Raw genomic sequence first — 222308 nt, forward strand, 5'->3', positions numbered from 1 at the left:
TGCCGCCGTTTGCCCCGATGGCGTCCTGCACGATGGTGGCAGTAGCCGGGAAAGTCTGGTCCGGCGTGGTCGTGGCCAGCACGATCAGGCCGATTTCCGATCCCTCAACGCCAGCCGCAGCGAGCGCCTTCCGCGCGGCTTCGATGGCCAGGGTTGAAGTCGTCTCGCCCTCGCCCGCCATGTGACGCTGGCGGATGCCGCTGCGTTCAACGATCCATTCGTCGCTGGTATCGACGGTCTGGGCCAGTTCGTGATTGGTAACCACGCGTTTCGGCAGGGCGGAGCCCGTGCCGGCGATAATCGATCGACGTGTCATTCTGCTGCCTTGGGGACCGAGCGCAGGCTATCGGCACCAAGCCGCGCAAGGTCCGCCGCGATCCGCTCGGTCAGATTTTCCTCAAGCAGGCGGGCGGTGACGGCGACGGCATTGGCCACGCCGATGGCGCTGGCCGAGCCGTGGCTTTTCACCACCACACCGTTGAGGCCCAGGAAAACCGCGCCGTTGTGATTGTTCGGATCAAGATGATGCTTGAGCAGTTCGGTGGCAGGCCGCGAGACCAGGAAGCCCACTTTCGAACGCAAGGAACTGGTAAAGGCGCGACGCAGCAGGTCGGCGACGAAGCGTGCCGTGCCTTCCACCGCTTTCAGCGCGATGTTGCCCGAGAAACCGTCCGTCACGATCACGTCGACATCGCCCCGGCCCAGCTTGTCCGCCTCGACAAAGCCGTCAAAGGCCATGGCAAGGTCGGCCGCAGCCGCCCGCAACTGTGCCGCAGCGGCTTGCAGGTCGCCTGTGCCCTTGGTTTCTTCGGTACCGATGTTGAGCAGACGTACGCGCGGCTCCTCACGGCCCGTGACGATCCGTGAATAGGCCGCGCCCATGATGGCGAACTGCACCAGGTTGCGGGCATCACAGTCCGTGTTCGCCCCCAGGTCCAGCATGACAAGGTCGTTTTCGCCCAGGGTGGGAAGCAAGGCCGATAGCGCGGGCCGGTCAATCCCCGGCATGGTGCGCAGCGCCAGCTTGGCCATGGCCATCAGCGCGCCGGTATTGCCACCGCTGACCGCAGCCCCGGCCTCTCCGGTCTTGACCGCGTTGATCGCCAGACCCATCGAGGTGGTCTTGGCACGGCGCAGCGCCTGCGACGGCTTTTCATCGCCGGCGACAACGTCGTCACAGTGGAGGATTTCGGAAGCCCCGCGCAGGTTCGGGTGATTCTCAAGCACGGCCTTGATCCGCGCTTCGTCACCCACCAGCAGGAACTTGAAACGGTCGTGGCGGCGCCTTGCGAGCGCCGCACCTTCGACCATCACGCGCACACCTTCATCACCGCCCATCGCGTCAACGGCGATACGCGGCAGACTCATGTGCACTTACTCCGGTAAAAAGGGCTTAGAGCCCGACCGCGATGATCTCGCGCCCGTTGTAGTGGCCGCAAGCGTCGCACAGGTTGTGCGGGCGCTTCAGTTCGCCACAGTTGGGGCATTCGTGGAAAGCTTCGACCTTCAGCGCATCATGGCTGCGGCGCATGCCCCGGCGAGAGGGGCTGGTTTTTCTTTTGGGGACAGCCATTGCGGCACCTGTTCCTGCAAATTGTCAAAAGTTCTAGTGTGGCCGCGCTCAAAACCCGAAGGTCGGCGTCACGCGAAGGCGCGCCTATAGCGAATTCGCCGGAGGTTGCAAGCACGTTGGCTCCATACCGGAGCGAAGAAAACAGGGGAGAACGAAATGATCCTGCCAACTACACTCGCCATGGCTGCCGCTGCGGCCCTGATCAACATCTGGCTGGCCATGCGCTGCGGCCGGGTGCGCGGCAAGGAAAGCATCAGCATCGGCACGGGCGGAAGCGACCTGATGGAACGCCGGATGCGCGCCCAGCTCAACTTCGTGGAGAACACGCCCTGGGTCCTGGCGCTGGTCGCCCTGCTCGAACTGAGCGGAAAAGGCGGGCAATGGCTGGCCATTGTCGCTGCCGTCTACATGCTGGGCCGCATCGCCCATGCGCTTGGCATGGACCCGGACGGCTTTGCCAAGGGCCGCATGATCGGAACGCTGATCACCATGCTGACCCAGCTGGGCCTGGCGGTGGTGGCCGCACTGGTCCTGCTGAAAGTCATGTAAGGCGGATCAGCTCAGCAAATAGTCGCTGACGAATCCGTTGACCTGTCGTTCCCGGCCAAAGGTGCTGGTTGGCCCATGGCCGGGAATGAAGGTTACGTCATTGCCCAGCGGCCACAGCTTTTGCGTGATCGAATCGATCAGCTGCTGGTGATTCCCGCGCGGGAAGTCGGTCCGCCCGATGGAGCCGGCAAACAGGACGTCGCCCACGATGGCGAGATGGCCCAGCGGATAATAGAACACCACGTGCCCCGGCGTATGGCCCGGACAGTGCAGCACCTGCAGTTCCTGCTCACCCACGGTGACGGTATCGCCGTCCTTCAGCCAGCGGTCCGGCTCGAAGGATTCGGCGTGCATGCCCCAGCGCTTGCCATCGTCATCCAGCTTTTCGATCCAGAAGCGGTCTTCCTCGTGCGGGCCTTCGATCGGGACGCCCAGTTCCTTGGCCAGGATGCCGGTCTGCCCGCAGTGATCGAGGTGACCGTGGGTGACCAGCAGCTTTTCGATCGTCACGCCGACTTTGGCGACCGCCGCCTTCAGCTTGTCGAGATCGCCACCCGGATCGACCAGCGCCCCCTTCATCGTTTTGGTGCACCAGACCAGCGAGCAATTCTGCTCAAGCGGGGTAACGGGGACGATGCCAACGCGCAGCGGGGGTTCGGTCGTATCAGTCATGCCCGCAGAAATGGCCTGTCAGCGCTGCCGAGGCAACGGGGAAATCACCGACAGCAATATAGTGCGTCGAGCAGCCGAATGACGGCCCGCGCGATTATCAGCCAGGCAATCAAGACCAGGGCCAGTCCCAGGCGCGACACCGGCCAGGGCCGGTCCTGCGCCGCGGCCCGCAGCTGCGCAAAGACCGCAGGCGGGATCAACCGAATGCTCAGCCAGATTCCCGCGGGCACAATCAGCAGATCGTCCAGAAGCCCCAGCACCGGAATGAAATCGGGGATCAGGTCGATGGGCGACAGGGCATAGGCGGCGACCAGTCCCGCCAGCAGCTTGGCATACCACGGCACGCGCGGATCGCGTGCCGCGAACCACAGAGCCAAAACGTCGCGTTTCAGCGCCCTGGCCCATTCATTCAGCCGCGCCATCACAGCCGCCCGCTCTTCCACACGACGCGGCCGATCACCTGCACTTCATCGGGCGCCAGCTCGATCGTGCGGTATGCGGGGTTGTCGCTGACCAGGGCAATCCGCCCCGGACTGGCCAGATCGAGCCGCTTGACCAGCAGCGCATCGCCGGTGCGGACCACATGGATGCCATCGCGCAAGGGGCGCGGGGTGCGGTCGACCAGGATCTCGTCCCCGTCGCGCAGCGTCGCTTCCATCGAATCGCCTTCCACCCGGATTGCCGAGAGCATGGCCGGGTCCAGCCCCTGTTCCCGCAGCCACCGGGCCGAAAACCGGAAGGCGCCGATGGGCAATTCCTCTGTCGGCAACAGCCCCGGCCCCGCCGAAGCGCCGAGCGCGAGGCGCGGCACATCGACCCATTCGCCGCGCTTGGCGGGCATTGGCGCAAAGGAAATATCCTCTGGCGCGCCCAGTTCCGCCTCATCGATGCCAAAGAACCGCGCCAGGGTGCGGCGGTCCCCCTCCTCAAGCTTTCGCGGGCTACCCTTGCGGATAAATTGCTGAAGATAGGTCTGATTGCGCCCGATCAGTTCAGACAGGCGGGCAAGGCTCACCCCGCTTGCCGTCGCAAGTTCAAGCAGCCGGGCGCGGGAATCGGGTCGCGTCATTAAAAGATCCTATGCGAAGTATTTTTCCTAGACAAGTAGGATTTCAAAAGGTTCAAAAGGGGAACATTCCATCAACGATTCGCCGCAAGAAAGGGCAAGGAAATCATGCTGATCACCCGGATCGAACGCTTTCTGCGCGAAACCGGAATGCCCTGGACCAAGTTCGGTCGGCTCGCGACCCACGACCCCCGCTTCGTCCAGGACCTGCGCAACGGCCGCATACCCCGCGATGCAACCGCGAAACGTGTGGAACATTTCATGAACATCTATCGCGAGAACGCCCGTGCAAATTGACCTGAGCCTTCACAAGACCGCCCTTCCCGCCACCCGCCGCGCGGCGCGCAGCCCCTGGCTTCCCCTGCTTTCCGCGCTGATGGAACTGGCCGGTCGCAAGGCGGAACTGGTCCGCCATTCCGAGCGCAACTGGGCCAGCGCAACCTTTTCCGGCACGCGGCATACCGTCGTGCTGTCGTTCGCCGGAGCCGAGGCCGTGACGGCGGGCGAGCAGTACATGGACGCCCTGCCGGAACACGAATTTGCCATCGCTGGGCAACTCGTGGCCGATGCGGCGGTGGTGGCAGTGGAGCACTCGGCCCTGCCGGAAACCCGGCTGGAAGTGACTGCGGAACTTTTGCTGTTGGAGGATGAGGGGTAGGCCTCCGCTCGCCCTGAGCCTGTCGAAGGGCCGGTGCGATTGAAAAACCGGCTTCGACAAGCTCAGCCTGAGCGGTTTTGGATACCGGCAGGCAGAGGCCGCGCCAACGGGCCTTGAGCATGGTCGAAGCGATGCAAGGTTTCGCGCAGAGAACGCAAAGGACGCAGAGGCGCAAAGTGGCTCGCGTTGGCTTTACCCCTTTGCCTGCCCCTATCGTCACCCCGGCGCAGGCCGGGGCCCAGTCCAGATAAAGGCGCGCCGCAAAGCGGCTCGATTATTTGGCAGGTCTGGCCCCCGGCTTGCGCCTGGGTGAAGGAAGCTCAATACCCCCGCACGTAATCCACCTGCGGCTCCAGCGGTTCACCGCGCCCATAGCGCTCCAGGTTCTCCAGGAACCGCTTGGCCGAGCGCGCGAACATCCGGTCCTGCGCTTTGCCGGACAGGTGCATGGTCACTTGCGCATTATCCAGCGCCCACAGCGGATCGTCGGCGGGCAGCGGCTCCGGCGTGGTCACGTCAAGCAGCGCCCCGCCGATCTGCCCCGCGTCCAGCGCGGCGGTCAGCGCCTGCTGGTCAATCACCGTGCCGCGCGCGACGTTGACCAGGACCGCTTCGCTGTGCATCGCCGCCAGTTCCGCCGCGCCGATCATGCCTTCGGTTTCGGGCGTGGCGGGAACGGCAATCACGATCCAGTCAAATTCGCCGAGCCGCGCGCGCCATTCATCTGGCCCCAGCACGCCCGGCCCCGGGCTGCGGCGGACTTTGGATACCTCCATCTGGAATCCGGCCAGCCGCTTTTCGACCTCCTGCCCGATTGCGCCATAACCCAGGATCAGCGCCCTGCTGCCGAACAGTTCGCGCTTGCCGGGCGAATCCTTCAGCCACTCCCGCCGCTCCTGCGCCCGCACGACTTCGCGGTAGTTCTTGGCGTGGGACAGCATCAGCATCACGACATATTCGGCAATCGGCACGGCATTGATCCCGGCCCCGTTGGTCAGTACCACGCCGCGCTCTGCCAGCAGGTCGAGCGGGAACGCATCGACCCCGGCATAGACCGAATTGAGCCATTTGAGCTTCGTCGCCAGCCCAAACACCCGCGCCATGTCATCCTTGGAATGCATGTCGAACCAGCCAATCTCGGCCTCGGGCGCGAGGGCAAAGGCCTCATCCTTGGTCTTGTACCAGCGCACCTCGGCCCAATCGGGCAGGTGCGGTTCGATCAGCGGTTTCAGCAGGGTGTTGAGGACGATGATGGTCATTCTCCCAATCTCCAGTCCCAGCCCAGCGGGTCGCCGTCCATCACTTCCACGCCGCGCTCGGCGAGTTCGTCGCGGAGGCGGTCGGAGGTGGCGAAGTCCTTGGCGGCGCGGGCTTCCTTGCGGGCGGCCAGGGTAGCTTCGATTTCGCCCTCGGTGATCGTCGCCGCCTTGGGACGCAGGCGCAGGTCGGTGCGGTTCAGGTCCAGCAGGCCAAGACCCAGCACGGCGTCCATCGCCGCGATCAGGGCTAGTTTCTCGCCGAGATCGACCTTTTTCAGACCCACCACTTCTTCCAGCACGGTCAGCGCGATGGCAGTGTTGAGGTCTTCGGACACGGCCTCGTCGAACCGCGTTACGAAGGGCTGGAATTTCCCTCCAACGTCACCCTGAACTTGTTTCAGGGTCCATTCGGCAGTTTCACCGGGCACAATGGATGCTGAACCAAGTTCAGCATGACGCGCTTTGACTTGCTCCACGGCCATAAGGAGCCGCTTCAACCGCACCAGCGCGGCGCCCAGCCCTTCCCAGCTGAATTCCAGTTCGCTGCGGTAATGCGCCTGCAGGCACAGCATCCGGTAGGCGAGCGGGTGGTAGCCCTTGTCGATCAGCAGTTGCAGCCGCAGGAACTCGCCGCTGGACTTGCTCATCTTGCCGGAGCGTTCAACCAGGAAATTGTTGTGCATCCAGATGTTCGCGCCCGAATTGGCCGCGCGGTCCAGGCCATTGGTGCAGCAGAAGGCCTGGTTCTGGGCGATTTCGTTGGGGTGATGAATTTCGCGGTGGTCGATCCCGCCGGTGTGGATGTCGAACGGAAAGCCGAGCACTTGCCCGCTCATCACCGAGCATTCCAGGTGCCAGCCCGGCGCGCCCCTGCCCCAGGGCGAGTCCCATTCCATCTGGCGCTTTTCGCCCGGCGGGGTCTTGCGCCAGATCGCGAAGTCGGCGGCGTTGCGCTTACCCTCCACCGTCTCGATCCGGCCCTCCCCTTCCTCGGTCTGGGCGCGTGCCAGGCGGCCATAGTCGGCCACGGTGGAAACGTCGAAATAGAGTCCGCTGTCCAGTTCGTAGCAGTGCTTTTCGGCAATCGACTGGGCGAACTCGATCATCTGCGGGACGAAGTCGGTGGCGATGGTCCACTGCGCGGGCTGGCGGATATTGAGCGCTTTCACGTCGGCCCAGTAGGCTTCGGTATAGTGCTTCGCGATGTCCCAGATCGACTGCGCGTTCTGCGCCGCCATCTTTTCCATCTTATCCTCGCCCGCATCGGCATCGTCGGTCAGGTGGCCAACGTCGGTGATGTTGATCACGTGGGTCAGCTTGTACCCCTTGAAGCTGAGCGTGCGGCCCAGCACGTCGGCAAAGACATAGGCCCGCATGTTGCCGATGTGCGGATAGTTATAGACCGTCGGCCCGCACGAATAGACCCGCGCCTCTCCGGCATGGACGGGCTGGAACTCTTCCAGTTGGCGGGTCAGGCTGTTGAACAGGCGAAGGTCGGACATGGGCCGAGGCCTTACCCCGGTTTGCGCCCCGGTCAACTCCCCTCCCGCTTGCGGGAGGGGTCGGGGGAGGGCCTGTCGGGTCGGCGCCTGGCGACAGGCCCTCCCCTAGCCCCTCCCGCACGCGGGAGGGGAACCGCTCAGAACCCCTCCCACCGAACCGCTTCGTCCAGCGGGGCGCGGGGGACGGGGAAAGTGTTGACCGCTTGTTCGCGGTCACCCCAGCCGATGGCCAGGCCGCAGAAGAAGATGTGGTCGTCCGGAATGTCCACGCATTCGCGGATCTGCTTGCTATAGACTGCCCAGGCTTCCTGCGCGCAGCTGTCCAGCCCTTCTTCGCGCAGCAGCAGCATGACCGTTTGCAGCCACATGCCGATGTCCGACCACTGCGGCGGCCCCATGTAGCGCGGGGTGTGGACAAGCATCAGCACCGGCGCACCGAAGGCCTGGAAGTTGCGGGCAAACCACTTCAGGCGGCTGGCCTTGTCCTCGCGCGGGATTTCCAGCGCTGCATACATCGCCTCGCCAATGCCAAAGCGGCGCACCTGATAGGCTCCGTCCAGTTCGGGCGGGTAGATGTTGTATTCCGGCGAATAGGCGGCCAGCCCCTGCGGGATCACTTCGGCCACCTTGCCCAGCAGCTTTTGCAGGGGATCGCCCGTCAGCACCACCGCGTTCCACGGCTGGGTGTTCCCGCCAGAGGGCGAGCGCTGCGCGGTTTCCAGCACGCGGCGCAGAATGGCCGGATCGACCGGCTTGTCCTGATAGGCGCGGACCGAGCGGCGGCTGTTGACGGCGTCCGTGACGTTCATGGCAATGTCCTATTCGAAACCGAGGAACTGGACCTTGCTTTCCAGCGGCTCGCGCTTGCGGTCAAAGCCGTTCACCGGATCTTCCTCGTCGCGGTAGCCGATGGCAATGCCGCAGAAGAAGATATGGCTTTCATCGGAAACGCCCAGGAAATCCTTGATCAGCTTGGCGTGGATCGAAAGGAATTCCTGCGGGCAGCTGTCCAGTCCCTGCTCGCGCAGCAGCAGCATGATCGTTTGCAGCCACATGCCCACATCCGACCACTGCGGCGCGCCCATGACCCGCGGGAAGTAAACCAGCAGAACCGCCGGAGCGCCGAAGGAGACCGTGTTCTGCGCCATGAAATCGCCGCGAGCCGCCTTGTCGCCGCGCTCGATATTCATCGCCGCGTACATATCGGCGCCGACCTGGTGCAGCCGGGCGAGGCATTCGGGCAGGACTTCCGGATCGCTCCAGCTGTATTCCTTGGGATCCTGCGGCGGGCTGACTGCCATCTTCGCCTGCAATTGCTTGAGCGGCTCGCCGGTCAGGATCGCGCCTTCCCAGGGCTGGAAATTGCAGCCGGACGGAGTCCAGCGCGCCGTTTCCATGACCTGTTGCAGGACGGACAAGGGAACGGGCTTGTCGCTGAACGCCCGGATCGAGCGGCGCGACATGACGGCTTCGGTAACGGAAGTGCTCTTGTTCATGCGCGGTTTAATCATGCGATTAAACCGGCCCGTCAAGCCTATTCGTCCTCGAACAATCCGGCCAACTGCTCGATCATGGTGCCCGCCAGTTGCTCTACATCCATGATGGTTACTGCGCGGCGGTAATAGCGGGTCACGTCGTGCCCGATGCCGATGGCGACCAGCTGGACCGGCGATTGGCGCTCAATCCAGTCAATCACGCGGCGCAGGTGCAGTTCCAGATAGCCCGCATTGTTGACGCTGAGCGTGCTGTCATCGACCGGGGCACCGTCGCTGATCACCATCAGGATGCGGCGGTCCTCGGGCCGGCCCAGCATCCGCTGGTGCGCCCACAGCAGCGCCTCGCCGTCGATGTTTTCCTTCAGCAGGCCTTCGCGCATCATCAGGCCGAGGTTGCGGCGGGCGTGGCGATAGGGTTCGTCGGCCTTTTTATAGACGATGTGGCGCAGGTCGTTGAGGCGGCCCGGATGGCTGGGCTTGCCGCTGGCCAGCCAGGATTCGCGGCTCTGCCCGCCCTTCCAGGCACGGGTGGTAAAGCCCAGGATCTCGGTCTTGACCCCGCAACGCTCCAGCGTGCGGGCCAGCACGTCGGCGCTGATCGCGGCGATGGAGATCGGGCGGCCGCGCATCGACCCGGAATTGTCGATCAGCAGCGTGACGATCGTGTCCTTGAACTCGACATCGCGCTCGATCTTGTAGGACAGCGAATGGCCCGGAGAGATGACCACACGGGCCAGCCGCGCGGCATCGAGCAGGCCTTCCTCCTGGTCAAAGTCCCACGAGCGGTTCTGCTGCGCCATCAGGCGGCGTTGCAGGCGGTTGGCCAGCTTGGTGATGATCCCGCCCAGCCCCTTGAGCTGCGCATCCAGATAGGCGCGCAGGCGGGTCAGTTCGTCCTCGTCGCACAGGTCGCTGGCGCCGACGACCTCGTCAAAGGCCTGGGTGTAGATCTTGTAGTCGAAGCTGGCCGGAACCTCGGTCCACGGACGGTTGGGCCGGGTCGGGAGCATCCCTTCCTCGCCCTCGTCGGCTTCCTCGGCGTCGGAGGAATCGTCCTCCATCTGCCGTTCCTGCTCGCTTTCGCCCTCGTCCTCGCCCTCGCTGGGTTCAGAGGCGACTTCGCTGGGGGTCTGATCCTCGGCGGATTCGCCGTCGTCGGGCTGTTCCTCGTCCTCTTCCTGATCCTCGCCTTCTTCGCCTTCCTCGCTTTCCTGCTCACTCGGCGCGGCCTGGGTCAGTTCCAGATGCTGGAGCATGTCGAGCGCGAGGTGCTGGAAAGCTTCCTGATCGTCGAGGCTGTTGGCCAGGGCATCGAAGTCCGCCCCGGCCCGCTCGCCGATCCAGCCGCGCAGCATGTCCACCCCGGCCCTGGCCGCCTCGGGCACGGGCTGGCCGGTGAGGTGTTCGCGCAGCATCAGAGCGAGGGCGGCGGGAATCGGCACTTCTTCGGGGCGGCTGGCCCGCGCGATGGGATCGCCGCCGATCCGCACTTCGTTCGCCGCGCCCAGATTGGCGCGCATTCCGGCATAATCGCGCGAACCCAGCGCTTCATAGCGCACCGCCTCAACCGCATCATAGGCCGCGCGCGCGGTCGGCTCGGACGGCGCGTTGCGGGCGTGGAGGCTGTCATTGTGATGGCGGATCTTCAGCGCGAAGCTATCGGCAAAGCCGCGCGCCTCCATGGCCTGATCGCGCGGCAGGCTGCGCCCCGGCATCGGCAGGCGCATGTTCTTGCCGTTGACCACCGGATTGTCGGCAGTCCAGGCGACTTCCACCTCAGGCTCATGCGCGATGGCCCGGCTGGCGCCGGTCAAAACGCTCTTGAAGCGATCGAGGGGGGATTCGTCTGCCATCGGATCGAATTATCCTACCGTCACCCCGGCGCAGGCCGGGGTCCAGCACAATGGAAGAAGCCGCCGCAGCGCGGCGACAGATTTGTGTCCGGACTGGCCCCCGGCCTGCGCCGGGGTGACGACCGGAGCGCGCATGATCAGATCGCCTGCCCGGTCTTGGCCCAGTCAGCCAGGAAGCCTTCGATGCCCTTGTCGGTCAGGATATGTTTGAACAGACCCCGGATCACCGAGGGCGGCGCGGTCATCACGTCGGCGCCGATCTTGGCCGATTCCAGCACGTGGACGCCGTGGCGGACCGATGCGACCAGGATTTCGGTGGCGAAGTTGTAATTGTCATAGATCAGCCGGATGTCGCTGATCAGGGCCATGCCATCGAAGCCGTTGTCGTCATGCCGACCGACGAAGGGCGAAACGAAGGTCGCCCCGGCCTTGGCCGCGAGCAAGGCCTGATTGGCCGAGAAGCACAGGGTGACGTTGACCATGGTGCCATCGCTGGTCAGCGCCTTGCAGGTCTTCAGCCCGTCGATCGTCAGCGGCACCTTGATGCAGACGTTGTCCGCGATCTTGCGCAGCACCTCGGCCTCACGCATCATGCCTGCGTGATCCAGCGCGACCACTTCGGCGCTGACCGGACCATCGACGATGCCGCAGATTTCCTTGGTCACTTCCATGAAATCGCGGCCCGACTTCATGATCAGCGAAGGATTGGTGGTTACGCCATCGAGCAGGCCAGTGGCGGCCAGATCCTTGATGTCGTCGATTTCGGCGGTGTCGGCAAAGAACTTCACGGTAACGGCTCCCGATGCGAGTCAGGAGCCGCTAGTGGCACGGAACGGCCTTTGCTCCAAGCCCCCGGCCCTGCTCTCCCCGTCATTGCGAGCCGAAGTGTCCTACAAAATCTTGAACACCCCGATCAGCAGCGGATCGTTCGTGCTTTGCGGATTGGCGCGGATGGCGGTTTCTTCCGCACCGATCTGGTACCAGATCGAATTGTCCGCGCGGATCGCCACGGCCTGGGCCACGCTGCCCAGGTCCACACCGGACAGCGCCCGGATCGCCTGTCCCAGGACCGGGTCCGAAGCGACCCGCAGCGCGTCGGACAGGCCGGGAATCATCGCATTGATCAGGGCAGATCCCATCTGGTTGCGCAGGAACGTAGTCGCCGCAGTCCGTCCGCCTCGCACGATCCCCACCGCATCGCCGATCGAAGCGTTGCGCACCGCGTCATAGACCACCGGCGCGGCCCGTTCCGCGCCGCGCTCGGCCAGCAGGTTCAGCTGCCGCTGCAACTGGGTGCGGAACAGGTTGGAGGTAAGCAGGCTCCGGATCGTGCCGCCGCCGCTGAACAGTTCGGGAAGATCGAACCGCGCGACCTCGCTATCCCAGAACCCGCCCGGCGCGGTCAGGCGGGCAAAGGCGCGCTGGGCGGAAATGGTCAGCAGGCGCTGGATCGCTTCGACCATTGAAAAGCCGCCCATCCCGGCGCAGCCCGGCAGCAGCATCACGCCGGTCGCCGCCCCGCCGATCAGAAAGCCGCGCCGCGCCAGAGAAGTGCCGATAAACCTGTCCATGTCCCCTGCTCCTTGCTGTGGGGGGCTGTCGCCCGCCGCCGAATGTGGCCATAGATGCGCCGGAATGACCCGCGTCCGACTCCTTGTCTTCAACCCGGCCCTGCCCGTGCTGGACTACCGCCTTCCGGCTGGACTGGCGGTGGAATTCGGCCAGCTGGTCATGGCCCCGCTCGGCCCCCGGCAAGTGCTGGGCATCGTCTGGGAACCGGAACGGCTGGGCGGTGACGAGGTTCCCGAAAGCAAGCTGCGCCCGATCCTGGAAGTCCTCCCGGTTCCCCCGCTCAGCACGCCGCTGCGCCGCCTGATCGAATGGTGCGCGGACTATTATGTCGCACCGATCAACGCGGTCGCGCGCATGGCGCTGGGCTCCATGGCCGCCCTGCGCGGAGGCGGGACGACGACCGAGTACCGTTTGTCCGGCGAAGAGCCAAAGCGCCTGACCCCGCAGCGCGCCGCCGCGATGGACGCGCTCCACGGCGAACAGGCCAGCATTCGCGAACTGGCGGAGTATGCGGGCGTATCCGAAGGCGTGCTGCGCGGCATGGTCGGCGCCGGCATTCTGGAGCCGGTGACAGTCGATCTGGATCGCCCCTACCCCCAGGCCCGGCCAGATTTTGCCCAGCCCAAGCTGTCCGAAGCGCAGCAAGCCGCCGCCGACCGCTTTGTCAGCGCAGTGAAGGAGCACAAGTTCGTCCCCTTCCTGCTCGACGGCGTGACCGGTTCGGGCAAGACCGAATGCTATTTCGAAGCCGTGGCAGAGGCGATCCGGGAAAAGCGGCAAGTGCTGGTCCTGCTGCCCGAAATCGCCCTGACCGAAAACTTCCTGCGCCGATTCGAAGCCCGGTTCGGGGTGCCGCCAATCCTGTGGCATTCCAGCCTGAAACAAAGCGAGCGCCGCCGCGCCTGGCGTGCCATCGTTTCGGGGCAAGCGCAGGTCGTGGTCGGCGCACGCTCCGCCCTGTTCATGCCCTATCGCCAGCTGGGCCTGATCGTGGTCGACGAAGCGCACGAAGTTTCGTTCAAGCAGGACGATGGGGTGCGCTACAACGCCCGCGACGTCGCCGTGATCCGCGCCCGGTTTGAAAGCATTCCGGTAATCCTCGCCAGCGCCACGCCCGCGCTGGAATCGCTGCAATTGGCCGAAGCGGGGGTCTATACCAAGATCGACCTGCCCGACCGCTTTGGCGGCGCGACCCTGCCAGACGTTTCCATTGTCGACCTGCGCAAGGAAGCGCCGGAACGGGGCCGCTGGCTCGCCCCGCGCCTGGTGGAGGAAATGCGCGAGCGGCTGGCACGCGGCGAGCAGAGCCTGCTGTTCCTCAACCGCCGCGGCTATGCGCCGCTGACCCTTTGCCGGCATTGCGGCTATCGCTTTCAGTGCCCCAATTGCAGCGCCTGGCTGGTCGAGCATCGCCTGTCGCGCCGCCTCGCCTGCCATCACTGCGGCCACGAAGTTCCCCCGCCGGAGGCTTGCCCTGAGTGTCAGACGCCGGACTGTCTGGTCGCCTGCGGCCCCGGCGTCGAACGCATTGCGGATGAAGTGGCCGAAGTCCTGCCCGATGCGCGCGTTGCGGTGGTCACGTCCGATACGCTGAACAGTCCAGAGAAGATCAGCGAATTCGTGGCGGCAGCAGAGGAAAAGCTGATCGACGTCATCGTCGGCACCCAGATCGTGACCAAGGGCTATCACTTCCCCGAACTCACCCTGGTCGGCGTGGTCGATGCCGATCTTGGCCTGGAGGGCGGCGACCTGCGCGCAGCGGAACGGACCTATCAGCAGGTCGCCCAGGTGGCGGGCCGGGCCGGACGCGGGGAAAAACCGGGCGAAGTCCTGATCCAGACCCGCCACCCCGAAGCCGCCGTCATCGCCGCGCTCGCCGCCGGGGACCGCGACGCCTTCTATGAAGCAGAGGCCGAAGCCCGCAAGGACGCCTTCGCGCCGCCGTTTGGCCGCTGGGCCGCGATCATCGTGTCGAGCGAGGACGAAGCCGAGGCGCGCGATGCCGCCCGCGCGATCGGCGGCACCCGGCCTGACCTGCCCGATGTCATGGTGCTGGGCCCGGCCCCGGCCCCGCTATCCCTTCTGCGCGGGCGCTATCGCTATCGCCTGCTGATCAATGCGCGCCGTTCAGCCAAGTTGCAGGACGTCATCCGCGCCTGGCTGGCCCCGCTGCAATTCGCGCAAGGAGTGCGCGTCAGCGTCGATATCGACCCCTACTCCTTCGTCTGAACGCCTTCCTTGCCCAGCAACTTGCGCTTGATTTCCAGCCCATAGGCATAGCCGCCCAGTCCGCCGCCCGTGGCGATGACCCGGTGGCAGGGGATCAGGACGGCGACATTGTTCGCCCCGTTCGCGCTGCCCGCCGCGCGGACCGCCTTGGGCCTGCCGACTGCGGCGGCAAGCTCGGCATAGGTCCGCGTTTCTCCGGCTGGAATGCGGCGCAGTTCCTGCCACACGGCCTCTTGAAACGCCGTGCCCTTCACATCCAGCGGGATATGGGCAAAGTCGCCCGGAGCCTCCACCGCTACCACGACCTGGCCCAGCAGCGCCTGAAACTCGGCTCCGCCCTCCACCAGTTCGGCATTGGGAAAGCGTCGCTCCAGCGCATCTGGCCCTTCGTTGAACGACAGGCGGCACACGCCCTTGTCAGTCGCGGCGACCAGCATCGGGCCAAGCGAGGTTTCGACCACAGCCCAGTGGATCGTCACGCCCTTGCCGCCGTTTACCCAGGCCGATGGAGTCATGCCAAGCCTTCCCTGCGTTGCTTCATAGAACCGCGACGGCGCGGAATAGCCCGCCGCATAGACCGCGCCCGTCACGCTGTCTTCCTCGGTCAGTGCCTGCGCCGCGCGCTCCGCCTGGATCGCGCGGGCATAGGCAGCGGGTGAGAGGCCGGTATGGCGGGTAAAGACGCGCTGGAAATGGCTCGCCGAATAGCCCGCCTCCGCTGCGAGGGCAGCCAGGGCGAGCGGCTGGCCCGCCGCCTTGATCGCGGCAATGGCCGACAGGACCGCGCGCTCGTCCCGGCTGACGTCATCCGGCAGGCAGCGCTTGCAGGGCCGCAGCCCGGCCGCGCGCGCCGCCGCGCCATCGGCAAAGAAGCGCACATTGCTCCGCGCTGGATGCCGCGCCGCGCAGCTGGGGCGGCAATAGATGCCGGTGCTCAGCACGCCGGTCACGAACCGCCCGTCAAAGGCCCGGTCGCGGCCCAGCACGGCGGCCCAGGCTTCATCGTCGGCGATCATCGGCTCAGTCATGGCATGGCTCCTTAGCGAAGCAAGCCATAGCCCGCCGCAAAGCGCCACGCGTCCCGCCGCTTGCGGTCAAAGCAATTGCCTATCCGCCCAGCGCCCGGAACAGCATCAGGGTGCGCTCCTTCGCCAGCTCCGCGCTTTCCGGGTGATAGTCCTTGCGCCGATCCGAATTGAAGCCGTGCCCGGCCTCATAGATAAAGTGCTGCGCGGTGGGGTGCTGCTTTTCGATCAGCTTTTCCACCGGCTCGATCGGCACCATCGAATCGTAGCGCCCGAAATGCGTGATCGTCGCGCACTTGGGAGCCTGATCGGCAAAGCGAGTCGCAATATAGCCGCCATAATAGCAACTCGCCGCATCCAGATCGTCGGATAGCTGGGACATGCGCCAGGCTACCGAGCCGCCGAAGCAGTAACCGGCGATGAAAACCGGTCCGCCCCTGTCCTTCATCCAGGCAATGCAGCGGCCGGTATCGTCGATTCCCTGATCCCAGTCGTGCTCGCCGCGCGCGATCTGGACCGCGCGTTCCCAGTCGGCTCCGGAATAGCCCAGATTGCACCCCGGCTCCTGCCGGTCGAACAATTGCGGGCTGAGCACTTCATAGCCATCGGCGGCAAATTCCTCGCACATCTCGCGGATATGCTCGGTCACGCCGAAAATTTCCTGCACCAGGATCAGGCCGCCCCGGCGCTCTCCCGCTGGCATTACGTGATAGCACGGCATCGCGTGTCCATCGGACATTGTCAGGCTGATCCATTCGCCCTGCATTTCGCTCTCCGGAAAACTCCTTGCAGCTATGTCCTTGCCCCACCTTGCATCGCAGCACAATCATGGCTATGCGCGCCCCCGTCCAAGGGGTGATGGTGCGTTGCACGCGCACTGACTCGCTCCATCAATGCACCCGATGCAAGGAACTTAAACGCGTGGAGAATTCCGGCGGCATTTCGGCCAGTTTGCAAGGGCGTTACGCCTCTGCCCTTTTTGAACTCGCCAGCGAGAAGAACGCGGTGGCCGCTGTTGAGAAGGATCTCGACGCGCTGGGTCAGGCTTTGACCGAGTCGGCTGACCTCGCTGCGCTGATTCGCAATCCCCAGATCGGCCGCGACGCAGCGGCCCGCGCGATGGAAGGCGTTGCCGCGCTGCTCAAGCTTTCGCCGCTGACTGTCCAGTTCCTGGGCGTGCTGTCGCAGAACCGCCGCCTGGCCGTCCTGCCCGAAATCGTCCGCGCCTTTGGCTCCATCGCTTCGGCCGCGCGCGGCGAAGTGAAGGCCGAAGTCACCAGCGCCCACCCGCTTTCCGCCACCCAGCTCAAGGCGCTTGCCGCCAAGCTGAAGGCGCGTGAAGGCAAGGACGTTACTCTTTCCGCCACCGTTGATCCCGCGATCCTCGGTGGCCTCGTCGTCCGGATCGGTTCGACCCAGATCGACAGTTCGATCCGCACCCGTATCAATTCCCTCGCGAACGCGATGAAAGGCTGAAAATGGATATCCGCGCCGCTGAAATCTCGAAGGTCATCAAGGACCAGATCGCCAGCTTCGGCACCGAGGCCCAGGTCTCTGAAGTCGGTTCCGTGCTCTCGGTGGGTGACGGTATCGCCCGCATCCACGGGCTGGACCAGGTCCAAGCCGGTGAAATGGTCGAATTCGCCAACGGCGTGAAGGGCATGGCCCTGAACCTCGAAGCCGACAACGTCGGTGTGGTTATCTTCGGCTCGGACAGCGAAATCCGCGAAGGTGATACGGTCAAGCGTACCGGCACCATCGTGGACGTTCCGGTGGGCAAGGGCCTGCTGGGCCGCGTGGTCGACGCCCTGGGCAACCCGATCGACGGCAAGGGCCCGATCGTGGACGCCACCCGCCAGCGCGTCGAAGTCAAGGCTCCGGGCATCATCCCGCGCCAGTCGGTCAACGAACCGGTGCAGACCGGCCTCAAGGCCATCGACGCCCTGGTTCCGGTTGGCCGCGGCCAGCGCGAACTGATCATCGGTGACCGCCAGACCGGCAAGACCGCCGTCGCGATCGACACCTTCATCAACCAGAAGGAAGTCAACGCTGGCACCGACGAATCGAAGAAGCTGTACTGCATCTACGTCGCCGTCGGTCAAAAGCGCTCGACCGTGGCGCAGATCGTCCGCCAGCTCGAAGAAAACGGCGCGATGGAATACTCCATCGTCGTTGCCGCGACCGCTTCGGAACCGGCTCCGCTCCAGTACCTCGCTCCCTACACCGGCGCGACCATGGGCGAATTCTTCCGCGACAACGGCATGCACGCCGTGATCGTGTACGACGACCTTTCGAAGCAGGCCGTTGCTTACCGCCAGATGTCGCTGCTGCTGCGTCGTCCTCCGGGCCGCGAAGCCTATCCGGGTGACGTGTTCTATCTCCACAGCCGCCTGCTGGAACGCGCTGCGAAGATGAACGACAGCCAGGGCGGCGGTTCGCTGACCGCGCTGCCGATCATCGAAACCCAGGCGGGCGACGTGTCGGCCTACATTCCGACCAACGTGATTTCGATCACCGACGGCCAGATCTTCCTTGAAACCGGCCTGTTCTACCAGGGCATCCGTCCGGCCATCAACGTCGGTCTGTCGGTGTCGCGCGTCGGTGGTGCAGCCCAGACCAAGGCGATGAAGAAGGTCGCCGGCTCGATCAAGCTGGAACTGGCGCAGTACCGCGAAATGGCGGCCTTCGCCCAGTTCGGTTCGGACCTCGACGCTTCGACCCAGAAGCTGCTCAACCGCGGTGCGCGTCTGACGGAACTGCTCAAGCAGGCCCAGTTCAGCCCGCTGCCGTTCGAAGAGCAGACCGTGTCGATCTTCGCCGGCACCAACGGCTACCTCGACACCGTGGCTACTTCGGACGTCGTCCGCTACGAAGCTGAAATGCTCAGCTTCATGCGCGACAAGCACGCCGACGTGCTGAAGCTGATCCGTGACAGCCGCGACTTTGGCGACGAAGCCAAGAAGCAGACGGTTGCCGCGCTCGACGCTTTCGCCAAGCAGTTCGCCTGAATTTAGCCCTCTCCCCTGCAGGGGAGAGGGTTGGGAGAGGGGAACCCCTCTGCCGCAACACGCAACATTGAGGTGGCGACAGCCCCCTCTCCCCGACCCTCTCCCCTGAAGGAGAGAGGGAGACAGAGGAACCGGTAGAGTGGCTTCACTCAAGGAACTCAAAGGTCGGATCAACTCGGTCAAGTCGACCCAGAAGATCACCAAGGCCAAGCAGATGGTTGCGGCGGCAAAGCTGCGCAAGGCGCAGACTGCTGCCGAAGCCGCGCGCCCCTATGCCAGCCGCCTGGCCGCCGTGATGGGCTCGCTGGCCAGCAAGGTGACTGTCAGCGAAAGCAGCCCCAAGCTGCTCGCCGGCACCGGCAAGGACCAGGTGCACCTGCTCGTCGTCGCCAACAGCGACAAGGGCCTGTGCGGCGCGTTCAATTCGAACATCGTCAAGGCCGCGCTGGCCGCTGCTCGCGAGCTGGAAAGCCAGGGCAAGACCGTGCTGTTCTACCTCGTCGGCCGCAAGGGCCGCGCGGTGATCCGCCGGACCTATCCCAAGGCGATCCTGGCCAGCTTTGACACCACCGGCGTTCGCGAACCGGGCTTTGCCGAAGCGGAAGCCGTGGCGAACGAACTGCTGGCCCTGTACGAAGACGGCAAGTTCGACGTCGCTCACCTGCTCTACTCGCGCTTCCAGAGCGCGCTGGCCCAGATCCCGACCCAGCAGCAGATCATTCCGGTCCCCGCCCCCAAGGCTGCCGAAGTTCCGGCCAGCGGCGGCGCAGCGGTGGATTACGAGCCGAACGAGGAAGAAATCCTCGCCGCCTTGCTGCCGCGCTATCTGCGTACCCAGCTGTTCGGTGCCCTGCTTGAAAACCAGGCTTCCGAACAAGGCGCTTCGATGACCGCCATGGACAACGCCACGCGCAACGCGGGCGAACTGATCCAGAAGCTGACCATCCAGTACAACCGCAGCCGCCAGGCTGCGATCACCACCGAACTGATTGAAATCATCGCCGGCGCGGAAGCGCTCTAAGGCATAGCAGGCAAGGAAAAGACCATGGCCACCGCCGCTCCCAAAACCCGCAAGAAGGCTGCTCCCAAGGCTGCCGTTTCCGGCACCGCCACCGGCAAGATCAGCCAGGTCATCGGCGCCGTCGTCGACGTTACCTTCGAAGGCGAACTGCCGGCCATTCTCTCGGCGCTTGAAACCGACAACAACGGCAACCGCCTGGTGCTCGAAGTTGCGCAGCACCTGGGTGAGAACACCGTGCGCACCATCGCCATGGACTCGACCGACGGTCTGACCCGTGGCCAGCCGGTCGTCAGCACCGGCGCGCAGATCTCGGTTCCGGTCGGTCCGCGCACCCTGGGCCGCATTCTCAACGTCGTCGGCGATCCGATCGACGAGCGTGGCCCGGTTGACACCGACATGCGCGCGCCGATCCACGCCAAGGCGCCGGAATTCATCGAACAGTCGACCGAAGCCGCCATCCTCGTGACCGGCATCAAGGTGATCGACCTGCTCGCCCCCTATGCAAAGGGCGGCAAGATCGGTCTGTTCGGCGGTGCGGGCGTCGGCAAGACCGTGCTCATCCAGGAACTGATCAACAACATCGCCAAGGGCCACGGCGGCGTGTCGGTCTTCGCGGGCGTCGGTGAACGTACCCGCGAAGGTAACGACCTCTACCACGAATTCCTCGACGCCGGCGTTATCGCCAAGGACGCCGAAGGCAACGCCACGCCGGACGGTTCGAAGGTGGCCCTGGTGTTCGGCCAGATGAACGAGCCCCCGGGTGCACGCGCCCGCGTCGCTCTGTCGGGTCTGACCATGGCCGAATACTTCCGCGACCAGGAAGGCCAGGACGTTCTGTTCTTCGTCGACAACATCTTCCGCTTCACCCAGGCGGGTTCGGAAGTGTCGGCTCTGCTCGGCCGTATTCCTTCGGCCGTGGGTTACCAGCCGACCCTGGCAACCGACATGGGCGCGCTGCAGGAACGCATCACCTCGACCACCAAGGGTTCGATCACCTCGGTCCAGGCCATCTACGTTCCGGCCGACGACCTTACCGACCCTGCTCCGGCAACCTCGTTCGCGCACCTTGACGCCACGACCACCCTGTCGCGCGCGATCTCGGAACTCGGCATCTACCCAGCGGTTGACCCGCTCGACTCGACCAGCCGCGTTCTGACCCCGGCCGTTGTCGGCCAGGAGCACTATGACGTTGCCCGCCGCGTTCAGGAAACGCTGCAGAAGTACAAGTCGCTGCAGGACATCATCGCGATCCTGGGCATGGACGAGCTTTCGGAAGAAGATAAGCTGACCGTCGCCCGCGCTCGCAAGATCCAGCGCTTCCTGTCGCAGCCGTTCCACGTCGCCGAAGTCTTCACCAACATCCCGGGCAAGTTCGTCCAGGTCGAAGACACCGTGCGTTCGTTCAAGGCAGTCGTGGACGGCGAATACGACCACCTGCCCGAAGCGGCCTTCTACATGGTTGGCGGCATCGACGAAGCGGTCGAAAAGGCCAAGAAGATGGCCGCAGAGGCGTAAGAACATGGCATTGCACTTCGAACTCGTCACGCCGGCACGGCTCGTGCGGTCCGAGGACGTCCACATGGTGGTCGTCCCCGGCACCGAGGGCGAGTTCGGCGTGCTGGAAGGCCACGCGCCTTTCATGTCGACCGTCCGCGACGGCACCCTGCGGATTTACAAGACCGCTGGTGCCCAGCCGGAAGAAATCCAGGTCCAGGGCGGTTTTGCCGAAGTCGGCGAAGCCGGGCTGACCGTTCTGGCGGAACACGTCGAAGGCTGAGGCCTTTTCCCGCACTGGAACAACAAAAGGGCGGCCCGCAGGTCGCCCTTTTTGCATCCGTAAAGCAGAAGAAAGTCCGTTAGTGTCGAGCGAAGTCGAGACACGTCGAGCGCCTCAGCGCCGGATGAAACCTCCAGCCCCGCCCAAAACCTGCTCCGCCTCTGCCGCGATCCGGTGCAGCACTTCACCAGCAGGCGGAACGTCGCGGATCAGCCCGGTAACTTCGCCAACGGTGACGTTGGCACCCGTAAAGTCCCCCGCCGCCACTGCCGCATCAAACGCTGCGCGGGCGGCGGCAGGATCGGCGCGCAGTTCAATCTCCCGCCCTTCCCACTCGCGATGGAGCGCATTGCGCAGGGCGCGAAAGTCATATTCGGCGGGCCAGTCCTTGCGGCGCAGCACGTCAAAGATCGGGCTGCGCGCCGTATCGTCGCCGCTCGCCGCCACAGCCTGTTCCTTCGCCGCGGGCGCTGGCAGGGCTTCCCGGCTGGCCCAGAGCCGCGAACCGATCAGCGCCCCGTCTGCCCCCAGCATCAACAGGGCCGCAAGCCCGCGCCCGTCGCCAATCCCGCCCGCGCCGAGCAACAGCACGTCGGGCGCGTTGGCCGCGAGCCAGTCCGCTGCTTCGGGCACGAAGACCATGACCGAGCGCGCGCTTGCCGCCGTCGCTCCATGCCCCCCAGCCGCGCCGCCCTGGGCGACGATGATTTCCGCCCCGGCCTCTACCGCTTGGGGCAATTGCGCCATGGTCTGGATCTGGCAAATCAGCCGCGCCCCGGCTCGCGCAATCCGCTGCCCATAGGGGCGCGGGTCGCCAAACGAGAGGAAAATGGCCTTGGGTTGCAACGGCTGGTCCAGCACCCAGTCCAGCGCAGAGGCATCCTGATCCAGCTTCCACGTGATGAACCCGCAGCCCAGATGCTGCGCCGCCGCCGTATTGGCCAGCCGCTCGGTCGCGACGTTCCATTCGCGCCGTGTCCAATCGAGGTCGCCATAGCCGCCGCCGACCAGACCGAAAGCGCCCGCCCGGGCACAGGCCGCCGCCAGCTCGCCGCCTCCGGCCAGAGCCATCGGCGCAAGCATCAGCGGCAGGTCCAGATCCAGCCGCTCGGTCAGGCGGGTCGCAATCACAGCGTCACGCTGCCGGATATGCAGGTCACGCATTGCCCGCCGACGTGGATGTCCTGCCCTTCGAACCGGATCGTAATATAGCCATCGCGGCCGATCTGGCGGCCCTGGCTCGCGACATAGCTATCGCCCGGGCCGACCTGCCCCGCCGCGAGCCGGAACGCTGCCGCCGCGCCGTTGCCGCTGCCGCAGACCGGGTCTTCGGCAATGCCGTCACCCGGCGCGAAGCTGCGCACGACCACGCGCTCCCCCTCGGCAGCGTAGATCGTTGCCCCGGTCCAACCCTTGGGTCCGTAATAGGCTGACAGGCGCGCGGCATCGTGGTTGAGGCTTTCCAGATCGGCGATGCTTTCCAGTTCGGCGACGAGCCAGACCGGACCGACATCGACCGCCTGGGCCTTGCCCTTCACCGGCGCGCCGATCCATGCGGTGGCTTCGGGGTCGTCCAGTTCCGACAGGGCATAGCGTGGCAGGCGGAAAGACAAGCCGCTGTCGTTCACCGTCAGATCGACCAGGCCGACCGCGCATTGCTGCACCAGCTTGCCCCCGGTCGGGCTGGCCAGTCCGGCCTGCATCACGGCATGAGCGGTGCCCAGTGTCGGATGGCCGGCAAAGGGCAGCTCCACCTTGGGCGTGAAGATCCGGACGCGGTAATCCGCCCCGGCCTCGGTCGCGGGCAGGACGAAGGTCGTTTCGGACAGGTTGGTCCAGTTGGCAAAGGCCTGCATTTCCGCGTCGGACAGCCCTTCCCCGTCCAGCACGACCGCGACGGGGTTGCCCTTGTAGGGCACGGCGGTGAACACATCGACCTGGGTGAAATCGCGGCTACGCATCTCGTCACTCTCCTTCGTCGCGCGGGGGCAGGACCGGGCGATAGTTCCACCGCGTAACGTCGCTGCCGTCAATGCGCGATGCTTCGGCCATCAGCAGCTTGCCCTGGCGCCAGTACCGGATGCGCTGCGGATAGTTCTGCGCCGGATTGGCAAATTCGATCGCTTCCTCGCTGATCAGGACCAGCGGGAATTCAATCGCGCTGCGCCCCTGCGGCTGGATGAACAAGCTGATGCGGCCATCCGGCTTGAAGCGGATTTGCGCTGCCTGCCAATCCTGCAATTGCGGGCCAAATCCCGTGCGCGAGAGGCCCAGCATGATCCCACCGCGCGGATCGGTCCAGACCTCGTCCGACCAATTGGCCCCGTCCTCCATCATCCAGGTCCCGGCCATCCATTCGGGCAGCGCGGGCTTCGACAGGGTCTGCGCGGCAAGCGGAGCGGAAACCAGCAGAGCGGCGGCGGCCAGGATGCTTTTCATGGCAAACCTCTTGGATGGGGCGGAATGAACCCGGGATTTAAAGCTGGCTCCAGCACCGCGATCACTCCGGCTCTGGCATCTGGCGGACTTGCCCTGCCCGCCACAGGTAGAGTCCAGCCCCGACGATGATCGCCGCGCCCAGCAGGGTCATCGCATCCGGGTGACTGTCAAAGAACAGCCAGCCCAGCAGGCTGGCCATGATAAGCTGGACATAGGTCATCGGGGCAACGCTGGCCGCCCCGGCGCGGGTCGTGCCAAGGTAAATGAACCAGTGAGCAGAGCTGGCCGAAACCGCGACGAAGGCGCAGCGCAGCAGGACCGTCCAGTCCGGCCAGGTCAGGTGGAACCGCTCCGGCCCGGCAAAGTGAAAGGCAAGGGCCACCAGGACCAGGACCGGCGCAGCCATGGTGGCGATGAAGGCCTGCATCGCCAGCGGCGAGGCCTTGCCCGCGACATAGCGGTTGGCGATCATCAGCACGCTCATCCCCAGGGCCGAGAGCAGCGGGAGCAAAGCGGCCCAGCCGACGGCGAGGAAATTGGGCCGCAGCACGATCAGTACTCCGGCAAAGGCGGCCAGCGATGCAATCCACGTCTCCCGCCGCGCCGGCTCGCCCAGAACCACTGCGGCGAGCAGCGCGGTGATCATCGGACTGGTAAAGGTCAGCGACGTGGCAGCAGCCAGAGGCATGACGAAGACGGCGGAAAAGAACCCGACGGTCGCCATGGCCACCGCCAGCCCGCGCACTGCCTGCACCTTTGGCAGCGGCATCGCAAAGGCGCTGCGCCCCTGCCGCGCGACCAGCAGCGTTGTCAGCCCGACAGCGCCCAGCACATAGCGCAAAGCGGAAATGGCGGTCGGCGACCATTCGCCGGTCATCGACTTCACCACCGCATCGCCCAGCGACAACAGCGAGAAACCGGCCAGAGCAAACAGCAAACCCGAACGTTCCGGATGGCGCAAACCGGCACTCCTGAAAAGGCGACTTGCCCGGCAAGTCGGAAATGGACCTGAGGACGGCTCTAAGGTCACTGCCGGATTTGTGCCAGCGCTTTGCCGGTAACGCTGGGGAAAGGGCCTGGGCCACTGCAAACAACCGGACAGGAACAGCGGGTTACCGAATTGCCTGCGGCTTTAGGAAATATTCAAAGTTTCCGTTCTATTCACCAATTCCATAAGCCAGCGGGTATCCATTCCGGTGGCAGGTGAATCGCAGTTTTCCGGGGGATTTAACCACAATGAGCGCATTTGGCCGACGCAATGGTCCGGGCGGTATGGCCGCAGGGGCCCGCCCCCAATTCGGCGTTGCGCGCCCGATGAAGGGCTTTGAGGCTCCGCGACCACAGGGCGGCGAACAGTTTCCGCCCCTCCCCAATGATGAAATGGGCTCGGCCCCGGCGGGCGAAACCCAGCCGAACAAGCAAAGCGACGCGATGTCGCGCCTGCAAGAGCGCGTGAACGGCGTGGCCGAGGGGAATTACCAGGCCGAGGGCTTCGAAGCCTCGGTCCACAAGATCAAGGAACAGGTGCTGCCGCGCCTGCTGGAACGGGTCGATCCCGAAGCGGCCGCTACCCTGACCAAGGATGAACTGTCCGAGGAATTCCGCCCGATCATCATGGAAGTGCTGGCGGAATTGAAAGTCACGCTGAACCGGCGCGAACAGTTCGCGCTGGAAAAGGTGCTGATCGACGAACTGCTGGGCTTTGGTCCGCTGGAAGAATTGCTCAACGATCCGGACGTGTCGGACATCATGGTCAACGGCCCGGACCAGACCTACATCGAAAAGAAGGGCAAGCTGCAAATCGCGCCGATCCGGTTCCGCGATGAAGCGCACCTGTTCCAGATCGCCCAGCGCATCGTCAACCAGGTCGGCCGCCGCGTCGACCAGACCACGCCGCTGGCCGACGCCCGCCTGAAGGACGGCAGCCGCGTCAACGTGATCGTCCCGCCGCTGTCGCTTCGCGGCACGGCCATCTCGATCCGTAAGTTTTCCGAAAAGCCGATCACCATCGACATGCTCAAGGACTTCGGTTCGATGAGCGAGAAGATGGCCACCGCGCTGAAGATCGCCGGGGCCTGCCGGATGAACATCGTCATTTCGGGCGGTACGGGTTCGGGCAAGACCACCATGCTCAACGCCCTGTCGAAGATGATCGACCCGGGCGAGCGCGTGCTGACCATCGAAGACGCGGCGGAATTGCGCCTGCAACAGCCGCACTGGCTGCCGCTGGAAACCCGCCCGCCGAACCTGGAAGGGCAAGGCGCCATCACGATCGGCGACCTCGTCAAGAACGCCCTGCGTATGCGTCCGGACCGGATCATCCTGGGCGAAATTCGCGGCGCGGAGTGTTTCGACCTGCTCGCCGCGATGAACACCGGCCACGATGGTTCGATGTGTACGCTTCACGCCAACAGCCCGCGCGAGTGCCTGGGCCGTATGGAAAACATGATCCTGATGGGCGACATCAAGATCCCAAAGGAAGCCATTTCGCGCCAGATCGCCGAATCGGTCGACCTGATCGTGCAGGTGAAGCGCCTGCGCGACGGTTCGCGCCGCACGACGGAAATCACCGAAGTCATCGGGATGGAAGGCGACGTGATCGTCACCCAGTCGCTGTTCAAGTTCGAGTATCTCGACGAGAGCGAGGACGGGAAAATCATCGGCGAATTCCGCGCTTCCGGCCTGCGTCCCTATACGCTGGAAAAGGCGCGCCAGTTCGGGTTTGACCAGGCCTATCTGGAGGCCTGTTTGTAAGATTTGTCGGTCACCCCGGCGCAGGCCGGGATGACGCTAGAGGAAGTAAGGCCCGAACACCGCGACCAGGAAGGCGATGAAAGCCGACCAGAAGGCGATGTCGCGCCAGGGCATCCAGCCCACGGCGTCGGCATCGCTGCGCGTCATGCGGCGTCTGTCTCCGCGCCAGGCGACGAAGGCCAGGCAGACCAGGGCGAAAGCCACCAGGCCTGAGCGAACCGCAGGATTATCCAGCCAGTCAGAGATGGTCGCTTGCCAGTCCATGCCGCGGCGTTAGAGCGGAATGGTGGAACCTGTCCAGAAGCCCCTTTACGCGCTTGGCCTGCGGCTGCTGGCGACCCTGGCTCTATCCTCGCTGATCATGCTGGTGAAGCTGACTTCGGAAAGCGGGGTCGCCCTGCCCGAGATCCTGTTCTGGCGGCAGGTTCCCTCGGGCGTGCTGATCTTCGCGTGGCTAGCCCTGCGCGGAGAGACGGCCCGGCTGCGCACCCAGCGCCTGCCGACCCATGCGCGGCGGGCCATGCTGGGGCTGAGCGGCATGTTCTTCACCTTCGGCGCGCCGATCCTGCTGCCGCTGGCCGTGGCGACGACCTTTGGCTTTACCACGCCAATTTTCGCCGTGATCCTGTCAGCCCTGCTGCTGCGGGAAAAAATCGGGCCGGTCCGCTGGCTGGCCGTCGTGCTGGGCTTCACCGGGGTCCTGATCATTGCCCAGCCCGGCCATGCGGCCATTCCGCTGTTTGGCGCATTCGTGGGCATCGGTGCGGGGTTCATGGTCGCGCTGATCTCGATCCAGGTGCGTGATCTCAGCCGGACCGAGGAATCGCTGTCGATCGTGTTCTGGTTTTCCGCCCTGTCCGCGCCGATTCTGGCTGCGGCCCTGCCCTTCTACGCCTCGGCGCATACGCCCTGGCAGTGGTTCCTGCTGATTTCATGCGGGCTGATGGGCCTGCTCGGCCAGCTGCTGCTGACTGCTGCGCTGCGGTATGGCCAGGTCGCCAGCGTGATCGTGATGGACTATTCCGCGCTGGTCTGGGCGACGATCTACGGCTGGCTGATCTGGGACGAGTTGCCGCCGACTGCCACCTGGCTAGGCGCGCCGGCCATCATTGCCGCTGGCGGGATCATCGCCTGGCGTGAACATGTGCATAACCGCGCCATTTCACCGACTGCGACGAGTAGCGCCGAATAAAAGTCGACCGGGGAACAGAGCCGTTGTAATAAGTGTTTTCACGTTACAACGTACCTTTGAGCAAACGATGGAGAGTCCTTTGGTTCGCAAACTCCTGCTTGCATGCGCGACGGCCACTCTGGTCTTCACCGCATCGGCCTGCAACACCGTAAAGGGTCTGGGCCGCGACATTGAATCCGTGGGCGAAGCGGGTGACCGGGCGACGAAATAAGTCGCCCGTCCCTGGCCCGATCAACCCCGCCCGGTTTTCCGCGCGCTCCGCTCGCGTACTACCAGCCAGCTGAGCAAGCCGACCGGGCCTGCCATGAACGTGGCGGCCAGGAACGGCAGCTGGGCAATCCGTGAAAAGTCCTTTGCGTCGGCATCGCGCGCGATCCACAGACCCGTGAACAGATCGAACGCCAGGTAGTGCGTCCAGCCGATCACCACCCCGCCATCGGACAGGAACAGCGCGCGGACCTGTTCGATCGAACCGAAACCGGGGGTGCCACCACCCGCTTGCTGGCCAATGTCCACGCTGCCTGAGAGGAACAGGGCGAAGCTTACCGCGTAGACCAGGCAGAGCAGCCCGACGACCAGGAACAGGATGGCGCTGTGCGTCAGCGGCTTGCGCGGCAGGAACGCCAGCATCAGCCAGCCAATCACCGCCAGACCATTGGTGAAACCGAACAAACCTTCCCACATGGCGAAATCTCCCCTGCCAGCGACTTAGTCCAAGTTCGCCGGCAGGGGAATCCCTTGCGTCAGGTCAGGCGGTCAGGCCGCGTCGCCCTTCCACGCCAGGACCGGCTTGCGCGCGGCCTGGGTTTCGTCGAGACGGCGGCGCGGTGCGAAGTGCGGCGCGCTCTTCAGGCTTTCGTCGCCAGCCTTGGCCCGCTGGGCCAGACTGCGCAGCGAATTGATGAAGCGGTCCAGCCCGGCCTTGCTTTCCGTCTCGGTCGGCTCGACCAGCATGGCGCCGTGAACGACCAGCGGGAAATAGACCGTCATCGGGTGGAACCCTTCGTCGATCAGCCCCTTGGCAATATCGAGGGTGGAGAAGCCCTCGGCCATGCCGGCATCGCTGAACAGGGCTTCGTGCATGCAGGGTCCCGCATGGCCGAAGGGGGCATCGAGTTCGCTGTCCAGGCTGCGCAGGACATAGTTCGCGTTCAGCACCGCATCTTCGGCAACCTGCTTCAGCCCGTCGGCCCCATGGCTGAGGATATAGGTCAGCGCGCGGGTGAACATGCCCATCTGGCCGTGGAACGCGGCCATGCGGCCGAAGGCCTGCGGGTGTTCTTCCCCGGCGTTCTCTTCCTCGACAAGGCGGACCGATCCATCCGCCGTGCGGGTGACGAAGGGCAGCGGCCCAAACGGGCTGAGCGCTTCGGACAGGACCACCGGGCCGGAACCCGGTCCGCCGCCGCCGTGGGGCGTGGAGAAGGTCTTGTGCAGGTTGATGTGCATCGCATCGATGCCGAGGTCGCCGGGGCGGACCTTGCCGACGATGGCGTTGAAATTCGCCCCGTCGCAATAGACATAGCCGCCCGCCGCATGGACCGCATCGGCAATCTTCTTCATGTCGCGTTCGAACAGGCCGCAGGTGTTGGGGTTGGTGATCATCACCCCCGCAACGTCCGGCCCCAGCCGAGCCTCCAGCGCGGCCAGGTCGACGCGGCCATCAGGCGTGGCCGGAATATTCTCGATACTGAAGCCAGCAAAGGCAGCCGTGGCGGGATTAGTGCCATGAGCGCTTTCGGGCACGAGCATGACCTTGCGGTCCTCTCCGCGGGCTTCAAGCGCCGCCTTGATGCAGAGTACGCCGCACAGTTCGCCGTGGGCACCGGCCTTGGGGCTCATCGCGACACCGTGCATCCCGGTCAGCTCGATCAGCCAATGCGACAGCTGGCCGATCACTTCCAGAGCGCCTTCCACCGTCTGCTGCGGGGCCAGCGGGTGAACGTCGGCAAAGCCGGGCAGGCGCGCGACCTTTTCGTTAAGGCGCGGGTTGTGCTTCATCGTGCACGAACCGAGCGGGAATGGCCCCAGGTCAATCGCATAGTTCTGGCGGCTGAGACGGGTGTAATGCCGCACCGTTTCCGGTTCCGACAGACCCGGCAGCGCAGGCGCCTGCTTGCGCAGGAACTTGCCCAGTGCGGGCAGCGGTTCCAGCGCGGGTACGTCGATATCGACGCCGCAGGTGCCAGGACGGCCGAGTTCGAAGATCAGCGGCTCTTCCAGCATCAGCGCGCGGTCGCCGCTGGCGGTTGCCGGGGCGGAGGCTTCTGCGCTGCCCATTTCGGGGCGCCAGCCGGATGCGTTGGGGGCGTTCATGCCAGCACTCCTTCCAGCGCCGTGGCCAGCGCTTCGATATCCTCATCCGTGGTCAGTTCGCTGGCGGTGACCAGCAGGCCGCGGGCGAGTTCCGGCGCATCGGGATAGAGCCGGCCCAGCGAGACGCCGCCCAGCACCTTGCGATCGGCCATGGCCCGCACGGCGTCGCGCGCGTCCTTGGGCAGGATCACGGTGAATTCGTTGAAATAGGCTCCGTTAAGCACGGTGACGTCCGGAACCTTGGCCAGCCGCTCCGCCGTCTGCCGCGCACGAGCGTGGTTGACGCGGGCCAGCTTGGCCAGCCCTTCCCCGCCCAGCAGAGTCATGTGCACGCTGAAGGCCAGGGCGCAGAGCCCGGCATTGGTGCAGATGTTGCTGGTCGCCTTTTCGCGGCGGATATGCTGCTCGCGGGTGGAAAGCGTCAGCACGAAGCCGCGCCGTCCTTCTGCATCCACGGTTTCGCCGCAGAGGCGGCCCGGCATCTGCCGCACGAACTTGTCGCGGCAGCCGAACAGGCCGAGGTACGGACCGCCGAATTGCAGGCCGACGCCCAGCGATTGCCCTTCGCCCACGACGATGTCCGCGCCCAGGTTGCCCGGGGCTTCCAGCAGGCCCAGCGCAACCGGCTCGGTCACCACGGCGACCAGCAGCGCGCCAACGGCATGGGCGGCCTCGGCAATGGCGGCCAGGTCGGTCACGCGGCCCAGGATATCGGGGTACTGCACCAACACGCAGCTGGTTTCGCCGTCGATGGCGGCAATGAGGCCAGCCGTATCGGGCTCCGCCTCAAGCCGGGGAGCGGCCCATTCGATCACGTCGCCGGTGAACTTCGCCATGGTACGGATTGTGGAGACATAGTGCGGGTGCAGGCCGGAGCAGAGCACCGCCTTCTTCCGCTTGGTCACGCGTCCGGCCATGGCGACGGCTTCCCACGCTGCCGTGGAGCCATCGTACATCGAGGCATTGGCTACTTCGACGCCGAACAGCCGCGCCACCTGGGTCTGGAATTCGAACAGCACTTGCAGCGTGCCTTGCGCGATTTCCGGCTGGTAGGGGGTATAGGCGGTCAGGAACTCGCCGCGCTGGATCAGGTGATCGACGCTGGCGGGAACGTGGTGGCGATAGGCCCCTGCCCCCAGGAAGAACGGAGCCGATCCGGCGCTGATGTTCTTCGCGGCCAGGCTGGCCATGTGCCGTTCCACGGCCATTTCGCTGGCATGATTGGGCAATCCCGGAACGGTTCCGGCCAGGCGCGCCTCTGCCGGGACATCGACGAACAGGTCATCGACGCTGGCGGCACCGATCACGCCGAGCATTTCGGCGCGGTCTGCGGGGGTCAGGGGAAGGTATCGCATTGCAGCAGTTCCTAGAGGCCCGCGACGTATGCGTCGTAGGCGGCCTTATCCATCAGCCCTTCCAGTTCCGACGGGTCGGACAGGGTCAGGCGGAACAGCCAGCCGCCGTTTTCGGGATCGGTGTTGACCAGTTCCGGTTCGCCTTCCAGCGCGCCGTTGCTTTCGGTCACGGTGCCGCTGACCGGCGCGTAGACGTCGCTGGCGGCCTTGACGCTGTCGACCACGCAAGGGGCATCGCCCTTCTTCAGCGCGGCGCCCGCTTCGGGCAGTTCGACAAAGGTGATGTCGCCAAGCTGGCCCTGGGCATAGTCGGTAATGCCAACGGTTCCGGCATCGCCGTCAACTTCGATCCACTCGTGATCCTGGGTGAAATAGCGGGGCATGGGTTAACTCCTCAGCGGTGATAGCGATGGGGGACAAAGGGCATGGCAGTAACGGTGGCAGGCAGGCGCTTGCCGCGCACGTCGATTTCCAGCGCGGTGCCGACCGCAGCCTGGGCGCGGTCGACATAGGCCATGGCAATCGGGCGTTGCAGCGAGGGCGAGAAACCGCCGGAAGTCAGCACGCCGACCTTTTCGCCGCCCGCATAGACCTCGGCACCTTCGCGCGCGGCCTGGCGGCCATCGAGGCTTAGACCGACGCGCACCTGCGCCGTTCCTTCGGCCAGGTCGCGCAGCACGCGCTCCGCGCCGATGAACCCGCCTTCGCTGCGGCGGCGCTTGTTCACGGCAAACAGCAGGTCGGCATCGATCGGGCTGTGCTCGGGCGAAAGGTCGTGGCCATAAAGCGGCAGGCCCGCTTCCAGTCGCAGGGAATCGCGGGCACCCAGGCCAATCGGCTTCACTTCCGGCTGCTGGCAGATCAGGTCCGCCACCTGCTGCGCGGCTTCGGCAGGGATCGAAATCTCGAACCCATCCTCGCCGGTATAGCCCGACCGGCTGATCCAGGCGTCCACCCCGGCCAGCTTGAACTGTCCGCCCTTCATGAAGGTCAGCGCCGAAACGCCGGGAGCGAGCCGCTCCAGCGCCTCTGCCGCCTTGGGGCCTTGCAGTGCCAGCAATGCGCTTTCGTCCATGTGCGACAGGGTGACTTCATCGGGCAGGTGTTCGCGCAGGTGGGCGATGTCGTCCCACTTGGTCGCGCCGTTGACCACCAGGTAGAACCCGTCATCCCAGCGCGTCACCATCAGGTCGTCCAGAATGCCGCCCTCTTCATCCAGCAGCATCGAATAGCGCGGACCGTGCGGCTTCAGCGTGCGAAGGTCGATCGGCAGGACCGCTTCCAGCGCAGCCTCGACGCCCACGCCGGACAGGTGCAGCTGGCCCATGTGGCTGACATCGAACAGCCCGGCGCTGTCACGCGTCCACAGGTGTTCAGCCAGAATGCCTTCGTATTGGACCGGCATCCAGTAACCGGCGAATTCGACCATGCGGCCGCCGCGTTCGCGGTGCCAGGCGTCAAGCGGCAGGGTCAGCACCTCGGGTTCGAGGGCTTCAACTTCATCGGGATTGTAAGTGTCGCTCACTAATTCGGTTCCTGCACAGGTATGACGCCAATCGGCGCCCCCTCTGTCACGGAAACCTGAGAGCTTTCCCCCGCAGCGCGAGGTTACCCCTTCGGCGGGTGCGTGCCATGGGCCGCACCACTTTCCAGAGCATCGCTATCGACCCACGCGGTCCTTTTGCCTGAGAGATTCCGGGGCGGTTGCTCCTTCGGCGCCTGGTGACGAATCACCAGAACTCTCCCGCGCGGTCAGCGACACTGCGCGAATGGCTTGCCTTCAGTCCTGAGTCAACGGCTGTGGGTGGAACTGTCCCCGCCGCGCGGCGCGCAGGATGCCATCATGCTCGAACACAAAGCGCCCCGCCATCTTCTCGCGGCTCAGGCCGATGATCGCCTCGACAATGGTTTCAGCATGGACCGAGCGATAGCGGCGCAGCTCTCCATTCAGGAACAGGTCGATCAGCGGGCTGGCGATCATTCCCAGCTTTTCCGCCGGACGCAGCTCCTCGCGCGGGCCGCGCAGCAGGCCGGGACGGATCACGTCGAGCCGTTGCAGCCCGACCTTGCCCAGCGCCTGCTCCGTCTCGCCCTTGACCTTCAGGTAAAGGTTCTTGGCCATGGGATCGGCCCCGACCGAGGAAATGGAGATCATCTGGCGAATGCCCGCCGCCTTGGCCGCGCGGGCGCAGTCCAGCACCAGTTCCTGATCGACCGCCCGGAACGCCGCTTCGTCCTTGCCCGCCTTTTTCCAGGTGGTGCCGAGCGCGCAGACCAGCACGTCGGCATTGGCAGCGGCAATCGCGTCGTCCCAATGTTCGGGATCGGCGACCAGCACTTCCATCCGCGCGCCGGGGGGCAAGGCAATCTCGCGCCGCGACACGGCAATGACGCGAATGTCCGGGCGCTGCACGGCCATGCGGATCAGCGTCATGCCGATCATTCCGGTGGCTCCGACCAGCGCGATACGGATCGGCTTGCTCAATGCCGCCTCCCGCACCCGCTCATGCTGAGCCTGTCGAAGAATGATTGAGCGCGATGGCCGCCTTCGACAAGCTCAGGCTGAGCGGCGGTTTGTTGATCTGGCCTTCTAGACATTGCGCAGCCCCTCTGGCGTGCGACCGTAGATTTTTGCATGGGCGGCAATCGCATAGCGATCGGTCATCCCGGCGATGAAATCGGCAATATGGCGGCTGCGCTGCGGTTCTTCCGTCGGCAAGCTGGCCTGCCACCCGGCATCCATCAGCGCCGGATCCTGGGCATAGGCCGCGTAAAGCTCCGCCGTCACCGCCCGCGCCCGCTCCGCCGTGTGGAGCTGCTGCGGATGGTGATAGAGCCTGGCGTACATGAAGGCTTTCAGGCGCCGCTCGTTCTCCGCCATGCCCGTGCTGAAGGCGGCGGTGGCCTGCCCTGCCGCGCGCACTTCCGCCGCGCTGGCCATGCCTTTTGCCCGCACCGCCGTTTCGCCGATCAGGTCATTGACCATCAGGCCGATCTGGCTGCGCACCAGTTCGCGCAATCGGCGTTCCTGCGGGGCTCCGGGGAACTTGCGTTCAATCGCGCGCCATTGGTCGGCCACGAAGTCCAGGGTCAGCAATTCATCCAGTTCAAGGAACCCGGCGCGCAGGCCATCGTCGATGTCGTGGTTGTCATAGGCGATATCATCGGCCAGCGCAGCAACCTGCGATTCCAGCGATCCCCACTGGGTCAGTTCCAGCGGATAGGCCGCATCCAGCTCGGCCAGGGCCCAGGGGACCACGCCGACCGGGCCATTGTGCTTGGCCAGCCCTTCCAGCATTTCCCAGGTCAGGTTCAGCCCCTCATGCTCGCAATAGGGGCTTTCCAGCCGCATCAGGACGCGCAGGCAGTGAGCGTTGTGGTCGAACCCGCCGAACCGCTCAAGCGCGTGGTCCAGCGCTTCCTCTCCGGCATGGCCGAAGGGCGGATGGCCAATGTCATGGGCCAGGCACAGCGCCTCGGTCAGGTCCTCGTCCAGCCCCAGCGCCCGGGCGATCACGCGCCCGATCTGCGCCACTTCCAGGCTGTGCGTCAGGCGGACGCGGTAGTGGTCCCCGTCGGGCGCGACGAAGACCTGCGTCTTGTGGCGCAGGCGGCGAAAGGCAATGGAATGGACCACCCGGTCCCGGTCGCGCTGGAACGCGCTGCGCGGACCGCGGGCGAGCGATTGCTCGATCGGGAATTCCCGCCCGCGGCTCTGCGCCGGGTCACAGGCGAAAGCGGCCCTCACCCCTCGCCCAGGATCCAGTCGACCGCCGCCTGGGCATGGATCTTGGTGCAGTCGAAGATCGGCAAGACATTCGCGTCCACCGCTACGATCATTTCCAGTTCGGTGCAGCCCAGCACGACCGCCTGGGCTCCGTCCTGCTGCAAGTTGGTCAGGATCGTCTTCAATTCGCGCTCTGCCTGCCGGGTTACCTTGCCGATCAGCAACTCGTCGTAAATGATCCGGTCCAGCGTGTCGACAAAGGCCATTTCCGGGGGCAGCAGTTCGATGTCCCGCGCGATCAGCTTTTGCCGGTAGAAGCTTTCCAGCATCACGTTGCGCGTGCCGATCAGCGCCGCCTTGGCCACGCCGCGTTCGGCCATTTTCGCCGCGACGCATTCGGCAATGTGAATCACCGGGACCGATACGGCTGCGGCCACGCGGTCATAGACCTTGTGCATCGAATTCGCGCCGATCAGGATCGCGGTGGCGCCGCCCGCCTCAAGCTGACGGGCCGAGGCACACAGGACTTCCGCGGCGTGATCCCACTCTTCACGGGTGGAAAGGCGGGCCAGGCTGGAAAAGTCCAGGCTGTCGATCAGCATCGGCGCACTGGCGCGCTGACCGGCCCGCGCCTGGACCTGCCTGTTGATCTGTTCGTAATAGGTACGCGTCGACAGCCAGCTCATGCCGCCGATCAGGCCGATTTTTCGCAAACTTGAACTCCCCGGGTTGGAAACCCCTGTTGCGAGCGCCTTAAGCGAGGAGTTCTGGCAGGTCTAGCGTCCGGGGGGCATCCAACCGTGGAAGAGCGCGGCTGGACGCGTTTCACTTTTCCCGGGCAAGTCCGCTGGTGCAAAGCGCGGCGCTGCTGGCGGTCACCGACAGCGCCTCGGCATCGCCGACCCGGCGCACAGCAGAGACATAGTCCGACAGGCTCTGCTTCTCACCCTTCAGCTGCTTCAGCTTGTTCAGCTGCCCCAGGCTGAGCCGGTCGGTCATGCGGGTCGCCATGCAGGCGGCATTGGGTTCGGACAGCCCGGCATCCAGCATGGCGCTCTTGACCTGGCCATAGGCCAGTTTGCTGGGCGAACAGGCGGCAAGAGCCACAGTCGCCAGAGCAATCGCGCCCTGTTTCATGCCTAGTGCGCCAGCGCCTTGACGATGTCTTCGACCATCTTCTTTGCATCGGCCAGCAGCATCATGGTCTGGTCCATGTAGAACACGTCGTTGTCCACCCCCGCATAGCCGACCCCGCCCATTGAGCGCTTGATGAACATGATGGTCTTGGCCTTGTCCACGTCGAACACCGGCATGCCATAGATGGGTGAGGACTTGTCGGTCTTGGCCGCCGGATTGACCACGTCGTTCGCGCCAATGATGAAGGCCACGTCGCACTGGCCGAATTCGGAGTTGATGTCCTCCAGTTCGAACACTTCGTCATAGGGGACGTTGGCTTCGGCCAGCAGCACGTTCATGTGCCCCGGCATGCGGCCCGCGACCGGGTGGATCGCATATTTGACCGAGACACCTTCCTTCTTCAGCAGGTCGCCCATTTCGCGCAGGGCGTGCTGGGCCTGGGCCACGGCCATGCCATAGCCCGGAATGATGATGACGTTTTCCGCTTCCTTCAGCAGGAAGGCCGCGTCTTCGGCGCTGCCGCGCTTCCACGGGCGCTGCTCCTTCGCCTCGCCCCCGGCGGCACCGGCATCGGCGCCAAAGCCGCCCGCGATGACCGACAGGAAGCTGCGGTTCATCGCCCGGCACATGATGTAGGACAGGATCGCACCGGAAGAGCCGACCAGTGCACCCGTGATGATCATCGCTGAATTGTGCAGGGTAAAGCCCATCGCCGCCGCCGCCCAGCCCGAATAGGAATTGAGCATCGAGACGACGACCGGCATGTCCGCACCGCCAATCGGAATGATCAGCAGGAAGCCGATCAGGAACGACAGCACCGTGATGGCCGCGATGATCCACAGGCTCTGGTCGGTCATGAACAGCCCGGTCAGACCGATGATTGCCACCAGCGTCCCCAGGTTGATCACGTGCCGCGCAGGCAGCAGGATCGGCGCGCCGCTCATCTTTCCGGCCAGCTTCAGGAAGGCAATGACCGAACCGGAGAAGGTGATCGCACCGATCGCGATGCCAAGACCCATTTCCAGCCGCGAAACGGGGTTGATCGCCCCATTCGCGCCGACAATCCCGAAAGCTTCCGGGTTCAGGTAAGCCGCCCAGCCAACCAGCACCGCGGCCAGACCGACAAGGCTGTGAAAGGCGGCCACCAGCTGCGGCATGTCAGTCATGGCGATGCGGCGGGCAATGACCCAGCCGATCCCGCCGCCAATGGCAATGGCTCCGACGATTTCCGGCAGGCTGGCGATCTGGTGCGTGACCAGCGTGGTCACCACCGCGATCAGCATGCCAATCATGCCATAGCGGTTGCCCGCGCGGCTCGTGCCAGGGCTGGACAGCCCGCGCAGCGCAAGGATGAACAGCACGCCCGAGACGAGATAGGCCAGCATGGCCCAGGAAGGAGCAGCGACGTGTTCCATCACTTCTTCTCCTTCTTCTTGTACATCGCCAGCATCCGGGCTGTGACCGCAAAGCCGCCGAAGATGTTGACGCTGGCCAGGACCACCGCCAGCAGGCCCAGCCACTTGGCCACCCCGCTACCCGCCGCAGCCGCCGCGATCAGCGCGCCGACAATGATCACGGAGGAGATCGCATTGGTCACCGCCATCAGCGGCGTGTGCAAGGCCGGCGTGACCGACCAGACCACGTAATAGCCAACAAAGCAGGCCAGCACAAAGATCGAAAGGATTGAAATAAAGTCCACTAATTTGCCTCCCCGGCACGGGGAGGGGGACCGTCCGCAGGACGGTGGAGGGGGCTGGCCGCACGCGCCGCGATTGCTTCGGCAGTGCCGATCGCATCCTCCAGCACGCGCCGCGCAGAAACCCGCAGCACCCTGAACCCGTTAGCTTTTATGTATTGGAAACGTACCAGATCGCGAGACGGCTGGTCGCCCATATCGTGCACCATGCCCTCGATTTCGATCACTAGCTTGTGTTGCAGGCAGCAAAAGTCGGCAATGTAAGGCCCAATTGGATGTTGCCGTCTGAATTTGAGCCCACCTGGTCTATGCCGGAGTTGTTGCCACAGCAGGTGTTCCGGCACGGTCATGCTTCGACGAAGCTGGCGAGCCTGATAAACGACAGGTCGTTGCAAGACTGGAGAGCCCCCTCCACCACGCTTTGCGCGGTCCCCCTCCCCGTTCCGGGGAGGCAAGGGAACCGCCAAACTCACCCCAGCAGCCTCTCGTTCACGACCTTCCCGCCCTGGGTCAGCCGCACGGCATTGCCGATTTCCTCGTCGAGCACCGGCCTGCCCTGCTCCTTGTCCCAGAAGGCGGAGAGGAAGTTGTAGAGGTTGCGGGCGAACAGGGCCGAGGCGTCTGCTGCCAGGTGCGCGGGCGTATTGGCCCAGCCGATGATCTTCACGCCGTGGCGGACAACAACTTCGTCCGGCTTGCTGCCTTCGACGTTGCCGCCCTGCGCGACGGCGAGGTCGAAGATCACGCTGCCCGGCTTCATCGTTGCAATCTGCGCGTCGGAAATCAGGCGCGGTGCGGCCCGGCCCGGGATCAGCGCGGTGGTGATGACGATGTCCTGCTTGGCGATGTGCGCCGATACCAGTTCGGCCTGGGCCTTCTGGTATTCCTCGCTCATTTCGGTGGCATAGCCGCCCGCGCCTTCGCCTTCGATCCCGGCGACGCTTTCCACGAAGATCGGCTTTGCACCCAGCGACAGGATCTGTTCCCTGGTTGCGCTGCGCACGTCAGTTGCGCTCACCTGCGCGCCGAGGCGCCGCGCGGTCGCGATGGCTTGCAGGCCCGCAACGCCGACCCCCATGACAAAGCACTTGGCGGCGGAAACCGTGCCTGCCGCCGTCATCATCATCGGGAAAGCGCGGCCATAGGCATTGGCCGCTTCGATCACGGCCTTGTATCCGGCGAGGTTCGACTGGCTGGAGAGGATGTCCATGCTCTGCGCGCGCGTGATGCGCGGCATGAATTCCATCGCCAGCGCTTCAAAGCCAGCCGCCGCATAAGCATCGACCCGCGCCCGCTGGCCGAAGGGATCTAGCCCGGCGACAATCCAGGCCCCCGGATTGGCACCGGCCAGCGCCGCAGGGTCAGGCCCCTGAACGCCGAGAATAATGTCCGCGCCCTTGACCGCGTCCTTGCTGATCTGCGCGCCCGCAGCGGCGAAATCCTCGTCAGAGACGGCGGCGTTGGCCCCCGCCCCTGGCTCGACCGCCACGCTGGCGCCCAGCGCGATGAATTTCTTCACCGTTTCCGGGCTGGCCGCGACACGGGTTTCCCCGCTCGCGGTTTCCTTCAGGACCGCGATCCGCATGGGGCGCGGAGCGATCAGGAGGCGATCATGTAAAGGACGAAGGCCGTGACCAGCACCGTCAGGATCGAGCCGTATTTCACCAGACCGATAAAGCCGGTGTAGGTCGATTCGTGTGCCTTCATGTCATTGCCGCTAGCCATCAGGGTACCCTCTGTATTGCGTAAATTGAACTTGGCGCAGTCTCTATCCGGCATTCCCCTGCCACTCAAGGGGCAAGAAAAACGGAATGCCTGAGCACCCTTAATCGGCTGTTTACCAGATTGTTCTAGCTCCGGATTTCAAGACTGTACGGGGTTGGACGATTGGACATGGCGGATATCGAGCAGCGACTGTTGATGCTGATCGACGATGAGCCGGCGCAAAGCCGGCTGATCTCCGCGCTTGCCCAGCGCGAAGGCTGGCGCACCCTGGTCGTCAGTGACTGCGACACCGCCCTTGCAACGCTCGGCTCGCGGCAATCGGCGGGACTTCGCGCGATCATCGTGGACCAATGGGTGCCCGGCGAGGAAGCCTGTTCGCTGATCGCGGAACTGCGCCGCCGCTGTCCGGGCCTGCCGATCCTGATGCTCACGAGCAGCGCCTCGCCGCTCCTGGCGGTCGAAGCAATGCGCGCCGGGGTGACGGATTACCTGGTCAAGCCGATCGCGCCGGACCGCCTCATGCAGGCGCTGCGAATGGCGACGATGCGCGAATCCCCGCACAACGAATTGCAGCCGCTGACCGAAAAGATGCAGGCAACGCCCGACTTCGACGCCATGATCGGCGCGGCCCCGTCGTTCCGCTCGGCGCTGGCCGTCGCGGCCAAGGCGGCTCGCGGCCACGGCCCGATCCTGATCGAGGGGGAAAGCGGCACCGGCAAGGAAATGGTCATCCGCGCGATGCACGCCGCCTCGCCCCGGGCCAAAGCGACGCTTCGCATCCTGAACATCGGGTCGATCCCTGAAAACGTGATCGAATCCACCCTGTTCGGTCATGAAAAAGGCTCTTTCCCCGGCGCGTTCGATCGCCAGGTCGGGGCGCTTCAGCATTGCGACGGCGGGACCCTGGCCCTGGACGAGATCGACCGGCTTCCGCTTTGCGTCCAGGAGCGCCTGCTGGAATCGCTCCAGCGCGGCGACGTCCGCCCGATCGGTGCGCGCCATTCGTTCCGGATCGACACGCGGCTGATCGCGGCCAGCAATGCACCGCTCAAGGATCTGGCCACACAGGGCGATTTCCTGCCCGACTTGCTGGCCCTGCTCTCTCCGGCAACGGTCCCCCTGCCGCCGCTGCGCGACCGCGCTGGCGACATCCCGGCGCTTGCCCGGCATTTTCTCGCCCGCATCGGCGAGCAGCCCGGCCTTCGCGCGCTGGGGATCACGGACAGCGCGCTTGCCCTGCTGGCCGCCTATGACTGGCCAGGCAACGTCCGCCAGTTGCAAGCCGTGCTGTTCCGCGCCGCCGTGTTCTGTCGCGGCGATGCCCTGACGGCCGAGGATTTCCCGCATCTGTCAGACTTGCTGGGCGCCGGGAACGCACAGCAAGCCTCAGTGCAGGAAGGCGTCGGCGTCATGCTCTACACCCCGGACGGCAATCTGCGCCCGCTCGAAGAGATTGAGGCCGACGTGATCCGCCTGGCCATTGGCCATTACCGGGGCCGCATGACCGAAGTGGCGCGCCGCCTGGGCATTGGCCGCTCGACCCTCTACCGCAAGCTGAACGACCTGGGCATCGGCGACGTCGCCTGAACCCGCGCCACCAGGTTGAGGGAAAACCCCCAGCAACACCTTTCAATTGCCGCCAAATCTGCGAAGCTTGCTCCCTCGATCCAGGCCAACGGAGGGGCGATGATCCTGTGGGCAATCGTGGCGGGGGCGATGATCGGCTGGTTTGCCGCTGATTGGAGCGAACCGGGCTTGATCCTTGGCGGCATTCTCGGCGCGGCGATGGGGACATGGCTGCGCAAGGAATTGCGGCTGGAAATCGCGCGAGAGTGGCAGCGGTTGACTGACGCCGCGGCCTTTGTGCCCGAAGCGGTGCCAGAGCCGGAAGAAGGCCCCGCTGCGCCGGAAGAATCCCCCTGGACGCCCGCGCCTGCCCGGCCCGCAGCAATCGCCATTGAGCCCGCAGACAGGCAGGAAATGCCCGCCGTGCCTGAGCCTCATTCAGAGCCTGAACCTGCGCGGCCAAGCCTGGCCGAGAGCGCGCTGGGGCACCTCATCGCCTGGTTCACCGGCGGTAACACCATTGTCCGGGTCGGCCTTGTCGTCCTGTTCGTGGGCCTCGTTTTCCTGGCACGGCTGGTGGCCAATGCTGGACTCTATCCGCTCGAGGCACGGCTGGCGACGGTGGGCCTGATCGGCGCGGTGCTGCTGGGGGTCGGCTTCATCAAGCGGGTGCAGCGCCCGGACTTTGCCTTGCACCTGCAAGGCGGCGGGGTGGCGGTCATGTACCTGACCGTCTTTGCCGCCGCGCGGATCTACACCGTGATGCCGCCGCTGGCCGCATTCGCCTTCATGATCCTGTTTGCCGCCCTGGGGGCCGCGCTGGCCGTGGTGCAGAATTCGCGGACCATGGCGCTTGCCTCGTTCCTGGGTGGCTATGCCGTTCCGGTCCTGCTGGGCGGAGAAGCGGAGAGCCCGCTGGGCTTGTTCACCTATATCACCGTCCTGAACCTGGCGGTTCTTGGGATTGCGGGCTGGAAAAGCTGGCGGGCGCTGAACCTGCTCGGCTTTTTCGCGACCTTTGGCCTCGCCGCACTGTGGGGCTTTGGCGCGTACCAAGACCGCCACTTCCTGCTGTGCGAGCTGTTCCTGGGCCTGTCGGTGGCCATCTACCTGATCACCGCCCTGCTCTATGCCCACAATACGCCTGGCAAGCTGGGCAACTTTGCCGATTCCACCTTGCTGTTCGGCACGGCTCTGGCCGGGTTCGGATTGCAGGCGGGTCTGGTTCACGACCGGCCCTATGCCGCCGCCTGGTCGGCCCTGGCATTCGGCGCGACTTACCTGACCGTTGCAGCCTGGGCGTTCCAGCGGCGCAAGCAAGGGATGGGCCTGCTCAGCGAATGCGTGCTGGCCATCGGCGTGGGCTTTGTCACCCTGGCCATTCCCCTGGCGCTGGACGTGAAATGGACCGGAGCCGCATGGGCGCTGGAAGGGGCTGGCGCATTCTGGGTGGGTGCACGCCAGGCCCGCTGGATGCCCCGCGCCTTCGGCCTCGCCCTGCAAATGCTTGGCGCGATCCTGGCGCTGGGGACGCTGGAACCTGCCGTCTCCAACGTGCCCTTGGCCAATAATGGTTTCGTCGGACCGCTGCTGATTGCGATCCCCTTGCTGCTGACCGCCTGGTGGCTACGCCGCGACTGGCCGCACAGCGGTTCCCCTTGGGCAGAGCATTGGGTTCCGGTCGAGCGCGACCTGGGCAAGCCATGGTTCCTCGCCGGGTTCGGCTTTGCCGTTCTGGCCGTATGGCAGGAAGTCAATCGCAGCCTGCCGCCGCTGACCGACCTCACGTTCCCGCCCCCAGTTCTGCACCCCTACCAGACCGTGCAGATCGGGCTTGTCGCGGTGCTGGCGCTGATGGCCGCTGCCGACTGGCTGGGCCGCAGCCGGGACTGGCCGGTGGCCACCTGGCCGGGCCGGGTATCGCTGCTGCTGATCGGCCTCGCTTTTCCTGTGAGCCTGGTCATGGGCCGCCGGATTACCGACCTGCCGGACCTTGCCTGGTGGCTGACGGCGCTGGCCCTGCACTTCTGGATGCTGCGCCAGCGCGACCGAGGGTCCGCCTCGCGCTGGGACGCGGGAATGCACACGCTGGGCGCGTTGCTGCTGACCGGAATGCTGGCGGACGGCCTGTTCCGCCTGATCGACGCAGCCAATCTCTGGAACAGTTCCTGGGCGGGCGTAGTCTTGCTGGCCAGCGCCACGGCCATGCTGTTCGGCGTCACTCGCTGGGCAGGCCGCGCCGCACGCGAGCCCGCTGGCCATTTCGCCTGGCCGCTCGATCCCCATGCCCGGGCCTATTGGTGGCGAGCCGGGTCCGTGCTGGCAGCGCTGGTCTATCTCGGCGCACTGGGCGCAGCCTGGTTCGCGGCGGGCGATACCCGTCCGCTGCCTTACGTGCCCTTGCTCAATCCCATCGACCTTGCCGTGGGGCTGGCGCTTGTCGCCCTCGCCCAGCGCCGCCAGATGTTGCAGCACGCCGCCGCGCTGCCCCGCCTGGCCCGCTGGATTGCCGGGAACGGCGGCCTGGGTGTTCTCGCGCTCCTTGCTTTCGTGGCGATCAACGGCATCTGGGTGCGCAGTGCCCATCACTTCATGGGCGTACCGTGGGATTACCGCACCCTGTCCAGCCCTACCGTCCTCACCGGCTTTTCCATCCTCTGGACCCTCATGGCCATGGGCATGATGCTTTATGCCAAGCGCAAGGCGCTGCGCCTGCCGTGGCTGGCCGGGGCCAGCTTGCTGGGCGTGGTTGTGGTCAAGCTGCTGTTCGTCGATATGTCACAGGCAGAAGGCATTGCCCGGATCGTGGCCTTTATCGGGGTGGGTGGACTGATGCTGCTGATCGGCTATTTCGTCCCCCTGCCACCCCGCAGGGGCGGCGAGGAGATGAAGTGATGATTGCCCGCCTGGTCCGTGCCCTGCTGCCCGCCGCTGCCGCTCTGGCCGTTGCCGCCTGCACTGCGGAAGAAGCCCCCGAACCCAAGAAGCAGGACGAATTCGCGCAGGTCCTGGCCGTGGCGCCCAAGGCCGGGAACAAGCTGGGCCGCGTCGTCCTGCCGGCTGCCGCCGTGGCGGAAATCGTCCGGCCAGACATGGGCGACGTGCGGATTTTCGACGCCAAGGGCCGCACCTTGTCGCTGGCGCTGGGCTATGACCGGTCCGGCGAATCGAGCCTGGTCAAGGCTCACGATCTGGCCGCGATCCCTCTGGTCGAAGGTCCGGGCGGTGTAGCGGTTCCGGTCACTGTCGCGGTGAAGGTCGGGGACGCATCGGTCGAGGTGACGGCTACGGATGCTGCCGAAGCGAGTGGCAAACAGGCCGCTGTCCTGATCGATACGCGCACCCTGGCGCTGCCCGTCACCGGGATCGAACTCGCGGCCACTCTGCCCAAGCAAGTGCCCGTCACCTTCACGCTGGAAAGCGGCAGTGACCTCAAGACCTGGGAGCCATTGGCCCAGAAAGTCCTGCTGCGTCCGGGCAACGATCCCGAAGTCCTGGGCCAGCCGCGCATCGCCTTGCCCGCAGTCAACCTCAAGGACCGCTATGTCCGCGTGAGCTGGGCGGCAGGACCGGACATCGCCGTGACTGGAGCAAAGGTGCTGGAAGCGATTGAGCGGCAACCCGCCCGCGTCGATCTGGAAACCAGCGGCGCCCAGCTTAGCAACGGCCACGAACTGCGCTTTGCCCCGCAGATTTCGGTGCCGATCGCGGCGGTAAAGCTGGAACTGACCGGATCGGACGGGATCGTTCCGGTGCAGCTGTTCGGCCGCAACGACCGTTCGGAACCCTGGGGTCTGCTCGCCAGCGCCACGCTGAAGCAGGGCGAAGGCCCGGCGACGCTCGAGCTGTCAGGCGCAACCCTGGCCGAATACCGGATCGCCGCCGATCCGCGCAGCGCGGGTTTCTCCAAGGTTCCTGAGGTCAGCCTGGCGGTCGAGCCGATCACGATCTTTGCCGCGTTCAACGGCGAAGGTCCGTTCAACCTGGCCGTGGGCCACGCCAATGCCAAGCCGGCCTGGTTCGATCCGGCCGACCTTGGCACGCCCAGCGACCTGCTGCGCGCCTGGCGCCAACAGGCCGAAGTGGAAAGCGCGGGCGAGGCTCCGGTGATCCAGCTTGCACCTGCTGCGCCCGAAAGCCCGTTCGATCCGCGCACCGTGGCGCTGTGGGCCGCACTGGTCCTCGGCACGCTGGTCCTGGCCTTTGCGGCCTGGCGGCTGGTGCGGGCGCAGGCGCGCGACGCGAAAGGCGCGGGCAACGCGGACTAAAGGCGTCGCGGCTGTCCTTCGAGACGGCCCTTCAGCCTGCGGCTTCAGCGCCTCCTCAGGACGAACGGAGTATTTTTCAATCCTCCGTTCGTGCTGAGGGAGGGCCGAAATCGAAGATTGAGGGCCTGTCTCGAAGCACCCGCGATCAAGGCCTCCCAAACAGACCTAATCCCCCAGCTGGCTGAAATCGGTCAGGGCCGCATCCCTCAATCCGCGCCAGACGTCGCGGGCCTGGACGGTTTCCGCTACATCGTGGACCCGCAGCAATTGCACGCCCGCGTCCAGGCCTTTCATGGCCAGCGCGATCGAGCCGCCCAGCCGCTTGTGCGCCGGTGCCTCATTGCTCAGCGCGCCGATCATCCGCTTGCGGCTGACCCCCAGTAGCAGCGGCTGGCCCAGTGCGTGGAACAGCGGCAGCGCGTTCATCAGGGCCAGGTTCTCTGCCAGGCTCTTGCCAAAGCCCAGGCCGGGATCGAGCACGATCTTCTCACGCGCAATCCCCGCCGCAAGGGCCGCATCACGGCGCTGTGCCAGCCAGTCGAATACGTCCAGCACGACATCGGCATAATGGCCGTTGCCATGCAGGTCCTCGCCCTCACCCGGCGCGTGCATCAGCACGACCGGAGCGCCGGAGCCCGCGGCAAATTCCAGGCTGCGGGGATCGTGGCGCAGGGCGGAGACGTCGTTGAAGATATGCCCGCCCGCCGCCAGCGCGGCTTCCATCACGGCGGGACGGCGCGTGTCGATGCTGATCGCGGCGCCCATTCCGGCCAGCCGCTCGACCGCTGGGACGACGCGCTTCAACTCGTCCCCTTCCCACACGGCGGCAGCGCCGGGCCGGGTGCTTTCGCCGCCCACGTCGATGATGGCTGCCCCCGCCTCAACCATGGCGGCGGCGTGGGCATTGGCCACCTCGGGATCGTCCATGAACTGCCCGCCGTCCGAAAAGCTGTCAGGCGTGACGTTGAGGATGCCCATGACCTGCGGCTGGTCCAGCCGCACCGTCCGCGCCCCGCATTGCAGCGGCGCATGGCTGCGCTGGAGATTATCGAACTGCTCCTCCACGGCATCCGGCAATCCGGAAAGCGCCGCGCGCAGCTCCGGGACGGAATAACGGGCGCGGCTGACGACCCTAAACTCTTCCCGCGCGATCAGGGCAAAGCGGCTGGCATAGACCATGCCGCCCGCGAGGCGCACGGCGTCGCCATCCTCACACTGCGGGCTAGCGGCAAGGGCAATCGGGCGGAGGTAGAATGAAGTCGTCACGTGCGGACGATTAGTCCTCGGTCGCCAGCAGGTAAAGCTGCCGGATCGCGTCCAGCGGCTTGACCGCGCCTTCGTGTTCCAGGTGCCAGAAGGTCCAGCCGTTGCAACTGGGCGCGCCTTGCAGCTTCGCGCCAAGGCCGTGGATCGAACCCGTTTCGCTGCCCGAAACCAGCGAGCCATCGGCGCGGACCGTGGCTTTCATCCGGCCCTTCTTGTCAGTCAGCACGGTGCCCGCCGCGATCCAGCCGGTTTCGATCAGCGTGCCGAAGGCAACCTTGGGCGCAGCCTTGGGGCTTTGCATCGTGGTCAACGCGCTTTCATCGAGCGGCAGGGCCAGTTCGATCCGTTCCAGCGCGGCCTCGCGGTACTGGCTCTCGCGCTCGCACCCGATCCATTCGCGGCCCAGGCGCTTGGCCACTGCCCCGGTCGTGCCGGTGCCGAAGAACGGATCAAGCACCACGTCGCCCTTGTTGGTCGTGGCCAGCATCACGCGGTAAAGCAGCGCTTCGGGCTTTTGGGTCGGATGGACCTTGGTTCCACCCTTTTTCAGACGCTCTTGCCCCGAACAGATCGGCAGAACCCAGTCAGACCGCATCTGCAATTCGTCGTTCAGCGTCTTCATCGCGCGGTAGTTGAAGGTGTACTTCGCCTTCTCCCCCATCGAACACCAGATCAGCGTTTCGTGGGCATTGGTAAAGCGCGTGCCCTTGAAATTGGGCATGGGGTTGGCCTTGCGCCAGACGATGTCGTTCAGGATCCAGAAGCCCATGTCCTGCATCATCGCGCCCAGGCGGAAGATGTTGTGATAGGACCCGATCACCCAGATCGACCCGTTCGGCTTGAGTACGCGGCGCGCCTCGGTCAGCCATTCGCGGCTGAACTTGTCATAGGCGGCAAAGCTGTCGAACTTGTCCCAATCGTCCGTCACTGCATCAACGTGGCTGCCGTCCGGACGCGACAGGTCGCCGCCCAGTTGCAGGTTGTAGGGCGGATCGGCAAAGATCATGTCGACGCTGTCAGTCGGCAGGCTGCGCATCGCTTCGACGCAGTCGCCCGGAATGATCTGGCCCAGCGGAAGATCGGGACGCGCGACCTCCTTTACAGCGCGCAGCCGCGCCTTTTCGCCCACCAACATCTGACCCATGACTGCCCTCTGAAAACGCAAAAGTTATCCACAGGGTGAGTCTTTGCGGACTCCGCGTCAAGCATAAAGTGGCTGGATTCCTAGGGATTCAGGTCGGGATTCGTGCCTGCGAAAGCGGAACAGAACGAGTCCCACACAGCATATGGAGTCTGGCGATTCGCTGCGGACTCAATATCTGGTGGTGTGGCCGTGAGGACTCGGGCGGCAGAAATCCACATCAACCGCCCCTTCGTCATTGCGAGGAGCGAAGCGACGAAGCAATCCAGGGGAGCGCAAACGCCCTGGATTGCTTCGCTCCGCTCGCAATGACGAGTGGTTACCAGGCAATCCTGATCCCAAACCGCTCAGGCTGAGCTTGTCGAAGCCGATCCGCGCAAGACACCCTTCGACGGGCTCAGGGTGAGCGGAGTTGAGGCAGCCCGCGCGGTTAAAGCAGCACCAGTTGCGCCACCGGGGCAAAGCTGCGGCGGTGAAGCGGGCTTGGGCCGTGGCGGCGCAGGGCCTCCAGATGCTCCGGCGTGCCGTAGCCCGCGTTGCGTTCCCAGCCATAGTGCGGATGGGCCAGGGCATATTCGCGCATCAGGCGGTCGCGGTGTTCCTTGGCGATGATCGAAGCGGCGGAAATGCACGGCTCGATCGCGTCCCCGCCCACAATCGCGCGGGCTGGCCAGCGCCATTCCGGACGCCGACCGACCGGAGTGAGGTTGCCGTCCACCAACACGTGGTGCGGCTCTCCGTCCAGTTGCTCGCATAGCGATTGCACCGCCAGGCTCATCGCCAGCATGGTCGCCCCGAAAATGTTGAGCCGGTCGATCTCGTCCACTTCGACCACGCCCACTGCCCATTGGCAGCGGCGCTTGATCCGTTCTTCCAGTTCGGCCCGGCGGGCGGGTGACAGTTTCTTGGAATCGTCCAGTCCGGCGGGGCGCGGCTTGCACAGGACCACGGCGGCAGCGACCACAGGCCCGGCCAGCGGTCCGCGCCCAGCCTCGTCCACCCCGATGATCACCTGACCGTCGGGGCACTTGGCAAGTACGGAATTGTGGCCAATATCTGCGACCATGCGCAACAAACTCCTGACCGCTCTTTCGCCCCTCGTCCTCATCGCCGCAAGCTGCGGAGGCCCCGCTTCCGGGGATAGTCCCAGCACCGTGCAGCAAGTCGACGGACAGTTCGCCATCCAGGAACTGGGCACTTTCGAGGCGCCCTGGGCCCTGGCTGCCCTGCCCGAAGGACGCCTGCTCATTACCGAGAAGGCCGGAAAGCTCAAGCTTCGTGGGGCAGATGGTTCGGTGCAGGACGTACCCCTGCCCTTCACCGTCGATTTTGGCGGCCAGGGCGGCCTGGGCGACGTGATCGCGGCGCCCGACTTTGCGAAATCCGGCCGCATTTACCTCAGCTGGGCCGAAGCGGGCGAGAACGATACCCGCGGCGCGGCTGTCGGCACCGGAACGCTCGTCACCGGCCAGGGCGCGCCCCGGCTGGAAGGCTTTGAAGTGATCTGGCGGCAGAACCCGAAAGTCACCGGGCGCGGCCATTATTCGCACCGCCTGGCGATCAGTCCGGACCGCAAGCACCTCTACATCGCCTCGGGCGAGCGCCAGAAGATGCAGCCCGCGCAGGATCCGAACAGCGACCTGGGCAAAGTCATTCGCATCGCCATCGACCAGTCCGGTCGGCCAAGTGGCCCGGCGCAGCACGTGTCGCTGGGCCACCGCAACATCCTGGGCCTGGAATTCGCGCCGGACGGTCGCCTGTGGGAAATCGAACATGGCCCGGCTGGCGGGGACGAACTGAACCTGGTCAAGCCGGGAGCCAACTATGGCTGGCCGCTGGTCTCCGAAGGCAAGCATTACAGCGGCGAATTCATTCCGCACCATGATACGCGCCCGGAATTCACGCCACCTGCGCTGTTCTGGAACCCGGTGATCGCGCCGGGCGGGATGACCTTCTACTCCGGCAGGATGTGGCCGGAGTGGAAGGGGCAATTGCTGATCGGGGCGATGAAGCCGGCCGCCGTGGTGCGGGTGAAGATCACTGGCGACAAGGCGAGCGAAGAAGCCCGCTATCCCACCGAAAAGCGCATCCGCGCCATTGCCGAAGCTCCCGACGGTGCCCTGCTTGTGCTGGAAGACGGCCCGGGAGGGCGCCTGCTCCGCCTCTCACGCCCCTGACGCGGCTGCAATTCGATTCGACAACGGCGCGCGCCGGTCCTATCGGCGCGCGCAATGTCTGACGTCGCCACCCTGATCCCGCTCGACAATGTCGATCCCGTTCTGGTCGAGCAATTGCTGGACCGCGCGTTCGAACCCGGTCGGCACCAGCGCACCGCCTACAAGGTCCGCGATGGCAGCGACTGGCTGCCCGCCCTGTCCTTTGCCGCCATCGACGGGGAAGAACATCTGGTCGGGACGATCCAGTGCTGGCCAGTGGCCCTGACCGATCCGGCAGGGCGCGCCCATCCGATGATCATGGTCGGCCCGGTGGCCGTCCTGCCCGAACACCAGGGCATGGGCTATGGCCAGGCGCTGATGACCGCCAGCCTCTCCGCGCTTAGCCCGGATGCCCCGCTGCCGCAGGTGATGATCGGCGATCCGGAATATTATGGCCGGTTCTGGGGCTTCACCAATGCCTATACCGGCGGCTGGGACCTGCCCGGTCCGTTCGAACAGCACCGCCTGCTGGTCCGCTGCGCCAATCCCGCCGTCTTGCCCAAGGAAGGCATGCTGGGGCCTTGGCGCAGCTGAAACGGGTTCGCGCAGAGAGCGCAGAGGCCACAGAGGACTTGCCCTTGTTGCGGCGAAGCCGCGCGGCACTCTGATTTGGTTACAACCGAAAGCTTTTCTAGCGGGCGGCACTAATCGCTCTGCGAACTCTGCGTTCTCTGCGCGAACCAAAATATTGTCCAAGCAGCGCCTATCTGGCATCGGCTGAGAATGCCCTATGTCCCCGCCCCTGATCTAGCCAGCCTGAGCCTTGCCGAAATCGCGGAACTGAGCGCCGCGCGCAAGCTGCCTCCGGTTGAGCAATGGAACCCGCAGGACAGCGGGGATAGCCTGATGGTGATCAAGGCGGACGGGCGCTGGTTCCACGACGGTGGCGAAATCCGCAAGCCCGCGATGATCCGCGCCTTCTCCGGCCTGCTGCGGCGGGACGAGCATGGCCAGCACTGGCTGGTCACGCCCCACGAAAAGCAATCCATCGCGGTGGAGGACGCCGCTTTCATCGCCACCGATGTCAGCCGCACCGGCGATGCCCTGGCCTTCCGGCTCAATACCGACGAAATCGTCCTCGCCGGGCCGGAAAATCCCCTCACCGCGCGGGGCGATGCGGAAACGCCTGCGCTTTACCTCGCCGTGCGCCACGGAACCGAAGCGCGGATCAACCGCTCAACCTGGCTGCAACTGGTAGAACTGGCCGATGAAGACCTGATCGTCACCAGCCAGGGCGCCACCTTCTCGCTGGTTCCGGCATGAGCCTGGTCCACCGACTTCAGAAACTGCATGAAGAAGGCCATGCGCGCGAGATCGAGCACCGCGACGAAACCGCCTTCGCCCAGCGCGAACTGCGCCCTGCTGCGGTTCTCGCCGCCATGACAGAGCGCGACCGGCCCGGATTCCTCCTTATCCACCGCCCGTCGAACATGCGCTCCCACCCCGGGCAAGTCGCCTTTCCGGGGGGTAAGATCGATCCCGGCGAAACCCCGGTCGAGGCGGCGCTGCGCGAGGCTTATGAGGAACTGGGCATTCACGAACGCGACGTCACCGTGATCGGCACCAGCGACACCTATCGCACCGGATCGGGCTATGCGATCACGCCCGTGGTCGCCGTCGTGCCGCCGGACCTGAAACTGAACCCCAGCCCCACCGAAGTGGCCGCCTGGTTCGAAGCGCCGGTGGACTTTGTGTTCAACCCCGACAACCACACCCACCATGCCGGATTTTGGCAGGGGCAGGAAAGACGCTACATTGAGATTCTATGGCAGGAACACCGGATCTGGGGCGTGACGGCGGGGATCATCGCCAATCTGGCGAAGAGGATCGCATGGTAACGCATTTGCCGCCCGCAGACTGGCTGAAGCGGCGCGACCTTGCCCGGCTGATCGAAGCGCTGGGACCGGGCCAGGCGCGCTTTGTCGGCGGGGCCGTGCGCGATACGCTGCTGGGGCTTGAGGTCAAGGACGTGGACCTGGCCACCCCGCTGGAACCGCAAGAGGTGATGCGGCGGCTGAAAGAGCATGAAATTCCAGTGGTTCCGACCGGAATTGAACACGGCACTGTAACTGCCGCGTTCAAGGGCGGGCCGGTGGAAATCACCACCCTGCGCCACGACGTCAGCACCGACGGCCGCCGCGCCACCGTCGCTTTCGCCAGCGAGTGGCAGGACGATGCCGCGCGCCGCGACTTCACCATCAACGCGCTTTATGCCGACCCGGAAAGCCTGGAAGTCTTCGACTATTTCGGCGGACTCGACGATCTGGCAGCACGACGGCTGCGCTTCATCGGCGATGCCCGCCAGCGCATCCGCGAGGATCACTTGCGCATCCTGCGCTACTTCAGATTCCAGGCGAGGTTTGGATCTCAACCCGCTGATAAAGGTGCAGAAGAATCCTGTTCGGAACTGGCCGCTACCTTGAAAGGGCTGTCGCGCGAGCGGATCGGGATGGAGATGATGAACCTCCTGGGGCTTGCCAATCCGGCCCCCACCGTGGCCCGGATGGAACAGCTTGGCGTCCTGCCGGTGGTCCTGCCCGAAGCTGACGTCACGGCGCTGGAACGCTTGGTCCAGCACGAGCAGGCCGAACGCGCCGCACCCGACGCGATCCGCCGCCTTGCCGCCCTGCTGCCACCCGAACCAGGCTTGGCGGAGCAGGTCGCCAGTCGTTTCCGCCTGTCCGGTGCACAGAAGAAGCGGCTCGCTCTCGCTGCCGCACGCGGTTCGGAAATCGATGGAGCCGGAAACTCGGCCCGCGCCCTCGCCTATCGCTTGGGCCGCGACGCAGCGCTGGACCGCTTGCTGCTGGCCGGTTCGCACACCGCTGTTCTGGAAGGATGGGAGATTCCCGTCCTGCCGCTGAAAGGCGGGGACATCGTGGCGCGGGGAGTTAAGGCCGGACCTGAAGTGGCGCGGGTGCTGCGCGCCGTGGAATCGCGCTGGATTGCCGAAGAGTTCCCCGACGCGGAGCGGGTTGGCGAACTGCTCGACCTGGAATTGACAGCAACGGCCTAGTCAGGCCTGCGCAAGACAAGGGGCCGTACCTATATGATGGCCATGAACGATCTGATCGCTTTCCTTGCCCAGCAACCGCTGCTACTGCTCGCCATCTCGGCCATCCTGGTCTCCGTGCTGGGCGGGATGCTGCTGGGCGTGGCGCCCTGGCTCGGCCGGTTCCTGCGCGGCGTGGGCAACCTGGGCCTGGTCGCGGCGCTGCTGCTGACCGTGGCGCAGGCCGCTCGGATGTCCTCCACCAGCGACGTCGCACTGACCTGGGCCGGGATGCAAAAGCAGGAAGTGTCAGGCGATACGACCCGCATTCCGCTTTCGCCGGACGGTCATTTCTGGATCAACGCGCAGGTCAATGGCGAGCCGCGCCGGTTCCTCGTCGATACGGGCGCAACCCTGACCGCCATCTCCAGCAACACGGCCCTCACCGCCGGAATCGAGCCCGGCCCGATGGACCGCAGCCTGATCCTGCAAACCGCCAACGGCGCGGTCGCGGCCCAGACGGCGGTGATCGACGAACTGCGCTTTGGCAATATCGTTGCCCGCGATCTTGATGCGGTGATCACGCCGGGCATGGGCGAAACCAATGTCATCGGCATGAACCTGCTGTCCCGCCTCGCCGGTTGGCGGGTTGAGGGTCGGACCCTGATCCTGACGCCGAAGAACCCGCAGGTGTTGGGGGAATAGACGCGTTTCCGGTTCGCGCAGAGACCGCAGAGGACACAGAGGTTTTCGCGGTCCAGTCCCGCTTGTTGCGACTCAAACTACGCGCTGAACAGCAGGACCCCGGATCAAGTCCGGGGTGACGGTATTGGGCAAACGGTATATCTCCCGCAAGCACCCCGCTCAGGCTGAGCTTGTCGAAGCCGGGCCCAGCAACTCTGCGTCAGAACTTGTTGTCGCGCGGGAAGCCGGTCGGCGGCATCCTGCCCGCAGCGCCGCGCGCGACCTTCCACATCCGCATGTCGCCCTCGGTGCGCACCCGGCCGGTTTCGCCGCCCATCTTCCAGCTGAGGCCTTCGTCCAGCTTGAGCGTGATCGCATCGGCCAGCCCGCCATCGCGGTAGCGTTGCAGCGTGACCCCCTGCCCCTTGGCCAGGACCGGCAGTTCTTCCAGGCTGAAGATCACCAGCTTGCGGTTGTCGCCCACCACGGCGACGTGATCGTGCTCAGGCGGGATTTCGCGGACCACGGCCAGTTTGACGCCCGGCTTGGTGGTCATCACGCCCCGGCCCTTGCGGGTTTCGGCCAGCAGTTCATCCGCCTCCGCCGCAAAGCCGCGCCCGGCATTGCTGGCCAGCAGCAGTTGCGCCTTGGGTCGGTAGACCAACACGCCGACAATCTCCGCGCCCGCATCTATGTCCACCATGGTCCGGATCGGCTCGCCAAAGCCGCGCGCGGAAGGCAGCTTGTCACAGCCGAGCGTGTAGAACCGGCCATTGTCGCAGGCGACCAGCAGCTTGTCCGTGGTCTGCGCGTGGACGGCAAAGGCCGGGCCGTCGCCTTCCTTGAACTTGAATTCCTTGTCGAGCGGTTCGTGCCCGCTCGCGCCGCGTATCCAGCCCTTGGCCGAAAGGATCACCGTCACCGGCGCCTTTTCGATCATCGCGTCCATGCTGAATTCGACCGTCGGCGCGGCCTCGGCAATGGTGGTGCGGCGGCGGCCCAGCGCCGTATCCTCGGCATAGTCCTTGCGCAGGGTATTCAGGTCGCGCTTCAAACGGGTGCGCTGGCGGGCCGGACTGTCGAGCAGCTTTTCCAGCTCGTCCTTTTCGGCCAGCAGCTCGTCCCGCTCGCGCCGCAGCTCCATTTCCTCAAGCTTGCGCAGCGAACGCAGCCGCATGTTGAGGATCGCTTCGGCCTGCCGGTCGGTCAGGCTGAATTCGGCCATCATTACCGGCTTGGGCTCGTCCTCGGTCCGGATGATCTCGATGATCCGGTCGAGGTTGAGGTAGGCGATGATATAACCGTCGAGCAGTTCGAGCCGGCTGGCGATCTTTTCCAGCCGGTGCCGGGTGCGGCGCAGCAGGATGTCGATTTGGGCGATCACCCATTCCTGCAGCAGCAGCTTCAGCCCCAGCACCCCCGGCGTGCGCGTGGCGTCGAGCACGTTGAGGTTCAGGTTGAAGCGCGTTTCGAGGTCGGTCAGCTTGAACAGCGACTCTTTCAGCAGTTCAGGATCAACGTTGCGGCTTTTCGGCACGAAGACCAGGCGGATCTGCTCGTCGCTTTCATCGCGCACGTCTTCCAGGATCGGCAGCTTCTTGTCCGCGATCAGCTGGGCGACCTGTTCGATCAGCTTGCCCTTTTGCAGCATGTAGGGGATTTCGGTGACGACCAGCTGCCAGGCCCCGCCGCCCAGCTTTTCAATGCCGGTCGCTTCCCAGCTGCCGTCCGCCTCGCGCCCGGTGGAGAAGCGGCCCCGCACCCGCATGGCGCCCTTGCCGGTTTCATAGGCCGCGCTGATCGTCGCTGCGCTTTCGACCACCAAGCCGCCGGTGGGAAAGTCCGGCCCCTTGAACACCTCCATCAACTGGGCATGTTCGACATGGGGATTGTCGATCAGCAACAGGGTCGCGTCGATGATTTCCGCGACGTTGTGGCTGGGGATGTTGGTTGCCATGCCCACGGCAATGCCGCTGGCTCCGTTGGCGAGGAGGTTGGGGAACAGGCCGGGGAAAATCTCCGGCTCTTCCTCTTCCCCGTTGTAGGTCGGGACGAAATCAACCGTGCCTTCGTCCAACCCCGCCATCAGCTGGATCGCGGTCTTGGTCAGGCGGGCTTCGGTATAGCGGTAGGCCGCGGCGTTATCGCCGTCGATATTGCCGAAGTTGCCCTGCCCTTCGACCAGCGGATAGCGCAGGCTGAAATCCTGGGCCAGGCGGACCATCGCGTCATAGACGCTGGCATCGCCATGCGGGTGGTATTTACCGATAACGTCGCCGACCACGCGGGCCGATTTCTTGAAGGCCTGGGTCGGGTCCAGCTTGAGCTGGCGCATGGCCCAGAGCAGGCGGCGGTGGACCGGCTTCAGCCCGTCGCGCAGATCGGGCAGCGAGCGCGCGGTAATCGTGGACAGGGCATAGACCAGGTACCGTTCCGACAGCGCGGAATCGAACGGCGCGTCGACGATGGCGTCGAAGGGATCGGGTTCGGTCGTCGTATCGGTGCTCATTGCCCGCCGCTCCTAGCAGGGCGCGCTTTCCCTCGCCAAGGGTCAGCGGCGCTGCATGTCGTGGCTTTCCCCCGGAATTCGCACTTCGATCCCGTCCAGTTCCTCGCTCAGCTCGATCTGGCACGAAAGGCGGCTGGTGCGGGTGACGCCAGCGGCCAGATCCAGCATGTCTTCCTCGTCCTCGCTGGCGGGGATCAGCTTGTCGAACCATTCGCGGGAGATCACGACATGGCAGGTGGAACAGGCCATCTGCCCTTCGCAGGTGCCCTCCAGCGGCATTCCCGCTGCCTGGGCGACGGCGAGCAGGCGATCGCCGACGGCACCTTGCGCCGCGACCTTTTCGCCCTGCTCCGTAATGAAGGTGACATTTACCAGCACGCGACCATCACACCCCTTGCGCCTTGGCTGCCGCGTCAATGGTGCGGCAGGCTTCGATCAGTTCGTCCCTAGTGGTATAGCGCCCAAAACCCAAGCGGATCGATGATCGCGCTTCCCCATCGGACAGGCCCAGCGCCCGCAGCACGTGGCTGGGCCGGCCCGAGCCGGAAGCGCAAGCGGACCCGGCAGAGAACATGATGCGGCGGCAGTCGCTCATCAACCGCGCAACGTCCAAGCCATTGAGGCGAAGGTTGAGGTTTCCCTTGTAACGTTTTGTTCCAGAGCCGTTCAGCACCCACCGATCCAGCACCCCGCGCGCCTCATTCCAAAGCATCTCGACATGGGCCGCGTCCTCCTCCCGCCGCCCCAATGCGAGCTTTGCCGCTGCGCCAAAACCGGCGCAGAGCGCGGGAGATAGGGTGCCGGAGCGCAGGCCGCCTTCCTGCCCACCTCCAAGGATGATCGGAGAAAGCTGCAAACCATCGCGCACCCACAGCGCGCCGATCCCTTTCGGGCCATGCAGCTTGTGCGCCGAAACGGCAATCAGGTCAGCCCCGGCGGGGGCAGCGAGTTTTCCCGCCCCCTGCACGGCATCGCACAGGAACCAGGCCCCGGCAGCACGGGCCCGCTCCGCCAGGCGCTCGACCGGCTGGATCGTGCCGATTTCGTTGTTGACCTGCATCGCCGCGACCAGCCGGGCACCTTCGGGAAACGGCACTTCCGGATCGATCAGGCCATCAGCGTCAACGGCGAGTTCGTGATCGGCATCGAACCAGCGTGCCGTATCACGGACCGCCGCGTGCTCGATGGCCGACACCGCAACCGGACCATTCGGACCGCCCCGTATCGCCAGATTGATCGCCTCGGTCGCAGAGCCGGTGAAGACCACTTGCCCGCCGGAAGGGAACAGCGCGGCGACCTGTTCGCGCGCGACTTCCACCGCCGCCTTGGCCGCCCGCCCCATAGCGTGGGCGCTGTGCGGATTGGCAAAGCCATCGCCCGCCAGCCAGCGCAGCATCGCCTCGCGCGCTTCGGGCGCCAGCGGCGTGGTTGCCTGGTAATCGAGATAGATCATCGCCCGGCCACGTCTTTCCAAGCGGTGAGGAAGCGGTCCACATCGTCCGCCGTCGTTTCCCGCCCGATGCTCACGCGGATCACTTCGTTCGCGCCTTCGGTGCCCATCGCCTCCAGCACGTGGCTGATCCGCAAAGAGCCGGAAGAGCAGGCGCTGCCCGCCGAAACCGCGATCCCCTGCCCGTCAAAGCGGATCAACTGCGCATTTGCCGACTTTCCAGGCATCCGGTAAGCACCGATGGTGGCAAGACGCGGGGCATCTGCGGCAACGACCTCCCCGCCAGCCGAGAGAATTTCGCTTTCCAGTCGCACACGCAACTGCGCCGCCTGATCCAGCCATTCGCGCCCTGCCTGAAGCGCAGCCGCCATGGCCATGACGCCGGGCAGGTTCTCTGTCCCGCCGCGATAGCCGCGTTCCTGCCCGCCGGTCGGGCGCAGCAAGGCCCAGTCGCGCACCAGCAGCGCGCCCACACCAATCGGTCCTCCGAACTTGTGCGCCGACAGCGCGATCAGGTCCGCTTGAGGAAGCTCCAGCTTGCCGACGCCCTGCGCCGCATCGGCCAGCAATAGGCCGCCAGCCGACTTCACGGCTGCGGCAATGGAACCCAGCGGCTGGATCACGCCGGTTTCGTTGTTGACCTGCTGGACGGCGATAAGGCCCGCCAGCGCGCAGCGCGCCGGATCGACCAGCCCGCGCCCATCGACCGGCAGCCGCATCGCCTCCGGCGCATGGCGCAGCACCGCCTCGTGCTCCACGGCGCTGACAGCCACAACCGGCTGGACGCAGCGCGACATGGCCAGGGCCAAGGCCTCGCTCGCGCCGCTGGTAAAGATCACTTCGCCCTGCCAGCCCAGCCCTGCCTTGATCGCTGCGCGTGCATCTTCTAGCGCGGCGCGGGCCTTGCGCCCCGCCGCATGGGGACTGCTGGGATTGGCCCAGAGGGCAAATCCTTCGAGCAGCGCATCGCGCGCGGCCGGCAGCAGCGGAGTGGTTGCGGCATGGTCAAGATAAAGGGCAGTTTGGGACATGCTCGGAAAAGTTGCTTTTTGGACACTCGTTTCTATATAGCGCCTGCTTCCCGATCATAGCCCCATCCGGTCCGGCATGCCGACAATTCGGTCGCCGCGGGTGGAGCCTTCAACAAAAACAGGTGCCAGAATGCCCGCAGTGATCTTTCCCGGACCCGAAGGCCGCCTTGAAGGCCGCTTCCAGCCCGCCACGCGCAGCCGCGCGCCAGTGGCGATGATCCTTCACCCGCACCCCCAGGCGGGCGGGACCATGAACGAGCGGATCACCCAGCACCTTTACAAGACCTTTGCCAATCGCGGCTTTGCCACCCTGCGCTTCAATTTCCGGGGCGTGGGACGCAGCCAGGGCAGCTTTGACAACGGGATCGGCGAACTGTCCGATGCCGCCGCCGCGCTCGACTGGGTCCAGTCGATCCACCCCGAAGCCAGCACCACCTGGATCGCGGGCAGCAGCTTTGGCGCACTGATCGGCATGCAGCTGCTGATGCGCCGCCCGGAAATCCGCGGCTTCATCTCGATCGCGCCGCCGGCCAACATGTACGATTTCAGCTTCCTCGCCCCCTGCCCCTCGTCCGGTATCATCATCCAGGGCGCGGCGGACACGGTCGTCACGCCCAGTTCGGTGCAGAAGCTGGTCGACAAGCTGCGCACGCAAAAGCACATCACGATCCATCACGAGGAAATCCCCCGCGCCAACCATTTCTTTGAAAATGAAATGGGCGACCTGATGCGCTCGGTCGACAATTACCTCGACATGCGGCTTTCGCCGGACTGCCCGATCCGCTGATTCAGGGCTGGCCCCGGGAAACCGGGGCCTTGCCGGTGCTGTCCGGCACGGTCCAGATCAGGACATTGCCCGCCACGACTGCTGCCAGCAGCAGCATGAGCCACACCTGCTTGGCCTGACCGCCGCGCCGCCACAGGGCGGCCGCGCCAATGACCAGGGCAATGGCGGCAAGGACCAGGATCGAAAGCACGGTGTCGAGCGTCATTCCCGTCCTCTAGCGATTCTGCCCGCACAGGTCATCCTTGCAGTTTGACACAGCCGGCGCGCCGCAGCAGTTTCGCGCCCATGAACACTTTCACGCTTTCCCGCCGCCGCGCCCTTTCCCTGCTGGGCGCCAGCACTGCCACTCTTGCCCTGCCCGGATGCCAACGTGCCCTGGGGCGCATCGCTCCTGCCGGAGCTGGCGAATACCTGGACCAGCTGGCCTGGCAGATGATCGAACTGTCCCCGGAAACCGCCACTTCGCTGGGCATCGACAAGGGCGAGCATTCCGGCCTGCGCAGCCGCCTGGCGGACCGCTCGGCAGCAGGACAAGCACAAGTCGCGGCTTTGCTGCGCGAAGGGTTGAAGCAGGCCGCGCGGTTTGAAGGAACCCAGCTCGATCCCGCCACGCGCACCAGCCTGGACGTGGTGAAAAGCGCCTTTTCCGTCGGGCTGGACGGGTTCGCCCTGCCTTATGGCGACGTCGCGGTCGGCGGCTGGCGCAACACGCCCTATGTCGTGATCCAGAACGTCGGCGCCTATCTCGATACGCCGCGCTTCCTCGACAGCGAACATCCGGTGAAGGACGCCGCCGATGCCGAGGCCTATCTGGCGCGGCTAGAGGCATTTCCGCAGCAACTGGATGGCGAACTCGAACGTCTTGCCTCGGCCGGGCGGATTGGCGCGATTGCCCCTTCGTTCCTGCTCGACAAGGCGATCAAGCAGATGGAAATGACTCTGGCCGATGCCCAGGGCGGCGGCGGGCTGGTCGAATCCTTGACCAAGCGCACCGCCAGCATTCCCGGCGACTGGGGTAGCCGGGCGCGCAGTCTGGCCACCAGTCCGGTTGCCGCGGCCTTGTCGCGCCAGCTTGCCGAACTCAAGCGGCAGCGGGTCCAGGCCAGCGATCATGCCGGGATGTGGGCGCGCCCGCGCGGCGATGAGTGGTATGCCTGGGCCCTGCGCGCCAGCACCACCACCAGCCACTCGCCGGAAGAAGTGCACCAGATGGGCCTCGATGCGCTGAAGGAACTCAACGGGCGGATGGACCCGATCCTGCGCGGCCTGGGCTATACCAAGGGCACCGTGGGCGAGCGCATGGCCGCCCTTGGGCAAGACCCGCGCTTCCAGTTCCCGGGTAACGACGCGGGCCGCGCCGAAGTCATTGCCACGATGCAGAGCAAGATCGACTTCATCCGCACCAAGCTGCCCCAGGCTTTCCGCACCCTGGTTCGCGGCAATCTGGAAATCCGCCGCCTGCCGCTGGCCGAGGAGGCTGGCGCACCGGGCGCATACGGCGGCGCTGGCTCGATCGACGGGACCGTTCCGGGCAAGATCTGGCTCAATCTGGGCGATGTCAGCCGCCACACCCGCTACTCGGTCGCCACGCTGGGCTATCACGAGGGGATACCGGGACACGTCTGGCAGGGCGAATATGCCAACCGCCTGCCGCTGATCCGCACCCTGCTGGCCTTCAACGCTTATTCGGAAGGCTGGGCGCTCTATTCTGAAACGCTGGGCGATGAACTGGGTGCCTATGAAGGCGATCCGGTCGGGCAGCTGGGCTATCTCCAGTCCATCGCCTTCCGCGCTTGCCGCCTGGTGGTCGACACCGGCCTTCACGCCAAGCGCTGGACGCGGGAGCAGGCGGTCCAGTGGTTCGCCGAGACCAACGGATCGGGCCTGGCCGAAGTCGCGCCAGAAGTGGATCGCTATTGCTCATGGCCGGGTCAGGCTTGCGGCTACAAGGTCGGCCACACCGAGATCCTGGCGCTGCGCGACAAGGCGAAGCGCGCACTGGGACCGAAATACGACCTGCGCGATTTCAACGATGCGGTGGTAGTCGGCGGCAACGTCCCGCTCGACGTGCTGGGCCGGAACGTGGACCGCTATATCGCGGCAATGGGGTAAGCGCACACCGACCACGTCCTAACCCCGTCATGCTGAACTGTTTCACCTGGCGGTGACTTGCGTTCCAGCATCCATTTGGTCGGCCAGCCGATGGTCTGCGTTGCTAGATGGACCCTGAAACGAGTTCAGGGTGACGGTTAATCGAGCCGATCCACCTTATCACCGAGGTCAGATAGCGCGACGCCGCAACCAAAACACCGTCATGCTGAACTTGTTTCAGCATCCATCGTGCCGGCTACTCGGTGGTCTGCGCGCCCCACTAAGTCACTCTGGCCCTAGCCTTGCGCCGGACGGATGGGTCGAAGGGGTTCGCGCAGAGAACGCAAAGGACGCAGAGGCGCAAAGGGCTGGCGGCACCACCCCTCGAGGTTACCTCAAAAAGAAAGGGCCCCAGCTTTGCAGCCGGGGCCCTTCTTGATTCCGGATTAACCGGGTTCAGGCAGCCTTGGGGGCCGAGTCCAGAACGCCCTGATCGACGTGATCGGCAAACTGCGCGAAGTTGGCCACGAACTTGGCGACCAGTTCGCTGGCGGTCTTGTCGTATTCCGCGCCATCGGCCCAGGCGCCGCGCGGATCGAGCAGGGCCGTGTCGACGCCCGCAACCGCGACCGGCACTTCAAAGCCGAAGTTCGGGTCCTTGCGGAATTCGGCGTTGTTCAGGCTGCCGTCGAGCGCAGCATTGAGCAGCGCGCGGGTGGCCTTGATCGGCATGCGCTTGATCCCCGGCATGGTCGCCTTGCCGCCGGACCAGCCGGTGTTGACCAGCCAGCACTTCACATTGCCCTTGGAAATGCGCTCCTTGAGCAGGTTGCCATAGACCGAAGGATGGCGCGGCATGAACGGCGCGCCAAAGCAGGTGCTGAAGGTCGCTTCCGGCTCCGTCACGCCGATTTCGGTTCCGGCGACGCGTGCGGTATAGCCCGACAGGAAGTGGTACATCGCCTGATCCGGAGTCAGCCGCGCGATCGGGGGCAGGACGCCGTAAGCGTCGGCGGTCAGGAAGATCAGGTTGGCCGGAACCGGACCCAGGTTGTCTTCCGAGGCGTTCGGGATGAAGTCGATCGGATAGGAACCGCGGCTGTTTTCCGCCAGCGAGTTGTCGTCCAGGTCGATCTCGCGGGTGACGGGATCGATCACCACATTTTCCAGCACGGTGCCGAACCGCTTGGTCGTGGCGAAGATTTCCGGTTCGGCTTCGGCCGAAAGGCGGATCATCTTGGCATAGCAGCCGCCTTCGAAGTTGAAGACCGCCGTGTCCGACCAGCCGTGTTCGTCATCGCCGATCAGGGTGCGGCTGGCATCGGCCGAGAGCGTGGTCTTGCCAGTGCCCGACAGGCCGAAGAACACCGCCGTCTTGCCGTCCGGGCCGATATTGGCCGAGCAGTGCATTGGCATCACGCCCTTCACGGGCAGCAGGTAATTCAGGATGCCGAACACGCTCTTCTTCATTTCGCCGGCATAGGCGGTGCCGCCGATCAGGATCAGGCGCTCACTATAGTTGACCGCGATCACCGTCTCGCTGCGGCAGCCGTGGCGAGCCGGATCGGCGCGGAAGCTGGGCAGGTCGATGATGGTATAGTCGGGCACCATGCCGTTCAGTTCTTCCGCCGTCGGGCGGACCAGCAGGGTGCGGATGAACAGGTTGTGCCAGGCCAGTTCGTTGATCACGCGCACGTTGACGCGGTGTTCCGGCTGCGAACCACCGAACAGGTCGGCGACGTAAAGCGTGTCCTTCTGCCCCAGCGCGGCGAGGAAATCGGCCTTCAGCGTGGCGAACTGTTCCGGGCTCATCGCATTGGAATTGTCCCACCACACGGTGTTTTCGGTTTCGGCATCGCGCACGATGTACTTGTCCTTGGCGCTGCGCCCGGTGTGCTTGCCGGTTTCCACCACGAACGGACCGTCCTTGGCCAGCAGGCCTTCGCCGTTCTTCACCGCGTGTTCGACCAGAGCCGGAGTGCCAAGGTTGGCAAAGATGGTCGCGCTGGTGGTAATTCCCTGCTTTTCGAGCGGGTAGGAAAGCGAAGCGGTCAAGGCTGTCTCCATATGGAAGCGCGTGCAGCGAGACCTGTCCGGCAGCGCTGTCCGCATACGAATGCAAAGGGTTCGACCGGCGCATAGTCGAGCTACCCGATTCCGTCAAATCACCTGGAGATGTGCCGCAAAACCATTCGTTGCTGGCAAATCAGCCCTGCTTTCAAGGCGATTGTCTCCGCCGTCCAGACCGGCTACCCATGCGGCCCCGCCGTGTCGCCGGTGCCCTTGCAACAAAGCCGTCCGATGGCCGATCAGATTTCCTCCTCATTGCCGCAGCAGGTGATTGCCCTGGTCGATGACGACCGCAATATCCTGACCACGGTATCCATCGGGCTCCAGGCCGAAGGCTATGCCACGCGGGTCTATGCCGATGGAGCGACCGCCCTGCGCGCCCTGCTGGACAATCCGCCCGACCTGGTGGTCTGCGACATCAAGATGCCGCAGATGGACGGGCTGGAGCTGCTGCAGAAACTCCGCGCCAAAAGCGCCCTTCCCCTGATCTTCCTGACCAGCAAGGACGAGGAACCGGACGAAGCGCTGGGCCTGGCCATGGGCGCGGACGATTACATCACCAAGCCCTTCAGCCAGCGCCTGCTCGTCGCCCGCATCCGCGCGATCCTACGCCGCGCCGAACTGGTCCGCCACGAAGCGGAAACCCAGGCGGACGAACCCGAACCGGCGGCTGCCATCGTGCGCGGCGCTCTGGAAATGGACCCGACCCGCCACCGCGTGTTCTGGCACGGCCAGCCGGTTTCGCTCACCGTAACCGAATTCCTGATCCTGGAGGCACTCGCCAACCGGCCCGGCGTAATCAAGAGCCGCAACCAGCTGATGGACGCGGCCTACAGCGACGATGTCTTTGTCGACGACCGCACGATTGACAGCCACATCAAGCGCCTGCGCCGCAAGTTCCGGGCAGTCGATCCGCAGTTTTCCGCCATCGAAACGCTCTACGGCGCGGGCTATTCCTTCACCGATGGCTGAAGCGCGTCCCCGCCCCAGTTGGAAGCGCCGCACCAGCCTGACCGTGCGCATCCTGGCGGTGAACATCATCGCCCTGGGCCTGATGGCGGGCAGCCTGTTCTACCTCGATTCCTATCGCAAGCAGTTGTTCGAGGAACGCTTCAAGCTGGCCCGGGCCGAAGCGGAGATTGCCGCTTCGGGTCTTGCCGTCACTCCCCCGGCAGAGCGCGGACGTTTGCTGGTCCAAGTCGGCCAGAGCCAGAACCTGCGGCTTCGGGTCTACGACCAGCGCGGCCAGCTTGCCCTGGACAGCTTTGCCCTGGGCGAACCGGGCTTCACCCTGGTCGATCCGGCGAGCGAGGGCTGGTACGAACGGGGCGGGCGGCTGATCGACAACGCGATGGGCCTGATCCTCGATTCGCCCACGCCCGATCCCTATCGCGAACCGGGCGTGGACCAAGTTGCCGCCTGGCCCGAACTGGCCGAAGCGGCCCGCACCGGCAAAAGCGCGGTCCTGGCCCGGGCAGCGCGCGACGATACGCCGATGATCAATGCGGCCGCGCCGGTCGGCACTTCGGGCGAAATGCTCCTGGTGACCCGCAACGCCCGCGACCTGACCCAGTCGGTCCGAGATGCGCGCGGGACCCTGGCCATCGTGCTGGGCGTGACTTTGCTCATTTCGATCCAGTTGTCGCTGTTCCTGGCGCGGACCATCGTGCAGCCGCTGCGCGCCCTTGTCCGTGCTGCCGTGCGCGTGCGCCTGGGCCGCGACCGCGCGGTGGAAGTGCCGCGCCTGCCCGAACGCGGGGACGAGATCGGCCTGCTCGCCCGCGCCCTGTCCGACATGAGCGTTGCCCTGCGCCGCCGGATCGACGCGGTGGAAAGCTTCGCCGCCGATGTGGCGCATGAAATCAAGAACCCGCTCGCCTCGCTCCGTTCCGCCGTGGAATCGCTCGAGAAGGTCAAGGACGACGATCTGCGCGCGCAGCTGACGCGTATCGCGGCCCACGATGTCCAGCGGATCGACCGCCTCGTCACCGAAATTGCCGAGGCCAGCCGCATCGACGCGGAACTCAGTCGCACCCAGTTCGTCCCCGTGGACCTTCACGCCCTGGCCAAGGCGCTGATCCGCAGCCGCGACGAACGGGGCGAAAATCGCTGCTCCACCCTGCGCCTGGCGACACACGGCGCAGGCCCGTGGGACGTGCGCGGGGACGAGGCGCAGCTGGCCCGCGTGCTGGAAAACCTGCTCGACAACGCAGTCTCCTTCTCCCCCGCAGGCGGCGAAGTGCGCGTCCTGTTCGAACGCGATGAAGACCGCCTGGTGCTGAGCGTGCTGGACCAGGGCCCGGGGATACCGGTCCAGGCGCGCGACAAGGTGTTCGACCGGTTCCACTCGCTGCGTCCGGCAGAAGAGGATTTCGGCAATCACTCCGGCCTCGGCCTCGCAATTGCGCGCACCATCGCCGAAGCGCACGACGGCACGCTGGTCGCGGCGGATCGTCCGGACCGCCTTCAAGGGGCCTGCCTGGTGCTCAGCCTGCCCGCCCTGGCCGACGAGGAAGAGGTCGAGTGAGCACGCTTTACCGCGCCACCTGCATCGCCATCGGCGGACGGGCCGTGCTGATCGAAGGGCCGCCGGGCAGCGGCAAAAGCACGCTCGCCCTGGCCTTGATCGACCGGGGCGCAGTGCTGGTCGGGGACGACGGCGTGGAACTGGCCCGGCGCGCGGATCGGCTTTTTGCCAGCCCTCCACCCAACATCGCCGGACTGCTGGAAGTGCGAAACCTGGGCATTTTCCCCTTCCCGGTCGCCGCCGATGTTCCAGTGGCCCTGGTGCTGCGGCTCGATAGCCAGGCGCCGCGCTTTATCGACGAAGCAGAGAGCGTCGCGGTTGCGGACCTGCCTCTGCCGCTGGTGCGGTTGTGGCCGGACAGTCCGGTCGCGGCGATCAAGGCGGAACTGGCCATGCAACGCTATGGCCTGACCTGAAACGCGCGATTGGGGACACTACGGCAAGGCCCCTTCACTTTCGGTGCAGCAATCGCCATTTACCTTGAGCAATCATGGCCGACACTCCCGCCCCCCGTCATCGCGTGCTTCTGGTCACTGGCCTGCTGGGCGCGGGCAAGACCACGGTACTGCGCGTGCTGGAGGATCTGGGCTGGGAAACCATCGACAATTTCCCGATCCGCTTCCTGGGCCGCCTGATCGACAGCCCAGACACGGCAGGCGCGGAGCTGCGCGCGCCCTTGGCCATCGGCTTCGATTCGCGCACGCGCGGGTTCGATCCGGGGAAAGTGATTGACCGGGTAAAGCGGCTGGCGGAACGGGCGGACCTGGAACTGACCACCCTGTTCCTCGATTGCTCGGGCCAGGAACTGGAACGCCGCTATAACGAAACGCGCCGCCGTCATCCCTTGGCGCAGGACTTGCCGGCTAGCAGCGGGATCATGGCCGAGCGCGAACTGATGGAGCCGCTGCGCAGCTGGGCGGACATGGTGATTTCCACCTCGAACTTTTCCAGCAACGATCTGCAACAGGCAATCCGCGAGCGTTTTTCGGACGAGGGTTCCAAGCCCATCACCGTCAGCATCACCAGCTTCGGCTTTTCGCGCGGCACCCCGCCGCTGGCCGATCTGGTCTTTGACATGCGCTTCCTGGACAATCCGCATTGGGACAAGCAGCTGCGGCCGATGACGGGGCAGGACGCGCCGGTGGCTGACCATGTGCGCAAGGATCCTGCTTTTGAAGAGGCCTTTACCCGCATCCGGGACCTGATCCTGATGCTGCTGCCGCGTTACCGTGCCCAGGGCAAAGCCTATGTCAACATCGCCTTTGGCTGCACCGGCGGGCGCCACCGTTCGGTCTTCGTGGCAGAAGAAATGACCCGGGTTCTGACCAGCGCCGGTTACGCGCCGTCGCTCACCCATCGCAACCTGGGAACCCGAGCAGCAGACGGGGTGGAAGGAAAGCATTGACCATGCCCCCTTCCCGCGCCATTGCCCCGGGCCACTTTCCGGCAAGAATCGCCGGCCTTGCAGTTCGGAGTGCAGTCGCGACATGATCGGCATGATCCTGGTCACCCATGGCAAGCTTGCCGAGGAATTCGTTGCCGCGATGCAGCACGTCGTCGGCCGCCAGGACGCGGTGCGCACGGTCTGCATCGGTCCAAACGACGATATGGAAGCCCGCCGCGCGGAAATCGCCGCCGCGATTGAAGAGGTCAATTCGGGCGCGGGTGTCATCATCCTGACCGACCTGTTCGGCGGAACCCCTTCGAACCTGGCGATCTCGCTGATGGAAAAGGGCAAGGTCGAAGTCATCGCCGGCATCAACCTGCCGATGCTGATCCGCCTGGCCAAGGCGCGCGGCTGCATGGCACTGGAAAAGGCGGTCATCGCCGGTCGCGACGCAGGTCGGAACTATATCACGATCGCGTCGGAGTTCCTCGGCCAGGACGCCTGATAACAACTGATAACCACAAGGGGGGTGGGAATGAACGAGGTTCGCGAAAGCGTAGAGATCGTCAACAACCGGGGCCTGCACGCCCGCGCCAGCGCGAAATTCGTCAATGCCGTCACCAAGCTGGGCGAAACGGTCAATGTCCGGGTCGAAAAAGACGGTGCCGATGCGGCCGGCGGTTCGATCCTGGGGCTGATGATGCTGGGCGCGGCCAAAGGCGATTCGATCGACATCATCGTTTCGGGTGAAAGCGCGGATACGGCGCTGCTCAAGCTGGTCGGCCTGGTCAAGGACGGCTTCGGCGAGGATTGAGCGGTTGAACCAGCGCCGTTCCATCACCGGATTTTCCAACCCCACGGTCAAGTTCCTCCGCTCGCTGCGTGAGAAGAAGCACCGCAAGGCTTCGGGCAAGTTCCTGGCCGAGGGCCTGCGCCTGCTGACCGATGCGCGCGAATGCGGCCATCTGCCGGAAATGCTGGTCATGGCCGAACGCCGCGATCCCCATCCCTTGCTGGATGCGCTGGAAGCCGACGTGCTGCGCGCAGGCGGCGAGGTCATCGAAACCAGCACTGACATCCTGGGCAAGATCACCGGCAAGGACAATCCGCAAGCCGTTGCCGGGGTCTTTGCCGAATTTGACACCAGCCTTGCCGCGATTGATCGCTCCACTGCCAAGATCTGGCTGGTCGCACAGGCGCTGCGCGATCCGGGCAACCTGGGCACCATGCTGCGGACCGGCGACGCGGTTGGCGCTGGCGGCCTGATCCTGATCAACGACTGCGCCGATCCTTTCAGCGTCGAAGCCGTGCGCGCCAGCATGGGCGCGATCTTCACCCAAAAAGTGGCGCTGGCGCGGTGGGAAGAATTCCTCCCCTGGCTGCGCGGCGGACCGGGGCAACTGGTCGCGGCCAGCCTGCGCGACGCGGTCGATTACCGCACCGCCCCCTATGCCGCGCCTTGCTTCCTGATGGTTGGCAACGAAAGCCGGGGCCTGCCCGAAGACTACGAAACGGCCTGCGACCTGCGCGTGACCATGCCGATGAAAGGCCGGGCCGACAGCCTGAACGCGGCAGTCGCCGGAGCGGTTCTGGCATACGAGGCTTTGGCCCGGCTGGACTGAGCGGGACAAGTTTCACGCGACCCGGCTTCGTCAGGCTCAGCCTGAGCGGGGTTTAACGTCTTTCCAGAGCGTTGGCTTTCAAAGACGTGCGTCCGGGTCCTGCTCGTCCTGGGTAGGTGCTGAAGCCACAGACTGAAGCGCCGTCGATACAGGATCTCCTGACCAAGAACGGGCGTGAACTTCCATTCCAGCTAAAACCCCGCTCAGGCTGAGCCTGTCGAAGCCGGATCGTCGGCCTCGTCAGCCGCTTCAATCGCCAGTGTTGCCGTTTCACCATAACGCGCCGAGGTTTCCAGCACGGGAACGTCCTCAATCTCGCGCTTGCCGATCTCGATGCCCTTGTCGCGCAGACGGCGGCCCGAGCTGAGCACGTTGCGTTCGAAGCTCCCGACGAAATCGTTGTATTTGCGCACCGCCCGGTCCAGCCCCGCGCCCACGCCCTTGAGGTGATCCGCCGCAACGGCCAAGCGGTCGTAGAGTTCTGCCCCCGCGCGGCCGATTTCGACAGCTTCGCGCGCCAGCTGGTCCTGTTTCCAGACCATCGCCACGGTACGGGCAATGGCGACCAGGTTGGTGGGCGTGGCAAGCAGAACCTTGTTGTGGAACGCGAAGTCCCACAGTTCCGGATCGTGTTCCAGTGCGGCGGCGACGAAGTGTTCGCCGGGGACGAACATCACGACATAGTCCGGGGCCTCTTCGAACTGGCTCTGATAGCTCTTCGTGCCGAGCGTCTGGATATGCCCGCGCATCGAGCGGGCATGAAGATCGAGGTTCCGCTTACGCGTCTCGTCATCGTTGGCTTCAAACGCGGCCTGATAGGCGTTGAGCGAAACCTTGGCGTCGATCACCAGCTTCTTCTGCCCCGGAACGTGGACGATGGCATCGGGGCGGAGCCGCCCGTCCTCTGTCTCCATCGAGTGTTCCAGGTTGAAATCGGTGTGCTCGGACAGGCCGCATTGCTCCAGCACGTTCTGCAAGGCGCGTTCGCCCCAGCGGCCCCGCGCCTTGGGCGCGTTGGTCAGCGAATTGCCCAGCCGCGCCGCCTCGGCCTTGACCGCTTCCTGCCCGTCGCGGACCGACTGGATCAGACCGGCCAGCTGGCCAAAGGCATCAACCCGGTTCTTCTCCAGCGCCTGGACCTGCTCCTCATAGCTTTTCAGCCGCGCATCGACCGGCGCGAGCAGGGCCTTGAGCCGTTCGGCCTGTTTGTCCTCGCTATGGGCAAAGCGTTCCTGCGCGCGGTTTAGGAACGTTTCCTGCGCCTGGGCCAGCACCCGCGCACCGGCGGCTTCGAATTCCTTGCGCAGATTCTCCTGCGCGGTCAGCAACGCGGCCTTTTGCTCTTCGAGATGGACCGCATTGGCCTTCATCGTCGCGAGGTCAGCACTCAACCCCTCGGCCCGTTCACGGGTCGCATTAAGCTCTTCTGCCAGGGAATCGGCACGCTGGGCCCGCTCGCTTGCGGCGGCCAGATCGGCAATGGCCTGCTTGAACCGCGCATCCAGGGCCTTCGCTTCCTCTTCCCCCGTGGCCAGGCGCTGGCGCAGGTCTGCTGCAGGGCGCGAACCGGCCAACCAGCCGCCCGCCGCACCAATGGCCAAGCCGATCAACAGAAACAGAATAACTTCGCCGGCCATGCTTCACCCGAATGAGAACGAAGCGCGAACTTAACCGCACCACCCGGCCTGCGCAAGGCCGCTGCGCGCAATTATCACCAAAGCCGATGAAATTGCTTTTGCGGCACATATTCCGTGAAGAACGTGTGGCCTGGCCTTGAGCAAAGGCGCCCGAGGGGCGAGAGTTTCGCCCATGCAGACCGACATCGAAATCGCCCGCGCGGCAAAGCTTGAACCGATCTCCCGCATTTCGGCCAAGGCCGGCATCCCGGAGGAGGCGCTGATCCCCTATGGCCGCTACAAGGCGAAGATCGACTGCGCGCACCTTCCGGCCAGCGACCGGCAGGGCAAGCTGATCCTGGTCACCGCGATCAGCCCTACTCCGGCTGGCGAAGGCAAGACCACGACCTCGGTCGGCCTCGCCGACGCGCTGAACCGCATCGGCAAGAACGCGATGCTGTGCCTGCGCGAGCCGAGCCTTGGGCCATGCTTCGGCGTCAAAGGCGGAGGAGCGGGCGGCGGCAAGTCGCAGGTCATGCCAATGGACGAGATCAACCTGCACTTCACCGGCGATTTCCATGCGATCACCGCCGCGCACAACCTGCTGGCGGCGATGATCGACAACCTCATCTATTGGGGCAACGAACTGGGGCTGGACCTGCGCCGGATCACCTGGCGGCGGGTGCTGGACATGAACGACCGCGCCTTGCGGCAAGTGGTCGGGCCGCTGGGCGGGGTCGGCAATGGCTATCCGCGTGAGACCGGGTTCGACATTACCGTGGCTTCGGAAATCATGGCGATCCTGTGCCTGGCGGATGACCTGACTGATCTGGAAGAGCGGCTGGGCGCGATCATCGTCGGCTACCGCCGGGACAAGAGCCCGGTATTCTGCCGCGACATCAAGGCGCACCGCGCCATGACCGCGCTGCTGAAAGACGCGGTCCTGCCCAATTTGGTCCAGACGCTCGAGAACAACCCAGCCATCCTCCACGGCGGGCCCTTCGCGAATATTGCCCATGGCTGCAATTCGGTCATCGCCACGCGCACGGCCCTGGCGCTGGGCGAGTACGTGGTGACGGAAGCCGGGTTCGGCGCGGACCTGGGCGCGGAGAAGTTCATGGACATCAAGTGCCGCATGGCCGGGCTGAAGCCGGATGCGGTCGTGCTGGTGGCAACGGTCCGCGCGCTGAAAATGCACGGAGGGGTGGCCAAGGGCGATCTGGCGACCGAAAACGTCCAGGCCGTGCGCGACGGCGGGGCGAACCTGAAGCGGCATATCGAAAACCTCGCCAAGTTTGGCGTGAAGCCTACCGTGGCGATCAATCACTTCCCCACCGACACGGCTGCGGAACTGGCTGCGGTGGAGGAACTGGCGGCCCACTATGGCACCCAGGCCGTGGTCTGCCGCCACTGGGCCGAAGGCGGTGCGGGAGCTGAAGAGCTCGCCCGGATCGTTGCAGCCAAGGCGGACCTCGGCCCCAACGGCTTTGCGCCGCTGTACGAGGACGACCTGCCCCTGGCCGCGAAGATCGAAACGGTTGGCCGCGAAATCTATCGCGCGGCGGAAGTCCAACTGTCCCCCGCGATCCGCGCCCAGCTGAAAACCTGGGAGGACATGGGCTACGGCCATTTCCCGGTCTGCATGGCCAAGACGCAGTATTCCTTCTCCACCGATCCCGCCAAGATGGGCGCGCCGGAAGGGCATGAAGTGGAAGTGCGCGAAGTGCGGCTATCTGCCGGTGCGGGCTTCGTCGTGGCGATCTGCGGCGACATCATGACCATGCCCGGCCTGCCCCGCGTGCCTGCCGCGGAGGGGATCTACCTGAATGCGGATGGCTTGATCGAAGGGTTGTTCTGACGGAGTCGCGCGAGCGCCGCGCCCTCCGCCAAGGTCCGTGATCCCTGCAAAACCCGTCATCCTGAACTTGTTTCAGGATCCATTCCTCGGTTTGCTCGGGTGTCCGGGGCAAGGTTAAACCGCGCCACCGCGCGCCATACAACGCTTCGGGCCAAAACGCCCGATGGATCCTGAAACAAGTTCAGGATGACGGAGAGGCCGGGGAGATAGATTGGGTCGCCCCGGTTACCTCGGGAAAATCACGCAACCTTGCGCAGCTTGTCCAGCTTCTTCAGCGCCATCTGGCGCTTCAGGCGCGAGAGGTGGTCGATGAACAGGATGCCTTCGAGGTGGTCCATCTCGTGCTGGAGGCAGGTCGCCATCAGCCCGTCCATCTCTTCCTCGTGCACCTTGCCGTCCAGGTCCTGCCAGCGCGCACGGATGCGCGCGGGGCGTTCGACCTCGGCATAGATTTCCGGCACCGACAGACAGCCTTCGGAATAGATCGAGTGATCGTCCGACGGATCGAGGATTTCCGGGTTGATGAACACCCGCGGCTCGCGCTTGGTCGGCTGGTGGTGATGGTGATGGCCGTCGTGGTTGCAGGCTACAGGCTCTGCATCCGGGTCTTCCGGCTGAAGGTCGATCACCAGCACGCGCAGCGGCACGCCAACCTGGATGGCGGCAAGGCCGATGCCGGGAGCATCGTACATCGTGTCGAACATGTCTTCGACCAGCGTCTTCAGCTCGTCATCGAACTTGGTGACAGGTTCAGACACCACCTTGAGGCGGGCATCGGGGACTTCAAGGATTTCACGAATGGCCATAGGCTGCGCACATAGTGCGCGGCGCGGCAAGGTTCAACCTTGCGGATTGCTGGATCACGCAAAGACGCGAAGGCGCGAAGATGCCGCTCTGCGCCGCAGGCCGTTTGTTTCTCCAAGGCCTGAGCCGAAAAACACCCTGGCACCACAAGCCGACACCTTCGCGCCTTCGCGTCTTTGCGTGAGATAAAATTACCCCACCGGCCGCCGCGCCCGCAGCGCCTGGGCCAGGGTGCCCTCGTCCAGATAATCCAGCTCACCGCCAACCGGCAGGCCATGGGCAAGCTGGGTGATCCGCACCGGATAGCCTTCGAGCCGCTCGGCAATGTAATGCGCGGTGGTCTGCCCCTCCAGCGTGGCGTTCATGGCCAGGACCACTTCGTCAATGCCGCCCTGGCTGACGCGTTCCAGCAAGGGGCCGATCGACAGGTCCTCGGGCCGCACCCCTTCCAGGGCGGAGAGCCGCCCGCCCAGCACGTGATACTTGCCGGTAAACAGCCGCGCCCGGTCCAGCGCCCACAGGTCGGCCACGTCTTCCACCACGCACAGCTGGCGCTGATCGCGGCGCGGGTCGGCGCAGATGCCGCAGGGGTTGCTGGTATCGACATTGCCGCAGGTCGCGCATTCCACCAGTCCCGCGCGTACCCCTTCCAGCGCTTCGAGCAGGCCGACCAGCGCGGTTTCGCGGCGCTTGATCAGCCACAGCACCGCCCGCCGCGCCGAACGCGGCCCCAGCCCCGGCAGGCGCGACAGGGCGGTCGTCAGTGCTTCGATCTCTTGCGATGCCATGGCCCTCCTCTAACCGCTTGGACCCGGCTTGTCGAAGCCCCGTCCTTCACTTTTCTGCCAGCAAGGCTAAGGACAGCCATCAAGAGGCTCAGGGTGAGCGGGAGTTTGGTGTGAAGATCGTTTTTATGGGAACGCCGGACTTCGCCGTACCGGCCCTCCGGGAGCTGGTTACGGCGGGACATCAGGTGCTTGCCGCCTATACCCAGCCGCCCCGCCCCGGCGGTCGGCGGGGCAAGGAACTGACCCCCACTCCGGTCCACCGCGCAGCGGAAGAACTGGGGATTCCGGTGCGCCACCCGCTGTCGCTGAAAGGAGCTGACGAGCAGGCCGCCTTTGCCGCGCTGGATGCGGATATCGCGGTTGTCGCCGCCTATGGCCTGATCCTGCCGCGCGCCGTGCTGGATGCCCCGCGCCATGGCTGTCTGAACATCCACGCCAGCCTGCTGCCGCGCTGGCGCGGCGCTGCGCCGATCCACCGCGCGATCCTGGCGGGGGACAGCGAAACCGGCGTCACCATCATGCAGATGGAAGCAGGCCTCGATACCGGCCCGATGCTGGCCAAGGTCACTACCCCCGTTGATGGCAAGACCACCGGGGAACTGACCGAGGAACTGGCGGCCAGCGGCGCGGAGCTGATGGTTGCAGTCCTTGCCGAACTCCCCAAATACCCACCGCAGGTCCAGCCGGAGGAAGGCGTGACCTATGCCCACAAGATCGACAAGGCGGAAACGCGGATCGACTGGAGCCAGCCCGCCCAGCAGGTCGAGCGGCAGGTCCGCGCCTTTGCCCCTGCCCCCGGCGCGTGGTTCGAATTCGATGGCGAGCGGTGCAAGGTGCTGGCGGCGCAGCTGGCCGAGGGGCAAAGCGCTCCCGGCACGGTACTGGACGATGCCCTGACCATCGCCTGCGGCGATGGCGCGATCCGGCCCAGCCTGGTCCAGCGCGCCGGTCGCCCAGCCATGGCCACGCAGGACCTGCTGCGCGGCTGGGCCATTGCGCCCGGGGCGCAGCTTGGCTGACATGACCCGCTTCGCCCTCACTCTGGAATTCGATGGCACGCCCTTCATGGGCCTGCAGCGGCAGGCGCATGGCCCCAGCGTGCAGCAGGCGGTGGAAGAAGCAGTCGAGCGAGTCACGGGTGAGCAGGCGATCATGCACGCGGCAGGACGGACCGATTCCGGTGTCCACGCCCTGGGCATGAGAGTGCACATCGACGTTGCCAAGGACATCGCGCCCTTCCGCCTGATGGAAGCGCTCAACCACCACCTGCGGCCCGATCCAGTTGCCGTTCTGGACTGCGTGGAAAAGCCGGACGATTGGCACGCGCGGTTTTCCTGCACCGGGCGCTCCTATCTCTACCGTATCGCCAACCGCCGCGCGCCGCTGACGCTGGATGCGAACCGCGCCTGGCTCGTGCCCCAGCCGCTGGATGCAGAGGCGATGCACCGCGCGGCCCAGGCACTGGTCGGCCGTCACGATTTCACCACCTTCCGCTCGGTCCATTGCCAGGCGCAAAGCCCGGTAAAGACGCTGGACCTGCTCAGCGTGGAGCGGGTCGGCGAGGAAGTGCACATCCGCGCCGCCGCGCGCAGTTTCCTGCACCATCAGGTCCGCTCGATGGTCGGCTGCCTGGCGCTCGTCGGCCTGGGCCGCTGGCGCGAGGAACAGGTGGCAGAGGCGCTTGCCGCGCGTGAGCGCAGCGCGCTCGGCCTCAATGCCCCAAGTGCCGGGCTTTATTTCGTGCGCGCGCTTTACCCCGACGAATGACGCACTAGGTTGCAATCCGAAACGTCATCACACGGATTCGGGAGAGACAACCATGACCTTCACCGGCAAGCAGCTTACCACCCAGCTTGATGCAGACGGCACGCTGACCCTGCAACTGAACGACAAGACCTGGGACGCGCCCAAGGCGGGCCAGGTGCTGATCAAGGTTGAGGCAACGCCGATCAATCCTTCAGACCTGGGCCTGCTGTTCGCCAGCGCCGATACCGACAACGCCGAGTATTCTCCGGGCAAGATCGTGGCGAAAATGCCGGACAATGCCACCCGCGCGATGAAGGCCCGCCACGGCCTGGCCATGCCGGCCGGCAACGAAGCAGCGGGCATCGTTGTCGCTGCGGGCGAAGGTGCAGAGCATCTGCTGGGCAAGCGGATCGCCTGCGTTCCGGGCACCGCCTATGCCACCTATGCCGTGGCGGACACGCAGATGGCCTTTGCCGTGGATGACAGCGTGACCGCCGAACAGGCTGCCAGTTCCTTCGTCAATCCGATGACCGCACTGGGCTTTGTCGAGACGATGAAGATGGAAGGCTTCACCGGGATCGTCCACGCCGCTGCTGCTTCGAACCTGGGGCAGATGCTGGTCAAGATCTGTCAGGAAGACGGGATTCCGCTGGTCAACGTAGTCCGCAGCGACGCGCAGGTGAAGCTGCTGAAGGATCTGGGCGCAACCCATGTCCTGAACATGACTGACGCCGATTACATGCCCAAGCTGATCGACGCGATTGCCCAAACCAAGGCGATGATCGGGTTCGATCCCATCGGCGGCGGCACGGTTGCCAGCCAGTTCCTGACCGCGATGGAAGCCGCCGCCAGCCGCGGCGCTGCCTTCAGCCGCTATGGCTCCAGCGAGGCGAAGAAGGTCTATATCTATGGCGCGCTCGATCTGGGGCCGACGATCCTCAACCGCGCTTTCGGCCTGACCTGGGATCTGGGCGGCTGGCTGCTCACCCCGTTCATGATGAAGGCCGGACCCGAAGTGGTTGGTCGGATGCGCGCCCGCGTGATGAAGGACCTGACCACCACTTTCGCCAGCCACTACAAGGCCCACGTCACCCTGGAAGGGATGCTGACCAAGGAAGCGGTAAGCGAATACAACGCCCGCCGCACGGGCGAGAAGTACCTCGTCACGCCGCAAGCCTGATCCTGCCCCGGGAGACAAGCACATGACCAATCACGTGGAGGGCAAGTCCATCGTCATCACTGGCGGTGGCGGCGGATTTGGCAAGCTGGTGGCGGAAAAGGCCGCTGCCTTGGGCGCCTTTGTCACGCTGGGCGATATTGACGGCGCGGCGGCAGAGGCTGTCGCTTCGGCCATTACCGCCAGCGGCGGCAAGGCCCAGGCCCGCGCGACCGACGTGACCGACCTGGCGCAATGCCAGGCGCTCGTCCGCCAGGCGGTCAGCGCCTATGGCCGGATCGACGTCATGGTGAACAACGCCGGAATCATGCCGCTGGCATTTTTCTCCGACCATGAAGCCGCCTACCCCGCCTGGCAGCGCTGCATCGACATCAATATCAAGGGCGTGCTGAACGGCATGATCGCCGCCTATGATCCGATGATGCAGCAGGCGCGCGGGCAGGTGATCAACATCAGTTCGATCTATGGCAATTTCCCGGTCGTCGGCGCGGCGGTCTATGGCGCGAGCAAGGCCGCCGTGAACGTCATGGGCGAAAGCCTGCGCCTGGAATCGCGCGGCAAGATCAAGGTGACGACGATCAAGCCGACCGGCGTTCCGGCCACCGGCCTGTCGGCCAGCGTCATCAACCCGGCGGCCAGCGTCGGCATCCTGGGCCAGAACGCACCGGAATTCATGGCCATGGTGTCCGATATGCAGGCCGGGACTTTCCCCGCCGAGCGGCTCGATCCGCAGAATATCGACTATGCCAGCCTTGCCCCGGAACACATCGCCGATGCGGTGATCCACGCGATCAACCAGCCCTGGGGCGTGTCCCTGGGCGAAATCACCGTCCGCGCGGCGGGGGATCACTTCATCCTTTAGACTGCGAACCGGCACCGGATACAAAGATGGCGGCGGAGCAATTCCGCCGCCATTCCTTTGGCCAGCCGGTGCGGACCTGTCAGCCCTTGCCGACGACGCTTTCCGGCAGTTCGGTGCCGAACACGCGCTGGTAGTATTCAGCCACCAGCATCCGCTCCGTCTCGTCGCACTTGTTGAGGAACGAGAGGCGGAAGGCGAAGCCCGGATCCTTGAAGATCGCGGTGTTCTGCGCCCAGGTGATAACCGTGCGCGGGCTCATCACGGTGGAGATGTCGCCGTTGATGAAGCCTTGACGGGTCAGGTCGGCGACCTTGACCATGTTGGCCACCACGTCCGGCGCCGCATCGGTCACCTTCTTCAGGACGATTTCGCTTTCGACCTGGGCCGGAAGGTAATTGAGCTGAACCACGATGTTCCAGCGGTCCATCTGCGCCTGGTTGATCGCCTGGGTGCCGTGATAGAGGCCCGAGGTATCGCCCAGGCCCACCGTGTTGGCCGTGGCGAACAGGCGGAAGAACTTGTCCGGGCGGATCACGCGGTTCTGGTCCAGCAGGGTCAGCTTGCCTTCGGTTTCCAGCACGCGCTGGATCACGAACATCACGTCCGGACGCCCCGCGTCATATTCGTCGAAAACCAGCGCAACCGGGTGTTGCAGCGCCCAGGGCAGCAGGCCCTCGCGGAATTCGGTGACTTGCAGGCCGTCGCGCAGCACGATCGCGTCGCGACCGATCAGGTCGATACGGCTGATATGCGCATCCAGGTTGATTCGCACGCAGGGCCAGTTCAGCCGCGCTGCAACCTGCTCGATATGGGTCGACTTGCCGGTGCCGTGATAGCCCTGCACGATCACGCGGCGGTTGAAGGCAAAGCCCGCCAGGATCGCCAGCGTCGTGTCCGGATCGAAAACATAGGTTTCGTCCGTATCCGGCGTGCGTTCGTCCGGCTGGCTGAAGGCCGGAACCTTCATGTCGATGTCGATTCCGAACACTTCGCGCACATCGACTTCGGTGTCGGGCGCAGGCAGGACGGTCTTGTTGGTGGTGTCGGTCATGGCACTCTTGTCAGTGATTTCGTCTCTCCGCCTATACGCGCACAGGCGCGGCTGCAACTGCCTTTGCATGCAGGCGGCGGACAATTTCAACCGCGCGGTTAAGCCTCTGACGCCGCCTTTGCCCGCACTGACGCAAAGCGCTTGGCGCGGCGGCAGGGGGCGGTTCACTGTGTGCGGGACAAGCGCAGGGAGAATCGCATGGCGGCCTACACCTTCTTCACCAATCCGATGAGCCGCGGCCAGATCGCCCGCTGGGCCTTGCACGAAGCGGGTGCGGACTATGACCAGGTGCTGGTCGACTGGACCGCCAAGCCAGAGGCGTTCACCCGCGCCAATCCGATGGGCAAGGTCCCGACCCTGATCCACCACAGCCCGCAAGGTGACCGCGTGATTACCGAATGCGCGGCAATCTGCGCCTATCTGGCCGATATGCACGACGCCGCCGACCTGGACCCGAGCGAGTCCGAACTGGCCGACTATTACCGCTGGATGTTCTTTGCTGCTGGCCCCCTGGAACAAGCCATCGTGGGCCGATCCATGGGCTGGGTGGTTCCGAAGGAGCGCGAAGCCATGGTCGGGTTCGGCAGCCTGGAGCGCGTGCTGGACACGCTGGAAGGCCACTTTGCCGATCACGACCATGTCTGCGGCGCGCGTTTCACCATGGCCGACGTCTATGTCGGCAGCCAGGTCGACTGGGGCCTGACTTTCGGCTCTATTCCGCCCCGCGCCGCCTTCGTCGCCTATGCCGAACGGCTTCAGGCGCGCGCAGCTTACAAGGCGGCCAAGGCCATCGACCACGCCTTGATCGAGGAGAGCCGCAAATGACCGATGTCACGCTTTGTCTGTGGTACGACGGAACAGCGGAAGAAGCCGCTACCTTCTATGCCCGGACCTTTCCGGACAGCTCCGTCGATGCCGTCCACTACGCCCCGACGGATTTTCCCAGCGGCAAGAAAGGGGACCCGCTGACCGTGGAGTTCACCGTGCTTGGCGCCAAATGCATCGGCCTGAACGGCGGCCCGATCTTTCCCCATACCGAAGCGTTCAGCTTTCAGGTCGGGACCGACAGCCAGGAAGAAACGGACCGCTACTGGAATGCCATCGTGGGCAACGGCGGGAAAGAAAGCGCCTGCGGCTGGTGCAAGGACAAGTGGGGCGTGAACTGGCAGATCACACCGCACGTCCTGACCCAGGGCATGGCCGACCCCGATCCCGCCGTGCGCGAACGGGTGTTCACCGCCATGATGACCATGCACAAGATCGACCACGCCGCAATCGAAGCCGCGCGGGCCGGTTAGGCTTTCGGCGCAGGAAAGGAACCGCCATGCATGAACTTTCGGTAAGCACCACGATCCATGCCCCGCCGGCGCTGGTCTGGAACGTGCTGGTCAACCGCACCAACGAATGGTGGTGCCCCAAGCCCTGGCGCGCCGAAGTCGATTTCGGCGAGCGGCAGGCCGGGTGCGGCGTCCACACGGTGATGTACGGCCCCGATGGGGAAGAGCACCAGCATCCGGGCCTGCTGCTCGCCTGGGAGGAAGGGCGGCGCTTCGCCACGACGGACGCGATCCAGGGAGAGCTGGAGCCGAACCCTCCCTTCATGATCGGCATCTGGGAAATCGAGCCGGACGGCACCGGCACCCGCTACATCGCGCGGGCAAGGCACTGGAGCGAAGAAGCGATGAACCAGCACCGCGACATGGGCTTTGAAGAGGGCTGGAGCGCCTGCGCCGCGCAGCTTAAGGCGCTGTGCGAGAAGGAAGCGAACACTCAGGCAAATGCTGCGGCCTTGCGCAGCAGCTGATAGGCTTCGACCACCGATTGCAGGCGTTTTTCGCTCGACCGATCGCCGCCGTTGCGGTCGGGATGCAGGGCGTGGACCAGCTCGGTATAGCGCTTGCGCAAGGACCGCCGGTCTGCATCCAGTTCCAGCCCCAGCACGTCCAGCGCGCGGCGCTCTTCCGGGGTTACCGCGCGGCCGTCGCTGCGCTGCGCGGGTTTGCGCGAACGGGCGCGCGCGCTGATCGCTTCGAGCGGATCGGCAAAGTCGGCCCAGCGCGGTGCCGTGTCGATTCCCGCAGTGGGGGAAAAGGCGCGGGTCTGGCGGTCCCAGCCGTGGATCGGGTTTTGCGCGCGGACGATTTCCTCGGGCGTCATGCCTTCGAACCAGTCGTACCCGGCGTTGAATTCGCGCACGTGGTCCAGGCAGAACCAGCGGTAATCGCCGGGCCCGTCAAAGCTGGAGCCACGGGGTCCCGGCGCGCGAAACTCCCCGGGCTCGGGGCAACCCGGCCGTTCGCACCCGCGACCGCCGTTGCCGACGCGTCCATGGAAACGATCCTGCTTCATGCCTTCCACATGGCGATGGATCGGCTTAAATGGAAGCCATGACCGGAACTCTTGCCGCCGAAATCGAACGCCTGCTCGTTGCAGCCTTCGCCCCCACTCACCTGGCCGTGATCAACGACAGCGCCCGCCACAGCGGTCATGCCGGAGACGACGGTTCGGGCGAAAGCCACTTCACCGTGGAGATCGAAAGCGCCGCATTCGCCGGCGTTTCGCGGCTGGAACGGCAGCGCATGGTCAACCGCGCGCTGGGCGACATTCCGGGCCAGCGGGTCCATGCACTGGCCGTGAAGGCCAAGGCTCCGGGCGAATAAGCACGCACAGCGCCTGAATGGCTTTACAGGCCGCGCGCCTTCTGGTGGAATTCCGGCAACCAAGGAAAACCATCAGGAGAGGATAAGGCATGAGCGGACAGGCTGTTTGGATCACCGGAGCGTCTTCCGGCATCGGGGCCGCTCTGGCCCGCGCTTATGCGAAGCGCGGTTGCCGCCTGATCCTGTCCGGTCGCAACCAGGCTGCTCTTTCCGAAGTGGCGGCCCAGTGCGGCGGCGATCCGCTGATCCTGCCCTTCGACGCGGCGGACTTTGCCGCCGCCGTCGCCGCCGCGGACAAGGCCTGGGCGTGGAGCGGCGGGGTCGACGTGCTGGTCAACAATGCCGGGATCAGCCAGCGCTCGCTCGCCGTCGATACCGATTTTTCGGTCTATCAGAAGATGATCGACATCGACCTGCTCGGCCCGATCTGCCTGACCCAGGCCCTGCTCAAGCGCATGGTTGCGCGCAAGACCGGCCAGATCGTGATGATTTCCAGCCTGGCGGGCAAGGTCGGATCGCCGCTGCGCACCGCCTATTGCGCGGCCAAGCACGGCCTGATCGGCTATGCCGACGCGCTGCGCATCGAACTGGCCGGGCACGGCATTTCGGTGATCGGAGTGACGCCGGGTTCGATCCGCACTGACGTTTCGCGCAATGCCATCACCGCCGACGGCTCGACCCGCGGGGTCAGCGACGAAGCCATCGATACCGGGATCGATCCGGACGAATTCGCCGAACGGATGCTGGCCGCCATCGATGCGGGCGAGCGCGAAGTGGCGATTGCCGAACACGGCATGGAAAAGTGGATCGCCGAAGTCCGCCGCACGCCCGAAGAGATGTTCGACAAGATGATCGCCAATTTCCAGTCCGGCTATGCCGCCAAGATGGGTGTGGCCGAGCAGTAAATTCCTTCGTCACCCTGAACTTGTTTCAGGGTCCATCGTGCCGACAGCCCTCAGCGTGGAAGGCTGGATGGATGCTGAAACAAGTTCAGCATGACGGATCTTTGTTGTGGGGAGAGAAATCAAATGGCGCAAAACCGGATCAAGCTCGCCTCGGGCATCGAGCTGGACTATGTCGACGAAGGCCCGCGTGATGGCCCAACGTTGATCTTCCTGCATGGCTTTCCGGAAAGCCACCGCACCTGGCGCCACCAGATCGCGCACCTGAAAGACCGGTTCCGCTGCATCGCGCCGGACCAGCGCGGCTATCGCGGGTCGTCCAAGCCGCAGGACGTTGCCAGCTATACGCCCGACAAGTTGATCGGCGACGTGTTCCAGCTGGCCGACGCGCTGGGCATCGACAAGTTCACGATCGTGGGTCACGACTGGGGTGGCGCGATTGCCTGGGGCGTGGCTCTGACCGGGCAGATGAATGGCCGGGTCACCCGCGCGGTGATTGCCAATGCGCCCCATCCCATCGGTTTTTCGCGGCTGGTCTGGACCAACCGGCACCAGCGCGAATCGAGCCAGTACATGCGTACGTTCCGCGATACGGCGAACGATCAGCTGATCCGCGATCACGGCCTGGGCGGGATGCTGGCCAAGGCTTTTGAAGGCCGCTTGCAGACCGAAGACAAGATGGAGCCGGAAGAGCGCGCGCAATTGCTGCGGGACTGGGAAAACCGCGAGGCGGCCTTCGCCATGATCAACTGGTACCGCGCCAGCCCGCTCTATGTACCGGAACTGGACGAGCCTTATGAAATTCCCGCCGACCGCGCTCCGCCTGCCCTGCCCCCGCTCGCGATACCCACGCTGGTGATCTGGGCGCTGGACGACCATGCCCTGCCGCCGGAAAACCTGGAGGGGCTGGAGGAAATGGTTACCGACATGACCCTGGTGAAAGTGCCCGATTGCGGCCACTTCGTCCCCTGGGAAGCGCCGGGCGCCGTCAACGCCGCGCTGGACGCATTCCTCGCCCGGACCAGCTAGGCTTCGGCCGCACCCCATTCGATCCAGGCGCCGTGCGGATGGGCCCGCGCGGCCAGGACCGGCTCGGCCCCGCCCGGCCAAAAGCGCAGGCGCAGCTCGTGGTTGTGCACCACGCGGTTCGCTTCGAGCGAAATCCAGGCCAGCGGGCGCTCTGGGGTGGCCCTTGCCCCTGCCGCTTCCATGGCTGCGGTGATGCGGCGCTGCTGGTCTTCCGGCACATATTGCCAGACGATCGAATGCATCAACACGCGGGTGGTGCCCGGCTCTTGCGGACGGGCGAGTTCGGCCTCGACAAAGTCCGCCGCGTTCATCCGGACCAGATCGGGTGCGGCCCTGCGCGCTTCTGCAATCGCGGCTTCCATCCGCTCAAAGCGGACCGTGTGTTCCGGCCAGATATAGGCTTTCAGCCGCAGCGCCTGGGCCGGATCGGTCAGGTCGACCGGAGCGACATCGCAGCCTTTGGTGCGGACAATTTCGATATGGCGATCGGGCGGCGGCGGGCCTTTCCACTCCGGAGCAAAGCACATGGCCCCTGGCTCCGGCCCGACCTGAACCCCGCCCAGGTCATAATGATAGCGGTCCAGCATCAGGTTGATCCCGGCGCTGGAACCGATTTCCAGGCAGTCAAAGCGCGGCGGCAGGCCCTTGTCGGTCAGCCACAGCATGGCAGCGATGAAGTTTGAAGAACGCCCTGCCTCATTGGTCTGCGGCGGACCGTCCAGCCAAGGGAGCAAGTCCGCTTCGTGGGCGCGGATCGCGGCAGAGGCCAGAGCGGCGTCGTCAGTGCCTTCGCGGTTTTCGTAAATCGCCGCGAGGCCCGGCTCACTCCCCTTCAGATGGAGCGAGTGGATCCCGCCCGCAATCCGCAGCGGCAGGGCATCGGCCAGCGGAGCGCCGGTCCAGCCGCGAATGGCATCGAGCAGCGCCCCGCCCTCCCCGCGTTCCAGCAAGTCGCGGACGGCCTGAACTACCCGCGCGGTCACGGGCGCATTGGCGGCTGTGCAATAGGCGACCTGGTTGTCGAAAGCGGCAGTCACGATTCCAGGGCCGGTGGCACCGATTTCAGTAAACTGGAAATCCTCTGCCATGCCCCACACTCCTTGCCCTTTGCCCCTGCGCACCGTAAGGGCGGGCCGCTATGCTAAACGCGCTGACATTCGCCGTTCCCAAGGGCCGTATCCTCGAAGAGGCACTGCCGCTGATGGCCCGTGCCGGAGTAGTGCCGGAAGCGGGCTTTCACGACAAGCATAACCGCGCCCTGTCCTTCGCTTGCGAAGGCAGCGACATGCGCCTGATCCGCGTGCGCGCATTCGACGTGGCGACTTTCGTTGCCCACGGCGCAGCGCAGTGCGGGATCGTCGGTTCCGACGTCGTGGAAGAGTTCGCCTATCCGGACCTTTACGCCCCGGTCGACCTCGACATCGGCCATTGCCGCCTGTCGGTCGCCGAACCGGTCGGGCAGGCCGATACCAGCACCCATGTCAGCCACCTGCGCGTGGCCAGCAAATACCCCAGCCTGACCCGCCGCCATTTTGAGCAGCAGGGCGTCCAGGCCGAAGTGGTCAAGCTGAACGGCGCAATGGAACTGGCGCCGGGCCTGGGCCTGGCCAGCCGCATCGTCGACCTTGTCTCGACCGGCAAGACGCTGAAGGACAACGGCCTGGTCGAAACCAGCACGATCCTGCAGATTTCCGCGCGCCTGATCGTCAACCGCGCCGCGCTGAAAACCGACGAGCGGGTCGCCGCCCTGGTCGAGCGGTTCCGCGCGCTGGTCTCCGAGGCGAAGGCAGCCTGATGTTGCGGCTCAACACCCGCGATCCGGGCTTTGCGCAAGCGTTCAAGCGCCTCGTCAGCGACCGCCGCGAAAGCGGGGACGATCTGGCCCGCGATGTCGAAGTCATCATCAGCGACGTAAAGAACCGGGGCGATGCAGCCCTGGCCGACATGACCGCGCGGTGGGACGGGCACAACCTGTCCAGCGATGCCGACTGGAGCTATTCCGCCGATCAATGCCGCGAGGCGTTCGACGCGCTGCAGCCCGACCTGCGCGCCGCGCTGGAACTGGCCGCCGCGCGCATCCGTGCGTTCCACGAAAGGCAGCTGCCCGCAGGCCGTGACGAGACGGACGAGCTGGGCGTGCGCATGGGCGCTGTCTGGCGCGCGGTCGATGCCGCAGGGCTTTACGTACCGGGTGGCCGCGCGGCCTATCCCTCCTCGCTGCTGATGAACGCGATCCCGGCGAAGGTTGCGGGGGTTGAGCGACTGGTCGTCGTCACCCCGACGCCTAGGGGTCAGGTCAACCCGCTGGTCCTCGCCGCCGCGCATCTGGCCGGAGTGGACGAGGTGTGGCGCATTGGCGGCGCGCAGGCGATTGCCGCGCTGGCTTACGGCACGCAGCGGATCAAGCCGGTCGACGTCATCACCGGCCCCGGCAATGCCTGGGTGGCAGAGGCAAAGCGCCAGCTTTACGGCGTGGTCGGGATCGACATGGTTGCCGGTCCGAGCGAGATCCTGCTGATCGCCGATGGCCAGAACGATCCCGAATGGACCGCCGCCGACCTGCTCAGCCAGGCCGAGCACGATCCCTCAGCCCAATCCATCCTGATCACGGACGACCCGGTCTTTGCCGACAGCGTGGCCGACCGCATCGGCGTGGAACTGGCCATGCTGCCGACCGCGCGGGTCGCGTCGGAAAGCTGGAACACCCACGGCACGATCATCGAAGTCGCCAGCCTGGACGAAGCGCCTGCCCTGGCCAATGCCCTGGCGGCGGAGCACGTCCAGATCGCGACCGACGATCCGGAAGGCCTGTTCCGCCAGATCCGCCACGCCGGGTCGGTCTTCCTTGGCCGTATGACCCCCGAAGCGGTGGGCGACTATGTTGCCGGACCCAACCACGTTCTCCCCACTGGCCGCCGCGCGCGGTTTTCGTCCGGGCTTTCCGTGCTGGATTTCATGAAGCGCACCAGCTTCATCCAGCTTGATGAAACCGCCCTCAAGGCCATCGGGCCAGCCGCCATCGCGCTGGCCGATGCCGAAGGACTGACCGCGCACGCCCGCTCGATCGAAGTAAGGCTTGGAATATGAAGGCCCGTTCAAAAGCCCGCGCCGCCGCGCGGCTCGCAGCCGTCCAGGCGCTTTACCAGATCGACATGGAAGGCACGCCGCTCGCGCCCCTGCTCGATGAATTTCACCGCCACCGCCTCGGCGCGGAGATCGAGGGCGACCAGTACGCCCAGGCCGAAGTCGCCTTCTTCGACGACGTGGTGAAAGGCGCCGATGCTCGCCGCGACGAACTGGACGAACTGCTTTCGGGCAAACTGGCCGAAGGCTGGCGGCTGGAGCGGCTCGACAAGACCATGCTCCAGATCCTGCGCGCGGGAGCCTGGGAATTGCTTGCCCGCGCCGACATTCCGACCGCCACGGTGATCAGCGAATATGTCGACGTGGCCCACGCCTTCTTCGAAGCGCGCGAGGCCAAGTTCGTGAACGGCGTGCTGGATTCCGTCGCCAAGGCGGTGCGCTAGTCGCTGTCACGACATCTCTTGATCGTCACCCTGAACTTGGTTCAGGGTCCATCGCGCCGCACGTCCCTTGGGGCTGATCGGCAAAATGGATGCTGAAACAAGTTCAGCATGACGGAGTAGGTTCAGGCGCTTCATGACCAGCGAATCCGCCTTCATCGCCGCGCTGCGGGCCATTGCCAGCGATCCTGCGGCGCGGGGCCTGGCCGATGATTGCGCTGTGCTGGAATTCGGCGGCGAGGCGCTGGTCCTGACCCATGACAGCATGGTCGAGGGCGTCCATTTCCTGACTGGCCAGAGTGCTGATGACGTCGCCTGGAAACTGGTGGCCAGCAACATGTCCGACCTGGCCGCCAAGGGTGCGGAGCCGCTGGGCGTGCTGCTGTCCTATCAGCTTGGGGCCGACGATGCCGCTTTCCTGCGCGGGCTTGAAGCGGCCCTTGCCCATTACGGCGCGGCCCTGCTCGGCGGGGATACCGTCTCGGCCAAGGGCGCGCGAACTTTCGGTCTAACCGCGATTGGCCGGGCCACCCATCGCCCGGTTCCCGCGCGCAGCGGAGCGCGGCCCGGAGACAAGGTCTGGATCACCGGCCCGGTCGGCGCCGCCATGCTCGGGCTGGAGGCCTTGCAGGGCGGCCAGGGCGATTCAGCGCTCTATCGCCGCGGGCAGGCGCGACTGGCCGAGGGACGGGCGCTTGCCCCGCTGGTCCATGCGATGATGGACGTGTCGGACGGAGTCCTGCTGGATGCCCGCCGCATGGCCGAAGCCTCCGGCGTGACCATCGCGCTGGACCGCATGGCCGTGCCCATCGCCACGGACGAAAGCCGCCGGGACGAGGCCCTGACCTGGGGCGAGGATTACGAACTGCTGTTCACTGCCCCCGCCAGCGCCGCCCTGCCGGTCCCCGCCCATTGCATTGGCGAAGTGATGGAACGCGGCCCCGAACCTCTGCTGCTCGACGGCGCGCCCCCTTCCGGAAAGCTGGGTTACGAGCATAATTGACCGCGCCAGACCGCGCGGTTTTCCTGCGTTGCAAAGAAGCGAATCGGCCCTATACCTTTGCGTTCTTACTGCCGGGCAGAAAGCCTTGCGGAAGTTTTGGGAAACGGAAAAAAGGGGGAACGGCGCGTGAATCTTGTCACGATCGCAATTCTGCTGGGACTGCTGGCCATCGTCTATGGCTTCGTCACCAGCCGCCAGGTGCTTGGGGCACCGGCAGGCAATGAAAAGATGCAGGAAATCGCCGCCGCCATTCAGGAAGGCGCGCAAGCCTACCTGAAGCGGCAATATACCACCATCGCGGTTGTCGGCGTGGTCGTTGCGGTGATCATCGCCGTAACGCTGGGCCGCATTTCCGCGACCGGCTTTGTGCTGGGCGCAGTGCTTTCGGGCGTCGCGGGCTTCATCGGGATGAACATCTCGGTCCGCTCCAACGTCCGCACCGCTGCCGCTGCGCAGAACGGCTTGCAGGCTGGCCTCACCCTCGCGTTCCGCGCCGGTGCCATCACCGGGATGCTCGTGGCAGGCCTCGCCCTGCTCGCCATCGCGGTGTTCTATTGGTACCTGACCGGTCCGGCAGGCTACACGGTCGGCGGTGAAGACCGCACGGTGGTGGACGGCCTGGTCGCCCTGGCCTTCGGCGCTTCGCTGATCTCGATCTTCGCGCGTCTGGGCGGCGGGATCTTCACAAAGGCTGCCGACGTCGGCGCCGACCTGGTCGGCAAGGTCGAGGCTGGCATTCCGGAAGACGATCCCCGCAACCCGGCCGTTATCGCCGACAACGTGGGCGACAACGTGGGCGACTGCGCCGGCATGGCTGCCGACCTGTTCGAAACCTATGTCGTCACCGTCGGCGCAACCATGGTGCTGACCGCCCTGCTGCTCAAGGGCGCGGGCGATCTGCTCCAGCCGCTCATGGCCCTGCCGCTGCTGATCGGCGGCGTCTGCATCGTCACTTCGATCATCGGCACCTACTTCGTGAAGCTGGGTTCGTCGAACAACGTGATGGGCGCGATGTACAAGGGCTTCCTGGTCTCTGCCGTGCTGGCCATTCCGGCCATCTGGTGGGCGACCGGCCACGCGCTGGGCGGCATGGAAAACGTCATTCCGGGCACCGAATACACTGGCCGCGCGCTGTTCTATTGCTCGCTGCTGGGCCTGGTCATCACCGGCCTGATCATCTGGATCACCGAATACTACACCGGCACCAGCTATCGCCCGGTGAAGTCGATCGCCAAGGCTTCGGAAACCGGCCACGGCACCAACGTGATCCAGGGCCTGGCCATCAGCCTTGAATCGACCGCCCTGCCGACCCTCGTGATCGTGGCAGGCATCATCGTCGCGCACCAGCTGGCGGGCCTGATCGGGATTGCCTATGCGGCAACCGCGATGCTGGCTCTGGCCGGGATGGTCGTGGCGCTCGACGCTTACGGTCCGGTCACCGACAATGCGGGCGGCATCGCCGAAATGGCCGGTCTGGACGACAGCGTCCGCGAAAAGACCGACCTGCTCGACGCCGTGGGCAACACCACCAAGGCCGTGACCAAGGGCTATGCCATCGGTTCCGCCGGCCTTGCCGCGCTGGTGCTGTTCGCTGCCTATACCACCGACCTTCGGGAATTCTTCCCCGACCTGTCGGTGAACTTCAGCCTTGAAAACCCCTATGTCATCGTCGGCCTGCTGCTGGGGGCGCTGCTGCCCTACCTGTTCGGGGCCATGGGGATGACTGCGGTGGGCCGCGCTGCGGGTGACGTGGTGATCGACGTGCGCGATCAGTTCCGCGCCAACCCCGGCATCATGACCTATGAAAGCAAGCCGGACTATGCCCGGACCGTGGACCTGGTGACCAAGGCGGCGATCAAGGAAATGATCATCCCGTCGCTGCTGCCGGTCCTCGCCCCGATCGTGGTCTACTTCGTGATCGCCGCAGTCGCCGGCCAGGAAAACGGCTTTGCCGCCCTGGGCGCCCTGCTGCTGGGCGTGATCGTCGGCGGCCTGTTCGTTGCCCTCTCGATGACCTCAGGCGGCGGCGCATGGGACAATGCGAAGAAGTACATCGAAGACGGCCACCACGGCGGCAAGGGCAGCGAAGCCCACAAGGCTGCCGTGACCGGGGACACCGTTGGCGATCCTTACAAGGACACCGCGGGTCCGGCCGTGAACCCGATGATCAAGATCACCAACATCGTGGCGCTGCTCCTGCTCGCCGCACTGGCTGCCGGTCACTAAGACTGGGATCCGACCAAAGAACTGGCCCCGTCCGGAGCGATCCGGGCGGGGTTTTTCTTGGACTATCGCCTGCACTAAATTCAGTTGCTTCCTGCGACCTATTGACAGGCATGGCCCTGCCCGCAAAGGCGGATGCCATGGAAGAGGAACACACACCCGAACGTCTGGTCGCCGGACTGGTCAAGCTGCTTGAAGTCAAGGACCAGGGCGAGGATCAATTTCTGGGCCGCGAAAAGCGCGGCGGAATTGGCCGCGTGTTTGGCGGACAGGTCATTGCCCAGGCGCTTCACGCAGCCGAACTGACCGTCGATCCGTCGCGCCCCGCGCATTCGCTCCACGCCTATTTCCTGCGCGGCGGCAGTGAAGGTGTTGAGGTCGACTACAAGGTCGAGCGCGATTTCGATGGTGGTTCGTTCTCCAACCGCCGGGTCGTGGCCAGCCAGCAGGGCCGCCCGATCCTGAACCTGACCGCGAGTTTCCAGAAGCACGAGGAAGGCCTGCACCACGTCGATGCGGAAATGCCCGATGTGCCGCCGCCCGAGGAACTGGAAGCCGAAGTGGACGTACGCCGCCGCTATGCCGAACAGGCCCGGCCGGAAGTGCGGCATCATTTCCTTGAGCCGCGCCCGGTGGAAATGCGCGCGGTCGAAGGGCGGCACTGGATGAACCCGGCACCGGCCGCGCCGCAATCGCATTCCTGGTTCAAGACCGTCGCGCCCTTGCCCGACGATCCGCGCGTCCACCGCGCCATCCTGGCCTATGCCAGCGACATGAGCCTGCTGGGCACCTGCGCCCTGCCCCACGGCCTCAGCTGGGCACGCGGCGAAGTGATCAGTGCCAGCCTAGACCACGCGGTCTGGTTCCATGAACCCTTCCGGGTCGACGAATGGCTGCTCTATGCCACCGACAGCCCGTGGAGCGGATATGGCCGCGGCTTCAACCGGGGACGCATCTTCAGCCGCGATGGCCGCCTGGTCGCCACGGTCGCGCAGGAAGGGATGATCCGCAAGGTCGTGCCCAAGGGCTGATCCGCGACCTCTTGCCCTTGGCGCGCGCCGCGTTAGGCTGCGCTGAAAAAGGGGGAGAGGAAACCATGAAGAAGCGTTCCATTGCGCTCGCCGCGATTGCTGCCGTGCTGGTGGCAGGCGGCGGCTACTATGCCAGCCTGGACAAGGAAACGCGCGGACTGCTGGCAGCCATGCCGACCGACCGCGACGTGCTGATGTGGAAACAGGACCAGCGCGACGCGGCCTTTCGCGCAATGGACCGCTTGCCGATACTGGCCAAGGCCAGCACGATCGCTCCCGCAGCCCAGCCCTTGCCCCTGCCGCAGGGCCAGCCGCTGAACATTCCGGGGGTCGAGCAATACATGGCCGGACAACGTTCCGCTGGGATCGTCATCCTGCAAGACGGCAAGGTCCGGTTCGAACGCTATGGCCTGGACTTCGACGCCACGGGCCGCTGGACCAGCTTTTCGGTCGCCAAGTCGTTCACCTCCACGCTGGTCGGCGCTGCGATCCAGGATGGCTATATCAAGAGCCTGGATGACAAGGTGAGCCAGTACATCCCCGGCCTGCGCGGCTCGGCCTATGACGATGTCTCGATCCGCCAGCTCCTGACCATGAGTTCCGGGGTAAGGTGGAACGAGGACTACGAAGATCCCAATTCGGACGTTGCCCGCTTCAACAATGCCAAGCCGGAACCCGGAATGGACGCGACGGTCAGCTATATGCGCAAGCTGCCGCGCGCGCACCCGCCGGGCGAGGTGTGGCATTACAACACCGGCGAAACGAACCTGATCGGCGTGCTGGTATCCTCGGCCACGAAGAAGCCGCTGGCGCAGTATCTGCAGGAAAAGGTCTGGCAACCGGCGGGCATGGAATCCCCGGCGACCTGGCTGCTGGGCGCCAGCGGGCATGAAATCGCCGGCTGCTGCATCCAGGCGACGACGCGCGATTATGCGCGGTTCGGCCTGTTCGTGCTGGGCGGCGGGGTAGCAGGCGGCAAGCAGATCGTGCCGCCCGACTGGTTCGCCCAGGCGACCGTGAAGCAGAAGGACATCGGCGATCCGGGCCACGGCTATGGCTATCAATGGTGGACCTATGACGACGGCTCGGTCGCGGCGCAGGGCATCTTCGGCCAGGGCATCTTCATCGACCCCAAGCGCAAGCTGGTGATCGCCAGCAACGCCAACTGGACCCGCGCCACCAAGGGACCGGAACCGGAAGCGCGCGAGGCTTTCTACAAGCAGGTCCAGGCTTTGATCGACGCGGGGAAATGACGGGTTGATAATCAGCCGCCGCTCACCCTGAGCTTGTCGAAGGGTCTCTGCCGCAACCTGGCTTCGACAGGCTCAGCCTGAGCGGGGTTTGTGTATTCGCCCCAACGGGCAGGCTGACGGGGCCGTCCCACAGGACAGCCCCGCGCCCTTATCAATCGCCGTCGAGCAGGTTGCCCAGCTGGCCAAGCACGGAACCCTCGCCCCGGTTCTGGCCGCCACCGCCTGCGGCAGCGAGCATCCGTCCGGCCAAGCGTGCAAACGGTAGCGACTGGATCCACACCTTGCCCGGACCGCGCAGGCGGGCGAAAAACAGGCCTTCACCGCCGAACAGCATCGACTTCACCCCGCCGACGGTCTGGATGTCGAATTCCACATCGGGCGTCATTGCCGCGATGCAGCCGGTATCGACGTGCAGTTCCTCCCCGGGCTTCAGTTCCCGCTCGACAATGGTGCCGCCCATCTGGACGAAGACCCAGCCATCGCCGGTCAGGCGCTGCATGATGAAGCCTTCGCCGCCGAACAGGCCGGTCAGGATGCGGCGCTGGAAATGGATGCCGATTTCCACGCCGCGCGCCGCAGCCAGGAAGCTGTCCTTCTGGCAGATCAGGCCGCCGCCAATGTCGCTCAGCTTGATCGGCAGGATCGCTCCCGGAACCGGAGCGGAAAACGCTACGCGCGCCTTGCCCTGGCCCTGGTGGGTATAGACGGTGGTGAACAGGCTTTCTCCCGTCACCAGCCGCTTGCCCGCGCCCAGCAGCTTGCCCATGAAGCCGCCCTCGCTGCCGCGTCCGTCACCGAACACGGTGTTCATCTGGACCGAGGCGTCCTTCCACACCATGGCCCCGGCTTCGGCCACGGCGCTTTCGCCGGGATCAAGTTCGATCTCGAGGAACTGCAGCTCCTGACCCTTGATCTCAAAGTCGATATCGTCAGCAATGCCCGGATTGCGGCTGTGCTGGCTCCACGGACTCGTCATGTATTTACGCTCCTAATCAAACGGCTGAGTTCGTCCCTATCCGCCCGGATGGTAGAAATCGTAAACCGTTTGCGCAACCGCCGCGCTCACGCCGGGCGCGCGTTGCAGATCGTCGAGCGAGGCGGCGCGGACCTTGCTGGCCGTGCCGAAGTGGAGCAGCAGCGCCCGCTTGCGTGCCGGGCCGATGCCGGGAATCTCATCCAGCGGACTGGCCGAAATCGCGCGGCTGCGCTTTTCCCGGTGGGCGCCGATGGCAAAGCGGTGCACTTCATCGCGCAGGCGCTGCAAGTGGAACAGCAGCGGCGAATTGACCGGAAGCATCTTTTCCCGGCCATCGGGGAAATGGAACACCTCGCGCCCTTCGCGCCCGTGGTGAGGACCCTTGGCAATGGCGATCAGGGGAACGTCTTCGATCCCCAGGTCTTCCAGAGTGTCGCGGGCAGCGCTCATCTGGCCCTTGCCACCGTCGATCAGGACGAGGTCGGGCCACATCCCGCCGTCGCGGTCAGGGTCTTCCTCCTGCACCCGGGCAAAGCGGCGCTGGAACACCTCTCGCATCATGGCAAAGTCGTCATTGGTCTGGGCGGTCTTGATGTTCCACTTGCGGTACTGGCCCTTCACGAAGCCTTCCGGTCCGGCCACGATCATCGCGCCCAGGGCATTGGCGCCCTGGATATGGCTGTTGTCGTAGACCTCGATCCGCTGGGGCGGTTCGGGCAGTTCCAGGAATTCCGCCAGTTCGCGGTTGAGCCGCGCCTTGGTCCCGCTTTCGGCGAGCCGCCGTTCCAGTGCCTCCACCGCATTGCGGCTGGCCTGTTCGATCAGGCGGCGGCGGTCCCCGCGTTGTGGAACAGAGATTTCCACCTTGCCGCCCGCCCCTTCGCGGAAGGCCTCGGCCAGCAGGTCCGCCTCGGGCAAGTCACGGTCAACCAGTATGCAGCGAGGCGGCGGCACTTCCTCGTAAAACTGGGCGAGGAAACTGGTGAGCACCTCCTCGGCAGTCAGCCCCTCGGTATGACCGGGGAAGAAGGCGCGGTGCCCCCAGTTCTGCCCGCCCCGGATGAAGAACGCCTGCACGCCGATGTGCCCGCCCTTCTCTGCCATGGCAAAGATATCGGCATTGCCCAGCCCCTCGGCATTGATCGCCTGGCTGCCCTGGATGAAGGTTGCCGCGCGCAGCCGGTCGCGCAGCATGGCGGCGCGTTCGAAGTCCAGGCTTTCCGCCGCCTCGGTCATCTGCGCTTCGATCTTGCGCTGCACCGCGCTGGACTTGCCGCCCAGAAAGTCCTTCGCCTCGCCCACCAGTTCGGCATAGCCCGCCGCATCGATCCGGCCGACGCAGGGGGCCGAACAGCGCTTGATCTGATAAAGCAGGCAGGGCCGGTCGCGCCGGGCAAAGAAGCTGTCGGTGCAGGATCGCAGCAGGAACAGCTTTTGCAGTGCGTTGATCGTGGTGTTGACCGACCCGGCGCTGGCAAAGGGGCCATAGTAATTGCCCTTCGCCTTGCGCGCGCCGCGGTGCTTCATGATCCGGGGAAAGTCGTGTTCCGCCCGCAGCAGGATGAAGGGAAAGCTTTTGTCGTCGCGCAGCAGCACGTTGTAGGCCGGGCGATAGCGCTTGATCAGCTGCGCTTCGAGCAGCAGCGCCTCGGCCTCGGAATTGGTGGTGACGATCACCATGGAGCGGGTCTGCGCAACCATCCGCTTCAGCCGCAGCGGCAGGCGATCAACCTGGATATAATTGGCCACCCGGTTCTTCAGCGCGCGGGCCTTGCCCACGTAAAGCACTTCGCCCCGGGCATCGAGCATCCGGTAGACGCCCGGCTTGGGCTTCAGCGTGGCGTGGACTTCGCGGATCGCGGCGACGCCAGCCTCCAGGTCCGGCTGGCTGCCCTTGATCGTATAGGCCGCGCGCTCCTCGTTGAAACGCTCGGCGCCTCTCGGGTCGGGCGGGGATCCTGCGGGAGTACGGGCCATGGGGACCAGATAGGCGCTCTGCCGCCACGAAAAAAGGCGCGAGTTGACGGCAATCCCCGGTGTGTTAGCCTTTCTGCGTAAAGCAACAAGGACTTGATCCCATCACTCTCGCCGCCAGCATCCGGGCTGAGACCACGCCCCGCCCACCGAATGGACTGATGCTGTTGGCAGAGGGGCGCTTTCTGCTGGAACGCGCGGCGTTTCGCCGGGCGCGTCGCCGCCTCGCCACACTCCCGCGCGGCGACGGCCATCCCGTGCTGGTCTTTCCGGGGTTCTGCGCTTCGGACCATTCAACCGCAAACCTGCGGGCCGTGCTGGGCGATCTTGGCTATCAGACGCATGGCTGGGGCCTTGGCCGCAACCTGCGCGTCGATCTGGAGCGGGTCGAGCAGATGCAGCGCCTTGTCCAGGACCTGGCCCAGCGCACCGGGCGCAAGGTTTCGCTCATCGGGTGGAGCCTGGGCGGGATTTTCGCCCGCGAACTGGCCAAGCTCGATCCGGGCCCGGTGCGCCAGGTGATAACGCTGGGCAGCCCGATCCGCGACGACCGCCGCCACACCAACGCCTCGCGCCTGTTCGAACTGGTCAATGGCAAGGAGCCGGAGGTACTGGGCCAGGGCCGCTTCAGCGGGCTTGACCGCGCACCGCCCGTGCCGACCACCGCGATCCTTTCGCGCAGCGATGGCATCGTCCACCCCAACGGGTCCATCCAGCGCGCGGACAGCGGCCATGAGCGGACCGAAAACATCGTGGTGCGCGGCAGTCACCTGGGACTGGTTCACAACCCCGCCGCGACCATTGCCATTGCCGACCGGCTTTGCCAGCCTGACGGGCATTGGCAGCCGTTCGTTCCCCCTTCATCCCATCGCCGGATGTTTCCACCACAGGAATTGCCTTGATGTCCACGCTTCACCTGGTCGACCCCACCCTGCTCCCCCTGCTCGAACTGATGCCGGGAACGGGTTTCACCGCAGAGAACCTGCCCGCGATCCGCGAGCAATCGGAACAGCGCTTTGCCTTCCTGGGCGAACCGGCGATCCAGCCCGAAGTGAAGGTGATCGAGGGCCCGGGCGGACCGCTGGAAATCTATTGGTACGATCCTGCCCCGGGCCAGACCGGGCGCGCCGCGCTGCTCCATATCCATGGCGGGGGCATGGTGATCGGATCGGCCAGCTCGATGCGGCATGGTCCGGCGGGCATGGCGGCGGCGCTGGGCATTCCGGTGGCTTCGGTGGAATATCGCCTCGCCCCGGAACACCCCTTCCCCGCCCCGCAGGAGGATTGCCTGGCTGGCCTGAAATGGCTTGCCGAGAATGCTGCGGAACTGGGCGTGGATGCCGCGCGGATCGGAATCATCGGTGAAAGCGCGGGCGGCGGTCTGGCCGCTGCGACGGCGCTGATGACGCGCGATCAGGGCGGTCCTGTGCTTGCCGCGCAGTTCCTGACCTTTCCGATGCTGGATCACCGCACCGGCAGCGAGGATTGTCCCTATGCCAATCCCGCGACCGGCGAATTCGTCTGGACCCGGCAGAGCAACCGCTTTGGCTGGAGCGCCTTGCAGGGTGGCTATGCCCCGACCGATCACCGCAAGGGCTGGTTCTCGCCCAGCCTGGCCGACGATCTGGCTGGCCTGCCGCCAACGTGGATCGGCACGGGCAGCCTCGACCTGTTTCTGGACGAGAACCTGGACTATGCGCGCCGCCTGATCGGCGCGGGCGTACCGGTGGAGCTGCATTCCTATCCCGGCGCGATCCATGCGTTCCAGGCCATTGCCGACAGCCACCTTGCCCAGTCGTTCAACCGCGACTTGCTGAGCGCCGTGGCGCGCTGGCTGAAGGTTTAACCTGGCCGCCTAAAAAAACGGCCCGGGTCAACGAACCCGGGCCGCCTTGCTTGAACAACGGGCGGCTTAGAAACCGCGCACGCCGTCGATGTCGATATCGACCACCCGGCCGCGCTCGACCCGGCACTTGAACGAACCGGAATCGTATCCGCGCATCGACTGGTTCCAACCGCGGTAGTCGCCGCCCCAGCCATTGCCGTAATAGCCATCGCCTCGGCGCCAATCGCCCCGGCGGGTATCGACCGCGATGCGGCCCCGGACCTCATAGCCATAGCGGGTATCGCGAACCTGACGAATATCGGTCACGTCGGCGCGCCCATAGCGCGAGCTGGCCTGGCGTTCGGCGGCATAGACGCACTGTTCGACGGCCTGGCGCGGATTGCCGCGATAGCGGTCGCCATAGCCATAGCCGGCGCGGTCATAGCGATAGTCGCTGTCGCGATAGTATCCCCGGTCGTTGTTCCTGCCGGCAGAGGCGATTGCAGCGATCCCGCCGATAATCAGCGCACCGGCAATCACGTCACCAGCGCTGATCCCGCCGCGGTCGCGGTCATGATCGCGATACTGCGCAAACGCCGGGGTCGCCGAAGAGATCGCCATCGCGCCAGCCGCGATGGTCCCGACCAGAGCTTTGGACATAATCTTCATGGCATTTCGTCCTTCATTGGGCCGAACGGATTGTCCGGCAATGAGGATGGTCTAGGCCGATTCGCGTGGCACGAAGCTGAACTCGCCGGTTAGCCTGTGTTCATATTAGCAATAGGTTTTATGAACGAAAGCAGCCCTCCGGCCAGTGCGCCCTGCCCTGGCCGGAAATGGCGGTTCAGCGCGCCGGAACGTCCAGTCCGGTCCATTCCGCCAGGAAGGCCAGGATGTCGGAATTCTCCGCCACGACCTTGTCCGTCGGCTTGCCCGCACCGTGCCCTGCCCGCGTTTCAATGCGGATCAGGTGCGGCTTGCCGTCCGGGTTCGCGGCCTGAAGCGCAGCGGTATATTTGAAGCTGTGGCCCGGAACGACGCGGTCATCGGTGTCTGCCGTGGTCACCAGCATGGCCGGATATTCAACGCCCGCGCGGATGTTGTGATAGGGCGAATAGGCCCGCAGCACCCGCCAGTCCGCTTCCTTGCTGGGATAGCCATAGTCATCCACCCAGTATCGCCCGGCGGTGAACTGGTCGAAGCGCAGCATGTCCATCACGCCCACTGCCGCGTTACCGGCCGCGAACAGGTCCGGCCGCTGGTTGACCACGGCGCCGATCAGCAGACCACCGTTTGACCCGCCCTGCACGGCCAGGCCGCCGCTGGGCGTGATGCCTTGAGCGATCAGGTATTCGCCCGCCGCGATGAAATCGTCGAACACGTTCTGCTTGTTGGCCAGACGGCCCGCATCGTGCCACGCCTTGCCGTATTCGCCGCCCCCGCGCAGGTTGGCCATGGCGAAGGCCCCGCCGGCTTCCAGCCAGGCCATCCGCACAGCCGAAAAGCCAGGCGTCAGCGAAACGTCGAACCCGCCGTAGCCGTAAAGCAGGGTCGGCACCGGCTTGCCCTCTGCCGCCACGCTCTTCTTCCGGACGATGAACATCGGCACGCGGGTCCCATCCTTGGAGGCATAGAACTGCTGCTCAACCTGGTAATCGTCCGGGTTGAAGGTCAGTTTGGGCTGGGCAAAGACCGTGCTCACGCCGGTGTTGCTGTCAAAGCGATAGATCGCGCCGGGCTGGTTGAAGCTGGAAAAGGAATAGAACGTCTCCGGATCGCCCGGCTTGCCGCCAAAGCCCGAAGCCGTGCCGATCGCGTTGAGCGTGATCTCCTTCACCGGCTTGCCGTCCAGCGACAGCACTTCCGCCTTGGACGCTGCATCCTTGAGATAGCCCAGGATCAGCCGGTTCCCGACGATTTGCGCGCGCTCCAGCGTTTCCTCGCGCTCCGCCACCAGGTCCACGAACTGCGCCCCCGCGACCCCGCGCGACAGGTCGACCTTTACGACCTTGAGCCGCGGTGCGCCCTTGTTGGTGATGAAGTAGAGCGTATCGCCCATGCCATCGATCAGGCGCCAGTCATTCTCCAGCCCCTTGATCAGCGTCTGCGGCTGGCCCCACTTCCCGCCATTGATCCGCTTGACGTGGACTTCATAGCGGCTGTCCGTCCCTTGCGACGAGGTGATGACCATCCAGCGCCCGTCATGCGTCACTTCCGCGCCATGCCCCAGCTTGGGCCGGTCCGGCGTGGAATAGACCAGCTGGTCCGCCGATTGCGGCGTGCCGATCTTGTGGAAGTAAACCGCCTGGTTGGTGTTGAGCGACTGGAATTCCTTGCCCTTCTCTGGCTCCGGGAAGCGCGAATAGAGGAAGCCCGCATTGCCCACCCAGGAAATTCCGGTGAACTTCGCCCACTGGATCTCGTCCGCCAGCACCTTGCCCGTCGCCACGTCGAGCAGGCGGATCGTGCGCCAGTCGGAACCGCCGTCCTGGATCGAATAGGCCAGCAGCTTGCCGTTGTCCGAAGGCTCCCAATCCGCCAGCGCGGTCGCCCCGTCCTTGGCCCAGCTGTTGGGATCGAGCAGCAGCCGCGGCGTTCCGTCCAGCCCCTGCCGGACGAACAGCTGAGACTGGTTCTGCAGGCCGGAATTGCGCATGTAGAAGTAATTCGCCCCCGCCTTTTGCGGCAAACCGAACCGTTCGTAATCCATCAGCGCCTTGATCCGCGCGGCGAACCAGTCCCGCTGGGGCAAACCGCCCAGATAGGCCTGCGTCACCTGGTTCTGCTGTTCGACCCAGGCGGCAACCTTCGGATCGGTGCGGACGTCGTTTTCCAGCCAGCGATAGGGATCGGCAATCCGTTCGCCGAACTGCACTTCGGCAATCTCGCCCTTGGTGGTTTGGGGATAGGTCAATTTTAGGTCCTGGGCACTGACGGCAACGGCGGATACGGCAAACAGGGCACCGATCAGGGTGCGGGCGCGAAAGGTCACGAAAGTCTCCCCAAATGCAAAAAGCGGGAGCAAGCCTAGCGCTTGCCCCCGCCTTTGCAATTCGTCGTTCGACGAAAGCCGCCTGTCGATCAGGGTACCCCGATCAGGCTGCTTCTTCCTCGCCGGTGTAGACCGGACCGGAGTCCTGGCCCTTGGCCGAGGTGTCGCGGTCGACCAGCTCGATCACCGCCATCGGCGCAGCGTCCGACGAACGGATGCCAGCCTTGATCACGCGGGTGTAACCACCGTTGCGATCAGCATAGCGCGCGGCCAGGACGTCAAACAGCTTCACCAGCTGCGCATCGTCGAGCAGACGGGCGTGAGCCAGACGGCGGTTCGAAAGACCGCCATGCTTGGCCAGCGTGATCAGCTTTTCGACATAAGGACGCAGTTCGCGTGCCTTGGGCAGGGTCGTGGTGATCTGCTCGTGCTTGATCAGCGCCGCAGCCATGTTGCGGAACAGGGCCTTGCGGTGGCTGGAGGTGCGGTTCAGCTTACGACCGCCATACTTATGACGCATGTTTCATTCCTTCGTTCGTAGGGGGCCCGTGTCAGGTAGCCCGATCCCGGCAACGTTTGCGGCCGTTGCCCCTTGCCGTAACGGGGCGCCACCGGGGCGCCCCGCAATCCGGTTTAGCCCAGCAGCTCCTGTTCGAGCTTCTTGGCCATTTCCTCGATGTTCTCAGGCGGCCAGCCCGGGATGTCCATGCCGAGGCGCAGACCCATCGAGCTCAGGACTTCCTTGATCTCGTTGAGCGACTTGCGGCCGAAGTTCGGCGTGCGGAGCATCTCGGCCTCGGTCTTCTGGACCAGGTCGCCGATGTAGATGATGTTGTCGTTCTTGAGGCAGTTGGCCGAACGGACCGACAGTTCCAGCTCGTCCACCTTCTTGAGGAGGTAACGGTTGAGCTGGTTGGTGTCGCCTTCGTCTGCCGGAGCCGAAGCAGCCACGCCGATCATCGGCGAAGCGCCCATCGGCACTGCATCTTCGAAGTGGACGAACAGCGAGAGCTGGTCCTGGAGAATGCGGGCGGCATAGGCCACGGCATCTTCCGGGGTAACCGTACCGTCGGTTTCGACAATCAGGCTCAGCTTGTCGTAGTCCAGTTCCTGACCAATACGCGCGTTGTCGACCTTGTAGGAAACCTGGCGCACCGGCGAGTACAGCGAATCGACCGGGATGAGGCCGATCGGCGCGTCGACCGGACGGTTCGACACGGCGGGGACATAGCCCTTGCCGGTGTCGGCGGTCAGTTCCATGTTGAAGGTCGCGCCTTCATCCAGGTGGCAGATCACCAGATCCTTGTTCATCACCTCGATGTCGCCGGTGACGGCAATGTCGCCAGCCTTGACCACAGCCGGGCCGGTGGCGGACAACTGAAGGCGCTTCGGGCCTTCGCCCTGCATCTTCAGGGCAATCTGCTTCACGTTCAGCACGATGTCGGTCACGTCCTCACGCACTCCAGCGAGCGACGAGAATTCGTGCAGCACGTTTTCGATCTTGATCGAAGTAATTGCGGCGCCCTGCAGCGAGGACAGCAGCACGCGGCGCAGCGCGTTGCCGAGCGTCAGACCAAAGCCACGCTCAAGCGGCTCTGCCACGAAGGTCGCGCGGCGACCAGCGTCGGGGCCCGACTTCACTTCCAGGTTGTTGGGCTTTTTCAGTTCCTGCCAGTTCTTGATATTGACAGTCATAGACGTCCCCTTGGGGTTATGTTCTGGCGGGAACGGCCGCTGCCCTCAACGAAGAGAACCGCGGCCGATCCGAAACCGCGGCCAGACCGTACGCCTGGCCGCGAAAGGCAAATCAGACGCGGCGACGCTTCGAAGGCCGCACACCGTTGTGCGGGATCGGGGTCACGTCGCGGATCGAAGTGATCGTGAAGCCGACTGCCTGGAGAGCGCGCAGAGCGCTTTCGCGGCCCGAGCCGGGGCCCTTCACTTCGACTTCAAGGGTACGCACGCCGTGCTCGGCGGCCTTCTTGCCGGCGTCGTCCGCAGCCACCTGGGCGGCATAGGGGGTCGACTTGCGGCTGCCCTTGAAGCCCATCATGCCGGCCGAGGACCACGAAATGGCGTTGCCCTGGGCGTCGGTGATGGTGATCATGGTGTTGTTGAAGCTGGCATTCACATGCGCGATGCCGCTGGTGATGTTCTTGCGCTCGCGGCGCTTAATGCGCTGGGGTTCGCGTGCCATGGTGTCTATCCTGTCAAAATAAGCAATGAGACGGCGTAAGGCTGGTTAGCCGTCCGCTTACTTCTTCTTGCCGGCGATGGGCTTGGCCTTGCCCTTGCGGGTACGGGCGTTGGTGTGCGTGCGCTGACCGCGGACCGGCAGGCCCTTGCGGTGACGCAGGCCGCGATAGCAGGCCAGGTCCATCAGACGCTTGATGTTCATCGCGGTTTCGCGGCGCAGGTCACCCTCAACGGTGTGATCAGCGTCGATCGTTTCGCGGATGTGCAGCACTTCCTGGTCGCTCAGATCAGCAACGCGGCGCGTGTGATCGATGCCAAGCTTGTCGACGATCTGGCGGGCCTTGAACGGACCAATGCCATGGATGTAGGTGAGCGCAATGATAACGCGCTTGTTGGTGGGGATATTGACCCCGGCAATACGAGCCACTTAGTTCTCCATGCTCCACAGAGGGCAGCGGATGCAGCCCCCTATCTCAACGCTTCACTGTCGAAACGGCAAAAAGCCTGGTCGGCGCGCTCAATGCTTCCGCCTGCCAGACTAACCCCGTTCTTTCGAGTGAAGCGCGCGCTTAAGCCGATTCGCCGCGCGTGTCAACGCCCGGCACGGCTGCTGACTGACAATCCGCGACGAACGCAGCGCCAATCCCATTCGACGATCCGGCCCGATGACGAAATCGCCGATCGGACCCGAACCGGACGGATCAGGCAGTCATGATCCGTTCGATGGCAGCAGTGACGTGATCGATGTCGGCCATGCCGTTGACGCGGGCGACGATACCGCGCGCATCGTAGATCGGCAGGATCGGCGCGGTCTTGGCGCGGTACTCAGCCATGCGGGTACGGACCGTTTCTTCGTTGTCGTCCGGACGACGCTTGAATTCGGTGCTGCCGCACTTGTCACACACGCCCGGCTGCTTGGGCTGTTCGAACTTGTCGTGATAGCCCTTGCCGCAATTGGCGCAGGTGAACCGGCCGCAGATCCGCTCAACCAGAGCATCCTCGTCAACTTCCAGCTCAATCACATGGTCGAGATGGCGACCACGATCGGCCAGCAGCTTGTCCAGCGATTCCGCCTGGGCTGCCGTGCGCGGATAGCCATCGAAGATCGCGCCGGTGCCAGCACCCATGGCGTCCAGCTCTTCCCCGATCAGGGCCGAGACGATTTCGTCCGAGACCAGCTCGCCGCGTTCCATCACTGCCTTGGCCTGGAGGCCGACCGGCGTACCCGCCTTGACCGCTGCACGCAGCATGTCACCCGTCGAAAGCTGGCGCATGCCGAACTTCTCGACCAGACGCTGCGCCTGGGTGCCTTTGCCGGCTCCCGGCGGTCCGAGCAGAATGATGTTCACGGCAATCCCCTCCCTGAAAAGTCGCTCAGCGCATCCGCCCCTTGAGCTTGGCCTTCTTGATCAGGTCGCCATACTGATGGGCCAGCAGGTGCGACTGGATCTGCGTAATCGTATCGACCGTCACGTTCACGACGATCAGCAAGCTGGTGCCACCGGCGAAAAACAGGCGGACGCCGGTCTGCGCGATGACCCACTCCGGAACGACGCAAACTACCGTCAGGTAGATCGCACCGATCACGCTGATGCGCGTCAGGACATAGTCGAGATAGGTCGCGGTATTCTTACCCGGACGGATGCCCGGAATGAACCCGCCGTTGCGCTTCAGGTTCTCCGCCGTCTCTTCCGGATTGAACACAACCGCGGTGTAGAAGAAGGTGAAGAAGATGATGCCCAGGGCATAAAGCAGCATGAAGACCGGCTTGCCGTGTCCGAGATACTGGTTGATCCCGACAATGAACGAACCCCAAGCCGAATCCGGCGAGATCGAGTTGCCGGCAAACTGCGTGATCGTCAGCGGCAGAAGCAGCAGCGAACTGGCGAAGATCGGCGGAATTACGCCTGCCGTGTTAAGCTTCAGCGGCAGGTGGCTGCGATCAGCCTGCATCATGCCGTGCTGGCTGGCGCGCTTCGGATACTGGATCAGCAAGCGCCGCGTCGCGCGCTCCATGAAGCAGATCATCAGGATCAGCCCGACTAGCAGCGCCATCAGCGCGAAGATCAGGAAGCCCGAGATCGAGCCGGTGCGGCCGCCTTCGAACAGGTTGGAAACGAAGGTCGGCATCTGGGCAACGATGCCGGCCATGATGATCAGCGAAGTGCCATTGCCGATCCCGCGACTGGTGATCTGCTCACCCAGCCACAGCAGGAACATGGTTCCCCCGACCAGCGAAACCAGGCCGGCCACATAGAACAGCGGACCCGGATCGACTGCAAAGCCCTGCACTTCTGCGGCACGCAGCGCGGCATAGCCCTGGATGATGGCCAGGAATACGGCACCATAGCGCGAATACTGGTTCAGCTTGCGCCGACCGCTCTCACCTTCCTTCTTCAGCGCCATCAACGAGGGATGGAGCGAAGCGGCCAGCTGAACCACGATCGACGAAGTGATGTAGGGCATCACCCCCAGAGTGATCAGGCTGTACTGCGACAGCGCGCCACCCGAAAACATGTTGAAGAAGTCCAGCACCCCGCCGGCGTTCCGTTCGAGGAACTGCTTCAGCGCGATGGGGTTGATCCCCGGCAGCGGCACAAAGGCGAGGAAGCGGAACACGATCAGCGCTCCGACAGTGAACCAGATGCGCTTTTTAAGCTCGGTCGCCTTGGAGAAGTTGGCGAGACTGAGGTTGCTCGCGATATTATCGGCGCGTGATGCCATCGGGATATTAGCCTTGCTGTAGGTCCGCTGTGAAGCGCGTGTCAGCCCCATATAGGGACGAAGCGGCTATGTCGAACCCCCTGGGCACACAATCCCCGCAGCCGTCACTTCAGCTGCGGGGATCGTGGAATTGGATTACTTGGCCGCCTTGTTCGCTTCGCGGCGGGCAGTCTTCTTTTCATGCTCGCTCGGCTGAGCGGCAGGAAGTTCAACCGAACCGCCAGCCTTTTCGACGGCTGCCTTGGCCCCGGCCGAAACGCCGTTGACGGCAAACTTGGCCTTGGCGGTGAACTCACCCTTGCCGAGCAGACGCACGCCGTCCTTGCCGCCACGGGCCAGGCCAGCGTTCTTGAGCGCGGCATGGTCGATCACGGCGTTGACGTCGAGCTTGCCAGCGTCGATCGCCTTCTGGACCAGGCCCAGGTTCACTTCGGCAAAGTCCTTGGCGAAGATGTTGTTGAAGCCGCGCTTCGGGATGCGCATGTGCAGCGGCATCTGACCGCCTTCGAAGCCGTTTACGCTAACGCCCGAGCGCGCCTTGGCACCCTTCTGGCCGCGGCCGGCAGTCTTGCCCTTGCCCGAACCGATACCACGGCCCACGCGCATGCGGGACTTACGGGCACCATAGTTGTCGCGGATATCATTCAGTTTCATGTCTTGCACTCGCTTTCGCTTTTAGTCGCGCTGATAGGAGGGGCGCGCATAGGCGAAGATACTGCCTCTGTCACCCCTCTTTTGCAGCGCACTGCCCTCCCCCGCGATTCCACTGGTCCAAAAGGACAAAACCCCGGCGCCAGGGCCGGGGTTTTGCAAAACTTCACAGGACTGCGTGGATTAGTCGACCACGGCAACCATGTGCGGGAGCTTGGCAATCGCGCCGCGAACTTCAGGAGTGTCCTCCAGTTCGACCACGCGGTGCATCTTGCCCAGGCCCAGGCCGATCAGAATCTTCTTCTGGCTTTCCGGGCGACGGATCGGCGAACCGATCTGCTTGATCTTGATCTTCGCCATCGTGCTTACTCCACAATCGCGTCGGCAGCGGCCTCGGCCTCCGCCGCGCTGGCACCGCCACGACCGAGCAGGTCGGCAACCTTCTTGCCACGCCGCTGGGCAACCGACTTCGGCGAAGTCTGGTCGGTCAGCGCGTCAAAGGTAGCGCGGATCATGTTGTAGGGGTTCGAAGTGCCGACCGACTTGGTCACCACGTCGGCCACGCCCAGGCTTTCGAAGACGGCGCGCATCGGACCACCGGCGATGATGCCGGTACCGGCCGGAGCCGAACGGACGTTGACCTTGCCAGCACCGAAACGGCCCTTGCCGTCGTGATGCAGGGTGCGGCCTTCCTTCAGCGGAACGCGGACCATCTTCTTCTTGGCCGAAGCGGTTGCCTTGGTGATGGCTTCCGGCACTTCGCGCGCCTTGCCATGACCAAAGCCGACGCGGCCCTTGCCATCGCCGACCACGACCAGAGCGGCGAAGCCGAACCGCTTACCACCCTTCACGGTCTTGGAGACGCGGTTGATGTGGACGAGCTTTTCGATCAGCTCTTCACCACCTTCTTCGTCGCCACGACCACGACGGTCGTCACGGCGGCCACGGCCACCGCGATCGCCACGTTCACCGCCGCGAACACGGCCACGACCGCGACCTTCGCGGGCTTCACCGCCGGTGTCACCACCCTGCGGCGCTTCAGCTGCGATCGGCTGTTCAGCCTGCACTTCTGCGTTGTTGGTTTCGTCAGCCATCTTAGAACTCCAGCCCGCCTTCACGGGCGGCTTCGGCCAGCGCCTTGACGCGACCATGGAACAGGAAGCCACCGCGATCGAACACGACAGTGGTCACGCCAGCCTTCTTGGCGGCTTCGGCCAGGGCCTTGCCAACCTCGGCAGCGGCATTGACGTTGGCACCGGCCTTGTTGCCAAGCGAGTTGGCAGCAGCCACGGTGCGGCCTGCCGCATCGTCGATGATCTGGGCGTAGATGTGACGGCCCGAACGGTGCACCGAAAGCCGCGGACGGCCACCGGCACGCGCCTTGAGCGCGGTGCGAACGCGCCGACGACGGCGCTCGAAAAGGGACAGCTTGGCCATTACTTCTTCTTCCCTTCCTTACGGAAGATGAACTCGCCGCGGTACTTGATACCCTTGCCCTTGTAGGGCTCAGGCTTGCGCCACCGGCGAATCTCGGCCGCAACCTGGCCGACCTTCTGCTTGTCGATGCCCGAAATCTCGATCGTGGTGTTGTCGGGCGTCTTGATTTCGATGCCTTCCGGCACGGCGAAATCGACGTCGTGGCTGTAGCCGAGCTGCAGCTTCAGGTTCTTGCCCTGAGCATTGGCGCGGTAGCCGACACCGGTGATTTCGAGGACCTTGGTGTAACCCTGGGTCACACCGGTCACGAGGTTGTTCACCAGCGTGCGCTGCATGCCCCAGAACGCGCGGGCGGTCTTGGAGTCGTTAGCCGGGCGAACCAGGATACGGCCGTCTTCGACGACGTAGCTGATTTCGTCACGCAGGGTGAGCGTCAGGGTGCCCTTGGGGCCCTTCACGCTGAGCACGCCGTTCGCGACTTCGGCGCTGACGCCAGCCGGAATGGCAACTGGAACTTTACCGATGCGGCTCATCAGAACACCTCCGCCAGCACTTCGCCGCCGACGTTGTTGGCGCGTGCTTCGGCATCCGAGAGCACGCCGCGCGGCGTCGAGACGATGGTGATGCCCAGACCGTTGCGGATCACCGGAAGTTCCTTGGAACCCGAGTAGACGCGGCGGCCAGGCTTGGAGACGCGGGCGACGTGCTTGATAGCCGGTTCGCCTTCGAAATACTTCAGCTCGATGCGCAGCTGCGGGTGGGCGCCGGTGGCGTCCTCCGAAAAACCGCGGATATAGCCTTCACGCTGGAGCACTTCGAGCACGTTGGCGCGAAGCTTCGAAGCCGGAGAAAGGACGGAGTCCTTCTTGGCCCGCTGCCCGTTGCGGATACGGGTGAGCATATCACCCAGGGGATCGGTCATTGCCATCCTAGTTACCCCTTACCAGCTCGACTTGGTCACGCCGGGGATCATGCCCTTATTGGCAAGATCACGCAGCTCAACGCGGCACAGGCCGAACTTGCGATAGTAGCCGCGCGGGCGGCCGGTGGTGACGCAGCGGTTGCGCACGCGGGTCGGATTCCCGTTGCGCGGGATTTCCGCCAGCTTCAGGCGAGCGATCAGACGCTCGGTTTCATCGACCGACTTGTCGTCGGCAATGGCCTTCAGCTTTGCATACTTGGCTGCGTACTTCTGAACGAGCTTCTTGCGACGCTCATTCTTGTTCACGGAACTCAGTTTCGCCATGGACTTAAGCTCTCTCTAACTCAGGCCGCTTGAGCGGTTTCGGCTTCAGCCGGGAACGGGAAACCGAACAGGCGGAGCAGCTCGCGCGCTTCGTCGTCGGTCTTGGCAGTGGTGGTGACGATGATGTCCATCCCACGCACCTTCTCGATCTGGTCGTAGCTGATCTCCGGGAAGATGATCTGCTCCTTCAGGCCCATGGCATAGTTGCCGCGGCCGTCGAACGACTTGGCATTGACGCCACGGAAGTCGCGGATGCGGGGCATTGCCACGGTGATCAGGCGATCGAGGAATTCGTACATGCGTTCACGACGCAGGGTAACCTTGCAACCGATCGGCATGCCTTCACGCAGCTTGAACTGCGCGATCGACTTCTTGGCGCGGGTGATGACCGGCTTCTGGCCCGAGATCAGAGCCATTTCCTCGGCGGCAGTCGTGACCTTCTTCTTGTCCTGGCTGCCTTCGCCGACGCCCATGTTGATCGTGATCTTCTCGATCTTGGGCACTTCCATGTGGTTCTTGTAGCCGAACTTCTCGGTCATCGCCTTGGCGATGACGTCGTCGTACCGCTGCTTCATGCGGGGAACGTACTTGTCAGCCATCGATCTTCTCCCCGGACTTGACGGCCACGCGAACCTTCTTCCCATCCTGGGTTTCAAAGCGGACGCGGGTAGCCTTGCCGGTCTTGGGGTCAGCCAGGCCGACCTTCGAAATAGCCATCGGCGCCTCGCGGCGGTCGATGCCGCCCTGCGGGTTGGCCTGGGTCGGCTTGCGGTGACGAGCAGCGACGTTCACGCCCGAAACCACGACCTTGCCATCCTTGGGCAGGACCTGGAGGACAGTGCCGGTGCGGCCCTTGTCCTTACCCGAGCGGACGACGACGCTGTCGCCCTTCTTGATCTTCGAAGCAGCCATTACAGCACCTCCGGAGCGAGCGAAATGATCTTCATGTAGCCCTTGCCGCGCAGTTCGCGGACCACGGGGCCGAAGATGCGGGTGCCGATGGGTTCGGCGTTCTTGTTGATCAGCACGGCAGCGTTGCTGTCGAAGCGGATCACCGAACCGTCTGCGCGGCGCACGTCCTTCTTGGTGCGAACGATGACAGCGCGGTGCACGTCACCCTTCTTCACCTTGGTGCGCGGCTGCGCTTCCTTGACCGACACCACGATGATGTCGCCCACGCCGGCAGTCCGGCGCTTCGATCCGCCCAGTACCTTGATGCACTGGACGCGCTTGGCGCCGCTGTTGTCAGCGACGTCGAGCTGGGATTGCATCTGGATCATTGATCCGGTTCCTTCTCACTGGCTTGCCGGAACCAGTCCGGCAGTTCCAAAAACGGGTTTGACTTAGACGTCGGCTTCAACAGCGGCGGTCTTCCCGGCGGTGACACGATCGATCACCTTCCAGGTCTTGAGCTTCGACATCGGGCGCGTTTCCTCGATGCGAACGGTCTCGCCGGTCTTGAATGCGTTGTCTTCGTCGTGAGCGTGATACTTCTTCGAACGACGGATGATCTTCCCGTAGAGCGGGTGCTTCACCTTACGTTCGACCTTCACGACCACGGTCTTGTCGGTCTTGTCGGAAACCACGGTCCCGATCAGGATACGCTTGGGCATCGTGGGCTCCTTACTTCGCCGTGCGGGCGCGTTCGCCCTGCAGCGTCTTGATGCGGGCGATGTCGCGACGCACTTCCTTGATGCGTGCGGGACGCTCGAGCTGGTTGGTCGCAGCCTGGAAGCGGAGGTTGAACGCCTCACGCTTCAGGTCACCGAGATCAGCCGACAGCTGATCGTCGGTCTTGGCGCGCAGATCGCTAGGCTTGGCCATTATTCGCCTCCCAGGTGGCTGGTGTCACCCAGACGGGCAACAACCTTGGTCTTGACGGGCAGCTTCATCGCAGCGCGGCTGAAAGCTTCGGCAGCGAGCGGACCCGCAACGCCATCGAGTTCGAACAGGATCTTGCCCGGCTTGACGCGAGCAGCCCAGTATTCGACCGAACCCTTGCCCTTACCCTGACGGACTTCTGCCGGCTTCTTCGAGACCGGAAGGTCCGGGAAGACGCGGATCCAGAGGCGGCCCTGTCGCTTGATGTGGCGGGTGATCGCGCGGCGAGCCGCTTCGATCTGGCGAGCGGTGATCCGCTCCGGCTCGAGGGCCTTCAGGCCGTACGAGCCAAAGTTCAGATCGGTGCCGCCCTTGGCGTTCCCGTGCAGACGGCCCTTGAAGGCCTTGCGGAACTTGGTTTTCTTCGGTTGCAGCATGACTTAGTTCCTGCGGTCTTCACGCGCCGGACGGACGCCCGTGGTCTGGGCTTCCATCATCAGGCGGTCCTGCGCCATCGGATCGTGGCCGAGGATCTCACCCTTGAAGACCCACACCTTGATACCGATGATGCCATAGGTGGTCAGCGCTTCGGCTTCGGCATAGTCGATGTTCGCGCGCAGGGTGTGCAGCGGCACACGGCCTTCGCGGTACTGTTCGACGCGGGCGATTTCAGCGCCGCCGAGACGACCGCCGCAAACCACCTTGATGCCTTCTGCGCCGAGACGCATGGCCGACTGCATAGCGCGCTTCATCGCACGGCGGAATGCCACGCGGCGAATGAGCTGGTCGGCGATGCCCTGGGCGACGAGCTTCGCGTCGATTTCCGGCTTGCGGATTTCGACGATGTTCAGCTTGACGTCGCTGTCGGTCATCTTGGCCAGCTGCGAACGCAGCTTTTCGATGTCCGCGCCCTTCTTGCCGATGATGACACCCGGACGGGCGGCATAGATCGACACGCGGCAAACCTTGGCCGGACGCTCGATCACGACCTTCGAGATTGCCGCCTGCGGCAGGGTTTCAACCACGAACTTGCGGATCTTGAGGTCTTCCTCAAGCAGCTGTGCGTAGTTCTTGCCTTCGGCGTACCAGCGGCTGTCCCAGGTCCGGTTGATCTGGAGGCGCAGGCCTACGGGATTGCTCTTGTGACCCATGGATCAGGCCTCCTCGACTTCGCGGACCACGATGCGCAGCCGGCTGAACGGCTTCAGGATGCGCGTGGACTTGCCACGGCCGCGCGTGTGGAAGCGCTTCATGGTGATCGACTTGCCGACGCTGGCTTCAGCGACGACGAGCGCGTCAACATCCAGGTTGTGGTTGTTTTCCGCATTGGCGATCGCCGAAGCGAGCACCTTGCGGGCATCCACAGCCATCGCCCGCTTCGAGAAGGCGAGGATGTTCATGGCCTCTTCGGCCTTCTTGCCGCGGATCAGACTGGCGACCAGGTTGAGCTTCTGCGCGGAACCACGGATGGTGGTGCCGACCGACAGGGCTTCCTTTTCGCCAACGCGGCGCGGAGCTTTTGCCTTGCCCATTAGCGCTTACCCTTCTTGTCGGCTGCGTGGCCCGGGAACGAACGCGTGGGAGCGAATTCGCCGAGCTTGTGACCGACCATGTCTTCGTTGACCGAGACGGGGATGAACTTGTGACCGTTGTAGACGTTGAACGTCAGACCAACGAACTGCGGCAGGATCGTCGAACGACGCGACCAGGTCTTGATCGGTGCGGCGCGGTTGCCCGCATCCTGCATGTTCTCTGCCTTCTTCAGCAGGTGCAGGTCGACGAAGGGGCCTTTCCAGACGGAGCGTGCCATGGGGCCTTACCTCTTCTTCTTGGCGTGGCGCGAACGGATAATCAGCTTGTCCGTCTGCTTGTTGTTGCGAGTGCGGGCGCCCTTGGTCGGCTTGCCCCACGGGGTAACCGGATGACGGCCACCCGACGTGCGACCTTCACCACCACCGTGCGGGTGGTCGACCGGGTTCTTGGCAACGCCGCGGGTCAGCGGGCGACGGCCCAGCCAACGGTTGCGACCGGCCTTCGCCAGGTTCTGGTTCGAGTTGTCGGGGTTCGAAACCGCGCCAACCGTACCCATGCAATCGCCACGCAGGTAACGCTGCTCGCCCGAGTTCAGGCGAACGATGACCATGCCGCGGTCACGACCGACGACCTGGACGTAAGTCCCGGCCGAACGGGCGATCTGACCGCCCTTGCCCGGCTTCATCTCCACGTTGTGGCAGATGGTGCCGACCGGCATCTGGCTGAGCAGCATCGCGTTGCCCGGCTTCACGTCGGTCTTTTCACCGGCAACAACGGTATCGCCAACGGCGAGGCGCTGCGGCGCGATGATGTAGGCCTGCTCACCGTCTGCATACTTGATCAGAGCGATGAATGCCGTGCGGTTGGGATCGTATTCCAGGCGTTCCACGGTCGCGGGAGCATCCCACTTGCGGCGCTTGAAATCGATGAAGCGATACTTCTGCTTGTGACCGCCAGCGATCCCGCGCGAAGTGACGTGGCCCTTGTTGTTACGGCCGCCGGTCTTGTTCTTACCTTCGGTAAGCGCCTTGACCGGCTTGCCCTTCCACAGCGCCGACTTGTCGACCAGAATTAGGCCACGACGGGCCGGGCTGGTCGGGTTGTAGTTCTTGAGTGCCATGGTTCAGCCTCAGATCCCGCTGGTGACGTCGATCGACTGGCCTTCAGCCAGACGGACGACCGCCTTCTTCACGTCCGAACGGCGATAGGGCTTGCCCTTCCACCGCTTGGTCTTGCCCTTCTGGGTCAGCGTGTTGACGCTCACCACCTTCACGTCGAACAGCGCTTCGACCGCAGCCTTGATCTGCGGCTTGGTTGCACTGTCCGCCACCTTGAAGACGACGGCGTTGAATTCGCTGGCCAGCGTCGCCTTTTCGGTGATGTGGGGAGCCACGATCACGTCGTAGTGACGCGTGTCGATTGCGTCCTTAGCCATTGAAACGCGCCTCCAGCTTTTCGACCGCGGCGCGCGTCAGCACCAGCGTATCATGCTTCAGGATGTCGTAGACGTTGGCGCCGACTGCCGGGAGCACATTGACCCCGACCAGGTTGCCGGCAGCGCGGGCGAAGCCCTCGTTCACGGCTTCACCGTCAATCACCAGCACCTTCTTGCCCCAGTTCGCCTTGGCGAAGTTGGCGGCAAGCGCCTTGGTCTTGGCATCGGCCAGATCCAGGCTGTCGACCACGACCAGGCCGTTCTGGGCTTTGGACGAGAGCGCCATCTTGAGACCCAGAGCGCGGACCTTCTTGTTCAGCGAGACGTCGAACTCGCGGCGACGGGCACCGTGAGCCTTACCACCGCCGATGAAGACGGGAGCCTTGCGGTCGCCGTGACGAGCCGTACCGCCACCCTTCTGGCGGCCGAACTTCTTGCCGGTGCGGGCAACGTCCGAACGCTCACGGGTTGCGCGGGCAATGCCGCGACGGTTTTCGAGCTGCCAGGTGACAACGCGGTGCAGGATGTCAGCGCGCGGCTCAATGCCGAACACTGCATCGTTAAGCTCGATGTCGCCCTTGCCGGCGGTGCCATCGAGGTTGGAAAGCTTGACCTTCACGACTTAGCCCTCCTGGCCTTCGGTGGCTTCCGGCGCATCAACCACGGGGGTTTCGGCGGGAGCCTGTTCGTTGCTGTTGGCGGCGCTCTTCAGGCCGGCCGGATAGGGAGCTTCGGAGTGGCGCGAGACCTTCACCGAATCCTTGACGGTCAGCCAGCTGTTCTTGGCGCCCGGGACCGAGCCCTTGACGAAGATCAGACCGCGTTCATCGTCCACGCGGACGACTTCGAGGTTCTGCTGGGTACGGTTGCGGTCACCCATGTGGCCGGCCATCTTCTTGTTCTTGAAGACCTTGCCGGGATCCTGGCGGTTACCGGTCGAACCGTGGGCACGGTGGCTGATCGAAACACCGTGGGTTGCGCGCATACCGCCGAAACCCCAGCGCTTCATAGCACCGGCAAAGCCCTTACCCTGGGTCGTGCCGGCCACGTCGACCAGCTGACCCGGCACGAAGTGCGAAGCGGCGATGGTTGCGCCGACTTCCAGCACGGCATCGTCTGCCACGCGGAATTCGACAACCTGCTGCTTCAGCGAAACCTGTGCCTTGGCAAAGTGTTCACGCTGCGGCTTCGCAACGTTCTTCTGCTTGGCTTCCCCGGCGCCGAGCTGCACCGCGACGTAACCGTCGCGATCAGCGGTGCGAACCGAGACCACCTGGCAATTTTCCAGCGCCAGAACGGTAACCGGCACGTGCCGACCGTCCTCCTGGAAAAGGCGGGTCATCCCCACCTTTTTGGCGATCACGCCTGTGCGCATGATCCTGTCTCCTACAGAGGCCCAAGGGAACCATTCCCAGGGGCGTGTCCAACCCGATTTTCGATACGAGCCCCGTCCGGGCTGGGTGCTTCCGATGGCGCGGTGCGCTGTTGGAAGCGAGACGGGGGACGCATTCCCGGCTGACGCCGGAGGTATCCCTATGTCCGCGCGGGAAGTTTCCCGCGGAACCGGCCGAAGCCGGAAGGATGTGGGCCCGAAGGCCCGAAACTTGGTCGATTAGCGGCTTAGGCCAGCTTGATCTCGACGTTTACGCCAGCGGCCAGGTCGAGCTTCATCAGCGCGTCCACGGTTGCGGCGTTCGGCTGCACGATGTCGAGCAGACGCTTGTAGGTGCGAACCTCGAACTGCTCACGCGACTTCTTGTCGATGTGCGGTCCGCGGTTGACGCAGAACTTTTCAATTCTCGTCGGCAGAGGAATGGGGCCCCGGATGAGCGCGCCGGTGCGACGGGCGGTTTCCGCGATTTCGCCGGTCGCCTGGTCAAGCACGCGGTGATCGAATGCCTTGAGACGAATGCGAATATTCTGAGCTTCCATTGTATCCTACCGATGAGAAAGAGCCACGGGGCTTGCACCCCGACCAAATTCGAAGTCGCGCCCCTACACAGGGATGCGGATTCGCGCAAGGGGAGATTTGCGGGAATTTCGGTTCGAGCAAGCCTTTCCGGACTGCGGTCGGTCGCGCAAGCCTGCATTGGCTGCAATGGCTGTGCTTTTCAGACCCCCCGTGATGAAAATCAGAGGTGAGCTTGCAACTCTTCGTCAACGACCTTTCTTTTTCCCCAGTGGCGCATTGAAATCGGGGTCCTTGTTCGCGACCCAGGAGATGAACTTCTCCACCCGAGGCTCAATCCGCAGCAAACTGGCGTCCATACCGTAGCGCTGGAGTTCGGAATTGGTGAAGGTGGTGATGAGCATGTTCTGGCAGATCGGGTGCATCGGCACGGTGTCGCGCCCACCCCTGCTCTTGGGCACCGGGTGGTGCCAGATTACCGTTGCGCCGCAGGGTCGCTCGCACAGCCAGCAGGCTGGCGGTGGCGGCGCTGACGCATCGGTATCCTGAACGTCGCTATCATATGCATCCCGTGAACCATGTTTGGAATACTTGCGCGCCATACCGCTTTGTTACCCCCTAAAGCCGCGAAAATTGCTGATTGCTACACGCCATCGTCATACTTTCCATCCAGGTGCGCTCCCAGCGAATGACCAAGCGGCAAGCCGCCACCGGCAGGCACGAAAAAGCCCGGCCTCCTTTCGGAAACCGGGCCTTTCGTTTCGCAGAGCTGATCGACGAATTACTTCGTGATCTTGCTCACCACGCCCGAACCGACGGTGCGGCCACCTTCGCGGATTGCGAAGCGGAGACCTTCATCCATCGCGATCGGAGCGATCAGCTTGACCGACAGGGCAACGTTGTCGCCCGGCATGACCATTTCGGTGCCTTCCGGCAGCACGACTTCACCGGTCACGTCGGTGGTGCGGAAGTAGAACTGCGGGCGGTAGTTGGCGAAGAACGGCGTGTGACGGCCACCTTCGTCCTTCGACAGCACGTAGACTTCGGCGCTGAATTCGGTGTGCGGGGTAACCGAACCCGGCTTTGCCAGAACCTGGCCACGCTCAACGTCTTCACGCTTCAGACCACGGACCAGAGCGCCGATGTTGTCGCCAGCTTCACCCTGATCGAGCAGCTTGCGGAACATTTCAACGCCGGTGACGACGGTCTTCTGGGTGTCCTTGAGGCCGATCACTTCGACTTCGTCGCCAACCTTGACGATACCGGTTTCGACGCGGCCGGTCACAACCGTACCACGACCCGAGATCGAGAACACGTCTTCGACCGGCATCAGGAACGGCTTGTCGGTCGGACGCGGCGGCTGCGGGATGGCAGTGTCGACAGCGTTCATCAGGGCAATGATCGAGTCCTTGCCGATGTTGTCGTCGCGGCCTTCCAGAGCGGCCAGAGCCGAACCCGGAACGACGGGGATGCTGTCGCCGTCGAAGCCGTAGCTCGACAGCAGTTCGCGGATTTCCAGCTCGACGAGTTCCAGGATTTCCGGATCGTCAACCTGGTCGACCTTGTTCATGTACACGACCAGAGCCGGAACGCCGACCTGGCGAGCCAGCAGGATGTGCTCGCGGGTCTGCGGCATCGGGCCGTCAGCAGCGTTCACAACGAGGATGGCGCCGTCCATCTGCGCGGCACCGGTGATCATGTTCTTCACATAGTCAGCGTGGCCCGGGCAGTCGACGTGTGCATAGTGACGCGCTGCGGTTTCGTACTCGACGTGAGCGGTCGAGATGGTGATGCCACGCTCGCGCTCTTCGGGAGCCTTGTCGATGTTTGCGAAGTCAACCGCTTCACCGCCGTTGACTTCAGCCATCACCTTGGTGATCGCTGCGGTCAGGGTGGTCTTGCCATGGTCGACGTGACCGATGGTCCCGATGTTGCAGTGCGGCTTGTTCCGCTCAAATTTTGCCTTGGCCATTGTCTCAAACCTTCTTTCGCTTTGAATTGAATCTGCGGGGTTTGGACGGCGCCCGCTGAATCAGGCGCCGCCCCTAGATTGTTCCTGCCGATTAGGCAAGCTTCTCCTTGATCTCGGTCGCGACGTTCGCCGGAACCTCGTCATAGTGGTCGAAGAACATCGAGTAGTTCGCACGACCCTGGGTGAACGAGCGCAGCTGGTTCACGTAGCCGAACATGTTCGCCAGCGGGACCATCGCGGTCACGGCCTGCGCATTGCCGCGCGAGTCCGTGCCCTGGATCTGGCCACGACGCGAGTTGATGTCGCCGATCACGTCGCCGAGGTATTCCTCGGGCGTGATGACTTCCACCTTCATGATCGGTTCCAGCAGCTTGATGCCCGACTTCTGGGCAACTTCGCGCATGGCACCGCGACCGGCGATTTCGAAGGCCAGAGCCGACGAGTCGACGTCGTGGTACGCACCGTCGTAGAGCAGGACTTCGAAGTCGATGATCGGGAAGCCGATGAGCGAGCCGGTTTCGGCCGTTTCACGGAAGCCCTTTTCAATGGCGGGGATGTATTCCTTCGGAATGTTGCCGCCCTTGATTTCGTCCTTGAAGACAAAGCCCGAACCGCGCTCACCCGGAGTGACCTTGACCTTCACGCGGCCGAACTGACCCGTACCACCCGACTGCTTCTTGTGGGTGTAGTCAATGTCCACCGGCTTGGCGAGGTATTCGCGGTAAGCCACCTGCGGCGCGCCGACGTTGGCTTCGACCTTGAATTCGCGCTTCATACGATCGACGAGAATTTCGAGGTGAAGTTCGCCCATGCCCTTGATGATGGTCTGGCCCGATTCGTGATCGGTCGAGACGCGGAACGAGGGGTCTTCGGCAGCCAGGCGGTTGAGCGCGAGGCCCATCTTTTCCTGGTCGGCCTTGGTCTTGGGCTCAACCGACAGTTCGATGACCGGCTCGGGGAATTCCATCCGCTCAAGAATGATCGGCTGCTTTTCCGAGCACAGCGTATCGCCGGTGGTGGTTTCCTTCAGACCCGCCAGAGCAACGATGTCGCCGGCATAGGCTTCATCGATGTCTTCACGGCTGTTGGCATGCATGAGCAGCATGCGGCCAACCTTTTCCTTCTTGTTCTTCACCGAGTTCAGGTAGCTGCCCTTGGTCAGCGTGCCCGAGTAGATGCGGGTGAAGGTCAGCGAACCGACGAACGGGTCGTTCATAATCTTGAACGCCAGGGCCGAGAACGGAGCATCATCCGAAGTGGCGCGGCTATCGGGCTCTTCGGTGTCCGGGTTGATGCCCTGGACGTCTTCGATGTCGAGCGGCGACGGCATGAAGTCGACAACCGCGTCGAGCAGTGCCTGGACGCCCTTGTTCTTGAACGACGAACCGCACAGCACCGGCACGAAAGCGTGAGCCAGAGTGCCCTTGCGCAGCAGCTTCTTCAGCGTTTCCGCGTCAGGCACGTTGCCTTCGAGGTAAGCTTCCATCGCGTCGTCGTCTTGCTCAACGGCGAGTTCGATCAGCTTTTCGCGGTATTCGGCAGCCTTGTCGGCCATGTCCGCCGGGATTTCTTCATAGAAGAATTCAGCGCCCAGGCTTTCATCCTTCCAGATGATCGCGCGTTCGTTGATCAGGTCGACCAGACCCTTGAAGTCGCTTTCCGCGCCGATCGGAAGATACAGCACGGCAGGCTTTGCACCCAGGCGATCGATGATCGTCTGCACGCAGTAGTAGAAGTTCGCGCCGGTGCGGTCGAGCTTGTTGATGTAGCACATCCGCGGCACGCCGTACTTGTCGGCCTGGCGCCACACGGTTTCCGACTGCGGCTCAACGCCGGCAACGCCGTCGAAAGCAGCAACCGCACCGTCGAGCACGCGCAGCGAGCGTTCGACTTCGATGGTGAAGTCGACGTGGCCGGGGGTGTCGATGATGTTCAGGCGGTGATCGTTCCAGAAGCAGGTCGTCGCGGCCGACGTGATGGTGATGCCGCGCTCTTGCTCCTGCTCCATCCAGTCCATCGTGGCGGCGCCTTCGTGGACTTCGCCGATTTTGTAGGACTTGCCGGTGTAGTAGAGAATCCGCTCGGTAGTCGTGGTCTTGCCGGCGTCGATGTGCGCCATGATACCGAAGTTGCGGTATTTTTCGAGGGGATGGCTGCGAGCCATGTCGAATTCCTTAAAGGATGCGGGTGAGGTGCCGGTAAGGCAACCCCGCCCATAGGGTTACGAATGTGACCGCCTGATGACTTACCAGCGATAGTGGCTGAACGCGCGGTTCGCGTCGGCCATACGGTGGGTGTCTTCGCGCTTCTTCACCGCGTTGCCGCGGTTGTTAGCGGCGTCCAGCAGCTCACCCGAAAGACGGGCAGCCATCGTGGTTTCGCTGCGGTTGCGCGCGGCAGTGATCAGCCAGCGGATCGCCAGGGCCTGGGCGCGTTCGGGGCGAACTTCGACCGGAACCTGATAGGTCGCACCACCAACGCGGCGCGAACGCACTTCGATCTGCGGCTTCACGTTGTTCAGCGCATCGTGGAACAGCTGGAGCGGATCGCTCTTGGCGCGGGTTTCCATGGTTTCCATCGCACCGTAAACGATGCTTTCGGCAACCGACTTCTTACCATCGAGCATGAGGTTGTTCATGAACTTCGACAGAACCTGATCACCAAACTTGGGATCCGGCAGGATTTCCCGCTTCTCGGGACGACGACGACGTGACATCGCTTGAATTCCTTATTCTGGGCCGCTGCAATTGCGCGCGCCCTAAAAAACCAGCCTGAGGCTTACTTGGGACGCTTCGCGCCGTACTTCGAACGGCTCTGCTTGCGGTCCTTGACGCCCTGGGTATCCAGAACGCCGCGCAGCACGTGATAGCGCACGCCGGGAAGGTCGCGCACACGGCCGCCGCGGATCAGCACAACCGAGTGCTCCTGCAGGTTGTGGCCTTCACCCGGGATGTACGAAATGACTTCGCGGCTGTTGGTCAGGCGGATCTTGGCAACCTTGCGAAGTGCCGAGTTCGGCTTCTTCGGGGTCGTGGTGTAAACGCGGGTGCAAACGCCGCGCTTCTGCGGGTTCTGCTCCATGGCAGGAACCTTGCTCTTGGCCTTCTGGGGCACGCGACCCTTGCGGATCAGCTGGTTAATTGTAGGCATGAAGTACTCTTCACCTTGGTTGTGGCACCATCGGCAAGGCGAAGAGAATGCGGAACCCGCGAATGCACCGCAGCGCGAGGCCTGGCCCCGCCGGTACACGTCACGAGCCGAAACGCTCCACCCGATCGAAAGGCCGGGTTACTTTGACGGGTTACCTGGCAAACCAGACGCACCGGCAATGTTCAGCTCAACCGGGGGAATCGCAAGGAGTCCCACCGGAAGCGCGCGCCATTAGGGGCAAAGGTCCGCGCGGTCAAGCAAAGGCTGGTGGTAGGGCTTTTTGTGAGGACTGGGCCCCGGCCTTCGCCGGGGTGGCGTTATAGGGGCTGGGCCCCGGCCTGCGCCGGGGTGACGTTAGCAGGCTCCCTAGCTTAACCGTCACCCCGGCGCAGGCCGGGGCCTAGTCCTGACAAACAATCCTAAAGCTTGAAGCTGGGCCGCTCCGCCAGCCGCGCGCGCCAGGTCGCGATGGCGGGGCGGCCCTCGTTGACATCGACCTTCACCCATCCGGCAAAGTCCAGCGCCACCCCGGCCGTAATGTCGGCCAGCGAGAAGCGATCGATCGCCACCCAGTCCCGGCCCTGCATATGCTGTTCAAAGCGGTCGAGGAAATGGAGCAACCGCGCCCGGCCCCGCTCGGCCAGTTCGGGGATCTGCGCATAGTTGTGCGGTCCGGGCAGCGCGCGGTCCTTCATGCCCTTGGCCGTGTTGCGCAGCACTTCGGCGATGGCCATGAAGCATTCGCCTTCCAGCTTGCTGTTCCAGCTGGCCACTTGCGCTTTTTCGAGCGGGGTCCTGCCCAGCAGGTCGGGTTCGGGCTGGACCGCTTCGGCCCAGGCGGCGATGCCGGCATTGTCGGTCAGGACCGCGCCGTCGTCGAGCACCAGCGCCGGGACCGTGCAGGCCGGATTGATCGCGCGGAATTCTTCGGAAAGCTGCTCGCCCTTCGACAAGTCGACCAGTTTCACCGCGTGCGCGATGCCCTTCTCCGCCAGGACAATGCGAGCGCGGCGCGGGCTGGGAGCCGGCGTGCAATCGTAAAATGTGGGCATGGTTTTTCTACTCTCCCCGATAGACAGCGACGCTTGCAGGCCGCGCTTTCATCTATTAGCGCACAGATACCGGGGCAAGCGCAACCCCCCGGTCAGGCCCTGCGGCCCAAGCGTTGCCTTTTCATGGAGTCCGCCCACCTGGCGGATGGAAAGGCTATTGGAATGACCGCTGGTACTACGTCGCCTCCCCCTGCCCCCACCTTTGCCGAACTGGTCCGCGTCTCTGCCCGGATCGGCTGCCTCAGCTTTGGCGGGCCGGTTGGCCAGATTGCCTTGATGCACCGCGAGTTCGTGGAAGAACTGCGCTGGATCGAGGAGGACGAATACCTTCACGCCCTGAACTTCTGCCACCTGCTGCCCGGACCAGAAGCGCAGCAACTGGCCACCTGGATCGGATGGAAACTGCACGGCGTCAAAGGCGGCCTGGTTGCCGGGCTGCTGTTCGTCCTGCCCGGCGCCTTGACCATCCTGGCCCTATCGGTCCTTTACGGTTTCGCGGCGCGGCTCGATTGGTTCGCCGCGCTGTTCCTGGGGATCAAGGCTGCGGTCCTGGCAATCATCGTCCAGGCCTTGCTGCGGATCGCCGGGCGCACGCTCAACACCGGATTGAAGCGCGCGATTGCCGCCGTCGCCTTCCTTGGTCTGGCGGCGCTGGCCCTGCCCTTCCCGCTGCTCGTGCTGGGTGCGGGCGTGATCGGAGCAATTGCCGCCGCGCTGAACCCCGCGCTGCTGGCGCTGAAGCCCATGGACAAGGCCCCGCCCACGGCTCCCCGGCCCTGGGGGCACACGATCCGTTCCGTCGTGATCGGCGCCCTGGTCTGGGCCGCGCCGATGGTGGCGGTGCTGGTGCTGCTGGGGCGGGATCACGTGCTGTGGGACATCGGCACCTTCTTTTCGAAGCTCGCCGTGGTAACCTTTGGCGGAGCCTATGCCGTGCTCGCCTATATGGCGCAGCAGGCCGTGCAGGACTTCGGCTGGCTTAGCGCGGGCGAAATGGCAGATGGGCTTGGCTTGGCGGAGACAACGCCGGGACCACTGATCATGGTCACGCAGTTCGTGGGTTATCTTGCCGCCTTCCGCGCGCCAGAGCCGTTCTCTCCCCTGCTGGCCGGAGTAATCGGCGCAAGCCTGACCACTTGGGTCACCTTTGCGCCGTGCTTCCTGTGGATCTTCGCCCTCGCCCCATGGATCGAGCGGCTGGAACACGCGCAGCGGCTAAAGGGCGCGCTGGGGGCGGTTACGGCTGCCATTGTCGGGGTGATCGGCAGCCTCGCGCTCTGGTTTGCCCTGCATGTGCTGTTCAAGGAACTGGACCGGGTCGCTTTTGGACCCGTGGCGCTTGATGTGCCGGTGCTGGCCAGCCTGGACTGGCGCGCCGCGCTGCTTGCGGTTCTGGCAGCAGTGCTGATTTTCACCGCGCGGTGGAGCGTTCTAAGGGTCTTGCCAGTCGTCGCGCTGGGCGGGCTTGCGCTGGGGACACTCTGACCGCACCACCGCTCAAGCTAAGCTTGTCGAAGCTGGTCCCGCATGGCGATCACCCTTCGACAGGCTCAGGGTGAGCGGGATTGTAAACCGCACCAAAACGCCCCGCTCAGGCTGAGCCTGTCGAAGCCGGTCCTGCACAGATACCCCTGCGACAGGGCTAAGGTGGCTAATGAGCCGCTAATTGCACGGCGGCATCACCCGCTGCAGGAAATCGATGACCGCGGCGTTGAATTCATCGTTGCGGTCCCCGGCCACCATGTGCCCCGCACCGCGAATGTCGGCGATTTCCAGATGCGGGATGCGGCGGCGCAGGTCGGCCACGCCCTCCTCGGTCACGATATCGCTTTTCATGCCACGCACCAGCAAGGTCGGAATGCGGTCGGTCCAGTCCGCCGCGTCCAGCATTTCCAGCATATGCTTTGGATCGGCGCGGGCGTCAGTCATCATCCGCTGGTCCCAGTGCCAGCGGTAGCGCCCGTCGCCATGGAGCCGCAGGTTCTTGTTGAGGCCCGACAGGTCCTTGGGCCGGGGACGTTCCGGGTAATAGGCGCTGATCGCGTCCGCCGCCTCTTCCAGGCTGGCGAAGCCGTCGGGATTCGCCGTCATGAATCCCCGGATCTTGGCCACGCCCGTCGGGGACATCTTGGGCACGATATCGACCAGGACCAGGGCCGCCGGTTCCAGCCCCATGCAGGCCGCCATCAGTGCGGTGATCCCGCCCAGCGAGGCACCGACCAGCGCCAGCGGTTCAGAGCCCTGGGCCGCAACGGCCATCAGGTCCTGCGCGCGGGTGGTCACGGCATAGTCGCCATCGGGCGACCAGTCGCTATCCCCGTGCCCGCGCAGGTCATAATTGATGGCGAAGTATCCGGCATCGGCCAGCTGATGCTCCGCCTTGTCCCACGAATGCCGCGTCTGCCCCCCGCCGTGCCCCAAAACCACGGTCGGAGCCCCCCGCCGCCCCGCGACATCGGCTGCAATCTCTACGCCGGGCGCAACGGGGATGCGGATCGTTTCTGTGTGCATGGCCAGAGTTGACCTTCGCCCGGGCCGCAGGTCAAGCAGGAATTTAACCGGACGGTTAATTGGCGAAGGAGGGTTTGGTTCTGATCCACACCCTTCGACAGGCTCAGGGTGAGCGGGTGTAAAGTTTCCATCAAAATGACCCCGCTCAGGCTGAGCTTGTCGAAGCCGGGTTGCCTGAAATGATTTCACGTCAAGGCGCGAAAAAAAAGAAGGCGCGCCACTGGCCTGAAGCAGCAATTGCGTGCGGCCCTGCTGCTCGCTAGGCTTGCGGCATAATTGCAAATTCCAGGGGATTTCACGCCATGAAGACCACTACCCTCGCGCTTGCCCTGCTTGCCACCAGCGCGGGCATCGTCGGCGTTGCCGTCAACGCCGAAGTTCCGGCGGAAGCTGCCAGCACGCAGGTATGGATTCACGCCGGACGGGTCATCGCGGTCCCCGGCCAGGCACCGCGCGGCGCAACGACCATCGTGGTGCAGGACGGACGCATCGCCGCCCTTCACGACGGCTTCCTGCCCGCCCCTGCTGGCGCACGGGTGATCGACTTGAAGGGCCGCACTGTCCTGCCGGGGCTGGTGGACAGCCACACCCATCTTTCGTCCGACCGGGCAGGGAACGAATCCCTTGCCGCCGCCATGACCGACAGCTTGCCGCTCAATTCCTATGAAACCCAGTGGAACGGGATGAAGACCCTGCGCGCGGGCTTTACCACGGTGCGCAACCTGGGCGACGAAAAGGGCAAGGTCCTGGCTTACAAGGAAGCGATCCGGCGCGGCTGGGTGCAAGGGCCGCGCATCCTGGACGCGGGCGAATCGATTTCCACGACCGGCGGCCACATGGACAGCCGCATCGGCATTGCTGACGATCTGCACCCCGCAATCGCGACCGAGAACCTCTGCGACGGAGCCGATGACTGCCGCCGCGCCGTACGCCGCCAGGTGGGCCGTGGGGCGGACGTGATCAAGTTCGCCACGACCGGCGGGGTCAATTCCGGCACCGGCCTTGCCACCCGCATGTTCGAGGACGAGGCCCGCGCGCTGATCGACACGGCCCATGCCTATGGCCGCAAGGTCGCGGTCCATGCCCACGGGCTGGAAGGGGTCAAGCTGGCCGTCCGGCTCGGCGCGGACTCGATCGAACACGGCACCATGATCGACGAGGAAACGGCGAAGCTGATGGCCAGGAACGGCACGTTCTACGTCCCGACGCTCAGCACGGTAAACGGCTATCTGGAACGGCTGGCCGCCAATCCCAACGCCTATCCCCCGGCGATCAAGGCGCAGATCGACTGGCGCATCGGCATTACCGGCAAGTCGCTGAAGATCGCCTATCCGTTGGGCGTGCGGATTGCCTATGGCACCGATGCCGGCGTGTCCAAGCATGGCCGCAATGCCGATGAATTCGAACTGCTGGTCAAATTCGGCATGCCCGCCGCCGAAGCGATCAAGGCCGCCACGGTGAACGCCGCAGCGCTGCTGGGCCTCGAAAAGGAAATCGGCACGCTGGAAGTCGGCAAGAGCGCGGACATCATCGCAGTCGACGGCGACCCGTTGGCCGACGTGGGCGCGCTGAAGGCCATGAAATTCGTCATGGCCCGGGGCGAGGTGATCCGCTTCGATTGAGCGAGGAAAAGCCGCCCGCTTTGGCTGGGCTTCTTTAAGCGGTGTGCGCAAAGAGCCCTTCGACAGGCTCAGGGCGAGCGGTTTTGAGACCACCAGTTTCCGCTCAGGCTGAGCGCTTTTGGAACCACAAGTTTCCGCTCAGGCTGAGCCTGTCGAAGCCGGGTTGGTTAAACCGCCTGCTAAGCCGTCAGAAAGGCCACCAGCGCCTTGACCTTCTTTTGCCGCCACTGCGGCAGCGGGGCGACCAGCCAATAGCCATGGCGGCTAGGGGCCGGTTCGCCCACCGCCGCGATCCGCCCGTTTTCCAGCCAGCTTTGCGCCAGCAGGGTCGGCACGCGGGCCTTGCCCATTCCCGCAGCGGCGGCGGCAATCGCCTGGCCCGCGTCGCCCACGGATAGCGGCCGGCTTTCGCAATCGTCGCCTTCCGGAGTCGGGTCACCCGGCCAGGCAATCCAGCAGCCATCGCCCACGGTGACACGGCCCGGTTCGCCCAGCGGCAGGCCTTCCAGTTCACCGGGGCCTTCCGCCCAGCGCACGGCCAGGTCCAGGTTCGCCTCGGTAAAGTCGGCATCCTCGTTTGCCACCAGGCTGAAACGCACTTCCGGATTGGCCTTGCGAAATTCGGCAAGGCGCGGCGCGAGCCAGGCGGCAAAGAACTCACGCGGCGCGGCGATGGTGTAGACGTGGCTGGACTGGCCCGCCTGCATCGCCCGCACGGCATCCTCGAAATGGAGGAAGCCGGTTCGCAGTGCTTCCAGCCCGGCGATTGCCTCGTCCGTCAGTTCCAGCCCCTTGGGCGTTCGCCGGAACAGGACGACGCCGAGCACGTCTTCCAGCGCCCGAATCTGCTGCCCGACCGCAGCCGGAGTAACCGCCAGCTCATCGGCAGCGCGGGTGAACGACAGGTGCCGGGCAGCCGCGTCGAACACGCGCAGGGCGTTCAGGGGCAGATGCGTGCGCTTCATGCTGGCCTCCCTATGGCCGGAGCGCGCGTTGGGCAAGCGTGGCGATTCACCCCGCCGTGGCGGGCGCGGCCAGCGGGAAGAAGGGAATCTTCACTTCAAACTTTTCGCCGGACTGGCGCACGAAGGTATAGTGCCCCTCCATCGATCCCGTCGAAGTCGTCAGCGGGCAACCCGAAACATAGTCATGGCTTTGCCCCGGAGCGAGGACCGGCTGCTCGCCGACAACCCCTTCGCCATCCACGAAATTCACCATGCCGCGGCCGTCCGTAATCCGCCAGTGCCGGGTGACCAGCTGGACCGTCTGGTCGGACCCGTTCTCGATCCGGATGTGATAGACCCAGAACCACTTGCCCACTTCGATCCGCGATTGTTCCGGCAGGAAGTTCACGGCGACGCGCACCGTGATCCCGTCCGTAATGGCCGTGTGCTGGAATAGCTCTTTCATGAATGAGAAGGTAGTAATTCGGCACCTTTCCCGCAACGGTGGTCGTTAAATTGATGTCTACCCCTTGGGGAATAGGAATGCAGGACCGTTGCAGCACCGCGCAGCCGTGATAGCACCCACGCATGGCCCAGACGCTTCCTGTGACCGAGCTGTTCCTGCTCGCCCTGATCATCATCTTCGCCCTGCCCTATGCATTCTGGCGACTGCTGCGCACAGACTATTGGGCGCCGCTGGTAGTGGTGCAGATCATTGCGGGGATCGTGCTCGGCCCAGGCGTGCTGGGGGCGGTGTTTCCGGCCTATTACCAGACCGTCTTCACCCCGCAGGTGATCGGCGCGCTGAACGGCATTGCCTGGTGGGCGGTCATGCTGTTCGTCTTCGTCGCCGGGCTTGAGCTTGATTTGAAAGAGGCGTGGAAGTTCCGGCGCGAGACCGGGCTGACCGCAGGCCTTGCGCTCGGCGTTCCGCTCGTGCTCGGGGCCGGGACTGCCGTGCTGCTGCTGGAATTGAGCGACCCGGCGAACTGGATCGGCGCAAAGGGGCAAACCTGGCAATTCATTGCCGGAATCGGGATGGCCTGTGCGGTGACGGCCCTGCCCATCCTGATCCTGCTGATGCAGAAACTGGAAATCCTGCGCACGCCCTTTGGCCAGCGCATCCTGCGCTATGCCAGCCTGGACGACATCATGATCTGGGGCGTGCTGGCCCTGATCCTGCTCGATTGGGAGCGGGTTGGGCGCCAGGCCGCCTATCTCGCCGGATTTGCCGTGGCTGTCGTGCTGGTGCGCAAGTTCATCGCCGCCATCCCGCAGCGCGATCGCTGGGCGGTCGGCCTGGTCTGGCTGGCAGCCAATGGCTACCTCGCCGACTGGTCGGGCCTGCACTATATGGTCGGGGCCTTCCTGGCCGGTGCAGCGCTGGATGCAAAGTGGTTCGGGATCGAGAATATCGACCGCTTCCGCGATACCGTGCTGATGGCCTTCATGCCGGTGTTCTTCCTTTCCACCGGCCTGCGCACCAGTTGGGACATGGGCGGAGCGATAGCCTTTGCGGCGGCAGCGCTGCTGCTCTTCGCCATGGTCGTCGGCAAGCTGGCGGGGGTCGCACTGGCCGGACGGATGCTCGGCTGGCCCAAGGGACAGGCCTGGATCATCGGCTGGCTGCTTCAGACCAAGGCGCTGATCATGATCATCTTCGTCAACGTCCTGTTCGACAAGCAGATCATCACCAGTTCCGCCTTCACCGCGCTGCTGCTGGCCGCAGTGGGCAGCACCATGCTGACCATTCCGGTGGTCAGTCCCGCGCTGAAGCGGCAAGAGGCTGAGGATTAGGCTGAAAGCCTGCGCACCTCCCTTGCCATTCCCGCCCGCTGCGTCTAACCGCACCCTTGTCATCTGGGGAGTAGCCAGCCGCACCCTGCGGCCCCGCAGCGTCAACATACTTGGCCGAGAGGTCATGGCGCGCGGAGGACGGAACACCACCGTCCGGGCGAGACCAATGGCATTGCCCCTTCACCTGGCCGGGTGGAAGGCGCGATGCTGTTGTCTTGCCTGCACCCGGCCTGGAGTTCGTTTCATGGAAGCCTTCCTTTCCTCCACCGCGGTCGTGGCCCTGGCCGAGATCGGCGACAAGACCATGCTGCTGGCGATTGTCCTGGCCGCGCGGCTGCGCGCACCCTGGGCGATCCTGGCCGGCATCTTCGTCGCCACCATCGCCAATCACGCCCTGGCGGCCCTTGTGGGAAGCCAGGTTGCCGGACTGCTCCAGGCCGACTGGTTCCGCATCGCCGTTGCGCTGGGCTTCGTGGCCATGGCCGCCTGGACCCTGGTTCCGGACAAGCTGGACGATGACGAGGACACCGTCCGCACCGCCGGAGGAGCTTTCCTGACCACGCTGGTCAGCTTCTTCATCGTGGAAATGGGCGACAAGACCCAGGTCGCGACAATTGCCCTCGCCGCACATTATCACGCGGTAATTGCCGTGGCGGCTGGCACCACCCTGGGCATGATGCTGGCCAATGGTCCGGCAGTATTCCTGGGCGAAGCCATTGAAAAGCGGGTATCCATGAAGCTCACCCGCACTCTGGCGGCACTGCTGTTCCTGGTCCTGGGACTTTGGCAACTGGCCGACATCTTCGGCTGGACTAGCTAATTTTACTTGCCACAGGCGGCGGGAGGCATAGTCTCCCCCGCCATGTGGCTGCTCGACAAGATGCTCCGCGCGCTGATCCGGCAGGGTCAGCTTCGGGTCCTCGATCATGACGGGACCGAACATCGCTATGGCGATCCGTCGGCCGATCCCGTGACGATCCGCTTTACCGACAAGGGCGCGGCGCTGCATGTCGCCAGGGATCCAGCCGTGGGCGCAGGCGAGGCCTACATGGATGGCCGCCTGGTGGTGGAGCCGCCCCATGACATCCGCGACATGGTGCTGCTGGTGATGATGAACGCCAACCGCCACGGCGGCGTGCGCGCACCCAATCCGCTCAAGCGCCGGATCGACTGGCTTTTTGCCAAGGCAGACCAGATCAACCTGCGGCCCAAGGCCCGCAGGAACGTCACCCACCACTATGACCTGACCCGCGAATTCTATGAGCTGTTCCTGGACGAGGACCGGCAATACACCATGGCCTATTTCAAGGACCCGGCCAATTCGCTGGAGCGGGCGCAAGTTGACAAGAAGGCCCTGATCGCGGCCAAGCTGCGCCTGGAGCCGGGAATGCGGCTGCTGGACATCGGCTGCGGCTGGGGCGGCCTGGGGCTATATCTCAACCGCCATTTCGGGGTCGAAGTGTTGGGCGTATCCCTGGCGCCGGACCAGGTCCGCTTTGCCAATGAACGGGCCGAGGCAGCCGGCGTGGCGGGCAAGGTCAAGTTCCAGCTGATGGACTACCGCGACGTCACCGGCCCCTTCGACCGGATCACCAGCGTCGGCATGATCGAACACGTCGGCGCGCCGCATCTGCCGGAATACTTCGCCAAGACGCATGACCTGCTGGGTCCCGACGGAATCATGCTGACTCACACCATCGGCCGAACCACCGGCCCCGGCACGACCGACAAGTGGACGCGCAAGTACATTTTCCCCGGCGGCTATATCCCGGCGATGAGCGAGCTCGTCTCCGCCTGCGAAAAGACCGGGTGGGAAGTGGCCGACATCGAAGTGCTGCGCTATCACTACGCCTACACGCTGGCGGAATGGTATCGCCGCACCTGCCTGCACGAGGCCGAGATTACCGCGCTCTACGATGCGCGCCTGTTCCGCATGTGGCAGTTCTACCTGGCCGGGGCGGAACAGAGCTTTCGTCATGGCAAGATGGTCAATTTCCATATCCAGAGCGTGAAGCGGCGCAGTGCCGTGCCAATGACCCGCGATTACATGAGCGCCGAAGCCGCCCGCCTTTCGGCCCTGGACCAGGCCCCCGAATGGCATCTAGAGCGCAAAGCCGCCGAGTAGCGGTTGCGCCCCCGCCCCCTGCCTGCTAGCCGCGCCCCGCACCATTTCTGCGGAGTCGGTAAGCCATGTCGGATATCAAGAAAGTCGTCCTCGCCTATTCGGGTGGACTCGATACCTCGGTGATCCTGAAGTGGCTGCAAGTCACCTATGGCTGCGAAGTGGTGACTTTCACCGCCGACCTGGGCCAGGGCGAGGAACTGGAACCGGCGCGGGCCAAGGCCAAGCTGATGGGCCTGCCGGACGAAAACATCTATATCGACGACCTGCGCGAGGAGTTCGTGCGCGATTTCGTCTTCCCGATGATGCGCGCCAATGCCCGCTATGAAGGCGACTATCTGCTCGGCACCTCGATCGCTCGCCCGCTGATTTCCAAGCGCCTGATCGAAATCGCCCATGAAACCGGCGCCGATGCCGTGGCCCATGGCGCTACCGGCAAGGGCAACGACCAGGTCCGCTTTGAACTGTCGGCCTATGCGCTCGATCCCAATATCAAGGTGATCGCCCCTTGGCGCGAATGGGATTTGACCAGCCGCACCGCGCTGATCGACTGGGCCGAAAAGCACCAGATCCCGGTGCCCAAGGACAAGCGCGGCGAAAGCCCCTTCTCCACCGACGCGAACCTTCTGCACACCTCGTCCGAAGGCAAGGTGCTGGAAGATCCGTGGGAAGAAACCCCGGACTATGTCTATTCGCGCACCGACAATCCGGAAAACGCGCCCGACCAGCCGGAATATATCACCGTCGACTTTGAACGCGGCGACGGCGTTGCGCTGAACGGCGTGGCGATGAGCCCGGCCACCCTGCTGGCCGCGCTGAACGACCTGGGCCGCAAGCACGGCATTGGCCGCCTCGACCTGGTCGAGAACCGCTTCGTCGGCATGAAGAGCCGCGGCATGTACGAAACCCCCGGCGGCGAAATCTACGCCCGCGCGCACCGCGGGATCGAGCAGATCACGCTGGATCGCGGCGCAGCCCATCTGAAGGATGAGCTGATGCCAAAGTATGCGGAACTGATCTACAACGGCTTCTGGTTCGCGCCGGAACGCGAAATGCTTCAGGCGGCCATCGACCTCAGCCAGGAAAAGGTGTCCGGCACGGTTCGGCTCAAGCTCTACAAGGGCAATGCCAGCGTGGTTGGCCGCAAGAGCCCCAACTCGCTCTATTCCGAACGCCACGTGACGTTTGAGGATGACGCGGGGGCCTATGACCAGAAGGACGCGGCAGGCTTCATCAAGCTGAATGCGCTCCGGTTGCGCTTGCTGGCGCAGCGCGATCGCTAAGGAAAACCGCGCCCTTTGATGGGTGCTCGTGATTCTGTCCACTGCCAAGGCCGACTTATCCACCGCCAAAACGGCGCTCTGTGGATAAGTCGGCCTTTTGCTGCTTGCGCGACTCAGGTTCCAGGCGCAGCTTCAAGTCATCGAGACGGTGAGACCGGACTGGAAGTGAAGGCGGGAAACTGCTGAAACGGAAAGAAAAGTCTGAACGTCAAGATCTGGCAGCGACGCCGCAGCAGTGTCGGAAAACACGCCTCAGGATGACTCCAGCCTAAGGTTGGGGCCTGAATCTGGCGAACCGCAGATGCAGCGAACGACGCGCGGTCAGCAGGCTGCTTCACAGCAGCCGCGAAGGGCAGATGGAAAGCGGCGCTTCACGCGTTGCAGACGGAAAGCCTGATAGCGGCAAAGCGAAGTTGCAGTCACGGAACCGCCAGGCGGTTGGCACAGGTCTTCGGACCAAACCAACTGCCTGACGGAACCGGACGCCGGCAGCGGTGCCGGGTGATGAATGCCGGTTCCTTCGGGAACGACCAGACGGCTGATTAGCCAGAGCGAGAGCCGCAAGGTTCCAGCAAAGGCCAGTCAGCCAGGCGGTAAAGGCAATCGCCCAAGTCGCCCGAAACCAAGGCAGGCGAGCGTGGGGCTGGTGGAAACACCGGCCCCATTTGCGTTTTACTCTAACGGAACCGCAATCCGGCTTGATCCGTTTCCTCCATCGGTTCGCCCCAATGGAGTTTCTGCCATGATCGTGGTTCTGGCCATTTCAGCGCTGCTGTTCCTGGGCACAGTAGGCTACCTGATCAAGAACGCCGCCGGTATCGCCGAACTGTTTGCCAAGCGCCCGGTCGAGGCAGAGCCGGGCGACCTGATCGACGGCCCGGTCCACGCCAAGCGCGCCTCCCGCGCGGCTATTGTCACGGCACTTGCGCTCCATGTCCTCGGTTTGATCGGGCTGGTCGGCTCCGCCGCCGTGATGACCGGGATGATGGCAGAGGACCACCCGGATGGTCTGCCCGCCGACATGAATCCGATTGCGCAGGAAGGGAATGGATAGGGTAAGCGCACCCGCCCCCTATGACTCAATTGGCCTGCGGCGTCCTCTCTCAACCGTTCGTGGTGAGGAGGTGCTGAAGCCAAAGGCTGAAGCGCCGTCTCGAACCACGGCCTTGCACGCTGTCCTTCGAGATAGCCCCTCAGCCTGCGGCTTCGGCGCTTCCTCAGGACGAACGGTTTAAGGGGCCAGACCCAGCACCCTCGTCATTGCGAGCGACGCAATAACGGCTCAGAGCACTAGTCCTCCCGCACGAACAGGCTGGCCAGTTCCACATGCGTCGACCAGCGGAACTGGCCGACCGGGCGCAGTTCCTTCAACTCAAACCCCGCTTCGACCAGCAAGGCCGCGTCGCGGGCCCAGCTGGATGGGTTGCAACTGATATAGACCACCCGCGCCACGGTGCTTTCGGCGATCCGCTCCACCTGTTCGCGCGCGCCAGCGCGGGGCGGGTCGAGAAGGACGGCGGCGAAGCGGTTCAGTTCCTCGGCCAGCAAGGGGTTGCGGAACAAGTCGCGGTGCAGCGCGTGGACCGGGCGGCCCTTGATGCCCGCCGCCGCCTTGCAGGCTAGGTGGGCATCGCGCGCGGCTTCTGCCGCCAGCACCTTGGTCCCCGGCCCGGCCAGCGCGAAAGCAAAGGTGCCCAGGCCGGAAAAGAGGTCCGCCACGGTGGCGCAGTCACCCAGCCATTCGCGCGCCGCTGCCACCAGCGCCGCCTCGCCATCCTCGGTCGCTTGCAGGAAGCTGCCGGGAGGGAACGGCACGGCCACGCCGGACAGGGTGATGGTCACCGGCTCCGGCTCCCACACTGTATCCGGGCCATAGCCCGCATCAAGGGTCAACCGCGCCAGGGCATTCTGCCGCGAGAAGTCGAGCATGGCCTCGGTCAGGGCCAGCCCTTCGGCGCTGAGCCCCTTGATGCCCAGATCCACGCCCTGGTCGGTCAGGGTCAGTTCGATGTCGGCGGCCATGCGGGCATGGGCGTGCTTGCCCTTCTTCCCCTTGCCCTGCCCCTGCCCTTGACCGAGCGTGATGAGCAGCTTGCGCAGCGGGCCGATCACAGCGACCAGTTCCGGGCGCAGGACCGGACATTCCGCCAGTTCCACCAACCGGTGCGAGGCGGCTTCACGGAACCCGATCACCACCCGCCCTTGCGAACTTTCCGCCCGTAGCGAGGCGCGGCGGCGGCTTCCCGGCGGGGAGAGATGGGGCGGCGCGATATGCTGCGCGCCCAGCTCATGCGCGCTGGAGGCATTGCTGACCCGCGCCTCGACGAACTGGGCGAGGCTTTCCTCGTCCAGTTGCTGCAACTGGCACCCGCCGCAGCGGCCAAAGTGGCGGCAGGGTGGGGTCACGTGGTGCGGCCCCGGCTCAATCGTGCCATCTTCCAGCAGCAGGTCTCCTGGCGCGGCGCCCCAGGCGAAGCGGCCAGAGGCTGTCACGCCGTCGCCCTTGGCAGCGATGCGGATGATCGGTTCTTTTTCCATGGGGCTCATTTCAAGCAGGCAATTTCACAGGCAGGCGGCGTAGGCGCTCCGCACCTGATCGGCAAGCTGGCCCGCGCCGAATACCGCCCCGGCCTGCCGCGCGGCCTCGCCATGGAGCCACAGCCCCTGGCAGGCCGCAGCAAAAGCCTCTTCGCCGCAGGCCAGACGGCTGGCCACGGTTCCGGCCAGAACATCGCCCGTTCCCGCCGTAGACAGCCAGCTGGAGCTGCGCCGGGCATAGGCGAGCCGTCCATCCGGCGCCGCGATCACGCTGTCCGGCCCCTTGGCCACGACCACCGCCTTGGCTGCTCGGGCCAGTGCCAAGGCCCGCTCCGCCTTGCCACCCGAACCATCAAGGTCAAAGGCGCGTTCCAGCGCGAACAGTTCGCCATCGTGCGGCGTCAGGATCAGGGGCGCGCCATGCTCGGCCAGCAAGCGCGGCCCCAGCAGGACCAGCGCGTCGGCATCCAGAACCGCAGGGCGCTGTTCGGACAGGGCCACGGCGAGCCGCTCCAGCGCCTCTCCGCTGCGACCAAGGCCAGGCCCGATCAGCAGGGCGTTGATCCGGTGGTCACCCAGCGCTTCGGCCAGGGGAGCAGTCTCGATCACGATATCGGCGCGGACCTTGGTGCGCTGGGGCGCGAACAGCTTGACATATCCGGCCCCCGCCCCCTGCGCCGCCTTGGCCGCCAAAATGCTAGCCCCGGGCATTGCGCCCGCGACGACGGCCAGCAGGCCGCGCGTGTATTTGTGCGCATCGATAGCCGGGGCGGAAAGCCGGGGCTGCGTGACCAGCCGCGCGGAGCCGGGAACAGCCTGCACCCCGATGGGAACCAGCCGCACCTCGCCCAGCAAGGCCGCAGCGGGCATCAGGAAATGCGCGGGCTTCCAGGCACCCAGCACCAGGGTCAGGTCGAAGGAAGGCAGGCCGGGACCAAGCGGCTGGCCCAGATCGCTTTCGATCCCGCTCGGCAGGTCAATCGCCACGCGCTTGTGGTGGCTGGCGGCAAGCCGATTGAGCAGAGCAAGGTGATCGCCGCCCAGCGCACGGGTCAGGCCGGTGCCGAACAGGCAATCGACCAGGACTTCGCCCTGCCGCTCCGCCGCCGCGTCCAGCACCGGACCGGCATAGCGCGAACGGGCTTCGCACGCCGCATCGGTTGCCGGTTCCGCCGCCGTGACCACGGCAACATCGGTGCCGCGCTGGCGCAGGGTCTCGGCAATGACCCAGCCATCGCCGCCATTGTTGCCGGGGCCGGTCAGCACGGTCACGCTGCGCCCGCCGGACAGGCGCCAGATCCATTCCGCCGCGCCCTGCCCGGCGCGCTGCATCAGTTCGCTGACGCTGGTTCCGCCCGCGATCAGCGCCTGTTCCGCAGCGCGCATCTGCGCGGCGGTGAGGACCTGATCGCTGGTGGCCAGCATGGCGCTTACTTGCGGGTGATCTGCGACACGTCGCGCACCGCACCGCGCGCGGCGCTGGTCGTCATCGCGGCATAGGCCTGCAGTGCGGGGCTGACCGCGCGCTTGCGCGGCTGGGCGGGCTGCCAGCCCTTTTCTTCCTGCACCGCGCGGCGACGTGCCAGCTCGGCATCGCTGACTGCCAGGTTGATCGTGCGACCCGGAATGTCGATTTCGATCACGTCGCCGGTTTCGACCAGGCCAATCGCGCCGCCCTCTGCCGCTTCAGGCGAGGCATGGCCGATGGACAGGCCCGAAGTGCCGCCCGAAAAGCGCCCGTCGGTCAGCAGCGCGCAGGCCGCGCCCAGGCCCTTCGACTTGAGGTAGCTGGTGGGATAGAGCATTTCCTGCATGCCCGGCCCGCCCTTCGGCCCTTCGTAACGGATCACGACCACGTCGCCCGCCACGACCTGACCGGTCAGGATCGCCGTGACTGCCGCGTCCTGGCTTTCGTAAACCTTGGCCGGGCCGGTGAACTTCAGGATGCTTTCGTCCACCCCGGCAGTCTTCACGATGCAGCCTTCCAGCGCGATATTGCCATAGAGCACGGCAAGCCCGCCATCCTGGCTGAAGGCGTGTTCCTTGGACCGGATCACACCCTTTTCGCGGTCAAGATCCAGTTCCTTCCAGCGGCGGTCCTGGCTGAAGGCGGTCTGGGTCGGCACGCCGCCCGGTGCCGCGCGGTAGAAGGTCTGCACTGCCTCGCTGTTGGTCCGCTTGATGTCCCACTGGTTGAGCGCATCGCCCAGGGTGCGGCTGTGGACGGTGGGTAGATCGGTGTGGAGCAGCCCTGCCCGGTCGAGCTCGCCCAGGATCGCCATGATCCCGCCGGCGCGGTGGACGTCTTCCATGTGCACGTCGGACTTGGCCGGGGCGACCTTGGACAGGCACGGCACCTTGCGGCTCAGCCGGTCGATGTCCTGCATGGTAAAGGGCACTTCGGCTTCATGCGCAGCGGCCAGCAAGTGCAGGACCGTATTGGTCGATCCGCCCATGGCAATGTCCAGGCAGACCGCGTTTTCGAACGCTTCGAAGCTGCCAATGGAGCGCGGCAGGACGCTGGCATCGTCCTGCTCATAATAACGGCGGCACAGCTCCACGGCGAGGCGCCCTGCCTGCAGGAACAGCTCCTTGCGGTCAGCATGGGTCGCCAGGACCGAGCCGTTGCCGGGCAGCGAGAGGCCCAGGGCTTCGGTCAGGCAGTTCATCGAATTGGCAGTGAACATGCCGGAACACGAACCGCAGGTCGGGCAGGCCGACCGTTCGATCGCCTGGACTTCCTCGTCCGAATAGCTGTCATCGGCGGCGGCGACCATGGCGTCGACCAGGTCCAGCGCCACTTCCTTGCCGCGCAGCACCACCTTGCCCGCTTCCATCGGCCCGCCGGAGACGAATACCACCGGAATGTTGATCCGCATCGCCGCCATCAGCATTCCCGGCGTGATCTTGTCACAGTTGGAAATGCAGACCATCGCGTCGGCGCAGTGGGCGTTGACCATGTATTCGACGCTGTCGGCGATCAGGTCGCGGCTGGGGAGCGAATAGAGCATCCCGTCATGACCCATGGCAATGCCATCGTCCACCGCGATGGTGTTGAATTCCTTGGCGACGCCGCCCGCTGCTTCAATCTCGCGCGCGACCATCTGGCCCAGGTCCTTCAGGTGGACGTGGCCGGGCACGAACTGGGTAAAGCTGTTCACCACGGCGATGATCGGCTTGCCGAAATCGCTGTCCTTCATGCCCGTTGCGCGCCACAAACCGCGCGCGCCAGCCATGTTGCGGCCGTGGGTGGAAGTGCGGGAACGATAGGCAGGCATGACGGACTCCGAACTGTTGCACCGCACCCATGCGCGGCGTCCTTGCCCCTAGCCGAGCCAGGGGCAAGCGTCGAAGGTTTCAGTTGAGACTAGTACCCAATCAAGCCGGTTTCAGCGCGCGGTTCCACGGCATCACGGCAAGCAGCCGCGCCATGCCGCAAAAACCGCTAACCCCGGCGAAGGTCAGGCCCGCGCCGACGAAGCCGGCAAGGCCGAACAGCGCCGGAGTCAGGAACAGGCCGCCCAGCACGCCAAGCAGGACCAGAAGGCCCGCCGCAATCTGCACCTGGCGCATCAGGTCAATCGGCGCCTTGCGGTTGATCTCGGTCGCAAAACCGGCCTTCTTCCAGCCATCGACGCCGCCTTCCAGGATATAGCACGGCCCTTCTGCCGCCGCGGCCAGCGCCGGGGCATGGGCTGCCGTGCGCATCCCGCTGCGGCAGTGGAAGATCACGGTTCCGCGTTCCAGCTTGGCTTCGGAAAGGCTGGACAGCGGCTGGCAGCGCGCGCCTGCGATCCGTTCGCGCGCATGTTCGTCAGGCTGGCGCACGTCGATCAGAACCGCGCCCTGATCGATCAAACGACGCGCCTCGGCGGGAGAGATAGTGGGAATGGACATACGGCTTCCTCTTTGAATTAGGCTTTCCTTATTTTAGGAAGTTCTAATTCAATTGCAAGAGGGATCGTTTCCACCAATTTCCAGTGCGACCCGGTTGGCGATCCGCGTCAGTCGCTCGGCCCATACCGCCTGACCACCTGCGTCGCCGATCTGGTCCTGCCTGATTTCGATGCCCAGATAGGGCCGCCCATCAGCTTCGGCGTGCCGGTTCATCGTGTAATTGAGCAGCTTGCCTGAATAGGGTTGCTGGTCGCCCACCACCAGACCCTCTGCCTCCAGCAAGGGGATCGCAATCCGCGCCGCGCGGTCGTCCTCGTTGTAAAGCACGCCGACTTGCCAGGGGCGCCGCTGATCGGGGTGGCTTTCGAGCTCCGGCGTAAAGCTGTGGAGCGACAGGATCAGCGAAGGCGGACAGGCCACCAGCAATGCGGCCAGGGCATCATGATAAGGATCGTGGAACCGCGCCAAGCGCGCCGCATGGGCCGCTTCGTCCAGCGCGTTGCCGGGTATCGCATGACCGTCGCTGGCAATCGGGATCACCCCCGGAGCATGAGGTTCGCGGTTGAGATCGCAGACCAGGCGGCTGATATTGCCCTGGAACGCAGCGATCCCGGTGCGCTGCGCCATCAGCTCGCCAATAGCGCCAACGCCAATGTCCACAGCAATGTGCAGGTCCAGCAAGGCCGGATCGATCCCCAGGGCAATATCGTCGGGCACACGGTTGCTGGCGTGATCGGACACGACCAGGATGCCGCCAAAGCGCGGCGTGCCGATCAGGCGGAAGGCCTCGTTCACCGCAAGGCTCCGGCCAGGGTCCACCAGTCGGCAGGCATGGCCTGTTGCGCCTCGCTCCGGTCCTCAGCGCTGCCGAACAGGGCAAAGCAGGTCGCGCCCGAACCGGACATGCGCACCAGAGTCGCCCCGGTTTGGCGGAGGCGATCCAGGACTTCACCAATGACGTGGCAGATTTGCAGGGCGGGTAGTTCCAGATCATTGCGACCGGCAAAGGCAATCTCGCGCGCGGTGCCCAGCGGCATGGCACCGCGATCCAGCCCGTCCCAGGCCTTGAAGACCGGCCCGGTGGAAAGCGGCACGCGCGGGTTGACCAGCAGGACCGGGGTTCCGGCCAGATCGTTCTCTACCGGCTCCAGCTCCGTCCCGGTCCCGCGCCCGATGCAGGCCAGGCTTTGCACGCAGGCGGGAACATCCGCGCCCAGCCTGGCCGCGCGGGCGTGCCAATCGGCAGGCAAGCCATATTCCCGCTCGACCAGCCGGAACAGCGCTCCCGCATCGGCGGACCCGCCGCCAAGGCCAGCGGCGACCGGCAGGTTCTTTTCCAGCGTCACTGCCCAGCCCTGCGGGCGGCGCAGAGTGGCCAGCGCCTGCATCACGATATTGCCAAACGGATCGGCCAGTTCGCCGCCGAATTCGCCGACCACTTGCAGGCGATCCTGCGCGGCTGGGACAACACTCAACCGGTCGCCCGCATCGACGAAAGCGAACAGGGTTTCCAGCTCGTGATAGCCATCGTCCCGCCGCTTGCGGACGTGAAGGGCCAGGTTGATCTTGGCGTAGGCGGTTTCGATCATGCTTCCTCCCCGGCACGGGGAGGGGGACCGCCGCAGGCGGTGGAGGGGGCTATCCAACAAACACCGTTCATGGGGCGAGCCCCCTCCACCAGCTTCGCTGGTCCCCCTCCCCGCAAGCGGGGAGGAAGAACAAGTCACATATTCGGATAGTTCGGACCGCCGCCGCCTTCGGGCGTGACCCAGTTGATGTTCTGGGTCATGTCCTTGATGTCGCAGGTCTTGCAGTGGACGCAGTTCTGCGCGTTGATCTGCAAGCGCGGCTCGCCTTCTTCTGCTCCGACGAATTCGTAGACGCCGGCCGGGCAATAGCGGGCTTCCGGCCCGGCATAGTGCTTCAGGTTCACCTCGACCGGGATCGACGGATCCTTCAGCTGCAGGTGACACGGCTGGTCTTCTTCGTGGTTGGTGTTCGACAGGAACACGCTGGACAGGCGGTCAAAGCTGATCACGCCATCGGGCTTGGGATAGTCGATCGGCTTGTAGAGGTCCGCCCGCTGGATCGCCTCGCAATCGCGGTGGTGCTTCATCGGCTTGGCAATGCCAAAGCCGAACAGGGTGCGCAGCCACATGTCGGCACCGGCCAGGATCGTGCCCAGGTCGCCGCCCCACTTGGCCACCAACGGTTCGGCGTTCTGGACCAGCTTGAGTTCCGTGGCGATCCAGCTGTCGCGTACGGCAGCGTCGTATTCGGACATCGAGTCATGCTCGCGCCCGGAAGCAATCGCGGCAGCAGCGGCCTCGGCAGCGAGCATCCCGCTCTTCATCGCGGTGTGGCTGCCCTTGATCCGGGGCACGTTGACGAAGCCAGCCGAGCAGCCGATCAGCGCGCCGCCGGGGAAGTCCAGCTTGGGCACGGACTGCCAGCCACCTTCGTTGATTGCGCGCGCGCCATAGGAAACGCGGCGGCCGCCTTCCAGGATCTCGCGGATCGCGGGGTGCTGCTTCCAGCGCTGGAATTCCTCGAACGGATAGACGTAGGGGTTCTTGTAGTCGAGCGCGGTGACGAAGCCGAGCGCGACCTGGTTGTTGGCCTGGTGGTACAGGAACCCGCCGCCCCAACTGTCGCTTTCCGACAGCGGCCAGCCCTGGGTGTGGATCACGCGGCCCTGCACGTGCTTGGCCGGATCGATGTCCCACAGTTCCTTGATGCCGATGCCGTAAACCTGCGGTTCGCAATCCGCTTCCAGATCGAAGCGAGCCTTGACCTGCTTGGTCAGGTGGCCGCGCGCGCCTTCGGCAAACAGGGTGTACTTGGCGTGGAGTTCCATGCCCGGCTGGTAATCGGCCTTGTGGCTGCCATCGCGCGCCACGCCCATGTCCTGCGTCGCCACGCCCTTGACCGAGCCGTCTTCGTTGAACAGCACTTCGCTGGCCGGAAAGCCGGGGAAGATTTCAACGCCCAGTTCCTCGGCCTTGCCCGCCAGCCAGCGGCACAGATTGCCCAGGCTGCCGGTGTAGTTGCCGTCGTTCGACATGAACGGAGGCATCGGCCAGTGCGGGATCGACACCTTCTTGCCGCGCGTCAGGACCCAGTGCCAGTTGTCCGTCACCGGGGTTTCCGCCATCGGGCAGCCCTGGTCGCGCCAGTCGGGCAGAAGTTCGTCCAGCGCCTTGGGATCGACAACCGCACCCGAAAGGATATGCGCGCCGACTTCAGAACCCTTTTCCAGGATGCAGACCGAAAGTTCCGGATTGACCTGCTTCAGGCGGATCGATGCGGCAAGGCCGGCTGGCCCTCCCCCAACGATCACCACGTCATACGGCATTGATTCGCGTTCGCTCATGGCCCTAGTCCCACACCCTGTTGGTTGGTTATCTTTCGGCGAAAACCCTTGAAAGGTGCCGCGTGGCAGGTCAAGACCCGTCGCGTGACTTTCTCCGGCCAAACCCCTCCCCATGGCACCGACCTGTCGGCTGACATTGCCGCCGCGCTGGACTGGTGGCGCGAGGCTGGCGTGGACCTGGACTATGACGAGGCCGCGCGAGACTGGCTGGCCGGAGCGGCGCCTGCCGCTACGGATCAGCAGGCCCCGCAGGTTCCGGTCCTGCCTGCTCCCCCGCCCCCGCCGCCCGCGCCGAAGATCGGCGGCGATGCTGCGGCCTGGCCTGCGGACCATGCCGCTTTCGTGCAATGGTGGATGACCGAGCCTTTGCTCGACAGCGGGCAGGTTTTTGGGCGCATTGCGCCGCGCGGGCCGGTCACGGCTCCAATCATGGTGCTGGTCGACCATCCGGAAGCGGCAGATTCGGACCGGCTCCTGTCCGGCGAAGAGGGGCGGCTGCTCGATGCGATCTTGCGCGCCATAGGGATCGAGCCGGACCAGGCCTATGTCGCCAGCGTGCTGCCGCGCCATATGCCGCTGCCCGATTGGGCCGCGCTGGATCAGGGCGGGATCGGGCAACTGGCCCTGCACCACGTCGGACTTGCCACGCCGCAGCGGCTTATCACCTTCGGAAAGCACGTCTCGTCGCTTCTTGGCAACGACCCGGCGAAAACCGCTGACCCTGCGCGCCAATTTTATCAAGTAGGCGCTGGCATACCGGCTCTGGCAGCGCCAGCGCTCGGCACCCTGATGGCGCGGCCACGGGGCAAGGCGGGTTTGTGGCGGGCACTGCTGGACTGGCAGAACGCCTGACGCGGGCCGCAAAAGGGACGAAGCGGGGACAGGTTGGTGACCTTTACGAAGCAGCATCTGCTTGCCGGTCTGGCAATGGCTGTGGCCGCGTCCGCGATTCCGCAGGCGGCCTCTGCCAATTCCGCAGCAATGGAATATTTCACCAAGCGGGCCGATCGCTCTGCCGTCCCGACGTTGCTCAGCGCTGACGAGCGCACCTTTTACCGCGCGATTTTCGAAGCCATCGACAGCAGCGATTGGGCGAAGGTCCAGACCATGTTGACCGAGCGCGCCGATGGTCCGCTGCACCAGGTCGCCAAGGCCGAATATTACCTGGCCGCAGGTTCGCCCAAGATCGAGCTGGACGCGCTCAATGCCTGGCTGGCGGGCGGCGTGAACCTGCCGCAGTCGGAACAGATCCTCAGCCTGGCGCGCAAGCGCGGGGCGACCGCACTGCCCGCGCTGCCGCCGGCCAACCGCCTGGTCAGCCTGCCCACTTTCGCCAAGCGCATCCGCCCGCGCGAAACGGCGGATGGCACCATGCCCGCCGCCGTGGCCGCTTCGATCAATGACAAGATCAAGCTGGACGATCCGGCGGGCGCAAAGATCCTGCTCGACGGGATCGACGCGCTGCTTTCGCCCGGGGCACGAGCCGAATGGCGCTCCAAGGTGGCTTGGAGCTTTTACATCGAGAATGACGACGCCACCGCCCTGGCCGTTGCCCAGACCGTGCAGGACGGCATGGGGCCGTGGGTATCGGAAGGCTGGTGGATCGCAGGCCTTGCGGCATGGCGGCTGGGCGATTGCACCGCTGCGGCCGATGCCTTTGCCCGCACCGCACAGCTTTCCGCCAATGCCGAGCTGACCGCTGCCGCGCATTACTGGAACAGCCGCGCGCTGGTCCGCTGCCGCCAGCCGGAAAAGGCCACGGCGCCGCTGCGGCTTGCCGCGCGGATGGACGAGACGCTTTACGGGATGCTCGCCGCCGAACAGCTCGGCATCAGCCTGCCGCGCACGCATGAAGCACCGGACGCCACCCAGTCGGACTGGCAGCAGCTGCGCGAAGTAGGCAATATCCGCATTGCCGTCATGCTGGCCGAGATTGGCGAGGACGGCCTGGCCGACGAAGTGTTGCGCCATCAGGCCCGGATCGGGCCGCCGTCGCAGTATCAGCCGCTGTCCCGCCTGGCCCGCAGCCTGGGCCTGCCGGGAACGCAGATGTGGATGGCCTATAATGCGCCGCCGGGCGGCAATCCGGAACCGGCGGCCCGTTTTCCGACGCCGAAGTGGTCGCCGGTTTCGGGGTGGAAGGTCGACCCCGCGCTGATCTATGCCCACACCCTGCAGGAATCGATTTTCCGCACCAAGGTGGTCAGCCCCGCCGGGGCGCGTGGCCTGATGCAGATCATGCCGTCCGCAGCCCGCGACCACTCGCGCGCGCTGGGCGTGCCCGGAACCGCCGCCGACCTGGGCAAGCCGGAAGTGAACCTCGCCTTTGGCCAGCGCCACCTGGAAATGCTGCGCGATTCTCCCGGCACGCAAGGCCTGCTGCCCAAGGTCATGGCCGCCTACAACGCGGGCCTCACCCCGATCAGCCGCTGGCAATTCGAAGTGAAGGACCAGGGCGATCCGCTGCTGTGGATCGAGAGCGTCCCCTACTGGGAAACGCGCGGCTATGTGAACATCGTGATGCGCAATTACTGGATGTATGAGCGTCAGGCCGGCGGCCCGTCGGAGAGCCGCATGGCGCTTGCCCAGGGCATGTGGCCGACCTTCCCGGGACTGTCCGGATCGAAGGCGGTGAGGATCGGCAAGGACGGAACGGTATTGCGCGGGCGGTAGGTTGAAGCTCTGATAAAACCGTTCGTGGTGAGGAGGGACCGAAATCGCAGATTGAGGTGCCGTCTCGAACCACAGCGTGCTCGTGCAGCCCTTCGAGACAGCACCTCTGCCTTCGGCTTCGGCGCTTCCTCAGGGCGAACGGCATCACTTAGCTCCCTTGCGCATCCGTTCTTCTTATGTTCTAACTCCAACATGCCGATTCCCGCAAAGGTTCGCGGTCGCGGAGCGCAGAGCGCCGCGGTGCCGCAGCGCTTTGGCCTTGCCGCCCGAGAGGTCGATGGGGACTGGCTCGACACGCGGGAGGGGATCGACGGACCCGGCCCCAAACTGCGCACCACGGTGACGGAAGAGAAAGCCCGCTCGATCCTCTCCTTCAACCAGTCACCGGACATTCCGTTTGACCGCTCGGTGAATGCCTATCGCGGGTGCGAGCATGGCTGCGTCTATTGCTATGCCCGGCCCAGCCATGCCTATCACGACTTGTCGCCGGGGCTGGATTTTGAAACCCGGCTGTTTGCCAAGCCGGACGCGGCGGACCTGTTGCGCAAGACGTTGGCCAAGCCGGGGTACAAGCCGGCGCCAATTGCCATGGGGACCAACACCGATCCCTACCAGCCGATCGAAGAGCGCTATCGCATCACCCGGCAAGTGCTGGAAGTCTGCCTGGAAACCCGTCATCCCGTCACCATCACCACCAAGAGTGCGCGCGTCGTCCGCGATCTGGACCTGCTGACCGAACTGGCCAGGCTGAACCTGGTGGCGGTCGGGATTTCGGTGACCAGCCTTGACCCCAAATTGTCCGGCCTGCTCGAACCGCGCGCGTCCTCGCCCGCGAAACGGCTGGACGCCTTGGGCCAGTTGGCGGCTGCTGGCGTGCCCAGCCACGTGGGGGTGGCGCCACTCATCCCCTCGATCACCGATGAGTTCATTGAAGGCATTCTTGAACAGGCCGGCGGGCGCGGCGTACAGACTGCCAGCTGGATCATGCTGCGCCTGCCCCACGAAGTCGCCCCGCTGTTCCGCGAATGGCTTTCGGTCCAATATCCGGACCGCGCTGCCAAGGTCATGAGCATCGTCCAGTCCGTCCGCAGCGGCAAGGACAACGATCCGGGCTTTTTCACGCGGATGAAGCCGCTCGGCACCTGGGCCGACCTGTTCCGCACCCGCTTTCGCCTCGCCTGCAAACGCCACGGCCTGAACCGCACGCAGCCGGTGCTGGACTGCGCGCAGTTCGTCAGGCCCGAGGAAGGCGAGCAGCTGCGGTTGTTTTAGCAACTCAACGGGCCGTCACCCTGAACTTGTTTCAGGGTCCATTTCTCCGGCAATCCAGCGGGTCACGTTGCAGGCTGCCGCTACGTCATTTGAGCCAAAGAACCATCGGTCCAATCGGCGCGATGGACCCTGAAACAAGTTCAGGGTGACGGGTTCTTACCGTTCCTGTTGAAAAGGATGAGGTTCGCGCAAAGGCGCAAAGGGCGCAAAGGGGGCGGGCCATTTCGCCGCAGGCAGGAGATTATCGCAACCTTGGGCTCACCGCAGGGGGAGCTGCCAAAAATGGCTGCGCCGCGAACCCTTTGCGTCCTTTGCGCCTTTGCGTGAAATCCTGCAACGCTTCGACCTTGCAAAAGGCCACCTGCCCCCCCCGGATCAAGACCGGGGGTGACCGCGTAGGTGACCTTAGCCCTCCTACCCCGCGAACCGGATCAACCGGCTGTCGGCCAAAGCCGCCGTGCGGTGGGGGACGACGTCGCGGATGTATTCCTCGTTCTTGACCATGGCCATGAAGGCAAGGCTGTTGGGATAGCCCATGACGAAGGCTTCGTCCCATTCCCCTTCCGGGCCGGTGACAACGCATTCGATCGGCGCGTCCCAGACCATCGCCGCGCCGTCGCCCGCCACGACGCGCTGGAAGCCCTGCTTGTAGATCTCATAGGCCTCACGCCCGGTCAGCCCTTTGCCGTGCATCGGGTGCCCTTCCGGATATTCCGCCAGATCGCGGAACTTGATCAGGTTGAGCATGTGGATCGGCTTGTCGCGCGGCAGGTCCTTGAAACGCTGCCAATTGTCGCGGCTGGGATCAATATAGCCGGTCACTATGCGTCTTCCAGCTTGTAATCGCGGAACTGGTCGCGCAGGTCCTTCTTGCTGATCTTGCCGGTTGCGCCGTGGGGGATTTCGTCCACGAATTCCACCGCATCGGGCAGCCACCACTTGGCAACGCTCTTGGCCAGGTGATCGCGGATTTCCTGGGCGGTGACTTCTTCGCCCTTCTTCTTGACCACGACCAGGATCGGGCGCTCGTCCCATTTGGGGTGGTAGATACCGATGGCTGCGGCTTCGGCCACGGCGGGGTGGCCGACGGCGGCGTTTTCAAGTTCGACCGAGCTGATCCATTCGCCGCCGGACTTGATCACGTCCTTGGTCCGGTCGGTCAATTGCAGGGTGCCGTCCGGGTGGAGGATCGCCACGTCGCCGGTGTCGAACCACTGCTCGGCATCGGTGGTGTCGGCTTCTGCCTTGAAATAGCGCTTGATCACCCAGGGCCCGCGCACTTGCAGCGCGCCGCTGGTCTTGCCGTCGCGCGGCAGGACCACGGAGGGATCACCAAGGTCGACCGTGCGCAGCTCCACGCCAAAGGGCACGCGGCCCTGCATCTGCTTGATATCGACCTGCGCTTCAAAACCCAGGTCGGCCCAGTCGAAGGTCTTGGCGCCAGTCGTGCCGATCGGGCTGGTTTCGGTCATGCCCCAGGCGTGGGCGACATTCACCCCGGCCTTCATCAACCGCTCGATCATGAAGCGCGGCGCGGCGGAACCGCCGATGATCGCGTGGCGCAGCGTGGGCAGCGTGATGCCAGTCGCGTCCATGTGCTGGAACGTCGCCAGCCACACGGTCGGCACCCCGGCAGAGTGCGTCACCTTTTCACGGTTCATCAGTTCACACAGGACGGCGGCGTCGTTGACCGCGCTGAACACGAACTTCACGCCCGCAGCAGCCCCGCCCCACGGCAAACCCCAGGCCGCGGCGTGGAACATCGGCACGACGGGCAACATCACCGCCGTCGCGTCGAAATCGAAGATCGACGGCTGCAGGCTGGTGATCGCGTGGAGCATGGTCGAGCGGTGTTCGTAAAGCACGCCCTTGGGATTGCCGGTGGTGCCGCTGGTATAGCAAAGCATGCAGGGATCGCGCTCGTCCCCGGTGGCCCATTCGGTATTGCCATCCTCGGCGCCGATCCAGTCCTCGAACTCGCCATTGTCATAGCAGATATAGTGCTTGATCGTGTTCCAGCGCGGCTTCATCCGCTCGACAATCGGGGCGAAGGCATGGTCGTAGAGCAGGACCTGATCTTCGGCGTGATTGGCGATATATTCCAGCTGATCGTCAAACAGGCGCGGGTTGATCGTGTGCAGTACCCCGCCCACGCCCACGGCGCCGTACCAGCTGACCAGGTGGCGCGAATGGTTCATCGCCATGGTCGCCACGCGCTCACCCTTTTTCACGCCCAGCTTTTGCAGGGCCTGGGTCATTTTCAGGGCATCGCGGCGGACTTCTGCCCAATTGGTGCGGGTCTCGCTACCGTCGGCCCAGCGCGTCACGATTTCGCGCCCGGCGTGTTCGCGCGCGGCGTGGTCGATGATCCGCGTGACCCGAAGGTCCCAGTCCTGCATGGCTCCCAGCATTTACCTCTCCGTCCCGATTATGGTTTGCTAAGCGACGAGTTTCAGATGCCCTGCCCCTCGCCGCGCGCTTAATGACACATTGGCAATCCCTTCCACGGTTGCCAAGCGTTCTGCAAGTTCCCCATCGACCATGAAGTCGCGTCCCAGGCGAACTTGCGGTTCTTCGTCGCCGCCCGTGCGCAGGCGGACGATCACTTCGCCCTTGCCGTCGCTGCCGGGCACCAGCAGCATGGCCAGGTCCTTGAACACTTCCGGGCGCAGCACGTCGAACTTCAGCACCATGCTGGCCGCGCTTTTCACCTCGGACAGCGGCCGCGCACCGCGCACGGTGATGCGGGGCGGCTCATCGGCGCTGGGGGAATCGAGTTCGACCGTCAGCAGCAGGCAAGTGCCGTCCTTGGCCCATTGCTGCATCGGTTCGACCAGGATTTCCTCAAAGCAGGCGGCAGAGAACTGGCCGGAATTGTCAGAGAAATCGGCCCGGACAAAGTCGGCCCCGCGCCGCGTCTTGCCCCGGTTCACGCTTTCCACCATCGCCGCCATGACCGCCTGGGCGCGCCCGCCGCCGGGCACCCCGGTTTCCATCAGGCTGGCATAGGACCGCGCGCCATTGGCGCTCGCCACCGCGCGCCATTGCTCCACCGGGTGAGCGGCGAAGTAGAAGCCGAAATTCTCGCGCTCCTTGGCCATCTGCTCGGACTTGGACCAGGCCGGCGTATCGGTCAGGCGCATGGCCGGTGCAGCGTGATCATCGCCGCCGAACAGGCCATGCTGCCCGCTGGAGCGGGTGCGCTCCGCCTCGTCCGCCACGGCCAGCAGCATGTCGGCATTGGCCAGCACCTTGGCGCGGTTCGGCTCCAGCGCATCAAACGCGCCCGCTGCGGCCAGTCCTTCCAGCTGGCGGCGGTTCATGCTGCCCTGCGGCACCCGGCGGAACAGGTCTTCCAGGCTGGCAAAGCGCCCGTTCGCCTCGCGCTCGGCCACGATGGCGTCCATCGCCTTTTCGCCGACATTGCGGATACCGGCCAGGGCATAGCGCACCGCATAGCCCTCTTCGGTCGGCTCGACGGTGAACTCCGCCTCGCTGTGGTTGATGTCCGGCCCTTCCAGCGCCACGCCATTGCGGCGCATGTCGTCCACGAACACCGCCAGCTTTTCCGACTGGTGCATGTCGAAGCACATCGCTGCGGCATAGAATTCGTGGGGATAATGCGTCTTCATCCAGGCCGTCTGATAGGCCAGCAAGGCATAGGCGGCGGCGTGCGACTTGTTGAAGCCGTATCCGGCGAACTTATCGATCAAGTCGAACAGTTCGTTGGCCTTGGCCGCTTCGATGCCGGATTCGCGTTTGCACCCATCGACAAAGCGCTGGCGCTGCGCGTCCATTTCCGCCTGGACTTTCTTGCCCATGGCGCGGCGCAGCAAGTCTGCATCGCCCAGCGAATATCCAGCCAGGATCTGCGCGGCCTGCATGACCTGTTCCTGATAGACGAAGATCCCGTAGGTTTCGGACAGGATGCCCGCCAGCTTCTCGTGCGGATATTCGATCGATTCCGCGCCGTTCTTGCGCCGTCCGAACAGCGGGATGTTGTCCATCGGACCCGGACGGTAAAGCGAGACGAGCGCGATGATGTCGCCGAAATTGGTCGGCTTCACCGCCGCCAGGGTGCGCCGCATCCCTTCCGATTCCAGCTGGAAAACGCCCACCGTGTCGCCGGACTGGAGCAGGTCGTAAACCTGGCTATCGTCCCACGGCAGGGTCGACAGGTCGATCTCGATCCCGCGCTTTTTCAGCAGCTCGACCGCCTTCTTGAGGACCGAAAGCGTCTTGAGGCCCAGGAAGTCGAATTTAATCAGGCCGGTATCCTCGACATATTTCATGTCGAACTGCGTCACCGGCATGTCCGAACGCGGATCGCGGTAAAGCGGCACCAGCTGCGCCAGCGGACGATCCCCGATCACCACGCCCGCCGCGTGGGTGGAACTGTTGCGCGGCAGGCCTTCCAGCTGGACCGCCAGGTCGACCAGCCGCTTCACCTCGTCATCGTTGTCGTACTCGCGCTTGAATTCCGCAGCGCCGTTCAGGGCGCGGGGCAGGCTCCACGGGTCGGTCGGGTGGTTGGGCACCATCTTGCACAGCCGGTCGACCTGACCATAGCTCATTTGCAGGATGCGGCCCGTATCGCGCAGCACGGCGCGCGCCTTCAGCTTGCCGAAGGTGATGATCTGGGCAACGTGATCGTGGCCATATTTGGCCTGGACATAGCGGATCACTTCGCCGCGCCGGGTTTCGCAGAAGTCGATGTCGAAGTCTGGCATCGAAACGCGTTCCGGGTTGAGGAAGCGTTCGAACAGCAGGCCCAGCCGGATCGGATCGAGGTCGGTAATGGTCAGCGCCCAGGCCACCAGCGAGCCTGCGCCTGAACCGCGCCCTGGGCCGACCGGAATGTCATTGTCCTTGGCCCATTTGATGAAGTCGGCAACGATCAGGAAGTAACCGGCAAAGCCCATCTTGTTGATGATGCCTGCTTCGAAATCGAGCCGGTCGAAATAGACCTGCCGTTCCTCCGCCGACATTTCGCCATAGGGCTCCAGCCGCTTTTCAAGGCCCGCGCGGGCATCGTCGACCAGCATCCGCTCTTCGCCTTCGCGGTCCCCGGCCAGGCTGGGCAGCAGCGGCTTGCGCTTGGGCGGAGCAAAGGCGCAGCGCTGGGCAATGACCAGCGTGTTCGCCGTTGCCTCGGGCAGGTCCTCGAACGCCTCGCGCATCATCGGCCAGCTTTTCACCCACCATTGCGGGTTGGAACGGGGCCGATCCGCCGCATCGACGTGGGTTGAATTGGCAATGCACAGCATCGCATCGTGCGCGCCGTAGAAGGCAGGTTCGCCATAGGATGCCGGATTGGTCGCCACCAGCGGCAGGTCGCGAGCATAGGCCAGGTCGATCAGCGCCTCTTCCGCCGCTTCTTCGGCAGGATCGTCGCGGCGGGCGATTTCGATATAGAGTCGGCCCGGAAACAGCCCTTCCAGCCGGGTGCAATAGTCCCGCGCCGTTTCGTCCCGGCCCACGGCCAGCAGACGCACCAGCGCCCCCTCGCCCGCGCCGGTCAGGCAGATCAGGCCGTCGCTGTGCCCCTCCAGGTCGGCAAAGGTGACGTGGGGATCAAGTTCCAGCGGGCGATCCAGGTGCGCGCGGCTGACCAGGTGGCACAGGTTGTTCCACCCCGCTTCGTTCTGGGCATAGAGCGGCAGCCAGTCGATCGGGCCGCCCGCATCGCGGCGAACCCCCAGCAGGGTGCCGATGATCGGCTGGATCCCGGCATCGCGCGCCGCCCCGGCAAAGGACATGGCGGCATAAAGCCCGTTGCGGTCAGCAATGGCGATGGCCGGAAAGCCGCGCTCCTTTGCCAGCTTGGCAATCGCCTTGGGATCAATTGCCCCTTCGAGCATGGAATAGCTCGACAATACGCGTAGGGGGACAAAGGGTTCGAAGGCCATTTGCGGACCCTAGGGTCCAGCACCGGGATTCGCAAAGGGCCGATGCCCAAGCTTTTCACAACTTGCCGCATTTTGCCTAGCCAAGCAGGCCGGGGTATGTTTCCCTTCTGCAATGAATTCAGGGTCGCAGCTGAAATTCCGTGGATCGGAAGGGACCGCGAAATGACTGGATTCGAAACTGCCGGACTGATCGAACGCGCCAAGGCAATAACGCTTCGCCCGGATGAAACCTGGCCGCGGATCGCGGCAGAGCGGTCTAGCCCCGGCGAGATCATCACCCGCTATGCCCTGCCCCTGATCGCCATCGGCCCCGTGGCCGCGTTCGTCGGCGGGCAGCTCTTCGGCATCAGCATGATTTTTGCCACCTATCGCCCCGGATTGATGACGGGCCTGGGCATGGCCGTGACCGCATTTGTGATGGGGCTAGTCTCACTGATCGTGCTGGCCTTGATAACCGACTGGCTGGCGCCGCGGTTTGACGGGCAATCCAGCCGCACCCAGGCGTTCAAGCTGGTCGCCTATTCGATGACTCCAGGCTGGATCGCGGGCGTTCTGGGTTTCATCCCTTCGCTCGGCATCCTGGCCATGCTGGCCGCATTCTACGGGATCTACCTGTTCTACAAGGGTGCAAACCCCGTCATGAAAGTTCCGGGCGGCCGCGCGGCGGGCTTCACGGCGGTCACGGTGATCGGGGCAATCCTGCTCAACTGGCTGGCGGCACTGCTCGTCACGTCATTCACCACGGCTGTCAGCAACAGCGCCTATTCCGCCAGCAATGCGGCGGGCGACACGGTCGAAGTCACTCTTCCGGGCGGCGGCACGCTGGACCCGGCGAAAATGGAAGATGCCGCGCGCCAGCTGGAAGGGCTGGCCAGTGGCGAACGCCCCAAGCCGGTCGATGCCAGCGCCTTGCAAGCGGTCCTGCCTGCTTCGGCGGGCAGCTTCACGCGCGATAAGGTGCAATCCTCGGGCGGTGGCGGCATGGGCGCGCTGGCCCAGGCGACCTATCGCAAGGGGGACCGCGAGGTGCGGGTGCAGATCATCGACATTGCGGGCCTTGGCGCCGTGGCGGGGGCCATTGGCGGCCTTGGCGTGGAACAGAACCGCGAGGATGCGAACGGTTATGAACGCATCCGCACCGTCAATGGCGTGATCCAGACCGAAAAGTGGGACAAGCGCACCTCCACCGGAACCTTCGGCGTGCAGGTGGCCAATCGCTTCATGGTCCAGGCCGAGGGCGATGCGGATTCAATCGACGATCTGAAGGCCTTGGTCGGCGCGGTCGATCAGGCGCGGCTGGCCGCCCTGGCGCGCTGAATTACAGAAGCTTTTCTATGTCCTTGGCGATCGATTCCGGCTTGTCGGTCGGGGCATAGCGGCGCACCACCTTGCCCTGGCGGTCGATCAGGAACTTGGTGAAGTTCCACTTGATCGACTTGGTCCCCATCACGCCCGGCGCTTCGCTTTTCAGCCAGGAATAGAGCGGGGTTTCGTTGGGGCCGTTGACTTCGACCTTGGCCATCAGCGGAAAACTGAGGCCGAAATTGACCTTGCAGAATTCCTCGATCTGATCGGCCGTGCCCGGTTCCTGCCCGCCGAACTGGTTGCAGGGAAATGCCAGCACTTCAAAGCCGCGCTCGCCATACTGCTTCCACAAGGCTTCAAGCCCGTCATACTGCGGGGTAAAGCCGCACTTGCTGGCGGTGTTGACCACCAGCAGCACCTTGCCCTGCTTGTCCGCCAGGTTGACCTGCTTGCCGCCCGGAAGGTCGGCGGTGAAATCGGCAATCGTCGTCATGGCTCTCTCCCAGCCGTTTGGGTGCAGGATAGGCGGCACGAACCGCGCGTCAATCGGCTGGCACTACCCGTAGGTACAGGTGATCGAAGCTGGTTTCCCAGGTCAGGCCGTCGTCGGTGGAGAATTCGGCCAGTTGGCGCACCGAATCCGGGTCCAGCCGCGAATAGGTGATCCGCAGCAAGGCGCTTCGCCCGCCGCGTTGCCACGCCCCGGACAGCACCATGTTGCCGTTGAATAACCCGCCTTCCAGGTCCACGCGCGTTCCGGCGCTATCGACCCAGTACTGGTGCCAGCGCCCGGTGATCAGGTCGGGCGCGTTCAAGGTGCCCCCGGCCTTGCCCTGCAAGGGCAGCCATGCTTCGCGCACCGTGCAGCCGTTGTTGATCTTTTCCACCTGGCTCTGCCCCAGCGGCTCGCCATTTTCGCGCACGAAGACATTCCAGCGGCCAAGCCAGAAATCGAAGCGTTCGTAGAGCTTGCCGCTGCACTCATCGGCGGGTGTCTGCTGAGCCGCAGCCTGCCCCACGGGCGGCAGCTCCCCGCCGCTGGCCTGGGCCAGCGCCAGCAGCGCCAGGATCACTATTCCAGCACCCCGTCATGCAGGCGCACGACGCGGTCCATCCGGGCGGCCAGCCGCTCGTTATGAGTGGCGACCAGGGCCGCGCTGCCCGTGCCGCGCACCAGTTCCAGGAACTGTTCCAGCACCCGGTCCGAAGTGCGCTCGTCCAGGTTGCCGGTCGGCTCGTCGGCCAGAACCAGCGCCGGGCGGTTGGCCAGGGCGCGGGCGACGGCAACGCGCTGCTGCTCTCCGCCCGAAAGCTTGCTGGGCCGGTGGTCGAGCCGTTCGGCAAGGCCCAGCGCGCTCAGCAGTTCGCGCGCGCGATCCTCGGCAGCGCCGCGGGCCACGCCGGCCACAAGCTGCGGCAGGACCACATTCTCCAGCGCGGTGAAGTCGGGCAGCAGGTGGTGGAACTGATAGACAAAGCCGATCCGGTCCCTGCGCAGCACCGTGCGCTCGTCCCCGGAAAGCTTGGCCGCATCAACTCCGGCAATCGCGATTTCGCCGCCGAAGCCGCCTTCCAGCAAGCCCACCGCCTGGAGCAGCGTGGACTTGCCCGAACCGGACGGGCCGAGCAGGGCCACAATCTCTCCCGGCGCGACTTGCAGGTTCACGCCGCGCAGCACGTCAATGCGTTCGCCGCCCTGTTCAAAGCTGCGGGTCAGGCCCGCCAGACGAATGACCGGACTACTCATAGCGCAGCACCTGGACCGGATCGGTACTGGCCGCACGCCAGGCCGGATAAAGCGTCGCCAGGAAGCTGAAGCCCAGCGCCATGACGCAGATCAGCCCCACCTCCACCGGGTCGGTGCGGGCGGGCAGTTCTGTCAGAAAGCGGATTTGCGGGTCCCACAGATTCTGCCCGGTCACGATCTCGATGAAGCGGACAATCGGCTGGCGGAAGAACAGCACCAGAAAGCCTAGCGCCAAACCGCCCAGCGTTCCGGCAAGCCCGATCACCGAGCCGGTCGTGACAAAGATCTTCAGCACCGAACGCCGGCTGGCCCCCATGGTGCGCAGGATCGCGATGTCCCGCGTCTTGGACCGGACCAGCATGATCAGCGAGGAAAGGATGTTGAACGCGGCGACCAGCACGATGATCGACAGGGCAAAGAACATGGCGACGCGTTCGACCTGCAAGGCTTCGAACAGGCTGGAATTCATGGTTTTCCAATCGACCACGGCCACTTCACCGGCATATTTCTGGCGCACTGGCTCAACGATCTGGGCCGCCTTGTCGGGATCGTCGACCTGCACTTCGATCATGCCGACCGCATCGCCCATCATCAGCAGGGTCTGCGCGTCCTGCATCGGCAGAACCACGAAGCGTTCGTCCAGGTCATAGACCCCCACTTCGAAGATCGCCGCGACTTCATAGGAAATCTGGCGCGGGACCGTACCGAAAGGCGTCGATTGCCCCTGCGGATTGATCACGGTGATGAAATCGCCCACCCGCGCGCCCAGGTTGGTGGCAAGCTGTGACCCCAGGGCGACCTTGCCCGCATCCGGCTTCAGCGCGGCGATGTTCCCGGCAACGACTTTGGGAGCAAGCGCGGCAATGTCTTCCTGGGTCTGCCCGCGGGTAAAGATCGCCTCCGCCCGGCCATTGAAGCTGGCCAGCAGGGGCTGCTCGATCAAGGGCGAGGCGCTGACCACCCCGGGCGCCGCCTTCGCGTCTTGCAGCACGGCCCGCCAGTTATCCAGCTTGCCGCCATAGCCCTGGATGATCGCGTGGCCGTTCAAACCGACGATCTTGTCAAACAGTTCGGCCCGGAAGCCGTTCATCACGCTCATCACGATCACCAGCATGGCGACCGACAGCGTGACCACGCCCACGCCGATCCCGGCAACGACGGCAATCACCGCCTCCCCCCGTTCCGGCATCATATAGCGTTTGGCGATGGTCCATTCGAATGGGGTAAGCAGCAAACCGTTTCTCGACACGAATTTGGGAAGGGGCAGGCAGGATTTAGGGGGAATGCTGCCCCAGGGCAATGCCCCCGCCCTTGCCTTCGCGGCCAAACCTCGCCAAAGGCGCAGCGACAGGGCACATTTCCAGCGCCAGGCGACTCACCATGAACCTTACCCACCCCTTCCTGGACGCAGATGGCGACAAGCTGCGTGAGGAATGCGGCATTTTCGGCGTGATCGGCGCCAAGGAAGCCGCTGCAATGACTGCGCTTGGCCTTCATGCCTTGCAACACCGTGGCCAGGAGGCTGTCGGCATTGTCAGCTTTGACGGGCAGGAATTCTTTGCCCGCCGGGGGCTTGGCCATGTGGCCCAGGTCTTTTCCGATTCGACCATCCTGGAAGAATTGCCCGGCGACATGGCATCGGGCCACGTCCGCTATGCCACCACCGGCGGCCAGGGCCTGCGCAATGTCCAGCCGCTCCACGCCGATCTGGCGCGCGGCGGGTTTACCGTGGCCCACAACGGCAACATCTCCAACGCGATGGCGCTGAAGCGCGAACTGGTGGAACGCGGCTCGATCTTCCAGTCCACGTCGGACACCGAAGTCATCATCCACCTCATCGCGACCAGCCGCTTTCCCAAGCTGCTCGACCGCTTTGTCGATGCGCTGCGGATGATCGAGGGCGCCTATTCGCTGATCTGCATGACGCCCAAGCGGATGATCGCCTGCCGCGATCCGCTGGGCATTCGTCCGCTGGTCATGGGCAAGATTGGCGATGCCACTGTCTTCGCCAGCGAAAGCGTGGCGCTGGACGTGGTCGGCGCGGAATTCGTGCGCGAGATCGAACCCGGCGAAATGGTCGAAGTCCGCTCGGACGGGCGCATTTCCAGCCACCGCCCCTTCGGCAAGACCAGCCCGCGCCCCTGCATTTTCGAGCACGTCTATTTCAGCCGTCCGGATTCCGTGATGGGCGGCCAGTCGGTCTATGAAGTGCGCAAGCGCATCGGCATGGAACTGGCCAAGGAAGCGCCGGCCGATGCCGACCTGATCATCCCGGTGCCAGACAGCGGCGTGCCTGCCGCCATCGGCTATGCGCAGCAAAGCGGCATTCCGTTCGAGCTGGGCATTATCCGCTCGCACTATGTCGGGCGCACCTTCATCCAGCCGTCGGACGGCGCGCGCCACGCCGATGTAAAGCGCAAGCACAACGCGAACCGCGCCCTGGTGGAAGGCAAGCGGATCGTCCTGATCGACGATTCCATCGTGCGCGGCACCACCTCGATGAAGATCGTGCAGATGATGCGCGATGCCGGGGCGGCGGAAGTCCACATGCGGATCGCCAGCCCGCCGACCGGGCATTCCTGTTTCTATGGCGTCGACACGCCTGAACGGAACAAGCTGCTCGCCGCGCGGATGGACATTGCCGAAATGACGCAGTTCATCGTGGCCGACAGCCTGGCCTTCGTCTCGATTGACGGGCTCTATCGCGCCGTGGGCGAAACCGGCCGCAACAATGCCTGCCCGCAGCATTGCGATGCCTGCTTCACCGGCCAGTATCCGACCCCGCTGACCGACATGGCCGAGCGTGAGGCCGATATCGGCCAGTTGCCCCTGAACACGGGCCAGGTGGCATGAGCGACCTGGCCGGACAGGTTGCGCTGGTCACCGGGGCCAGCCGCGGGATCGGCGCCGCCATTGCCGAGGCTCTGGCCAAGGCTGGCGCGCACGTCGTCCTGACCGGACGGGATACGGGCCTGCTCGAAGCCGTCGAGCAGCGCATTTTCGATTGCGGCGGCAGCGCGACCATCGCGCCCGTCGACCTGTCCGACGCCGACGGGATCGCCCGCCTGGCCAATGCCGTTGCCGAACGCTGGGGGAAGCTGGACGTGCTGGTGCACTCCGCCGCTGTCCTGCCCGAACTGATGGCGGTGAAGGACATTGACCAGACCGCCTTTTCCAAGGCGCTGACGGTGAACGTCCTGGCCACCCAGGCCCTGATTTCGAGCTTCGATCCCCTGCTGCGCGCCAGCAGCGATCCGCGGCTTGTTTACCTTACCACCAGCGTTGCCACCGCTCCGCGCGCTTTCTGGGGCGCCTATGCCGCCAGCAAGGCCGCTGCCGAAGCGCTGGTCGATTGCCACGCACAGGAAACGCGCAACATCAGCAAGTTGCGAGTCGCCATCATCGATCCGGGCGCTACCCGCACGGCCATGCGGGCCAAGGCCTATCCGGGCGAAGACCCCAATTCGGTCAAGCAGCCCGACGTGGTGGCAGACCGCGTGGTTACCCTTCTGGGTGAACAGTTCAGTAGTCCCCACCGGGAGCGGGTTAACCAGACCTCGTAAAACCTAGTCAACCGCATCGGTCCATACCCTGTACAGCCTGCCGCGAAACCCTGTGGCAGGTCTGTCACAATAAGGGGTGTCGTCGATGTCTGAGAAACTTCTGATCCAGAAGGATTTGTACTTTTCCGCCGCGCAGGAGGACCGCAGCGCTCCTCGCACGCGCATTTCCATCCCCGCGTCGCTGCGTGCATCGGGCGGGCGCGCTTTCCAGACGGTAGTGCATGACCTGTCGCTGAGCGGCTTCTGCGCCGCAGCGGTCAGCCGCATTCACCCCGGCTCGGTGTGCTGGCTAACCCTCCCCGGCATGGAATCGCTTCAGGCCGAAGTCGTGTGGTGGGACAACAGCCTGATCGGCTGCGCTTTCGACAAGATGCTTTCGCCCATCGTCCACGACAACCTCCTCAATCGCTGGAGCGGCTCTACGCCTTTCCGCCCGCTGGCCTGACAAACGGGTCGAAGCACCGATCTGGACAATGAAAAAGGCGCCGGAATCGCTCCGGCGCCTCTTCCGTATTCGCAGCGCCTTAGAAGCGGACTTCGGCCGCCACCGTGAACGAACGGCCACGCGGATCGGCAACGCGCGGCTCCCAGCTGCTGCCCGCCCCGGTGTTGCTGTCATAGGTGATCGCAAAGGGCGGATCGACGTTGAACACGTTCTTCACGCCCAGCGTCAGCTGGAACCGCTCGGCCACCTTCTGCGAGACCGAGAGGTTGTGGATGATGTACGGCTTCACGCGCGGGTTATAGTCCGGGCGCGCGGCGGAACCTGGCAGCGCCTGGTTGGCATAGCCACCGCGGTAGATCTGCGAGAAGGTCAGCCCGAAGCCGTCCTTGTTGTAGCTGATCCAGGCGTTGTGCTTCCACTTCAGGCCCAGGTCGCCAGCCAGCGAGAAGACACCGCGCAGATCGCTGTAAGGCAGGTTCGGAAGCAGCTTTTCCTTCTTTTCCAGCAGAAGCGTGCCGTCAAAGCCCAGCGACACCGCTCCCCCCAGAGCATCGACGCCCGCGCGTGCGCTGAAATCAATCCCGCGCGTGCGACGCGAACCGAAGTTGCCGGTGCGCAGGTCAACCGATGTAATGACACCGTTGGTGCGCTCGATCCGGTCCGGGAAGGCATTGATGTTGGCCAGCAGCTGCGGGATCGTGATCGAACCGATCACGTTGTCCACCGCGATCGACCAATAGTCAGCCGAAAGCGAAATCCGCGGCATGGGCTTCAACACGATGCCCAGCGTGTACTGCTCGGACGTTTCCGGCCCCAGTTCGCGGTTTCCGCCCGAGATCGATTCCGGCGTGATCGCCGCACAGCCCGGAGTGCTGCTGACAACACCGCCAGCGCAGGTGGTGGGGTCGACCAGCGTGTTGCCCGGATTGGGAGAAATGGTGACGCCGTTGAAGATCTGGTTGAAGTTCGGCACGCGGAAGCCGGTGCCATAGGAACCGCGCAGCATCACCCAGTCGACCGGCTGGAACTTGGCCGTGAACTTGGGGTTCACGGTCGAGCCGAAGCCGGAGTAATCGTCCACGCGGATCGCGCCGCTGACTTCCAGCACATCCAGCACCGGCACCAGCACTTCGGCATAGGCCGCCTTCACGTCGCGCGCCACTTCGGCCAGGGCATTGGCATTGTCGAAAGCGGCGTTGAAGATGTCCGACGCCCCGGCAATCGCGGCGGTGGAGCCGTCGAAGCTGTAGGTTTCCTTGCGGTAATCGGCGCCCACTGCCAGCTGCACGGCACCGGCAGGCATTTCAAACAGGCTACCCGAAGCGGAGAAGTCCACCTGCCGGACCTTGTACTTGCCGCCGTAAAGCTTCACCCCGCGCGCTGAAACAGCCTCAAGCGCGGCCATGGCTTCCGGGGTCTGCTCGACGGAAAACGGGTTGAGGATGCCGCTGTTGAACAGGCCGACGATACCCGGCGCGCTGGCCCCAGGTGCGGTGGGCGCACGCGGGTCAGCCTTTCCGGTGGCAGCGCCGGGGATTCCCGATGCAGTAGCTTGTGCGGTCGAGGTAAAGACGCCGCGATAGTGATAGCCCGAGCCGAGCACCGAAGTTGCCTGGCTCTGCGCGATCGACGCGCCGCCGCGATATTCCCAATCGCCGAACAGAGGTCCTTCGATCCCCAGCGCAGTGCGCAGCGTAGTCGTATCCGTGGTATACTCACGCGGCCCGCAGGCGATGCAGCGCCAGCGGAAGGCAATGGGCTTGCCATAGTTGACCGCCACGCCCGGCAGCACGGCAACAATGCTGTTATAGACCTGGTCGTAGGGCGCCTGGGTCAGCGCATTGCGCGGATAGGCAATCGGCAGCGAAGTGTTGTTGGCGCTGTACTGGTTGTGCGAGAAAATCTTGTGCGAAGTCGCATCCGAACCGGTGATTTCCGCGAACACCTGATGCCCGCCGCCCAGATTGGCGGTGGCTCGGCCGTAATAGGTCAGCGTCTTGAGCGGCTGTTGCAGCGTCGCGGCGCGGCCCGTGTCCCAGGCGCAGGCCAGGGCGGCGGTGGGGTTCGACCACAGCACCGCATCATAGGCCATGCCGCCATCGACGGATTCGCATCCCGCTCCACCCGGCAGGTCCAGCGGGTTCACCCCGCCCAGCGGCGCAGTGGTGGTGCCGGGAATGGTAAAGCCGGGCGAATTGGCCAGATAATTCGGATTGTAAACGCAGGTTCCAGCAGCAACCGATCCGCTGGAACATTGGTTGGTGGCACCCAGCAAGGTCCCTCCCTGCGTAATGCCCACGCCCGAACCGGTCGGGTTGATCGGAAAGGCCGTGGCGATGGGCGTACCGCGCGTGTCGATCGAAAGGCCGCGATTGGGCTGGTTCCCGTTCACGAAATCACGGTCGCGGCCAAACAGGATGCCGCTGTCGGCATAGCTGACCGAAGCCATCACGTTGAAGCCCTGTTCGTCCAGCTTGCCCCAGCCAGCGGTGCCCGAAACGCGGTAGATCGTGGCATCGCCGGCTTCGGTGAAGTCGGTAAAGCCGGCCAGGCTGATCCCGGTGAAATCCTTCTTGGTAATGAAGTTGATCACCCCGCCCACCGCGTCGGTGCCGTAGATGGCCGAAGCCCCGTCCTTCAGGATTTCAACCCGGTCAATCGCGGCCATGGGGATCTGGTTGACGTCCACTGCCGAGCCCTGGAGGCCGTGCGCCGCAACGCGCCGACCGTTGAGCAGGACCAGCGTGGACGAACTGCCCTGCCCGCGCAGGTTTGCGGCGGACAGACCATTGGTGCCGCGCTGCGCGCCGCTGACCACGTCGGAATTGGAGGCAAGATTGTCGGCACCATTGCCGTTCGATGACAGGAACGAGATCAGCTGCTCGGGATTGGAAATCCCCTCGCGCCCAAGGTCAGCCGCCCGAATGACTTCCAGCGGCAGCGCGCTGTTCGCCGGGTCCTGCTTGATCCGCGAACCGGTAACGATGATCGCGTTCTCCGCCGCCGGAGCGTCCTGAGCTGCCGTAGTGGCGATATCCTGTGCCATTGCCGGAGCGGCAAAAGCTGCCAGCGAGACACTGCAAGCCAGAACCGAGCGTGCGAAGCTGCGTGAATTCATCGATGAAACCCCTGTTGGAACGCCAAGGCGCGAACAGGGAATCTCTACCTGACTGAAAGCGAGTCGCCAGTGGCCAGCGAAGCCCGCGCGCAATCAGCAATCCGATTACAGTGGATTACGATAGGATTGTTGCACAGCCGCAACAATATCATGTCTGAAATGTTCAATTCGCGGCTGCAACCTTCAGCAGCACGGCTTCCATCGTGGGCAAGGCCGAGCTTCCGGTGGGCACGTCATTGGCGAACAGAGCAAAGGCGAACCGCCGCCCCTTTGCCGTGACGAATGTGCCCAGCAGTGCGTTTGTCGCGTTGAGCGTGCCGGTCTTGGCCGTCAGCACCCCTTCCAGCGGAGTGCTCAGGAAGCGGCGCTTCAAGGTACCGTCGCGCCCGGCCACCGGCATGGATGCCAGCCAGGCCGCGCCCCAGGGCTGGCTGGCTGCCCAGCGCAGCAGCGCTATCCCGGCGCGGGGGCTGACCCGGTTGTAGGTCGACATGCCCGACCCGTCCCAGAACTCAAACCCGCGCGGAGCGATCCCGGCTGCCTCGAACAGCTTGCGCTGCATGGCGCTTGCCCACTGCTCCGATGCAGCCGGAGCGCCCAGCCGCCGAAACAGAGCCTGGGCGTGCAGGTTCTGGCTGTCCTTGTTGATCTTCACCACGTCCTCGGCGAGCGGCGGCGGCACCAGGCTCGCCAGAGCTTTCCCGGTTGGTACGGGTGCAGCGGCAGGCTCCGATCCGGGCACGGCCAGGTCAGCCACAGCCTGCGGGCGATAGCGCGCCCTGACCTGCCCAGTCACCTTCACCCCGCGCGCTTCCAGCATCCCTTTCAGCACCCAGGCCGCATAGTGGGCCGGGTCGTCGATCCCGATCCGGTCCGACCATGGCTTGGCATCGGCGGGCACGGTGCCATAGAGGCGCAGTTCGTTTCCGTTGACGGCGCGCTCAACGAACAACTGGGTCTTGCCACCGGCTGTCACGGTGACCGCTTCGTTGCGCAGGGTGAAATAGCCCGGAAGCTGAACCGCAGGAGCCGCCCCCGGCGTGGTGGGCTGCACGGTGACGAGCATCTCGTTGTCGTCCAGGTTGAGCGCTGCCACCGCCGTGCCGGAATCGGTGCCGATGTTGTTCCAGCTCATCCCCGGCACCCAGCGCTGATCCGGCCAGAGCGTCGCATCGCCAATCACGTCATGTACCCGCCGCGTCCTGGCCGCCACGGCATCAGCGAGCTGCGCGAGGCAATTGACCTGGCAATCCGCCGCGCTCGACATCCGGGCATCCCCCCGCCCGTAGAGGATTGCGTCTCGCGCAACCTTGCCCGCACCCGGCTCCAACCAGACCAGCGTACCGCCTGCCGCATCGGGCTGATCCATGCCCGGCAGCAAGGCATAGGCTGCGGCGGTCGTGAACAGCTTGGTGACCGAGGCTGGAATGAACCGCTGGTCCGGATTGACCGCAACAACCTCGCGCCCAGTCTCGTCAACCACCAGCAGGCCGAACCGTGTCCCCTGCGGCGCTGCTGCCAGGATCGCCTCCACCTCTTGCTGCGGCGTTGGCGGCGATGGCGGGGCAGCAAGGGCGGGAGCCGAGAGGCCAATCAGGGCCAGCGGAAGCAGGAAGCAGCGGATCATGCGGGCAAAAATGCCCGGTGCGTCACGACAAGTCCACCACTTCAACGGCGGGAAGCGTCACCGCCCCCGGTTGCTCGCTCCAGTGCCGCGAATTCAGCACGCCGCCATCGGCGCGCAGCTGTGCGACCAGGTCCAGGTCCACCTCGGCAAAGACCCATTGCGGCGCGTCCATTGCGCCAATTGCCACCACGCCGCTGGCGGGCATTCCCCGATCCGGCGGGCCATAGATCGCCGCCGCGCCGCGGTTGACGTCGACTGCCGGAGACCAGGGCGCTTCGCCCACGGTGGGCGAATGAACCGCATAGCACTGCCCTTCCAGCGCACGGGCCTGTGAGCCCAGGCGGACGCGCCAGTACCCATGCTCGCTATCGGTGCAGGAGGGGACGAGCAGCAGGTCCATTCCCGCTTCCACCTGCGCCCGGGCGAGCAGCGGGAATTCGCTGTCATAGCAGATGTTCACCCCGATCCGGCCCAGCGCCGTATCGAACAGGCGCAGGGTGGGCGACGCGGCCACACCCCACTCCTCCCGCTCGAACCGGGTCATGACCAGCTTGTCCTGCACCCCGACCGTGCCGCTCGGAGCAAACAGCCGCGCGCGGTTGACATAAGCCCCGCTTTCCAGCGCGGCAGGAGCGCTGGCGGCAAGGATATGCAGGCCAAAGCGCGCCGCCAGTACGCTGTGGAGCGCGTCCACCTGCGGCAGGAGCGCGGACACGCTGGCCAGCGAACCGGCCAGGTCGCCCATCGTGGCCGGATCAAGCGAGGCCAGTTCCATCGCGCCATATTCGGGAAAGACCGCCAGGGCGGCTCCACCAGCAGCGGCCTGCTCCACCCAGCGCGTCAGCTTGTCGGCATAGTCCTGCCAGCTGGACAGCTGCTCGATCGGATATTGCGCGGCGGCGACGGTAAAGCGCTTCACAGTGCGCGCATCCAGTATTGCATCGGCTTGCCGCTTTCTTCGCTCTCGCCATGCTCTTGCCATTGGAACGTGCCGGTCAGCCCCGGCACCGGGGCATAGCCGCGCCGGGTCCAGAATGCGTCGAGCGGGAGATAGTCAGCAGGCCGCGCGGGGTGATCCTGGGGCCGGACCACGGCGCAGAAGGCGGTGTGGCTGGCGCCCCACGACCGCCCTGCCGCCTCGCGCTGGTCAAAAAAGGCATGGCCGATGCCCTGCCCGCGATATTCGGGCAGAAGCACGCTTTCGCCGAAATAGAACAGGTGGGCCTGATCGATGCCGCATCGTTCGAACGGTTCGCGGATATAGTCGTCCTGCGCTGCAAGCGGGCTGGCCGTGGCGGCCCCGACGATCCGCTCCCCATCCCGGGCCGCAACCAGAACCGCGTCAGGGCTGGCAGTGAATTCGGCCAGGTACTTGCGTTCGTAATCTTCCGAACCGGCATAGAGGTAGGGATAGGCCGCGAAGACCGCGATCCGCAGCGCGGCAAGGTCGTCCAGCGCGGCGTGCAGAGCATCGCCCGTCAGCGGTGCAACCTGAACCGTCAACCGACCACCTGTGCAGTCCAGTCAGCCAGGTTGTAGTAAACCGTGACGCGGGTGATCTTGCCCCCGGCCATGGTGAAGAAGGCTCCGGCGGGAAGGACATAGGTCTGCCCATTGGCTTCCGGAAGCCCCTCGTCCGTGGCCAGGTATTCGCCATGGACGGTAAATTCCGCCGCGCCGCTGGTGCCATCCTCGCTCGCCATCAGGACGATGCCGTCCAGCCGTTCGCGATAGCAGCGCTCCATATGCGTCAGGAACTGGGCAAAGGCGGCCTTGCCGACCTGCCGCCCGCCCTGGTTGATGTCATGGATCACCTGATCGTCCAGACAGTCGAGCATGCCTTGCCAATCGCCGGCGTTGAACGCGGCGTAGTAACGGGTCAGCAGCGACAGGGCTTCGATACGGTCCATCTGGTTCAACTCCCTTTGCCACAGCCCTAGCGCCAAGCGCGGCGCCCCTCAATTCCCCAAAGAAAAAGGGGCGGCGCCATTGGCACCGCCCCCGTTTCCTTGTCCGCTTGGAAAGTTCTTAGAACTTGCCGCGCAGGGTGACGCCGTAGGTGCGCGGTTCGCCCAGGAACTGGGAGAACAGCTGGCGGCCGCCCGGATAGTGGGTGGCGTCGCTGAACGCAGGAGTCGAAGCACCAGCCTGGAACGGCGTGTTGAACGCAACCTGCGCATAGTCCTTGTCGAACAGGTTCTGCACCCAGAATTCCAGCGCCCACTTCTGGTCCGGACCGCGAACGCCGACGCGCGCATTGACCACGGAGAACGCGTCCTGTTCCTTCTGCGGGAACAGGTCCGAACCGGTGTTGTAATCGCTGCTGGTGCGGCTATCGACGTAGATCAGACCGGTATGGCCATTGCTGCCCAGGTCCGGCGTCCACGAGAAGCTGGACGTGATGACCAGTTCCGGAGCGTTCGACATGGTGTTGCCCGGCAGCAGGCGCAGGGCCGGATCCAGCGGAGCGCCAGCATTGGTGCCGACCAGATCGCTGCGGTACTTGGTCTTCGCATAGGTCAGGCCAGCGGCAACGCGGAAGTTGCGGGCCGGGACAATCGAGGTTTCCAGCTCGACGCCTTCCGAACGCACACCCCAGCTGACATCGGCAGGAGCGCAGGCACCCGTAGTCGCGCTCGTATCACGATCGCCGCCATTCAGGCCGGTTGCGCAGCCGTTGATGTTCTGCACCAGGAAGACCGAACCATTGAAGGTGTTCAACTGGAAGCTGCTGAAGTCCGAACGGAACAGCGTTGCGCTCAAGCTGAACGGACCGGTCGAGTACTTCGCACCCAGTTCATAGCTGTTCACCAGTTCCGGCTCGAACGCCAGGTTGGCAACCAGGTTCTGCGCACCACCAAAGCTGGCGAAAGTACGGAGCGGAGACTTCAGCGCCGAACGGTCAAGGTTGAAACCGCCCGCCTTGTAGCCGCGCGAGTAGCTGGCATAGGTCATCAGATCGTCGGTCGGACGATAGGACAGAACGGCAGTGCCGGTCCATTCGTCTTCGCTGCGGCTCGACTTGATGGCAACGCCGTTCAGTTCTGCGGTCGAGTTGCCCTGACAGGCGAGGCCGATCAGGCCACCAGCCAGTGCACGTGCCGTGGCGCTTTGCGTTGTAGTGCCAGCGGTCGTCGTGGTCATATCATCGCTGACCAGTCCCTGGACAGTGGTGCAGACTGCGTTGTTGTTGCCGAAGTTCGCACCCAGGTCCTTCTTGTCGTTGGTGTAACGAACACCCAGCGTCAGATCGAGCTTGTCCGTGATGTGGAAGATGTTGTGCGTGAACAGCGCCCAGTTCTTCCCGTGCTGACGGTATTCGTCACCGGTCGAGCCGAGGTTGTTCAGGCTATCAAGCGCGGTGGCTGCGGCCACGATGTCCGTACCCGAAGCGCCCACCGCGCCAGCCAGCGTAGCCGGACCGACGGTCGGTGCCAGGCACAGCGGGCTGGTCGGCGAATAAAGTGCAGCCAGGCCAGTGCCCGAGAACAGGCGGCAAGTGGCGAAGCGGCCATATTCCGTACCGAACTTGAGATTGTCACGGACGGTCAGCTTTTCGTCCGAGTAGAAGCCACCGACGAGCCAGTCCAGCTTGCCCTCGAAGGCTTCACCCTGAAGGCGCAGTTCCTGGGTGAAGGTGTGGAACTGACGATAGAGCTTTTCGGGTTCATCGGCGCGATAGAGGATGTCCACCGCGCTGTAATCGACGTCGCCAGCCTGGCCCGAACGGTATTCGCGATAGGCAGTGATCGAGGTCAGCGTCGCGCCGCCCAGATCCCACTTCACTTCACCCGAGAAGCCGTAGTCCTTGGTCTTGCCGTCAAAGGTGCGGCCCGGAGAGACGTAGATCGTGCGATCGTAACCGGGGTTGAATCCGGCCATCGGCTGACCCAGGTCACGCAGCACGTTGATGATGTTGTTGCCGCTGTCGTTCACCCGTGCCGGCGATGCGCCTGCCTGCAGGAGCGGGTTGGCGGGGTCGTTCAGGTTGCCGATGTAGGGATTGACGCTCTTGTCGACATAGATCGCGCCGCAGCAACGCTCGTCACGCCAGGTATAGTCGCCGATCAGGCGGACCGAGATATCGCTGTTGGGTTCCCACAGCAGCTGGCCGCGCACGAAGAAACGGTTGCGGTTGTTGACGTCGACATTGTTGCGGGTGTCCGTCAGGAAGCCGTCGCGGCGCACGTAGACACCGTCGACACGGGCAGCCAGCGTTTCGCTGAGCGGGCCGGTGATCGAACCGCCGACGCGAACGAAATCGTAGTTGCCATAGGTCGCTTCGCCATTGGCGCCGAACTGGAACTGCGGCTTCTTCGAATAGATCGAGATCAGGCCGGCCGATGAGTTACGGCCGCCCAGAGTGCCCTGCGGGCCGCGCTGCACTTCGACGCGGTCGATTTCACCCAGTTCGCTCAGGCCGATGCCCGAACGCGAGCGATAGACGCCGTCGATGAAGACCGGAACCGAGCTTTCCAGGCCAGGGTTGTCACCCACGGTGCCGATGCCGCGGATACGAGCGGAGCCGTTGGCTTCCGAACCGCTCGACGAAACGATCAGCGACGGGGCAAGCTGGTTGAGCTGGCGGATGTCGTTCGCGCCGCTGTTCGACAGCGCTTCGGCGTTGACGGCCGAGATAGCGACCGGAACGTCAGCCAGCGCCTGGGCGCGGCCCTGGGCCATGACGACGATTTCACCGGGATCCTGAACCTGCTCTTCGGCAGTGGTGTCAGCCGGATCGGTCGACTGCGCCATCGCAGGCGTGATCGAAACCAGCGAAAGCGCAACGACGGAAACGCCGAGACCCAGTGTGGAACTCATTTTCATTACATCACTCCCTGTCCAAAACTTCACACAAACCTTTCGAGGCTGGCATTCGAATGCAGCAGCGGAGGTCTGTCTTTGACATGGGGCAATAGCGCCACAGATTCGGCTGTCAACGCGATCAACGTCAGCATTCGACTAAAGGACTGTCCTGCCGGGACAAACTACAACTGACAGCCGTAAAAACGGCCCGAATCTGGCAATATTGATGCATAAAAGACACATCAACCGGACTACTTTGCAGCATAGCCATCCGACCAACTTAACCGTGGTCAGGCTGGAAACCGCACTTCGTCGAATCCAGCGTTGCTTGCAGGGCGGGTCGGCGGCAGAATCACTTCATTCCATAACTGCATTGAAATTCGGGGACTGTCTGAACATGCGCCATCTGCTGCTTGCCCTCACTGCCTTGACCCTGCCCGCCCTTGCCCAGGCGCAAGAGGCCCGCCCTGCCGCGCCCAAGCCTGCCGCGCTGGAGGCAGACGGCATTCCGCCCGTCCCGATGGACCTGGTCGAAGCAACGCGTCCGTACATGGAATTTCGCACCGCCGGATTCGTCGACTGGGATCCGGTGACCCGTGCGATGCTGGTCGCAACGCGGTTCGGCAATGTCTCGCAGCTGCACACGGTCAAGGGGCCGGGCATGGCACGCCGCCAGATCAGCTTTGAACCCGAACCGCTGCGCGGCACCTATCTGCCGGGAGACGGCACGCTGGTCGTGACCAAGGACATCGGCGGCAACGAATTCTTTCAGCTCTACACTCTGAAGAACGGCAAGCTGAACCTGCTGACCGACGGCAAGAGCCGCAATTCACTCTCTGCCGTCAGCAAGGACGGAAAGTGGATCGGCTATAGCTCGACCCGCCGCAATGGTGCGGATTCGGACCTCTACGTCATGGACCCGCGCGACCCTTCGACCAACCGCATGGTCAAGGAAGCCAAGGGCGGCGGCTGGGCCATCGCCAGCTTCGCCCCCGGCAACGGCGCGGTCGTGGTGGCCAACTACGTCTCCGTTACCAAGACCGACCTCTACTGGCTGGACCTGGCGAGCGGCGCGATGACCGCCATCGGCAATCACAAGAAGAGCATCGCCTATGGTGGCGCCCAGTTCGCGCCCGACGGCGCGCTGTGGGTGACCAGCGACGAAGGCAGCGATTTCCAGCGGCTCGGCACGCTCGACCCCAAGACCGGCAAGTTCACCCCCCGCAGCCCGGAAAAGAAGTGGGACGTCGAAAGCTTCGACATTGCCGACGATGGCAGCTTCATCGCCTATACCGTCAACGAAGCCGGTGTGAGCAAGCTCAGGCTGCTTGATCCCCGGACCGGCGCAGTGCGCGATGTGACCGGCCTTCCCCAGGGCACCATCGGCGGCGTGGAAATCGCCCCCTGGGGCGCGGTTGGCCTGACCGTATCCTCGGCCAAGGTGCCTGCCGATGCTTTCTCGGTCGATCCGCAAAGCCTGGCCGTCACGCGCTGGACCGAAAGCGAAACCGGCGGGCTGGACCCGGCAGTCAATGTCGAGCCGGAATTCGTCGAAGTGAAAAGCTTCGATGGCGAGCCGGTCAGCGGCTTCCTCTACCGCCCCGATCCGGCGAAGTTTCCCGGCAAGCGCCCGTTGATCGTCAACATCCACGGCGGACCGGAAGGACAATCCACGCCTGGCTTCCGTGGCCGCACCAATTACCTGCTGAACGAGCTGGGCGTGGCCGTGTTCTACCCCAACGTGCGTGGCTCGACCGGGTTCGGCAAGCGCTTCGTCAGCCTGGACAATGGTCCGTTCCTGCGCGAAAATTCCGTCAAGGACATCGGCGCGTTCCTTGACCGGCTGGAAGCCGATCCTGCCATCGACAAGGACCGCATCGCCGTCCAGGGCGGCTCTTACGGCGGCTATATGTGCTACGCCACGGCGATCCGGTATGGCGGGCGCTTCAAGGCGGCGGACTGCATCGTCGCGATCAGCAACTTCGTCACTTTCCTGGAAAACACCCAGTCCTATCGCCGCGACCTGCGCCGCGTGGAATATGGGGACGAGCGCGATCCGAAGCAGCGTGCCAAGCTGATGGAAATCTCGCCGCTGACCCAGATCGACAAGCTGTCGATCCCGCTGCTGGTGGTCACCGGCGCGAACGACCCGCGCGTGCCGAAAAGCGAGGCTGACCAAGCCGTCGCCGCCGTCCGCGCCAAGGGGCGCACCGCCTGGCACCTGGTCGGCATGAACGAGGGCCATGGCTTCGCGAAGAAGGAAAACGCAGACTATCAGTTCTGGACCGAACTGATGTTCTGGAAGGCGAACCTGCTCGGCGAAAAGTAACGTCGTAGCGGTCTGGCCGCGTAGAAACAAAAGGGCGGGGATCTCTTCCCGCCCTTTCCGTTTGGATCAGCCGAACAGCTTGGTCGCCGTGTCGGCCACCCGCTTGCCCAGATAGCGGGCGCTTTCCAGTTCGGTCTCGCTCGGCTGGCGGCTGCCATCGCCGTTCGCGATCGTGGTCGCGCCATAGGGTGCGCCACCGACCACCTCGTCATTGCGCATCTGGCCCTGGAAACCATAGTCCAGGCCGACAATCGTCATGCCGAAGTGCAGCAGGTTGGTGATGATCGAGAACAGGGTCGTTTCCTGCCCGCCGTGCTGGGTCGCAGTCGAAGTGAAGGCCGCGCCGACCTTGCCGTTCAGCGCGCCGCGCGCCCACAGGCCGCCAGCCTGGTCCAGGAACGCCGCCATCTGCGAGCTGATCCGGCCAAAGCGCGTGCCGGTGCCGACGATGATCGCGTCATAGTTTTCCAGTTCGGCCACGGTGGCAACCGGAGCGGCCTGGTCCAGCTTGAAGTGCGCGCCCTTGGCCACGTCTTCCGGCACCGTTTCAGGGACGCGCTTGACGTCCACTTCGGCCCCGGCTGCACGCGCGCCTTCGGCAATCGCATTGGCCATGGTTTCGAGATGACCATAGCTGGAATAGTAAAGGACCAGGACCTTGCTCATGTTCAATTCTCCATCAGACGCAGCATTCGGCGCAGCAACGATGGAACCCATATGGCCGTTCCCAGCCATTCTGTTCAGTCCGATAAATCACATCAACTTGTTCGGATCATCCAAACAAGTGTGGGCGAATGCCGCAGCCGCGAAGGGCTTGATTGCACCGCGCGTCAATTTGGCGTAAGGCGCGCTCGAGTGCCCCGGCCCGCGCGATTCCTCACGAATTGCATCGGCCGGGGCTTGCCGTTTCGCGCATGTCATTTTGCGACATAAGGAAAACTGCCCATGTCCCGTCGCCGCCAAATCTATGAAGGCAAGGCCAAGATCCTTTACGAAGGCCCTGAACCCGGCACCATCATCCAGTATTTCAAGGATGACGCGACCGCTTTCAATGCCCAGAAAAAGGGCACGATCAACGGCAAGGGCGTGATCAACAATCGCATCAGCGAATATGTCTACACCCGCCTGAACCACATCGGCATTCCGACCCACTTCATCAAGCGCCTGAACATGCGCGAACAGCTTGTGCGCCAGGTGGAAATCGTGCCGATCGAAGTGGTCGTGCGCAATGTCGCGGCCGGTTCGATCTCCAAGCGCCTGGGCATTCCGGAAGGGGAACCGCTGCCCCACACGCTGATCGAATACTATTACAAGGACGATGCGCTGGGCGATCCGATGATCGCGGAAGAGCATATCGCCTGCTTCGGCTGGGCCTCCAACGAAGAGATGCAGGACATCTCGGCCATGGCCATCCGCGTCAACGATTTCATGTGCGGCATGTTCGCGGCGATCAACATCCGCCTGGTCGATTTCAAGCTGGAATTCGGGCGCCTGTGGGATGGCGATTACAGCCGCATCATCCTGGCCGACGAGATCAGCCCCGATGGCTGCCGCCTGTGGGACATGATCACCGGCGAAAAGCTCGACAAGGACCGCTTCCGCCGCGATCTGGGCGGTGAGGAAGAAGCCTACCAGGAAGTCGCGCGCCGCCTGGGCCTGCTCGATACCGACAATGGCCCCAGCGAAGTGTTTGACCTGTCGGCCCACCGCAAGCTGCGCGGCAAGTAATGCCCCTGCCCGCCCCGGCCAGCATCGTCGCCTTCTGGCGCGATGCCGGGGCGGCCAAGTGGTTTGCCAAGGACGAGGCCTTCGACGCCGAAATCGTCCGTCGCTTTGAACCCGCGCACCACGCCGCCGCACGCGGCGAACTCAGCGATTGGGCAGCAACAGCCGAAGGCGCGCTGGCCCTGCTGCTGCTGCTCGATCAATTCCCGCGCAACATCTGGCGCGGTTCGGCCCACGCTTTCGCCACCGATCCGCTCGCCCTCTCGATCGCCCGCGCCGCCCTCGACGCCGGCCACGACATGGCGACCGATCCTGCCTTGCGCGCCTTTTTCTACTTGCCGTTCGAACATTCCGAGGAACTGGCCGACCAGGACCTCTGCCTCGCAAAATGCGAAGCCCTCGACGCGGAAAGCGGCAGCGACTGGAGCCAGTGGGCCCGCCTTCACCGCGACATCATCGTCCGCTTCACCCGCTTCCCTCACCGCAACGCGTGCCTCGGCCGGCAAAGCACGGCGGAGGAACTGGCCTTCCTGGAACAGGGCGGGTTCAGCGGGTAGCCTCATCCATCGCAGCCCCCTTGCCCAGTGCGGCGCAATCCTGCACCACTGCGGCCATGACATCCCGCAAGCTGCTGTTCACCCTTTCGATTTCCACCTTCGCCCTGGCCGCCTGCGCGCCGCAGAAAGAGCGGGTTGCCAGTGCGGCTGCTCCTGCTCCCGACTGGGCGTTTGAGAAAAGCGATGTGCCGGTCGATCCGGGCTATCGCTTTGGCCGTCTCGCCAATGGCATGAGCTATGTGATCCGGCAGAATGCCACGCCCAAGGGTACGGCGCTGGTGCGGATGCAGGTCGATGCCGGATCGCTGGACGAAAGCGATGCCGAGCGCGGTTATGCCCACTATGTCGAGCATATGGCCTTCAACGGATCGACCAACGTGCCGGAAGGCGAGATGGTCAAGCTGCTGGAGCGGCACGGCCTCGCCTTCGGCGCGGATACCAATGCCTCGACCGGGTTTGAGCGGACGACCTATATGCTCGACCTGCCGCGCAACGATACCGAACTGCTCGACATCGCGCTGATGCTGATGCGCGAAACGGCAAGCGAACTGACTTTCAGCCCCTCGGCCGTGGACCGGGAACGCGGGGTGGTCCAGGCGGAAATGCGCGACCGCAACACCTATGCCCTGCGCAATGTCGAGGATCAGCTGAACTTTGCCCTGCCCGGTTCGAAAGTGGCCCAGCGCCTGCCCATCGGCACGCCGGAATCGCTGGCAGGCGCGACTGCGGAAGGGCTGAAGGCGTTCTGGCGGCGCGAATATGTGCCGGACCACACCACGCTTTACGTGATCGGTGATTTCGATGCGGCCTTGGTCGAGCAGAAGATCAAGGACCGGTTCGGCTCCTGGCAAAAGGCACCGGCTGAGCCCAGGCCGCTGGCCGGCCCCATCGCGATTGACGACAAGGACAAGGCCGACATCTACATCGACCCCGCCCTGTCAGAACGCGTGTCGATCAGCCGCAAGGGTCCGTGGCTGGACGAGCCGGACACCCTGGCCCAGCGCGAAGAGAACCTGCTGCGCCAGATCGGCTATGCCATCATCAACCGCCGCCTGCTCAGCCGCACGCGCGAAGCCAATGCGCCGTTCCGCAATGCCAGCTTTGGCACCAGCGACGTGTTCAAGGAAGCGCGCAGCACCGAACTGGGGATCGACACTGTCGACGGCAAATGGAGGCGCGGGATGATCGAGGCGGTGGTCGAGTATCGCCGCGCCATGGCCTTTGGCTTTACTGCGGACGAAGTGGCGGAACAGGTCGCGATCATCCGCACCGCCAATGCCAATGCCGCCAAGGGCGAGGCGACGCGCAGCCATGCACAATTGCTCGGCGCGGCACAGGCGCTGGTAGTGGACGAGAAGGTGCCAGATACGCCCACCAATTCGCTCAACCGGCTTGAGGCTTTCGTGCCCAAGATCACGCCCGAAGCGGTTCAGGCCGCCTTGGCGCGCGAAGTGGTTCCCCTGGAATCGCCGCTGCTGCGCTTTCAGGGCCGCACTCCGCCCGCCGACGGGGAAAAGGGGCTTAAGTCCGCCTGGTCCGAAGCCATGGCCGCGCAGGTCCGGCCGCTGGAGCGCAAGGCGGCGGGCAGCTTTGGCTACACCGATTTCGGAGTGGCGGGCCAGGTCGTCAGCGACGCGGTGGAACCCAGGCTGGGCATCCGCACGATCCGTTTTGCCAATGGCGTGCGGCTGAACCTGAAACGGACCGACCTCAAGCAGGATCAGGTCCTGGTCCAGGTTTCGGTCGACGGCGGCGACATGCTGGCCACCCGCGACCAGCCGCTGGCCACGCGCATGATGTCCGTCCTCGCGCTGGGCGGGCTGGGCAAGCATTCGAAGGACGAACTGGACACGATGCTGGCGGGCCGGACGGTTGCAGCCAATTACAGTTCAACCGACGAAACCTTCGTCCTGCTGACCGGAACCACTCCGCGCGACCTGGAACTGCAATTGCAGCTGGCCGCCGCGCAAGTGGTCGATCCCGGCTATCGCAAGGAAGGCGAAGTCCTGTTCCTGCAGTCGATCAACAACCTGTTCGCTAGCCTGCGCGCTACGCCCGGCTCTGCCCTGTCGGCCGACATGGGCGCGATCCTGTCCGATAGGGACCCGCGTTTCAGCCTGGGGAAGGTGGAGGATTACCGCCAGCTCAACTTCGAAAAGCTGCGCGGCGCGATCACCGACCGGCTGCGCAATGGAGCGATCGAAATCGGCGTGGTCGGCGATATCGACGAAGCGGCGACCGTCGCCATGGTGGCCCGCACCTTTGGCGCCCTGCCCCCGCGCGAACCGGACTTCCGCTCCTATGCGGACCGCCGCGACCGGCCCTTCACGGCCGAGCGCAAGCGCCATGTGCTGCGCCATACCGGCACCAAGGACCAGGCGCTGGCCAGCTTTGTCTGGCTGACCCGCGACGGCGAAGACCTAGACGCGGCGCTGCAACTGCAAATGCTGGAACGGGTGATGCGGATCGAGATTACCGATACGCTGCGCGAAAAGCTGGGCAAGGCCTATTCCCCCGGCGCAAGCAGCAGCACGTCGCGGACCTGGCGGGGCTTTGGCACCTTTTCCATCTCGGCCTCGGTCGACGTGAAGGAACTGCCCGCAACCCGCGCCGCGATCCTGGAAACGGTCGCTGCCATGCGCGATGCGCCGGTCAGCGAGGACGAACTGCTGCGCGCCCGCGAGCCGGTGCTGGAAAGCCTGGAAAACGCGCTGAAGGCCAATTCGGGCTGGATGACCTTCGTGGATCGCGCCCAGACCGAGCCGGACCGGATCGACCGCTATCTGCGGTCCAGGGAACTGCTGAAAGCCATCACGCCGGCCCAGATCCAGGCCCTCGCCCGCACGTACCTGACCGCCGACGGCGCGGTGGAATTCAACGTCCTTCCCGAAGGCGTGGACGATCCCGTTACTCCCCCCGCCAAGCCCTGACCTGACGAAAAAAGGGGCGAGGCGCTGGATGCGCCCCGCCCCAAGTCAGGGAGGAACTGTTAAACCGGCTTAGAACGAAACCGTGGCTTCAACCCCGAACGTGCGCGGAGCGTTGAAGTTGGCATAGTCGCCAACCACGGTGTTGTAGGCACCGTCGATCGGGTTGCGGTTCGCGTTCGAGCGGCGATAGATGTGGCTTTCGTTAAACACGTTGCGTGCCCACAGAGCCACGGTCAGCGTCTGGCCGTTGTCGGTCATCGGAATGTCGGCAACCGAGAGACGCGCGTTGACCAGGAAGCTGCTGTCAACCAGCACCGGCTCGTTGTCGAAGCTGTAGTGCGGGTCGGAGTAGTTCGCATCGACGTGGAACTTCAGCGCCATGTCGCTGCTGCTGCTGAGCGGCAGGGTCCAGTCCGCATTGGCCGAGAAGGCGTGCGGCGGGGTATAGACCAGGAACAGCGGCTGCAGCGGGTTGCCAGCGACCAGCGGGTTCGGGGTCGGCGGCACCTTCCAGTAGGTGTAGGCGTAGGAAGCGCCGATCGTCAGGTTGTCGGTCGGACGGACGGTCAGGTCGGCTTCGATCCCGCGGATCTTGGTCGTGCCAGCGGCGTTGACCGTTTCCAGGGTGTGAAGCACGGTGCCGTTCGACTGCGGGATGTAGAAGTCAAAGTCGAACTGGCTGTTTTCACGGTCCATCATGTAACCGACCAGGTTGAAGCGCACGCGGCGATCCAAGAATTCGGTCTTGGCACCGATTTCGTAGGACTTCACGTGTTCCGGACCGAAGGTCGCGAAGTTGACCGAGCGCGAGCTGGCGCCGCCAGCGCGATAGCCGGTCGAATACTTGGCATAGAGGTTGATGCCATCAGACGCCTGCCAGGCCAGGATCGCGAGCGGATCGAAGCGGTCATAGTTGAACTTGAACGGGAAGCTGGAGGCGACGTTCTTGACCTTGTACAGGTCGCCTTCCTTCTGGTCGTGGGTGTATCGACCGCCAACGGTCAGCTTGAGCGCGTCAGAGGCGTTCCAGGTGACCTGGCCGAATGCGGCATAGCTCTTGGATTCGGCATAGCTGGCGCGCGAGATCGAGATCGCGTTGCGCTGCCAGGTCATGGCGTCGTTGATGGTATAGCCGGTGCCGGTGGCGTTCCACTTGTTGGTGTTCGGCGTACCCGCAACTTCTTCAGCGCGTTCGTTGAAGTAGTAGAGGCCGGCAACGTAATCGATGGCCGAAACCGTACCGACTGCCTGCAGTTCCTGGCTGAACTGGCGGGCGTTCAGGAACGACAGCGAGTAGCGGCTGAACGAGGTGTTGGGCAGGAACGACGGGGTGCGGTGCGCGCCGCCCGAATTGTCCCACTGTTCCGAATCCACGGTGCGCCATGCGGTCAGCGAGCGAAGTTCGACTTCATCCGCCACCTTCCAGCGCAGGTTGCCCGAGAAGCCCTGGGTTTCGCCGATGCTCACCTGCTGCGGCACGCCGATGTCGGCCACGTCCATGCGCTCGCCAGTGACCACGACCACCGAAGGCAGCGGCGCGATCTTGCCTGCGGGCAGCTTGTTGTTGTTCGCAGCGATTTCGGCCAGCGACGCAACCGGATAGTTTTCCGGGTTGTAGTTGATCAGTTGGCTGTAGAACGGCGTGTTCTCGTCGCGGCTGGTGTCAAACGCGAAGTCGGCGGTGAAATTGTCCGTCGGCTTCCAGCGCGTGGCGATACGGCCGCCATAGCGGTGATACTGGTTCCAGCCGGTCTGGCCTTCCAGCGGGTTCTTCACGGTCGGATCCTGGTGGCTGATCACGCCATCGACCTTGACCGAGAAACCGGCCACTTCCGGCAGGTTGAGGTGCAGACCGGCATTGTAGCTGCCGAAATTGCCCAGGCCGGCAATCACCTTGCCGCCGAATTCGCCGGTCGGCGCCTTGCTGACCAGGTTGACTGCGCCGCCTTCGGTGTTGCGGCCGAACAGGGTGCCCTGGGGCCCCTTGAGGACTTCGATCCGCTCGACTTCGAACAGACCGGCGTTCAGGCCGTGCTGGCGGGCGAGGTAGATGCCGTCGATGTAGACGCCGACGCCGGGTTCGCGTGCCGGCTGGTTGGCGTCGCCCGGGACGATGCCACGGATGCCGACGGTCAGTGCGGTCTGGCGCGATTCATAGGTGGCAACGCGCAGCGACGGGATCGAGCCGTCGCCCAGGTCGAGCAGGCTCTGCACGTGGCGCTTCTTGATATCTTCGTCGCCCATCACGGCAATGGCGATCGGGGTCTGCTGCAGGTTCGTTTCACGCTTGGTGGCGGTCACGACGATGTCGACAAGACCGGAATTGTCCTGCGATTCGGCAGCGGCATCGGCCGGGGCATCGGCAGCCGGTTCGACTGCGGCCAACGCGGGCGAGGCAACAAGCACTGCGGCCAGCGCAGCGGCGGAAACGGAAAGCCTGGTGGCAAGGCGGTTCATTTTAAAAGTCCCTCACTGGGTTGTTGTCAGGCTTCGGTTCCAGGCGAATCGCTGTGACGATGGTTCGCTCCGGCCCCGTTGCCGAGCGACCCGCTAGGCCCTCCGCATTGCAGCAAGGCGACGATTTGCGGACAGTTTGGTGACTCATTTGCGACAGCAGCATGACACCGCCCGAATGACCGAAGAGCGTCACAAAACGGTCATGTCGCCCGGGCAGAAGGGCGCGGGGAAACTCTGCCATGTTACAGACCAACGCGACCACAACCCTGCTCGTCACCTCGCCAGACCCGGCCCTGCTGCACAGCGTAAGTGCGGCCCGGCCCGACCTGCGGATGATGCCGCTCGGCCCGAAGATCAGCAGCGACCTGAAGATCGAAGGCACGCCGCTGTGCTTCGTGGACTGGCTCCTGCCGGAAACTTCGGGGCTGGAACTGGTCCGGCGGCTGCGCGAGGCCCGCCCCACCCGCAGCGCCCATATCACCATGGTGCTGGACGGCGATGACAGCGATGAACGCCGCCGCGCGCTCAAGGCCGGGGCCGATGACTATATGGTCGGCCCGCTGGATGCCGCATCGCTGCTCGACCGCCTGGCCTTCTATGAAGCGGGCGAAGCCAGCCCCGCCCCGGCGCGCTCGCGCCTGGCGAATGGCGACCTGGTGGTCGACCTCGCGGCCCATCAGGCGCGCTGGCAAGGGACGGCAGTGACCTTGCGGCCCAACGAATTCCGGCTGCTTGCCCATTTCATGGAGCATCCGGACCAGGTGTTCAGCCGCAGCGCCCTGATCGAACGGCTCGGCAAAGACGATGAAGCCATTGATGAGCGCACGGTTGACGTCTGGGTCGGACGCCTGCGCCGCTCGCTTGCCGCACATGGCGCGCCCGATCCGCTCCGCACGGTGCGGGCGATGGGCTATGTCATGGACAGCTTCGTCGGCAACTGACCTGCCAGAGGCGCGAAAAGCGCGCGGGATTGTTGATCCAGCAGGGATGCGTGCTTGCCCCAGCGACGAAGCGGCGGCATAGGCCGCCTATTCCGAATCCCCAGCGAAAGGCCCGGCAATGAAGGTCCGTGTATTCGTCTCTCTCAAGAACGGCGTGCTCGACCCACAGGGCCGTGCGATCCACCACGCTATCGAAGGCCTGGGCATCCATGGCGTCAACGATGTCCGCGCGGGCAAGATGATCGAACTCGACGTCGACGACAGCGTGACCGACGAACAGCTTGAAACGATGTGCCGCCAGCTCCTGGCCAACATGGTGATCGAGAACTACCGGATCGAAAGGCTTGCGGCATGACCTTCCGCAGCGCCGTCATCACCTTCCCCGGATCGAACTGCGACCGGGACATGGCCGACGCGCTGGAAAAGGTGTCTGGCACTGCGCCGCACCGCGTGTGGCACGGCGATGCCGACCTGCCGCAGAACCTGGATTTCATCGCCCTGCCGGGCGGCTTTTCCTATGGCGACTACCTGCGCTCTGGCGCGATGGCCGCGCGCAGCCCGATCATGCAGGCGGTAATCGCTGCCGCTGGTCGCGGTGTTCCCGTCCTGGGCGTGTGCAACGGCTTTCAGGTCCTGACCGAGGCTGGCCTGCTCCCCGGTGCGCTGCTGCGCAATGCCGGGATGAATTTCGTCTGCCGCGACGTCGCCCTGACGGTTGAGAACACGCAAAGCCTGTTCACCGGCGGCTATGACGCGGGACAGACGATCACTATTCCGGTGGCCCATCACGATGGCAACTACTTCGCCGATGCCGAAACGCTGGACCGGCTGGAAGGCGAAGGCCGCGTGGCGTTCCGCTATGCCGAGGAAGTGAACGGTTCGGCCCGGCAGATCGCCGGCGTGCTGAACGCGGCCGGCAACGTGCTGGGCATGATGCCGCACCCGGAACGGATGATCGAAGCGGAACAGGGCGGCACCGACGGGCGCGCCCTGTTCGAAAACGCGATCGAGGCACTGGCTTCGGCCTAAGCAGCCTCAGCCCGCATTGGCGCGGCGCAGACGCCCGCCGAACAGGTTGCTGGCTTCCAGCGCGGGCATCGGTCGTCCGTAGTAATAACCCTGGATCTTGCGGCAACCGAGCTGGCGGATAACGTCCAGCTGGTGTTCGGTTTCCACGCCTTCCGCCGTCGTCGACATTTCCAGGCTTTCGGCCATGGCCACCACGGCGCGGATGATCGCCAGGCTTTCGGCATTGCCCATGGCCGCGCCCTGCACGAACGAGCGGTCGACCTTGATCGTCGAGAAGCGCAGGTTGCGGATATAGGCGAGCGAGGAATAGCCGGTTCCGAAATCATCCAGCGCAATGCCGCAGCCCAGCGCCATGATCTGTTCCAGCGCGGCCCTGGCGGTGGATGCGTCGCGCACGAAGATCGATTCGGTCACTTCGATTTCCAGCCGCTGCGGCGGCAGTCCGCTTGAGCTGAGCGCCCCGACGACGCTGGCAATGAAACCTCGGTCCAGCAGCTGTTCGCCCGACACGTTGACGGCAACCTTCACTCCGTTCGGCCAGTTGACCGCTTCACGGCAGGCTTCGCGCAGGACCCATTCGCCAATCGGCACGATCAGGCGGGTATCTTCCGCGAGCGGGATGAACTTGGCCGGGCTGACCATGCCGTGTTCTTCGCTGTTCCAGCGCAGCAGGGCTTCGAAGCTGACGATGCTTTCATCCTTGGCGTCGACCACCGGCTGGAAGTTGAGCATCATTTCGCCCTTCTCCAGCGCGCGGCGCAGCGAGAATTCCAGCTTGCGGCGCTCTTCCGCTTCCTGGTGAAGCGACGGTTCATAGCCGTGATGGACCCCGCCGCCCTCTTCCTTGGAGCGATAGAGCGCCAGGTCGGCATTGCGCATCAGCGTTTCGACCGTCGAACCGTCACGCGGGCCAAGGGCCGAGCCGACCGATGCGCCAATGTACAGGGTATGATGATCGACTTCGTAAGGCCGCGACAGCAGTTCGATGGCCGCTTCCGCGACGCGGCTGACGCGGTTGTGGTCGGTCGCATCGCGGATCACGATGGCGAATTCGTCACCGCCCAGGCGCCCGACCAGTTCGTTGTCGGTCATGATCGACTTGAGCCGTTCGGACACGCGCGCCAGCAGCTGGTCGCCAACGAGGTGGCCCAGGGTATCGTTGACCGCCTTGAACCGGTCGAGGTCGATCATCAGGAAGGCGCAGCGGGTGCGCCACTGATCGGCGTAGCGCATTGCCTCGCCCAGGGCCTCGGTCACCATCATGCGGTTCGGCAGGCCGGTCAGCGTGTCATAACGCGCCATGTGGGCGATCTTGTCACTGGATTCGCGCTGCTCGGTCACATCCGAACCGACCCCGCGGAAACCATCGAAATTGCCGTTTTCGTCAAGCTTGGAGGTACCCGAAAGCTCCCACCAGCGCTGCTGTCCGTTGATCGATACGCGCACCAGCAGGTTCGAGAAGCTCTCCCGGCGCTTCAGACGCTCGGCCAGGTCATGCAGGCTGGAGGGGAACTGGCCCGTTTCCCAAGCTGCACCTGCGATCAACTGAATGAATGGCTTGCCTTCGATTTCATCGGGAGAAAGCCCCAGAGCAAAGGCGAAACGCGGGCTGGCGGAACGTACGCGGCGCGACGGGTCAATCTGCCACAGCCAGTCCGCCTCGCCCTCCTCGAACTCGCGCAGCAGCATCGAGACGACTTCGCTCTTCTCTGCCATCGCCGCTTCGGCAATGCGTGCCGTCAGGAAGAAGCGCGCATTCTCGACCGCGCCCAGCCCCACGACAATCAGGAAAGCCAGCGAAAGCAGCGCCATTTCCATGCTGGCCGAAAACAGGAAGCTGACGACCGCGGCTCCGCCAACGATACCGGCAAACAGCAGGTTGCCTAGCGGAACGGCGGGCAACAGGACTGCGGATGCCGTCATCAGCATGGCGCAGATGGCCCACAGTTCCAGATGATCGGACGGCGAACCGTAAGGCGCGAATGCGGCCAAAGGCAGGGCCCAGGCCACGGCATTGGCCGTTGCGCTGAGCGTCTGGCGCTTGACCTCGTCGCGCGAGATGCGGCGGCGGTCGGTATCGCCCAGCGTCTTGTCGATCCGCGCGCCATAGAACAGGCTGGCAGCCAGCATGACCGCCCAGCCAACCAATGCGGCCGGATGGATGCTCTGGTAATAAAGCTGCAACACAGCCAGGGCGGCGATTCCATGGGCCAACCCACGGGCGACGGATACCCGGGCAAGGCTGGAATACTGCAACCCGCGCATGCGGGCCCAGTCCCCTTCAGCGGGTTCTTTCAGTCCCAATACTGCCATGACCGGCAGGCTCTTGGGCAAGGCGGACGGAGTGGTTTCTGCTTTGGTCACGGCCGCAGCATAGGAAAGCAATAGTTAGCACCGCGTAAAGGGTACGCGATTCGCCGTATAAACAGCTGAACTTGCGCGCTTTAGCCCAGGTTGGCGCGCGCCGCTTCCCAATTGCGTCCATCGAAGGGGCGCACAGCCGGTGTCAGTCCGTGATCGGGATCGAGGCAACGGAAATGCACGCTCCACGCTTCCGGGTGAGAGCGCGGCTGGTAGAAGCTCTTGATCCCGCAGGTCCGGCAAAAGAGGTGTTCCGCCGCCCCGTTGCCAAAGCGGTAACACGTCAGGCTGTCCGATCCGAAGAGCAGCGCAAAGTCCGAATGCGGCACGATCAGGTGCAAGTAACCGGTCTTGCTGCAAATCGAACAATTGCAGTCCAGCACTTCCAGCGGCGGCGAAACCGAGACGGCAAAGCGCACCGCGCCGCAGTGGCAGCCGCCTTCCAGCCTCATTCCACGGTAACCGACTTGGCCAGGTTGCGCGGCTGATCGACGTCCGTGCCCTTCACGCAGGCGACATGATAGGCGAGCAATTGCACCGGAATGGCATAGACCAGCGGCGCAATCAGTGGGTGGACCTTGGGCATCTCGATCGTGGCCATGCAGCCCTCGCCCGCTTCATCCAGCCCTTCGCGGTCGCTGACCAGCACGATCTTGCCGCCGCGCGCGCGGACTTCCTGCATGTTGCTGACGGTCTTTTCGAACAGCGGTCCACTTGGGGCGAGGACGATGACTGGCACTGCCTCGTCGATAAGCGCAATCGGGCCGTGCTTCATTTCGCCCGAAGCATAGCCCTCGGCATGGATATAGCTGATTTCCTTCAGCTTGAGCGCGCCTTCCAGCGCCAGCGGGTAATCCTGCCCGCGCCCCAGGTAAAGCACGTCGCGCGCCGGGGCGATCAGGTGCGCCATGGCCGCGATCTCGTCGTCATGCGAAAGCGCGGCATTCATCAGCGCCGGAACTTCCAGCATGTGCTTGACCAGTTCGGTCTCTTCCGCGCGGCTCATCCGCCCGCGCTTGACCGCCAGATGCGCGGCCAGGGCGGCCAGCACGGCCAGCTGGCACGTGAAGGCCTTGGTCGAGGCAACGCCGATTTCCGGCCCGGCATGGGTGGGCAGCAGCAGGTCCGCCTCGCGCGCCATGGAACTGGTGGGCACGTTGACTACGACCGCGATGGTCTGGCCATTTTCCTTGCAGTGGCGCAGCGCTGCCAGAGTGTCGGCGGTTTCGCCGCTCTGCGAAATGAACAGGGCCAGCCCACCCGGTTCCAGCACCGGATCGCGGTAGCGGAACTCGCTGGCGAAATCGATGTCGACCGGCAAGCGGGCGAACTGCTCGAACCAGTACTTGGCCACCATCCCGGCGTAAAAGCTGGTCCCGCAAGCGACGATGGTCACGCGGTTGATGCTCGACAGGTCGAAATCGAACTGCGGCAGGGCCACCGACTGATCGACCTGGCGGACATAGCTGTTCAGCGTCTGCGCCACGACGGTCGGCTGCTCGAAGATCTCCTTCTGCATGAAGTGGCGGTAATTGCCCTTCTCGATCTCCATCGCCGACGCGCCGGACGTGGTAATCTCGCGCGTGACAGGCTGATTGTTCTTGTCGAACACCTGGGCACCGTCGCGCGTGACAATCACCCAGTCGCCTTCGTCCAGGTAGGAAATCTTTTGCGTCAGCGGAGCCAGGGCCAGGGCATCGGAACCAAGATAGGTCTCGCCCTCGCCATATCCGACCACCAGGGGCGAACCCAGCCGCGCGCCGATCAGCATGTCGGGGTGGCTACGAAAGGCGATCGCCAGCGCGAATGCCCCGCGCAGTTGCGGCAGAACCTGCTTCACCGCCTCGACCGGCTCGGCCCCGCCTTCAATCAGTTCGGAGATGAGGTGGGCAACCACCTCGGTATCCGTATCGCTTTCAAAGGCGCGGCCCCTCGAAGCCAGCGCCTCCTTCAGCTGCTTGAAATTCTCGATGATCCCGTTGTGGACCAGCGCCAGTTCCGCCGTGGCATGGGGGTGGGCATTGGCCGCAGTGGGCGCGCCGTGGGTTGCCCAGCGGGTGTGGGCGATGCCGGTGGTGCCGGGCGCGGGATCGCGCGCCAGTTCGTGCACCAGGTTCACCAGCTTGCCCGGAGCGCGACGGCGGATCAGCTGCCCGCCATCGACCGTGCAGACCCCGGCGCTGTCATAGCCGCGATACTCCATTCGCCGCAGCCCATCGACCAGCCGCTCCGCGACCGCATCCTTGCCGACAATGCCGATGATTCCACACATTTTCTGGCCTTCTCTATAGGATGTAAGGAACGCGAATTCCCGGCAGTTCTGCCGGCAAATCCTTGGTGTTTCGGGTTATCAAGATTGCGCCATTCACCTGCGCCGTGGCCAGAATATAGGCATCCATCAGTTTCATCTTCTTGCGATGACGAATATCGGCGGCAGCAGTGGCGATCCGGGCATCCAGCTCAACGACTTCAAACGGAGCAATTGCCTGCTGGATCACGTCGCGGCGTTCCAGCGCTTCGCCTGAAAGGATTTCCGTCCAGACGATCCGGCTGATCCGGTGTCGTTTGTAGCGGGCAAGTTCGGCAGCTGCCTGGGGATAGCCCTTCAGCCAGTCGATCAGAATATTGGTGTCGAAGAACGGATCGGCCACGGATTAAAGGTCTTCATAGGAAGTGCGATCCTCTCGCATGGCGACCTGATACTCGACCCCGTCCGGTATTTCGCCCCGGCCCTTCCAAAGTCCAGCCCCCCGCGAAATCCAGTCCTTGTTACCCAAAGCGGAAGCCTGCGCTTTGTACGCTCGGACCGCTTCGCGCAAAACGGACGCGCGCGACTGGCCCTGCTCAACCGCACGGGCATCGAGCCACTTTATGTCATCGTCGGGTAAGTCGGCGAGAATGCGGGTCATTGATATATCGATATCATATCATGATATCGTGTCAATCTTTCTTATCCGCTGCTTTCTTCTTTTTCATCGCATCGTGAAAGCGGTCTGCCCAACCTGGCTTCACCAGTTGTTCCCCGCGGACGATCCGCAATTCGCCCGCTGCGACGTCGCGGGTGACCGCGCTGCCAGCGCCGACAATCGCGTCGGCACCGATCTTCACCGGAGCGACTAGCGAAGAGTTGGAACCGATGAAGGCACGTTCCCCGATGATGGTCTTGTACTTGAAGTAGCCGTCGTAATTGCAGGTGATGGTGCCCGCACCGATATTCGCGCCAGCACCCACCTCCGCATCGCCGATGTAGGACAGGTGGTTGGCCTTGGCCCCCTTGCCCATTATCGCTTTCTTGACCTCGACGAAATTGCCGATCTTCGCCTTTTCCTCAAGCACTGTACCGGGACGGAGCCGCGCGAAGGGGCCGACTTCGACCCCTGCGGCCAGGCTGGCCCCTTCGATGTGGCAATTGGCGCGGATCTTCGCGCCATCTGCAACGCGGACGCCGGGGCCGAAGAACACGTTGGGCTCGATCAGCACATCACGGCCAAGCTGGGTGTCCCAGGCGAACCAGACCGTTTCTGGGGCGATAAGGCTGGCGCCTTCGTCCATTGCCAGGCGGCGGCGGCGTTGCTGCCAGCGCGCTTCCGCTTCGGCCAGTTCGGCGCGGGAATTGATCCCCATCACCTCGGCTTCGTCCGTTTCGACCACGACCACCCGCGCACCCTCCGCAATCGCATTGGTTGCGACGTCGGGGAGGTAGAACTCACCTGCGGCATTGTCGTTCCCAACAGCTTCGAGCAGGCGCCACATATCGTCGCTGTGGGCCACGATCACGCCGGAATTGCACAGGTTGACCGCGCGTTCCTCGGCAGAGGCATCCTTGTGCTCGACCATCTTGCGCACCGTGCCGTCGCCATCAGCAATGATCCGGCCATAGGCCGCAGTATCTGCGGGCCGGAAGCCGAGCACAGCCACTTTCGCTCCGCCGGTCAGCGCGCCGCACAGCCGCCGCACGGTCGCGGCGGACAGGAACGGCACGTCGCCAAAGCAGACCAGCACCAGGCCGGAGAAATCCGCCAGGGCCTCCTTGGCCATCAGCGCGGCATGGGCCGTGCCGAGCTGCGGTTCCTGCACCACGACCTCGGCCCCGCTGCCGCTGAGCGCCGCTTCGATCTGTTCGCGCCGGTCACCCGCGACGATCACCTGGCGGTCAAGGCCGACCTCCCCCAGGCTGCCCAGCAGGTGCAGCAGCATCGGGTGGCCCGCGATGGGATGGAGGACCTTGTGCAGGTCGCTTTTCATGCGGGTGCCCTTGCCCGCGGCAAGGACGATGACGGCCAGTGGATTTTCGCTAACGCTCATGCTGGCTGACATGCCACCAAATGATTGCGGATTCCAGCGGGGTGAGCCAATGGCCCGGCAATGACTGCACACCGCTTTGACCCACACCGCTTTGACATTGTCGGCTTCGACCTGGACGGCACCCTGCTCGATACGCTGGGCGACCTGGCTGTCGCGCTCAACCATGCGCTCGGCACGATTGGCCGTGAGCCGGTTCCCCAGGCCGAGGTCAAGAACCTCGTCGGCGGCGGCTCGGGCCTGATGTTGCGCCGCGCCCTGGCCCTGACCGGCGGCGAGGAAGGGCTGGACTTTGACGCGCTCCGCCAGGTCCTGATCGCGCACTACGGGGACAATATCGCCAACCACACCGCGCTTTACCCGGGTGCGGCGGAAATGCTCGACGACCTAGCGGCAAGCGGCACCCGGATCGCCGTTGTGACGAACAAGCCCGAACCGCTGGCAGTCAAGCTGTTTGACGCGCTGGGCCTTTCCCCCCGCTTTGCCAGCGTGATCGGCGGCGGGCGCTATCCGCTCAAGCCCGCGCCCGATGCGCTTCATGCGATGGTCGAACAATGCGGCGGCGGCGCGGCGGCTTTCGTGGGCGACACCACCTTTGACACCCGCGCCGCGCGTGCGGCGGGCCTGCCGTCAGTCGCGGTCAGCTTCGGCTTTTGCGATGCAGCGCCCGAGGCCCTGGAAGCGGATGCGGTGATCGACCATTTTGACGAGCTGATTCCCGCACTCGCGCGCCTCTGATCGCTTCCGATTCGCGCTGAAATCCGCAATTCGGCGGGCAAAATGCCACTGCTTGACGCTAGGGAACGCCAGTGCTGCACTGCGGCATATTGCAAGCCGTCCCCCGCCATGCCATGCCCCCGGCGCTTCCCCCGGGATCAACCAATTCAAGTGGAGAGAACCCCATGACCATTTCTTACAAGGACCGCGTTGCAATCGTCACTGGCGCCGGTGGCGGCCTGGGCCGCGCCTATGCGCTCGAACTCGCCAAGCGCGGGGCCAAGGTTGTCGTGAACGACCTGGGCGGCAGCCGCGACGGCACCGGCCATTCCGACGCCGCGCTGAAGGTGGTCGAGGAAATCAAGGCCGCTGGCGGTGAAGCCATGTCCAACGGCGGTTCGGTCACCGAATACGAACAGATGGTGGAAATGGTCGCCAAGGCAAAGGAAGCCTGGGGCGGCGTGCACATCCTGATCAACAACGCCGGCATCCTGCGCGACAAGAGCTTTGCCAAGATGACCATGGACGACTGGAAGCTGGTCGTCGACGTGCACCTCAACGGCAGCGCCAACTGCACCAAGGCGGTGTGGGACCTGATGCGCGAACAGGCCTATGGCCGCATCCTGATGACCGCCAGCTCGACCGGGCTTTACGGCAATTTCGGCCAGGCCAACTATGGCGCGGCCAAGCTGGGCCTGGCCGGTTTCACCAAGACGCTGGCGCTGGAAGGCGCGAAGTACAACGTCCGCATCAACACCCTGGCTCCGGTGGCTGGCACCCGCATGACCGAAGACCTGGGCATGCCGGAAACCTTCTTCCAGATGCTCGCTCCTGAAAACGTCGCACCGATGGCGCTGTATCTGGTCAGCGAAGACGCGCCGACCAATATGATCTGCGGTGCGGGCGCTGGCGCTTATCACGCAGCCTATGTCACCCTGACCCCCGGCGTGGCCCTGCCCGCTAACGAGCGTACCCCGGAAGGGATCGCGGCGCACTGGGAACAGATCATCGACCGCACCGGCGAAATCGTCCCCCAGTCGGGCGGCGAACAGAGCCAGGTGGTGATGGCCGCGCTGAACAAGCTGGGCAACGCCGGCTGATCCGGCACTCCCCCTCTCGCCAAGGCTGAGGGGGGGCAGCCGCCAATCAAACAAGACCGCCGGGCGAGCGCGCACGGCGGTCTTTTTGCGTCTAGTTTCCGCGCACTTGGTCGCGGTTCTCTACACTGCCATCCGGAACTTCCCCTAATCACGCCTGCACCTTGTTGCAGCCGTGCCCGACGCAAAGGTTTTTCGCCTCATCCAGACAGGAAAGCGCGAACCAATGCTCAAGCGTATTGATCCCTCCCAGGCTGAAATGGGGATGCTCATCCACAAGCTTGAAGGGCCGTGGCTGAAGCATCCCTTCTGGAAGACCAAGTTCGTGATCGACGATCCCGAGATTCTTTCGGACCTGCGGGATTCGGACATCCAGGCCGTGGTGATCGACGTTTCCCGCGGGCGCGACGTCGAATCCCATGCGCCGATGCGGTCATTTTCGCCGCCCTCCCCGCCGTCGGGCCTGCGCTCCCGCTTTGCGCCCAAGCCGGTGCGGGGCGCACCGGAACCGTCGGCGTTCAACTTCCGCTCGACCAAACCGCAAACCACCGCGCGCGAGTTCGGACACGCCGCCAAGGTGGCGGATCGCGGGCGCAAGATCGTCACCCAAGTGTTCATCGAAGCGCGGCTGGGCAAGTCGATCAAGGCCAATGCGGTCGAACCGGTGATCGAGGACATCTTTGCCTCGATCCAGCGCAATCCCCATGCCTTCAACGGCCTGATGCGCTGCAAGCAGGAAGCGGAATGCGTCTATCGCCATGCCCTCGCCTGCTCGGCCCTGATGATCTCGCTCGCCCGGCAGCTGAAAATGACGCCCACCGAAATCCGCGAAGCAGGCAAGGCGGGCCTGCTGTTCGATGTCGGGATCAGCCAGTTGCCGATCGACATTGCCGATTATCAGGACGACTACCGCAAAATCCCGCACGAGATCCTGCGCGAACATACCACGCTGGGCTTCAACTTCCTGACTGCCAGCGGCCTGTCCGGCCAGACCCCGCTGGTCGCCCTGCATCACCACGAACGCAACGACGGTTCGGGCTATCCCGCAGGGCTGATCGGCGGGGACATCCCGTTATTGTCGCGCATGGCCGCCGTCTGCGATGCCTATGACGAACTGGCCGCCAAGGGGACCGACGCTCATCCGGTCGATCCCGGCGAAGTGGTGCAGCGCATGGCGCAAATGTCGGGAAAGTTCGATCCGGTCGTGTTCGATGCTTTCGTCCAGTGCATCGGGATCTACCCCATCGGCACTTTCGTCGAACTGCGCAGCGGCCTGCTGGCCATGGTCGTGGACCAGGACGTGGCCGATCATTCCAAACCCAAGGTCCGGACTTTCTTCTCGCAGCCGCTGGGTGAGCGGGTTCAGTCCGAAGAGATCGATCTCAGCAAGTGCAATGGCCAGGATGAAATCATGGGTCTGGCCGACATGTCGCGGTTTGAACCCGAAGACGTGCGCGAACTGCGGCACCGGATGATGAATGCGGTGATGCGCGCGGCCTGACCTTTGAAGCAGGGTTGAGATGCGCGGCGGGGGCCTTATGCAGGGGCTCCACCAGGAGAGAACCATGCGCGCGACCCAGGCATTCATCGAACAGACCGGCGGCCCCGAAGTCATCCAGTGGCGCGAGGTTGATCTGCCCGCGCCGGGCCCGCACGAAGTGCTGATCCGGCACGAAGCGGTCGGCCTGAACTTCATCGACACTTACTTGCGCACCGGGCTTTATCCGATGCGCCTCCCGGGACTGCTCGGCTTTGAAGCGGCAGGCGTGGTGGAAGCGGTGGGCAGCGAAGTGACCCGGTTCAAGCCCGGCCAGCGCGCGGCTAGTTTTGGCGGCACTCCTGGCGCCTATGCCACGGCACGGATTGCCAAAGAGGCAGAGCTGTTTCCCCTGCCCGACGGGATCGACAGCCAGACGGCTGCGGCAGTCTTTCTGAAAGGTGCGACGACCGAAGCCCTGGCAGAACGCGTCGCGCCGGTTCCCGAAGGCGGCTGGGCACTGGTTCCGGCGGCGGCGGGCGGCGTGGGCCTGCTGCTGGTGCAATGGCTGAAGGCGCGCGGCGTGCGCGTGATCGGGACGGTCGGTTCACCGGAAAAGGTGGTGCTGGCACTAGACGCCGGAGCGGAGCAGGTGTTCCTCTCGGACGATCCCGATCTCGTCGCCAAGGTCCGCGAAACGACTGGCGGCGCCGGCGTCCGGGTATCCTATGACGGCGTGGGCGCGGCCAGCTGGCAAAGCTCGCTCGATTCGATGGCGCCGCGCGGCACGGTCGTCTCCTTCGGCAATGCCAGCGGTCCCGTGACCGGCGTGGCGCTGCGCGATCTGGCCACGCGCGGCTCGCTGTTCGTTACCCGCCCGGGCGTCTACGACTATTACCGCGATCCGGCCGAAGCCCTGGCCGGGGCCGCGAAGCTGTGGGACATGGTCGCATCGGGCAAGCTCAAGATCACCGTGGGCCAGACCTATCCGCTGACCGAGGCAGCCCAGGCGCACCGCGACCTGGAAGCGCGCAAGACCACCGGCTCCACCCTGCTTCTGCCATGACCGCCCTGCCCCGGATCGAGCTGATCGGCTGCCCGAGCGACGTCAATTCGTCGTTCGAGCGCGGCCCGGCCCAGGCCCCTGCCGCAATTCGCGAAGCCCTGTGGTCCGATCGCGGCAATCTGGCCTGCGAGGATGGGCAGGAAATCGGCGTCGATTTTGAACTGACCGACCGGGGCGACTTGCCGCTGAACGAAACCGCAGCCGACGATGCGATGATCGCCGCAGCTGTGCAGTCCTCGATCGCTTCGGGCGCGGTGCCGCTGGTCCTGGGCGGGGACCATGCGATGAGCCATCCGGCCGTGCGGGGTGTTCACGCTGCGTCGGGACCGGTGACCATCCTGCATTTCGATGCGCACCCCGACCTCTATGACGATTTCGAAGGCAACCCGCGCAGCCATGCATCGCCCTTCGCGCGGATCATGGAGGCGGGACTGGCGCGGCGGCTTGTCCAGGTCGGCATCCGTACGCTCAACCGCCATTGCCGGGACCAGGCCGAGCGGTTCGGGGTGGAGATCGTGCCCATGGCGGACTTCACCCCAGTCCGGGTTCCGGTGCTGGAAGGTCCGCTGTACATCAGCATTGACCTTGACGGGATCGATCCTGCCGAGGCTCCCGGCGTGTCCCACCCAGAGCCGGGCGGATTGACTGTAAGAGAGGTTCTGGCCGTCCTGCGGCGGCAGACTGCGCCGCTGGCTGGAGCCGACATCGTCGAATTGAACCCGCGTTTCGACCACAACCAGCGCACGGCAATCCTCGCCGCCAAGCTGGTCCGCGAGATCGCGGCCCTGGCGGCGAGGAACCGCGGTTAGGCAGCCAGCTTCAATTCGCTGGCGTGGCGGGGATAGGGGGCGACCTGCCCGCTCACTTCCAGTCCGGCCAGTTCGCTGGCAAAGCCGTGGTTGACGTCACGGTGGTGCGCTTCATCGGCGCGGACCACCAGCACCACGTCGCGCAGCGTGGCATCATCAGGCAAGTGCCAGTAATGGCGCGCTATCGCCGGGGCGGGCACGTTGGGGCTGCGCCCCTCGTCGATTTCCTTGAGGTAGAGCGTGTAGCTGATCACCGCTTCCTCTTCGAAATAGCCAACGATCCGGTGCGCCGTGCGTGAGCTGACCAGGTAGAGCGCGAAGAAGGCCAGGTAGAACACCCATTGCACGCCCAGGATCACCATGCGTTCGAACAGGGTCGGCTTGGCCACCTCGATGAAGGTCATCAGGTGCATCCGCTCGTTCTCGGCCTCTTCCATGAGGGTGCGGATCCAGCCGCGATCGTCCTCCATCCGGCGCAGCGCCTTCAGATGGGTCAGCGTCGCACCGACCATGCCGGGCACCGCCGCCACGGTTTCCAAAACGATGGCGCGGTGGCCATAGCGCTTGGCAAAGAAGGTATCGGCGCAAAACCGCAGCAGCTTGGTAAAGCCAAGGGCGATACGGTCAGACAGGTCGCGCGGGGCGTGGTGCACGCCAAGATCGACCATCGGAATCTGGGACATTTCAATCTCCTTGCGGGACAGCGGCCGCATCCTGGCGGCCCACCCGATAGAACAGAGCGAGGCTGAGGCTTTCGGCGATCCGCTGGGCCTTCGCCTGCAAGGCGCGGGCGGCAGAGGGGGAAAGCAGTTCGCTGGTCGTCTCGCTCCACAAATGCAGCCAGCGCTCAAACATCTCCGGGGTGATCGCGGCCCGGTGCCGCAGGTGTGCCGCCATCGGACTGCCCTTGTAACGCCCGCTGGTCAGCATCACCGACGACCAGAAGGCGACCAGCTTTTCCAGATGGTGCGGCCAGTCGTCGATGGCGGAATTGAACAGCGGGCCGAGCATGTGGTCGCTGCGCACGCGGGCGTAAAAGGCCGGAATCAGGCGTTCCAGGTCTGCCTCAACGATTTCGCCGGGAAGGTCCACGACTCGCTCTAAATCATGCATCTGGAGTGCATATAATCAGGCGAGTTGAAACATGCAATGAACGTGCATATTATCTGCGGCGAACGGTGTTGAGGAACTGCGATGCGCCTGACGCGCTATACCGACTACGCGATGCGGGTGCTGCTCTACCTGGCGAGCAAGCCCGATGACCGGCTCAGCTCCATCGGCGAAATCGCGCGCGGTTACGGCATTTCGCAGAACCACCTGATGAAAGTCGTCAACGACCTGGTCCGCGCGGGCTATATCGAAAGCGTGCGGGGCCGGTTCGGTGGCATCCGCCTGGCCCGCGATGCCGGGACGATCAACGTCGGTCAAGTGGTGCGTCACACCGAGGACGGCTTTGACCTGGTCGACTGCGATGGCTGCGTCATTGCACCCGCCTGCGGCCTGACGGGCGTGCTGCATGAGGCGACCAGCGCCTTCATGGCCGTGCTGGACAGCTATTCGCTGGCGGACGTCCAGGCCGGACGGAATGATTTGCTGAGCCTGTTCGCAGTGCCGGCTGCGTAAGGATTCAATCCGCCTGCGCGAACCAGATCACGTGGCGGGGGCCCTTGCCCTTGCCGTTCGCGTCATAGCGGGCGCGGACTTCAACCTCTTCCACTGCAAAGCCGACATCCTGCATGCGGCGGGTGAACTTCGGATCGGGAAAGGCAGACCACACCGCCAGTATTCCGCCAGGCGTCAGCGCCTTGCGCGCATTGTGCAGGCCGGACTTGGAATAGAGGCGGTTGTTCTCTTCCCGCACCACGCCGTCCGGGCCGTTGTCGACGTCCAGCAGGATCGCGTCGAACGGATCGGGGGCAAGCAGCATCGCTTCGGCCACGTCGCCCATGCGCAGGGTGACGCGCGGATCGTCAAGACAGCCAGCCGCGACTTCCGCCATCGGCCCGCGCGCCCATTCGATGATTTCCGGCATCAGCTCGGCCACGGTGCAATGCCCCTTGGCGCCCATTCCGGCGAGCGCGGCGCGGAGCGTAAAGCCCATGCCGTAGCCGCCGATCAGCAGATGCGGATCGCTAAGGCCCTTCAGCCGCTCCAGCGTCATGGTCGCCAACGCCTCTTCGGAGCCGCGCAGCCGCGTGCTCATCAGTTCGTTGTGGCCCATCACGATCATGAAATCGCGACCATGGGCGAACAGCTTCAGCTCCTCGCCCCCGGGGACCTGCGCCGTGCCAAGCAGTTCGCGGGTGATCACGCTGCGCGCTGGGCGCGGTCGACCGCTTCCTGGTTGAGCATGTCGGCCAGCAGGAACGCCAGTTCAATCGACTGCGCCGCGTTGAGGCGCGGGTCGCAATGAGTGTGATAGCGGTCAGCCAGCGCCGAATCCGAAATCGCCACGGCCCCGCCGACACATTCGGTCACGTCCTGGCCGGTCATCTCGATATGGATGCCGCCGGCATGGGTGCCTTCCGCGCGGTGCACAGCGAAGAAGCCGCGCACTTCGTTCAGGATGCGGTCGAACGGACGCGTCTTGTAGCCGCTTTCCGCCTTGATCACGTTGCCGTGCATCGGATCGCACGACCAGACCACCGGATGGCCTTCGCGCTTCACCGCGCGGACCAGCGGGGCCAGACCGGCCTCGACCTTGTCATCGCCAAAGCGGCTGATCAGCGTGATGCGCCCTGCTTCGCGCGCGGGGTTGAGCAGGTCGAGCTGGCGCAGCAGTTCGTCCGGCGCCAGGCTGGGGCCGCACTTGAAACCAATCGGATTGCCAACGCCGCGCAGGAATTCGACGTGGGCCGAACCTTCAAAGCGGGTGCGGTCGCCAATCCAAAGCATGTGCGCGCTGGTATCGTACCAGTCGCCGGTCAGCGAATCCTGCCGCGTCATAGCCTGCTCATAGGGCAGGTGCAGCGCTTCGTGGCTGGTGTAGAAGCTGGTGCCCTTCAGCTGCGGCACGGTCGACGGGTCGATCCCGCAGGCTTCCATAAAGTCCAGCGCTTCGCCGATGCGGTTGGAGATTTCCTCGAACTTCGCGGCCCAGGGGCTGCGGCCCATGAAGTCCAGCGTCCACTGGTGGACCTGCCGCAGGTTGGCATAGCCCCCGGTCGAGAAAGCGCGCACCAGGTTCAGCGTCGCGGCGCTTTGCGAATAGGCTTGCAGCAGGCGCTGCGGATCAGGAATGCGCGCTTCGGGCGTGAATTCGATGCCGTTGATATTGTCGCCCAGGTAGCTGGGCAGCTCAACCCCGCCCTGCACTTCAACCGGCGAGCTGCGCGGCTTCGAAAACTGGCCGGCCAGACGGCCCACCTTCACCACCGGCTGCTTCGAAGCGAAAGTCAGGACGACCGCCATTTGCAGCAGCACGCGGAAGGTGTCGCGGATGTTGTTCGGGTGGAATTCGGCAAAGCTTTCGGCGCAATCGCCGCCCTGGAGCAGGAACCCCTTGCCCGCCGCGACCAGGGCAAGATCGGCCTTCAGCGCGCGCGCTTCACCGGCAAAGACCAGCGGCGGGAAGGTGCCGAGAGTATCCGTGACCTTGTCCAGCGCCGCAGCATCGGGATAGCCCGGCAGGTGCCGTGCTTCCTTGGCCGTCCAGCTTTCGGGGGTCCAGTTACTCGCCACTTTTCATGCTCCACTTCTTCGCAAAGCGCGGCCCATAGCCGCACCTCGCCATAAATGCAAAACTTGCAAACTCGATCAGACCAATCGCGTAATTTTATTACACGATTCCGAACACCTTATCGCGCGACGGGCACGGAACCAGCTGCGGATTTTGCCAGATCCTGCCCTTGCGGGATCACTGCGACCCGCCATGACTTGCCCGGAGCCAGATATTTCTGGGCCAAGGCCCGCATCGCTTCAGGTGTGGTCTCGGTGTAATCGCCCAGCACGCTGCGCACGCCGCGATACCGCTCAGGATCGCTGGTCGCCCCTTCGATCAGGTACATGAAGAAAGCGCTGGAAGACGATGCGCGGGTCAGCGACTGCTTGAGCGGTTCGGTCACCCGGGCCAGTTCCTCGACGCTGACGGGATTGGTCGCCAGGTCGGTCGCGATTTCCTCTGCCGTGGCGAAGAACACCGGCACCGATTTGGGCTGAAGATTGGCCAGGGCAAAGACATTGCCGCCCGCGTTCAGCTCCAGCGGCCACGAATTGACCACCTGCGGCGCATAGGCTTCGCCCAGTTTCTCGCGCAACTTGTCGAGCAGCCGGTTCTGGAAAATCTGCGTGAGGATTTCGAGCTGGCGGCTTTCGCGCAGCTGCGCGGTTCCGCCGCCGGTCGGCCAGCCGATGATTCCGGCGGCCTGGTTGTCCTGCCCGCGGTGGTACAGCAGCACCGGCTCAGCCGAAGGGTCAAGCGTCCGCGCATCCAGCCCCGCCGTTCCAGCGGGAAGGCTACCGCGCGACGGCAAGGCCCCGAACGTGCGGTTCAGCGCGTCGATTGCCTTGGCCTGGTCGAAATCGCCGAACAGCTGGACCTCGATCGGACCCTGGCTGAGGATCGGCTGCCAGACCTGGCGGAAGCCCTCGACCGACGTGCCGTCGATATCGGCGGGAGTGGGCGTGCGGAACACCGGATCGCGGCCACGCTCCAGGAACTTCAGGTCGCGTTCCAGCACGCCTTGCGGGCTGGCGGCATAGCTTTCGTAATTGATCCTGGCCGCAGCCTGGGCGCGGAGCACCGGATTGCTGTCCCAGCGCGGCGCGGCGAACTTGGCGGCGAACAGGTGCAACTGGTCTTCCAGATCGGCGGCGCGGGTGTCCGCCTTGAAGACGAACTGCGTATCCTCGATCTCGAAGTCGAAGCCGATCTTGCGCCCCGTAGAGGCACGGTCCATCGCCTCGCGGTCGAACGGCCCGACGCCGCTATCGACCAGGGCCATTTCCCCCAGCGTGGCATAGGGCGCGGTCTGCGCCGTAAAGGCGCGCCAGCCCCCGCCAAAGCGCACTTTCAGCGTCACTCGGCCCGGTTCGTCCTCGGTCGGCCAGAGGATCACCTTGACCCCGTTGGCATAGTCGATCTGCTTGATTTCGAGCAGGCCAGTCGCCTTTTCCGCCACGGGCTGGGCTGGCTGGCCCACGGCGGGCAGGTCGGAATACTTGATGCTGTTTGCCGCCAGGCGCGCATTGGTATTGGCGGCAACCGGCGTGGCCAGGGCGGCGCGCAAGGCAGGCGCGGTCGCCTCGCCAGCCTGCGGCGTGACATAGACCGCGCGGGTCACGTTGCCGGCAAACATGGCGCGGGTCTTGGCGAGGATGCTGGCCGGCGTGAACAGCTTGATCGAGCGGTTGAAGATATCCTGCACCACTTCGGGCGAGGCGATGGTTTCGCGGATATCGAGCGCGGTGACCATGTCGTCGGCCAGCTTGCCGCCCGGCAGCAGGCGGCGCTGCTCGACGCTGCTTTCGAACGCGACGGAGAATTCCTGCACCTCGCGGTCGATCTCTTCCTGGGTGGGCGGCTTGGCCATGGCATCGGCAATCACGCCGCGCGTATCACGCAGCGCCGCCTGCCAGTCGGCCCCAAGCGGCGTGATGCTGATATAGGTTGCGTCGGCTGACCGGGCGATCTTGTCCTTGGTCACCTGCGCCACCAGAAAGCTGCCACCGGCGCGGGCCTTGGCCTCCAGCCGCCGGTTGATGATCGCCTGTGCGACGGATTCGGTCATGATCCCCTGGTTGTAGACCACGGTATCGCGCACCGGACGCCACGGACGCAGCACGGCATAGGTGATCGAGCGGGGCATCTCCGGTTCGACCAGCACCCGCGTTTCGCCAATCGGAGCGAGGCCCTTGGCCCCCTTGGGCGGCAGGGGATCACCGAAGGGTGGTTCCGCCACGCGCGGGCCGACGCCCTGCCAGTCCGAAAACCACTTCTTGATCGAGGCTTCCATCGCCTCGGGCGCAATATCGCCCGACACGATCACCACGGTATTTTCAGGCCGATACCAGCGCTGGTGGAACTGGGTGACAGTGGCGGCATTGGCGGCGTTCAGTGTTGCCGGAGTACCGATTACCGGACGCACGGCGAGCTTCTGACCGGCAAACAGGGTCTGCTGGGTCTGCTCGAACACGCGGGTCGCCGTGCCGCCGCGCTCGCGCATTTCCGCAAGCACGATGGGCACGTCGGTGCGCACGTTCTTTTCGTTGATCACCGGGGCGATCATCATGCCCGACAGCAGCTTCATCGATTCATCGACCGAAGCCTCGGTCGCATTGGGCAGGTCCAGCTTGTAAGTGGTCGAAACGGGCGAAGTTTCGGCATTGGTATCGCTGCCGAAAGTCGCGCCCATCCGCTGCCAGGTGGGGATAGCCTCGCCTTCGCCCAGATAGCGGGACTGGCGGAACACCATGTGCTCCAGCAGGTGCGAGAAGCCGCTTTCATGGTCGCGTTCGTAAAGCGAGCCGACATCCATGCGGATGCGGATCGAGACCTGACCAGGCGGCACCCCGTTCTTGCGCACGACATAGCGCACGCCGTTGGGCAGTTCGCCGAATTGCCATTCCTTGTCCTGCGGGATGTCGCTACCCCGATAGAGCCAGGGCGTGTTCGGATCGATCTTCGGCGCGGGTGCAGGCTTGCCCGCTGCGGCCCGCTTGGCCTTGGCTGGTGCGGCCTGGAGCGCCGGACTGGCAACCATGGCAAAAGCGGGCAGGATCAGGGCGAAATTGCGCAAGGCGCGAAACGGCTTTGACATAAGCGAAGAGCTATAAGCGGCGTGGTGATGAAGGACCAGTGAATAACAACTGAAAGCCGCGCTTGTTCGCGCCCAACCAGAACCTGTCCGATCGTGCGCTTGACCTTACCCGCCGCGCGCCTACATGCCATGGCATGTTTATCGAGACCGAAACAACGCCCAATCCTTCGACGCTGAAGTTCTTGCCTGGTCAGGAAGTGATGTACGCCGGAACCCGCGATTTCCGTGACGAGGAGGATGCCGCCGCCAGCCCGCTGGCTTCGGCTCTGTTCGACCTGGGCGACGTGACGGGCGTGCTGTTCGGGCGTGACTTCGTTTCAGTCACCGCCGGTCCGGGGACCGACTGGTCGGCGCTCAAGCCGCAGGTCGTGGCAATCCTGCTCGATCACTTCATCACCGGCGCGCCGCTGTTTCACGCGCCCAGCGCCTCGGGCATCGTGGTCCCGGCCGAAGCGGAAGACTATGGCGACGATCCGGCCGATGCCGATGTCGTGGCGCAGATCAAGGAACTGATCGAAACCCGCGTCCGCCCCGCCGTGGCCAACGATGGCGGGGACATCGTCTATCGCGGCTTCCGTGAAGGCGTGGTCTACCTGGCCATGCAGGGCGCCTGTTCTGGCTGCCCCAGCTCTACCGCGACACTGAAGAACGGGATCGAAACGCTGCTCAAGCACTACGTTCCCGAAGTAACCGAAGTGCGCGCTGCCTAACCTTTCCATAAAACGGTCGCAGGTCTGCCCTGCAAAACGCCTATCCAGCAAACAGGGGAATTTTTCGCATGTCTCAGCCGCTGCCCAACGCTTCGCTCGATCAGTTGTTCCGCACTGCCCGCACCTACAACGGCTATCTCGACAAGCCGGTCTCGACCGAGCAGCTTCACGCGATCTGGGACCTGATGAAGATGGGGCCGACCAGCGCCAACCAGCTTCCCGCGCGGCTGATCTGGTGCACCACCGATGAAGCGAAGCAGAAGCTGGCCGCCTGCGCCATGCCCGCCAATGGCGAGAAGATCCTGAAAGCTCCGGTCAGCGTGATCGTGGCCATGGACACCCAGTTCCACGAACAGCTGCCCTGGCTGTTCCCGCACACCGATGCCCGCGCCTGGTTCACCGGCAACGATGCGCTGCGCGAACGCTCGGCCTTCCTCAACACCACGCTGCAAGCAGCCTATTTCATCGTCGCGGCCCGCGCGCTAGGGCTGGATACCGGGCCGATGACCGGCTTTTCCACCGATGCGGTCGATGCCGCGTTCCTGGCCGACAAGCCGGACTACAAGTCGGTCATGATCTCGACCCTGGGCTATGGCGACCCGGCGAGCATTTTCGACCGCAGCCCGCGCCCCGATTTCGACACTTTCAATTCCATCGTCTGAGCGGTTACAACCGCCAGCATGAAGACCCTGGTTATCGATAGCGCGACCGAGGCCTGCTCGGTCGCGCTGTTTGAAGACGCCGCGCTGATCGGCGGCGATTGGCGCATGCTGGGGCGCGGCCATGCCGAACAACTGGTGCCCATGATCGCGGCCCTGCCCGGCAAAGGTCAGGCAGAGCGGATCGCGGTGGCGCTTGGCCCCGGCAGCTTCACGGGCGTGCGTGTCGGCCTGGCCGCAGCGCGCGCCCTGGCCTTTGCATGGGGGGCAGAACTGGCCGGCTATCCCACGCTGTCCCTGCTGGCCGCCATGGCCCAGCGCGAGCATCCGGGCGAAGCGGTCACGGTCTGCACCACGGGCGGGCATGGCGAATGGTTCGTGCAAGCCTTTGACGGTGACGCCAGCCCCTTGGGGGCGCTGGCCTCGCTGCGCCCTGACGATGCCGCACAGGGCGCGGGAACCACGCTTTTTGCGGGAAGTCAGGCTGAAGCATTGGTTGCGGCGCGCGGGCAAGGCACCGCGCTGCCAATCTGGCCCGATGCGCGCTGTTTCCACCTGCTGCCGGACAGCCAGATCACTGCCGAAGTCGCCCCCCTCTATGGCCGCGCCCCCGACGCACGGCTCCCCGGCGCCGCATGAACAACCCCCCGGACGACATCGACCGGATCATGGCGGTCATGCAGGCGGCCTTTGCCCCCGAATATGGCGAAGCATGGAACCGGCGTCAGGTCGAAGATGCGCTGCTGATGGGCAACTGCTTTTACTGTCTGCTGACCGAAGCGGGAGCAGCACCCCAAGGTGCAGAGCCCGCCGCCGCCTTCTTCCTCTCTCGATACGGCTTCGAAGAAGAGGAGTTGCTGTTACTTGCGGTCGATCCAGAACATCGCCGCAAAGGACTAGCGGCAAAACTTATTTCATATTTGGAAACGAGCGCCCAAAAGCGTGGGGCCAAGCGCCTGCTTCTGGAAATGCGCCGCGGAAACCCGGCTGAGTTGCTTTACCGCGCCCACGGCTTTGTTCCGATTGGCCAACGTGTAAACTATTACCGGACACCATCGGGCGAGCGGCTGGATGCGCTAACCTTCTGCAAGGAAATCGGATAATTCGGATCTGGATGGATCATCCCCCGGATCGGTTCCGAAACTGGCCAAATGCGCTATATCTAAAAACTTGTTTTGTTAATGAGAATCGCCTAAAGCAACCTCAGAAATTTAAATAAGGGAAACCGGAACCCGAAAATTTCCGGGGTCGCAATGGTACGGAAGGAACAAGGCCATGGATGCAACCCAGGCTGATATCAAGGAAATGCTGATCACTCTGACGTCTGACATTGTTGCAGCACACGTAAGCAACAACAACGTCGAAGTGGAAGACGTTCCCGCACTGATCAGCAAGGTCTATGGTGCCTTGGCCGGTCTTGGTGAAGCCGCCACGATCGAAGAAAAGCTGCCGGAACCGGCCGTTTCGATCCGCTCTTCCGTAAAGCCAGACTACATCGTCTGCCTGGAAGACGGCAAGAAGCTGAAAATGCTCAAGCGCCACCTGATGACGCATTACAACATGACCCCCGAAGATTACCGCGCCCGCTGGAACCTGCCGGCTGACTATCCCATGGTTGCGCCCAACTATGCGGAAAAGCGCCGCGATCTGGCCAAGAAGATCGGCCTGGGCCGCAAGCCCGGCCAAAAGCGTGGACGCAAGCCCAAGGCCGCCTGATAACTGCACTTGCCGCAGTTGAAGAATCGCCCTGCCGGTCTATGATCGGCGGGCGTTTTTTATTTCCGGACTGAACATTCGTGCACCAAGCCATCGATATCGAAGCCCTTTGCACCCAGCGCGGCCTGCGGATTACCGAGCAGCGCCGGGTCATTGCCAAGGTCCTGTCCGAAGCGACCGACCACCCCGACGTGGAGGCACTGCACGAGCGCGCCTCCGCCATCGACCCGAAGATTTCCATCGCCACGGTCTATCGCACGGTTCGCCTGTTCGAAGAGGCGGGCATTCTGGACAAGCACGATTTCGGCGACGGCCGCTCGCGCTATGAAGCCGCGCCCGAAGCGCACCATGACCACCTGATTGACGTGGAAACCGGCAAGGTCATCGAATTCGTCGATCCCGAACTGGAAGCCCTGCAGCGCCAGATCGCCGAAAAGCTGGGTTACCGCCTGGTCGATCACCGAATGGAGCTCTACGGGGTGCGGTTGGACCGCAAGGACTGATGGCCCTCGCCCTGGCCCGCCCGCGGACGGTATCCGCACTCGGCTGGCTGCGGATAACGCTCCGCCTTTGCGCCATGCTGGTCCTGCTGCTGGCCTGTGTCCCGCTTTACTATCTCCACCGCCTGCTGCGCATTCACAATCCGTGGCCGCGCGTTTTCCTGGGCGGCGTGGCCTGGATTGCGGGCATTTCGCTCACCTATCACGGGCAGAAGGTACAGCGCGGGGCTTTCCTGCTGGCCAACCATGTCAGCTGGATGGACATTCCCGCCCTTGCCTGGGCCAGCGGCACTGCTTTCGTCGCGCATGACGGACTGGCCGCCATGCCGCTGCTCAAATCCCTGTGCGAGATGAACGATACCGTGTTCATTGCCCGCCACGACCGCGCCTCGATCGCGAAGCAGATCGCGGACGTGCGCACCGCGCTGAGCGATACCGGCGCGCTGACGGTTTTCCCGGAAGGCACAACCGGCGACGGCACTGGTCTGCTGCCATTCAAAAGCTCGCTGCTTTCGGCAATCGAACCCATCCCCGAAGGCATCGCCGTGCAGCCGGTCCTGCTGGACTATGGCAGCGAAGCGGCAGAGGTCGCCTGGGTGGGCGAAGAGCATGGGCTGGACAATTTCCTGCGCATCCTCGCCCGCAGCCGTCCGGTCAGGCTGTCGCTGCACTTTCTGGATCCGCTATCCGGTGCGGCGCTCACCAACCGCAAGACCATCGCCGCCGCCGCGCGTGAGGAACTGTTGCAAGCGCTTACCCGATAGCCCTTCTCCTTTTCGGCAAAATGGCCTATCGGGCCGTCCCCATGCGCCCTACCCCGCCTCCCCGCACCTACCGCGTCAAAAGCTTCGGCTGCCAGATGAACGTCTATGACGGCGAGCGCATGGCCGAGCTGCTGGCCGAACAGGGCATCACCCCCGCGCCGGAGGGTGAGGAAGCCGATCTGGTCGTGCTCAACACCTGCCACATCCGCGAAAAAGCGGCGGAGAAAGTCTATTCCGACATCGGTCGCCTGCGGCGCGAGGATGGCACCGCGCCGCTGATCGCGGTGGCGGGCTGCGTCGCCCAGGCCGAGGGTGAGGAAATCATGCGCCGCGCGCCTGCCGTGGGCATGGTCGTCGGTCCCCAGGCCTATCACCGCTTGCCGCAGATGATCGCCGACGCGGTGGAAGGCCGCCGCTCGGTCGATACCGACATGCCGGCGGAAACGAAGTTCGACGTGCTGCCCGCCCGCCGCAAGGTTGGCCCCAGCGCCTTCCTGACCGTGCAGGAAGGCTGCGACAAGTTCTGCACCTATTGCGTCGTGCCCTATACGCGCGGCGCGGAAATATCCCGCCCTTACAGCGATCTGATTGCCGAAGCGCACAGGTTGGTGGAGGCTGGTGCGCGCGAGATCACGCTTCTGGGCCAGAACGTCAACGCCTGGCGGGACGAAAGCAATCGTGGGCTGGAAAAGCTGATCGAGGCGCTGGCGGATATCCCCCAACTGGCCCGCATCCGCTATACCACCAGCCATCCCAACGACATGACCGAAGGGCTGATCGCCGCGCACCGCGACGTTCCCAAGCTGATGCCGTTCCTGCACTTGCCGGTCCAGGCGGGGAATGACCGCGTGCTCAAGGCGATGAACCGCAGCCACACGGCCGAAAGCTATCTGCGCGTTCTGGACCAGGTCCGCGCCGCGCGCCCGGACATTGCCCTGTCGGGTGACTTCATCGTCGGCTTCCCCGGCGAGACCGATGCCGAGTTTGAAGATACGCTGAAACTGGTCGAGCAGGTCGGCTATGCCCAGTGCTTCAGCTTCAAGTATTCGCCCCGCCCCGGCACGCCTGCCGCGACCATGGACGGGCAGGTTCCGGTGGAGGTGATGGACGAGCGGCTCCAGCGGCTCCAGGCCGCGCTCAATGCCAGCCAGCTTGCCTTCAACCAGGCCTCGGTCGGCAAGCGCTGCACCGTGCTGGTGGAACGGCGCGGCAAGCATGAGGGGCAATGGCTGGGCAAGTCGCCCTGGCTGCAATCGGTCCATTTCACTGGCGAGGCCGCGATTGGCGATCTGGTGGAAGTCGAACTGATCGAAGCCGGGCCGAACTCCATTGCCGCGCGCCTGGTCCAGCCGCCGCACGGCTGAGCGTTTTTCCACCGCCTGTAACCGGTCTGTCGCTTGCGCGCGTCAGAACTGCGCCTATCTTCCGACTCAGGGCCGCTACCGGCCCGGCTGAAAGGAGCGCATGGCCCGCAAACCCTCCAGCGCCTGGAACGAGGCGCCGACCCGTCCCGCACCGCAACGCGCGCGCGCGGAGCTTGAGTTTGAAGAGGCGACCATGCTGGGCGCCCTGTTCGGGCAGTTCGATGCCAATCTGGTCCTGATCGAAAACCGCCTGGGCGTGTTCATTTCGGCGCGCGGCAACCGGGTGCAGATCGAAGGCGGCGAGGACGGCGTGGCCCGCGCCCGCGATGTGCTGAAAACCATGCACCAGCGCCTGATGAAGGGCGAAGAGCTTGATCCCGGCGCGGTGGAAGCGATCATCATGATGTCCGCCGAACCCACCCTGGAAGGGATCGTCAGCGGCGATCAGGGCAATCCCCCGATCATGATCCGCACGCGCAAGAAAACCATCGTCCCGCGCAGCGCGACCCAGATCGAATACATGAAGGCCCTGGCCAGCAAGGACGTGATCTTTGCGCTTGGTCCGGCCGGCACCGGCAAGACCTATGTTGCCGTGGCGCAAGCGGTCGCGCAGTTGATGACCGGCAGCGTCCAGCGCCTGATCCTCTCGCGCCCCGCTGTCGAAGCGGGCGAGCGGCTGGGCTTTCTGCCCGGCGACATGAAGGAAAAGGTCGATCCGTACCTGCGCCCGCTCTACGATGCGCTGTACGATTGCATGCCCCCCGAGCAGGTGGAGCGGCGGATTGCCTCTGGCGAGATCGAGATTGCCCCCATCGCCTTCATGCGTGGCCGCACCCTGGCCGATGCCTTCGTGATCCTGGACGAAGCGCAGAACACCACGCCCGCGCAAATGAAGATGTTCCTGACCCGCTTTGGCATGAACAGCCGCATGGTGATCTGCGGCGACCCGCGTCAGGTGGATATTCCCGGCGGGGACTCCTTCAGCGGGCTGGCCGACGCGGTCAAGCGACTGGAAGGACTGGAAGGCATCGCCGTCACCCGCTTCACCAGCGCCGACGTGGTCCGCCACCCGATTGTGGGCCGAATTGTCGAGGCCTACGAAGGCAAGGACGCCTGACGATTGCTCCACCCACTCGTCATTGCGAGGAGCGCAGGGAGGAAGGTTGTCGGGCAGCAGCGGAGAAAACCCACCCCAAGCTTGTCGAAGTGGCCCCGCTGCCCTAGCCGGAAAACATGGACCTCGAAATCTCCATCGAAGCAGCCTGGCCTTCGCCGACCGACTGGGAAGAACTGGCAGAGCGCGCCGCAGCCGCACTCGCCCGGTGCGCGCCGGAACTGGCCAATCCGCGCCTTTCCGCCTCGATCCTGTTTGCCGACGATGCCGAGGTTCACGCGCTGAACCGCGAATGGCGCGGCAAGGACAAGCCGACCAACGTGCTGTCCTTCCCGATGTTGGAGCGCGAAGACCTGCTGGACCTTTCGCCCGATGGCCCGCCCGAACTGCTGGGCGACATCGCCCTGGCGCTGGAAACCTGCGCGCGCGAAGCGGCGGAAAAGGGCCTGAACCTTGAGCAGCACGCCACCCACCTGATCGTCCACGGCCTGCTCCACCTGGCCGGACATGACCATGAAATTTCGGATCAAGATGCTCGCACAATGGAGCAACTTGAAATAAAGGCCCTTGCTCTTTTGGGTATTGCCGACCCATATGGCGATCACGACGAATTCTAGGGACTGCGAAACAGGGCGATGCCCGACATATCTTCAGGGGACGGGGACAGTAGAAGCCTGCTGACTCGCATTGTACGCCGCTTTCTGCGCGGGGGCGAAGCTGACCAGTCGCTGCGGGCGCAGCTGGAAGAAGCCATCGACGAGCATGAGGAAGAAGGCGAAGCCGATCGAGGCAACGGCGACCTTTCTCCGCTCGAACGGCAGATGCTGCGCAATCTGCTTCACTTTTCGGAACATGACGCGGACGACGTGGCGATCCCGCGCGGCCAGATCATCGCCATCCCGCGCAGCGCCACTTGGGACGAGGTGGTGAAGGCCTTTGCCGAACATGGCCACTCGCGCCTGCCCGTCTATGGCGAAACGCTGGACGAAGTGATCGGCATGATGCTGATCAAGGACGTCTTCACTTTCCTGGCCGAGGGCAAGACGCCCAAGGACTGGACCCAGCTGATGCGCCAACCCCTGTTCGTGCCGCAGGCCCGCAACGCGCTGGACGTGCTGAACGACATGCGCGCCAGCCGCACCCACCTGGCCGTGGTGGTCGACGAATATTCCGGCACCGACGGCATCATCACCATCGAGGACCTGGTCGAGGAAATCACCGGCGAGATCGAGGACGAGCACGACGACGCGCCGACCGAGCTGCTCGTGCAGCTGGAAGACGGCATGTGGGAAGCCGATGCCCGCGCCGAACTGGACGACGTAGGCGAAGTGATCGACACGCGGCTGGCCGAGATCGAGGAAGACGTCGACACGCTGGGCGGCCTGGCTTTCGTTCTGGCCGGACAAGTCCCGCCGGTCGGCGCGGTCCTCTCGCACGAAAGCGGCTGGCAGCTGGAAGTGATCGGCGGCGACGAAAAGCGCGTCACCCGCCTGCGCCTCCACCCGCCCGCTTCGCCCGCGTTGCAGGAAGGCTGAACCGTGGCCATCCGCCGCCTTCCACCGATGCGCGCGATCGAGGCCTTTGTCCGGATCGTCCGGCTCGGCTCCGCCCGTGCTGCCGCTGACGAACTGGGCCTGTCACCCAGCGCCCTCTCCCGCCGTGTGGCCGCGCTGGAGGAATTCATCGGCAAGCGCCTGTTCACGCGCCAGCATCAGGCCATGCGCCTGACCGACGACGGGCAGGCCTTCTACAACGCGGTGGGGCCGAAGTTCGACGAACTGGCAGCCGCCGTGGAAGGGCAGATCGAAAATTCCAAGGTGCTGCGCCTGCACCTGGGCATCCTGCCGCTATTCGGCAGCCAGCGCCTGTTCCCCCGCCTGCCCGAACTGCGCAAGCAGCACCCGCGCCTGCACATCGACTTTGACACCAGCCCGCACCTCGAAAACCGTGTGGGCGACACCCTGGACGCCGCCATCATCCTGGCCAAGCGGCCCGACCCGGCGTTCCATGCCGTGCGGCTGGACCACAACCGGGTCTATGCCTTCACCTCAAAAGCCCTGGCGGCGGAAATTGGCGACAAGCCGGACAAGGACGTCCTCTCGCGCCAGACCTTCCTGATCCATACCGAACTTCCCGACAGTTTCGTCGCCTGGAAACGCGCCATCGGCATGCCCGGACTGGAACCGGCGGCCATCGACCACTACGATTCCGGCCAGCTGATCCTGGAAGCGGCGGCCAACGGCCTGGGCATCGCGATCATGCACGACGATCACTTCCACCGCAGCCATGACAAGCGCCTGGCCAAGCTGTTCGATGTCGAAGTGGAAAGCCCCTATTCCTACTGGTTCATCTGCCGCCCGCACACGCTGGAAGTGCGCTCGGTCCGGATCTTCCACGACTGGCTGGTGAAGGCGGGGCTGTGAGGAATCCGGCTTCGACAAGCTCAGCCTGAGCGGGGTGGAGAAACAGATTCATTTTTAACGAGATGGGTAAAAGGCAGAGGGCGCCACAACATTCCGCTCAGGCTGAGCCTGTCGAAGCCGGTTGGTCAGCGCCCGCAACTCCGTAATTATCGCCAGCCACATTTCCTGCATAATGCCCCGATGAAGCGCCGATTCGTCCTAGCCGCCCTGCCCGCCATGCTGTTCACGCTGACGGCGGCGGGAAAGCCCCGAAAACCCGCGCCGCGCCCCGCTCCGCCGCCAGCGCCGCTGGGCGACGTGGTACGTATCGAGATCGTCACCGAACTGGGCACCATCACGGCCGACCTGTTCCACAAGCAGGCACCGATTACGGTCCGCAACGTGGTGCGCTATATTGACAGCCGCCGCTATGACGGCACCACCTTTTACCGCGCGATGAAGCTGGATTGGGGCGAGCAGCCCAACGGCCTGATCCAGATGGGCATCCGTGATGCGGCCAAGCTGTTCCCGCCCATTGCCCATGAACCGACCAGCCAGACCGGGATCAAGCACAAGGCAGGGACGCTTTCCCTCGCCCGCAATGCACCGGGCACGGGGCGGGCCGATTTCTCGATCCTGATGAGCGATCTGGAAAGCTATGACGCCGATCCCGCTTCGGACAATCCCGAACTGCGCGCCGGCTATGCCGCCTTCGGCCAGGTGGTGAGCGGGATGGACGTGGCGCGCAAGATCTTCGAAGCGCCGCGCTCTGCCACGGAAGGGGTGGGCCTGATGAAAGGCCAGATGCTTGGCCCGCCGATCAAGGTGCTGCGCATCCGCCGTCTGCCCGCGCAACCGTTGCCGCCTGTAGGCTGAATGAAAAAGGCGGATGATGGAGCTGTCTGGGGCGAGATCCCGTCAAGAACAGGATCGTTTGACTCCATCATCCGCCGCACGCACCAATCCGACGCCGCAGGGGCATCAGGAACGGGTGTGCACTCGGTCATGCCAGGGCATAGTGAGCGCATCACCCGCGTAATGCACGAAATTATTGTAAGATAATAAAATAAATCAGCTGACCGTCGCCTTCAGGATCGTGCCCGGCTCGCGCGGGGGTTCACCCTTGGGCAGCGCGTCGACGAATTCCATGCCCTCTTCGACCTGACCCCAAACGGTGTACTGGCGATCCAGGAACGTGGCGTCGTCAAAGCAGATGAAAAACTGGCTGTTGGCCGAGTGCGGGTAATTGGTCCGCGCCATCGAGCAGATGCCGCGCACGTGGGGTTCGTTGTTGAATTCGGCCTGCAGGTCGGGCTTGTCCGAACCGCCCATGCCGGTGCCCTGGGGGCAGCCGCCCTGGGCCATGAAGCCGGGGATCACGCGGTGGAACTTCACGCCGTCGTAAAAGCCTTCGTTGGCCAGTTCGACGATCCGTTCCACGTGGCCGGGGGCCAGGTCGGGACGCAGCTTGATCTTCACGTCGCCGCCGCTGCTGAGCGAGAGAGTAAGGTATTCGGCCATGGGTAATCTCCTGCAATTTGCGCGCTGATATAGGCAGCTTGCGGACAAAGTCACGCCTTGAGCGCCGGGGCGGGTTGCATTTGGTTTTGACCGGCCTAGACCACGGCCAATGACTCCCGAGGATCGCGACACCACCGTACTGGACGAAAGCGCCGCCGCAGCGATCGAACCGGTGCGCGAAAGCGACAGCCTCGACGAAGAAAACACCCTGAAAAAGAACTTCGTCCGCCGCGTGAGCGAAGGGCTTGAAGCGGGTGAGACGGACCAGGTCTATGAACTGGTCGAACCGCTCCACCCAGCCGACATCGCCGACCTGTTCGAACTGCTCGAAGCGGACGAGCGCCCGCTGTTGGCCAAGGCAATCAGCGACCTCATGGGTTCGGAAGTCTTCGCCGAACTGAACGACCACGTCCGCGAACTGCTGGTCGAGGCCCTGCCTGCCGGCGAAGTGGCCGACATTGCCGAACAGCTCGACACCGACGACGCGGTCGCCATGCTGGAAGACCTCGACGAGGATGACCAGCAGGCCGTTCTGGCGGAAATGGAGCCGGAAGACCGCGCCGTCATCGAAGCCGCGCTGTCCTATCCGGAGGAATCCGCAGGCCGCCTGATGAGCCGCGATTTCGTCGCGGTGCCCGAACACATGACGGTTGGCGACCTGATCGACTTCCTGCGCGAAGGCCGTGATCTCGCCAACGAGTTCTGGGAAGTGTTCATCGTCGATGCGCGCTATCACCCGGTCGGCACTTGCCTGCTCAGCTGGATCCTGCGCTGCCCGCGCTCCATCGCGCTGACCGATGTGATGAAGCGCGACCAGACCCTGATCCCGGTTGACATGGACCAGGAAGAAGTCGCCCTGCGGTTCCAGAAATACGCGCTGATCAGTGCCGCGGTGGTCGATCACGACGGGCGGCTGGTCGGCCAGATCACGGTCGACGACGTGGTCCACGTCATCCAGGAAGAAGCGGGCGAGGACGTGCTGCTGCTGTCCGGTGCGGGCGATGGCGACATCAACGAGCCGATCCAGACGACGATCCGCACCCGCCTGACCTGGCTCGTGGTCAATCTGGGCACGGCGATCCTCGCGGCCAGCGTGGTTGGCCTGTTCCAGAACGCGATTGCGAAATTTGCCCTGCTGGCCGTGCTGATGCCGATCGTGTCGGGCATGGGCGGGAATGCGGGAACGCAGACACTGGCGGTCATCGTGCGCGCACTGGCTACCAATCAGCTGACCAGTTCGAACACCTGGCGCATGATCGCGCGGGAATTTGCCATTGCCAGCGCCAACGGGATTTCGCTGGGCGTGATGATCGGCAGCGGGGTCGCACTGATCTATGGCAATCCGCTGCTGGGCGGCGTCATTGCGGCGGCCATGCTGATCAACAACCTGGTTGCGGGGCTGGCGGGGATTCTCGTCCCGGTCACGCTCGACCGGCTCAAGGTCGACCCGGCGGTTTCCTCAGCCGTGTTCGTTACCATGGCGACTGACGTGATGGGCTTCTTCTCGTTCCTCGGCCTGGCCGTTCTGAGCGGGCTGGCCTGATGCCGCTGCACCTGACCAAGGTAGCCTATGGCGCGACGTCGCTGGACGACATGCGCGCCTGGTTTTCGGGCCGGGGCAAGGTCGCCCGCCTCACCACGCGCTATCTGCCCAAGCGGTTCGAGGAAATCCTGCCCAGGGCCGGAGAACCCGGCGGATCCCTGTTCTGGATCCACAAGCACCAGCTGGTCCTGCGCAGCCCGATCCTGGGCTTTGAAGAGGCCGAAGGCGGGCGAACCAATATCGTCATCGCCAACGAACTGATCCAGGTCCACCCCCGCCCCAAGCGCGCCCACCAGGGCTGGCGCTACCTGGAAGCCAAGGACGCCCCGCCGGACCTGGGCGCGGGCGAAGAAGCGGAAGAAGCCCTGCCCGGCCACCTGGCCGGAGAACTGGCGAGGCTGGGGCTAGTCTAAGGCTGGCTTGCCGCCGACCCGTCTTCAGTGGCATGAAGGGGCATGAAGGGGCATGACGCTTGATTTCACCCCGCTTCGCAATGTCGTCGCCCGACTGGACGAGGGGCTGAAACGGCACCTGTCCGAACCGGACGACCTGCAAATCCGTGACGGGCTGATCCAGCGGTTCGAGTTCACTTACGATCTATCGCACAAGAGCCTGCGCCGCGCTGTCGAAGCCCGCGATCCAAATCCGGAAGAAGTCGACCAGATGAGCTTTCCAGCCCTGATCCGAACCGGGTTTGAACAGGGTCTGGTGTCGGGTGGATGGACCGCGTGGCAACGATACCGCGAATTACGCAATATCACGTCGCACACTTATGACGAGGCGAAGGCGCAAGAAGTTGCCGCCGCGATTCCGGAATTTCTGGCAGAAGCGCAAGGCCTGCTGGCGCGTCTGGAAGCCAGCGTCACCGAATGACCGCACCCATCATCCTGAGCGAGCACGAACGCACGGTGGTCTGCGCGATCCTGCGAAGAAACCTGGCTGCCCCGTTCCGGGTATTCGTATTCGGCAGCAGGGCGGGCGGCACTGTCAAGCCATGGTCGGACCTGGACCTGTCCATCGAAGGACCGGGTCCGCTGCCGCTCTCCACCCTTGCCACACTGCGCGAGGAGTTCGACGAATCCAGCCTGCCCTGGAAAGTCGACCTGGTGGACCGCTTCACAGCCAGCGACGCGTTCGGCAACATCATCGACCGGCACAAGCTGGAACTGGACTTCCGGGAAAGCTAAAGCCCCTTCGCCACCACGCGGCGCAGGGCATTGGCGTAGACTTCGGGTTCCTGCGCGCCGGGGATCAGGTACTTGCCCTGGACGATCATCGCCGGAACGCCGGAAATGTTCATGTCCCAGGCCTGGGCTTCCTCGCGCCGGACCAGCTGGCCCAGCACTTCATCGTCGATGGCAGCGCGAGCAGCGGTACGGTCGAGGCCAATTGACGCCGCGACATCGGCCAGGACTTCGGGATCGCCCATGTTCCGGCGCTGCTGGAAATGGGCGTCAAACAGGGCGCGCTTCAGCTCGGTCTGCTTTTCCGCACCCGCTTCGATCAAGGCCCATTTGAGCAGCTTGTGCGCGGCAAAGGTGTTCCAGATCATCGCCTTGGGCGGCTCGCCGCTGCCGGTGTAGGCAAAGGAATATCCGGCGCGCTCGCCGATCTCCAGCAAGCGTTCGCGGTTGCTTTCCGCTTGCTGCGGGGTGCGGCCATATTTGCGGGCGATATGTTCGCTCTGCCCTTCGCCTTCGGGCGGCATGTCCGGGTTCAGCTCGAAGGGCAGCCAGCGCACTTCGGCTTCAACCTCGCCCTCCAGCAGGGCCAGACCCTTCTGCAATTGGGAGTATCCGATAATGCACCACGGGCACATCACGTCGGAATAGATGTCGATGGTCAGCTTTGCAGGTTGAGTCATCTTTCCAGCCACCATTTCAGTAAGTGATGCGCAATCGCCTGGGGCGGCGGCGCGATGAAGCGGGCGTCCTCTTCCCCGCGCATGGCGGCGGCCACTTCGTCGCGGGTGAACCAGTCCGCCTCTTCCAGTTCGGTGCGGTCGATGGTCAGCCCATCGTCCAGCGCTTCGGCATAGCAGCCCATCATCAGGCTGGAGGGGAACGGCCAGGGCTGGCTACCGACGTAGCTGACCTTGCCCACGGTTACGCCCGCTTCCTCCAGCACTTCGCGCGCCACGGCTTCCTCAATGCTTTCCCCTGGTTCGACAAAGCCCGCCAGCGCAGAGAACCGGCGCGGAGGGAAACGCGGCTGGCGGCCGAGCAGCAGGCGCCCGCCATGCTCCACCAGCATGATCGTGACCGGATCGACGCGGGGGTAATGCTCGCCCTTGCACACGTCGTTGGTGCAATTGCGCTGCCAGCCACCCTTTGCCAGCACGGTCGGATTGCCGCAGCGGGCGCAATAGCGGTGACGGGCGTGCCAATCGACCAGGCTGCGCGCCGCGCCATAGATGGCCAGTTCCTCATGGCTGAGGCTGCTCATCGCCGCCCACAGACGCGGATTGGCCGGCGCGACCGAGCCGATCAGGCTGGGCGCAACTTCGGCAAAGCAGCCCTTGCCGCTCATCAGGCCCAGGAAGACCAGCTCGCTGTCCGGTCCGGCGTCCGCCAGGCTGCCCCATTCCAGTTGCCCGCCCGGGGTGATCTGCGGATCGAGGCCGTCCAGCCGCAGCAGCCGGGCGCGCCAATCCATCAGGCTGGCCAGCTTGTCCGCGTCGGTGCGGATATGATCGGCGCGGTCTAGCCCCGCTCCAGCAAAGGCGATGGTCGAAATGGTCAAGATGCGCGCCCCTTCCCGGCGATGATGTCAGCGGCAACGGCCCTGGGGAACTCAGTAATCAACGGCAGGGTCTCCGATGGCATGTACTGGACGTAAAGACCCGTGCGCAGTTTCAGCCGGGTGTTGCACATCCCGATGGTGCCCGCCGCGCCGGACCAGCCGTAAAGCCCTTCGTTGATCCCGGTTCCGACCAGCCCGCCCGCGCCGAACTGGTAAGGCGCAACCCAGGTGCCGGACAGGTCCGCACCCGCTGGCAAGAGGTTCGACGTGCCCTGCCGCACGGTTTCTTCTTTCATGATCCGCGTGGTGCCATGCATCCCGCCGTTGACGAGCATGGCGAGGAACTTGTCGAAATCGGCCGGGCTGGTGACCATGCCCGAACCGCCATAGGCAAAGGGCGTTGGCCGCAGATAGACCGAGTTACGCGGCCCATCGATGGGCAGCGGAATATCGCCCATCAGGCCGTAATTCGTGGTCAGCCGCGCGGTCGCATCGCCCGGAACATGGAAATAGGTGCTGGTCATGCCCAGCGGACCAAAGAACCGCTCTTGCAGGAAATGCTCAAAGCTTTTCGCGCCTGCCGCGCGCTGGATGATGATGCCCAGCACGTCGAGGCTCATCGAATAGCGCCAGACCTTGCCCGGCTCTGCCACCAGCGGCACGGCGGCAGTGCGCTTCAGGAACTCGTCAGGACCGGGGACCGGCGTCGGCGAAGACATTCCGGGAATCGGCAGGTTGGTAACGATGGCCGGGAACAGGCCCAGCCGCTCAAGCTCGCGCGCGATGGGCTTGTTCTTGCCCACCCCGGCATAGCCCAGTCCCGCCGTGTGGGTGAGCAGGTGGCGCACGGTGATCAGGGTATCGGTAGGCCGCGCTTCCAGTCCCTGGTCCGGATCGATCGCCACTTTCATCCGGGAGAATTCCGGGGCGAAATCGGCAATCGGCTGGTCCAGCTTCAGCTTGCCTTCCTCGATCAGCAGCATCGCCGCCATGCCCGTAACCGGCTTGGTCTGCGAATAGGCACGGAACAGGCTTTGCGCGGCAATGGCGTCGGGATCGTCGAAGCCTTCCTTGCCCCGGCTGATAAAGCCGGGCGCCGCATTGCCCCAGCCCAGGGCGGCAACCATCCCGGAAACCTTGCGCTGGCCGACATACTTGTCGAGCATCGCCGCAACAGTGGGCCAGTTGGCATCGGCCGAAGCGGTCTGCGCCAGGGCCTGGGCAAAGGGCAGCGACGAAAGCGCGGCCCCCGCGCCCAGCCATGCACCGCCGCGCAGCAGGCCGCGACGCGACAGCGCAAGATGATCGAGATCGTGCAAGGTCAATTCTCCCCGTCCGTTTCGGGCGCCAGCCGCGCCGCTTTGGCGAACAATGTCGGCAGGCCGGCACGGTCAAGCTGTGCGGCAGGCCACCATTCGCCCGGTTGTTGCTCCAGCCTAGCCCAATCGGCCCCCGAATAAAGCATCAATTGCAAATCGAGATCGAAGTGGGTGAAGGAATGGCGGACCGTGCCCAGATCCTGCCATGGGCCAGCCAATGGCGGTGCCCCCTCCCCGTCACTCCGCGCTGACCAGCCATTGTCCGGCAAGGCGCGCATTCCGCCCAGCATTCCCTTGTCCGTGCGTCGCACCAGCCAGACAGCACCATCGTGCTCGATCCAGAAAGCCTGCCCGCGCCGCTGCGGCTTGGCCCGCTTGGGTGCCTTCACCGGGAACTGCTCCGGCCCCAGCCGCCGCCCGGCACAATCGGAGCTGAGCGGGCAGAGCAGGCAGCGCGGGGCGCGCACGGTGCAGACCGTTGCGCCAAGGTCCATCATGGCCTGAGCAAAATCGCCGGGGCGGTCGTCCGGGGTCAGTTGCTCCGTTCGCGCGCGGATCTCTGCCTTGGCCTGGGGCAGCGGCGTGGCAATGGCATGGAGCCGCGACACGACCCGCTCGACATTGGCGTCGACCACGGCGGCGCGGCGGTCAAAGGCAATCGCGGCAACGGCGGCAGCGGTATAGGCACCCACCCCCGGCAGTTCGCGCAGGCCTTCCTCGGTATCGGGAAACACCCCGTCCCGCGCGGCGACGGCCCGGGCGCAGGCCAGCAGGTTGCGGGCGCGGGCATAGTAGCCCAGCCCGGCCCAGGCGCTCATGACCTCGGCATCCTCTGCCGCAGCCAGATCGTGCACCGTCGGCCACAGGGCCAGGAACTTCGCGAAGTATGGCCCGACAGCGGCGACCGTGGTCTGTTGCAGCATCACTTCGGACAGCCAGACCCGGTAGGGATCGGGCGGCGGCGCTCCCGGCGGTGCGCGCCAGGGCAGGACGCGGGCATTGGCGTCGTACCATTCCAGCAAGTGTTTGGCAGTGGCTTCCATGCGCGGCCTATGGCATTGGCGAGAGCGCAATGGAACGGGATGGTGACAAGCCGGGCAAGAAGCCCAAAGGGGCACAGCCGCGCCGCTATGAACGGCCACGCGGCCAGGGCACCCGCCCGATTGGCGAACTGATGCCCGAAATCGGCCGCACCGCCTTTCGCAAGTTCGGCTTTATCCAATCGAGCGTCGTCACCCGCTGGGCCGAGATCGTGGGCGAGCGCCATGCCCGCGTCTGCATGCCCGAAGCGATCCGCTTTCCCCCCGGCGAAAAGACCGACGGCATCCTAGACCTGGTCGTCGTCCCGGCCCATGCGCCCTTCATCAGCCACGTGACGCCCGAAATCATCGAACGGGTAAACCGTTTCTTCGGTTACAAGGCGGTGGCGCGGGTCAAGCTTCGGCAAGGTGAGGTTAAGCCGCCTGCTGGTGTAAGACCCGCGACGGCTCCGCCCTCGCTGCGTCCGATCCCGGTGGAACTGGGGGATTCCCTGCGCGACATCGGCGATGCGGAACTGCGTCAGGTGCTGGAGTCGCTGGCCCGTAACCTGGGCGGCGAAGAAGGGGAATAAGCATTTGAAGCAGGCACTGCGAACCGGGGCAATGGCGCTGACCGCCCTGCTGCTGACTGCCGCAGCGCCGCCGCCCGGCGGCTGGTACCGCGCCGTGTCGCTCACGCCGGAAGGCGGGCACTTGATCGGCAACCCGGATGCCTCCGTCCGGCTGATCGAATATGCCAACTACACCTGCCGCGACTGCGCGGCTTACAACGTCCAGTCCGAGGGGGTACTGGGCCTGGCCTACCTGCCATCGGGCCGCGCCGCAGTGGAAGTGCGCCTGCTCACCGAAACGCCCATCGACCTGGCCACGGCCATGCTCGCCAGTTGCGGCGATCCGGCCCGCTTCCCGCTCAACCACAATGCCTTGCTGCGCAGCCAGGCGCGGTGGATGGAGCTGGTCCCGCACGCCACGGCGGCACAGCGCCAGCGCTGGAACCAGCCCGATCTTGCCGCGCGTGGCCGCGCAATTGCAGCCGACCTGAAGCTTTATGACGTGATGATGAGCCGGGGCTATGACCGGCAGACGCTTGACCGCTGCCTTGCCGACAGTGTCCTTGCCGCGCGCCTGAAGGCTGCATCATCCGCCGCGATTGCTGCGGGAGTGAGACGAACTCCCGGTTTTTCGATCGGTGGCAAGCTGCTAAGGAACACCCGCGATTGGGCGACATTGCGCCCGCAACTGGACGAAAGCCTGAACTGACATGACCAAGCTTCTTGCCGCCACCATTCTGAGCACGGTTACCGCCACGGCCCTCTTCGTCGCCGCGCCGCTGACGGCCAAGCCCGCCACTGCCGCAAAGCCGGCAGTCGCAGCGCTGTCCTGGGACAAGAAGCTGAGCCGCAGCCCGGCCGGAAATCACGTGATCGGCAATCCGGCGGCGAAGGTCCGGCTGGTCGAATTCATGAGCTATACCTGCCCGCACTGCGCCCACTATGCGCATGACAGCAAGGTTCCGCTGCTCAGCGGTCCGGTGCGCCAGGGCAAGGTGGCCATCGAAGTGCGCCCCTTCTTCCGCAACATCATCGACGTTTCAGCCTCTCTGCTGGCGCTGTGCGGGTCGGACAGCAAGTTCCTGGGCAACCATCACGCCATCATGGAAGCTCAGGCCAATTGGCTGAAGGCTCCGCCGGAAGGTGCCCAGCAACGTTGGGCCACGGAAGACTTCGGCGCGAAAATGAAAGCCGTTGCGCAGGACATGGGGCTTTATTCGCTGATGACCGCGCGCGGTTATACCCCGGCGCAGCTCGACCAGTGCCTGGCAGACCGCACCTTGGCGGACAAGCTTGCCAACCAGACCAACCAGGCGATGGAGGGCGGCGTCAATGGAACGCCCAGTTTCATGATCAACGGCAAATTGCAGGAAGCCCACGAGTGGAAGGTGCTCCAGCCCCTGCTGACAGCCGCCATTCGTTAAATTCTGCTGTGGAGAAGGAATGGCCCGCAAAAAGCGCCACTTCTTCCCCTGACCAATCCGCGTTAGCTTTCCGAATCGCATTCCAAGGAACCGAACAGCCATGATCGCCAAGCGTACCCGTCTGCTCATCACTCTGGCCATTGCTCCGCTGGCCCTGGCTGCCTGCAAGAAAGAAGCCGAAGCTCCCGCCGCCGACACGCCCAAGGGCGAAGCGGCTGCAGCCGTCGCGCCGCCCGCAGGCAAGACCTGGACCGAAGTGGTCGAAGTGACGCCAGAGGGTGGCTACCGCGTCGGCAATCCCAATGCCCCGGTCAAGCTGATGGAATATGGCGCGCTCAGCTGCTCGCACTGCGCCGAATTTTCCGAAACCGCATCAAAGGAACTGCTGGGCGATTTCGTGACCAGCGGCAAGGTCAGCTATGAACTGCGCTTCTTCATGCTGAACGCGCTGGATATTCCGGCCACCCTGCTGGCCACCTGCGGTTCACCGGAAGCCGTGGTGGCCTTGGCCGACCAGTTCTGGGCCTATCAGAAGACGATGTTCGAAACGCTGAAGGGCAACGAGGCACAGTTCCAGCAGGCCGCGGCTTTGCCCCCGGCCCAGCGTTTTACCGCGATTGCCAAGGCGGGCGGCATGGACCAGTTCTTTGCCAGCCGCGGCATTTCGCAGGCCCAGGGACAGGCTTGCACGGCCGACGTGAACAAGGCGACGGCCCTGGCCAATGCGACCAACAAGGCCGCGACCGAACTGAACATCACCGGCACTCCGACCTTCTTCGTCAATGGCACGAAGATCGAAGGCAACACCTGGCCCTTGGTCAAGACCGCGCTGCAAAACGCCGGCGCGCGCTGACCGCGGGCTAGGGGGGCAACCGGACCGGCCCGATGCGGATCAAGCGGCTCAAGCTCTCTGGCTTCAAGAGCTTTGTCGAGCCGGCTGAACTGCGCATCGAGCCGGGCCTGACCGGCGTCGTCGGCCCCAACGGCTGCGGCAAGTCCAACCTGCTGGAAGCGATCCGCTGGGTCATGGGCGAAAGCTCGGCCAAGTCGATGCGCGGCGGCGGGATGGAGGATGTGATCTTCGCCGGAACCGCGCAGCGCCCGCCGCGCGACTTTGCCGAAGTGGTCCTGCTGGCCGACGCGGGCGACAACGACAGCGAACTGGAAATTGTCCGCCGCATCGAACGCGGGGCAGGCAGCGCCTACCGCGTCAATGGCCGCGACGTGCGGGCCAAGGACGTGGCGCTGGTCTTTGCCGACGCAGCCACCGGTGCGCACTCCCCCGCGCTGGTTAGTCAGGGCAAGATCGCCGCCGTGATTGCCGCCAAGCCCGCCGAACGGCGAATGATGCTGGAAGAAGCGGCGGGGATCGCCGGACTCCACGTCCGCCGCAAGGATGCCGAACAGAAGCTGCGCGCGACCGAGGCCAACCTCGCCCGGCTGGAAGACCTGATGGGCCAGCTCGACAGCCAGATCGGCTCGCTGCGCCGCCAGGCCCGTGCGGCCGAGCGCTATCGCGGGCTGTCCGACCGGATCAAGCTGGCCGAAGCGCGGCTGGTCTTTGCCCGCTGGCGCGATGCCGCCGCCGCAGCCGAGGCCGCCCGCGCCGAGGCTCAGGCAGCCGAAGCCCGCGTTGCTGCCGCGCAAGAGGCGATGAAAGCGGCGCAGGAGGCGCAGCACGCCTCTGCCCAGGCCCTGACCATGGCGCGCGACGAACTGGCTGACCGGCGCGACGATGCCAGCGCCCACGGCCACCGCATGGCCGCCCTGACCAGCCAGCTGGAAGCAGCAGAAGAGCGCCTGAAAGATTTGGAGCGCCAACAACAGCGTCTGGAAGAGGACCGCGGCGATGCCGACCGCCTGACCAAGGACGCCGCAGCAGCCCTCGCCCGGCTGGAGCGCGAACTCGCGGAGGGCGAGGAACGGCTGGCCGCCGATGAACAGCGCCGCCCGCTCGTCGCCGCCGCGCTGGACAATGCAGACCGCAATCTGCGTCAGGCGGAATTGGCTTTGGCCAAGGCGACTGCCGATCAGGCCGGGGTTGAGGCGGAGTGGCGCGTTGCCGATGCGGAACTATCGCAGGCCCGCCAACGGCTGGCTCGGATCGAAGCGGAGGTGCGGCGGCAGGAGGAACTGGCCGAAAGCCTCAACCGCGAAGGCGATCCACGCGCCGCGCTGACGGATGCTGAGAAAGCGCGCCAGGCCGCAAGCCTGACGCTAGCCAAGGCGCGCGCCGCGCTGGAAGGCCAGCAGGAACGCAAGGCAGAGCTACAGGCCGCGCGCGACGAAACCTCATCGGCATTGGCCTCGGCCAAGGCGGAGCTGGCGGGGGTAGAGCGCGAATGGCAAGCGCTGGTGCGCGACCGCGATGCCCGCGCCAAGCAGGCGCAGGGCAAGCATGGCCGCACCGCGCTCGATGCGGTCCGCGCCGCGCCGGGTTACGAGCGCGCCCTCGCCGCCGTGCTGGGCCGGGATGCCAAGGCCCCGCTGGGCGCGGCTCCCGCCGATGCCGATGGGCGGTTCTGGACCGGAGCCGCCGCGCCCAGTCCGGTACCGGACAGTCTGCTGGCCCATGTCACCCAGTGCCCGGACGAACTGAAGCCGCGGCTGGCGCTGGTCCATGTCAGTGACACCGACGATGGCCGCGCATTGGGTCCCGGCGAATGGCTGGTGACGCGCAGTGGCCGCATTCGCCGCTGGGATGGCTTTGTCGCCAAGGGCGAAGGCGCGGCGGAAGCGGCGCGGCTGGAGGCGGAAAACCGCCTGACCGCTCTGGAAGGGGAACTGCCCGCGCTGCGCGGCGCGGTGGAAGAGGCCGAGGCGAAGGCCCAGGCGGTCGGCACCGAACTGTCCGAATTGCAGCTTGCCCTCGTCGCCGCCGAACGCGCCATTGCCGCCGCTGCCGATGCGGAGCGCGCCGCCCTGCGCGCCGTGGACCAGGCCGAAGCGGCCAGGGCCCGGATCGAAGCGCGCCGTGCCGAACTTGCCGCCAGCGCAACCGATCTGGCCCAGCAACGCGCGCTGGCCGAAACCGAATGCCAGGCGGCAGAGGACCGGCGCGGGCAATTGCCCGATCCGGAAACCGGCCGCGCGCAACTGGCAGCGGCGCAGTCCCGCCACGATGCGGCACGGCAGGGCTTGCAAGCGGCCACTGCCGCGCTGGCCTCGCACGATCAGGCCCTGGCCGTCGCGCGGGAACGCTGCAACACCCAGCGCTCTGACATCAAGTCGTGGCAGGCCCGTGCCGGCGATGCCGCCAGCCGTCTCGCCTCGATGACCCGGCGGTTCGAGGAAATCGCCGAAGAGCGCGCAGTCGTCGCGGCCAAGCCGCCCAGCCTGATGCGCGAGATCGAGGCCGGAGACGAAATCCGCACCCGGCTTTCCGCCGAGCTGGCCGCCGCTGAAGCCAAGGTCAACGAACTGGGCGATGCCGCGCGGCGGATCGACGCCGAGTTCAACAGTGCCAACGAAGCCTTGGCCTCTGCCCGGGAAGCCCGCGCCGGCGCTGTGGCTCGCGCGGAGAACGAAGAGGGCCGCCGCGCCGAAATGGCAGGAATCTCGGGCGAGCGCTTCCAGTGCCCGCCGCCGCTCTTGCCCGAACGGTTTGAATTCCAGTCCGCCGAAGTCGGCCCCGCCCCGCAGGAAAGCGCGGAGCATGACAAGCTGGTTGCCGAACGCGAACGGATCGGCCCGGTGAACCTGGTCGCAGCGGACGAACTGGCCGAGATCGAAGCGCGGCACGGCGCGAGCGTGGCCGAACAGGCCGAACTGGTCGAAGCCGTCCACCGCCTGCGCGGCTCGATCGGCAATCTCAACCGCGAAGGCCGCGAACGGCTCCGCGCCGCATTCGAAGCGGTCAACACCCACTTCCAGCGCCTGTTCACCAAGCTGTTCGAAGGCGGGCACGCGCACCTTGCCCTGGTGGACAGCGACGACCCGCTGGAGGCTGGACTTGAGATTTATGCCCAGCCGCCGGGCAAGCGCCTGCAATCGCACACCCTGCTGTCAGGCGGGGAACAGGCGCTGACCGCCGTCGCGTTGATCTTTGCCCTGTTCCTGACCAACCCTGCGCCGATCTGCGTGCTGGACGAAGTTGATGCGCCGCTGGACGATGCCAATATCGAACGCTTCTGCGACCTGCTGGAAGCGATGGTGGGCGAGACCGACACCCGCTACCTGATCGTCACTCACAACGCAGTGACCA

General features: G+C 64.6%; 226 protein-coding genes and 3 riboswitches (2 of these 229 cut by a window edge). Of the genes, 99 read left to right on the forward strand and 127 right to left on the reverse strand.

Features of this window, described 5'->3' with window-relative positions:
- The 3 genes in view from ACQKOE_RS04020 to rpmF are tightly spaced (at most 25 nt apart) and all read right to left on the reverse strand, a layout consistent with a single transcriptional unit that may run on beyond the window.
- Positions 1–316 carry the start of a beta-ketoacyl-ACP synthase III gene (locus ACQKOE_RS04020; RefSeq protein ID WP_427511660.1) on the reverse strand. It extends 653 nt beyond the left edge of the window, so the window shows 316 of its 969 coding nt (coding positions 1–316); its start codon is at positions 314–316; its stop codon lies beyond the left edge, outside the window.
- On the reverse strand, positions 313–1368 hold the full coding sequence (plsX, locus tag ACQKOE_RS04025; RefSeq protein ID WP_427511661.1) for a phosphate acyltransferase PlsX: 1056 nt from the start codon (positions 1366–1368) through the stop codon (positions 313–315). Before plsX ends, ACQKOE_RS04020 begins: the two co-directional genes overlap by 4 nt.
- A gap of 25 nt (positions 1369–1393) precedes the next feature.
- A complete protein-coding gene (gene rpmF / locus ACQKOE_RS04030; protein WP_309623349.1) occupies positions 1394–1573 on the reverse strand; it encodes a 50S ribosomal protein L32 in 180 nt (59 codons plus the stop codon).
- A gap of 156 nt (positions 1574–1729) precedes the next feature.
- On the opposite strand from rpmF, the gene ACQKOE_RS04035 reads away from it, so the two are divergent.
- A complete protein-coding gene (locus ACQKOE_RS04035; protein ID WP_374587580.1) occupies positions 1730–2122 on the forward strand; it encodes an MAPEG family protein in 393 nt (130 codons plus the stop codon).
- A 6-nt stretch (positions 2123–2128) separates the two neighbouring features.
- Here the strand turns inward: ACQKOE_RS04035 and ACQKOE_RS04040 are convergent, their stop codons facing one another.
- The 3 genes from ACQKOE_RS04040 to ACQKOE_RS04050 are packed head-to-tail and all read right to left on the reverse strand — an operon-like array spanning position 2129 to position 3863.
- The gene (locus tag ACQKOE_RS04040; protein ID WP_427511662.1) at positions 2129–2794 is read right to left on the reverse strand and encodes an MBL fold metallo-hydrolase; all 666 of its coding nucleotides are present in this window, start codon (positions 2792–2794) and stop codon (positions 2129–2131) included.
- Positions 2795–2838: 44 nt separating this feature from the next.
- The gene (locus ACQKOE_RS04045) at positions 2839–3216 is read right to left on the reverse strand and encodes a YkvA family protein (RefSeq protein ID WP_427511663.1); all 378 of its coding nucleotides are present in this window, start codon (positions 3214–3216) and stop codon (positions 2839–2841) included.
- Complete coding sequence (locus ACQKOE_RS04050; protein ID WP_427511664.1) at positions 3216–3863, reverse strand: S24 family peptidase; 648 nt, start codon at positions 3861–3863, stop codon at positions 3216–3218. The genes ACQKOE_RS04045 and ACQKOE_RS04050 overlap by 1 nt, the downstream gene beginning before the upstream one ends.
- A gap of 105 nt (positions 3864–3968) precedes the next feature.
- On the opposite strand from ACQKOE_RS04050, the gene ACQKOE_RS04055 reads away from it, so the two are divergent.
- Together ACQKOE_RS04055 and ACQKOE_RS04060 are read left to right on the forward strand one after the other, a co-directional pair.
- Positions 3969–4157 (forward strand): hypothetical protein, encoded by a 189-nt coding sequence (locus ACQKOE_RS04055; protein WP_374587588.1) that lies wholly within the window; start codon positions 3969–3971, stop codon positions 4155–4157.
- Positions 4147–4518 (forward strand): hypothetical protein, encoded by a 372-nt coding sequence (locus ACQKOE_RS04060; RefSeq protein ID WP_427511665.1) that lies wholly within the window; start codon positions 4147–4149, stop codon positions 4516–4518. The genes ACQKOE_RS04055 and ACQKOE_RS04060 overlap by 11 nt, the downstream gene beginning before the upstream one ends.
- Before the next feature lie 320 nt (positions 4519–4838).
- Here ACQKOE_RS04060 and ACQKOE_RS04065 read toward each other — a convergent pair whose 3' ends face one another.
- From ACQKOE_RS04065 to ACQKOE_RS04095, 7 genes are all read right to left on the reverse strand, one after another.
- Positions 4839–5777 carry a D-2-hydroxyacid dehydrogenase gene (locus ACQKOE_RS04065; protein WP_427511666.1) on the reverse strand — a complete coding sequence of 313 codons (939 nt, stop codon included), beginning with the start codon at positions 5775–5777 and terminating at the stop codon, positions 4839–4841.
- Positions 5774–7279: a cysteine--tRNA ligase gene (gene cysS, locus ACQKOE_RS04070; RefSeq protein WP_427511667.1), complete on the reverse strand. Its 1506-nt coding sequence runs from the start codon at positions 7277–7279 to the stop codon at positions 5774–5776. Before cysS ends, ACQKOE_RS04065 begins: the two co-directional genes overlap by 4 nt.
- A gap of 137 nt (positions 7280–7416) precedes the next feature.
- Complete coding sequence (locus ACQKOE_RS04075) at positions 7417–8088, reverse strand: nitroreductase (RefSeq protein WP_427511668.1); 672 nt, start codon at positions 8086–8088, stop codon at positions 7417–7419.
- A 9-nt stretch (positions 8089–8097) separates the two neighbouring features.
- Positions 8098–8775 (reverse strand): nitroreductase, encoded by a 678-nt coding sequence (locus tag ACQKOE_RS04080; RefSeq protein WP_427511669.1) that lies wholly within the window; start codon positions 8773–8775, stop codon positions 8098–8100.
- Positions 8776–8813: 38 nt separating this feature from the next.
- The gene (cobT, locus tag ACQKOE_RS04085; RefSeq protein WP_427511670.1) at positions 8814–10628 is read right to left on the reverse strand and encodes a cobaltochelatase subunit CobT; all 1815 of its coding nucleotides are present in this window, start codon (positions 10626–10628) and stop codon (positions 8814–8816) included.
- A 137-nt stretch (positions 10629–10765) separates the two neighbouring features.
- Positions 10766–11416 carry a fructose-6-phosphate aldolase gene (fsa, locus tag ACQKOE_RS04090; RefSeq protein WP_374587600.1) on the reverse strand — a complete coding sequence of 217 codons (651 nt, stop codon included), beginning with the start codon at positions 11414–11416 and terminating at the stop codon, positions 10766–10768.
- A 102-nt stretch (positions 11417–11518) separates the two neighbouring features.
- Positions 11519–12199, reverse strand: coding sequence for a DUF4197 domain-containing protein (locus tag ACQKOE_RS04095; protein ID WP_427511671.1), 681 nt, complete (start codon positions 12197–12199; stop codon positions 11519–11521).
- A gap of 64 nt (positions 12200–12263) precedes the next feature.
- On the opposite strand from ACQKOE_RS04095, the gene ACQKOE_RS04100 reads away from it, so the two are divergent.
- Positions 12264–14429 carry a primosomal protein N' gene (locus ACQKOE_RS04100; RefSeq protein ID WP_427511672.1) on the forward strand — a complete coding sequence of 722 codons (2166 nt, stop codon included), beginning with the start codon at positions 12264–12266 and terminating at the stop codon, positions 14427–14429.
- On the opposite strand, the gene ACQKOE_RS04105 is transcribed toward ACQKOE_RS04100, so the two are convergent.
- Positions 14414–15457, reverse strand: a complete 1044-nt coding sequence (locus ACQKOE_RS04105) for a bifunctional transcriptional activator/DNA repair enzyme AdaA (protein WP_427511673.1) — start codon at positions 15455–15457, stop codon at positions 14414–14416. The genes ACQKOE_RS04100 and ACQKOE_RS04105 overlap by 16 nt on opposite strands.
- A 79-nt stretch (positions 15458–15536) precedes the next feature.
- On the reverse strand, positions 15537–16220 hold the full coding sequence (locus tag ACQKOE_RS04110) for a dienelactone hydrolase family protein (RefSeq protein WP_427511674.1): 684 nt from the start codon (positions 16218–16220) through the stop codon (positions 15537–15539).
- A 155-nt stretch (positions 16221–16375) separates the two neighbouring features.
- Between ACQKOE_RS04110 and ACQKOE_RS04115 the strand changes: the two genes are divergently transcribed.
- The 5 genes from ACQKOE_RS04115 (at position 16376) to ACQKOE_RS04135 (ending at position 21260) form a co-directional block, all read left to right on the forward strand.
- Positions 16376–16930, forward strand: a complete 555-nt coding sequence (locus ACQKOE_RS04115; RefSeq protein ID WP_427511675.1) for a F0F1 ATP synthase subunit delta — start codon at positions 16376–16378, stop codon at positions 16928–16930.
- Between the two features lie 2 nt (positions 16931–16932).
- Complete coding sequence (gene atpA, locus ACQKOE_RS04120) at positions 16933–18462, forward strand: F0F1 ATP synthase subunit alpha (RefSeq protein WP_374587612.1); 1530 nt, start codon at positions 16933–16935, stop codon at positions 18460–18462.
- 139 nt (positions 18463–18601) lie between these two features.
- Positions 18602–19483 (forward strand): F0F1 ATP synthase subunit gamma, encoded by an 882-nt coding sequence (locus tag ACQKOE_RS04125; RefSeq protein ID WP_427511676.1) that lies wholly within the window; start codon positions 18602–18604, stop codon positions 19481–19483.
- Between the two features lie 24 nt (positions 19484–19507).
- On the forward strand, positions 19508–20998 hold the full coding sequence (atpD, locus tag ACQKOE_RS04130; protein WP_427511677.1) for a F0F1 ATP synthase subunit beta: 1491 nt from the start codon (positions 19508–19510) through the stop codon (positions 20996–20998).
- A gap of 4 nt (positions 20999–21002) precedes the next feature.
- On the forward strand, positions 21003–21260 hold the full coding sequence (locus tag ACQKOE_RS04135; RefSeq protein WP_374587617.1) for an ATP synthase F1 subunit epsilon: 258 nt from the start codon (positions 21003–21005) through the stop codon (positions 21258–21260).
- A gap of 114 nt (positions 21261–21374) precedes the next feature.
- On the opposite strand, the gene ACQKOE_RS04140 is transcribed toward ACQKOE_RS04135, so the two are convergent.
- The 4 genes from ACQKOE_RS04140 to ACQKOE_RS04155 all read right to left on the reverse strand — a co-directional run bounded on the left by ACQKOE_RS04140 (position 21375) and on the right by ACQKOE_RS04155 (position 24660).
- Entirely contained in the window at positions 21375–22424 is a 1050-nt protein-coding gene (locus ACQKOE_RS04140) for an NAD(P)H-dependent flavin oxidoreductase (protein WP_427511678.1), read from the reverse strand.
- On the reverse strand, positions 22388–23221 hold the full coding sequence (locus ACQKOE_RS04145; protein WP_374587621.1) for a PhzF family phenazine biosynthesis protein: 834 nt from the start codon (positions 23219–23221) through the stop codon (positions 22388–22390). The genes ACQKOE_RS04140 and ACQKOE_RS04145 overlap by 37 nt, the downstream gene beginning before the upstream one ends.
- Positions 23222–23225: 4 nt before the next feature.
- Positions 23226–23699 (reverse strand): DUF6265 family protein, encoded by a 474-nt coding sequence (locus ACQKOE_RS04150; RefSeq protein WP_374587624.1) that lies wholly within the window; start codon positions 23697–23699, stop codon positions 23226–23228.
- Positions 23700–23760: 61 nt separating this feature from the next.
- Positions 23761–24660 carry a DMT family transporter gene (locus ACQKOE_RS04155; protein WP_427511679.1) on the reverse strand — a complete coding sequence of 300 codons (900 nt, stop codon included), beginning with the start codon at positions 24658–24660 and terminating at the stop codon, positions 23761–23763.
- A gap of 275 nt (positions 24661–24935) precedes the next feature.
- Here ACQKOE_RS04155 and ACQKOE_RS04160 point away from each other — a divergent pair, with 275 nt between their 5' ends.
- Complete coding sequence (locus tag ACQKOE_RS04160) at positions 24936–26453, forward strand: CpaF family protein (protein WP_427511680.1); 1518 nt, start codon at positions 24936–24938, stop codon at positions 26451–26453.
- A 36-nt stretch (positions 26454–26489) separates the two neighbouring features.
- Here the strand turns inward: ACQKOE_RS04160 and ACQKOE_RS04165 are convergent, their stop codons facing one another.
- Positions 26490–26717, reverse strand: coding sequence for a hypothetical protein (locus tag ACQKOE_RS04165; protein WP_374587630.1), 228 nt, complete (start codon positions 26715–26717; stop codon positions 26490–26492).
- A 19-nt stretch (positions 26718–26736) separates the two neighbouring features.
- On the opposite strand from ACQKOE_RS04165, the gene ACQKOE_RS04170 reads away from it, so the two are divergent.
- Positions 26737–27645 (forward strand): DMT family transporter, encoded by a 909-nt coding sequence (locus tag ACQKOE_RS04170; RefSeq protein WP_427511681.1) that lies wholly within the window; start codon positions 26737–26739, stop codon positions 27643–27645.
- 79 nt (positions 27646–27724) lie between these two features.
- Entirely contained in the window at positions 27725–27856 is a 132-nt protein-coding gene (locus ACQKOE_RS04175; protein ID WP_427511682.1) for an entericidin A/B family lipoprotein, read from the forward strand.
- Between the two features lie 20 nt (positions 27857–27876).
- Here ACQKOE_RS04175 and ACQKOE_RS04180 read toward each other — a convergent pair whose 3' ends face one another.
- The 14 genes from ACQKOE_RS04180 to ACQKOE_RS04245 form a co-directional block, all read right to left on the reverse strand.
- On the reverse strand, positions 27877–28329 hold the full coding sequence (locus ACQKOE_RS04180; protein ID WP_427511683.1) for an ABA4-like family protein: 453 nt from the start codon (positions 28327–28329) through the stop codon (positions 27877–27879).
- A gap of 72 nt (positions 28330–28401) precedes the next feature.
- Positions 28402–29961 carry an aminomethyl-transferring glycine dehydrogenase subunit GcvPB gene (gcvPB, locus tag ACQKOE_RS04185; RefSeq protein WP_427511684.1) on the reverse strand — a complete coding sequence of 520 codons (1560 nt, stop codon included), beginning with the start codon at positions 29959–29961 and terminating at the stop codon, positions 28402–28404.
- Positions 29958–31316 carry an aminomethyl-transferring glycine dehydrogenase subunit GcvPA gene (gcvPA, locus tag ACQKOE_RS04190; protein ID WP_427511685.1) on the reverse strand — a complete coding sequence of 453 codons (1359 nt, stop codon included), beginning with the start codon at positions 31314–31316 and terminating at the stop codon, positions 29958–29960. Before gcvPA ends, gcvPB begins: the two co-directional genes overlap by 4 nt.
- A gap of 11 nt (positions 31317–31327) precedes the next feature.
- Positions 31328–31699, reverse strand: a complete 372-nt coding sequence (gene gcvH / locus ACQKOE_RS04195) for a glycine cleavage system protein GcvH (protein WP_374587641.1) — start codon at positions 31697–31699, stop codon at positions 31328–31330.
- A gap of 11 nt (positions 31700–31710) precedes the next feature.
- A complete protein-coding gene (gcvT, locus tag ACQKOE_RS04200; RefSeq protein WP_427511686.1) occupies positions 31711–32841 on the reverse strand; it encodes a glycine cleavage system aminomethyltransferase GcvT in 1131 nt (376 codons plus the stop codon).
- A 33-nt stretch (positions 32842–32874) separates the two neighbouring features.
- Positions 32875–32979: riboswitch (glycine riboswitch) on the reverse strand.
- Positions 32980–33073, reverse strand: a riboswitch (glycine riboswitch).
- Positions 33074–33096: 23 nt separating this feature from the next.
- Positions 33097–33801, reverse strand: coding sequence for an NAD(P)H-binding protein (locus ACQKOE_RS04205; RefSeq protein ID WP_427511687.1), 705 nt, complete (start codon positions 33799–33801; stop codon positions 33097–33099).
- A 105-nt stretch (positions 33802–33906) separates the two neighbouring features.
- Positions 33907–35064, reverse strand: coding sequence for a deoxyguanosinetriphosphate triphosphohydrolase (locus ACQKOE_RS04210; RefSeq protein WP_427511688.1), 1158 nt, complete (start codon positions 35062–35064; stop codon positions 33907–33909).
- The gene (locus ACQKOE_RS04215) at positions 35061–35729 is read right to left on the reverse strand and encodes an aspartate/glutamate racemase family protein (protein ID WP_427511689.1); all 669 of its coding nucleotides are present in this window, start codon (positions 35727–35729) and stop codon (positions 35061–35063) included. Before ACQKOE_RS04215 ends, ACQKOE_RS04210 begins: the two co-directional genes overlap by 4 nt.
- A gap of 139 nt (positions 35730–35868) precedes the next feature.
- Entirely contained in the window at positions 35869–36180 is a 312-nt protein-coding gene (locus ACQKOE_RS04220) for a hypothetical protein (protein WP_427511690.1), read from the reverse strand.
- 2 nt (positions 36181–36182) lie between these two features.
- Positions 36183–37595, reverse strand: a complete 1413-nt coding sequence (locus ACQKOE_RS04225; protein WP_427511691.1) for an NAD(P)(+) transhydrogenase (Re/Si-specific) subunit beta — start codon at positions 37593–37595, stop codon at positions 36183–36185.
- Positions 37595–37879 (reverse strand): NAD(P) transhydrogenase subunit alpha, encoded by a 285-nt coding sequence (locus tag ACQKOE_RS04230; protein WP_374587655.1) that lies wholly within the window; start codon positions 37877–37879, stop codon positions 37595–37597. Before ACQKOE_RS04230 ends, ACQKOE_RS04225 begins: the two co-directional genes overlap by 1 nt.
- The gene (locus ACQKOE_RS04235) at positions 37879–38226 is read right to left on the reverse strand and encodes an endonuclease domain-containing protein (RefSeq protein ID WP_427511692.1); all 348 of its coding nucleotides are present in this window, start codon (positions 38224–38226) and stop codon (positions 37879–37881) included. Before ACQKOE_RS04235 ends, ACQKOE_RS04230 begins: the two co-directional genes overlap by 1 nt.
- 119 nt (positions 38227–38345) lie before the next feature.
- The gene (locus tag ACQKOE_RS04240; RefSeq protein WP_427511693.1) at positions 38346–39461 is read right to left on the reverse strand and encodes an NAD(P) transhydrogenase subunit alpha; all 1116 of its coding nucleotides are present in this window, start codon (positions 39459–39461) and stop codon (positions 38346–38348) included.
- A 14-nt stretch (positions 39462–39475) separates the two neighbouring features.
- Positions 39476–39601 (reverse strand): aa3-type cytochrome c oxidase subunit IV, encoded by a 126-nt coding sequence (locus ACQKOE_RS04245; RefSeq protein WP_374587661.1) that lies wholly within the window; start codon positions 39599–39601, stop codon positions 39476–39478.
- Positions 39602–39769: 168 nt separating this feature from the next.
- Here ACQKOE_RS04245 and ACQKOE_RS04250 point away from each other — a divergent pair, with 168 nt between their 5' ends.
- From ACQKOE_RS04250 to ACQKOE_RS04260, 3 genes are all read left to right on the forward strand, one after another.
- Complete coding sequence (locus tag ACQKOE_RS04250) at positions 39770–41188, forward strand: sigma-54-dependent transcriptional regulator (protein ID WP_427511694.1); 1419 nt, start codon at positions 39770–39772, stop codon at positions 41186–41188.
- A 99-nt stretch (positions 41189–41287) separates the two neighbouring features.
- Positions 41288–44062: a DUF2339 domain-containing protein gene (locus ACQKOE_RS04255; protein ID WP_427511695.1), complete on the forward strand. Its 2775-nt coding sequence runs from the start codon at positions 41288–41290 to the stop codon at positions 44060–44062.
- A complete protein-coding gene (locus ACQKOE_RS04260; RefSeq protein ID WP_427511953.1) occupies positions 44062–45435 on the forward strand; it encodes a DUF3999 family protein in 1374 nt (457 codons plus the stop codon). The genes ACQKOE_RS04255 and ACQKOE_RS04260 overlap by 1 nt, the downstream gene beginning before the upstream one ends.
- A gap of 165 nt (positions 45436–45600) precedes the next feature.
- Here ACQKOE_RS04260 and folP read toward each other — a convergent pair whose 3' ends face one another.
- From folP to ACQKOE_RS04275, 3 genes are all read right to left on the reverse strand, one after another.
- Positions 45601–46701 (reverse strand): dihydropteroate synthase, encoded by a 1101-nt coding sequence (gene folP, locus ACQKOE_RS04265; RefSeq protein WP_427511696.1) that lies wholly within the window; start codon positions 46699–46701, stop codon positions 45601–45603.
- Between the two features lie 10 nt (positions 46702–46711).
- A complete protein-coding gene (locus ACQKOE_RS04270; protein ID WP_374587668.1) occupies positions 46712–47845 on the reverse strand; it encodes a site-specific DNA-methyltransferase in 1134 nt (377 codons plus the stop codon).
- A 427-nt stretch (positions 47846–48272) separates the two neighbouring features.
- Positions 48273–48908, reverse strand: a complete 636-nt coding sequence (locus ACQKOE_RS04275; RefSeq protein ID WP_427511697.1) for a ribonuclease HII — start codon at positions 48906–48908, stop codon at positions 48273–48275.
- Between ACQKOE_RS04275 and ACQKOE_RS04280 the strand changes: the two genes are divergently transcribed.
- From ACQKOE_RS04280 to ACQKOE_RS04305, 6 genes are all read left to right on the forward strand, one after another.
- On the forward strand, positions 48907–50019 hold the full coding sequence (locus ACQKOE_RS04280; RefSeq protein WP_427511698.1) for a PQQ-dependent sugar dehydrogenase: 1113 nt from the start codon (positions 48907–48909) through the stop codon (positions 50017–50019). The genes ACQKOE_RS04275 and ACQKOE_RS04280 overlap by 2 nt on opposite strands.
- Before the next feature lie 54 nt (positions 50020–50073).
- Positions 50074–50592 carry a GNAT family N-acetyltransferase gene (locus ACQKOE_RS04285; RefSeq protein ID WP_427511699.1) on the forward strand — a complete coding sequence of 173 codons (519 nt, stop codon included), beginning with the start codon at positions 50074–50076 and terminating at the stop codon, positions 50590–50592.
- Between the two features lie 189 nt (positions 50593–50781).
- Positions 50782–51321, forward strand: a complete 540-nt coding sequence (locus ACQKOE_RS04290) for a DUF1285 domain-containing protein (protein ID WP_427511700.1) — start codon at positions 50782–50784, stop codon at positions 51319–51321.
- On the forward strand, positions 51318–51896 hold the full coding sequence (locus ACQKOE_RS04295) for a CoA pyrophosphatase (protein WP_374587677.1): 579 nt from the start codon (positions 51318–51320) through the stop codon (positions 51894–51896). Before ACQKOE_RS04290 ends, ACQKOE_RS04295 begins: the two co-directional genes overlap by 4 nt.
- The gene (locus ACQKOE_RS04300) at positions 51890–53074 is read left to right on the forward strand and encodes a CCA tRNA nucleotidyltransferase (protein ID WP_427511701.1); all 1185 of its coding nucleotides are present in this window, start codon (positions 51890–51892) and stop codon (positions 53072–53074) included. Before ACQKOE_RS04295 ends, ACQKOE_RS04300 begins: the two co-directional genes overlap by 7 nt.
- Before the next feature lie 42 nt (positions 53075–53116).
- Complete coding sequence (locus ACQKOE_RS04305) at positions 53117–53755, forward strand: retropepsin-like aspartic protease family protein (RefSeq protein WP_427511702.1); 639 nt, start codon at positions 53117–53119, stop codon at positions 53753–53755.
- 199 nt (positions 53756–53954) lie between these two features.
- Here the strand turns inward: ACQKOE_RS04305 and parC are convergent, their stop codons facing one another.
- The 4 genes from parC to ACQKOE_RS04325 are packed head-to-tail and all read right to left on the reverse strand — an operon-like array spanning position 53955 to position 58724.
- Positions 53955–56243 (reverse strand): DNA topoisomerase IV subunit A, encoded by a 2289-nt coding sequence (parC, locus tag ACQKOE_RS04310; protein WP_427511703.1) that lies wholly within the window; start codon positions 56241–56243, stop codon positions 53955–53957.
- 42 nt (positions 56244–56285) lie between these two features.
- Positions 56286–56618: a 2Fe-2S iron-sulfur cluster-binding protein gene (locus ACQKOE_RS04315; RefSeq protein ID WP_427511954.1), complete on the reverse strand. Its 333-nt coding sequence runs from the start codon at positions 56616–56618 to the stop codon at positions 56286–56288.
- 10 nt (positions 56619–56628) lie between these two features.
- Positions 56629–57696 carry a cysteine desulfurase family protein gene (locus ACQKOE_RS04320; protein ID WP_427511704.1) on the reverse strand — a complete coding sequence of 356 codons (1068 nt, stop codon included), beginning with the start codon at positions 57694–57696 and terminating at the stop codon, positions 56629–56631.
- Entirely contained in the window at positions 57693–58724 is a 1032-nt protein-coding gene (locus tag ACQKOE_RS04325) for a cysteine desulfurase family protein (protein WP_427511705.1), read from the reverse strand. Before ACQKOE_RS04325 ends, ACQKOE_RS04320 begins: the two co-directional genes overlap by 4 nt.
- A 130-nt stretch (positions 58725–58854) precedes the next feature.
- Here ACQKOE_RS04325 and ACQKOE_RS04330 point away from each other — a divergent pair, with 130 nt between their 5' ends.
- The gene (locus ACQKOE_RS04330; RefSeq protein WP_374587689.1) at positions 58855–59511 is read left to right on the forward strand and encodes an alpha/beta hydrolase; all 657 of its coding nucleotides are present in this window, start codon (positions 58855–58857) and stop codon (positions 59509–59511) included.
- Between the two features lies 1 nt (position 59512).
- Here the strand turns inward: ACQKOE_RS04330 and ACQKOE_RS04335 are convergent, their stop codons facing one another.
- Positions 59513–59716, reverse strand: a complete 204-nt coding sequence (locus ACQKOE_RS04335) for a hypothetical protein (RefSeq protein WP_427511706.1) — start codon at positions 59714–59716, stop codon at positions 59513–59515.
- Between the two features lie 80 nt (positions 59717–59796).
- Here ACQKOE_RS04335 and ACQKOE_RS04340 point away from each other — a divergent pair, with 80 nt between their 5' ends.
- On the forward strand, positions 59797–61623 hold the full coding sequence (locus ACQKOE_RS04340; RefSeq protein WP_427511707.1) for a DUF885 domain-containing protein: 1827 nt from the start codon (positions 59797–59799) through the stop codon (positions 61621–61623).
- Between the two features lie 435 nt (positions 61624–62058).
- Here ACQKOE_RS04340 and ACQKOE_RS04345 read toward each other — a convergent pair whose 3' ends face one another.
- A complete protein-coding gene (locus ACQKOE_RS04345; protein ID WP_427511708.1) occupies positions 62059–63657 on the reverse strand; it encodes a phosphoenolpyruvate carboxykinase in 1599 nt (532 codons plus the stop codon).
- A 246-nt stretch (positions 63658–63903) separates the two neighbouring features.
- On the opposite strand from ACQKOE_RS04345, the gene ACQKOE_RS04350 reads away from it, so the two are divergent.
- The 7 genes from ACQKOE_RS04350 to ACQKOE_RS04380 all read left to right on the forward strand — a co-directional run bounded on the left by ACQKOE_RS04350 (position 63904) and on the right by ACQKOE_RS04380 (position 69208).
- Complete coding sequence (locus ACQKOE_RS04350) at positions 63904–64644, forward strand: response regulator transcription factor (protein ID WP_427511709.1); 741 nt, start codon at positions 63904–63906, stop codon at positions 64642–64644.
- The gene (locus ACQKOE_RS04355; protein WP_427511710.1) at positions 64637–66199 is read left to right on the forward strand and encodes a stimulus-sensing domain-containing protein; all 1563 of its coding nucleotides are present in this window, start codon (positions 64637–64639) and stop codon (positions 66197–66199) included. The genes ACQKOE_RS04350 and ACQKOE_RS04355 overlap by 8 nt, the downstream gene beginning before the upstream one ends.
- Positions 66196–66615: an HPr kinase/phosphorylase gene (locus ACQKOE_RS04360; protein WP_427511711.1), complete on the forward strand. Its 420-nt coding sequence runs from the start codon at positions 66196–66198 to the stop codon at positions 66613–66615. The genes ACQKOE_RS04355 and ACQKOE_RS04360 overlap by 4 nt, the downstream gene beginning before the upstream one ends.
- 74 nt (positions 66616–66689) lie before the next feature.
- Positions 66690–67604, forward strand: coding sequence for an RNase adapter RapZ (rapZ, locus tag ACQKOE_RS04365; protein WP_427511712.1), 915 nt, complete (start codon positions 66690–66692; stop codon positions 67602–67604).
- Positions 67605–67686: 82 nt separating this feature from the next.
- A complete protein-coding gene (locus tag ACQKOE_RS04370) occupies positions 67687–68091 on the forward strand; it encodes a PTS sugar transporter subunit IIA (protein ID WP_374587703.1) in 405 nt (134 codons plus the stop codon).
- A 30-nt stretch (positions 68092–68121) separates the two neighbouring features.
- Positions 68122–68400 carry an HPr family phosphocarrier protein gene (locus ACQKOE_RS04375; protein ID WP_374587705.1) on the forward strand — a complete coding sequence of 93 codons (279 nt, stop codon included), beginning with the start codon at positions 68122–68124 and terminating at the stop codon, positions 68398–68400.
- A gap of 4 nt (positions 68401–68404) precedes the next feature.
- Positions 68405–69208, forward strand: a complete 804-nt coding sequence (locus tag ACQKOE_RS04380) for a TrmH family RNA methyltransferase (RefSeq protein WP_427511713.1) — start codon at positions 68405–68407, stop codon at positions 69206–69208.
- Positions 69209–69411: 203 nt separating this feature from the next.
- On the opposite strand, the gene rmuC is transcribed toward ACQKOE_RS04380, so the two are convergent.
- Positions 69412–70845 carry a DNA recombination protein RmuC gene (gene rmuC, locus ACQKOE_RS04385; RefSeq protein WP_427511714.1) on the reverse strand — a complete coding sequence of 478 codons (1434 nt, stop codon included), beginning with the start codon at positions 70843–70845 and terminating at the stop codon, positions 69412–69414.
- A gap of 172 nt (positions 70846–71017) precedes the next feature.
- On the opposite strand from rmuC, the gene ACQKOE_RS04390 reads away from it, so the two are divergent.
- The gene (locus ACQKOE_RS04390; protein WP_427511715.1) at positions 71018–72682 is read left to right on the forward strand and encodes a formate--tetrahydrofolate ligase; all 1665 of its coding nucleotides are present in this window, start codon (positions 71018–71020) and stop codon (positions 72680–72682) included.
- A gap of 239 nt (positions 72683–72921) precedes the next feature.
- Here the strand turns inward: ACQKOE_RS04390 and def are convergent, their stop codons facing one another.
- A complete protein-coding gene (gene def / locus ACQKOE_RS04395; protein WP_427511716.1) occupies positions 72922–73488 on the reverse strand; it encodes a peptide deformylase in 567 nt (188 codons plus the stop codon).
- A gap of 189 nt (positions 73489–73677) precedes the next feature.
- Entirely contained in the window at positions 73678–74274 is a 597-nt protein-coding gene (gene recR / locus ACQKOE_RS04400) for a recombination mediator RecR (RefSeq protein ID WP_374587715.1), read from the reverse strand.
- Between the two features lie 110 nt (positions 74275–74384).
- Here recR and fmt point away from each other — a divergent pair, with 110 nt between their 5' ends.
- From fmt to ACQKOE_RS04420, 4 genes are read left to right on the forward strand one after another with little or no spacing between them, the layout of a single operon-like run.
- A complete protein-coding gene (gene fmt / locus ACQKOE_RS04405) occupies positions 74385–75293 on the forward strand; it encodes a methionyl-tRNA formyltransferase (protein WP_427511717.1) in 909 nt (302 codons plus the stop codon).
- Position 75294: 1 nt separating this feature from the next.
- The gene (truA, locus tag ACQKOE_RS04410) at positions 75295–76041 is read left to right on the forward strand and encodes a tRNA pseudouridine(38-40) synthase TruA (protein WP_427511718.1); all 747 of its coding nucleotides are present in this window, start codon (positions 75295–75297) and stop codon (positions 76039–76041) included.
- Between the two features lie 52 nt (positions 76042–76093).
- On the forward strand, positions 76094–77200 hold the full coding sequence (locus tag ACQKOE_RS04415) for a zinc-binding dehydrogenase (protein WP_427511719.1): 1107 nt from the start codon (positions 76094–76096) through the stop codon (positions 77198–77200).
- A 22-nt stretch (positions 77201–77222) separates the two neighbouring features.
- The gene (locus ACQKOE_RS04420) at positions 77223–78059 is read left to right on the forward strand and encodes an SDR family oxidoreductase (RefSeq protein ID WP_427511720.1); all 837 of its coding nucleotides are present in this window, start codon (positions 77223–77225) and stop codon (positions 78057–78059) included.
- A gap of 79 nt (positions 78060–78138) precedes the next feature.
- Here ACQKOE_RS04420 and ACQKOE_RS04425 read toward each other — a convergent pair whose 3' ends face one another.
- Positions 78139–79110 (reverse strand): AAA family ATPase, encoded by a 972-nt coding sequence (locus ACQKOE_RS04425; RefSeq protein WP_427511721.1) that lies wholly within the window; start codon positions 79108–79110, stop codon positions 78139–78141.
- A 198-nt stretch (positions 79111–79308) separates the two neighbouring features.
- On the opposite strand from ACQKOE_RS04425, the gene ACQKOE_RS04430 reads away from it, so the two are divergent.
- The 3 genes from ACQKOE_RS04430 to ACQKOE_RS04440 are packed head-to-tail and all read left to right on the forward strand — an operon-like array spanning position 79309 to position 80914.
- Positions 79309–79935: a glutathione S-transferase family protein gene (locus ACQKOE_RS04430; protein ID WP_427511722.1), complete on the forward strand. Its 627-nt coding sequence runs from the start codon at positions 79309–79311 to the stop codon at positions 79933–79935.
- Complete coding sequence (locus tag ACQKOE_RS04435) at positions 79932–80408, forward strand: VOC family protein (protein WP_427511723.1); 477 nt, start codon at positions 79932–79934, stop codon at positions 80406–80408. Before ACQKOE_RS04430 ends, ACQKOE_RS04435 begins: the two co-directional genes overlap by 4 nt.
- 26 nt (positions 80409–80434) lie before the next feature.
- Positions 80435–80914: an SRPBCC domain-containing protein gene (locus ACQKOE_RS04440; protein ID WP_427511724.1), complete on the forward strand. Its 480-nt coding sequence runs from the start codon at positions 80435–80437 to the stop codon at positions 80912–80914.
- Here the strand turns inward: ACQKOE_RS04440 and ACQKOE_RS04445 are convergent.
- Positions 80881–81459, reverse strand: coding sequence for a J domain-containing protein (locus ACQKOE_RS04445; RefSeq protein WP_427511725.1), 579 nt, complete (start codon positions 81457–81459; stop codon positions 80881–80883). The two genes, ACQKOE_RS04440 and ACQKOE_RS04445, sit on opposite strands and share 34 nt — an antisense overlap.
- Before the next feature lie 29 nt (positions 81460–81488).
- Here ACQKOE_RS04445 and ACQKOE_RS04450 point away from each other — a divergent pair, with 29 nt between their 5' ends.
- The 3 genes from ACQKOE_RS04450 (at position 81489) to ACQKOE_RS04460 (ending at position 83701) form a co-directional block, all read left to right on the forward strand.
- Entirely contained in the window at positions 81489–81770 is a 282-nt protein-coding gene (locus ACQKOE_RS04450; protein ID WP_427511726.1) for a BolA family protein, read from the forward strand.
- Between the two features lie 89 nt (positions 81771–81859).
- Positions 81860–82675: an SDR family NAD(P)-dependent oxidoreductase gene (locus ACQKOE_RS04455; RefSeq protein WP_427511727.1), complete on the forward strand. Its 816-nt coding sequence runs from the start codon at positions 81860–81862 to the stop codon at positions 82673–82675.
- A 123-nt stretch (positions 82676–82798) separates the two neighbouring features.
- Entirely contained in the window at positions 82799–83701 is a 903-nt protein-coding gene (locus ACQKOE_RS04460) for an alpha/beta fold hydrolase (RefSeq protein WP_427511728.1), read from the forward strand.
- On the opposite strand, the gene ACQKOE_RS04465 is transcribed toward ACQKOE_RS04460, so the two are convergent.
- Positions 83698–84789: a DUF2332 domain-containing protein gene (locus ACQKOE_RS04465; protein ID WP_427511729.1), complete on the reverse strand. Its 1092-nt coding sequence runs from the start codon at positions 84787–84789 to the stop codon at positions 83698–83700. The two genes, ACQKOE_RS04460 and ACQKOE_RS04465, sit on opposite strands and share 4 nt — an antisense overlap.
- A gap of 50 nt (positions 84790–84839) precedes the next feature.
- Between ACQKOE_RS04465 and hisG the strand changes: the two genes are divergently transcribed.
- The 7 genes from hisG (at position 84840) to ACQKOE_RS04500 (ending at position 92735) form a co-directional block, all read left to right on the forward strand.
- Positions 84840–85496, forward strand: a complete 657-nt coding sequence (hisG, locus tag ACQKOE_RS04470; RefSeq protein WP_427511730.1) for an ATP phosphoribosyltransferase — start codon at positions 84840–84842, stop codon at positions 85494–85496.
- Positions 85496–86788 carry a histidinol dehydrogenase gene (gene hisD, locus ACQKOE_RS04475; protein ID WP_427511731.1) on the forward strand — a complete coding sequence of 431 codons (1293 nt, stop codon included), beginning with the start codon at positions 85496–85498 and terminating at the stop codon, positions 86786–86788. Before hisG ends, hisD begins: the two co-directional genes overlap by 1 nt.
- Positions 86785–87228, forward strand: coding sequence for a transcription antitermination factor NusB (nusB, locus tag ACQKOE_RS04480; RefSeq protein ID WP_427511732.1), 444 nt, complete (start codon positions 86785–86787; stop codon positions 87226–87228). Before hisD ends, nusB begins: the two co-directional genes overlap by 4 nt.
- 133 nt (positions 87229–87361) lie before the next feature.
- Positions 87362–88228: a thiamine-phosphate kinase gene (gene thiL, locus ACQKOE_RS04485; RefSeq protein WP_427511733.1), complete on the forward strand. Its 867-nt coding sequence runs from the start codon at positions 87362–87364 to the stop codon at positions 88226–88228.
- 126 nt (positions 88229–88354) lie between these two features.
- On the forward strand, positions 88355–90454 hold the full coding sequence (locus ACQKOE_RS04490) for a sodium-translocating pyrophosphatase (protein ID WP_427511734.1): 2100 nt from the start codon (positions 88355–88357) through the stop codon (positions 90452–90454).
- A 137-nt stretch (positions 90455–90591) separates the two neighbouring features.
- Complete coding sequence (locus tag ACQKOE_RS04495) at positions 90592–91482, forward strand: acyl-CoA thioesterase (RefSeq protein WP_427511735.1); 891 nt, start codon at positions 90592–90594, stop codon at positions 91480–91482.
- Positions 91483–91547: 65 nt separating this feature from the next.
- On the forward strand, positions 91548–92735 hold the full coding sequence (locus tag ACQKOE_RS04500) for a serine hydrolase domain-containing protein (protein ID WP_427511736.1): 1188 nt from the start codon (positions 91548–91550) through the stop codon (positions 92733–92735).
- Between the two features lie 151 nt (positions 92736–92886).
- Here ACQKOE_RS04500 and ACQKOE_RS04505 read toward each other — a convergent pair whose 3' ends face one another.
- Complete coding sequence (locus ACQKOE_RS04505; protein WP_427511737.1) at positions 92887–93711, reverse strand: TIGR00266 family protein; 825 nt, start codon at positions 93709–93711, stop codon at positions 92887–92889.
- A gap of 36 nt (positions 93712–93747) precedes the next feature.
- Positions 93748–95688 carry an excinuclease ABC subunit UvrC gene (uvrC, locus tag ACQKOE_RS04510; RefSeq protein ID WP_427511738.1) on the reverse strand — a complete coding sequence of 647 codons (1941 nt, stop codon included), beginning with the start codon at positions 95686–95688 and terminating at the stop codon, positions 93748–93750.
- 158 nt (positions 95689–95846) lie between these two features.
- Between uvrC and ACQKOE_RS04515 the strand changes: the two genes are divergently transcribed.
- Complete coding sequence (locus ACQKOE_RS04515; RefSeq protein WP_427511739.1) at positions 95847–96587, forward strand: esterase/lipase family protein; 741 nt, start codon at positions 95847–95849, stop codon at positions 96585–96587.
- Positions 96587–97531, forward strand: coding sequence for an alpha/beta hydrolase (locus tag ACQKOE_RS04520; protein WP_427511740.1), 945 nt, complete (start codon positions 96587–96589; stop codon positions 97529–97531). Before ACQKOE_RS04515 ends, ACQKOE_RS04520 begins: the two co-directional genes overlap by 1 nt.
- Before the next feature lie 66 nt (positions 97532–97597).
- Here ACQKOE_RS04520 and ACQKOE_RS04525 read toward each other — a convergent pair whose 3' ends face one another.
- The 35 genes from ACQKOE_RS04525 to ACQKOE_RS04695 form a co-directional block, all read right to left on the reverse strand.
- The gene (locus ACQKOE_RS04525; protein ID WP_427511741.1) at positions 97598–98179 is read right to left on the reverse strand and encodes a hypothetical protein; all 582 of its coding nucleotides are present in this window, start codon (positions 98177–98179) and stop codon (positions 97598–97600) included.
- A 175-nt stretch (positions 98180–98354) separates the two neighbouring features.
- Complete coding sequence (locus ACQKOE_RS04530) at positions 98355–100502, reverse strand: prolyl oligopeptidase family serine peptidase (RefSeq protein ID WP_427511742.1); 2148 nt, start codon at positions 100500–100502, stop codon at positions 98355–98357.
- Positions 100503–100605: 103 nt separating this feature from the next.
- Positions 100606–101022 (reverse strand): 50S ribosomal protein L17, encoded by a 417-nt coding sequence (gene rplQ / locus ACQKOE_RS04535; protein WP_374587763.1) that lies wholly within the window; start codon positions 101020–101022, stop codon positions 100606–100608.
- 113 nt (positions 101023–101135) lie between these two features.
- Positions 101136–102197 (reverse strand): DNA-directed RNA polymerase subunit alpha, encoded by a 1062-nt coding sequence (locus ACQKOE_RS04540; RefSeq protein ID WP_427511743.1) that lies wholly within the window; start codon positions 102195–102197, stop codon positions 101136–101138.
- Positions 102198–102309: 112 nt separating this feature from the next.
- Positions 102310–102699: a 30S ribosomal protein S11 gene (gene rpsK, locus ACQKOE_RS04545; protein WP_088307824.1), complete on the reverse strand. Its 390-nt coding sequence runs from the start codon at positions 102697–102699 to the stop codon at positions 102310–102312.
- A gap of 57 nt (positions 102700–102756) precedes the next feature.
- Positions 102757–103125 (reverse strand): 30S ribosomal protein S13, encoded by a 369-nt coding sequence (gene rpsM, locus ACQKOE_RS04550; RefSeq protein ID WP_374587767.1) that lies wholly within the window; start codon positions 103123–103125, stop codon positions 102757–102759.
- Between the two features lie 274 nt (positions 103126–103399).
- A complete protein-coding gene (locus tag ACQKOE_RS04555; RefSeq protein WP_374587769.1) occupies positions 103400–104047 on the reverse strand; it encodes an adenylate kinase in 648 nt (215 codons plus the stop codon).
- A 25-nt stretch (positions 104048–104072) separates the two neighbouring features.
- Positions 104073–105422 carry a preprotein translocase subunit SecY gene (gene secY, locus ACQKOE_RS04560; RefSeq protein ID WP_427511744.1) on the reverse strand — a complete coding sequence of 450 codons (1350 nt, stop codon included), beginning with the start codon at positions 105420–105422 and terminating at the stop codon, positions 104073–104075.
- Positions 105423–105557: 135 nt separating this feature from the next.
- Positions 105558–106076, reverse strand: coding sequence for a 50S ribosomal protein L15 (rplO, locus tag ACQKOE_RS04565; RefSeq protein WP_374587773.1), 519 nt, complete (start codon positions 106074–106076; stop codon positions 105558–105560).
- Positions 106077–106256: 180 nt separating this feature from the next.
- Entirely contained in the window at positions 106257–106433 is a 177-nt protein-coding gene (gene rpmD / locus ACQKOE_RS04570; RefSeq protein WP_148627602.1) for a 50S ribosomal protein L30, read from the reverse strand.
- A 5-nt stretch (positions 106434–106438) separates the two neighbouring features.
- Positions 106439–107167: a 30S ribosomal protein S5 gene (gene rpsE, locus ACQKOE_RS04575; RefSeq protein WP_427511745.1), complete on the reverse strand. Its 729-nt coding sequence runs from the start codon at positions 107165–107167 to the stop codon at positions 106439–106441.
- A 1-nt stretch (position 107168) separates the two neighbouring features.
- A complete protein-coding gene (gene rplR / locus ACQKOE_RS04580) occupies positions 107169–107510 on the reverse strand; it encodes a 50S ribosomal protein L18 (RefSeq protein ID WP_374587780.1) in 342 nt (113 codons plus the stop codon).
- Positions 107510–108043, reverse strand: a complete 534-nt coding sequence (gene rplF / locus ACQKOE_RS04585) for a 50S ribosomal protein L6 (RefSeq protein ID WP_374587782.1) — start codon at positions 108041–108043, stop codon at positions 107510–107512. Before rplF ends, rplR begins: the two co-directional genes overlap by 1 nt.
- Entirely contained in the window at positions 108043–108438 is a 396-nt protein-coding gene (rpsH, locus tag ACQKOE_RS04590) for a 30S ribosomal protein S8 (RefSeq protein WP_374587784.1), read from the reverse strand. The genes rplF and rpsH overlap by 1 nt, the downstream gene beginning before the upstream one ends.
- A gap of 12 nt (positions 108439–108450) precedes the next feature.
- Positions 108451–108756 carry a 30S ribosomal protein S14 gene (gene rpsN / locus ACQKOE_RS04595; protein WP_374587786.1) on the reverse strand — a complete coding sequence of 102 codons (306 nt, stop codon included), beginning with the start codon at positions 108754–108756 and terminating at the stop codon, positions 108451–108453.
- Positions 108757–108776: 20 nt separating this feature from the next.
- Complete coding sequence (rplE, locus tag ACQKOE_RS04600; protein ID WP_374587788.1) at positions 108777–109355, reverse strand: 50S ribosomal protein L5; 579 nt, start codon at positions 109353–109355, stop codon at positions 108777–108779.
- Positions 109348–109668 carry a 50S ribosomal protein L24 gene (rplX, locus tag ACQKOE_RS04605; protein ID WP_374587791.1) on the reverse strand — a complete coding sequence of 107 codons (321 nt, stop codon included), beginning with the start codon at positions 109666–109668 and terminating at the stop codon, positions 109348–109350. Before rplX ends, rplE begins: the two co-directional genes overlap by 8 nt.
- A complete protein-coding gene (gene rplN, locus ACQKOE_RS04610; RefSeq protein WP_370306782.1) occupies positions 109668–110036 on the reverse strand; it encodes a 50S ribosomal protein L14 in 369 nt (122 codons plus the stop codon). The genes rplX and rplN overlap by 1 nt, the downstream gene beginning before the upstream one ends.
- Before the next feature lie 63 nt (positions 110037–110099).
- A complete protein-coding gene (gene rpsQ / locus ACQKOE_RS04615; RefSeq protein ID WP_427511746.1) occupies positions 110100–110369 on the reverse strand; it encodes a 30S ribosomal protein S17 in 270 nt (89 codons plus the stop codon).
- Positions 110370–110379: 10 nt separating this feature from the next.
- Positions 110380–110580, reverse strand: coding sequence for a 50S ribosomal protein L29 (rpmC, locus tag ACQKOE_RS04620; protein ID WP_374587795.1), 201 nt, complete (start codon positions 110578–110580; stop codon positions 110380–110382).
- Positions 110580–111014, reverse strand: coding sequence for a 50S ribosomal protein L16 (gene rplP, locus ACQKOE_RS04625; RefSeq protein WP_374587797.1), 435 nt, complete (start codon positions 111012–111014; stop codon positions 110580–110582). Before rplP ends, rpmC begins: the two co-directional genes overlap by 1 nt.
- Before the next feature lie 3 nt (positions 111015–111017).
- The gene (gene rpsC, locus ACQKOE_RS04630) at positions 111018–111728 is read right to left on the reverse strand and encodes a 30S ribosomal protein S3 (RefSeq protein WP_374587799.1); all 711 of its coding nucleotides are present in this window, start codon (positions 111726–111728) and stop codon (positions 111018–111020) included.
- 3 nt (positions 111729–111731) lie between these two features.
- On the reverse strand, positions 111732–112109 hold the full coding sequence (gene rplV, locus ACQKOE_RS04635; RefSeq protein WP_374587801.1) for a 50S ribosomal protein L22: 378 nt from the start codon (positions 112107–112109) through the stop codon (positions 111732–111734).
- Positions 112109–112387 carry a 30S ribosomal protein S19 gene (gene rpsS / locus ACQKOE_RS04640; RefSeq protein ID WP_374587803.1) on the reverse strand — a complete coding sequence of 93 codons (279 nt, stop codon included), beginning with the start codon at positions 112385–112387 and terminating at the stop codon, positions 112109–112111. Before rpsS ends, rplV begins: the two co-directional genes overlap by 1 nt.
- A gap of 6 nt (positions 112388–112393) precedes the next feature.
- A complete protein-coding gene (rplB, locus tag ACQKOE_RS04645; RefSeq protein WP_427511747.1) occupies positions 112394–113230 on the reverse strand; it encodes a 50S ribosomal protein L2 in 837 nt (278 codons plus the stop codon).
- 9 nt (positions 113231–113239) lie between these two features.
- Positions 113240–113545 (reverse strand): 50S ribosomal protein L23, encoded by a 306-nt coding sequence (locus tag ACQKOE_RS04650; RefSeq protein ID WP_374587807.1) that lies wholly within the window; start codon positions 113543–113545, stop codon positions 113240–113242.
- On the reverse strand, positions 113538–114164 hold the full coding sequence (gene rplD / locus ACQKOE_RS04655; RefSeq protein ID WP_374587809.1) for a 50S ribosomal protein L4: 627 nt from the start codon (positions 114162–114164) through the stop codon (positions 113538–113540). The genes ACQKOE_RS04650 and rplD overlap by 8 nt, the downstream gene beginning before the upstream one ends.
- Positions 114165–114167: 3 nt before the next feature.
- Complete coding sequence (rplC, locus tag ACQKOE_RS04660; protein ID WP_374587811.1) at positions 114168–114920, reverse strand: 50S ribosomal protein L3; 753 nt, start codon at positions 114918–114920, stop codon at positions 114168–114170.
- 245 nt (positions 114921–115165) lie between these two features.
- Complete coding sequence (gene rpsJ, locus ACQKOE_RS04665; protein ID WP_008067253.1) at positions 115166–115477, reverse strand: 30S ribosomal protein S10; 312 nt, start codon at positions 115475–115477, stop codon at positions 115166–115168.
- A gap of 225 nt (positions 115478–115702) precedes the next feature.
- The gene (locus ACQKOE_RS04670; RefSeq protein WP_427511748.1) at positions 115703–116056 is read right to left on the reverse strand and encodes a hypothetical protein; all 354 of its coding nucleotides are present in this window, start codon (positions 116054–116056) and stop codon (positions 115703–115705) included.
- Between the two features lie 179 nt (positions 116057–116235).
- Positions 116236–117426, reverse strand: coding sequence for an elongation factor Tu (gene tuf / locus ACQKOE_RS04675; RefSeq protein ID WP_374587815.1), 1191 nt, complete (start codon positions 117424–117426; stop codon positions 116236–116238).
- 91 nt (positions 117427–117517) lie between these two features.
- The gene (gene fusA, locus ACQKOE_RS04680) at positions 117518–119590 is read right to left on the reverse strand and encodes an elongation factor G (protein WP_427511749.1); all 2073 of its coding nucleotides are present in this window, start codon (positions 119588–119590) and stop codon (positions 117518–117520) included.
- An 81-nt stretch (positions 119591–119671) separates the two neighbouring features.
- Positions 119672–120142, reverse strand: a complete 471-nt coding sequence (gene rpsG / locus ACQKOE_RS04685) for a 30S ribosomal protein S7 (protein ID WP_374587817.1) — start codon at positions 120140–120142, stop codon at positions 119672–119674.
- A 62-nt stretch (positions 120143–120204) separates the two neighbouring features.
- A complete protein-coding gene (rpsL, locus tag ACQKOE_RS04690; protein ID WP_022675067.1) occupies positions 120205–120576 on the reverse strand; it encodes a 30S ribosomal protein S12 in 372 nt (123 codons plus the stop codon).
- 419 nt (positions 120577–120995) lie between these two features.
- The gene (locus tag ACQKOE_RS04695) at positions 120996–121628 is read right to left on the reverse strand and encodes a glutathione S-transferase family protein (protein ID WP_427511750.1); all 633 of its coding nucleotides are present in this window, start codon (positions 121626–121628) and stop codon (positions 120996–120998) included.
- A 162-nt stretch (positions 121629–121790) separates the two neighbouring features.
- On the opposite strand from ACQKOE_RS04695, the gene chrA reads away from it, so the two are divergent.
- Positions 121791–123113: a chromate efflux transporter gene (gene chrA / locus ACQKOE_RS04700; protein WP_427511751.1), complete on the forward strand. Its 1323-nt coding sequence runs from the start codon at positions 121791–121793 to the stop codon at positions 123111–123113.
- A gap of 177 nt (positions 123114–123290) precedes the next feature.
- On the opposite strand, the gene ACQKOE_RS04705 is transcribed toward chrA, so the two are convergent.
- Positions 123291–124139 (reverse strand): alpha/beta fold hydrolase, encoded by an 849-nt coding sequence (locus ACQKOE_RS04705; RefSeq protein ID WP_427511752.1) that lies wholly within the window; start codon positions 124137–124139, stop codon positions 123291–123293.
- A 302-nt stretch (positions 124140–124441) separates the two neighbouring features.
- Here ACQKOE_RS04705 and ACQKOE_RS04710 point away from each other — a divergent pair, with 302 nt between their 5' ends.
- On the forward strand, positions 124442–125761 hold the full coding sequence (locus ACQKOE_RS04710) for an amidohydrolase family protein (protein ID WP_427511753.1): 1320 nt from the start codon (positions 124442–124444) through the stop codon (positions 125759–125761).
- Positions 125762–125940: 179 nt separating this feature from the next.
- On the opposite strand, the gene ACQKOE_RS04715 is transcribed toward ACQKOE_RS04710, so the two are convergent.
- Together ACQKOE_RS04715 and apaG are read right to left on the reverse strand one after the other, a co-directional pair.
- Positions 125941–126726: a LysR family transcriptional regulator gene (locus ACQKOE_RS04715; protein WP_427511754.1), complete on the reverse strand. Its 786-nt coding sequence runs from the start codon at positions 126724–126726 to the stop codon at positions 125941–125943.
- A gap of 46 nt (positions 126727–126772) precedes the next feature.
- Positions 126773–127171 carry a Co2+/Mg2+ efflux protein ApaG gene (gene apaG, locus ACQKOE_RS04720; RefSeq protein ID WP_427511755.1) on the reverse strand — a complete coding sequence of 133 codons (399 nt, stop codon included), beginning with the start codon at positions 127169–127171 and terminating at the stop codon, positions 126773–126775.
- Positions 127172–127293: 122 nt separating this feature from the next.
- On the opposite strand from apaG, the gene ACQKOE_RS04725 reads away from it, so the two are divergent.
- The 5 genes from ACQKOE_RS04725 (at position 127294) to ACQKOE_RS04745 (ending at position 132961) form a co-directional block, all read left to right on the forward strand.
- Positions 127294–128502, forward strand: coding sequence for a cation:proton antiporter (locus tag ACQKOE_RS04725; RefSeq protein WP_427511756.1), 1209 nt, complete (start codon positions 127294–127296; stop codon positions 128500–128502).
- A gap of 52 nt (positions 128503–128554) precedes the next feature.
- Positions 128555–128734, forward strand: a riboswitch (yybP-ykoY riboswitch).
- 12 nt (positions 128735–128746) lie between these two features.
- A complete protein-coding gene (locus ACQKOE_RS04730) occupies positions 128747–129322 on the forward strand; it encodes a TMEM165/GDT1 family protein (RefSeq protein WP_427511757.1) in 576 nt (191 codons plus the stop codon).
- A 42-nt stretch (positions 129323–129364) separates the two neighbouring features.
- Positions 129365–130627, forward strand: coding sequence for a class I SAM-dependent methyltransferase (locus tag ACQKOE_RS04735; RefSeq protein ID WP_427511758.1), 1263 nt, complete (start codon positions 129365–129367; stop codon positions 130625–130627).
- Between the two features lie 65 nt (positions 130628–130692).
- Complete coding sequence (locus ACQKOE_RS04740) at positions 130693–131907, forward strand: argininosuccinate synthase (RefSeq protein WP_427511759.1); 1215 nt, start codon at positions 130693–130695, stop codon at positions 131905–131907.
- Positions 131908–132649: 742 nt separating this feature from the next.
- Positions 132650–132961: a hypothetical protein gene (locus tag ACQKOE_RS04745; protein WP_427511760.1), complete on the forward strand. Its 312-nt coding sequence runs from the start codon at positions 132650–132652 to the stop codon at positions 132959–132961.
- Positions 132962–133197: 236 nt separating this feature from the next.
- On the opposite strand, the gene ACQKOE_RS04750 is transcribed toward ACQKOE_RS04745, so the two are convergent.
- The 7 genes from ACQKOE_RS04750 to ACQKOE_RS04780 form a co-directional block, all read right to left on the reverse strand.
- Positions 133198–134445 carry a class I SAM-dependent RNA methyltransferase gene (locus tag ACQKOE_RS04750; protein WP_427511761.1) on the reverse strand — a complete coding sequence of 416 codons (1248 nt, stop codon included), beginning with the start codon at positions 134443–134445 and terminating at the stop codon, positions 133198–133200.
- Between the two features lie 24 nt (positions 134446–134469).
- Entirely contained in the window at positions 134470–135870 is a 1401-nt protein-coding gene (locus tag ACQKOE_RS04755; RefSeq protein ID WP_427511762.1) for an NAD(P)H-hydrate dehydratase, read from the reverse strand.
- A 5-nt stretch (positions 135871–135875) separates the two neighbouring features.
- Positions 135876–137723: a dihydroxy-acid dehydratase gene (gene ilvD, locus ACQKOE_RS04760; RefSeq protein ID WP_374589743.1), complete on the reverse strand. Its 1848-nt coding sequence runs from the start codon at positions 137721–137723 to the stop codon at positions 135876–135878.
- A 100-nt stretch (positions 137724–137823) separates the two neighbouring features.
- Complete coding sequence (locus tag ACQKOE_RS04765) at positions 137824–138342, reverse strand: rhodanese-like domain-containing protein (RefSeq protein ID WP_427511763.1); 519 nt, start codon at positions 138340–138342, stop codon at positions 137824–137826.
- Positions 138343–138390: 48 nt separating this feature from the next.
- Positions 138391–139137, reverse strand: coding sequence for an N-formylglutamate amidohydrolase (locus tag ACQKOE_RS04770; protein ID WP_427511764.1), 747 nt, complete (start codon positions 139135–139137; stop codon positions 138391–138393).
- Positions 139134–139931, reverse strand: coding sequence for a 4-(cytidine 5'-diphospho)-2-C-methyl-D-erythritol kinase (locus ACQKOE_RS04775; protein WP_427511765.1), 798 nt, complete (start codon positions 139929–139931; stop codon positions 139134–139136). The genes ACQKOE_RS04770 and ACQKOE_RS04775 overlap by 4 nt, the downstream gene beginning before the upstream one ends.
- Positions 139932–140065: 134 nt before the next feature.
- Entirely contained in the window at positions 140066–141715 is a 1650-nt protein-coding gene (locus ACQKOE_RS04780; protein ID WP_427511766.1) for an electron transfer flavoprotein-ubiquinone oxidoreductase, read from the reverse strand.
- 84 nt (positions 141716–141799) lie between these two features.
- On the opposite strand from ACQKOE_RS04780, the gene ACQKOE_RS04785 reads away from it, so the two are divergent.
- From ACQKOE_RS04785 to ACQKOE_RS04795, 3 genes are all read left to right on the forward strand, one after another.
- A complete protein-coding gene (locus ACQKOE_RS04785; protein ID WP_427511767.1) occupies positions 141800–142567 on the forward strand; it encodes a hypothetical protein in 768 nt (255 codons plus the stop codon).
- Positions 142568–142642: 75 nt separating this feature from the next.
- The gene (locus ACQKOE_RS04790) at positions 142643–144388 is read left to right on the forward strand and encodes a lytic transglycosylase domain-containing protein (RefSeq protein ID WP_427511955.1); all 1746 of its coding nucleotides are present in this window, start codon (positions 142643–142645) and stop codon (positions 144386–144388) included.
- 192 nt (positions 144389–144580) lie between these two features.
- Complete coding sequence (locus ACQKOE_RS04795) at positions 144581–145660, forward strand: PA0069 family radical SAM protein (RefSeq protein ID WP_427511768.1); 1080 nt, start codon at positions 144581–144583, stop codon at positions 145658–145660.
- Between the two features lie 414 nt (positions 145661–146074).
- Here the strand turns inward: ACQKOE_RS04795 and ACQKOE_RS04800 are convergent, their stop codons facing one another.
- The 3 genes from ACQKOE_RS04800 to dnaE are packed head-to-tail and all read right to left on the reverse strand — an operon-like array spanning position 146075 to position 151569.
- Positions 146075–146482: a DUF1330 domain-containing protein gene (locus tag ACQKOE_RS04800; protein WP_374589736.1), complete on the reverse strand. Its 408-nt coding sequence runs from the start codon at positions 146480–146482 to the stop codon at positions 146075–146077.
- Positions 146482–148071 (reverse strand): long-chain fatty acid--CoA ligase, encoded by a 1590-nt coding sequence (locus tag ACQKOE_RS04805; protein WP_427511769.1) that lies wholly within the window; start codon positions 148069–148071, stop codon positions 146482–146484. Before ACQKOE_RS04805 ends, ACQKOE_RS04800 begins: the two co-directional genes overlap by 1 nt.
- Before the next feature lie 27 nt (positions 148072–148098).
- Positions 148099–151569: a DNA polymerase III subunit alpha gene (gene dnaE / locus ACQKOE_RS04810; RefSeq protein WP_427511770.1), complete on the reverse strand. Its 3471-nt coding sequence runs from the start codon at positions 151567–151569 to the stop codon at positions 148099–148101.
- Between the two features lie 162 nt (positions 151570–151731).
- Here dnaE and ACQKOE_RS04815 point away from each other — a divergent pair, with 162 nt between their 5' ends.
- Entirely contained in the window at positions 151732–152886 is a 1155-nt protein-coding gene (locus ACQKOE_RS04815; RefSeq protein ID WP_427511771.1) for a Yip1 family protein, read from the forward strand.
- Position 152887: 1 nt separating this feature from the next.
- Here ACQKOE_RS04815 and ACQKOE_RS04820 read toward each other — a convergent pair whose 3' ends face one another.
- The 4 genes from ACQKOE_RS04820 to ACQKOE_RS04835 are packed head-to-tail and all read right to left on the reverse strand — an operon-like array spanning position 152888 to position 155855.
- Complete coding sequence (locus tag ACQKOE_RS04820) at positions 152888–153367, reverse strand: glutathione peroxidase (RefSeq protein WP_374589732.1); 480 nt, start codon at positions 153365–153367, stop codon at positions 152888–152890.
- Between the two features lie 49 nt (positions 153368–153416).
- A complete protein-coding gene (locus ACQKOE_RS04825) occupies positions 153417–153947 on the reverse strand; it encodes a hypothetical protein (protein WP_427511772.1) in 531 nt (176 codons plus the stop codon).
- Complete coding sequence (locus ACQKOE_RS04830) at positions 153947–154621, reverse strand: ABC transporter ATP-binding protein (RefSeq protein ID WP_427511773.1); 675 nt, start codon at positions 154619–154621, stop codon at positions 153947–153949. Before ACQKOE_RS04830 ends, ACQKOE_RS04825 begins: the two co-directional genes overlap by 1 nt.
- Positions 154614–155855 (reverse strand): lipoprotein-releasing ABC transporter permease subunit, encoded by a 1242-nt coding sequence (locus ACQKOE_RS04835; protein ID WP_427511774.1) that lies wholly within the window; start codon positions 155853–155855, stop codon positions 154614–154616. Before ACQKOE_RS04835 ends, ACQKOE_RS04830 begins: the two co-directional genes overlap by 8 nt.
- 146 nt (positions 155856–156001) lie before the next feature.
- Between ACQKOE_RS04835 and purF the strand changes: the two genes are divergently transcribed.
- From purF to ACQKOE_RS04850, 3 genes are all read left to right on the forward strand, one after another.
- Entirely contained in the window at positions 156002–157474 is a 1473-nt protein-coding gene (gene purF, locus ACQKOE_RS04840) for an amidophosphoribosyltransferase (protein WP_374589728.1), read from the forward strand.
- Entirely contained in the window at positions 157471–158184 is a 714-nt protein-coding gene (locus tag ACQKOE_RS04845; RefSeq protein ID WP_427511775.1) for an SDR family NAD(P)-dependent oxidoreductase, read from the forward strand. Before purF ends, ACQKOE_RS04845 begins: the two co-directional genes overlap by 4 nt.
- A gap of 85 nt (positions 158185–158269) precedes the next feature.
- The gene (locus ACQKOE_RS04850) at positions 158270–158629 is read left to right on the forward strand and encodes a PilZ domain-containing protein (RefSeq protein ID WP_427511776.1); all 360 of its coding nucleotides are present in this window, start codon (positions 158270–158272) and stop codon (positions 158627–158629) included.
- A gap of 79 nt (positions 158630–158708) precedes the next feature.
- On the opposite strand, the gene ACQKOE_RS04855 is transcribed toward ACQKOE_RS04850, so the two are convergent.
- The 6 genes from ACQKOE_RS04855 to ACQKOE_RS04880 all read right to left on the reverse strand — a co-directional run bounded on the left by ACQKOE_RS04855 (position 158709) and on the right by ACQKOE_RS04880 (position 168201).
- Positions 158709–161675, reverse strand: a complete 2967-nt coding sequence (locus ACQKOE_RS04855; protein ID WP_427511777.1) for a TonB-dependent receptor domain-containing protein — start codon at positions 161673–161675, stop codon at positions 158709–158711.
- 235 nt (positions 161676–161910) lie between these two features.
- Entirely contained in the window at positions 161911–163374 is a 1464-nt protein-coding gene (gene dacB, locus ACQKOE_RS04860) for a D-alanyl-D-alanine carboxypeptidase/D-alanyl-D-alanine endopeptidase (protein ID WP_427511778.1), read from the reverse strand.
- A gap of 22 nt (positions 163375–163396) precedes the next feature.
- On the reverse strand, positions 163397–164293 hold the full coding sequence (locus ACQKOE_RS04865; RefSeq protein WP_427511779.1) for a carbon-nitrogen hydrolase family protein: 897 nt from the start codon (positions 164291–164293) through the stop codon (positions 163397–163399).
- On the reverse strand, positions 164290–164877 hold the full coding sequence (locus ACQKOE_RS04870; RefSeq protein WP_427511780.1) for an N-acetyltransferase family protein: 588 nt from the start codon (positions 164875–164877) through the stop codon (positions 164290–164292). The genes ACQKOE_RS04865 and ACQKOE_RS04870 overlap by 4 nt, the downstream gene beginning before the upstream one ends.
- Positions 164874–165284: a ketosteroid isomerase-related protein gene (locus ACQKOE_RS04875; protein ID WP_427511781.1), complete on the reverse strand. Its 411-nt coding sequence runs from the start codon at positions 165282–165284 to the stop codon at positions 164874–164876. Before ACQKOE_RS04875 ends, ACQKOE_RS04870 begins: the two co-directional genes overlap by 4 nt.
- Positions 165285–165402: 118 nt before the next feature.
- Entirely contained in the window at positions 165403–168201 is a 2799-nt protein-coding gene (locus ACQKOE_RS04880) for a TonB-dependent receptor (protein WP_427511782.1), read from the reverse strand.
- A gap of 376 nt (positions 168202–168577) precedes the next feature.
- Between ACQKOE_RS04880 and ACQKOE_RS04885 the strand changes: the two genes are divergently transcribed.
- Positions 168578–170509, forward strand: coding sequence for a S9 family peptidase (locus ACQKOE_RS04885; protein WP_427511783.1), 1932 nt, complete (start codon positions 168578–168580; stop codon positions 170507–170509).
- 66 nt (positions 170510–170575) lie between these two features.
- Here the strand turns inward: ACQKOE_RS04885 and wrbA are convergent, their stop codons facing one another.
- Positions 170576–171175 (reverse strand): NAD(P)H:quinone oxidoreductase, encoded by a 600-nt coding sequence (gene wrbA, locus ACQKOE_RS04890; protein ID WP_427511784.1) that lies wholly within the window; start codon positions 171173–171175, stop codon positions 170576–170578.
- A 279-nt stretch (positions 171176–171454) separates the two neighbouring features.
- Between wrbA and purC the strand changes: the two genes are divergently transcribed.
- Genes purC through ACQKOE_RS04905 form a run of 3 tightly spaced genes read left to right on the forward strand, consistent with a single transcriptional unit; the run spans position 171455 to position 175721 of the window.
- Positions 171455–172237, forward strand: a complete 783-nt coding sequence (gene purC / locus ACQKOE_RS04895) for a phosphoribosylaminoimidazolesuccinocarboxamide synthase (RefSeq protein WP_427511785.1) — start codon at positions 171455–171457, stop codon at positions 172235–172237.
- Positions 172237–172791, forward strand: coding sequence for a DUF924 family protein (locus ACQKOE_RS04900; RefSeq protein ID WP_427511786.1), 555 nt, complete (start codon positions 172237–172239; stop codon positions 172789–172791). The genes purC and ACQKOE_RS04900 overlap by 1 nt, the downstream gene beginning before the upstream one ends.
- Before the next feature lie 56 nt (positions 172792–172847).
- Positions 172848–175721, forward strand: coding sequence for a M16 family metallopeptidase (locus ACQKOE_RS04905; protein WP_427511787.1), 2874 nt, complete (start codon positions 172848–172850; stop codon positions 175719–175721).
- A gap of 69 nt (positions 175722–175790) precedes the next feature.
- Here the strand turns inward: ACQKOE_RS04905 and ACQKOE_RS04910 are convergent, their stop codons facing one another.
- Positions 175791–178178, reverse strand: coding sequence for a TonB-dependent receptor (locus ACQKOE_RS04910; protein WP_427511788.1), 2388 nt, complete (start codon positions 178176–178178; stop codon positions 175791–175793).
- A gap of 239 nt (positions 178179–178417) precedes the next feature.
- Here ACQKOE_RS04910 and ACQKOE_RS04915 point away from each other — a divergent pair, with 239 nt between their 5' ends.
- The 3 genes from ACQKOE_RS04915 (at position 178418) to purQ (ending at position 180148) form a co-directional block, all read left to right on the forward strand.
- Positions 178418–179119 carry a response regulator transcription factor gene (locus ACQKOE_RS04915; RefSeq protein WP_427511789.1) on the forward strand — a complete coding sequence of 234 codons (702 nt, stop codon included), beginning with the start codon at positions 178418–178420 and terminating at the stop codon, positions 179117–179119.
- Positions 179120–179237: 118 nt separating this feature from the next.
- On the forward strand, positions 179238–179474 hold the full coding sequence (gene purS, locus ACQKOE_RS04920) for a phosphoribosylformylglycinamidine synthase subunit PurS (protein WP_374591170.1): 237 nt from the start codon (positions 179238–179240) through the stop codon (positions 179472–179474).
- The gene (gene purQ / locus ACQKOE_RS04925) at positions 179471–180148 is read left to right on the forward strand and encodes a phosphoribosylformylglycinamidine synthase subunit PurQ (protein WP_427511790.1); all 678 of its coding nucleotides are present in this window, start codon (positions 179471–179473) and stop codon (positions 180146–180148) included. The genes purS and purQ overlap by 4 nt, the downstream gene beginning before the upstream one ends.
- Positions 180149–180154: 6 nt before the next feature.
- Here the strand turns inward: purQ and ACQKOE_RS04930 are convergent, their stop codons facing one another.
- The 6 genes from ACQKOE_RS04930 to glmU form a co-directional block, all read right to left on the reverse strand.
- Entirely contained in the window at positions 180155–182461 is a 2307-nt protein-coding gene (locus ACQKOE_RS04930) for a putative bifunctional diguanylate cyclase/phosphodiesterase (protein ID WP_427511956.1), read from the reverse strand.
- 131 nt (positions 182462–182592) lie between these two features.
- Positions 182593–182961: a GFA family protein gene (locus ACQKOE_RS04935; protein WP_427511791.1), complete on the reverse strand. Its 369-nt coding sequence runs from the start codon at positions 182959–182961 to the stop codon at positions 182593–182595.
- Complete coding sequence (gene glmS / locus ACQKOE_RS04940) at positions 182958–184781, reverse strand: glutamine--fructose-6-phosphate transaminase (isomerizing) (protein WP_427511792.1); 1824 nt, start codon at positions 184779–184781, stop codon at positions 182958–182960. Before glmS ends, ACQKOE_RS04935 begins: the two co-directional genes overlap by 4 nt.
- 13 nt (positions 184782–184794) lie before the next feature.
- Entirely contained in the window at positions 184795–185160 is a 366-nt protein-coding gene (locus ACQKOE_RS04945; RefSeq protein ID WP_427511793.1) for a type II toxin-antitoxin system VapC family toxin, read from the reverse strand.
- Between the two features lie 3 nt (positions 185161–185163).
- Positions 185164–185418 carry a ribbon-helix-helix protein, CopG family gene (locus ACQKOE_RS04950; RefSeq protein ID WP_427511794.1) on the reverse strand — a complete coding sequence of 85 codons (255 nt, stop codon included), beginning with the start codon at positions 185416–185418 and terminating at the stop codon, positions 185164–185166.
- A 31-nt stretch (positions 185419–185449) separates the two neighbouring features.
- Complete coding sequence (gene glmU / locus ACQKOE_RS04955) at positions 185450–186814, reverse strand: bifunctional UDP-N-acetylglucosamine diphosphorylase/glucosamine-1-phosphate N-acetyltransferase GlmU (RefSeq protein WP_427511795.1); 1365 nt, start codon at positions 186812–186814, stop codon at positions 185450–185452.
- A gap of 60 nt (positions 186815–186874) precedes the next feature.
- On the opposite strand from glmU, the gene ACQKOE_RS04960 reads away from it, so the two are divergent.
- From ACQKOE_RS04960 to ACQKOE_RS04980, 5 genes are all read left to right on the forward strand, one after another.
- Positions 186875–187549, forward strand: coding sequence for an HAD-IA family hydrolase (locus ACQKOE_RS04960; RefSeq protein WP_427511796.1), 675 nt, complete (start codon positions 186875–186877; stop codon positions 187547–187549).
- Between the two features lie 164 nt (positions 187550–187713).
- Positions 187714–188628 carry an SDR family oxidoreductase gene (locus ACQKOE_RS04965; RefSeq protein WP_427511797.1) on the forward strand — a complete coding sequence of 305 codons (915 nt, stop codon included), beginning with the start codon at positions 187714–187716 and terminating at the stop codon, positions 188626–188628.
- A gap of 223 nt (positions 188629–188851) precedes the next feature.
- Entirely contained in the window at positions 188852–190126 is a 1275-nt protein-coding gene (locus ACQKOE_RS04970; protein ID WP_427511798.1) for an HD-GYP domain-containing protein, read from the forward strand.
- A gap of 64 nt (positions 190127–190190) precedes the next feature.
- Complete coding sequence (locus ACQKOE_RS04975; protein WP_427511799.1) at positions 190191–191168, forward strand: quinone oxidoreductase family protein; 978 nt, start codon at positions 190191–190193, stop codon at positions 191166–191168.
- Positions 191165–191977 (forward strand): agmatinase family protein, encoded by an 813-nt coding sequence (locus ACQKOE_RS04980; RefSeq protein ID WP_427511800.1) that lies wholly within the window; start codon positions 191165–191167, stop codon positions 191975–191977. Before ACQKOE_RS04975 ends, ACQKOE_RS04980 begins: the two co-directional genes overlap by 4 nt.
- Here ACQKOE_RS04980 and ACQKOE_RS04985 read toward each other — a convergent pair.
- Positions 191974–192660, reverse strand: a complete 687-nt coding sequence (locus ACQKOE_RS04985; RefSeq protein ID WP_427511801.1) for an alternative oxidase — start codon at positions 192658–192660, stop codon at positions 191974–191976. The two genes, ACQKOE_RS04980 and ACQKOE_RS04985, sit on opposite strands and share 4 nt — an antisense overlap.
- Position 192661: 1 nt before the next feature.
- A complete protein-coding gene (locus ACQKOE_RS04990) occupies positions 192662–193090 on the reverse strand; it encodes a group III truncated hemoglobin (RefSeq protein ID WP_427511802.1) in 429 nt (142 codons plus the stop codon).
- Between the two features lie 81 nt (positions 193091–193171).
- On the opposite strand from ACQKOE_RS04990, the gene ACQKOE_RS04995 reads away from it, so the two are divergent.
- Positions 193172–193600: an Rrf2 family transcriptional regulator gene (locus tag ACQKOE_RS04995; RefSeq protein WP_427511803.1), complete on the forward strand. Its 429-nt coding sequence runs from the start codon at positions 193172–193174 to the stop codon at positions 193598–193600.
- A 4-nt stretch (positions 193601–193604) separates the two neighbouring features.
- Here ACQKOE_RS04995 and ACQKOE_RS05000 read toward each other — a convergent pair whose 3' ends face one another.
- From ACQKOE_RS05000 to ACQKOE_RS05010, 3 genes are all read right to left on the reverse strand, one after another.
- On the reverse strand, positions 193605–194288 hold the full coding sequence (locus ACQKOE_RS05000; RefSeq protein WP_427511804.1) for a spermidine synthase: 684 nt from the start codon (positions 194286–194288) through the stop codon (positions 193605–193607).
- On the reverse strand, positions 194285–195658 hold the full coding sequence (locus ACQKOE_RS05005; RefSeq protein WP_374590785.1) for a class II 3-deoxy-7-phosphoheptulonate synthase: 1374 nt from the start codon (positions 195656–195658) through the stop codon (positions 194285–194287). Before ACQKOE_RS05005 ends, ACQKOE_RS05000 begins: the two co-directional genes overlap by 4 nt.
- 116 nt (positions 195659–195774) lie before the next feature.
- The gene (locus tag ACQKOE_RS05010) at positions 195775–198735 is read right to left on the reverse strand and encodes a M16 family metallopeptidase (RefSeq protein ID WP_427511805.1); all 2961 of its coding nucleotides are present in this window, start codon (positions 198733–198735) and stop codon (positions 195775–195777) included.
- 134 nt (positions 198736–198869) lie between these two features.
- On the opposite strand from ACQKOE_RS05010, the gene ACQKOE_RS05015 reads away from it, so the two are divergent.
- From ACQKOE_RS05015 to ACQKOE_RS05075, 13 genes are all read left to right on the forward strand, one after another.
- Complete coding sequence (locus ACQKOE_RS05015; RefSeq protein WP_427511806.1) at positions 198870–199445, forward strand: NifU family protein; 576 nt, start codon at positions 198870–198872, stop codon at positions 199443–199445.
- A 68-nt stretch (positions 199446–199513) separates the two neighbouring features.
- Positions 199514–200107: a malonic semialdehyde reductase gene (locus tag ACQKOE_RS05020; protein WP_427511807.1), complete on the forward strand. Its 594-nt coding sequence runs from the start codon at positions 199514–199516 to the stop codon at positions 200105–200107.
- An 18-nt stretch (positions 200108–200125) separates the two neighbouring features.
- Entirely contained in the window at positions 200126–200743 is a 618-nt protein-coding gene (tsaB, locus tag ACQKOE_RS05025) for a tRNA (adenosine(37)-N6)-threonylcarbamoyltransferase complex dimerization subunit type 1 TsaB (RefSeq protein ID WP_427511808.1), read from the forward strand.
- Positions 200740–201207, forward strand: a complete 468-nt coding sequence (locus ACQKOE_RS05030; RefSeq protein WP_427511809.1) for a GNAT family N-acetyltransferase — start codon at positions 200740–200742, stop codon at positions 201205–201207. Before tsaB ends, ACQKOE_RS05030 begins: the two co-directional genes overlap by 4 nt.
- Positions 201208–201379: 172 nt before the next feature.
- On the forward strand, positions 201380–201820 hold the full coding sequence (locus ACQKOE_RS05035; RefSeq protein ID WP_427511810.1) for a MucR family transcriptional regulator: 441 nt from the start codon (positions 201380–201382) through the stop codon (positions 201818–201820).
- An 80-nt stretch (positions 201821–201900) separates the two neighbouring features.
- Positions 201901–202323: a Fur family transcriptional regulator gene (locus ACQKOE_RS05040; RefSeq protein ID WP_374590260.1), complete on the forward strand. Its 423-nt coding sequence runs from the start codon at positions 201901–201903 to the stop codon at positions 202321–202323.
- Positions 202323–203084 (forward strand): lysophospholipid acyltransferase family protein, encoded by a 762-nt coding sequence (locus tag ACQKOE_RS05045; RefSeq protein WP_427511811.1) that lies wholly within the window; start codon positions 202323–202325, stop codon positions 203082–203084. Before ACQKOE_RS05040 ends, ACQKOE_RS05045 begins: the two co-directional genes overlap by 1 nt.
- Before the next feature lie 41 nt (positions 203085–203125).
- Positions 203126–204448, forward strand: coding sequence for a tRNA (N6-isopentenyl adenosine(37)-C2)-methylthiotransferase MiaB (miaB, locus tag ACQKOE_RS05050; RefSeq protein ID WP_427511812.1), 1323 nt, complete (start codon positions 203126–203128; stop codon positions 204446–204448).
- A 100-nt stretch (positions 204449–204548) separates the two neighbouring features.
- Positions 204549–205565, forward strand: coding sequence for a PhoH family protein (locus ACQKOE_RS05055; protein ID WP_374590254.1), 1017 nt, complete (start codon positions 204549–204551; stop codon positions 205563–205565).
- 116 nt (positions 205566–205681) lie between these two features.
- Positions 205682–206179, forward strand: a complete 498-nt coding sequence (gene ybeY, locus ACQKOE_RS05060) for an rRNA maturation RNase YbeY (RefSeq protein ID WP_427511813.1) — start codon at positions 205682–205684, stop codon at positions 206177–206179.
- 18 nt (positions 206180–206197) lie between these two features.
- Positions 206198–207097 carry a hemolysin family protein gene (locus tag ACQKOE_RS05065; RefSeq protein WP_427511814.1) on the forward strand — a complete coding sequence of 300 codons (900 nt, stop codon included), beginning with the start codon at positions 206198–206200 and terminating at the stop codon, positions 207095–207097.
- 27 nt (positions 207098–207124) lie between these two features.
- The gene (locus tag ACQKOE_RS05070; protein ID WP_427511957.1) at positions 207125–207985 is read left to right on the forward strand and encodes a LysR family transcriptional regulator; all 861 of its coding nucleotides are present in this window, start codon (positions 207125–207127) and stop codon (positions 207983–207985) included.
- Positions 207986–208165: 180 nt separating this feature from the next.
- A complete protein-coding gene (locus tag ACQKOE_RS05075; RefSeq protein ID WP_427511815.1) occupies positions 208166–208840 on the forward strand; it encodes a peptidylprolyl isomerase in 675 nt (224 codons plus the stop codon).
- Between the two features lie 195 nt (positions 208841–209035).
- Here ACQKOE_RS05075 and ACQKOE_RS05080 read toward each other — a convergent pair whose 3' ends face one another.
- Entirely contained in the window at positions 209036–209485 is a 450-nt protein-coding gene (locus ACQKOE_RS05080) for a peptidylprolyl isomerase (protein WP_427511816.1), read from the reverse strand.
- Between the two features lie 109 nt (positions 209486–209594).
- On the opposite strand from ACQKOE_RS05080, the gene mgtE reads away from it, so the two are divergent.
- From mgtE to ACQKOE_RS05100, 4 genes are read left to right on the forward strand one after another with little or no spacing between them, the layout of a single operon-like run.
- Entirely contained in the window at positions 209595–211028 is a 1434-nt protein-coding gene (gene mgtE / locus ACQKOE_RS05085; RefSeq protein ID WP_374590244.1) for a magnesium transporter, read from the forward strand.
- The gene (locus tag ACQKOE_RS05090; RefSeq protein ID WP_374590242.1) at positions 211028–211441 is read left to right on the forward strand and encodes a DUF1489 family protein; all 414 of its coding nucleotides are present in this window, start codon (positions 211028–211030) and stop codon (positions 211439–211441) included. The genes mgtE and ACQKOE_RS05090 overlap by 1 nt, the downstream gene beginning before the upstream one ends.
- A 52-nt stretch (positions 211442–211493) precedes the next feature.
- Positions 211494–211901, forward strand: a complete 408-nt coding sequence (locus tag ACQKOE_RS05095; RefSeq protein ID WP_427511817.1) for a nucleotidyltransferase substrate binding protein — start codon at positions 211494–211496, stop codon at positions 211899–211901.
- Entirely contained in the window at positions 211898–212215 is a 318-nt protein-coding gene (locus ACQKOE_RS05100) for a nucleotidyltransferase family protein (protein ID WP_427511818.1), read from the forward strand. The genes ACQKOE_RS05095 and ACQKOE_RS05100 overlap by 4 nt, the downstream gene beginning before the upstream one ends.
- Here ACQKOE_RS05100 and ACQKOE_RS05105 read toward each other — a convergent pair.
- From ACQKOE_RS05105 to ACQKOE_RS05120, 4 genes are read right to left on the reverse strand one after another with little or no spacing between them, the layout of a single operon-like run.
- The gene (locus tag ACQKOE_RS05105; protein WP_427511819.1) at positions 212212–212892 is read right to left on the reverse strand and encodes a DsbA family oxidoreductase; all 681 of its coding nucleotides are present in this window, start codon (positions 212890–212892) and stop codon (positions 212212–212214) included. The genes ACQKOE_RS05100 and ACQKOE_RS05105 overlap by 4 nt on opposite strands.
- Positions 212889–213770, reverse strand: a complete 882-nt coding sequence (nudC, locus tag ACQKOE_RS05110) for an NAD(+) diphosphatase (RefSeq protein ID WP_427511820.1) — start codon at positions 213768–213770, stop codon at positions 212889–212891. Before nudC ends, ACQKOE_RS05105 begins: the two co-directional genes overlap by 4 nt.
- Positions 213767–215089, reverse strand: a complete 1323-nt coding sequence (locus ACQKOE_RS05115; protein ID WP_427511821.1) for a serine hydrolase domain-containing protein — start codon at positions 215087–215089, stop codon at positions 213767–213769. The genes nudC and ACQKOE_RS05115 overlap by 4 nt, the downstream gene beginning before the upstream one ends.
- A gap of 2 nt (positions 215090–215091) precedes the next feature.
- Positions 215092–216132 carry an A/G-specific adenine glycosylase gene (locus tag ACQKOE_RS05120; RefSeq protein WP_427511822.1) on the reverse strand — a complete coding sequence of 347 codons (1041 nt, stop codon included), beginning with the start codon at positions 216130–216132 and terminating at the stop codon, positions 215092–215094.
- A gap of 29 nt (positions 216133–216161) precedes the next feature.
- Here ACQKOE_RS05120 and ACQKOE_RS05125 point away from each other — a divergent pair, with 29 nt between their 5' ends.
- The 5 genes from ACQKOE_RS05125 to ACQKOE_RS05145 form a co-directional block, all read left to right on the forward strand.
- A complete protein-coding gene (locus ACQKOE_RS05125; RefSeq protein ID WP_374590229.1) occupies positions 216162–216701 on the forward strand; it encodes a DUF721 domain-containing protein in 540 nt (179 codons plus the stop codon).
- A gap of 4 nt (positions 216702–216705) precedes the next feature.
- Positions 216706–217389, forward strand: a complete 684-nt coding sequence (locus tag ACQKOE_RS05130) for a thioredoxin domain-containing protein (protein ID WP_427511823.1) — start codon at positions 216706–216708, stop codon at positions 217387–217389.
- A gap of 1 nt (position 217390) precedes the next feature.
- Positions 217391–218104 carry a DsbA family protein gene (locus ACQKOE_RS05135; protein WP_427511824.1) on the forward strand — a complete coding sequence of 238 codons (714 nt, stop codon included), beginning with the start codon at positions 217391–217393 and terminating at the stop codon, positions 218102–218104.
- Positions 218105–218204: 100 nt separating this feature from the next.
- The gene (locus ACQKOE_RS05140; protein ID WP_427511825.1) at positions 218205–218957 is read left to right on the forward strand and encodes a thioredoxin domain-containing protein; all 753 of its coding nucleotides are present in this window, start codon (positions 218205–218207) and stop codon (positions 218955–218957) included.
- A gap of 32 nt (positions 218958–218989) precedes the next feature.
- Positions 218990–222308, forward strand: partial view of a chromosome segregation SMC family protein gene (locus ACQKOE_RS05145; RefSeq protein ID WP_427511826.1) — the 5' portion only. It continues 107 nt past the right edge of the window; only the first 3319 of its 3426 coding nucleotides appear in the window; it begins with the start codon at positions 218990–218992; its stop codon lies beyond the right edge, outside the window.

The sequence above is a fragment of the Novosphingobium sp. NPDC080210 genome (genome assembly GCF_050281025.1).
GTDB lineage: Bacteria > Pseudomonadota > Alphaproteobacteria > Sphingomonadales > Sphingomonadaceae > Novosphingobium.

Bases quoted from the DNA above. Each gene is read 5' to 3' on its own strand.
- plsX (WP_427511661.1), bottom strand. From the start codon at position 1,368: ATGAGTCTGCCGCGTATCGCCGTTGACGCGATGGGCGGTGATGAAGGT.
- rpmF (WP_309623349.1), bottom strand. From the start codon at position 1,573: ATGGCTGTCCCCAAAAGAAAAACCAGCCCCTCTCGCCGGGGCATGCGC.
- ACQKOE_RS04035 (WP_374587580.1), top strand. From the start codon at position 1,730: ATGATCCTGCCAACTACACTCGCCATGGCTGCCGCTGCGGCCCTGATC.
- ACQKOE_RS04040 (WP_427511662.1), bottom strand. From the start codon at position 2,794: ATGACTGATACGACCGAACCCCCGCTGCGCGTTGGCATCGTCCCCGTT.
- ACQKOE_RS04045 (WP_427511663.1), bottom strand. From the start codon at position 3,216: ATGGCGCGGCTGAATGAATGGGCCAGGGCGCTGAAACGCGACGTTTTG.
- ACQKOE_RS04050 (WP_427511664.1), bottom strand. From the start codon at position 3,863: ATGACGCGACCCGATTCCCGCGCCCGGCTGCTTGAACTTGCGACGGCA.
- ACQKOE_RS04055 (WP_374587588.1), top strand. From the start codon at position 3,969: ATGCTGATCACCCGGATCGAACGCTTTCTGCGCGAAACCGGAATGCCC.
- ACQKOE_RS04065 (WP_427511666.1), bottom strand. From the start codon at position 5,777: ATGACCATCATCGTCCTCAACACCCTGCTGAAACCGCTGATCGAACCG.
- cysS (WP_427511667.1), bottom strand. From the start codon at position 7,279: ATGTCCGACCTTCGCCTGTTCAACAGCCTGACCCGCCAACTGGAAGAG.
- ACQKOE_RS04075 (WP_427511668.1), bottom strand. From the start codon at position 8,088: ATGAACGTCACGGACGCCGTCAACAGCCGCCGCTCGGTCCGCGCCTAT.
- ACQKOE_RS04080 (WP_427511669.1), bottom strand. From the start codon at position 8,775: ATGAACAAGAGCACTTCCGTTACCGAAGCCGTCATGTCGCGCCGCTCG.
- cobT (WP_427511670.1), bottom strand. From the start codon at position 10,628: ATGGCAGACGAATCCCCCCTCGATCGCTTCAAGAGCGTTTTGACCGGC.
- ACQKOE_RS04095 (WP_427511671.1), bottom strand. From the start codon at position 12,199: ATGGACAGGTTTATCGGCACTTCTCTGGCGCGGCGCGGCTTTCTGATC.
- ACQKOE_RS04100 (WP_427511672.1), top strand. From the start codon at position 12,264: ATGACCCGCGTCCGACTCCTTGTCTTCAACCCGGCCCTGCCCGTGCTG.
- ACQKOE_RS04105 (WP_427511673.1), bottom strand. From the start codon at position 15,457: ATGACTGAGCCGATGATCGCCGACGATGAAGCCTGGGCCGCCGTGCTG.
- ACQKOE_RS04110 (WP_427511674.1), bottom strand. From the start codon at position 16,220: ATGCAGGGCGAATGGATCAGCCTGACAATGTCCGATGGACACGCGATG.
- atpA (WP_374587612.1), top strand. From the start codon at position 16,933: ATGGATATCCGCGCCGCTGAAATCTCGAAGGTCATCAAGGACCAGATC.
- atpD (WP_427511677.1), top strand. From the start codon at position 19,508: ATGGCCACCGCCGCTCCCAAAACCCGCAAGAAGGCTGCTCCCAAGGCT.
- ACQKOE_RS04135 (WP_374587617.1), top strand. From the start codon at position 21,003: ATGGCATTGCACTTCGAACTCGTCACGCCGGCACGGCTCGTGCGGTCC.
- ACQKOE_RS04140 (WP_427511678.1), bottom strand. From the start codon at position 22,424: ATGCGTGACCTGCATATCCGGCAGCGTGACGCTGTGATTGCGACCCGC.
- ACQKOE_RS04145 (WP_374587621.1), bottom strand. From the start codon at position 23,221: ATGCGTAGCCGCGATTTCACCCAGGTCGATGTGTTCACCGCCGTGCCC.
- ACQKOE_RS04150 (WP_374587624.1), bottom strand. From the start codon at position 23,699: ATGAAAAGCATCCTGGCCGCCGCCGCTCTGCTGGTTTCCGCTCCGCTT.
- ACQKOE_RS04160 (WP_427511680.1), top strand. From the start codon at position 24,936: ATGAGCGCATTTGGCCGACGCAATGGTCCGGGCGGTATGGCCGCAGGG.
- ACQKOE_RS04165 (WP_374587630.1), bottom strand. From the start codon at position 26,717: ATGGACTGGCAAGCGACCATCTCTGACTGGCTGGATAATCCTGCGGTT.
- ACQKOE_RS04170 (WP_427511681.1), top strand. From the start codon at position 26,737: ATGGTGGAACCTGTCCAGAAGCCCCTTTACGCGCTTGGCCTGCGGCTG.
- ACQKOE_RS04180 (WP_427511683.1), bottom strand. From the start codon at position 28,329: ATGTGGGAAGGTTTGTTCGGTTTCACCAATGGTCTGGCGGTGATTGGC.
- gcvPB (WP_427511684.1), bottom strand. From the start codon at position 29,961: ATGAACGCCCCCAACGCATCCGGCTGGCGCCCCGAAATGGGCAGCGCA.
- gcvPA (WP_427511685.1), bottom strand. From the start codon at position 31,316: ATGCGATACCTTCCCCTGACCCCCGCAGACCGCGCCGAAATGCTCGGC.
- gcvH (WP_374587641.1), bottom strand. From the start codon at position 31,699: ATGCCCCGCTATTTCACCCAGGATCACGAGTGGATCGAAGTTGACGGC.
- ACQKOE_RS04215 (WP_427511689.1), bottom strand. From the start codon at position 35,729: ATGAGCTGGCTGTCGACGCGTACCTATTACGAACAGATCAACAGGCAG.
- ACQKOE_RS04220 (WP_427511690.1), bottom strand. From the start codon at position 36,180: ATGAAACAGGGCGCGATTGCTCTGGCGACTGTGGCTCTTGCCGCCTGT.
- ACQKOE_RS04225 (WP_427511691.1), bottom strand. From the start codon at position 37,595: ATGGAACACGTCGCTGCTCCTTCCTGGGCCATGCTGGCCTATCTCGTC.
- ACQKOE_RS04235 (WP_427511692.1), bottom strand. From the start codon at position 38,226: ATGACCGTGCCGGAACACCTGCTGTGGCAACAACTCCGGCATAGACCA.
- ACQKOE_RS04240 (WP_427511693.1), bottom strand. From the start codon at position 39,461: ATGCGGATCGCGGTCCTGAAGGAAACCGCGAGCGGGGAAACCCGTGTC.
- ACQKOE_RS04245 (WP_374587661.1), bottom strand. From the start codon at position 39,601: ATGGCTAGCGGCAATGACATGAAGGCACACGAATCGACCTACACCGGC.
- ACQKOE_RS04250 (WP_427511694.1), top strand. From the start codon at position 39,770: ATGGCGGATATCGAGCAGCGACTGTTGATGCTGATCGACGATGAGCCG.
- ACQKOE_RS04255 (WP_427511695.1), top strand. From the start codon at position 41,288: ATGATCCTGTGGGCAATCGTGGCGGGGGCGATGATCGGCTGGTTTGCC.
- ACQKOE_RS04260 (WP_427511953.1), top strand. From the start codon at position 44,062: ATGATTGCCCGCCTGGTCCGTGCCCTGCTGCCCGCCGCTGCCGCTCTG.
- ACQKOE_RS04270 (WP_374587668.1), bottom strand. From the start codon at position 47,845: ATGGGTCAGATGTTGGTGGGCGAAAAGGCGCGGCTGCGCGCTGTAAAG.
- ACQKOE_RS04280 (WP_427511698.1), top strand. From the start codon at position 48,907: ATGCGCAACAAACTCCTGACCGCTCTTTCGCCCCTCGTCCTCATCGCC.
- ACQKOE_RS04275 (WP_427511697.1), bottom strand. From the start codon at position 48,908: ATGGTCGCAGATATTGGCCACAATTCCGTACTTGCCAAGTGCCCCGAC.
- ACQKOE_RS04285 (WP_427511699.1), top strand. From the start codon at position 50,074: ATGTCTGACGTCGCCACCCTGATCCCGCTCGACAATGTCGATCCCGTT.
- ACQKOE_RS04290 (WP_427511700.1), top strand. From the start codon at position 50,782: ATGCCCTATGTCCCCGCCCCTGATCTAGCCAGCCTGAGCCTTGCCGAA.
- ACQKOE_RS04295 (WP_374587677.1), top strand. From the start codon at position 51,318: ATGAGCCTGGTCCACCGACTTCAGAAACTGCATGAAGAAGGCCATGCG.
- ACQKOE_RS04300 (WP_427511701.1), top strand. From the start codon at position 51,890: ATGGTAACGCATTTGCCGCCCGCAGACTGGCTGAAGCGGCGCGACCTT.
- ACQKOE_RS04305 (WP_427511702.1), top strand. From the start codon at position 53,117: ATGAACGATCTGATCGCTTTCCTTGCCCAGCAACCGCTGCTACTGCTC.
- parC (WP_427511703.1), bottom strand. From the start codon at position 56,243: ATGAGCACCGATACGACGACCGAACCCGATCCCTTCGACGCCATCGTC.
- ACQKOE_RS04320 (WP_427511704.1), bottom strand. From the start codon at position 57,696: ATGATCTATCTCGATTACCAGGCAACCACGCCGCTGGCGCCCGAAGCG.
- ACQKOE_RS04325 (WP_427511705.1), bottom strand. From the start codon at position 58,724: ATGTCCCAAACTGCCCTTTATCTTGACCATGCCGCAACCACTCCGCTG.
- ACQKOE_RS04330 (WP_374587689.1), top strand. From the start codon at position 58,855: ATGCCCGCAGTGATCTTTCCCGGACCCGAAGGCCGCCTTGAAGGCCGC.
- ACQKOE_RS04335 (WP_427511706.1), bottom strand. From the start codon at position 59,716: ATGACGCTCGACACCGTGCTTTCGATCCTGGTCCTTGCCGCCATTGCC.
- ACQKOE_RS04340 (WP_427511707.1), top strand. From the start codon at position 59,797: ATGAACACTTTCACGCTTTCCCGCCGCCGCGCCCTTTCCCTGCTGGGC.
- ACQKOE_RS04350 (WP_427511709.1), top strand. From the start codon at position 63,904: ATGGCCGATCAGATTTCCTCCTCATTGCCGCAGCAGGTGATTGCCCTG.
- ACQKOE_RS04355 (WP_427511710.1), top strand. From the start codon at position 64,637: ATGGCTGAAGCGCGTCCCCGCCCCAGTTGGAAGCGCCGCACCAGCCTG.
- rapZ (WP_427511712.1), top strand. From the start codon at position 66,690: ATGGCCGACACTCCCGCCCCCCGTCATCGCGTGCTTCTGGTCACTGGC.
- ACQKOE_RS04370 (WP_374587703.1), top strand. From the start codon at position 67,687: ATGATCGGCATGATCCTGGTCACCCATGGCAAGCTTGCCGAGGAATTC.
- ACQKOE_RS04375 (WP_374587705.1), top strand. From the start codon at position 68,122: ATGAACGAGGTTCGCGAAAGCGTAGAGATCGTCAACAACCGGGGCCTG.
- rmuC (WP_427511714.1), bottom strand. From the start codon at position 70,845: ATGGCCGGCGAAGTTATTCTGTTTCTGTTGATCGGCTTGGCCATTGGT.
- ACQKOE_RS04390 (WP_427511715.1), top strand. From the start codon at position 71,018: ATGCAGACCGACATCGAAATCGCCCGCGCGGCAAAGCTTGAACCGATC.
- def (WP_427511716.1), bottom strand. From the start codon at position 73,488: ATGGCCATTCGTGAAATCCTTGAAGTCCCCGATGCCCGCCTCAAGGTG.
- recR (WP_374587715.1), bottom strand. From the start codon at position 74,274: ATGGCATCGCAAGAGATCGAAGCACTGACGACCGCCCTGTCGCGCCTG.
- truA (WP_427511718.1), top strand. From the start codon at position 75,295: ATGACCCGCTTCGCCCTCACTCTGGAATTCGATGGCACGCCCTTCATG.
- ACQKOE_RS04415 (WP_427511719.1), top strand. From the start codon at position 76,094: ATGACCTTCACCGGCAAGCAGCTTACCACCCAGCTTGATGCAGACGGC.
- ACQKOE_RS04420 (WP_427511720.1), top strand. From the start codon at position 77,223: ATGACCAATCACGTGGAGGGCAAGTCCATCGTCATCACTGGCGGTGGC.
- ACQKOE_RS04425 (WP_427511721.1), bottom strand. From the start codon at position 79,110: ATGACCGACACCACCAACAAGACCGTCCTGCCTGCGCCCGACACCGAA.
- ACQKOE_RS04430 (WP_427511722.1), top strand. From the start codon at position 79,309: ATGGCGGCCTACACCTTCTTCACCAATCCGATGAGCCGCGGCCAGATC.
- ACQKOE_RS04435 (WP_427511723.1), top strand. From the start codon at position 79,932: ATGACCGATGTCACGCTTTGTCTGTGGTACGACGGAACAGCGGAAGAA.
- ACQKOE_RS04440 (WP_427511724.1), top strand. From the start codon at position 80,435: ATGCATGAACTTTCGGTAAGCACCACGATCCATGCCCCGCCGGCGCTG.
- ACQKOE_RS04445 (WP_427511725.1), bottom strand. From the start codon at position 81,459: ATGAAGCAGGATCGTTTCCATGGACGCGTCGGCAACGGCGGTCGCGGG.
- ACQKOE_RS04450 (WP_427511726.1), top strand. From the start codon at position 81,489: ATGGAAGCCATGACCGGAACTCTTGCCGCCGAAATCGAACGCCTGCTC.
- ACQKOE_RS04455 (WP_427511727.1), top strand. From the start codon at position 81,860: ATGAGCGGACAGGCTGTTTGGATCACCGGAGCGTCTTCCGGCATCGGG.
- ACQKOE_RS04460 (WP_427511728.1), top strand. From the start codon at position 82,799: ATGGCGCAAAACCGGATCAAGCTCGCCTCGGGCATCGAGCTGGACTAT.
- ACQKOE_RS04465 (WP_427511729.1), bottom strand. From the start codon at position 84,789: ATGGCAGAGGATTTCCAGTTTACTGAAATCGGTGCCACCGGCCCTGGA.
- hisG (WP_427511730.1), top strand. From the start codon at position 84,840: ATGCTAAACGCGCTGACATTCGCCGTTCCCAAGGGCCGTATCCTCGAA.
- hisD (WP_427511731.1), top strand. From the start codon at position 85,496: ATGTTGCGGCTCAACACCCGCGATCCGGGCTTTGCGCAAGCGTTCAAG.
- nusB (WP_427511732.1), top strand. From the start codon at position 86,785: ATGAAGGCCCGTTCAAAAGCCCGCGCCGCCGCGCGGCTCGCAGCCGTC.
- thiL (WP_427511733.1), top strand. From the start codon at position 87,362: ATGACCAGCGAATCCGCCTTCATCGCCGCGCTGCGGGCCATTGCCAGC.
- ACQKOE_RS04495 (WP_427511735.1), top strand. From the start codon at position 90,592: ATGGAAGAGGAACACACACCCGAACGTCTGGTCGCCGGACTGGTCAAG.
- ACQKOE_RS04500 (WP_427511736.1), top strand. From the start codon at position 91,548: ATGAAGAAGCGTTCCATTGCGCTCGCCGCGATTGCTGCCGTGCTGGTG.
- ACQKOE_RS04505 (WP_427511737.1), bottom strand. From the start codon at position 93,711: ATGACGAGTCCGTGGAGCCAGCACAGCCGCAATCCGGGCATTGCTGAC.
- uvrC (WP_427511738.1), bottom strand. From the start codon at position 95,688: ATGGCCCGTACTCCCGCAGGATCCCCGCCCGACCCGAGAGGCGCCGAG.
- ACQKOE_RS04515 (WP_427511739.1), top strand. From the start codon at position 95,847: ATGCTGTTGGCAGAGGGGCGCTTTCTGCTGGAACGCGCGGCGTTTCGC.
- ACQKOE_RS04520 (WP_427511740.1), top strand. From the start codon at position 96,587: ATGTCCACGCTTCACCTGGTCGACCCCACCCTGCTCCCCCTGCTCGAA.
- ACQKOE_RS04525 (WP_427511741.1), bottom strand. From the start codon at position 98,179: ATGAAGATTATGTCCAAAGCTCTGGTCGGGACCATCGCGGCTGGCGCG.
- rplQ (WP_374587763.1), bottom strand. From the start codon at position 101,022: ATGCGTCATAAGTATGGCGGTCGTAAGCTGAACCGCACCTCCAGCCAC.
- ACQKOE_RS04540 (WP_427511743.1), bottom strand. From the start codon at position 102,197: ATGACTGTCAATATCAAGAACTGGCAGGAACTGAAAAAGCCCAACAAC.
- rpsK (WP_088307824.1), bottom strand. From the start codon at position 102,699: ATGGCACGCGAACCCCAGCGCATTAAGCGCCGCGAGCGCAAGAACATC.
- secY (WP_427511744.1), bottom strand. From the start codon at position 105,422: ATGGCATCACGCGCCGATAATATCGCGAGCAACCTCAGTCTCGCCAAC.
- rplO (WP_374587773.1), bottom strand. From the start codon at position 106,076: ATGAAACTGAATGATATCCGCGACAACTATGGTGCCCGTAAGTCCCGC.
- rpmD (WP_148627602.1), bottom strand. From the start codon at position 106,433: ATGGCGAAGATCAAGATCAAGCAGATCGGTTCGCCGATCCGTCGCCCG.
- rpsE (WP_427511745.1), bottom strand. From the start codon at position 107,167: ATGGCTGACGAAACCAACAACGCAGAAGTGCAGGCTGAACAGCCGATC.
- rplR (WP_374587780.1), bottom strand. From the start codon at position 107,510: ATGGCCAAGCTGTCCCTTTTCGAGCGCCGTCGTCGGCGCGTTCGCACC.
- rplF (WP_374587782.1), bottom strand. From the start codon at position 108,043: ATGAGCCGCATCGGTAAAGTTCCAGTTGCCATTCCGGCTGGCGTCAGC.
- rpsH (WP_374587784.1), bottom strand. From the start codon at position 108,438: ATGGCAATGACCGATCCCCTGGGTGATATGCTCACCCGTATCCGCAAC.
- rpsN (WP_374587786.1), bottom strand. From the start codon at position 108,756: ATGGCGAAACTGAGTTCCGTGAACAAGAATGAGCGTCGCAAGAAGCTC.
- rplE (WP_374587788.1), bottom strand. From the start codon at position 109,355: ATGGCTGACAAGTACGTTCCCCGCATGAAGCAGCGGTACGACGACGTC.
- rplX (WP_374587791.1), bottom strand. From the start codon at position 109,668: ATGGCTGCTTCGAAGATCAAGAAGGGCGACAGCGTCGTCGTCCGCTCG.
- rplN (WP_370306782.1), bottom strand. From the start codon at position 110,036: ATGATCCAGATGCAATCCCAGCTCGACGTCGCTGACAACAGCGGCGCC.
- rpsQ (WP_427511746.1), bottom strand. From the start codon at position 110,369: ATGCCCAAGCGTATCCTGATCGGGACCGTGGTTTCCGACAAGACCGAC.
- rpmC (WP_374587795.1), bottom strand. From the start codon at position 110,580: ATGGCCAAGCCTAGCGATCTGCGCGCCAAGACCGACGATCAGCTGTCG.
- rplP (WP_374587797.1), bottom strand. From the start codon at position 111,014: ATGCTGCAACCGAAGAAAACCAAGTTCCGCAAGGCCTTCAAGGGCCGT.
- rpsC (WP_374587799.1), bottom strand. From the start codon at position 111,728: ATGGGTCACAAGAGCAATCCCGTAGGCCTGCGCCTCCAGATCAACCGG.
- rplV (WP_374587801.1), bottom strand. From the start codon at position 112,109: ATGGGCAAGGCAAAAGCTCCGCGCCGCGTTGGCGAAAAGGAAGCCCTG.
- rpsS (WP_374587803.1), bottom strand. From the start codon at position 112,387: ATGGCACGCTCCGTCTGGAAAGGCCCCTTCGTCGACCTGCACCTGCTG.
- rplB (WP_427511747.1), bottom strand. From the start codon at position 113,230: ATGGCACTCAAGAACTACAACCCGACCAGCCCGGCCCGTCGTGGCCTA.
- ACQKOE_RS04650 (WP_374587807.1), bottom strand. From the start codon at position 113,545: ATGGCTAAGGACGCAATCGACACGCGTCACTACGACGTGATCGTGGCT.
- rplC (WP_374587811.1), bottom strand. From the start codon at position 114,920: ATGCGCACAGGCGTGATCGCCAAAAAGGTGGGGATGACCCGCCTTTTC.
- rpsJ (WP_008067253.1), bottom strand. From the start codon at position 115,477: ATGGAAGCTCAGAATATTCGCATTCGTCTCAAGGCATTCGATCACCGC.
- ACQKOE_RS04670 (WP_427511748.1), bottom strand. From the start codon at position 116,056: ATGGCGCGCAAGTATTCCAAACATGGTTCACGGGATGCATATGATAGC.
- tuf (WP_374587815.1), bottom strand. From the start codon at position 117,426: ATGGCCAAGGCAAAATTTGAGCGGAACAAGCCGCACTGCAACATCGGG.
- fusA (WP_427511749.1), bottom strand. From the start codon at position 119,590: ATGGCTCGCAGCCATCCCCTCGAAAAATACCGCAACTTCGGTATCATG.
- rpsG (WP_374587817.1), bottom strand. From the start codon at position 120,142: ATGTCACGTCGTCGTCGTCCCGAGAAGCGGGAAATCCTGCCGGATCCC.
- rpsL (WP_022675067.1), bottom strand. From the start codon at position 120,576: ATGCCTACAATTAACCAGCTGATCCGCAAGGGTCGCGTGCCCCAGAAG.
- ACQKOE_RS04695 (WP_427511750.1), bottom strand. From the start codon at position 121,628: ATGCCCACATTTTACGATTGCACGCCGGCTCCCAGCCCGCGCCGCGCT.
- chrA (WP_427511751.1), top strand. From the start codon at position 121,791: ATGACCGCTGGTACTACGTCGCCTCCCCCTGCCCCCACCTTTGCCGAA.
- ACQKOE_RS04705 (WP_427511752.1), bottom strand. From the start codon at position 124,139: ATGCACACAGAAACGATCCGCATCCCCGTTGCGCCCGGCGTAGAGATT.
- ACQKOE_RS04710 (WP_427511753.1), top strand. From the start codon at position 124,442: ATGAAGACCACTACCCTCGCGCTTGCCCTGCTTGCCACCAGCGCGGGC.
- ACQKOE_RS04715 (WP_427511754.1), bottom strand. From the start codon at position 126,726: ATGAAGCGCACGCATCTGCCCCTGAACGCCCTGCGCGTGTTCGACGCG.
- apaG (WP_427511755.1), bottom strand. From the start codon at position 127,171: ATGAAAGAGCTATTCCAGCACACGGCCATTACGGACGGGATCACGGTG.
- ACQKOE_RS04725 (WP_427511756.1), top strand. From the start codon at position 127,294: ATGGCCCAGACGCTTCCTGTGACCGAGCTGTTCCTGCTCGCCCTGATC.
- ACQKOE_RS04730 (WP_427511757.1), top strand. From the start codon at position 128,747: ATGGAAGCCTTCCTTTCCTCCACCGCGGTCGTGGCCCTGGCCGAGATC.
- ACQKOE_RS04735 (WP_427511758.1), top strand. From the start codon at position 129,365: ATGTGGCTGCTCGACAAGATGCTCCGCGCGCTGATCCGGCAGGGTCAG.
- ACQKOE_RS04740 (WP_427511759.1), top strand. From the start codon at position 130,693: ATGTCGGATATCAAGAAAGTCGTCCTCGCCTATTCGGGTGGACTCGAT.
- ACQKOE_RS04745 (WP_427511760.1), top strand. From the start codon at position 132,650: ATGATCGTGGTTCTGGCCATTTCAGCGCTGCTGTTCCTGGGCACAGTA.
- ACQKOE_RS04750 (WP_427511761.1), bottom strand. From the start codon at position 134,445: ATGGAAAAAGAACCGATCATCCGCATCGCTGCCAAGGGCGACGGCGTG.
- ACQKOE_RS04755 (WP_427511762.1), bottom strand. From the start codon at position 135,870: ATGCTGGCCACCAGCGATCAGGTCCTCACCGCCGCGCAGATGCGCGCT.
- ilvD (WP_374589743.1), bottom strand. From the start codon at position 137,723: ATGCCTGCCTATCGTTCCCGCACTTCCACCCACGGCCGCAACATGGCT.
- ACQKOE_RS04765 (WP_427511763.1), bottom strand. From the start codon at position 138,342: ATGTCCATTCCCACTATCTCTCCCGCCGAGGCGCGTCGTTTGATCGAT.
- ACQKOE_RS04775 (WP_427511765.1), bottom strand. From the start codon at position 139,931: ATGATCGAAACCGCCTACGCCAAGATCAACCTGGCCCTTCACGTCCGC.
- ACQKOE_RS04780 (WP_427511766.1), bottom strand. From the start codon at position 141,715: ATGAGCGAACGCGAATCAATGCCGTATGACGTGGTGATCGTTGGGGGA.
- ACQKOE_RS04790 (WP_427511955.1), top strand. From the start codon at position 142,643: ATGGCTGTGGCCGCGTCCGCGATTCCGCAGGCGGCCTCTGCCAATTCC.
- ACQKOE_RS04795 (WP_427511768.1), top strand. From the start codon at position 144,581: ATGCCGATTCCCGCAAAGGTTCGCGGTCGCGGAGCGCAGAGCGCCGCG.
- ACQKOE_RS04805 (WP_427511769.1), bottom strand. From the start codon at position 148,071: ATGCTGGGAGCCATGCAGGACTGGGACCTTCGGGTCACGCGGATCATC.
- dnaE (WP_427511770.1), bottom strand. From the start codon at position 151,569: ATGGCCTTCGAACCCTTTGTCCCCCTACGCGTATTGTCGAGCTATTCC.
- ACQKOE_RS04815 (WP_427511771.1), top strand. From the start codon at position 151,732: ATGACTGGATTCGAAACTGCCGGACTGATCGAACGCGCCAAGGCAATA.
- ACQKOE_RS04820 (WP_374589732.1), bottom strand. From the start codon at position 153,367: ATGACGACGATTGCCGATTTCACCGCCGACCTTCCGGGCGGCAAGCAG.
- ACQKOE_RS04830 (WP_427511773.1), bottom strand. From the start codon at position 154,621: ATGAGTAGTCCGGTCATTCGTCTGGCGGGCCTGACCCGCAGCTTTGAA.
- purF (WP_374589728.1), top strand. From the start codon at position 156,002: ATGAACCTTACCCACCCCTTCCTGGACGCAGATGGCGACAAGCTGCGT.
- ACQKOE_RS04845 (WP_427511775.1), top strand. From the start codon at position 157,471: ATGAGCGACCTGGCCGGACAGGTTGCGCTGGTCACCGGGGCCAGCCGC.
- ACQKOE_RS04850 (WP_427511776.1), top strand. From the start codon at position 158,270: ATGTCTGAGAAACTTCTGATCCAGAAGGATTTGTACTTTTCCGCCGCG.
- ACQKOE_RS04855 (WP_427511777.1), bottom strand. From the start codon at position 161,675: ATGGCACAGGATATCGCCACTACGGCAGCTCAGGACGCTCCGGCGGCG.
- dacB (WP_427511778.1), bottom strand. From the start codon at position 163,374: ATGATCCGCTGCTTCCTGCTTCCGCTGGCCCTGATTGGCCTCTCGGCT.
- ACQKOE_RS04875 (WP_427511781.1), bottom strand. From the start codon at position 165,284: ATGGACCGTATCGAAGCCCTGTCGCTGCTGACCCGTTACTACGCCGCG.
- ACQKOE_RS04880 (WP_427511782.1), bottom strand. From the start codon at position 168,201: ATGAAAATGAGTTCCACACTGGGTCTCGGCGTTTCCGTCGTTGCGCTT.
- ACQKOE_RS04885 (WP_427511783.1), top strand. From the start codon at position 168,578: ATGCGCCATCTGCTGCTTGCCCTCACTGCCTTGACCCTGCCCGCCCTT.
- wrbA (WP_427511784.1), bottom strand. From the start codon at position 171,175: ATGAGCAAGGTCCTGGTCCTTTACTATTCCAGCTATGGTCATCTCGAA.
- purC (WP_427511785.1), top strand. From the start codon at position 171,455: ATGTCCCGTCGCCGCCAAATCTATGAAGGCAAGGCCAAGATCCTTTAC.
- ACQKOE_RS04900 (WP_427511786.1), top strand. From the start codon at position 172,237: ATGCCCCTGCCCGCCCCGGCCAGCATCGTCGCCTTCTGGCGCGATGCC.
- ACQKOE_RS04905 (WP_427511787.1), top strand. From the start codon at position 172,848: ATGACATCCCGCAAGCTGCTGTTCACCCTTTCGATTTCCACCTTCGCC.
- ACQKOE_RS04910 (WP_427511788.1), bottom strand. From the start codon at position 178,178: ATGAACCGCCTTGCCACCAGGCTTTCCGTTTCCGCCGCTGCGCTGGCC.
- ACQKOE_RS04915 (WP_427511789.1), top strand. From the start codon at position 178,418: ATGTTACAGACCAACGCGACCACAACCCTGCTCGTCACCTCGCCAGAC.
- purS (WP_374591170.1), top strand. From the start codon at position 179,238: ATGAAGGTCCGTGTATTCGTCTCTCTCAAGAACGGCGTGCTCGACCCA.
- purQ (WP_427511790.1), top strand. From the start codon at position 179,471: ATGACCTTCCGCAGCGCCGTCATCACCTTCCCCGGATCGAACTGCGAC.
- ACQKOE_RS04930 (WP_427511956.1), bottom strand. From the start codon at position 182,461: ATGGCAGTATTGGGACTGAAAGAACCCGCTGAAGGGGACTGGGCCCGC.
- ACQKOE_RS04935 (WP_427511791.1), bottom strand. From the start codon at position 182,961: ATGAGGCTGGAAGGCGGCTGCCACTGCGGCGCGGTGCGCTTTGCCGTC.
- glmS (WP_427511792.1), bottom strand. From the start codon at position 184,781: ATGTGTGGAATCATCGGCATTGTCGGCAAGGATGCGGTCGCGGAGCGG.
- ACQKOE_RS04950 (WP_427511794.1), bottom strand. From the start codon at position 185,418: ATGACCCGCATTCTCGCCGACTTACCCGACGATGACATAAAGTGGCTC.
- glmU (WP_427511795.1), bottom strand. From the start codon at position 186,814: ATGAGCGTTAGCGAAAATCCACTGGCCGTCATCGTCCTTGCCGCGGGC.
- ACQKOE_RS04960 (WP_427511796.1), top strand. From the start codon at position 186,875: ATGACTGCACACCGCTTTGACCCACACCGCTTTGACATTGTCGGCTTC.
- ACQKOE_RS04965 (WP_427511797.1), top strand. From the start codon at position 187,714: ATGACCATTTCTTACAAGGACCGCGTTGCAATCGTCACTGGCGCCGGT.
- ACQKOE_RS04970 (WP_427511798.1), top strand. From the start codon at position 188,852: ATGCTCAAGCGTATTGATCCCTCCCAGGCTGAAATGGGGATGCTCATC.
- ACQKOE_RS04975 (WP_427511799.1), top strand. From the start codon at position 190,191: ATGCGCGCGACCCAGGCATTCATCGAACAGACCGGCGGCCCCGAAGTC.
- ACQKOE_RS04980 (WP_427511800.1), top strand. From the start codon at position 191,165: ATGACCGCCCTGCCCCGGATCGAGCTGATCGGCTGCCCGAGCGACGTC.
- ACQKOE_RS04985 (WP_427511801.1), bottom strand. From the start codon at position 192,660: ATGTCCCAGATTCCGATGGTCGATCTTGGCGTGCACCACGCCCCGCGC.
- ACQKOE_RS04990 (WP_427511802.1), bottom strand. From the start codon at position 193,090: ATGCATGATTTAGAGCGAGTCGTGGACCTTCCCGGCGAAATCGTTGAG.
- ACQKOE_RS04995 (WP_427511803.1), top strand. From the start codon at position 193,172: ATGCGCCTGACGCGCTATACCGACTACGCGATGCGGGTGCTGCTCTAC.
- ACQKOE_RS05010 (WP_427511805.1), bottom strand. From the start codon at position 198,735: ATGTCAAAGCCGTTTCGCGCCTTGCGCAATTTCGCCCTGATCCTGCCC.
- ACQKOE_RS05015 (WP_427511806.1), top strand. From the start codon at position 198,870: ATGTTTATCGAGACCGAAACAACGCCCAATCCTTCGACGCTGAAGTTC.
- ACQKOE_RS05020 (WP_427511807.1), top strand. From the start codon at position 199,514: ATGTCTCAGCCGCTGCCCAACGCTTCGCTCGATCAGTTGTTCCGCACT.
- tsaB (WP_427511808.1), top strand. From the start codon at position 200,126: ATGAAGACCCTGGTTATCGATAGCGCGACCGAGGCCTGCTCGGTCGCG.
- ACQKOE_RS05030 (WP_427511809.1), top strand. From the start codon at position 200,740: ATGAACAACCCCCCGGACGACATCGACCGGATCATGGCGGTCATGCAG.
- ACQKOE_RS05035 (WP_427511810.1), top strand. From the start codon at position 201,380: ATGGATGCAACCCAGGCTGATATCAAGGAAATGCTGATCACTCTGACG.
- ACQKOE_RS05045 (WP_427511811.1), top strand. From the start codon at position 202,323: ATGGCCCTCGCCCTGGCCCGCCCGCGGACGGTATCCGCACTCGGCTGG.
- miaB (WP_427511812.1), top strand. From the start codon at position 203,126: ATGCGCCCTACCCCGCCTCCCCGCACCTACCGCGTCAAAAGCTTCGGC.
- ACQKOE_RS05055 (WP_374590254.1), top strand. From the start codon at position 204,549: ATGGCCCGCAAACCCTCCAGCGCCTGGAACGAGGCGCCGACCCGTCCC.
- ybeY (WP_427511813.1), top strand. From the start codon at position 205,682: ATGGACCTCGAAATCTCCATCGAAGCAGCCTGGCCTTCGCCGACCGAC.
- ACQKOE_RS05065 (WP_427511814.1), top strand. From the start codon at position 206,198: ATGCCCGACATATCTTCAGGGGACGGGGACAGTAGAAGCCTGCTGACT.
- ACQKOE_RS05070 (WP_427511957.1), top strand. From the start codon at position 207,125: ATGCGCGCGATCGAGGCCTTTGTCCGGATCGTCCGGCTCGGCTCCGCC.
- ACQKOE_RS05075 (WP_427511815.1), top strand. From the start codon at position 208,166: ATGAAGCGCCGATTCGTCCTAGCCGCCCTGCCCGCCATGCTGTTCACG.
- ACQKOE_RS05080 (WP_427511816.1), bottom strand. From the start codon at position 209,485: ATGGCCGAATACCTTACTCTCTCGCTCAGCAGCGGCGGCGACGTGAAG.
- mgtE (WP_374590244.1), top strand. From the start codon at position 209,595: ATGACTCCCGAGGATCGCGACACCACCGTACTGGACGAAAGCGCCGCC.
- ACQKOE_RS05090 (WP_374590242.1), top strand. From the start codon at position 211,028: ATGCCGCTGCACCTGACCAAGGTAGCCTATGGCGCGACGTCGCTGGAC.
- ACQKOE_RS05095 (WP_427511817.1), top strand. From the start codon at position 211,494: ATGACGCTTGATTTCACCCCGCTTCGCAATGTCGTCGCCCGACTGGAC.
- ACQKOE_RS05100 (WP_427511818.1), top strand. From the start codon at position 211,898: ATGACCGCACCCATCATCCTGAGCGAGCACGAACGCACGGTGGTCTGC.
- ACQKOE_RS05105 (WP_427511819.1), bottom strand. From the start codon at position 212,892: ATGACTCAACCTGCAAAGCTGACCATCGACATCTATTCCGACGTGATG.
- ACQKOE_RS05120 (WP_427511822.1), bottom strand. From the start codon at position 216,132: ATGGAAGCCACTGCCAAACACTTGCTGGAATGGTACGACGCCAATGCC.
- ACQKOE_RS05125 (WP_374590229.1), top strand. From the start codon at position 216,162: ATGGAACGGGATGGTGACAAGCCGGGCAAGAAGCCCAAAGGGGCACAG.
- ACQKOE_RS05135 (WP_427511824.1), top strand. From the start codon at position 217,391: ATGACCAAGCTTCTTGCCGCCACCATTCTGAGCACGGTTACCGCCACG.
- ACQKOE_RS05140 (WP_427511825.1), top strand. From the start codon at position 218,205: ATGATCGCCAAGCGTACCCGTCTGCTCATCACTCTGGCCATTGCTCCG.